Source organism: Paenibacillus sabinae T27 (assembly GCF_000612505.1).
Taxonomy (GTDB): domain Bacteria; phylum Bacillota; class Bacilli; order Paenibacillales; family Paenibacillaceae; genus Paenibacillus_AQ; species Paenibacillus_AQ sabinae.
The window spans coordinates 1,210,687-1,436,698 of the sequence record NZ_CP004078.1 but is presented as its reverse complement, the minus strand read 5'-3'; the positions used below and the strand labels follow the sequence as shown (position 1 = coordinate 1,436,698).

The 226,012-nt window shown below is 51.0% G+C and carries 244 protein-coding genes, 5 tRNA genes and 1 pseudogene (2 of these 250 running past the window's edge); 59 read left to right on the top strand and 191 right to left on the bottom strand.

Translation table 11 applies throughout. From position 1 onward, the window contains the following. The 6 genes from PSAB_RS06590 to PSAB_RS06565 form a co-directional block, all read right to left on the bottom strand. Positions 1-332, bottom strand: the 5' portion of a protein-coding gene (locus PSAB_RS06590) for a GNAT family N-acetyltransferase (protein ID WP_025333786.1). It extends 205 nt beyond the left edge of the window; the window shows 332 of its 537 coding nt (coding positions 1-332); it begins with the start codon at positions 330-332; the stop codon falls past the left edge of the window. Positions 333-338: 6 nt separating this feature from the next. Then, positions 339-842, bottom strand: a complete 504-nt coding sequence (locus PSAB_RS06585) for a metallophosphoesterase family protein (RefSeq protein WP_025333785.1) — start codon at positions 840-842, stop codon at positions 339-341. Between the two features lie 197 nt (positions 843-1,039). Next, positions 1,040-1,846: a class I SAM-dependent methyltransferase gene (locus PSAB_RS06580; protein WP_025333784.1), complete on the bottom strand. Its 807-nt coding sequence runs from the start codon at positions 1,844-1,846 to the stop codon at positions 1,040-1,042. Positions 1,847-2,059: 213 nt separating this feature from the next. Beyond that, positions 2,060-3,250, bottom strand: a complete 1,191-nt coding sequence (locus PSAB_RS06575; RefSeq protein ID WP_025333783.1) for an MFS transporter — start codon at positions 3,248-3,250, stop codon at positions 2,060-2,062. A gap of 60 nt (positions 3,251-3,310) precedes the next feature. After that, the gene (locus PSAB_RS24495; protein ID WP_025333782.1) at positions 3,311-4,489 is read right to left on the bottom strand and encodes a polysaccharide deacetylase family protein; all 1,179 of its coding nucleotides are present in this window, start codon (positions 4,487-4,489) and stop codon (positions 3,311-3,313) included. A gap of 183 nt (positions 4,490-4,672) precedes the next feature. Next, a complete protein-coding gene (locus tag PSAB_RS06565) occupies positions 4,673-4,933 on the bottom strand; it encodes a YqkE family protein (RefSeq protein WP_025333781.1) in 261 nt (86 codons plus the stop codon). A gap of 82 nt (positions 4,934-5,015) precedes the next feature. On the opposite strand from PSAB_RS06565, the gene PSAB_RS06560 reads away from it, so the two are divergent. Continuing rightward, the gene (locus tag PSAB_RS06560) at positions 5,016-5,354 is read left to right on the top strand and encodes a winged helix-turn-helix transcriptional regulator (RefSeq protein ID WP_025333780.1); all 339 of its coding nucleotides are present in this window, start codon (positions 5,016-5,018) and stop codon (positions 5,352-5,354) included. Positions 5,355-5,429: 75 nt separating this feature from the next. Here PSAB_RS06560 and PSAB_RS06555 read toward each other — a convergent pair whose 3' ends face one another. Then, positions 5,430-5,933: a GNAT family N-acetyltransferase gene (locus PSAB_RS06555; protein WP_025333779.1), complete on the bottom strand. Its 504-nt coding sequence runs from the start codon at positions 5,931-5,933 to the stop codon at positions 5,430-5,432. 158 nt (positions 5,934-6,091) lie between these two features. Between PSAB_RS06555 and PSAB_RS06550 the strand changes: the two genes are divergently transcribed. Then, positions 6,092-7,183 (top strand): M24 family metallopeptidase, encoded by a 1,092-nt coding sequence (locus tag PSAB_RS06550; RefSeq protein WP_025333778.1) that lies wholly within the window; start codon positions 6,092-6,094, stop codon positions 7,181-7,183. Positions 7,184-7,585: 402 nt separating this feature from the next. Further along, on the top strand, positions 7,586-9,271 hold the full coding sequence (locus tag PSAB_RS06545) for a methyl-accepting chemotaxis protein (RefSeq protein WP_025333777.1): 1,686 nt from the start codon (positions 7,586-7,588) through the stop codon (positions 9,269-9,271). Positions 9,272-9,425: 154 nt separating this feature from the next. Here the strand turns inward: PSAB_RS06545 and PSAB_RS06540 are convergent, their stop codons facing one another. The 3 genes from PSAB_RS06540 to PSAB_RS06530 all read right to left on the bottom strand — a co-directional run bounded on the left by PSAB_RS06540 (position 9,426) and on the right by PSAB_RS06530 (position 13,148). After that, entirely contained in the window at positions 9,426-10,679 is a 1,254-nt protein-coding gene (locus PSAB_RS06540; RefSeq protein WP_025333776.1) for an aminotransferase class I/II-fold pyridoxal phosphate-dependent enzyme, read from the bottom strand. Next, positions 10,669-11,592 (bottom strand): D-alanine--D-alanine ligase, encoded by a 924-nt coding sequence (locus tag PSAB_RS06535; protein ID WP_025333775.1) that lies wholly within the window; start codon positions 11,590-11,592, stop codon positions 10,669-10,671. The genes PSAB_RS06540 and PSAB_RS06535 overlap by 11 nt, the downstream gene beginning before the upstream one ends. A gap of 86 nt (positions 11,593-11,678) precedes the next feature. After that, positions 11,679-13,148: an aminotransferase-like domain-containing protein gene (locus tag PSAB_RS06530; RefSeq protein WP_025333774.1), complete on the bottom strand. Its 1,470-nt coding sequence runs from the start codon at positions 13,146-13,148 to the stop codon at positions 11,679-11,681. A gap of 175 nt (positions 13,149-13,323) precedes the next feature. Here PSAB_RS06530 and PSAB_RS06525 point away from each other — a divergent pair, with 175 nt between their 5' ends. Beyond that, on the top strand, positions 13,324-14,325 hold the full coding sequence (locus PSAB_RS06525) for a lipoate--protein ligase (protein WP_025333773.1): 1,002 nt from the start codon (positions 13,324-13,326) through the stop codon (positions 14,323-14,325). A gap of 280 nt (positions 14,326-14,605) precedes the next feature. Here PSAB_RS06525 and PSAB_RS06520 read toward each other — a convergent pair whose 3' ends face one another. The 8 genes from PSAB_RS06520 to PSAB_RS06485 form a co-directional block, all read right to left on the bottom strand. After that, complete coding sequence (locus PSAB_RS06520) at positions 14,606-14,995, bottom strand: hypothetical protein (protein WP_025333772.1); 390 nt, start codon at positions 14,993-14,995, stop codon at positions 14,606-14,608. A 322-nt stretch (positions 14,996-15,317) separates the two neighbouring features. Continuing rightward, on the bottom strand, positions 15,318-17,021 hold the full coding sequence (locus PSAB_RS06515; RefSeq protein ID WP_038595617.1) for a glycoside hydrolase family 13 protein: 1,704 nt from the start codon (positions 17,019-17,021) through the stop codon (positions 15,318-15,320). Positions 17,022-17,053: 32 nt separating this feature from the next. Continuing rightward, a complete protein-coding gene (locus tag PSAB_RS06510; protein WP_025333771.1) occupies positions 17,054-17,884 on the bottom strand; it encodes a carbohydrate ABC transporter permease in 831 nt (276 codons plus the stop codon). Further along, on the bottom strand, positions 17,884-18,813 hold the full coding sequence (locus PSAB_RS06505) for a carbohydrate ABC transporter permease (protein ID WP_226991775.1): 930 nt from the start codon (positions 18,811-18,813) through the stop codon (positions 17,884-17,886). Before PSAB_RS06505 ends, PSAB_RS06510 begins: the two co-directional genes overlap by 1 nt. A 101-nt stretch (positions 18,814-18,914) precedes the next feature. Beyond that, the gene (locus PSAB_RS06500; RefSeq protein WP_025333769.1) at positions 18,915-20,183 is read right to left on the bottom strand and encodes an ABC transporter substrate-binding protein; all 1,269 of its coding nucleotides are present in this window, start codon (positions 20,181-20,183) and stop codon (positions 18,915-18,917) included. 102 nt (positions 20,184-20,285) lie between these two features. Further along, positions 20,286-21,830 (bottom strand): response regulator transcription factor, encoded by a 1,545-nt coding sequence (locus PSAB_RS06495; RefSeq protein ID WP_025333768.1) that lies wholly within the window; start codon positions 21,828-21,830, stop codon positions 20,286-20,288. Further along, positions 21,827-23,524 carry a sensor histidine kinase gene (locus PSAB_RS06490; protein WP_158442572.1) on the bottom strand — a complete coding sequence of 566 codons (1,698 nt, stop codon included), beginning with the start codon at positions 23,522-23,524 and terminating at the stop codon, positions 21,827-21,829. The genes PSAB_RS06495 and PSAB_RS06490 overlap by 4 nt, the downstream gene beginning before the upstream one ends. A 206-nt stretch (positions 23,525-23,730) precedes the next feature. Continuing rightward, on the bottom strand, positions 23,731-24,444 hold the full coding sequence (locus PSAB_RS06485; RefSeq protein WP_025333766.1) for a metal-dependent hydrolase: 714 nt from the start codon (positions 24,442-24,444) through the stop codon (positions 23,731-23,733). A 230-nt stretch (positions 24,445-24,674) separates the two neighbouring features. Here PSAB_RS06485 and PSAB_RS06480 point away from each other — a divergent pair, with 230 nt between their 5' ends. Further along, positions 24,675-25,466, top strand: coding sequence for a Cof-type HAD-IIB family hydrolase (locus PSAB_RS06480; protein WP_038595614.1), 792 nt, complete (start codon positions 24,675-24,677; stop codon positions 25,464-25,466). Positions 25,467-25,556: 90 nt separating this feature from the next. Here the strand turns inward: PSAB_RS06480 and PSAB_RS06475 are convergent, their stop codons facing one another. The 8 genes from PSAB_RS06475 to PSAB_RS06445 form a co-directional block, all read right to left on the bottom strand. Continuing rightward, positions 25,557-26,642 carry an undecaprenyldiphospho-muramoylpentapeptide beta-N-acetylglucosaminyltransferase gene (locus tag PSAB_RS06475; protein WP_025333765.1) on the bottom strand — a complete coding sequence of 362 codons (1,086 nt, stop codon included), beginning with the start codon at positions 26,640-26,642 and terminating at the stop codon, positions 25,557-25,559. Between the two features lie 180 nt (positions 26,643-26,822). Beyond that, positions 26,823-27,293, bottom strand: coding sequence for a GNAT family N-acetyltransferase (locus PSAB_RS25010; RefSeq protein WP_226991774.1), 471 nt, complete (start codon positions 27,291-27,293; stop codon positions 26,823-26,825). A 319-nt stretch (positions 27,294-27,612) separates the two neighbouring features. Further along, positions 27,613-28,332: a 5'-methylthioadenosine/adenosylhomocysteine nucleosidase gene (locus PSAB_RS06470; RefSeq protein ID WP_025333764.1), complete on the bottom strand. Its 720-nt coding sequence runs from the start codon at positions 28,330-28,332 to the stop codon at positions 27,613-27,615. Positions 28,333-28,387: 55 nt separating this feature from the next. After that, positions 28,388-29,518, bottom strand: a complete 1,131-nt coding sequence (locus tag PSAB_RS06465; RefSeq protein WP_038595612.1) for an iron-containing alcohol dehydrogenase family protein — start codon at positions 29,516-29,518, stop codon at positions 28,388-28,390. A 59-nt stretch (positions 29,519-29,577) separates the two neighbouring features. Beyond that, a complete protein-coding gene (locus PSAB_RS06460) occupies positions 29,578-30,234 on the bottom strand; it encodes a methionine ABC transporter permease (protein ID WP_025333762.1) in 657 nt (218 codons plus the stop codon). Further along, on the bottom strand, positions 30,231-31,322 hold the full coding sequence (locus tag PSAB_RS06455; protein ID WP_025333761.1) for a methionine ABC transporter ATP-binding protein: 1,092 nt from the start codon (positions 31,320-31,322) through the stop codon (positions 30,231-30,233). Before PSAB_RS06455 ends, PSAB_RS06460 begins: the two co-directional genes overlap by 4 nt. Further along, complete coding sequence (locus tag PSAB_RS06450) at positions 31,319-32,533, bottom strand: aminotransferase class I/II-fold pyridoxal phosphate-dependent enzyme (RefSeq protein ID WP_025333760.1); 1,215 nt, start codon at positions 32,531-32,533, stop codon at positions 31,319-31,321. Before PSAB_RS06450 ends, PSAB_RS06455 begins: the two co-directional genes overlap by 4 nt. 21 nt (positions 32,534-32,554) lie before the next feature. Continuing rightward, a complete protein-coding gene (locus PSAB_RS06445; protein WP_025333759.1) occupies positions 32,555-33,415 on the bottom strand; it encodes a MetQ/NlpA family ABC transporter substrate-binding protein in 861 nt (286 codons plus the stop codon). A 265-nt stretch (positions 33,416-33,680) separates the two neighbouring features. Here PSAB_RS06445 and PSAB_RS06440 point away from each other — a divergent pair, with 265 nt between their 5' ends. Next, positions 33,681-34,136 (top strand): S-ribosylhomocysteine lyase, encoded by a 456-nt coding sequence (locus PSAB_RS06440; protein WP_025333758.1) that lies wholly within the window; start codon positions 33,681-33,683, stop codon positions 34,134-34,136. An 18-nt stretch (positions 34,137-34,154) separates the two neighbouring features. Continuing rightward, positions 34,155-34,922: an SDR family NAD(P)-dependent oxidoreductase gene (locus tag PSAB_RS06435; RefSeq protein WP_025333757.1), complete on the top strand. Its 768-nt coding sequence runs from the start codon at positions 34,155-34,157 to the stop codon at positions 34,920-34,922. Positions 34,923-35,131: 209 nt separating this feature from the next. On the opposite strand, the gene PSAB_RS06430 is transcribed toward PSAB_RS06435, so the two are convergent. Beyond that, positions 35,132-35,716, bottom strand: coding sequence for a GNAT family N-acetyltransferase (locus PSAB_RS06430; RefSeq protein ID WP_025333756.1), 585 nt, complete (start codon positions 35,714-35,716; stop codon positions 35,132-35,134). A 163-nt stretch (positions 35,717-35,879) separates the two neighbouring features. Beyond that, positions 35,880-36,416 carry a carbohydrate ABC transporter permease gene (locus PSAB_RS06425; RefSeq protein WP_264370901.1) on the bottom strand — a complete coding sequence of 179 codons (537 nt, stop codon included), beginning with the start codon at positions 36,414-36,416 and terminating at the stop codon, positions 35,880-35,882. Positions 36,417-36,541: 125 nt separating this feature from the next. Between PSAB_RS06425 and PSAB_RS06420 the strand changes: the two genes are divergently transcribed. Continuing rightward, the gene (locus tag PSAB_RS06420) at positions 36,542-37,894 is read left to right on the top strand and encodes an RNA-guided endonuclease TnpB family protein (RefSeq protein ID WP_038595610.1); all 1,353 of its coding nucleotides are present in this window, start codon (positions 36,542-36,544) and stop codon (positions 37,892-37,894) included. 490 nt (positions 37,895-38,384) lie between these two features. On the opposite strand, the gene PSAB_RS06410 is transcribed toward PSAB_RS06420, so the two are convergent. The 6 genes from PSAB_RS06410 to cysT all read right to left on the bottom strand — a co-directional run bounded on the left by PSAB_RS06410 (position 38,385) and on the right by cysT (position 44,195). Beyond that, positions 38,385-39,278, bottom strand: a complete 894-nt coding sequence (locus tag PSAB_RS06410) for an ABC transporter substrate-binding protein (RefSeq protein ID WP_264370900.1) — start codon at positions 39,276-39,278, stop codon at positions 38,385-38,387. 125 nt (positions 39,279-39,403) lie between these two features. Continuing rightward, positions 39,404-40,189, bottom strand: a complete 786-nt coding sequence (locus PSAB_RS06405; RefSeq protein WP_025333750.1) for an MBL fold metallo-hydrolase — start codon at positions 40,187-40,189, stop codon at positions 39,404-39,406. Positions 40,190-40,350: 161 nt separating this feature from the next. Beyond that, the gene (locus PSAB_RS06400; RefSeq protein WP_025333749.1) at positions 40,351-41,409 is read right to left on the bottom strand and encodes a sulfate ABC transporter substrate-binding protein; all 1,059 of its coding nucleotides are present in this window, start codon (positions 41,407-41,409) and stop codon (positions 40,351-40,353) included. A 110-nt stretch (positions 41,410-41,519) separates the two neighbouring features. Then, positions 41,520-42,584 (bottom strand): sulfate/molybdate ABC transporter ATP-binding protein, encoded by a 1,065-nt coding sequence (locus tag PSAB_RS06395; protein ID WP_025333748.1) that lies wholly within the window; start codon positions 42,582-42,584, stop codon positions 41,520-41,522. A 1-nt stretch (position 42,585) separates the two neighbouring features. Continuing rightward, positions 42,586-43,383 carry a sulfate ABC transporter permease subunit gene (locus tag PSAB_RS06390; RefSeq protein ID WP_025333747.1) on the bottom strand — a complete coding sequence of 266 codons (798 nt, stop codon included), beginning with the start codon at positions 43,381-43,383 and terminating at the stop codon, positions 42,586-42,588. Next, entirely contained in the window at positions 43,380-44,195 is an 816-nt protein-coding gene (cysT, locus tag PSAB_RS06385) for a sulfate ABC transporter permease subunit CysT (protein WP_025333746.1), read from the bottom strand. The genes PSAB_RS06390 and cysT overlap by 4 nt, the downstream gene beginning before the upstream one ends. A gap of 199 nt (positions 44,196-44,394) precedes the next feature. On the opposite strand from cysT, the gene PSAB_RS06380 reads away from it, so the two are divergent. Then, positions 44,395-44,796 carry a secondary thiamine-phosphate synthase enzyme YjbQ gene (locus PSAB_RS06380; protein WP_025333745.1) on the top strand — a complete coding sequence of 134 codons (402 nt, stop codon included), beginning with the start codon at positions 44,395-44,397 and terminating at the stop codon, positions 44,794-44,796. 250 nt (positions 44,797-45,046) lie between these two features. On the opposite strand, the gene PSAB_RS06375 is transcribed toward PSAB_RS06380, so the two are convergent. The 3 genes from PSAB_RS06375 to PSAB_RS06365 all read right to left on the bottom strand — a co-directional run bounded on the left by PSAB_RS06375 (position 45,047) and on the right by PSAB_RS06365 (position 47,747). Further along, the gene (locus tag PSAB_RS06375) at positions 45,047-45,628 is read right to left on the bottom strand and encodes a TetR/AcrR family transcriptional regulator (RefSeq protein ID WP_025333744.1); all 582 of its coding nucleotides are present in this window, start codon (positions 45,626-45,628) and stop codon (positions 45,047-45,049) included. Between the two features lie 5 nt (positions 45,629-45,633). Next, complete coding sequence (locus tag PSAB_RS06370; RefSeq protein WP_025333743.1) at positions 45,634-46,266, bottom strand: YigZ family protein; 633 nt, start codon at positions 46,264-46,266, stop codon at positions 45,634-45,636. 125 nt (positions 46,267-46,391) lie between these two features. After that, positions 46,392-47,747: a glucose-6-phosphate isomerase gene (locus PSAB_RS06365; protein ID WP_025333742.1), complete on the bottom strand. Its 1,356-nt coding sequence runs from the start codon at positions 47,745-47,747 to the stop codon at positions 46,392-46,394. A 321-nt stretch (positions 47,748-48,068) separates the two neighbouring features. Here PSAB_RS06365 and PSAB_RS06360 point away from each other — a divergent pair, with 321 nt between their 5' ends. Further along, positions 48,069-48,956 carry an NAD(P)-dependent oxidoreductase gene (locus tag PSAB_RS06360; protein WP_025333741.1) on the top strand — a complete coding sequence of 296 codons (888 nt, stop codon included), beginning with the start codon at positions 48,069-48,071 and terminating at the stop codon, positions 48,954-48,956. Positions 48,957-49,137: 181 nt separating this feature from the next. On the opposite strand, the gene PSAB_RS06355 is transcribed toward PSAB_RS06360, so the two are convergent. The 37 genes from PSAB_RS06355 to PSAB_RS24995 all read right to left on the bottom strand — a co-directional run bounded on the left by PSAB_RS06355 (position 49,138) and on the right by PSAB_RS24995 (position 90,060). Then, positions 49,138-50,703, bottom strand: a complete 1,566-nt coding sequence (locus tag PSAB_RS06355; RefSeq protein WP_025333740.1) for a M14 family metallopeptidase — start codon at positions 50,701-50,703, stop codon at positions 49,138-49,140. A gap of 192 nt (positions 50,704-50,895) precedes the next feature. After that, positions 50,896-51,216 carry a pyrimidine/purine nucleoside phosphorylase gene (gene ppnP / locus PSAB_RS06350; RefSeq protein WP_025333739.1) on the bottom strand — a complete coding sequence of 107 codons (321 nt, stop codon included), beginning with the start codon at positions 51,214-51,216 and terminating at the stop codon, positions 50,896-50,898. Positions 51,217-51,258: 42 nt separating this feature from the next. After that, positions 51,259-53,310, bottom strand: coding sequence for a transketolase (gene tkt / locus PSAB_RS06345; protein WP_025333738.1), 2,052 nt, complete (start codon positions 53,308-53,310; stop codon positions 51,259-51,261). A gap of 181 nt (positions 53,311-53,491) precedes the next feature. Beyond that, complete coding sequence (locus PSAB_RS06340) at positions 53,492-56,674, bottom strand: glycoside hydrolase family 78 protein (RefSeq protein WP_025333737.1); 3,183 nt, start codon at positions 56,672-56,674, stop codon at positions 53,492-53,494. A 701-nt stretch (positions 56,675-57,375) separates the two neighbouring features. Further along, the gene (locus tag PSAB_RS25395) at positions 57,376-59,679 is read right to left on the bottom strand and encodes a hypothetical protein (protein WP_144240487.1); all 2,304 of its coding nucleotides are present in this window, start codon (positions 59,677-59,679) and stop codon (positions 57,376-57,378) included. Beyond that, the gene (locus tag PSAB_RS06330) at positions 59,676-60,311 is read right to left on the bottom strand and encodes a hypothetical protein (protein WP_144240486.1); all 636 of its coding nucleotides are present in this window, start codon (positions 60,309-60,311) and stop codon (positions 59,676-59,678) included. Before PSAB_RS06330 ends, PSAB_RS25395 begins: the two co-directional genes overlap by 4 nt. A gap of 168 nt (positions 60,312-60,479) precedes the next feature. Further along, positions 60,480-60,977 carry a hypothetical protein gene (locus PSAB_RS06325; protein WP_025333734.1) on the bottom strand — a complete coding sequence of 166 codons (498 nt, stop codon included), beginning with the start codon at positions 60,975-60,977 and terminating at the stop codon, positions 60,480-60,482. Between the two features lie 9 nt (positions 60,978-60,986). Beyond that, positions 60,987-61,367 (bottom strand): hypothetical protein, encoded by a 381-nt coding sequence (locus tag PSAB_RS06320; RefSeq protein ID WP_025333733.1) that lies wholly within the window; start codon positions 61,365-61,367, stop codon positions 60,987-60,989. An 82-nt stretch (positions 61,368-61,449) separates the two neighbouring features. After that, complete coding sequence (locus PSAB_RS25740) at positions 61,450-61,593, bottom strand: hypothetical protein (protein ID WP_158442571.1); 144 nt, start codon at positions 61,591-61,593, stop codon at positions 61,450-61,452. A 6-nt stretch (positions 61,594-61,599) separates the two neighbouring features. Continuing rightward, positions 61,600-61,806, bottom strand: coding sequence for a hypothetical protein (locus tag PSAB_RS06315; protein ID WP_025333732.1), 207 nt, complete (start codon positions 61,804-61,806; stop codon positions 61,600-61,602). 58 nt (positions 61,807-61,864) lie between these two features. After that, positions 61,865-62,734: a hypothetical protein gene (locus PSAB_RS06310; RefSeq protein ID WP_025333731.1), complete on the bottom strand. Its 870-nt coding sequence runs from the start codon at positions 62,732-62,734 to the stop codon at positions 61,865-61,867. A gap of 10 nt (positions 62,735-62,744) precedes the next feature. Next, positions 62,745-63,794: a hypothetical protein gene (locus PSAB_RS06305; protein WP_025333730.1), complete on the bottom strand. Its 1,050-nt coding sequence runs from the start codon at positions 63,792-63,794 to the stop codon at positions 62,745-62,747. A 14-nt stretch (positions 63,795-63,808) separates the two neighbouring features. Further along, a complete protein-coding gene (locus PSAB_RS06300) occupies positions 63,809-65,275 on the bottom strand; it encodes a P-loop NTPase family protein (protein WP_025333729.1) in 1,467 nt (488 codons plus the stop codon). Then, a complete protein-coding gene (locus tag PSAB_RS06295) occupies positions 65,272-66,336 on the bottom strand; it encodes a CpaE/TadZ family protein (protein WP_025333728.1) in 1,065 nt (354 codons plus the stop codon). Before PSAB_RS06295 ends, PSAB_RS06300 begins: the two co-directional genes overlap by 4 nt. 13 nt (positions 66,337-66,349) lie before the next feature. Further along, positions 66,350-67,093, bottom strand: a complete 744-nt coding sequence (locus tag PSAB_RS06290; RefSeq protein ID WP_025333727.1) for a CpaB family protein — start codon at positions 67,091-67,093, stop codon at positions 66,350-66,352. Positions 67,094-67,371: 278 nt separating this feature from the next. Next, positions 67,372-68,046, bottom strand: coding sequence for a S1 family peptidase (locus tag PSAB_RS06285; protein ID WP_025333726.1), 675 nt, complete (start codon positions 68,044-68,046; stop codon positions 67,372-67,374). A 61-nt stretch (positions 68,047-68,107) separates the two neighbouring features. After that, positions 68,108-68,377: a holin gene (locus PSAB_RS06280; RefSeq protein ID WP_025333725.1), complete on the bottom strand. Its 270-nt coding sequence runs from the start codon at positions 68,375-68,377 to the stop codon at positions 68,108-68,110. Beyond that, the gene (locus PSAB_RS25005; RefSeq protein ID WP_158442570.1) at positions 68,370-69,299 is read right to left on the bottom strand and encodes an N-acetylmuramoyl-L-alanine amidase family protein; all 930 of its coding nucleotides are present in this window, start codon (positions 69,297-69,299) and stop codon (positions 68,370-68,372) included. Before PSAB_RS25005 ends, PSAB_RS06280 begins: the two co-directional genes overlap by 8 nt. A 471-nt stretch (positions 69,300-69,770) precedes the next feature. Beyond that, positions 69,771-69,905 carry a hypothetical protein gene (locus PSAB_RS26360; RefSeq protein ID WP_264370896.1) on the bottom strand — a complete coding sequence of 45 codons (135 nt, stop codon included), beginning with the start codon at positions 69,903-69,905 and terminating at the stop codon, positions 69,771-69,773. Continuing rightward, positions 69,889-74,079: a hypothetical protein gene (locus PSAB_RS06270; protein WP_025333723.1), complete on the bottom strand. Its 4,191-nt coding sequence runs from the start codon at positions 74,077-74,079 to the stop codon at positions 69,889-69,891. The genes PSAB_RS26360 and PSAB_RS06270 overlap by 17 nt, the downstream gene beginning before the upstream one ends. Positions 74,080-74,091: 12 nt before the next feature. After that, complete coding sequence (locus PSAB_RS26540; RefSeq protein ID WP_158442569.1) at positions 74,092-74,349, bottom strand: aggregation-promoting factor C-terminal-like domain-containing protein; 258 nt, start codon at positions 74,347-74,349, stop codon at positions 74,092-74,094. A 143-nt stretch (positions 74,350-74,492) separates the two neighbouring features. Further along, the gene (locus PSAB_RS06265; protein WP_025333722.1) at positions 74,493-76,277 is read right to left on the bottom strand and encodes a hypothetical protein; all 1,785 of its coding nucleotides are present in this window, start codon (positions 76,275-76,277) and stop codon (positions 74,493-74,495) included. A gap of 66 nt (positions 76,278-76,343) precedes the next feature. Beyond that, positions 76,344-77,597 (bottom strand): O-antigen ligase family protein, encoded by a 1,254-nt coding sequence (locus tag PSAB_RS06260; RefSeq protein ID WP_025333721.1) that lies wholly within the window; start codon positions 77,595-77,597, stop codon positions 76,344-76,346. An 89-nt stretch (positions 77,598-77,686) separates the two neighbouring features. After that, on the bottom strand, positions 77,687-79,771 hold the full coding sequence (locus tag PSAB_RS06255; protein ID WP_025333720.1) for a right-handed parallel beta-helix repeat-containing protein: 2,085 nt from the start codon (positions 79,769-79,771) through the stop codon (positions 77,687-77,689). 12 nt (positions 79,772-79,783) lie between these two features. Continuing rightward, positions 79,784-81,385 (bottom strand): hypothetical protein, encoded by a 1,602-nt coding sequence (locus tag PSAB_RS06250; protein WP_025333719.1) that lies wholly within the window; start codon positions 81,383-81,385, stop codon positions 79,784-79,786. Positions 81,386-81,397: 12 nt separating this feature from the next. Next, a complete protein-coding gene (locus PSAB_RS06245; protein ID WP_025333718.1) occupies positions 81,398-82,057 on the bottom strand; it encodes a phage adaptor protein in 660 nt (219 codons plus the stop codon). Beyond that, the gene (locus PSAB_RS06240) at positions 82,051-82,638 is read right to left on the bottom strand and encodes a phage adaptor protein (protein WP_025333717.1); all 588 of its coding nucleotides are present in this window, start codon (positions 82,636-82,638) and stop codon (positions 82,051-82,053) included. The genes PSAB_RS06245 and PSAB_RS06240 overlap by 7 nt, the downstream gene beginning before the upstream one ends. Continuing rightward, positions 82,639-83,049: a hypothetical protein gene (locus PSAB_RS06235; RefSeq protein WP_025333716.1), complete on the bottom strand. Its 411-nt coding sequence runs from the start codon at positions 83,047-83,049 to the stop codon at positions 82,639-82,641. Positions 83,050-83,099: 50 nt separating this feature from the next. Continuing rightward, complete coding sequence (locus PSAB_RS06230) at positions 83,100-84,284, bottom strand: phage major capsid protein (RefSeq protein WP_025333715.1); 1,185 nt, start codon at positions 84,282-84,284, stop codon at positions 83,100-83,102. 14 nt (positions 84,285-84,298) lie between these two features. Then, positions 84,299-85,135: a hypothetical protein gene (locus PSAB_RS06225; RefSeq protein ID WP_025333714.1), complete on the bottom strand. Its 837-nt coding sequence runs from the start codon at positions 85,133-85,135 to the stop codon at positions 84,299-84,301. A gap of 81 nt (positions 85,136-85,216) precedes the next feature. Continuing rightward, on the bottom strand, positions 85,217-87,367 hold the full coding sequence (locus tag PSAB_RS06220) for a portal protein (protein ID WP_025333713.1): 2,151 nt from the start codon (positions 87,365-87,367) through the stop codon (positions 85,217-85,219). A gap of 28 nt (positions 87,368-87,395) precedes the next feature. Next, on the bottom strand, positions 87,396-87,617 hold the full coding sequence (locus PSAB_RS06215) for a hypothetical protein (protein WP_025333712.1): 222 nt from the start codon (positions 87,615-87,617) through the stop codon (positions 87,396-87,398). Continuing rightward, entirely contained in the window at positions 87,614-87,877 is a 264-nt protein-coding gene (locus PSAB_RS06210) for a hypothetical protein (protein WP_025333711.1), read from the bottom strand. Before PSAB_RS06210 ends, PSAB_RS06215 begins: the two co-directional genes overlap by 4 nt. Further along, positions 87,874-89,223 (bottom strand): PBSX family phage terminase large subunit, encoded by a 1,350-nt coding sequence (locus PSAB_RS06205; RefSeq protein ID WP_025333710.1) that lies wholly within the window; start codon positions 89,221-89,223, stop codon positions 87,874-87,876. The genes PSAB_RS06210 and PSAB_RS06205 overlap by 4 nt, the downstream gene beginning before the upstream one ends. Further along, positions 89,201-89,623: a terminase small subunit gene (locus tag PSAB_RS06200; RefSeq protein ID WP_025333709.1), complete on the bottom strand. Its 423-nt coding sequence runs from the start codon at positions 89,621-89,623 to the stop codon at positions 89,201-89,203. Before PSAB_RS06200 ends, PSAB_RS06205 begins: the two co-directional genes overlap by 23 nt. A 72-nt stretch (positions 89,624-89,695) precedes the next feature. Beyond that, entirely contained in the window at positions 89,696-89,851 is a 156-nt protein-coding gene (locus tag PSAB_RS25730; RefSeq protein ID WP_158442568.1) for a hypothetical protein, read from the bottom strand. Positions 89,852-89,889: 38 nt separating this feature from the next. After that, positions 89,890-90,060: a DUF3797 domain-containing protein gene (locus PSAB_RS24995; RefSeq protein ID WP_084266445.1), complete on the bottom strand. Its 171-nt coding sequence runs from the start codon at positions 90,058-90,060 to the stop codon at positions 89,890-89,892. Between the two features lie 102 nt (positions 90,061-90,162). Between PSAB_RS24995 and PSAB_RS06195 the strand changes: the two genes are divergently transcribed. Then, positions 90,163-90,366 carry a hypothetical protein gene (locus PSAB_RS06195; protein WP_025333708.1) on the top strand — a complete coding sequence of 68 codons (204 nt, stop codon included), beginning with the start codon at positions 90,163-90,165 and terminating at the stop codon, positions 90,364-90,366. Positions 90,367-90,872: 506 nt separating this feature from the next. Here the strand turns inward: PSAB_RS06195 and PSAB_RS06190 are convergent. From PSAB_RS06190 to PSAB_RS25715, 19 genes are all read right to left on the bottom strand, one after another. After that, positions 90,873-91,301, bottom strand: coding sequence for a sigma-70 RNA polymerase sigma factor region 4 domain-containing protein (locus tag PSAB_RS06190; RefSeq protein WP_025333707.1), 429 nt, complete (start codon positions 91,299-91,301; stop codon positions 90,873-90,875). A 211-nt stretch (positions 91,302-91,512) separates the two neighbouring features. After that, positions 91,513-92,649 carry a hypothetical protein gene (locus tag PSAB_RS06180; RefSeq protein WP_025333705.1) on the bottom strand — a complete coding sequence of 379 codons (1,137 nt, stop codon included), beginning with the start codon at positions 92,647-92,649 and terminating at the stop codon, positions 91,513-91,515. A 271-nt stretch (positions 92,650-92,920) separates the two neighbouring features. Further along, positions 92,921-93,061 (bottom strand): hypothetical protein, encoded by a 141-nt coding sequence (locus PSAB_RS25725; RefSeq protein WP_158442567.1) that lies wholly within the window; start codon positions 93,059-93,061, stop codon positions 92,921-92,923. A gap of 2 nt (positions 93,062-93,063) precedes the next feature. Then, positions 93,064-93,414, bottom strand: a complete 351-nt coding sequence (locus tag PSAB_RS06175; protein ID WP_025333704.1) for a DUF1064 domain-containing protein — start codon at positions 93,412-93,414, stop codon at positions 93,064-93,066. Next, positions 93,411-93,536, bottom strand: a complete 126-nt coding sequence (locus tag PSAB_RS26355) for a hypothetical protein (protein WP_264370895.1) — start codon at positions 93,534-93,536, stop codon at positions 93,411-93,413. The genes PSAB_RS06175 and PSAB_RS26355 overlap by 4 nt, the downstream gene beginning before the upstream one ends. Before the next feature lie 303 nt (positions 93,537-93,839). Continuing rightward, positions 93,840-94,700 (bottom strand): hypothetical protein, encoded by an 861-nt coding sequence (locus PSAB_RS06170; protein ID WP_144240485.1) that lies wholly within the window; start codon positions 94,698-94,700, stop codon positions 93,840-93,842. Positions 94,701-94,785: 85 nt separating this feature from the next. Then, the gene (locus PSAB_RS06165; protein WP_025333702.1) at positions 94,786-95,229 is read right to left on the bottom strand and encodes a BC1872 family protein; all 444 of its coding nucleotides are present in this window, start codon (positions 95,227-95,229) and stop codon (positions 94,786-94,788) included. Then, positions 95,226-95,513 carry a hypothetical protein gene (locus tag PSAB_RS06160; protein ID WP_025333701.1) on the bottom strand — a complete coding sequence of 96 codons (288 nt, stop codon included), beginning with the start codon at positions 95,511-95,513 and terminating at the stop codon, positions 95,226-95,228. The genes PSAB_RS06165 and PSAB_RS06160 overlap by 4 nt, the downstream gene beginning before the upstream one ends. A 3-nt stretch (positions 95,514-95,516) precedes the next feature. Continuing rightward, positions 95,517-95,819: a hypothetical protein gene (locus PSAB_RS06155; protein WP_025333700.1), complete on the bottom strand. Its 303-nt coding sequence runs from the start codon at positions 95,817-95,819 to the stop codon at positions 95,517-95,519. Beyond that, positions 95,816-96,037, bottom strand: coding sequence for a hypothetical protein (locus tag PSAB_RS06150; protein ID WP_025333699.1), 222 nt, complete (start codon positions 96,035-96,037; stop codon positions 95,816-95,818). The genes PSAB_RS06155 and PSAB_RS06150 overlap by 4 nt, the downstream gene beginning before the upstream one ends. 129 nt (positions 96,038-96,166) lie before the next feature. Beyond that, positions 96,167-96,529 (bottom strand): hypothetical protein, encoded by a 363-nt coding sequence (locus tag PSAB_RS06145; protein ID WP_025333698.1) that lies wholly within the window; start codon positions 96,527-96,529, stop codon positions 96,167-96,169. Positions 96,530-96,663: 134 nt separating this feature from the next. Further along, positions 96,664-97,041 (bottom strand): hypothetical protein, encoded by a 378-nt coding sequence (locus PSAB_RS06140; RefSeq protein ID WP_025333697.1) that lies wholly within the window; start codon positions 97,039-97,041, stop codon positions 96,664-96,666. Between the two features lie 90 nt (positions 97,042-97,131). After that, positions 97,132-97,464: a hypothetical protein gene (locus tag PSAB_RS06135; protein ID WP_025333696.1), complete on the bottom strand. Its 333-nt coding sequence runs from the start codon at positions 97,462-97,464 to the stop codon at positions 97,132-97,134. Between the two features lie 125 nt (positions 97,465-97,589). After that, positions 97,590-97,841: a hypothetical protein gene (locus PSAB_RS25860; protein WP_144240484.1), complete on the bottom strand. Its 252-nt coding sequence runs from the start codon at positions 97,839-97,841 to the stop codon at positions 97,590-97,592. Continuing rightward, positions 97,799-97,936, bottom strand: a complete 138-nt coding sequence (locus tag PSAB_RS26535) for an LIM domain-containing protein (RefSeq protein ID WP_158442565.1) — start codon at positions 97,934-97,936, stop codon at positions 97,799-97,801. The genes PSAB_RS25860 and PSAB_RS26535 overlap by 43 nt, the downstream gene beginning before the upstream one ends. Positions 97,937-97,979: 43 nt before the next feature. Beyond that, positions 97,980-98,159 (bottom strand): hypothetical protein, encoded by a 180-nt coding sequence (locus PSAB_RS06130; protein ID WP_025333695.1) that lies wholly within the window; start codon positions 98,157-98,159, stop codon positions 97,980-97,982. A gap of 11 nt (positions 98,160-98,170) precedes the next feature. Further along, the gene (locus PSAB_RS06125; protein WP_025333694.1) at positions 98,171-99,472 is read right to left on the bottom strand and encodes a replicative DNA helicase; all 1,302 of its coding nucleotides are present in this window, start codon (positions 99,470-99,472) and stop codon (positions 98,171-98,173) included. Next, positions 99,438-100,253 carry a DUF4373 domain-containing protein gene (locus PSAB_RS06120; RefSeq protein WP_025333693.1) on the bottom strand — a complete coding sequence of 272 codons (816 nt, stop codon included), beginning with the start codon at positions 100,251-100,253 and terminating at the stop codon, positions 99,438-99,440. The genes PSAB_RS06125 and PSAB_RS06120 overlap by 35 nt, the downstream gene beginning before the upstream one ends. Before the next feature lie 3 nt (positions 100,254-100,256). Beyond that, the gene (locus tag PSAB_RS25715) at positions 100,257-100,406 is read right to left on the bottom strand and encodes a hypothetical protein (RefSeq protein ID WP_158442564.1); all 150 of its coding nucleotides are present in this window, start codon (positions 100,404-100,406) and stop codon (positions 100,257-100,259) included. Positions 100,407-100,543: 137 nt separating this feature from the next. Between PSAB_RS25715 and PSAB_RS06115 the strand changes: the two genes are divergently transcribed. Then, the gene (locus tag PSAB_RS06115) at positions 100,544-100,762 is read left to right on the top strand and encodes a helix-turn-helix domain-containing protein (protein WP_025333692.1); all 219 of its coding nucleotides are present in this window, start codon (positions 100,544-100,546) and stop codon (positions 100,760-100,762) included. Here PSAB_RS06115 and PSAB_RS06110 read toward each other — a convergent pair. The 18 genes from PSAB_RS06110 to PSAB_RS06040 all read right to left on the bottom strand — a co-directional run bounded on the left by PSAB_RS06110 (position 100,759) and on the right by PSAB_RS06040 (position 106,695). Continuing rightward, entirely contained in the window at positions 100,759-100,953 is a 195-nt protein-coding gene (locus PSAB_RS06110) for a hypothetical protein (RefSeq protein ID WP_025333691.1), read from the bottom strand. The genes PSAB_RS06115 and PSAB_RS06110 overlap by 4 nt on opposite strands. Then, complete coding sequence (locus PSAB_RS06105; protein WP_025333690.1) at positions 100,950-101,174, bottom strand: DUF3310 domain-containing protein; 225 nt, start codon at positions 101,172-101,174, stop codon at positions 100,950-100,952. The genes PSAB_RS06110 and PSAB_RS06105 overlap by 4 nt, the downstream gene beginning before the upstream one ends. Further along, a complete protein-coding gene (locus PSAB_RS06100; RefSeq protein ID WP_025333689.1) occupies positions 101,171-101,389 on the bottom strand; it encodes a zinc-finger domain-containing protein in 219 nt (72 codons plus the stop codon). The genes PSAB_RS06105 and PSAB_RS06100 overlap by 4 nt, the downstream gene beginning before the upstream one ends. A 192-nt stretch (positions 101,390-101,581) precedes the next feature. Further along, positions 101,582-101,998 carry a hypothetical protein gene (locus tag PSAB_RS06095; RefSeq protein ID WP_051529729.1) on the bottom strand — a complete coding sequence of 139 codons (417 nt, stop codon included), beginning with the start codon at positions 101,996-101,998 and terminating at the stop codon, positions 101,582-101,584. Between the two features lie 2 nt (positions 101,999-102,000). Then, positions 102,001-102,384 carry a hypothetical protein gene (locus PSAB_RS06090; RefSeq protein WP_025333687.1) on the bottom strand — a complete coding sequence of 128 codons (384 nt, stop codon included), beginning with the start codon at positions 102,382-102,384 and terminating at the stop codon, positions 102,001-102,003. 12 nt (positions 102,385-102,396) lie between these two features. Then, positions 102,397-102,807, bottom strand: coding sequence for a single-stranded DNA-binding protein (gene ssb / locus PSAB_RS06085; RefSeq protein WP_025333686.1), 411 nt, complete (start codon positions 102,805-102,807; stop codon positions 102,397-102,399). After that, entirely contained in the window at positions 102,808-103,431 is a 624-nt protein-coding gene (locus PSAB_RS24485; RefSeq protein WP_025333685.1) for an ERF family protein, read from the bottom strand. It lies immediately after the preceding gene. A gap of 220 nt (positions 103,432-103,651) precedes the next feature. Then, entirely contained in the window at positions 103,652-103,798 is a 147-nt protein-coding gene (locus PSAB_RS25710; protein ID WP_158442563.1) for a hypothetical protein, read from the bottom strand. A 37-nt stretch (positions 103,799-103,835) separates the two neighbouring features. Continuing rightward, positions 103,836-104,006, bottom strand: a complete 171-nt coding sequence (locus PSAB_RS25705) for a hypothetical protein (protein ID WP_158442562.1) — start codon at positions 104,004-104,006, stop codon at positions 103,836-103,838. Beyond that, positions 103,993-104,322, bottom strand: a complete 330-nt coding sequence (locus tag PSAB_RS06070; RefSeq protein WP_025333683.1) for a hypothetical protein — start codon at positions 104,320-104,322, stop codon at positions 103,993-103,995. The genes PSAB_RS25705 and PSAB_RS06070 overlap by 14 nt, the downstream gene beginning before the upstream one ends. After that, on the bottom strand, positions 104,312-104,479 hold the full coding sequence (locus PSAB_RS25700) for a hypothetical protein (RefSeq protein ID WP_158442561.1): 168 nt from the start codon (positions 104,477-104,479) through the stop codon (positions 104,312-104,314). Before PSAB_RS25700 ends, PSAB_RS06070 begins: the two co-directional genes overlap by 11 nt. A gap of 46 nt (positions 104,480-104,525) precedes the next feature. Next, positions 104,526-104,717 (bottom strand): hypothetical protein, encoded by a 192-nt coding sequence (locus PSAB_RS25695; protein WP_158442560.1) that lies wholly within the window; start codon positions 104,715-104,717, stop codon positions 104,526-104,528. Then, entirely contained in the window at positions 104,705-104,863 is a 159-nt protein-coding gene (locus PSAB_RS25690) for a hypothetical protein (RefSeq protein WP_158442559.1), read from the bottom strand. Before PSAB_RS25690 ends, PSAB_RS25695 begins: the two co-directional genes overlap by 13 nt. Positions 104,864-104,909: 46 nt before the next feature. After that, positions 104,910-105,098 (bottom strand): hypothetical protein, encoded by a 189-nt coding sequence (locus PSAB_RS06060; RefSeq protein ID WP_025333681.1) that lies wholly within the window; start codon positions 105,096-105,098, stop codon positions 104,910-104,912. Further along, the gene (locus tag PSAB_RS06055; RefSeq protein ID WP_025333680.1) at positions 105,088-105,321 is read right to left on the bottom strand and encodes a hypothetical protein; all 234 of its coding nucleotides are present in this window, start codon (positions 105,319-105,321) and stop codon (positions 105,088-105,090) included. The genes PSAB_RS06060 and PSAB_RS06055 overlap by 11 nt, the downstream gene beginning before the upstream one ends. Positions 105,322-105,334: 13 nt before the next feature. Beyond that, a complete protein-coding gene (locus PSAB_RS06050) occupies positions 105,335-105,601 on the bottom strand; it encodes a MerR family transcriptional regulator (RefSeq protein ID WP_025333679.1) in 267 nt (88 codons plus the stop codon). Between the two features lie 98 nt (positions 105,602-105,699). Next, positions 105,700-106,419, bottom strand: a complete 720-nt coding sequence (locus PSAB_RS06045; RefSeq protein WP_025333678.1) for a phage antirepressor — start codon at positions 106,417-106,419, stop codon at positions 105,700-105,702. Between the two features lie 12 nt (positions 106,420-106,431). Further along, positions 106,432-106,695, bottom strand: coding sequence for a helix-turn-helix transcriptional regulator (locus PSAB_RS06040; protein ID WP_025333677.1), 264 nt, complete (start codon positions 106,693-106,695; stop codon positions 106,432-106,434). A gap of 121 nt (positions 106,696-106,816) precedes the next feature. Here PSAB_RS06040 and PSAB_RS06035 point away from each other — a divergent pair, with 121 nt between their 5' ends. Both PSAB_RS06035 and PSAB_RS06030 read left to right on the top strand, forming a co-directional pair. Beyond that, entirely contained in the window at positions 106,817-107,203 is a 387-nt protein-coding gene (locus tag PSAB_RS06035) for a helix-turn-helix domain-containing protein (protein ID WP_025333676.1), read from the top strand. Positions 107,204-107,445: 242 nt separating this feature from the next. Beyond that, positions 107,446-107,658, top strand: coding sequence for a helix-turn-helix domain-containing protein (locus PSAB_RS06030; protein ID WP_025333675.1), 213 nt, complete (start codon positions 107,446-107,448; stop codon positions 107,656-107,658). Between the two features lie 252 nt (positions 107,659-107,910). On the opposite strand, the gene PSAB_RS06025 is transcribed toward PSAB_RS06030, so the two are convergent. Further along, positions 107,911-108,246, bottom strand: a complete 336-nt coding sequence (locus PSAB_RS06025) for a hypothetical protein (protein ID WP_025333674.1) — start codon at positions 108,244-108,246, stop codon at positions 107,911-107,913. 165 nt (positions 108,247-108,411) lie between these two features. Between PSAB_RS06025 and PSAB_RS24990 the strand changes: the two genes are divergently transcribed. Continuing rightward, positions 108,412-109,551: a stalk domain-containing protein gene (locus tag PSAB_RS24990; RefSeq protein WP_158442558.1), complete on the top strand. Its 1,140-nt coding sequence runs from the start codon at positions 108,412-108,414 to the stop codon at positions 109,549-109,551. 112 nt (positions 109,552-109,663) lie between these two features. Beyond that, positions 109,664-110,884 (top strand): tyrosine-type recombinase/integrase, encoded by a 1,221-nt coding sequence (locus tag PSAB_RS06020; protein ID WP_025333673.1) that lies wholly within the window; start codon positions 109,664-109,666, stop codon positions 110,882-110,884. A 127-nt stretch (positions 110,885-111,011) separates the two neighbouring features. On the opposite strand, the gene purU is transcribed toward PSAB_RS06020, so the two are convergent. Then, positions 111,012-111,911, bottom strand: coding sequence for a formyltetrahydrofolate deformylase (purU, locus tag PSAB_RS06015; protein WP_025333672.1), 900 nt, complete (start codon positions 111,909-111,911; stop codon positions 111,012-111,014). A 42-nt stretch (positions 111,912-111,953) separates the two neighbouring features. Next, complete coding sequence (locus PSAB_RS06010; RefSeq protein WP_025333671.1) at positions 111,954-113,081, bottom strand: deoxyribonuclease IV; 1,128 nt, start codon at positions 113,079-113,081, stop codon at positions 111,954-111,956. A 170-nt stretch (positions 113,082-113,251) separates the two neighbouring features. Between PSAB_RS06010 and PSAB_RS06005 the strand changes: the two genes are divergently transcribed. Both PSAB_RS06005 and PSAB_RS06000 read left to right on the top strand, forming a co-directional pair. Then, entirely contained in the window at positions 113,252-113,716 is a 465-nt protein-coding gene (locus PSAB_RS06005) for a DUF2621 family protein (protein WP_025333670.1), read from the top strand. 64 nt (positions 113,717-113,780) lie between these two features. Beyond that, the gene (locus tag PSAB_RS06000) at positions 113,781-114,680 is read left to right on the top strand and encodes a TIGR01777 family oxidoreductase (RefSeq protein WP_025333669.1); all 900 of its coding nucleotides are present in this window, start codon (positions 113,781-113,783) and stop codon (positions 114,678-114,680) included. Between the two features lie 31 nt (positions 114,681-114,711). Here PSAB_RS06000 and PSAB_RS05995 read toward each other — a convergent pair whose 3' ends face one another. The 12 genes from PSAB_RS05995 to PSAB_RS05940 all read right to left on the bottom strand — a co-directional run bounded on the left by PSAB_RS05995 (position 114,712) and on the right by PSAB_RS05940 (position 126,561). Continuing rightward, positions 114,712-116,472 carry a DUF6382 domain-containing protein gene (locus tag PSAB_RS05995; RefSeq protein WP_025333668.1) on the bottom strand — a complete coding sequence of 587 codons (1,761 nt, stop codon included), beginning with the start codon at positions 116,470-116,472 and terminating at the stop codon, positions 114,712-114,714. 27 nt (positions 116,473-116,499) lie between these two features. Continuing rightward, positions 116,500-117,015, bottom strand: a complete 516-nt coding sequence (locus PSAB_RS05990) for an A24 family peptidase (protein WP_025333667.1) — start codon at positions 117,013-117,015, stop codon at positions 116,500-116,502. Positions 117,016-117,041: 26 nt separating this feature from the next. Then, positions 117,042-118,052: a TadE/TadG family type IV pilus assembly protein gene (locus PSAB_RS05985; protein WP_038595601.1), complete on the bottom strand. Its 1,011-nt coding sequence runs from the start codon at positions 118,050-118,052 to the stop codon at positions 117,042-117,044. Positions 118,053-118,071: 19 nt separating this feature from the next. Continuing rightward, on the bottom strand, positions 118,072-120,300 hold the full coding sequence (locus tag PSAB_RS05980; RefSeq protein WP_025333665.1) for a hypothetical protein: 2,229 nt from the start codon (positions 120,298-120,300) through the stop codon (positions 118,072-118,074). Between the two features lie 22 nt (positions 120,301-120,322). Next, positions 120,323-121,018, bottom strand: a complete 696-nt coding sequence (locus tag PSAB_RS05975) for a TadE family protein (protein ID WP_226991773.1) — start codon at positions 121,016-121,018, stop codon at positions 120,323-120,325. Beyond that, positions 121,008-121,196: a Flp1 family type IVb pilin gene (locus PSAB_RS05970; protein WP_025333663.1), complete on the bottom strand. Its 189-nt coding sequence runs from the start codon at positions 121,194-121,196 to the stop codon at positions 121,008-121,010. The genes PSAB_RS05975 and PSAB_RS05970 overlap by 11 nt, the downstream gene beginning before the upstream one ends. A gap of 12 nt (positions 121,197-121,208) precedes the next feature. Next, a complete protein-coding gene (locus tag PSAB_RS05965; protein ID WP_226991772.1) occupies positions 121,209-122,087 on the bottom strand; it encodes a type II secretion system F family protein in 879 nt (292 codons plus the stop codon). A gap of 5 nt (positions 122,088-122,092) precedes the next feature. Continuing rightward, on the bottom strand, positions 122,093-123,064 hold the full coding sequence (locus PSAB_RS05960) for a type II secretion system F family protein (RefSeq protein WP_025333661.1): 972 nt from the start codon (positions 123,062-123,064) through the stop codon (positions 122,093-122,095). Beyond that, positions 123,052-124,332 carry a TadA family conjugal transfer-associated ATPase gene (locus tag PSAB_RS05955; RefSeq protein ID WP_025333660.1) on the bottom strand — a complete coding sequence of 427 codons (1,281 nt, stop codon included), beginning with the start codon at positions 124,330-124,332 and terminating at the stop codon, positions 123,052-123,054. Before PSAB_RS05955 ends, PSAB_RS05960 begins: the two co-directional genes overlap by 13 nt. Beyond that, a complete protein-coding gene (locus PSAB_RS05950; RefSeq protein ID WP_025333659.1) occupies positions 124,329-125,492 on the bottom strand; it encodes a P-loop NTPase family protein in 1,164 nt (387 codons plus the stop codon). Before PSAB_RS05950 ends, PSAB_RS05955 begins: the two co-directional genes overlap by 4 nt. Before the next feature lie 219 nt (positions 125,493-125,711). Continuing rightward, complete coding sequence (locus PSAB_RS05945) at positions 125,712-126,188, bottom strand: thiol-disulfide oxidoreductase DCC family protein (RefSeq protein ID WP_025333658.1); 477 nt, start codon at positions 126,186-126,188, stop codon at positions 125,712-125,714. Between the two features lie 94 nt (positions 126,189-126,282). Further along, a complete protein-coding gene (locus tag PSAB_RS05940; RefSeq protein ID WP_025333657.1) occupies positions 126,283-126,561 on the bottom strand; it encodes a hypothetical protein in 279 nt (92 codons plus the stop codon). Positions 126,562-126,894: 333 nt separating this feature from the next. Between PSAB_RS05940 and PSAB_RS05935 the strand changes: the two genes are divergently transcribed. The 3 genes from PSAB_RS05935 to PSAB_RS05925 all read left to right on the top strand — a co-directional run bounded on the left by PSAB_RS05935 (position 126,895) and on the right by PSAB_RS05925 (position 129,954). After that, positions 126,895-127,968, top strand: a complete 1,074-nt coding sequence (locus tag PSAB_RS05935; RefSeq protein WP_025333656.1) for a FecCD family ABC transporter permease — start codon at positions 126,895-126,897, stop codon at positions 127,966-127,968. Further along, positions 127,968-128,750 (top strand): ABC transporter ATP-binding protein, encoded by a 783-nt coding sequence (locus tag PSAB_RS05930; RefSeq protein WP_226991771.1) that lies wholly within the window; start codon positions 127,968-127,970, stop codon positions 128,748-128,750. The genes PSAB_RS05935 and PSAB_RS05930 overlap by 1 nt, the downstream gene beginning before the upstream one ends. Before the next feature lie 61 nt (positions 128,751-128,811). After that, positions 128,812-129,954: an ABC transporter substrate-binding protein gene (locus PSAB_RS05925; RefSeq protein WP_025333654.1), complete on the top strand. Its 1,143-nt coding sequence runs from the start codon at positions 128,812-128,814 to the stop codon at positions 129,952-129,954. A 194-nt stretch (positions 129,955-130,148) separates the two neighbouring features. Here the strand turns inward: PSAB_RS05925 and PSAB_RS05920 are convergent, their stop codons facing one another. Then, complete coding sequence (locus PSAB_RS05920) at positions 130,149-130,583, bottom strand: organic hydroperoxide resistance protein (protein WP_025333653.1); 435 nt, start codon at positions 130,581-130,583, stop codon at positions 130,149-130,151. Positions 130,584-130,753: 170 nt separating this feature from the next. On the opposite strand from PSAB_RS05920, the gene PSAB_RS05915 reads away from it, so the two are divergent. Continuing rightward, positions 130,754-131,233, top strand: coding sequence for a glutathione peroxidase (locus tag PSAB_RS05915; protein ID WP_025333652.1), 480 nt, complete (start codon positions 130,754-130,756; stop codon positions 131,231-131,233). A 146-nt stretch (positions 131,234-131,379) separates the two neighbouring features. Here PSAB_RS05915 and cysK read toward each other — a convergent pair whose 3' ends face one another. The 3 genes from cysK to PSAB_RS05900 form a co-directional block, all read right to left on the bottom strand. Continuing rightward, the gene (cysK, locus tag PSAB_RS05910; RefSeq protein ID WP_025333651.1) at positions 131,380-132,312 is read right to left on the bottom strand and encodes a cysteine synthase A; all 933 of its coding nucleotides are present in this window, start codon (positions 132,310-132,312) and stop codon (positions 131,380-131,382) included. A gap of 152 nt (positions 132,313-132,464) precedes the next feature. Continuing rightward, positions 132,465-132,547 (bottom strand) — tRNA-Leu (locus tag PSAB_RS05905). A gap of 71 nt (positions 132,548-132,618) precedes the next feature. Then, on the bottom strand, positions 132,619-132,987 hold the full coding sequence (locus PSAB_RS05900) for a helix-turn-helix domain-containing protein (protein ID WP_025333650.1): 369 nt from the start codon (positions 132,985-132,987) through the stop codon (positions 132,619-132,621). A 146-nt stretch (positions 132,988-133,133) separates the two neighbouring features. On the opposite strand from PSAB_RS05900, the gene PSAB_RS05895 reads away from it, so the two are divergent. Next, positions 133,134-133,355 carry a helix-turn-helix domain-containing protein gene (locus tag PSAB_RS05895; RefSeq protein WP_025333649.1) on the top strand — a complete coding sequence of 74 codons (222 nt, stop codon included), beginning with the start codon at positions 133,134-133,136 and terminating at the stop codon, positions 133,353-133,355. Positions 133,356-133,416: 61 nt separating this feature from the next. Next, a complete protein-coding gene (locus tag PSAB_RS05890; RefSeq protein ID WP_144240481.1) occupies positions 133,417-134,043 on the top strand; it encodes a PAS domain-containing protein in 627 nt (208 codons plus the stop codon). 64 nt (positions 134,044-134,107) lie between these two features. Here PSAB_RS05890 and PSAB_RS05885 read toward each other — a convergent pair. The 11 genes from PSAB_RS05885 to PSAB_RS05835 form a co-directional block, all read right to left on the bottom strand. Beyond that, positions 134,108-134,190: transfer RNA gene (locus PSAB_RS05885), tRNA-Leu, on the bottom strand. Positions 134,191-134,412: 222 nt separating this feature from the next. Then, a tRNA-Glu gene (locus PSAB_RS05880) sits at positions 134,413-134,484 on the bottom strand. A 150-nt stretch (positions 134,485-134,634) separates the two neighbouring features. After that, positions 134,635-135,768 carry an alanine dehydrogenase gene (ald, locus tag PSAB_RS05875; protein ID WP_025333647.1) on the bottom strand — a complete coding sequence of 378 codons (1,134 nt, stop codon included), beginning with the start codon at positions 135,766-135,768 and terminating at the stop codon, positions 134,635-134,637. Between the two features lie 136 nt (positions 135,769-135,904). After that, on the bottom strand, positions 135,905-137,104 hold the full coding sequence (locus PSAB_RS05870; protein WP_025333646.1) for an ABC transporter substrate-binding protein: 1,200 nt from the start codon (positions 137,102-137,104) through the stop codon (positions 135,905-135,907). Positions 137,105-137,175: 71 nt separating this feature from the next. Next, positions 137,176-137,877, bottom strand: coding sequence for an ABC transporter ATP-binding protein (locus PSAB_RS05865; protein WP_025333645.1), 702 nt, complete (start codon positions 137,875-137,877; stop codon positions 137,176-137,178). A 5-nt stretch (positions 137,878-137,882) separates the two neighbouring features. Then, positions 137,883-138,665: an ABC transporter ATP-binding protein gene (locus PSAB_RS05860; protein ID WP_025333644.1), complete on the bottom strand. Its 783-nt coding sequence runs from the start codon at positions 138,663-138,665 to the stop codon at positions 137,883-137,885. After that, positions 138,634-139,635: a branched-chain amino acid ABC transporter permease gene (locus PSAB_RS05855; protein ID WP_051529728.1), complete on the bottom strand. Its 1,002-nt coding sequence runs from the start codon at positions 139,633-139,635 to the stop codon at positions 138,634-138,636. The genes PSAB_RS05860 and PSAB_RS05855 overlap by 32 nt, the downstream gene beginning before the upstream one ends. Further along, positions 139,616-140,521 carry a branched-chain amino acid ABC transporter permease gene (locus PSAB_RS05850; RefSeq protein ID WP_025333642.1) on the bottom strand — a complete coding sequence of 302 codons (906 nt, stop codon included), beginning with the start codon at positions 140,519-140,521 and terminating at the stop codon, positions 139,616-139,618. The genes PSAB_RS05855 and PSAB_RS05850 overlap by 20 nt, the downstream gene beginning before the upstream one ends. A gap of 536 nt (positions 140,522-141,057) precedes the next feature. Continuing rightward, positions 141,058-141,149: transfer RNA gene (locus PSAB_RS05845), tRNA-Ser, on the bottom strand. A gap of 7 nt (positions 141,150-141,156) precedes the next feature. Then, positions 141,157-141,232, bottom strand: a tRNA-Asn gene (locus tag PSAB_RS05840). Positions 141,233-141,317: 85 nt separating this feature from the next. Next, on the bottom strand, positions 141,318-142,070 hold the full coding sequence (locus PSAB_RS05835) for an MBL fold metallo-hydrolase (RefSeq protein ID WP_025333641.1): 753 nt from the start codon (positions 142,068-142,070) through the stop codon (positions 141,318-141,320). A 131-nt stretch (positions 142,071-142,201) separates the two neighbouring features. On the opposite strand from PSAB_RS05835, the gene PSAB_RS05830 reads away from it, so the two are divergent. Further along, positions 142,202-142,630: an Lrp/AsnC family transcriptional regulator gene (locus PSAB_RS05830; protein ID WP_025333640.1), complete on the top strand. Its 429-nt coding sequence runs from the start codon at positions 142,202-142,204 to the stop codon at positions 142,628-142,630. 48 nt (positions 142,631-142,678) lie between these two features. Here the strand turns inward: PSAB_RS05830 and PSAB_RS05825 are convergent, their stop codons facing one another. After that, positions 142,679-143,167: a SprT family protein gene (locus PSAB_RS05825; RefSeq protein ID WP_025333639.1), complete on the bottom strand. Its 489-nt coding sequence runs from the start codon at positions 143,165-143,167 to the stop codon at positions 142,679-142,681. A 129-nt stretch (positions 143,168-143,296) separates the two neighbouring features. Here PSAB_RS05825 and PSAB_RS05820 point away from each other — a divergent pair, with 129 nt between their 5' ends. Together PSAB_RS05820 and cmpA are read left to right on the top strand one after the other, a co-directional pair. Beyond that, the gene (locus PSAB_RS05820; protein ID WP_025333638.1) at positions 143,297-143,656 is read left to right on the top strand and encodes a hypothetical protein; all 360 of its coding nucleotides are present in this window, start codon (positions 143,297-143,299) and stop codon (positions 143,654-143,656) included. 142 nt (positions 143,657-143,798) lie between these two features. Continuing rightward, a complete protein-coding gene (gene cmpA / locus PSAB_RS25380) occupies positions 143,799-143,915 on the top strand; it encodes a cortex morphogenetic protein CmpA (protein ID WP_090834029.1) in 117 nt (38 codons plus the stop codon). Positions 143,916-144,143: 228 nt separating this feature from the next. On the opposite strand, the gene PSAB_RS05815 is transcribed toward cmpA, so the two are convergent. Further along, positions 144,144-144,638, bottom strand: coding sequence for a DinB family protein (locus tag PSAB_RS05815; RefSeq protein ID WP_025333637.1), 495 nt, complete (start codon positions 144,636-144,638; stop codon positions 144,144-144,146). A gap of 144 nt (positions 144,639-144,782) precedes the next feature. Between PSAB_RS05815 and PSAB_RS05810 the strand changes: the two genes are divergently transcribed. Then, positions 144,783-145,334, top strand: a complete 552-nt coding sequence (locus PSAB_RS05810) for a CGNR zinc finger domain-containing protein (RefSeq protein ID WP_338045074.1) — start codon at positions 144,783-144,785, stop codon at positions 145,332-145,334. A 247-nt stretch (positions 145,335-145,581) separates the two neighbouring features. Here PSAB_RS05810 and PSAB_RS05805 read toward each other — a convergent pair whose 3' ends face one another. From PSAB_RS05805 to PSAB_RS05795, 3 genes are all read right to left on the bottom strand, one after another. Beyond that, on the bottom strand, positions 145,582-147,555 hold the full coding sequence (locus PSAB_RS05805; RefSeq protein ID WP_025333635.1) for a PTS fructose transporter subunit IIABC: 1,974 nt from the start codon (positions 147,553-147,555) through the stop codon (positions 145,582-145,584). 68 nt (positions 147,556-147,623) lie between these two features. Continuing rightward, positions 147,624-148,538, bottom strand: coding sequence for a 1-phosphofructokinase (gene pfkB / locus PSAB_RS05800; protein ID WP_025333634.1), 915 nt, complete (start codon positions 148,536-148,538; stop codon positions 147,624-147,626). Between the two features lie 3 nt (positions 148,539-148,541). Then, positions 148,542-149,288, bottom strand: coding sequence for a DeoR/GlpR family DNA-binding transcription regulator (locus PSAB_RS05795; RefSeq protein WP_025333633.1), 747 nt, complete (start codon positions 149,286-149,288; stop codon positions 148,542-148,544). A gap of 306 nt (positions 149,289-149,594) precedes the next feature. Between PSAB_RS05795 and PSAB_RS05790 the strand changes: the two genes are divergently transcribed. Beyond that, complete coding sequence (locus PSAB_RS05790; RefSeq protein ID WP_025333632.1) at positions 149,595-150,950, top strand: arsenic transporter; 1,356 nt, start codon at positions 149,595-149,597, stop codon at positions 150,948-150,950. 112 nt (positions 150,951-151,062) lie between these two features. Here the strand turns inward: PSAB_RS05790 and PSAB_RS05785 are convergent, their stop codons facing one another. Beyond that, positions 151,063-151,734, bottom strand: coding sequence for a hypothetical protein (locus PSAB_RS05785; RefSeq protein ID WP_025333631.1), 672 nt, complete (start codon positions 151,732-151,734; stop codon positions 151,063-151,065). Positions 151,735-151,899: 165 nt separating this feature from the next. Here PSAB_RS05785 and PSAB_RS05780 point away from each other — a divergent pair, with 165 nt between their 5' ends. Further along, entirely contained in the window at positions 151,900-152,202 is a 303-nt protein-coding gene (locus PSAB_RS05780; protein WP_025333630.1) for a hypothetical protein, read from the top strand. Positions 152,203-152,437: 235 nt separating this feature from the next. Here PSAB_RS05780 and PSAB_RS05775 read toward each other — a convergent pair whose 3' ends face one another. Further along, complete coding sequence (locus tag PSAB_RS05775; protein ID WP_025333629.1) at positions 152,438-152,908, bottom strand: RpiB/LacA/LacB family sugar-phosphate isomerase; 471 nt, start codon at positions 152,906-152,908, stop codon at positions 152,438-152,440. A gap of 186 nt (positions 152,909-153,094) precedes the next feature. On the opposite strand from PSAB_RS05775, the gene PSAB_RS05770 reads away from it, so the two are divergent. The 3 genes from PSAB_RS05770 to PSAB_RS05765 all read left to right on the top strand — a co-directional run bounded on the left by PSAB_RS05770 (position 153,095) and on the right by PSAB_RS05765 (position 154,658). Further along, positions 153,095-153,466, top strand: coding sequence for a hypothetical protein (locus PSAB_RS05770; RefSeq protein ID WP_025333628.1), 372 nt, complete (start codon positions 153,095-153,097; stop codon positions 153,464-153,466). Next, on the top strand, positions 153,456-153,578 hold the full coding sequence (locus PSAB_RS26350) for a hypothetical protein (RefSeq protein ID WP_264370894.1): 123 nt from the start codon (positions 153,456-153,458) through the stop codon (positions 153,576-153,578). The genes PSAB_RS05770 and PSAB_RS26350 overlap by 11 nt, the downstream gene beginning before the upstream one ends. 99 nt (positions 153,579-153,677) lie before the next feature. Beyond that, a complete protein-coding gene (locus PSAB_RS05765) occupies positions 153,678-154,658 on the top strand; it encodes an S-layer homology domain-containing protein (protein WP_025333627.1) in 981 nt (326 codons plus the stop codon). 175 nt (positions 154,659-154,833) lie between these two features. Here PSAB_RS05765 and PSAB_RS05760 read toward each other — a convergent pair whose 3' ends face one another. From PSAB_RS05760 to PSAB_RS05735, 6 genes are all read right to left on the bottom strand, one after another. Continuing rightward, entirely contained in the window at positions 154,834-156,978 is a 2,145-nt protein-coding gene (locus PSAB_RS05760; protein ID WP_084266631.1) for a Tex family protein, read from the bottom strand. Between the two features lie 447 nt (positions 156,979-157,425). After that, on the bottom strand, positions 157,426-157,776 hold the full coding sequence (locus PSAB_RS05755) for a type II toxin-antitoxin system PemK/MazF family toxin (RefSeq protein ID WP_025333625.1): 351 nt from the start codon (positions 157,774-157,776) through the stop codon (positions 157,426-157,428). 3 nt (positions 157,777-157,779) lie between these two features. After that, complete coding sequence (locus tag PSAB_RS05750; RefSeq protein ID WP_025333624.1) at positions 157,780-158,061, bottom strand: CopG family ribbon-helix-helix protein; 282 nt, start codon at positions 158,059-158,061, stop codon at positions 157,780-157,782. Positions 158,062-158,252: 191 nt separating this feature from the next. Beyond that, positions 158,253-159,455, bottom strand: coding sequence for an alanine racemase (gene alr / locus PSAB_RS05745; RefSeq protein ID WP_025333623.1), 1,203 nt, complete (start codon positions 159,453-159,455; stop codon positions 158,253-158,255). A gap of 193 nt (positions 159,456-159,648) precedes the next feature. Continuing rightward, positions 159,649-160,740 (bottom strand): outer membrane lipoprotein-sorting protein, encoded by a 1,092-nt coding sequence (locus PSAB_RS05740; RefSeq protein WP_025333622.1) that lies wholly within the window; start codon positions 160,738-160,740, stop codon positions 159,649-159,651. 189 nt (positions 160,741-160,929) lie between these two features. Beyond that, positions 160,930-162,165 (bottom strand): MFS transporter, encoded by a 1,236-nt coding sequence (locus PSAB_RS05735; RefSeq protein WP_025333621.1) that lies wholly within the window; start codon positions 162,163-162,165, stop codon positions 160,930-160,932. Between the two features lie 153 nt (positions 162,166-162,318). Here PSAB_RS05735 and PSAB_RS05730 point away from each other — a divergent pair, with 153 nt between their 5' ends. Further along, the gene (locus PSAB_RS05730) at positions 162,319-162,897 is read left to right on the top strand and encodes a TetR/AcrR family transcriptional regulator (RefSeq protein WP_025333620.1); all 579 of its coding nucleotides are present in this window, start codon (positions 162,319-162,321) and stop codon (positions 162,895-162,897) included. Positions 162,898-162,989: 92 nt separating this feature from the next. Here the strand turns inward: PSAB_RS05730 and PSAB_RS05725 are convergent, their stop codons facing one another. The 5 genes from PSAB_RS05725 to PSAB_RS05705 form a co-directional block, all read right to left on the bottom strand. Further along, entirely contained in the window at positions 162,990-163,625 is a 636-nt protein-coding gene (locus PSAB_RS05725; RefSeq protein ID WP_158442557.1) for a DUF3600 domain-containing protein, read from the bottom strand. A 109-nt stretch (positions 163,626-163,734) separates the two neighbouring features. Continuing rightward, positions 163,735-164,319, bottom strand: a complete 585-nt coding sequence (locus PSAB_RS05720; RefSeq protein ID WP_025333618.1) for a sigma-70 family RNA polymerase sigma factor — start codon at positions 164,317-164,319, stop codon at positions 163,735-163,737. A 360-nt stretch (positions 164,320-164,679) separates the two neighbouring features. Continuing rightward, positions 164,680-165,957: a B12-binding domain-containing radical SAM protein gene (locus PSAB_RS05715; RefSeq protein WP_038595594.1), complete on the bottom strand. Its 1,278-nt coding sequence runs from the start codon at positions 165,955-165,957 to the stop codon at positions 164,680-164,682. Positions 165,958-166,010: 53 nt separating this feature from the next. After that, on the bottom strand, positions 166,011-166,490 hold the full coding sequence (locus tag PSAB_RS05710) for a DinB family protein (protein WP_025333617.1): 480 nt from the start codon (positions 166,488-166,490) through the stop codon (positions 166,011-166,013). Positions 166,491-166,536: 46 nt separating this feature from the next. Further along, positions 166,537-167,079: a hypothetical protein gene (locus tag PSAB_RS05705; protein ID WP_025333616.1), complete on the bottom strand. Its 543-nt coding sequence runs from the start codon at positions 167,077-167,079 to the stop codon at positions 166,537-166,539. Between the two features lie 98 nt (positions 167,080-167,177). On the opposite strand from PSAB_RS05705, the gene PSAB_RS05700 reads away from it, so the two are divergent. Further along, entirely contained in the window at positions 167,178-168,092 is a 915-nt protein-coding gene (locus PSAB_RS05700; RefSeq protein ID WP_025333615.1) for a phosphatidate cytidylyltransferase, read from the top strand. Here PSAB_RS05700 and PSAB_RS05695 read toward each other — a convergent pair. Beyond that, on the bottom strand, positions 168,085-168,972 hold the full coding sequence (locus PSAB_RS05695; protein WP_025333614.1) for a LysR family transcriptional regulator: 888 nt from the start codon (positions 168,970-168,972) through the stop codon (positions 168,085-168,087). The genes PSAB_RS05700 and PSAB_RS05695 overlap by 8 nt on opposite strands. A gap of 132 nt (positions 168,973-169,104) precedes the next feature. On the opposite strand from PSAB_RS05695, the gene PSAB_RS05690 reads away from it, so the two are divergent. The 6 genes from PSAB_RS05690 to PSAB_RS05665 all read left to right on the top strand — a co-directional run bounded on the left by PSAB_RS05690 (position 169,105) and on the right by PSAB_RS05665 (position 172,488). Further along, positions 169,105-169,845 (top strand): SDR family NAD(P)-dependent oxidoreductase, encoded by a 741-nt coding sequence (locus tag PSAB_RS05690; RefSeq protein WP_025333613.1) that lies wholly within the window; start codon positions 169,105-169,107, stop codon positions 169,843-169,845. Positions 169,846-170,169: 324 nt separating this feature from the next. Next, positions 170,170-170,415 (top strand): hypothetical protein, encoded by a 246-nt coding sequence (locus PSAB_RS05685; protein WP_025333612.1) that lies wholly within the window; start codon positions 170,170-170,172, stop codon positions 170,413-170,415. 13 nt (positions 170,416-170,428) lie between these two features. Beyond that, on the top strand, positions 170,429-170,815 hold the full coding sequence (locus PSAB_RS05680) for a spore coat protein (protein WP_025333611.1): 387 nt from the start codon (positions 170,429-170,431) through the stop codon (positions 170,813-170,815). Continuing rightward, positions 170,812-171,948, top strand: coding sequence for a zinc-dependent alcohol dehydrogenase (locus tag PSAB_RS05675; protein WP_025333610.1), 1,137 nt, complete (start codon positions 170,812-170,814; stop codon positions 171,946-171,948). The genes PSAB_RS05680 and PSAB_RS05675 overlap by 4 nt, the downstream gene beginning before the upstream one ends. Positions 171,949-171,980: 32 nt before the next feature. Then, a complete protein-coding gene (locus tag PSAB_RS05670; RefSeq protein WP_025333609.1) occupies positions 171,981-172,187 on the top strand; it encodes a hypothetical protein in 207 nt (68 codons plus the stop codon). A gap of 4 nt (positions 172,188-172,191) precedes the next feature. Then, entirely contained in the window at positions 172,192-172,488 is a 297-nt protein-coding gene (locus tag PSAB_RS05665; protein ID WP_025333608.1) for a spore coat protein, read from the top strand. Between the two features lie 122 nt (positions 172,489-172,610). Here PSAB_RS05665 and PSAB_RS05660 read toward each other — a convergent pair whose 3' ends face one another. The 3 genes from PSAB_RS05660 to PSAB_RS05650 form a co-directional block, all read right to left on the bottom strand. Further along, positions 172,611-173,828: a glycosyltransferase family 8 protein gene (locus PSAB_RS05660; protein WP_025333607.1), complete on the bottom strand. Its 1,218-nt coding sequence runs from the start codon at positions 173,826-173,828 to the stop codon at positions 172,611-172,613. Positions 173,829-173,946: 118 nt separating this feature from the next. Further along, entirely contained in the window at positions 173,947-174,165 is a 219-nt protein-coding gene (locus PSAB_RS05655; RefSeq protein ID WP_144240480.1) for a hypothetical protein, read from the bottom strand. Between the two features lie 312 nt (positions 174,166-174,477). Then, the gene (locus tag PSAB_RS05650) at positions 174,478-175,188 is read right to left on the bottom strand and encodes an SDR family oxidoreductase (protein WP_025333605.1); all 711 of its coding nucleotides are present in this window, start codon (positions 175,186-175,188) and stop codon (positions 174,478-174,480) included. 208 nt (positions 175,189-175,396) lie between these two features. Between PSAB_RS05650 and PSAB_RS05645 the strand changes: the two genes are divergently transcribed. After that, positions 175,397-175,993, top strand: coding sequence for a TetR/AcrR family transcriptional regulator (locus tag PSAB_RS05645; protein WP_025333604.1), 597 nt, complete (start codon positions 175,397-175,399; stop codon positions 175,991-175,993). Between the two features lie 247 nt (positions 175,994-176,240). Here PSAB_RS05645 and PSAB_RS24480 read toward each other — a convergent pair. Further along, positions 176,241-176,624, bottom strand: a pseudogene (locus PSAB_RS24480) (L,D-transpeptidase); the annotation flags it as partial. 260 nt (positions 176,625-176,884) lie between these two features. On the opposite strand from PSAB_RS24480, the gene PSAB_RS05635 reads away from it, so the two are divergent. Further along, a complete protein-coding gene (locus PSAB_RS05635; protein ID WP_025333602.1) occupies positions 176,885-178,075 on the top strand; it encodes an MFS transporter in 1,191 nt (396 codons plus the stop codon). Between the two features lie 88 nt (positions 178,076-178,163). Here PSAB_RS05635 and PSAB_RS05630 read toward each other — a convergent pair whose 3' ends face one another. Continuing rightward, the gene (locus tag PSAB_RS05630; RefSeq protein WP_025333601.1) at positions 178,164-179,081 is read right to left on the bottom strand and encodes an AraC family transcriptional regulator; all 918 of its coding nucleotides are present in this window, start codon (positions 179,079-179,081) and stop codon (positions 178,164-178,166) included. 201 nt (positions 179,082-179,282) lie between these two features. Here PSAB_RS05630 and PSAB_RS05625 point away from each other — a divergent pair, with 201 nt between their 5' ends. From PSAB_RS05625 to PSAB_RS05615, 3 genes are all read left to right on the top strand, one after another. Further along, complete coding sequence (locus PSAB_RS05625) at positions 179,283-179,540, top strand: Atu4866 domain-containing protein (protein ID WP_025333600.1); 258 nt, start codon at positions 179,283-179,285, stop codon at positions 179,538-179,540. A 76-nt stretch (positions 179,541-179,616) separates the two neighbouring features. Further along, positions 179,617-180,174, top strand: a complete 558-nt coding sequence (locus PSAB_RS05620; protein ID WP_025333599.1) for a flavin reductase family protein — start codon at positions 179,617-179,619, stop codon at positions 180,172-180,174. A 61-nt stretch (positions 180,175-180,235) separates the two neighbouring features. Further along, the gene (locus PSAB_RS05615) at positions 180,236-181,402 is read left to right on the top strand and encodes an iron-containing alcohol dehydrogenase (protein ID WP_025333598.1); all 1,167 of its coding nucleotides are present in this window, start codon (positions 180,236-180,238) and stop codon (positions 181,400-181,402) included. 68 nt (positions 181,403-181,470) lie between these two features. Here the strand turns inward: PSAB_RS05615 and PSAB_RS26345 are convergent, their stop codons facing one another. The 9 genes from PSAB_RS26345 to PSAB_RS05570 all read right to left on the bottom strand — a co-directional run bounded on the left by PSAB_RS26345 (position 181,471) and on the right by PSAB_RS05570 (position 188,531). Further along, positions 181,471-182,004 carry a winged helix-turn-helix domain-containing protein gene (locus PSAB_RS26345; protein WP_025333597.1) on the bottom strand — a complete coding sequence of 178 codons (534 nt, stop codon included), beginning with the start codon at positions 182,002-182,004 and terminating at the stop codon, positions 181,471-181,473. Between the two features lie 224 nt (positions 182,005-182,228). Further along, positions 182,229-182,768: an NADPH-dependent FMN reductase gene (locus PSAB_RS05605; RefSeq protein ID WP_025333596.1), complete on the bottom strand. Its 540-nt coding sequence runs from the start codon at positions 182,766-182,768 to the stop codon at positions 182,229-182,231. Positions 182,769-182,816: 48 nt separating this feature from the next. Then, a complete protein-coding gene (locus PSAB_RS05600; protein WP_025333595.1) occupies positions 182,817-183,977 on the bottom strand; it encodes an SGNH/GDSL hydrolase family protein in 1,161 nt (386 codons plus the stop codon). A gap of 31 nt (positions 183,978-184,008) precedes the next feature. Further along, positions 184,009-184,770, bottom strand: coding sequence for an SDR family NAD(P)-dependent oxidoreductase (locus tag PSAB_RS05595; RefSeq protein ID WP_025333594.1), 762 nt, complete (start codon positions 184,768-184,770; stop codon positions 184,009-184,011). A 23-nt stretch (positions 184,771-184,793) separates the two neighbouring features. Then, complete coding sequence (locus PSAB_RS05590; RefSeq protein WP_051529727.1) at positions 184,794-185,759, bottom strand: NADP-dependent oxidoreductase; 966 nt, start codon at positions 185,757-185,759, stop codon at positions 184,794-184,796. Between the two features lie 57 nt (positions 185,760-185,816). After that, the gene (locus PSAB_RS05585; protein WP_025333592.1) at positions 185,817-186,218 is read right to left on the bottom strand and encodes a DoxX family protein; all 402 of its coding nucleotides are present in this window, start codon (positions 186,216-186,218) and stop codon (positions 185,817-185,819) included. A gap of 71 nt (positions 186,219-186,289) precedes the next feature. Continuing rightward, positions 186,290-187,072 (bottom strand): pirin family protein, encoded by a 783-nt coding sequence (locus PSAB_RS05580; RefSeq protein ID WP_025333591.1) that lies wholly within the window; start codon positions 187,070-187,072, stop codon positions 186,290-186,292. 42 nt (positions 187,073-187,114) lie between these two features. Next, the gene (locus PSAB_RS05575) at positions 187,115-187,567 is read right to left on the bottom strand and encodes a MarR family winged helix-turn-helix transcriptional regulator (protein ID WP_025333590.1); all 453 of its coding nucleotides are present in this window, start codon (positions 187,565-187,567) and stop codon (positions 187,115-187,117) included. A gap of 271 nt (positions 187,568-187,838) precedes the next feature. Further along, positions 187,839-188,531, bottom strand: coding sequence for a YjgB family protein (locus PSAB_RS05570; RefSeq protein WP_025333589.1), 693 nt, complete (start codon positions 188,529-188,531; stop codon positions 187,839-187,841). Between the two features lie 356 nt (positions 188,532-188,887). Between PSAB_RS05570 and PSAB_RS05565 the strand changes: the two genes are divergently transcribed. Then, positions 188,888-189,316: a PH domain-containing protein gene (locus PSAB_RS05565; protein WP_025333588.1), complete on the top strand. Its 429-nt coding sequence runs from the start codon at positions 188,888-188,890 to the stop codon at positions 189,314-189,316. A gap of 27 nt (positions 189,317-189,343) precedes the next feature. On the opposite strand, the gene PSAB_RS05560 is transcribed toward PSAB_RS05565, so the two are convergent. Next, complete coding sequence (locus PSAB_RS05560) at positions 189,344-189,931, bottom strand: histidine phosphatase family protein (protein WP_025333587.1); 588 nt, start codon at positions 189,929-189,931, stop codon at positions 189,344-189,346. 620 nt (positions 189,932-190,551) lie between these two features. Between PSAB_RS05560 and PSAB_RS24475 the strand changes: the two genes are divergently transcribed. From PSAB_RS24475 to PSAB_RS05545, 3 genes are read left to right on the top strand one after another with little or no spacing between them, the layout of a single operon-like run. Next, on the top strand, positions 190,552-191,223 hold the full coding sequence (locus PSAB_RS24475) for a TetR/AcrR family transcriptional regulator (protein ID WP_025333586.1): 672 nt from the start codon (positions 190,552-190,554) through the stop codon (positions 191,221-191,223). After that, positions 191,195-191,770, top strand: coding sequence for a flavodoxin family protein (locus PSAB_RS05550; protein WP_025333585.1), 576 nt, complete (start codon positions 191,195-191,197; stop codon positions 191,768-191,770). The genes PSAB_RS24475 and PSAB_RS05550 overlap by 29 nt, the downstream gene beginning before the upstream one ends. A 36-nt stretch (positions 191,771-191,806) precedes the next feature. After that, positions 191,807-192,202: an FMN-binding protein gene (locus PSAB_RS05545; protein ID WP_025333584.1), complete on the top strand. Its 396-nt coding sequence runs from the start codon at positions 191,807-191,809 to the stop codon at positions 192,200-192,202. Positions 192,203-192,272: 70 nt separating this feature from the next. On the opposite strand, the gene abc-f is transcribed toward PSAB_RS05545, so the two are convergent. Both abc-f and PSAB_RS05535 read right to left on the bottom strand, forming a co-directional pair. Further along, positions 192,273-194,108, bottom strand: coding sequence for a ribosomal protection-like ABC-F family protein (gene abc-f / locus PSAB_RS05540; RefSeq protein WP_025333583.1), 1,836 nt, complete (start codon positions 194,106-194,108; stop codon positions 192,273-192,275). A gap of 429 nt (positions 194,109-194,537) precedes the next feature. Then, positions 194,538-195,599: a Gfo/Idh/MocA family protein gene (locus PSAB_RS05535; RefSeq protein ID WP_226991770.1), complete on the bottom strand. Its 1,062-nt coding sequence runs from the start codon at positions 195,597-195,599 to the stop codon at positions 194,538-194,540. Positions 195,600-195,796: 197 nt separating this feature from the next. On the opposite strand from PSAB_RS05535, the gene PSAB_RS05530 reads away from it, so the two are divergent. Further along, positions 195,797-196,624: an ATP-grasp domain-containing protein gene (locus tag PSAB_RS05530; RefSeq protein ID WP_025333581.1), complete on the top strand. Its 828-nt coding sequence runs from the start codon at positions 195,797-195,799 to the stop codon at positions 196,622-196,624. Positions 196,625-196,627: 3 nt separating this feature from the next. On the opposite strand, the gene PSAB_RS05525 is transcribed toward PSAB_RS05530, so the two are convergent. The 6 genes from PSAB_RS05525 to dpaL form a co-directional block, all read right to left on the bottom strand. Continuing rightward, positions 196,628-197,050: an RDD family protein gene (locus tag PSAB_RS05525; protein WP_025333580.1), complete on the bottom strand. Its 423-nt coding sequence runs from the start codon at positions 197,048-197,050 to the stop codon at positions 196,628-196,630. A gap of 149 nt (positions 197,051-197,199) precedes the next feature. Next, a complete protein-coding gene (locus tag PSAB_RS26425; RefSeq protein ID WP_051529726.1) occupies positions 197,200-198,099 on the bottom strand; it encodes a L,D-transpeptidase family protein in 900 nt (299 codons plus the stop codon). Between the two features lie 152 nt (positions 198,100-198,251). Then, on the bottom strand, positions 198,252-198,950 hold the full coding sequence (locus PSAB_RS05515) for a class I SAM-dependent methyltransferase (protein WP_025333578.1): 699 nt from the start codon (positions 198,948-198,950) through the stop codon (positions 198,252-198,254). 77 nt (positions 198,951-199,027) lie between these two features. Then, complete coding sequence (locus tag PSAB_RS05510) at positions 199,028-200,191, bottom strand: M20 aminoacylase family protein (RefSeq protein WP_025333577.1); 1,164 nt, start codon at positions 200,189-200,191, stop codon at positions 199,028-199,030. Between the two features lie 60 nt (positions 200,192-200,251). Then, positions 200,252-201,499 (bottom strand): Zn-dependent hydrolase, encoded by a 1,248-nt coding sequence (locus PSAB_RS05505; RefSeq protein ID WP_226991769.1) that lies wholly within the window; start codon positions 201,497-201,499, stop codon positions 200,252-200,254. Positions 201,500-201,516: 17 nt separating this feature from the next. Next, the gene (gene dpaL / locus PSAB_RS05500) at positions 201,517-202,725 is read right to left on the bottom strand and encodes a diaminopropionate ammonia-lyase (protein ID WP_038595587.1); all 1,209 of its coding nucleotides are present in this window, start codon (positions 202,723-202,725) and stop codon (positions 201,517-201,519) included. 159 nt (positions 202,726-202,884) lie between these two features. Here dpaL and PSAB_RS05495 point away from each other — a divergent pair, with 159 nt between their 5' ends. The 5 genes from PSAB_RS05495 (at position 202,885) to PSAB_RS05475 (ending at position 205,534) form a co-directional block, all read left to right on the top strand. Further along, complete coding sequence (locus PSAB_RS05495) at positions 202,885-203,586, top strand: GntR family transcriptional regulator (protein WP_051529725.1); 702 nt, start codon at positions 202,885-202,887, stop codon at positions 203,584-203,586. A gap of 64 nt (positions 203,587-203,650) precedes the next feature. Continuing rightward, on the top strand, positions 203,651-204,175 hold the full coding sequence (locus tag PSAB_RS26450) for a hypothetical protein (RefSeq protein ID WP_025333574.1): 525 nt from the start codon (positions 203,651-203,653) through the stop codon (positions 204,173-204,175). 182 nt (positions 204,176-204,357) lie between these two features. Then, positions 204,358-204,870 carry a GNAT family N-acetyltransferase gene (locus tag PSAB_RS05485; protein ID WP_025333573.1) on the top strand — a complete coding sequence of 171 codons (513 nt, stop codon included), beginning with the start codon at positions 204,358-204,360 and terminating at the stop codon, positions 204,868-204,870. Between the two features lie 92 nt (positions 204,871-204,962). Next, positions 204,963-205,289 carry a bacillithiol system redox-active protein YtxJ gene (gene ytxJ, locus PSAB_RS05480; RefSeq protein ID WP_025333572.1) on the top strand — a complete coding sequence of 109 codons (327 nt, stop codon included), beginning with the start codon at positions 204,963-204,965 and terminating at the stop codon, positions 205,287-205,289. Continuing rightward, a complete protein-coding gene (locus PSAB_RS05475; RefSeq protein ID WP_025333571.1) occupies positions 205,286-205,534 on the top strand; it encodes a glutaredoxin family protein in 249 nt (82 codons plus the stop codon). The genes ytxJ and PSAB_RS05475 overlap by 4 nt, the downstream gene beginning before the upstream one ends. 114 nt (positions 205,535-205,648) lie before the next feature. On the opposite strand, the gene PSAB_RS05470 is transcribed toward PSAB_RS05475, so the two are convergent. From PSAB_RS05470 to PSAB_RS05445, 6 genes are all read right to left on the bottom strand, one after another. Further along, positions 205,649-207,127: a glycoside hydrolase family 32 protein gene (locus PSAB_RS05470; protein ID WP_038595585.1), complete on the bottom strand. Its 1,479-nt coding sequence runs from the start codon at positions 207,125-207,127 to the stop codon at positions 205,649-205,651. A gap of 20 nt (positions 207,128-207,147) precedes the next feature. Further along, the gene (locus tag PSAB_RS05465) at positions 207,148-209,397 is read right to left on the bottom strand and encodes a GH32 C-terminal domain-containing protein (RefSeq protein ID WP_025333570.1); all 2,250 of its coding nucleotides are present in this window, start codon (positions 209,395-209,397) and stop codon (positions 207,148-207,150) included. A gap of 100 nt (positions 209,398-209,497) precedes the next feature. After that, positions 209,498-211,156: an extracellular solute-binding protein gene (locus PSAB_RS05460; RefSeq protein ID WP_025333569.1), complete on the bottom strand. Its 1,659-nt coding sequence runs from the start codon at positions 211,154-211,156 to the stop codon at positions 209,498-209,500. Between the two features lie 117 nt (positions 211,157-211,273). Then, entirely contained in the window at positions 211,274-212,164 is an 891-nt protein-coding gene (locus PSAB_RS05455; protein ID WP_025333568.1) for a carbohydrate ABC transporter permease, read from the bottom strand. Between the two features lie 16 nt (positions 212,165-212,180). After that, a complete protein-coding gene (locus tag PSAB_RS05450) occupies positions 212,181-213,200 on the bottom strand; it encodes an ABC transporter permease (RefSeq protein WP_025333567.1) in 1,020 nt (339 codons plus the stop codon). A gap of 53 nt (positions 213,201-213,253) precedes the next feature. Further along, on the bottom strand, positions 213,254-214,222 hold the full coding sequence (locus PSAB_RS05445) for a LacI family DNA-binding transcriptional regulator (RefSeq protein ID WP_025333566.1): 969 nt from the start codon (positions 214,220-214,222) through the stop codon (positions 213,254-213,256). Between the two features lie 540 nt (positions 214,223-214,762). On the opposite strand from PSAB_RS05445, the gene PSAB_RS05440 reads away from it, so the two are divergent. Beyond that, a complete protein-coding gene (locus tag PSAB_RS05440) occupies positions 214,763-215,767 on the top strand; it encodes a LacI family DNA-binding transcriptional regulator (RefSeq protein WP_025333565.1) in 1,005 nt (334 codons plus the stop codon). A gap of 51 nt (positions 215,768-215,818) precedes the next feature. On the opposite strand, the gene PSAB_RS05435 is transcribed toward PSAB_RS05440, so the two are convergent. Beyond that, on the bottom strand, positions 215,819-218,107 hold the full coding sequence (locus PSAB_RS05435; RefSeq protein WP_025333564.1) for a glycoside hydrolase family 66 protein: 2,289 nt from the start codon (positions 218,105-218,107) through the stop codon (positions 215,819-215,821). 197 nt (positions 218,108-218,304) lie between these two features. Continuing rightward, complete coding sequence (locus PSAB_RS24465; protein ID WP_025333563.1) at positions 218,305-224,259, bottom strand: glycoside hydrolase family 66 protein; 5,955 nt, start codon at positions 224,257-224,259, stop codon at positions 218,305-218,307. Between the two features lie 524 nt (positions 224,260-224,783). Here PSAB_RS24465 and PSAB_RS05420 point away from each other — a divergent pair. Further along, positions 224,784-225,788, top strand: coding sequence for a LacI family DNA-binding transcriptional regulator (locus PSAB_RS05420; RefSeq protein ID WP_025333562.1), 1,005 nt, complete (start codon positions 224,784-224,786; stop codon positions 225,786-225,788). Positions 225,789-225,812: 24 nt separating this feature from the next. Continuing rightward, positions 225,813-226,012, top strand: the beginning of a protein-coding gene (locus PSAB_RS05415) for a glycoside hydrolase family 13 protein (protein WP_025333561.1). 1,489 nt of this gene lie beyond the right edge of the window; the window shows 200 of its 1,689 coding nt (coding positions 1-200); it begins with the start codon at positions 225,813-225,815; its stop codon lies off the right edge, out of view.

Below are 226,012 nucleotides of genomic sequence, written 5' to 3'. Positions count from 1 at the left end.
CCATAGCCTTTGCCCCGCGCGGCAGGCCGGATGCAGTAGCCAATATGGCCTCCCGTAACAAGCAGGCTGTCGGTCAGCCAGTGACGGAGCTTGCCGTAGCCCACCGGAACGCCATCCGCATACAGAAAATACAGCGTCTGCGGCACATGTCCCGGAGGGAGACCGATCCCGGCGGAATGATCCCGCAGCACCGGGAGAAGGTTCAGGAATTTGGAGTATCCGGCTGTGTAAAGGCTGTTCACAAACCCGTTCTCTCCTGGACCGATTTCGCGGGCCATCCCGTAAATCTGCCGATCCTCCGTAACCGTCAGTTCCCTCAGTTCAAAAGCCATGTCCTCTCATCCTTTCGAATCGTAAAAAATATGGCGGGCTTCAATCTTTCCGCCCTCGATATTCATCAGTCCGAAAGAGTACAGCTTCTCCCGCCGCTTATCCGTGGGCGAGCCCGGATTGAACAGGAGCACACCGTTCTCGCTCCGAATCAGCGGCTGATGCGAGTGGCCGAACAGGATGCAGTCAAGGCTCTCGCCGGCGAACGCTCTCAGCGCATTGCTGTCCGTGCCTTTGCCGGTATACGGACGATGTCCGTGAACCATGCCGATCCGCGCACCCGCAAGCGTCAGAATTTTGCGTTCGCCAAAGCGCCGCACAATCTCGCTCCCGTCGTTGTTTCCGGCAATTCCATCTACCGGGGCCAGAGCGGACAGCTCGTCGTAGACGGCCAGATCGACCCAGTCGCCCAGATGCAGAATCAGCTCGACCCCGGCCAGACCCTCCGTCAGCGCTTTCGGCAGCTTCGCCACCCGGCCCAAATGCGTATCGGATACGATTCCCACTTTCATATCGCTCAACTCCCCGCTTTATTGGTATAAGATTGTTAATCATTGTACGACGAAGCCAGCGCTTCGTCCACAGGACACCTATTGTTTCCTATTAGGAGAATCCTGCATCATAATTAAACCCTATCTTCGGATTGATAGATAATGAAAAAGGCTCTGTCCGTAAATACAGAGCCTTCTGGCAAGCTATTGATGAGACTTTATTTATTAACCAGCTTTCGATACCTATAGATATCGCCGCCAGATTTACTAGCATGATAGAACGACTCAAATCCTCTTTTTATTAATTCTTCATCGGCTTCTCTCTTCCTATTATCTTCCCCGATACAATCAATAATGTAACCGCCGTTCTTAACAACCCTTGACATTTCAGCAATCTCAAGATCATAATTGTCCCCTACTACATGCCCCGACATCACAATATCAAAGGAATTATCCTCGTAAGGGATTTGCTCGATCATGCCGTCTACGACTACAACATTATCAACATTCTCACGTTTGATTTTATCACGCATGTACTCCCTCAGCCTATCGGTAGGTTCACTTGCATAAACACGCTTTGCCTTTTCTGCTGCGGCAAATGCAAGCCTTCCCGTACCGCTTCCCAGGTCGAGAACGACCTTATCCGTAAAATCTGCAAGCTCAAATAATAATTGTTTATCCCAGGCGTTAATGTAATCGCAATTTTGGTTCATAATGTCGGGATAAACATAAACGACCGAAGTTTCCATTGCGTGAATTACAAATACTTCTGCTTTTCGAATTTCATGAGGGGGAAGATTTTTGGGCGCCTTTGCAATCATTTGTTCAATCGCAGGCTTGCTTTCAGGACTTTTATGAGCAAAGTACCACGCTACTGATGGATTATGTGCCAAAGCTATACCCAAGTTATCGCAAAACTCATCCCATCCGACATACTTGTTGCATATCATTCGAACCATCCATCTGTCCATTAACAAAAAGCTATTAAAAGAGAACTCCTCTGCGTTGATCCAGTTAAATGACATAGTAAACTAATCCTCCATTATTTTAGGAGGGTTAAATTATAGTCACCCTCCAAGAAATGTTGTGAGCGGACAATTGTGTATTTATCATCTGGCATCATCCTTTCATCATTTAATAGAGAGCTGGAAAATAACTAAAAAGATAGAAAATGTTTCTCACTATGATTATAAATGGCACAAAGTTTATTATCAATCATACTTTATTTTCCGAAGACATCAATTCCACTCTCTTCGGCCTTCCCCGGCCAGCCTTCCCCGCCTTCCCATCACATAAGCGGCGCTTCCGCCCAGAAGAACGCACAACGCCGCTGCGGCGAAAATAGCTCTAAGACCTGTAATACCGGCAAGCAGCGATGCGGCGCCAATGGACAGCGTCCGGACCGTGTTCACCACGAAACGGGCCGTAATGAACACACGGCCCAGCACGCCCGGGTCGAGCTCGCTTTGCAGCGTGGAGCGGATGCCATTGGGCGCGGCTGCGGCGCCAAGTCCGATGAGCAGATAGGCTCCGAGCAGAACCGCCAGCGTGCCGGCGGTCGATACGGCGAGCAGCCCGGCGCCGATGAGCGTCATCCCGAGGAGGATAAGCCTCCCGGGACGCGGGGCCTTTTTCCTTGACATAATCCATACGGAACCGGTAATGATTCCCGCCCCCTGAAAGGCCATCACCCATCCGTAATTATCGGCCGGAAGCCCCATCGTGCCGCCGATGAAGACAACGATCAGCGAGCCTGTGCTGCCGACGCCGGCGAGCAGCAGCCCCCAGACGAGCAGCATTTTTTGGACAACCGGCTCGCCCGAAACGATCCGCAGCCCCGCCTTCATCTCCTCAAGAAATCCCGCAGCCTCAGCTTCCTTGCGCGGAGCCCGGTACGGCATCAGCAGCACCAGCAGGGCTGCAAGCGCGAACACGGCGGCATCTGCTCCGATGCTTATACCAATGCCGCCAAGCGACACGCAGAGTCCGGCAACGGCGGGACCGGCGATCAGATTTATCGAGTCCGATGCGGAGAGCAGCGAATTGAAGCGCGGAAGGTCCTGCGGGCCGGCAAGCTCGGGACCGATGGCATTAGCCGTGGCGGCGTAGACTTCGTCGCATATCCCGAGCAGCACAGCGGCCGCATAGATCGTTTCGACGGATAAGTGGATCAGCAGGACGCCTACCGTCAGGGCCCGTACAAGATTCGTCCACAGCAGTATCCGTTTGCGGCTCCAGCGGTCGATGAAAGCTCCGAGGGCCGGAGTCAGCAGCAGCGCGGGCAGAAACTGAATAATGAAATATCCTCCGACGGCGGCGGGAGAACCCGTCCTCCGGTATAGCTCAACGATAATGCCGATGTCAAAAATATAAGAGCCGAGCGAAGCCAGACTGTAAGCGGCGAGCAGCGGACCAAGAGCCTTGAACAAGGTTCGTCGGGAAGAAATGGCCGGTGATTCTCCTGTTTCGTACGTTCCCCGCTTGCGGCGCTATGCATGCCTTGCCTTCGGCATCGTCAGCTTAACCATGCCTTTAAGACCGTCGTAATTCATGGCGATGTGCAGCGACCGGCAGATATCGTCAAGCGGAACGAGAAGTGTTCCCTTCCTTAGCTGCGGCTGGACGGCGGCAAGCGGCACGCCGCGCCCGTTAACCGTCAATTCCCGTTTGGGCACGAATTTTCTGATTCGTCCGATCGTCTGGGCGGCGGTGCGCAGATTGCTTCCCCCGTTAATCCGGTCGGCATTCGTTTCGCCTCTCTCCGCCAGCCCTTCCTTGACGGTGAAAGTCAGAGGAATCCCAAGCGAACCCGCTGCATCCAGCACGCGGTCATTATATGACCCGTACGGAAAGGCAAGCGCAGAGTCGGTATTGCCGAGCTCCTCCTTCAGTCTGCGCTCGGCCAATCCGAGATCTCCGGTAATTCTGCGGTAATATTCCTCGTTGTACTCGCTGCGCGTCTCATCGTCGATATACAGCCGTGAGCTAAGCGCCGGCCCCATTCCTCCCTGATCATCGACAGGGACGTAATAATGCAGGTCATAGGTATGATTGTAGAAGCCCATGCCGAATTTTTTCATTTCACGCATCTGGCTCCAGGTCAGCTTGGGCAGACCTCCTTTGCCGGGGTTGTCGACATCGGAAACAATAACAAAGTCCACCGCTGTATACCCGTATTTCCGCAGGACAGGAAAAGCAAGCTTATAGAAGCTCTCGTAGCCGTCATCGAAAGTAATCAGCACGGCATTGTCCGGAACCTTGCCGTTATCAAGCATAAACCGCCGGTACTGCTCCATGGTGATCACATGATACCCATCCTGTTTCAGCAGCTTCATCTGCTCGGTGAACCGGTCCTCCGACAAAATCGAGGGCAGCAGCGGTTTCCGGGACAGGTGATGGTACATGAGGACCGCAACCTTGTCCCGGTAGTATACTCCTTTCGGCAAAGGCGACGGGGGATTCCAGCGGATATTTACGCCCAGCAGCCTTTCGGCGAACTTTAGCGGGACCAGCAGTTCATGGCCCGAATATGCGATGGGGCCGGATGCTTTGACCTTCCGTCCCCCAATATCAAAATCAACTTCACGGGACTTGTGTCTGAGACCGAAAAAAGCGGCAAGACCGATCAGAATTGCGGCAGCCATTACAGGGACGATTCTTTTTCTCAACGTAAAATTCTCCTTACCATCGGCAGTCTCGCTTCTATTTGTACCCCTATCATATTCCGCCTCATCATTCATTAAGTAACAACTTTTTAATCTTTGCCGGACGTATTATGACAAGAGACTTGGCGCTCGCTGGGCTGAACTTAAAAAAGCCGACCGAAGGTTCCGGCCAGCTTTGTTCTTGCCTTATTTGTATTTGCGCCAGTCCTGGCTGCTGTTCTCCAGCAGATGGCCAAAATCGTTGTCGAGCCGCTTCTGCTCCACCTTCCGCGCTTCCTCCGCCGCCTTCCGTTCGGCTTCTTTGCGGGCGGCCTCCTCATTCTTCAGCTCGTCGGCCTGCGCCTTCAGCTTATTCAGCACCTCGCTGCTCAGTAGGTCCTTCAAGGTAGCTTGAGGCTCCTCCTTGGCCGCCCGAGGTGTATTCGGCATATTCTTCTTTTTTGCCACTGGGTGTTCCCTCCTTTATTTATTCAAATTGGTTTTGGTCCATTGTCTTTTCGTTTATAATAGAAAGCAAGAGGTGAGACTCATGAAGCAGACTTCCCTTTGTCCCCGTCTGCAAAAAAGCATGGACATTATCGGAAAACGTTGGACCGGTCTGATCATCTACCAGCTGCTTCAGGGACCCCAGCGTTTCGGCACCATCGAAGCCTCCCTTCCACTCAGCGGAAGACTTCTGTCCGAGAGGCTGAAGGATCTGGAGCAGGAGGGCATTGTGCGCCGCGAAGTCTTCCCCGAGACGCCGGTGCGCATTCAGTATTCCCTGACCGAAAAAGGACTGGCGCTGGAATCGGTTATCCGCGGTTTGGAGCATTGGTCGCGGGACTGGATTGAAACCGATTCCGAATGCAGCAGCCAGCATACCTGATCGATTGAAGATCGCATAAAAGGGGAACCGGCCGGGCCGGTTTCTTTTTTTCGCCCGAAGCAGACTTCCGGCGCTCTAAACCTTCCGGCCGACGATAACGAGATCGCGCAGCACTCCGTCCATCTCGGCTACCTCCGGCAGCAGCCCCCATCGTTCAAAGCCGAACTTCTCCAATAGGCCGAGACTCGGTCCGTTGTGACCGAATACCAGGCCCACCAGATTAGTGATTTGAAGCCGCCCGCATTCTTCGAGCGCTTTGCTCACAAGCAGGCTCCCGGCTCCTGTTCCCCTGTATTGTTCGCTTACATAAATGCTGAGCTCCGCCGTTCCGTTATAGGCCGGTCTTTCGTGAAACGACTGAAAGCTCAGCCAGGCGGCAATTTCCCCGTCCTTCCTCAGCACCCATAGGGGACGATGCCCGCTTCTGTGCTCATGAAACCAGGCGAGCCTGTCCTCCACGCTCACGGGCTCCAGGTCGGCCGTAACCATCCTGCCCGCTATAGTCGAATTGTAAATCGCCACGATCCCCGGCAGATCTTCCAGCGTTGCGTCTTCAATTAGGCTCTTCTGCCAATCCATCTATTCATTCCCCCATCAAGCGCGTACTAGTTTCAAGGTAATCCATGGCCGCCCGGAAAGTCAATCATTTAAGAGCTCCGGCGGCGGCTGGCCTTTTGCAGGCGAATGGATTAAGATATTCACTGTTTATTGTATATCGAAGGGAGAGCCATACGCCAATGAATGAAGCTCTGAAACGCCTGGAACGGGAAATGACAGCAGAAGGACTGGACGCCCTGCTTGTCACCGATCCCAAACATGTATACTATTTGACCGGCTTCGCCAGCAATCCGCACGAGCGGTTTCTGGGCCTGCTGCTTATCCGCGGCGAAGAGCCGGTGCTTGTCGTGCCCGCGCTCGACGCCGAGTCGGCCCATGCTTCGTCGTCCGTCTCCTCCATTGTGACGCACAGCGATACGGATGACCCGTACACTCTGCTGAAGGAGCGCTTCGGTCCGAGCCTAAGAAAGCTGGGCATCGAGAAGGAACACTTCTCCGTCGCGAGCTTTGAGCTTCTGTCCAGCGCCGTGCAGGCAGAAGGCTTTGCCGATATCGGCCCGCTTCTAAGGCGGATGCGCGCCATTAAATCGCCGGAGGAGATCGCGCGGATGGAGCACGCCGCCAAGCTGGTGGAGGAAGTGCTGAGCCAGGGGCTTGCCCACGTAAGGGAAGGAGTAAGCGAGATTGAGCTTGTCGCGGAGCTGGAATATTTGATGAAAAAGCTCGGCGCTTCCGGTCCGTCTTTCGATACGATGGTGCTGTCCGGTCCGAATACCGCCCTCCCGCACGGCGTTCCCGGTAGCCGCCAAATCACGGCGGGCGATCTGCTGATGTTCGATCTCGGCGTATTCGCGGACGGCTACGCTTCCGACATTACCCGGACCTTCGCCGTGGAGCGGGCGGACAGCGAGCTTGTCCGCATCTATGACACCGTGCTGGCCGCCAACGAAGCCGGCATTGCCGCCGCAAAGGCCGGTGCTTCATACGGCTCGGTCGATCTGGCGGCCCGGACCGTTATCGACAAGGCGGGGTACGGGTCTTATTTTGTTCACCGCGTCGGCCACGGCCTTGGCATGGATACCCATGAATATCCTTCCCTGCACGGCCTGAATACGGACATCATGGAGAGCGGCAACGTCTTTACGGTGGAGCCCGGCATCTATGTACCGGGAATCGGAGGCGTCAGAATCGAAGACGAGGTGCTTGTTGAGGGCGGCGGTGCCCGGACGCTGACCCGGTTCCCGAAAGGACTGACCGTGCTGACACTGTAACTGAAGCCGATTAAACATAAGAGAGAGTCCCGCTTGTCCTCTGGGCGCGGCACTCTCTTTTTTTTGTTGCTGCGGAAGTTGAAATCCAGGGGATTCCGACAATTTTTTTATAAAAGAGTATGCTCTGAACACGGCGCCGGTTGCAGAAAAAAGAAAAACCTTTCGAAAGAAATCGGAAAAGTAATGATATTGCAGAAAATTTTACCTTACATCAGAACATTTCCATCTATTCAACCGAGGGTTAATTATATAAAATAGTATTCATGCACGTTCCCGCCATGTCTTAATACACGGTGAAAGGTAGGATCAAAGACCCAAGCATCTATGAATTTCCCGCTGCCCTGCCAAATCCGCCTTACGGATATGGGAATTTACTACTTGTAATAAAAAGGAGAGAACCGTATGTTTCGGATCAGGCATTCCATCGGCCGGAGATTTATGTTGTTGCTGCTCGCCGCCCTCTTGTTTACTTCGCTTACGCTTAGTATCAGCTTTTACTTCATATCCGTGAACACCATCAAGAGCTATGTCGTCCCGCAGATTGATAAACTGCTCGGCGTAGCTTCGCAGGATGTGTTCAAGGCACTGAATACAACCCACGCCCAGCAATCCCGCAGCAACGACCAGGCTGCCACGAATGTTGAGTATTATTTCCAGGACAAGCGTACCCAGCATAATGTGGAGACGATCTTTCTGGCAGACTACAATAACGGCAAAGCCGTCGTACTGAGCGCGGATCACGGCTCGGCGCTGAAACGGAAGGAAGAGCTGGTCGTGACTCCGGCCCTTCAGCAAGCCTCCAAGGGAAAACCCGCGATCAGCGACATATACAAAGACAGTCATGGCATACATAAGACGGCCTATGTCGGCATCCCCGGCAGCAGCCTTATCGTCGGCGTGAGTTCGGACTTAACCTTTGTTGAAGACAAGATGAACAGCATCCTGTGGACCAGCGCAGGGATTACGCTCCTGGCCCTGGTCATCAGCATGGCCGCCGCTCTGTTCATGAGCCGCCGGATTACGCGTCCGATTACCCGGCTCGCGGCATACAGCGACCGGCTGGCCGAGGGCGATTTCACCCAGGAGCTGGTTGTGGAAGGACATGATGAAATCTCCAGGCTGGCCGAAAGCTTCCAAACGATGACCCAGCGCCTGAAAGAGCTGATTGGTCAGGTGCTGCATACCGCCGACACCGTTATGGCCGACTCCAATGATCTGAAGGAGCGCGTGGACGGTATCCGCAATATGGCCGAACGCTCCAACGAATCTGTCGAACAAATCGGCAAGGGCAGCTCGTTAATCGCAAGCAGCGCCGCGGATAACGCCCGTGCCATGGAAGAAATCAGCTCGGGCATCCAGCATATCGCTTCCGCTGCGGGCGAGGTCACCGAGCAGATTCATGAAGCCTCCGCCGAAGCGGTCAGCGGCAACGACACGGCTCAGAGCGCCGTCGAACAGATGCGCCAGGTCGGACGGGCTTCCAGGGAATCGCTGGAGCAGTTCCGCAAAATGGACGAGCAGTCGCAGAAAATCGGCGATATCGTCCAGGGCATCTCGGAGCTCACCAAGCAAATCCAGATGCTCTCCCTCAACGCTTCCATTGAAGCGGCACGGGCGGGCGAGCATGGCCGAGGCTTCGCCGTTGTCGCCGGAGAAGTGCGCAAGCTGTCGGAGCAGTCCAGAGAAGCAACTGAGAAGATCCGCGGGTTCCTGCTGAGCCTGCAGGAGGAAATGCAGCGTTCGGTAGCCAGCATGAGCGAGGTGAATGAAGAGGTCGCGTCCGGCGTGGGCAAGGTCGAAGAAGCGGGCAATGCCTTTAATCACCTTGCCGTCCTCATTCAAAGCATCAACCAGAGCATCCAGTCCGTGTCCGCAGCCACTCAGGAAATTTCGGCCGGAACCGAGGAAGTGACCGCGTCCGTAGAAGAAACCGCGCAGATCACTTCCAAATCGAAGGCGGGGGCCGAAGCGCTGAACGAGAATTACCATTCCCAGCAGGAACAGCTGGACGGCCATGCGAAGACGGTCGAGCATTTACATGAGCAGACGCTGAAAATGCAGGAAGCGGTCCGGAAGTTCAAAATTTAACGCATTTCAAAAAGGTCCCGTCAGGCATCCACCTTGCCTGACGGGACCTTTTGTGCTGCCCTGACACTGACCGGCGGCTTCGGCTTCGAACATCATCCGGTCCCGGGCCCAGCGGCTCCTCGAATTTGGCCGCCAAAGTCCGGCCGTTTGCGGGCTAAGAGCCGACCGCAGCCGCCCCGGCTTCAATCCCCGCTCCCCCGCAGCCTGTTGATTGGTCCTGCTGAAAGTCGAACGCATGCCCGCCCGGAGAGAGGGACTCCATAAAACGTCCGATCCGGCGCAGCGCCTCGGCCAGCTGCCCGGACGAAGCGGCATAGGAGCAGCGGACGTACCCCTCCCCGCCGGGTCCGAACACGGAACCGGGGACGACTGCGACGCCGGCTTCGCGGACAAGCCGGAGCGCGAACTGCTCCGAGGTCAGCCCGGTTCCGGCTACCGACGGGAAGGCATAGAAAGCGCCGTCCGGCATGTGGCATGGCAGGCCGAGCGCATTCAAGCCCTCCACGAACAGAGCGCGCCTCGCGTCAAAGGCAGCCTTCATCCGGTCTTTCGCCTCAAGCCCGCTCCGCAGCGATTCAAGAGCGGCAATCTGCCCCGGAACCGGAGCGCACATGGCGATATATTGGTGAATTTTGAGCATCGCTGCGGCCAACTCGCCGCTTGCGCAGCAGTAACCGACTCTCCAGCCGGTCATGGCGAACGCCTTGGAGAAACCGCTGATGACGATGGTCCGCTCTTTCATTCCCGGCAGCGACGCTATGCTGACATGCCGGTCACCGTAGGTCAGTTCGGCATAGACCTCATCCGAGATAACAACCAGATCGTGCAAGGCGGCAAGCTCGGCGATCGGCTCCCAATCCCGGCGGGTCATCACCGCGCCGGTCGGATTACTCGGGTAATTTACGAGAAGCGCCTTCGTGCGCGGGGTAATGCTCCGCCGCAGCGCCTCGGCCGTCAGCTTGAAGCCTTCTTCCCGCTTCGTCTCCACGGGAATCACGACTCCGCCGCCCAGCGCAACCATCGGCGCGTAGGCCACATAACCGGGTGACGGGATAATCACTTCGTCCCCCGGCGAAAGGACCGTGCGAAGCGCAATATCCAACGCTTCGCTGCTGCCCATCGTGACGATGATCTCCGTCCCGGGATCATAAGATAGCCCGAAGCCGGCGCTTAAATACCCGGCGATTTCCCTGCGAAGCTCCGGCAGCCCCGCATTGGAGGAATATCCAGTCTCTCCCCGGTTCAACGCGCGGATGCAAGCCTTCCGGACCGATTCCGGCACCCGGAAATCGGGCTCGCCAACTCCAAGCTGAATGAGGTCCTTGTCATTTGCGGCCGTTTCGAAGAAGGCGCGGATGCCCGACGGCGGAAGCTCGCGGACGGTCTGACAAATCCAATTACCGGACATGGACGGGCACGCCCCTTTCCTTCAGCGAAGCGGTGATGATGGCATCGAGCAGACCGCTAAATGTCAGCCCGGCGGCTTTGGCGCTCTTGGGCAGCAGGCTGGCGGACGTCATGCCCGGCAGCGTGTTCACCTCAAGGACGAAGGGAACACCGTCCGATAGAATCATATCGACCCGCGCGTACACGCTGCATTTCAGCGCCCGGTAACAATCCAGGGCGATCTTCCGCACCTCGCGCTCCAGCTCAGGGGGCAGAACGGCGACCTGCTCTACCGCTCCGTTCTCGGTATACTTGGCTTCGTAGTCGAACCACTCCGCGTTCTGTGGAACGATGCCGAGGATCGGCAGCGTCTCTCTGTCCAGTATGGAGCAGGTAATCTCCATTCCCCGGACATAGCGCTCGGCCATAACCGCCCGGTCCCAGCGGAAAGCTTCTGCTACAGCACCCTGCAGCTCACCCGGCCCGTTCACCTTGGTCATGCCGATGCTGGAGCCGCCCGAAGAAGGCTTGACGATCACCGGATAGCCGAGCTGTTCCGCCGCCTCCGGCGCAAACTCGTCGATATGGTTCCAGCACAGCCAATCGGCGGTAGGGATGCCGGCTGCGCGGAGCAGTCTTTTAGACATATCCTTATCCATGCAGATCGCGCTGGACAGCACGCCGCTTCCTGTATACGGAATATCCAGCGATTCCAGCACGGCTTGCACCGTTCCATCCTCGCCAAATGCCCCGTGCAGCGCGAGCAGCGCAAGATCAAGGCCGCGCACCTGCTCCGCCAGCTCCTCCCGCTTATTGATGACGACCGGAACGGCCTCATACTTGGCAGGGTCCAGCTCTTTCAGTATCTCCGCGCCCGTCTTCAGTGAAATCTCTCTTTCCGACGAAATGCCGCCCATAATCACGCCAACCTTCATGTGTATCGCTCCTTTTTGTTAACCGGTTCATCCATTCTCATGCAAGCCTATTCATCCTGTTGTCGCCGGCTGCAGTCATTCCTTCCTTAGCTGTTCAACAGCTCTCTTGCCGCTTTCCCGATAATGGCGATTCCCTTGCGGATGTCCTCATCGGCCACTCTGGAGAAGCCCAGCCGCAGCGTGTTCCCGCCTGTTCCGTCTGTATAAAAGTTGTCTCCCGGCGTGAAGATCACGCCTCTTTTCGAGCAGGCCGCCAGCAGCTTCCGGGTATCAAAGCCCTGCTCAAACGCCATGAACAGATGCAGCCCGCCGTCTCCTGACAGGGAGGAATAAGGAATCATCTCCCGGCAGCATGCAAGCGTCAGCTCGTATTTCCGCTTATATTCGGCCCGCGCTCTGCGTAAATATTTTTCCAAATTGCCGTTATGCAAATATTGATAGAGCAGCGATTGGTCAAGCGTCGAGGTATGAATGTTCCTTGCCCGCTTGATGCTCTCGAGAATGCCGATCAGCCGCCGGTCCCCAAGCACCCAGCCCACTCTAAGTCCCGGAAAGAGCACCTTCGAAAAGCTTCCGATATAAATGACGCCGTTCCCTGCCCCAGCCATGGCTGCCAGCGGCGCCACATGCGAGCCGGAGTACCGCAGCTCCTCGTTAAACCCGTCCTCGACGACGGGAATCCGGAAACGGTTCATGAGGGTCATCAGCTCCAGCCTTTTTTGCAGAGAGGTCACGATGCCAGTCGGGTTATGATAGGACGGAACGAAATAGGCAAGATCATACGCCCCTTCCGCCAGTGCCTGTTCCAGCCCCCCGATGCTGATGCCGTCCTGCTCCATCGGAATGCCTTTGATCTCAAAACCGTGCAGCTTCAAGTTTTTGATCGCGGTATTGTGAGTCGGGTTCTCGCACAGCACCGTGCCGCTTTTCTTTCGGATCGCCGACAGCACGATGTCAAAGCCCTCGGTGAAGCCGCTCGTAATCAGCATATCTTTATCCCGTGTATCCACGCCCTTGCGGGCCATATAATCCATTAAATAGTCGATCAGCGGCTTGTAGCCCTTGGCATAGCCGTAATTCAGCAGCACATTTCCCTCCACGGCCATCCGGTCCGAAAAAGCGCGCCTCACGCTGTCCAGATCGAACAGCTTCTCGTCCGGCGCGATGCTCGTGAACGAGATGATCCCTTTTGCACCCCGGATGCCGCGCTTCATCAGATCCAGCTCCTCCGCGAGCTGAGCGTAATCGCTGAGGCGTTCGCTCCAATCCAGCTTTTCACTGCTGGCAGGCACCTTATCTTCAGTTGCCCGGACAGGCGATACCGCGGCGGCGAAGCTGCCCTTGCCCTGGACGGTATAAGCGAAGCCGTCTTCCTCAAGCTCCGCATAAGCGGAGATGACCGTATTGCGGCTGACGCCTAGCAGCCCCGCCAGCTCTCTGGTCGAGGGAAGCCGCCGGTCCGCCTGAAGCGCACCCTGGACAATCAGCCGTTTCATATAATCCTTGACCTGAAGATAGACCGGACGGCCCTCTGCAAGCTTGAAATCATTGAACATGCGCGTATCTCCTCCACCGTTATCATGGCATATTTGCGAGGACAAAAAAAGAACCGCACACGCGGCGTTTTCGGCCGGTTGCGGTTCTGTGTGCCGACCGGATCTCTTTTGTGAAACAGGCGAAACTGGTTTAAAATAGTAGCTGTATTCATTAGCCTAAACGGAGGAATGGACTATGCTCTTTATCGATAACGCCGGCATTACGGACCCGGCCATCAACTTGGCGATTGAGGAATACGCGCTGAAGTTTCTGCCCATGGACGACAGCTACTTGCTTTTTTATATCAACGCTCCGTCCATTATTATCGGCAAGCATCAAAATACTATAGAAGAAATCAATCAGGAATATGTGGAGGAGCATCAGGTCAAGGTTGTGCGCCGGCTGTCCGGCGGTGGGGCGGTCTACCACGATCTCGGCAACCTGAATTTCAGCTTCATCACCAAGGACGACGGCGAATCGTTTCATAACTTTCTGAAATTCACCCAGCCGGTCATCGACTACTTGCAGAGCATGGGCGTTAACGCGGAGCTCAGCGGACGCAATGATCTTCAGGTCGGGGAGCAAAAGATTTCCGGCAACGCCCAGTTCTCAACCCGGGGGCGCATGTTCAGCCACGGCACGCTGATGTACGACCTGAATCTGGATGACGTGCAGGCGTCGCTGAATGCGAATCCGGAAAAATTCAAATCCAAGAGCACCAAATCGGTCCGCAGCCGGGTCGCCAATATCAAGGAGCTGCTCGGAACGGACATGACGATTGAGGAATTCCGCGCGGGCCTGCTCCGGTCCATCTTCGGCATGGAGCCTTCCGAGGTGCCGCAGTACAAGCTTAAGGAAGAGGACTGGTTCCAGATCAACAAAATCTCGGAGGAGCGGTACCAGAACTGGGATTGGAACTACGGACGGTCGCCGAAGAGCAACGTGAAGCATGCGGTCAAGTTCCCCGGCGGCATCGTGGATATCCGGATGGAGATCAAGGACGCGCGGATCGAGAACATCAAGATTTACGGCGACTTCTTCGGCGTGGGCGACGTTGCCGATGTGGAAGACGCGCTGCGCGGCAAGCGGTATGAGCAGCAGGAGATCCGGCAGGCGCTTTCCCACCTCGACCTGAAGCATTATTTCGGCAGAATTGAGCCGGAGGATGTTATCGGTTTGATTTTTCTGGAGGAATAGGTGTGGGGATATAAAATGAACTTAACTTCTCCTTCGTTACTCCTTACCCTGACGTCATTTTTAAGTTCATCTTATTAATGAATAAATAAAAACCGAGAGCGTCCCGCTATGAACATGCCGGGACGCTCTTTCGTGCTTTTGTCATGATCGCGTGTTCAATTTGTGGAATATCCGGTTCCTTCATGCGAAGGATTACCCTTTTACAGCCGAACCGACCGTCATTGCATTCTCGACCTGTTCGCTGAAGAACAGATAGACGATAACCATCGGCTTCAGGTCATCATGATTCCTCTAATTTCCAGCGCATTCTTGCGATGGCGAACGAGAACATCAGGGCCAGCACAATTATCAGCAGTGTGGAAATGCGGAACTTCTCTTCCACCAGCGCCTCGGGCGCGGCCGAGCGTTCATCATACAGACGGTTGATATCGGTCAGCATAATATTGGCGCTGCTCTCCGTATTTTTCACGATGGAGTCAATTTGAGAGAGAATAAGCCGGGACTCGTCCCTGACGTTGTTCTTGGTCTTCTCGATCACCGAGCGGCTGAACATTTCCCCAGACAGCAGACCAAGCGCCAGCAGCGGAAAGATGATCAGCGGCATAAAGATAAGGATGATCTTGCGGCGGATCGGCAGTCTGCCGAACCATCCTTTTATACCGTTTCCCATGCCCCTCCCCCTCCTTATGACTGCGCTTGCAAAATATCCGCCTTCTCTTCCAAGGCTCTTAATCTCAGCCGCTATATTGCACCGTTCAATTCATCCTGTATCGCTTATTCATCACATTAATCATACCATGTATTCAATCGGCTCAAACTGAATTCCATTATTTGTGCTTCAAGTAAGAAAGTCAAATCTTTCGGCAAAAAAAAGCGCGAAGGCTTATGGTCCGGAAATCCCGGACGGCAAAAAGCTCTTCGCGCATCAAAAAAGAACGTGTCCCGGATGGATCGCTCGCGGCGGTCAATCCGGGACACGTCTTGGTTTACGGTTAAACGGTAACCCGATAAACACGGGCCTCATAAGGCAAAAGCTGCAGACTTCCGCTTTCCTCCGAACGCTCAGTCGCGGAGTTGATCTTATAATTGCCGATAAGCAGCTCCTTGCCGGAGCCTTGAAATTCTTCCGGAAGCTCGACAAGCCGGGTGTCGCGCGAGAAATTGCAGAGCACGAGCAGCCTTTCCGATCCAAGAGATCTCGTAAAGGCATAAATGTGTTCGTCTTCCTCCAGCAGAATATCAAAAGCTCCATAGACGATGATCTTGTGCTCCTTACGAAGCCGGATCAGCTTTTTGTAGTAGTGGAAGATAGAGTCCGTATCATTCACAGCCTGCTCGGCGTTGATTTCCTTATAGTTCGGATTTACGGCGATCCACGGGACTCCGCTTGTGAATCCGGCATTTCCGGCATCGGACCATTGCATGGGTGTTCGTCCGTTATCCCGGCTGCGCTGATGGATGGCGTTCATCATCTGTTCATGCGTCAGCTTTCCTGCTTCCACATAATCCCGGTAAGCGTTCACCGTCTGAATATCCCGGTAATCGGAAACGGCTTCAAATCCCACATTGGTCATCCCTAGCTCTTCTCCCTGGTAGATATAAGGGGTGCCCTGAAGCACATGCAGGCAGGTGGCTAGCATTTTGCCGGAAAGCACACGATATTCGCTGCTGTCGTCGCCGAACCTTGAAACGGCGCGAGGTTGGTCGTGATTGCTCCAGTACAGGCTGTTCCAGCCGTCTTCCTTAAGGCCATACTGCCAGCGGTTAAAGATCGTCTTTAGTTCCGTCAGCTTCCATTCCATGGGTGACCAGCGTCCGAACTGTCCGTTGCCAACTGTAACATGCTCAAAATGAAAGATCATATTTAGCTCGCCGCGGTCCGAGCCTGTATACAGCTTGGCCTGCTCCACGCCCACTTTCGGCATCTCCCCGACCGTGATAAGATCGTACTTTGACAGAACCTCGCGGTTCATTTCCTGCAGGTACTCATGGATTTTCGGACCGTTGCTGTAATAAGGATTACCGTCCCCGAATGCACACCCTTCATAGACTTCTCCGTCCGGAAGACCTTCCGCTTTCGAAATCATATTGATCACATCCATCCGGAAGCCGTCAACCCCCTTATCCAGCCAGAAGGTCATAATGTCGTATAATTCCCTTCGAAGCTTTGGATTCTCCCAGTTGAAATCCGGCTGTTTTTTCGAATAAAGGTGCAGGAAATACTCACCGGTCGTTTCTTCATATTCCCATACGGAGCCGCCAAAATGGGAGCCCCAGTTGTTCGGCAGATTACTGTCCTCCCTGGCCGGACGCCAAATGTAATAATCGCGGTACGGGCTGTCTTTGGAGGACCGGGCCTCTACAAACCACGGATGCTCATCCGAAGAGTGATTGACGACCAGATCCATCATGATTTTGATTTCTCGCTTATGGGCTTCAAGAAGCAGCCGTTCAAACGTTTCCATCGTACCGAATTCGTCCATGATCTCCCGGTAGTCGCTGATATCATAACCGTTGTCGTCATTTGGAGATCGGTAAACTGGGCTCAGCCAGATCACGTCAATGCCCAGCTCTTTTAAATAATCAAGCTTCATGATAATGCCCTGCAGGTCGCCTACCCCATCCCCGTCACTGTCCATAAAGCTTCGCGGGTAAATCTGATAGACGACGGCTTCCTTCCACCAGCTGTGCTTCATACAAGCTACACCCCTCTGAAATATTCAACAGCCTAGCCTTTAACGGCCCCGGCGGTTATGCCTTGAATAATATATTTCTGCATCAGTAAAAAGAAGGCGATGACAGGAATGACCGCCATAGTCAGTGCGGCTAGCGCCAGATGCCATTCGTTCATATACTCCCCGAAATAAACATAGGACGCGAGCGGAATCGTCTGGTTGGATTTCTGGCCCAGCACAATATACGGCAGGAGAAAATCATTCCAAATCCACAACGAGTGCAGGATGGCAATCGTGGTCGTAATCGGCGCAAGCAGAGGAAGCAGAATTCGGAAATATACACCGAAGGTATTGCAGCCGTCAATGGTCGCCGCTTCTTCCAGTTCAATGGGAATCCCCTTGATAAAGCCGTGATAAAGGAACAGGGCCAGCGGGATGCCAAAGCCAAGATACATGATTATGATTCCGTACAAGGAGTTGATCAAATGAAAATCTTTGGCGACCTGAAGCAAAGGGATCATCATCGTTTGAAAAGGAATGACCATGGATGCAAGTATCGTCAGAAAAATAATATTGCTGAGCTTGCCCGGACGGCGGACGATTTGATAGGCGGCAGCCGAGCTGACCAGCAAAATGCCGAGCACGCTGATGACCGTAATCGTCAGGGAGTTCTGGAAAGCGGTTGGAAAATGAATCTGCTGCCACACGGTGACGAAATTGCTCAGCCGGAAAGACTCGGGAAGGGACGCCGTGGAGCTTAACACCTCGTCATATCGCTTAAACGCATTGATGAATACAAGGTACAGAGGAGCAAGAAAGAGTACGGCCAGCGCGGCCATGGCGATTTCAAGCAGAAATTTTCCGGAATTGTAGCGCTCTTTCATTACATCTCAACCTCCTTGCGTTTCATCACGAATACTTGAATAAGCGTAATCGAAGCGAGTACGACGAAGAATACGATCGCTTTGGTCGAAGCCAGCGTGTATTGATTGCTAGAGAAGGCATCCTGATAAATTTGCAGCGCAAGCGATTCCGTCGATCCAAACGGTCCGCCCTTCGTGAGTGCAAAGTTCAGATCGAATACCTTAAATCCGTTGGTGATGGCCAGGAACAGGCAGATCGTGATAGCGGGCCGGACAAGCGGAAGAACCATGAACCAGAGTCTCTGCCAGGAGTTGGCTCCGTCAATCTCCGCCGCTTCCAGCAGATCGGGCGAAACCCCTTGCAGCGCCGCAATGTAAATAACCATTAAATATCCAGCGGTATACCATACGTTAACGATAATCAGCGCCCAGAAAGCGTAATTCGGCAGGGCCAGCCAGCTCTTCTCGAATATTCCCCAGCCTGTCAGATCGGCAAGATTCGGGAACACCTGCGTAAAGATAAACTGCCAGATAAAGCCGATAATCAGCGGCCCGATAACATGAGGCATGAAATAGACCGTTCTCAGCATATTTTTGCTTTTCAAAGCGAAATTCAAGGCAAAGGCGAGGAAAAATCCCGTAATATTCACTAAAATCGTACCGACTGCCACATACTTCAGCGTAAAGAGAAACGATTTCAGGAAGGCTTTATCATGGAAAAGAGTGCGGTAATTATCCCATCCGGCCCATTCGATATGGCTGCTGATCCCGTCCCAATCCTGAAACGAGAAGAGAATCGCTCTGAAGAAAGGAAGCACTATGATGAGTGTGAACAGCAAAAGCGCAGGGGAGACAAAAGCGAAGTAGATCAAATGCTTGCGCAGGCTCGTTCGCCTCATCGCCGGCCGCACCGCGACTCCCGACAGCTTGCCAGTAAGAGCTTGCTTCATGTTTGATTCCTTCTTTCGTGATGAATTTGAAAAGGACAGCCACCACGATCAGGGCAGCTTCATCTGTGCAGTGGCTGTCCTCCCTTATCAAATGACCGTTATTATTCTACAGCCGCGGTCCAGGATTTCTGCAAATCCTCAAGCGCCTCTTCCTGGGTCATTTGACCTGCGATATACTGCTGCAGCGGCTTCACAAACTGCTCCCGGATGCCCCCGTTAGGCCACAGGGCGAACGCCCAAGGCAGTGTCTTGTTTTCAGTGACATACTTGCCCATATCCTCCGCCAGAGGCCCGAGGTCTGCACTAGCTTTCATGCTGGTGAAAGCCGGAGTGAATTGGAACGATTCCACCAGATATTTTTGTCCGTTATCATGCAACCATGCCAGAAACTTCTTGACTTCATCCAGATGCTTGGAGTTTTTGTTCACGACATAGTAGTTCGGTACGCTTACAGGCAGTTTGGTTTCCTCCGGGTTTTCCGTTAGCGGGATGGCGAACATGCCCATCCGGATGTTCGGATTGATCTTCATCACAGGCTGAAGAACCCATACGCCCTGCTGCATCATGGCCGATTTGCCGGATGCAAAGCTCGCCACCTCGGCATCATAGCTGATTCCAAGCGAATCCTGGCCTTTTCCATAGTTGACAGTCATGTCGAGAACATCAAAAAACCCTTTCATATACGGACTGTCTTTGACTTGGGCGGCTCCCTCGTTCAGCTTCTTGGCAAAGCCCTCCGGGTCGGGTTCATAGGAGAAAGGAAGACTGAGCAAGTGCTGCCCGAGCGGCCAATTCTCCCGATAGGCCTCGGCGTATGAAGTAATTCCTGCGGACTTCAGCTTCTCGTTCACTTCCTTAAGCTCGGTCAGTGTGGTCGGTACCTTGTCGATTCCTGCTTTGGCGAACAGCTCTTTGTTATAGACAAATCCATAGCCTTCAATAGCGAGCGGGAAGCCGTACTTCTTGCCGTCAATGGTCATACCGGGCTGGGCGGCCGGCAGGACGTCTTCCACCCACGGCTCGCCCGATAGATCGGCCAGCTTATCCTGCCAGTTCTTCATGTCCGCATAGCCCTTCATTGTAAAGATGTCCGGCTCATCGCCCGAGGCGAACATTGTTTTAAGCCGCGTAGGCACATCGGCCGTAACCTCAGGCTCAATGGTAACGTTCGGATTGATTTTGTTGTAATCGGCCAGCATTTGCTTCAGCTTATCCGCGATTTCCGGTTTGTTCTGAAGCAGCTTCAAGGTGATCTTGCCGCTATTCCCGCCTTCCCCGGAGGAGACGTTCTCCGAGGCATTGCTGCCGCATCCGGCAAGCAGCGTTCCGGTAAAAGCTATAACTGCGAGGCCTGATAACCATTTTTTCATTCTGTATTCCCCCTAAGCAGTAGTGGTTTGTTTGAACAGCTTAATATTAACCGCTTTCAATTCGGGCTTGGAGGGAAAATGCTCGCCTCTGCGGGTAATATTTTAATCGGTCTTCCGGTACAGAAGAGGAGAAAGGCCCACCTGCTTTTTAAAAGCTTTGCTGAAATAATTTTCGTCCGCATAGCCGACCTGACCGGCGATCTCCGAAACGCTTAGCTGGGTATTGCGGAGCAGCGTTTTGGCCTTTTCGATCCGAAGCTCGGTTACATAGGTGATGATGGTGGAATGACAGGTCTCCTTGAACTTTTTGGATATATATTGGGGGCTGAAATGAAACTTTTCCGATAGTACGGTTAACGAAATCTCTTCCTCAAAATGCGCATGCAAATAGTCGCGAATTTCTTCAATTCCTCCATAACCGGGAGCAGGCTGTTTGCTTATGCTTTCCATCAACATCCAAATTTGCTGAACGAGTATCTTTTTCCATTCATTGAGATCGCTGATCCACAACGGCAAATAGAGAATCGGGAGCGTTTCCTTCTGTTTGGTGATCAATCGTCCTAGCATTAAATTCGCCTCCATCGAGCACAGCTGTAGTTCTTTCAATGGCAGCACTCCCGCCTCGCACAAGCTGTCCGCATAGGATTTCACGATCTCGGAGACCAAATGCTTGTTTCCCGTTTCAATGGCATTCTTCAGCAAAAGCAAATAGTTCTTCAATCCGGCCTCTTCTGCTCCTGCATCATCCGAAGCCTCCGGTTTGCCGGAGAACACATTGCTGTTCAGCAGTTCTTTTCTGGCCTCTCCAACGCCCTCGGAGATATTCTCCAGCGCATAAAGCTGTCTGCATTCTCCGACCAGCACCTCAAGTCCGAGTGTGTCTTTCCATGCCCGTCTCACCCGGTTCAGGTATATAGCCAAATCCTTCCCTTGGATCGCTGTAACAAGCAGCCATTGATACTCGTCCAATCTGCACAGATAGTACGGCCTGTCTTTACCCATCGCATCCAAAACAATATTGTTTATGGCAAAGAAAAACAGCTGATCGTCCATCATGAAACGATTGCTTACGATATCCAGCCTGTTTTTGGGCAAAATCATCACGATGTTCAAGGAGGATTCAGGCAGCCCGATTCTTTCGAACATTTTTTTGACTGCGTTTACAGGAGTGCGATCGCCTTTTGCCAACGCCACAATCTTCTCCTCTTCAAGCAAAGCATCCGCTTTCCGGACAATAGCCCCAAGCCGGGCTTCGGCCTGTTTTCCGTTCTCAAATTTATTCCAGGCATCAACAGCCCTTTGCAGCGCTTCCTCCATTTCTTTTCTCCGAATGGGCTTGAGAATGTAATCGATTCCATTCGCCTTGATCGCAGCCCGGGTAAATTCGAAATCGCTGTATCCGCTTACCACAATGACCTGGGTATTCAACTCTTCTTCCCTTATTTTCTCAAGCAGCTCGATTCCGTTCATTACAGGCATTTTCATATCGCAGAAGACAACCGCCGGATGATGAAGCCGGATCAAATCAAGAGCCTCAATCCCATTGTCAGCCATAAGCCTTTCTTTAACGCCGAACTTTTCCCATGAAACCGAAAGCTCGATCCCTTCTCTCACATGTTCCTCGTCGTCAACAATCAATACTTTCATGCCTCATCCTCCTTCAAGTGAATCATAAGCCGGATTTGCGTTTTCTCGTACGGGAGACTTGTCATTTCCCAATGGAAATCGTCGCCGAAATGAAGCCACAGCCGCTGCAATACATTCATCAGACCGATACCGCCCTCTTCCTGCTCCAGAACCTTATGCTTGGCATAACGCGCTTTCATGGCTTCGATCTCCTCCTGCTTCATTCCTTTTCCATTATCACTGATGCTTATCACCAGTCCGGAGTCCCGTGTAATGTCCACCTCAATTTTGCCTTTGCCTGTGCCGTTTTCAATTCCATGAATAATGCTGTTTTCCACAATCGGTTGAAGAATCATTTTCGGCACGATTGCGGAACGAGCGGCGGGGTCGCAGGAAACCTGATAAGTGAGTTTTTTTCTGAACCGGTTCTCCTGAAGGGAGAGGTAATGCCCGATATGGTTAAGTTCCTGCTCAAGCGGAACGGTCTCTTTGCTCATATCCATACTGTATCTCAAAATAAACCCCAGCTCGGTGATCCGGTCGCTGACCTCCTCGGCTTGATGCCGCATCGCCTCAGTTGAAATAGATTGCAGCGCGTTGTACAGAAAATGGGGATTGATCTGCGCCTGAAGCATTTTAATCCTAGCCGTCGAAACTTCCAGCTTCTGATGATATTCATTGATAATTAACCGTTTCAAATTATGTACCATCAGTTCAAACCGGCGCTCCAGAATGCCAAGCTCGTCCTGGCGGCTGACAGTGGGGGCAATATCAAAAATCCCGAGCTCCACATAGGAAATACTCCGCACAAGACGCTTTATCGGCACAATGGTGGAATAGGAAAGAACAAAAGCCAATATCACGATACAGGCCAGGGCAACCAGCTGAATTGCGATCGACCGGCTTAACGTCTGCTTGGCCGACTCATTCATGACCGTCGATGGAATAAATTTGATGATCGTCAGGGGAAGATTCAGATAATGATCGCTTGCATATACATACACTCCTTGTTTTCCTTCCCATTCTCCGAACCAATAGCCCTGCTTGGCTGTATCGTTATCCACGGCAGTGACATTCTCGCCGATCAACGTTTGACTGGGCAGTGAAGCCGATGAGGTGTACAGCAGCTGGTTGTCTGTATTGATATACATAAACATGGTTTCAAGAGAAGGATCAAACAACAGTTGGTTCAAGCTTTGGACTTCATCCAGAGAAACATAAATGGACAGCAATCCCAGTAAAGTCGATTTGGGATAATCAATCAGCTTTTTATGGACAGCCAGAAGACGTTCGCCGCCAAGCTGCCGCACTTCATAGCCGGGCAACCTGTCCCACTGACGCGTATCTGCGGGCGGGAGAACGTCCCCAAGAGCATCATAAGAAATGGAATCATCCGTCTCGTATTGCTGTTCGGCATCTGCCCCGTAGAAATTGACAATTTTGATTTCATGACGCCGGCTGTATAAATCGGCCAGATTCCTCTGGATAAAGGTATATCGCTCGTAGTAATCCGTATTTTTCCTGCTGAAGGCAGACATGTCCTCTTCGGAATACCATGATACCGATAACAGATTTAATTCCTGCAGATACTTTTTCATATTTTCCATACCGATCAGCAGCGTGCCGCGGTTTAACTCAATGACTTGATTCTGAAGAGACCGGTAGCTTGACCTATAGGATATAATATTAGACAAAATAAAGGGAATCGTCGTCACGATCAGCATCCAAACCAACAGCTTTACAAACAGGCTTTTCTTGTAAATGGGCTTCGCCTCCCTTTGCGGACCGAATTAAATTTTCTTTAAATATACATCTCAAAAGGCTGATTGGGCTGCAAAAATTCAAAAAAAGGGATGCTTGTCCTTGAGGACAGCATCCTTTACACCTGAACATATTTCAAGCAGCAAGTCCGTCTAACGCCTCAGCGGCTGATCATAAAAACAAAGACGACAAGCGCCAGCGTCAGCGCCACGCATGTGCCTTCGACGGCCCCGCCCTTCTTCGTGCCGGTGCTCATCAGCTTCAGACGAAGCTTGAAGGGCAGGGGTGGCAGCGGGGTGATGCCTCGCTGGGTGAGGGAATCCGCAAGCAGATGCAGCCCGTAGGATAGGCCTCCGGCAACCCACAGCAGTTCTCCGCCTTCCATTCCCTTCCCGGCCATATACAGCAGCGCCGTCCACCCGGCCAAGCCGTACAGTGTATGGGTCAGGCCCCGGTGGGGAACGACCGCCGCAATGACGAGAATACTGCCCGCTATCGCATTCCACGGATCATAAGCGCTTCCGAACGCAATCAGCCCTACTGCAATCAGCAGCATAACGAGCTTGCGCAGCCTTCGTCCCGGCAGAAACGCCACGCTGCCGACGAGCAGCGCCTGCACGATATTCCAGGGATAAGGCGCGATGTCCGCAAAATACAAAAAGATGGCTGCGGCAATTAACGCTAACTGCAGCGTGCGCAGCAGCATGGCGGGAACCGCCTTGCGCACGAGCAGCGAATTCGGCTCATCGATGTCAGGCAGCAGCGAGCTGAGCACCGCTACGGCGACGGCGGGAACCGTGATATGAATGCCGGCCAGCTGCATGGCCGACAAAGTGACACCGGTGCTGATCACCAGGTGGGATTTGCCCATCATTGCTCTTCTTCGCCCCTTTCTAAGATGTCAGGAGAGATAGGGTGCACCCTTCTTAAAACCGGCGGCCCTTTCTCATAAACGCGAACAAATGTGCGGCTATCGAAGTATAACAAGCCTTTTTCTTTTTGTCCAGTCCAGATTTGTGCAATTGTTCTCGCTTTCTTTTTAGGATACAATCTAGACAAATAGTCCGTTTACCAAGCAGAGGACTTACTAAGGAGAGAAACCGAATGTACAAGCTGATTGCCATCGATATTGACGATACGCTGATCAATGATGACAAGGAAGTAACCCCCGCCACGCAGGAGGCGCTGGAAGCGGCGGTTGCCAAGGGTGTAGTCGTTACGCTCGCCACCGGACGCGCCTACGCATCGGCCCAGGCCATTGCCCGCCAGACCGGTCTTAATGTGCCGATCATTACCTATCAGGGCTCCCTGGTGAAGAACCTGATCGACGAGAAGGTGCTGTACGAGCGGTATGTGCCCCAGGACGCGGTTCATAAAGTCTTCGAATACTGCATCGAGCATAACCTTCACCTGCAAACCTATGTCGACGACAAGCTGTACTCCCGCGAGGAGAACCAGAAGCTGATCGATTATGCAACGCTGAACAAGACCCAATATTATATTGAGCCGGATTGGAAAAAGCTTGCCGAGATCAAGACCCCCAAGCTGCTGATTATCGACGATCCCGATTTCCTCGACGAACTGGCGCCCAAACTACGGGAGCTGCTCGGCGACGCAGTGCACATTACTAAATCGAAGCCGCATTTCCTCGAGATCATGCACCGCGAAGGCACGAAGGGACTTGCGCTTGAGTTCCTCGCCGATTATTTCGGCTGCGACGTGTCCGAGACGATCGCGGTCGGCGATTCCTGGAACGACCATGAAATGCTGGAGACCGCCGGCCTTGGCGTAGCGATGGGCAATGCCATTCCCGCGCTGAAGGAAATCGCGAACTATATAACGGCAAGCAATAACGAGGACGGAGTCAAGCAAGTTATCGATAAATTCATCCTGTAAAAATACATACCCCCACCAATCATTGGTGGGGGTATCCACGGTTATTGCTATCGTGTCCCGTCAGCTTAACTAGTTTTACTATAGCATTGTTTAATCATCATTCAGTTCATTCTTTGCGGTTTCATTAAGCAAATTAAAAATAAGGCTTACAGCATCATTACGCTCGAAAGAACCCATGTTTCGAATGTACCGTTCTTTTTCTTCTGCCAATTCATTTACACTAGCAATTAAGCTATCAGGATTCAGTTGTTCTTCAAGTAGAACCTTACAGTAACCCCTGCTTTCAAAAGAACCCGCATTTAGAAGTTGATCTCCTCTACTCTGTTCTTTAGTAAGAGGAATCAGAATCATAGGTTTTTTTAAAGATAAAAACTCAAAAATTGAATTAGAACCAGCTCGTGAGATCACAAAATCGCACATAGCCAATAGATCTGGTAATTCCTCGTTTATATATTCATATTCGCGGTAATCCGGATTAGAAATAGAAGAATCCAGATGTCCTTTTCCACAAAGATGAATGACTCTAAACCTTTTTGTTAATTGTGTTAAGGATTCTCGAACCACATGATTGATTTTCCGTGATCCCAAACTCCCGCCCATTATTAGTATTACAGGCTTTTTAGTATTGGAAAACCCCACGAATTCCCGTCCACGTTCGGCACTACCCTTTGTTAATTCATCTCTAAGAACAGGTCCTACGTAATGACATTTGTGGTTGTTAAATGCAGAATCTGTTTCCGAAAAGGTGGTGCAAATCAGACTGGCAAACGGACTTGCGAGCTTGTTGGCTAAGCCTGGAGTTAAATCAGATTCATGTATGATAACGGGAATTTTGTTCAACCAGGCTCCCATAACAACGGGTACAGAAACAAAGCCGCCTTTAGAGAACACAATATTTGGTTTCAGCTTCTTTATAAGTTGATATGCTTGAAAAATCCCTTTCACCACTTTAAACGGATCCTTTACGTTCTGCCAATCCAGATACCGTCGCAGCTTCCCTGTAGATATTGAGTGGTATTTTACATTAAAGTTAGATGTGATTAGCTGCCTTTCAATACCATCCACTGAACCAATATACTCGGTTACCCAGCCCGCACGGATGAATTCAGGAATCAATGCAATATTGACGGTTACATGTCCTGCAGATCCACCGCCAGTAAAAATTATTTTTTTTATCTTAACCACCCACCGATGCTGTTTTAATTCATTATACTCGATGCACCCTCTAAATATCTCAAGCGTTGTATTACGCTATTCTGCCCGTTAGAATTCAATATCTTTTCTTATATTTAATAGTTCTTTTAACTTCATGCATTTATGGAAATATTAAATGTCCTTGGTTATGTTTCTTGGCAGTTATGTTTCTTGGCGAAGATATTTCCCAAAGCAAACACACTCTTCTCGGTTTAGATATTTACCATAATTAGATATTCGCGTATATCCTTTATTTTCATAAAATGATACTGCTTTTTGATTCACTAACCGTGTTTCCAGCCATATTTGTGAATATCCAAGGCTCCAGGATTGTTCCTCTAGATAGGACAAAATAGCAGTTCCAACCCCATTAGATTTTGATTTAGCATACATTCTCTTTAATTCAGCTGTATTCGTGTCGATTGGGCGAATCGCTCCGCAACCCACAGGCTCCCCTTGTTGATTTCGTGCAATAACAAATAACGAGCGGGGAACAGTCACATCTGTTACGTCAAAGGAGTTTTTACCACTATCACCAGTTATGGACTGTAAAGTATCTGATAATAAATCCATAAGACTTTTTGCATCCTGGGATTTTGGGTCCTCTAGGCGTACAATAATATAATCCTTCAATTAATCATCACCCCTTCTCTCTATTGTGGACACTATATATTTTTTTCGAATATCCATCAACACAGAAAATTACAAAAAATTAAATATATATTGATGTAAACTGCCCGTTAGCTGAGAAGACTGCCGCTAGACAATTCATCGAAAAGTCCATTTACCTTTGCCCAATCCACTGTTAGCGACCTCCTGAATACAAACTGGCATTAGCAACAATATTTTCAAAATGAGCCTTAAAAAAAGACAAAGGGAGCTCGGACCCAAAGCCGTACGGGTCCTACGCTCCCTTTGTCTGTATGTGCAGTGCTTGCCTTACAAAGCTTACTTAAACTTCGGCGCGTAAAGCCGTGTGGTAAAGCTTCACCCAGTCCAGAGCAAACCCGGCGGAGTTCGCAGCCGCCAGTTCCAGGTTGGAGGCAAACAGCTCTTCCGCAGCGGTTCCGGCGAGATCGGAAATGGCTCGCACCGCCAGAAACGGCACACCGAAACGGTACGCGGTTTGGGCGATCGCCGCTCCTTCCATATCCGTCGCCAGCGATTCCGGGAACCGCCCGCGAATGAAGTCGGCAGCTTCTTTGCTGCCGATAAAAGAATCGGCCGTCGTAATCAGGCCGGTGAATACTCTCCCGTCCGGCTTTCCGGCGGCAAGCTTCCGCGCGAGAGCCAGAAACTCCTCCTGCGCAGGATAACGGGAAGGCATGCGCGGCACCTGCCCGTACTCATACTGGGAAAAAGCCGTCGCGTCAACGTCGCTGTAAGCCAGCTCTGTCCCAACGATGACATCGCCGATCCGCAAGCTGCTTCCAATACCGCCGGCAGCGCCGGTATTAATAATCAGCTCGGGCCGGTAGCGCTCGATCAGCAGCGCGGTCGTCAGGGCCGCGTTGACTTTGCCGATGCCGCTCTGCAGCAGCACAAGATCCCGCCCGTCAAAAGTTCCGCTGTAATAGATGCCTCCCGCCGCTTCCTCTCTCCGGACATTCTCCAACCTGCTTCTTACGGCTTCAACTTCTTCTTCCATCGCGCCAATAATCGCTATGCTCATCGCTTCTCTCCTTCAAACCGGGGCCAAAGTGGCCTTTAGCCCAATGTATCTTCCTTTAGCAGCTCGCCGCAACCGTTTCACGGACGCGAATCGCCGCTACAAGACTCTCCAGCTCTTCCATCGCACCCGCCACGGTGACCGCGTCGAACGTTGTAGTCATGCGGTGGATGGAAGCGTCCGGTTCGGCCGCGCGGGCGGCAACTCTAAGCAGCCCCTTCCGGCTCAAGCCGTCCAGCCCCATATCCTTCAGGGCGGCAGGCAGCCCGATCTTCTCGTAGAACGGAAGAAGACGGACGACTTCCTCCTGCTTTCCTTCGAGAACGAGCTGAACAAGCACTCCGTACGCGACCTTGCATCCATGCAGCAGCCGGTGAGTCTCGGGTAGAATCGTCAGGGCATCGTGAATGGAATGCGCGCCGGCGGTGCGGCCGTAATCCTCGCCGAAGCCGCCCACAAGGCCCGCGGTCATAATATTCGTCTCCACCACCCTGACGAAAGCGTCGTTCAACTCCCCCGCCTCCTGCGCGGCAAGCGCTTCGGCGCTGTGGGCCATCAGATTGTCGCGGCATCTTCGCGCGGCATAATGAGCCAGCGCGATCTCTTCGGACGGGGAGGGCAAATGGGCGATAATCGCGTCGGCTTCATACCATTTGGCCAGCGTATCCCCGATCCCGGCGACCAGCAGCTCCGGAGGCGAATCCAGTATCACCTGCGGCTCCAGCAGTACGAGCGAGTTGCTGTGAGGATAGACCTCGAAGCCGACCATCGTTCCGGCTTTGTCGTACATCACGCTGAGAGAGGACCAGGCCGAGCAGGTTGCCGCCAAAGTAGGCAAAATAACGACGGGTATCCGCAGCAGCGCGGCCGCGGCCTTGGCCGAATCGCTCACCTTGCCTCCGCCGACGGCGATAATGGATTGAAGCCCGAGCCGGGTTACCTCCGAGGCGATTCCATCCCGCTCGGCATAGGTGCATTCCCCGCCGTAACGGTAAAACTGAATCTCCACCCGCTTGAATTCGGGAAAATAGCCTTTGGCCGCTTCCCAGGAACGTCCGCCGCGCACGACGAGAGCGGAGGAGATCCCCCTGCGCTCCAGGTGCTGCTCAAGCCCATCCCAGCTGCCCGGCTCGCAAATATATTCCTGCGGAGCCGCGCGAACGATCAGTGTATCTGCCACCCTTCCCATTCCTCCTTTATTTTCATCCGCTGAAGTTCACCCTTCAGGATTTCGCCAGAGACTTCGGTTTAATCCCGGCGCGCCTTACGGGCAAACCGGTTCCCCGCGGATTGTATGCCCTGAACAAACACGATAAGAATGGCAACCGTTACGAGAATGACAAAGGTGTCAAAACGCTGGTAGCCATAGGAGATGGCGAGATCGCCGATGCCACCCCCGCCGACCGTTCCGGCCATCGCCGTTGCGCCGATAAGTCCGATCGTTGCGGTAGTCATCGTCAGAATGAGGGAACCGAACGCCTCGGGGAGCAGAAAATGCCAGATCACCTGAAACGTCGTCGCTCCCATCGCTTCGGCGGCCTCCATAATGCCGGGACTGACCTCCAGCAGAGAGTTCTCGACCAGCCGGCCGATATACGGCGCCACATAGACAACCAGCGGAACGATGGCGGCGCTGGTCCCAATCGAAGTATGAACGAGCACCCGGGTGAACGGAATGATGGCGACCAGCAAAATAATGAACGGCAGTGACCGGATGATATTGATCAGCGGATTAAGCACCGCGTAGACGAACCGGTTCTGCAGGATTCCACCCGGCCGGGTAATTACAAGCACGATGCCGATTGGGATGCCGAGCAGTGCTCCGAAAAAAAGCGATACGCCGACCATGACCACCGTTTCACGCAGCGCCTGAAACAGCTGATCGGCGGTTATAATCGTATTCATACGGCTGCCTCCTTAAACGTTCTCTGTTTTACCTCGTCCTTGGCGTCCCCTGCTTTCGGAAGGCTCTGAAAATCCCGAAGCTCCTGAATCTCCACACCCCGTGTTCCGAGAAATTCCGCCGCCCGGAAAATATCCTTGTCCTCTCCCTGTATCTGCAAGATCAGGGTTCCCAGCGTGGTGCTCTGGATTTCACTCATGTTCGCAAAGAGTATATTGACGCTGACGTTATATTTTCGGATCAGGCTGTCGACGATCGGCTCCGAGGCATTTCCGCCTACAAATTTCAGCTTGAACAGCCGCCCCGCTCCATTCGGCCGAAGCGTCCGGAGGACGCTGTCCGGGACGGAGGTTTGAATAACGGTCCGCACGAAACTCTCCGTCGTGGGATGCTGCGGGTTGCCGAAGACCTCCAGCACCTCGCCCTGCTCGATGATCTCGCCTTTTTCCATAACGGCCACCTTGTTGCAAATTTGCTGAATGACGGCCATTTCATGCGTGATGATGAGAATGGTGATGTGATACTGTTCGTTGATCTTTTTCAGCAGGTCCAGAATCGATTTGGTCGTCTGCGGATCAAGCGCCGAGGTCGCTTCGTCGCACAGAAGAATTGAAGGATTGCTCGCCAGCGCCCGGGCTATGCCCACCCGCTGCTTCTGGCCGCCCGACAGCTCTTTCGGGTAACTGTCGGCTTTGTCGCTGAGTCCGATAAACTGCAGCAGCTCGGTCACGCGCTCCCGGATACGCTTCTTGTCCTGCTTCAGCAGCACGAGCGGAATGGCGATGTTGTCGTATACCGTCTTCGATTCCAGCAGGTTGAAATGCTGAAAAATCATCCCGATCTTCTTCTTGGCCTTGCGGAGCTGCGCCGGCGAGAATTGATCCAGCGCTTCACCTTCCACCAAGACCCGGCCTTTCGTCGGCTGCTCCAAATAATTCACCATTCGGATCAGTGTGCTTTTGCCGGCTCCGCTGTAGCCAATGACGCCATAAATATCGCCTTTCTCCACCCGCAGGTTCACGCCCTTCAGCGCTTCAATCGTCTGTCCCTTGCGTTTAAACGTTTTGTGAATATCCTGTAATTCGATCATCCTCGATGGCTCCTTTCGCTTGAATGAACGGCAGACCCGCGGAAGATTCCCGAATTGGCAATCCGCTCGGCGGCTTCCAGCAGCAGCTCCTCGCTGTTCACCAGTCCAACCCGTACATAAGAATCGCCCTGCGAGCCGAATCCCTCGCCCGGAGCAACCGCAACGTGTGCCTCTTCCAGCAGCTTCTCGGCAAATTCCCGCGAACGATAGCCTTCCGGCACTTTAAACCAGGCGAAAAAGGTTCCTGCGGGAGCGGAAACGTCCCAGCCGATGCTGCGCAGCTTCGATACCAAAATATCGCGCCTGCGTTCGTAGCGTTCACCCAGCTCTTTCACTTGGCTTTGGGGTCCGAGCAGCGCAGCGGCAGCGGCATCCTGCACCGCCCCGAATATCGTGCTGTACACATGGGTGTGATACAGCTTCAAGGCAGCGATGACCGAAGCGTTGCCGACGGCGAACCCGAACCGCCATCCCGCCATATTGAAGGTCTTGGACAGCGAATAGATTTCCGCGCCGTACTCCTTGCCTCCGGGAATCTGCAGAAGGCTGATCGGCTTATGCCCGTCGAAGCCTAACGCGCCGTACGCGAAATCATTCACCACTGGAAAATGATGCTCGGCGGCCAAAGCGATCGACTGCTCAAAGAAGTCCCTCGTCGCCAGCGCCCCGGTCGGATTATTCGGGTAATTCAGCAGCAGCAGCTTCACGCGCCGGAGGGCCTCTTCAGGAACCGTGCGGTAATCCGGCAGAAATCCGTTCTTCTCGTATACCGGGATCGCATGCACCTCCGCCCCGGCCAGCGCCGCGGCCGCATAATACGGCGGATAGGCGGGATTGGCCGTCAGCAGAACGTCCCCGGCACCGAGAAAGGCCTGCGAGATACCCATAATGCCGATGCCCGATCCGTGAAAAACGGCAACCTCCGTTTCCGGGTCCAGATCGACGTCATACTCCCGTTTGTAGAAGGCGGCGACGGCTTCAAGCGTACTCTTTTTCCCGTAAAAAGGAGGGTATCCATGGTTCTCCGGCTTGCCGGCCGCTTCCTTCAGGCTGCGAACGATGTGTTCCGGAGTCGGTTGATCCGGATTGCCGCTGGATAGATCGATAATATCAATGCCTCTGCTGCGGTAGTCGGCCACTTTTTCCTTAAGTGCCCTGAAATAGTGCTCGGGAAGCCGGCCAATGACAGCGGAAGGTTTAAAATTCGCCATGATAACACCTCCTCCTGATTGTTATTCGTTGAAATAAGCTGGCAATCTGTAGCCTTCATAAGCCGAATTGGATTTGATGTAGTCCTTGAATTCCTGGGAATGATAGCCTTCGATAATGTCCTTAACGAACGGCTTGTCTTTATTTTTGCTGTCCACCGCCACGATGTTGGTGAATGGGTCCGTCATATTTTCAAGCTTCAACGCCGTGGTGAGTTTGATATTATTCGCGATGGCGAAGTTACCCTGAATGGCGGCAAAATCCACATCCTGAAGCGCCTGAGGTCCCTGCGCCGGCTCCGTCGCCACAAATTCAATGTTATGCGGATTGGAAGTTACGTCGTTAAGCGAAGTTTGCAGCGGATCAATATTGTCCTTCAGCGTAATCCAGCCGACTTCTTTCAGAATTGTCAATGCCCGCAGCATGTTGACCGGCTCGTTCGGCAGATTGACCTGCGCGCCGTCGCTGATTTCATCCAAGCTCTTGTGCTTCTTCGAATAGAGGCCCATCGGAGGCGTCGGAACCTGCACTGCGCCAATCAGGTTGATGTTTTCTCTTTTGTTAATCGATTCAAGGTAAAGGGAATGCTGAAACACATTGGCGTCAATCTCCCCGTTCGCTACCGCAACATTCGGTTGAATGCCGTCTGTGAACTCCTTGTATGTAATCTTGTAGCCTTTCTTCTCAAGGTATGGCGCTACGCCGTTCTTGAATTGATCGCTGTAAGGCCCCGGATTAAAGCTGATTCGCAGCGTCTTGGATTCCTCCTTCGAGCCATTTCCCGAAGATGAGGCGCCTGTGCTTTGACCGCAGCCCGAGATGAGAAGCGCAACAGCCATAATGACAAATAACGGTGACATCCATTGAATCTTTCTTTTTTTCATACTAGTTTCCCCCTTAAATATCCACTTTGATAAAATATCCGATTTTCAAACTTTACCCATTAAATTAATCGGATTTTAATTGTTTTATATCATAGTATGCATCTTTATTACTGTCAATACGTTGATAACGAGGATTTTTGCCGATTTTATTAATTCTATCGAATAAGTATGAATTAATAGTTTACTTCGAATTCCGAGTATGATACTTTGAAATAAGAGTGCAACTCATAGAAACATAGATTCAACTCGCGAAAGGAAGAGACCTATGGCAAAAGTCGAAAGTTTTCAACTCGATCATACGAAAGTTAAAGCACCCTATGTGCGCGTAGCCGGGACGGAACGAAACGGAACAGGAGCCGTTCTGCAAAAATACGATTTAAGGCTGCTTCAGCCGAATACCGATGCAGTGCCGACTGCGGCCCTTCACACGCTGGAGCATCTTCTGGCAACCTATCTGCGCGATGAGCTTCCCGGAATTATCGATATTTCGCCTATGGGATGCCGCACCGGCTTCTACCTGATTATCTGGGATGAGCATGAGCCGGCCGCGGTCGCGGCGGCGCTGACCAAAGTGCTGCGCAAGGTTCTGGAGACGGAGACCGTGCCGGCCGTCAGCGCGCTGGAATGCGGCAACTACAAGGACCATTCCCTCTTCGGAGCGAAGGAATACGCCAAGCTTGTGCTTGAGGCGGGCATCAGCGACGATCCCTTCTCGCGTTAAGCAAGGAGCGAGCAAAGTATGCTGATGATCAATTTGACCGGCAGGACGCTGGTTATTACCGGAGGCTTGTCGGGAATCGGCAAAGGAATCGCGGATTTGTTTCTGCAAGCGGGAGCCAATGTCGTTATCGGAGATATCGCCTGTGAGGGCGAGGAGCGGCCCTCGGAACGGCTGGCGGTGATCCGCTGCGACGTGACCCGGGAGGAAGACGCCGACAAGCTGATCGCCTATGCCGTGGCAACCTTCGGAAGAATCGATTTCGTGGTGAATAACAGCGGGATTTCAACGATGGATTTTGCGGTGGATATCAAGGAAAGCGACTGGGACAAGGTGATGGACGTTAACGCCAAAGGCGTCTTTCTCGTCTCAAAGGCGGGGGCGAGGCAGATGCTCCGGCAGGGCGGCGGCGGACGCATCATCAACATCGCCTCGCAGGCCGGGAAGAACGGCTACCGTTGCATGGGGAGCTACGTCGCCTCGAAGCATGCCGTGCTCGGATTTACGAAGGTTATGGCCCTGGAGCTTGCCCGCAAGCAAATCCTGGTGAACGCGGTCTGTCCGGGCATTGTCGAGACCGACATGAAGCGGCGCGAACGCGTCGAAGGGGCGCAGCTGCGCGGCATGACGCCGGAGGACATTCTGGCCGAGGACTGCTCGCAGGTGCCGCTGGGCCGGACGGCGCAGCCGGAGGATGTCGCGAACGTCGTGCTTTTCCTGGCGAGCCATCTTGCGTCCTACATGACCGGACAGGCGATTAATGTGACTGGCGGCATGACCATGAACTAGTTCAGGGTGGCCTCGTACGGGAATACTCTATAGAACGAAAAAAGGAGCGAATCTGCCGCGGATGCGGTTGGTTCGTTCCTTTTTACTAGTCAGGTGCCACAGGTTCGCGGACCCCTTCCGACCGTTCATTTGTCGATCTCCCGCTCCGTTTTCGGAGCTTCACGACCCGGTGGATGGCGATAGTGTTGGTATCCGGCATAACGCCAAGCCTATTCGTATTCGATGCCCCTTACTTTGGAGAACACTTTCGTGTTCTCCAGCTCTCCGTTCTCTCCTCGCCGGTTGTTTCGGTAAATGCCCTCCAGTGTAAAGCCCGCACGCTCCGCGACCGCCGCGCTCTTGAGGTTCTTCGCGTTGCACCGGATCTCGATCCGGTTCGCCTCAAGCTCGCGGATGGCGAAATCGGCAATTCCGTTCACTGCCTCCGTAATATAGCCCTTCCCCGCGCAGGAGGTTCTGATCCAGTAGCCGGTCTCGAAGCTGCGGATATCCCAGTCGATCCGATGCAGGCCGCTGCTCCCGATCAACTCTCCCGTGTGCTTATTGAAAATAAGCATATGCAGCTCCGAATGCTTCAAATACTCCACTCTTGCCAGCCGTATATGCTTCTCCGAGTCCTCCAGGGTGGGGGCGGTTCGGGCAAACGGCATCCACGGCCGCAGCTCCTCCAGACTTTCCAGAATCGCCTCGTTCATCGCGGTGCCGTCTCCCCACAACGGTGCGCGAATCAGCAGCCGCTCCGTCTCTAACCTTTCAGGAATAGATAGCATGATAGGATCAACAGAATGAGTCATGGCAGTCCCTCCGGGATAACAAAGTAATAACATTATATCACTTGTTTCCCCATGAGAAATCCAGGTTTTTTAAACTAATCTTGTCCGGCGCCGTCTCCTTCTCCATACCGGCTAAGTGCGCCGATGATGACGTCCCACAGTTTCTCATGATCGAGACCGAGAGCTATCCTTTAACCGCTCCCGCGGTCATGCCGGCGGTCAGATATTTTTGAACCGAGAGATAGAAGAGAAGCGTGGGTACGAGTACGATCGTCAACCCTGCCATTTGCAGCGTGTAGCTGCGGTTATACTGACCCGCGAAATTGGCCAGACCGAGCGGAAGCGTCTTGAGCGCGCTATCGCTGATCAACACCAGCGCGAAGGAGAATTCATTCCAGTTATTCAGGAAATTGATGATAAAGGCCGTCGCCAGCGCAGGCGTCAGCATCGGAATAATCAGTCGTCCAAAAACACCCATCACACTGCAGCCATCCACAATCCCGGCCTCTTCCACCTCTTTCGGAAAAGCGTTCATGAAACCCGCCAGAATAAAGATCGTTATCGGCAAATTGAAGGCCTTATAGGGAAGCAGCAGAGTCAGCCGGTTATCCAATAGATTAAAAGTGCGCATTTCGATAAACAATGGTACGAGTGTGGCGTGGATCGGAATCAGCATGCCGAAGGTGAAATAGACAAGCAGGAAGCCCTTCGATTTGAACAGATTTAGTGTCGCAGTCCCCCGCCTCTAAGCCAACAGCGAAGGCGGGGGTTAGACACGTCCGCTTTACCAAACATACGTTCCTGTGTTATGCTTGATCCATCAAACATGCGATGGAGGTGTATCTCATGAAGGTGGTCAAAACACTCAAACATCCGATTATATCTCACCACCGCATGCTAGATGCGACTCTCCATGTATATCAAGAAGCGTTATCGTTTTTGATTACGGTTATTCAAGAGCAGTTTATGTCCTTGGCATCGTTATCCACCCAAGCGGTGGTGACGGCGGTAGAACGGCTGTCTCACCGTACCAGACAAAATTCGAATCCGCTATACGCCGAGTTTGATCAACGCTTTTACAAGTTTCCTTCGTACTTCCGCAGAAGTGCCATTGCCGAAGCGTTTGGCATTGTGAAAAGTCATCATTCCCGTTTTGAGCTTTGGCAAGCCGAGCGGCAACGCGCCCAGCAAGAAGGGAAACGCTTTTCGAAGAAACCTCCGATACTCCAAGATCAGCATCAGGCGTTCCCTTGCTTGTACAAAGGAAATATGTTCATTCGAACCTCCGATCGGGCAGCCAAAATCAAGATATTTCATCAAGGGGATTGGGTCTGGCTCCCCATTATCTTTAAAGGGCAGGACCTATTTAAACGTAACGTGTGGAGCATGAAAGAATGTAGCCCCACATTGGTTCGGAAAGGAAAACGATATGCCCTTCATATCGCCTATGAAGGGGATGTGAAGTTGGCTCAGACGGAACCTTCCAAGCAGCGGGTGTGTGCCGTTGATTTGGGGTTAACGAATTCCGCGGTCTGTTCCGTGATGGACGCAAGCGGCACTGTCTTGGCGAGGACCTTTATCAACCAAGCCAAAGAGAAAGATCGGATGCGCCAAATCACAGGCAAACTGAAACAAGCTCAGCGACAATCCGGTATAGGGGCAAAACCGAATTTCTGGCGGCGGATGAACGGATTACAGACGCATATCGTCCACGATACCGCGCATCAAATCCTCGCCTTTGCCCAAAAGCACCGCGCAGATGTCATTGTCATGGAGTATTTAGGCAAAATGCGTCTGCCTAAAGGAACATGGGGAGCGGGGCGGCTTCGTGCCAAACTCCAGTTTTGGGCCAAACGGCGCATCCAAACGAAAGTGACCGAAATGGCGCATTTCCTGGAGATGCGGGTGTCCATGGTCAACCCTGCAAATACCAGTGCGCTTGCTTTTGACGGCAGTGGGTTTGTACAACGCAACACAAAGCGTGATGTTGCTGTATTCGCAACAGGCAAAACGTATCACGCGGACCTTAATGCCTCGTATAACATCGGCGCACGATACGTGCTACGTAATATACAAAAATCCACATCTGAAAAGAGGTGGTTGTCCTTGGAGGCCAAAGACCCTTCATTGGCAAAACGAACGTACTGGACGTTGGCTTCCCTCATTAGGGTGCAACAGGCATTGAGACTTCAAACATGAAGCTCCCAAGCGTGTGCAACCCTGTATCGATGCCAACAGAAGCCCCCACTTCATGCGTAAGCTAAGTGGGGGAGAGTTCACCTCAAACCGGCTTAAAAAGAACGCCGCCAAAGCTCCGACCAGCAGCGTGAGCACGACCGAGGCCAGCGTAACCGTAATACTGTTGACAAGATACGGACCCAGCTTCGCCACTTTCCAGGCTTCAATATAATGCTCCACATCGGCTTGCGGGCTAATCCGAACGGATTCATGGACAGCTCCTGCTCCGTTTTCAGCGAATTGAGAATCATCCACAGCAGAGGATAAATGTTAACCACGAGCAGCAGCACGAGAACAAGGCGGTGGATATGAGCCGACAAGTACCGGAGTAACTTCCTTGACATCGGCAAGCGCGCCGGTCATTTCTTTAAACAGCGGATCGATATCCGCAGGCGCCTCTACATTGGCCGGAACCATATTTCCGGACCGGATAATATTTTGGTAGGATTGTTCACTGTAACTGCAAAAACTTCTCGGCTGCCGCCTTTTTGGTCTCGTCCAGCTTTGCGTTCAAGACAACCCCCTGATTCGTCGCGCCCGGCATCGTGGACATGCTGCCTTTGCCTCCCTCGATCTGCGGGAATACGGCGAAGCCTACTTCAAAATCCGCAGCCTTATCCATGGAAATTTGCTTGACTCCCCAGCTGCCGTCTATATACATAGCTGTATTGCCGGAGAGGAACAGATTGGTCGCCTGCACATTGTCAATACTGTTCAGATCAACGTTAAATGCTCCCATATCGGAAAGTTCCTTGATATCTTTCAGAGCGTTCATAAAATCCGGGTCGGTAAACTTCTGTTCTCCCGACTTGATTTTCGCATAAAGATCCGTCCCCGAGATTCTTTCATTAAGAGGCGACAGAAGAGACGCCAGCAGGACGCTGCCCGTTTTATTGCCATAGGCGATTGGCGTAATATTTTTGGCCTTCAGATCCTTCACCATCGCTTTGAAAGCTTCATACGTCTTCGGAAACTCGGTATAACCCGCATCCTTCATTATTTTTTTTTTGTAAAAAATGACCGTAGCATATGAAACCTCGCCCGGAATCCCGTACTGCTTGCCATCGACATTAAATTCTTTGATTTTCGAGGACGGTAAAAAATCTTCCTTCCAGTTGCCCATCATATCGTCAATCGGCATCAGCGCTCCGGAACGGGCGGCCTGTTCAAACGTGGAACCTCCGCCGATCATCAGAATCAAATCCGTCAATTTGCCCGCAGCCGCGGTCGTGCTTAATTTTACCGGGTAATCGTTATAGGGAATCGTTTCAATGTCCAGCTTGATATCCGGATTGGCTTCCTGGAAAGCCATTGCATTTTTATGATATTTTGCATAATTAACAATGTAAATGATTAAACTAGAATCCTTGGTGATTTGTGGATATTTAATCGAAAAAACGCATAAAAACCGTCACACCAATGTGACGGCTTTCGTTAAATTCATGTTTGATTTGCCCAAGGGCCAAAACGTTATTCTTCGATCCGGTGCCCCAGCGGCACGGTCTTGCCCGCATACCCCAGCTCCACATTGTCCGGCAGGTCATACGCCTTCCGCAAATCCACGTCATGCGACATATGCGTGTAAACGGCCCGCCGCGGCTTCACATCCGCTAGCAGCTCGGCCGCTTCGGTCATGTCATAGACAGAACGGGTCGACAGTTCGGCTTCCTCATGATAAAAGCTTGTACCCAGCACAAGCAGATCGGCCTCCCGCATTAACCGGGTCTCCTCGTCTCCCAGGGAGATCGAATCCGGACAGTACACCCAGGCGTAGCCCTCTTTTTCCAGACGAAAAGCGTAAGAGTAGCCGTTCTTGCCGTGGTTTACCCTCCAGGCGGCGATTTGCCACCCGTCCAGCTCGATCCCCTCATCAAGAGGCTTCAGTTCGATATGGCTTCCCAGCCAGGGATACTGCCGCAAAATAACCGGAATAACCTCCGCAGGTGCATACAGCTCACCCTTGATCCCAACCCAGCGGCAGGCATCCGCCCATTCCGGCAGACCGCCGATATGGTCAAAGTGAGGGTGGGTCACCAGCAGCCTGCGCATAACGCGAATGCCAAGGCTCTCCATCTGACGGCGCCAGTCTGGCCCGCAGTCGATCACGAAGAAATCGTCACTGCTCTCGACCAGCACGGAGGACCGCAGCCGCGCGTTCGTTCCGCTCAATCTCGCTTCTTCGCATACCGGGCAGCCGCAGTACACCCTTGGCGTTCCCATGGCGTCGCCCGTACCCAGAAACTTCAACGTATCCATTTCTCTACTCCCCTTCTATTCGCTTGGAAATTTCAGCCTGTCTTTATTATAAAATAGGAAAGCGCTGTCTGCCTAATGAGGCGAAAAGTTGGTTCTCCGGGATTAATAAAAAAAGCAGACCGCCCTCTCTCATAAAGGGTTGTCTGCTTTTTCTCATTGGCTTAAATTCCCGCAAGCACCTGGTACCATACGCCCCGTTTCGAGTACAGCGTGCTGCGGACCTTATCCCATCCGCCTAAATAGTCGATATCGAATAACCCCGAGGGGACGGGGAACCGGCTCTGATTGGCCTTGTACACCTGCTGATCAACAGGCCGGAATCCATGCTCGGCGAAAATCTCCTGCGCCTGAGGCGACACCAGGAAATCGACGAAAGCTTCGGCCGCCTTCCGTGTGCCGTGCTTATCGGCGTATTTATCGACTACCGCCGCCGGATTCTCAATCAGAATCGTATCCTTGGGAATGACCACCTCATACTTCACTCCCTTGGCAATCCGCGCCAGCAGTTCATTCTCATAGGTTACGATAACATCGCCGACGCCATACTCGAACGCCGCCATCGAGGCCCGTCCGCTCTTGTCCAGCGACTCTACATTGGCGTGGACGTCTGCCAGAAAGGCTTTGGCCGCCTCCGGTTCCTTCTGCCCGTCCTTCTCCTCCGACTGCTTCAGTCCGGCGCCGTAGATCGCGTTGATATCCCACTGGGCGCCGCCCGAGGTCTTCGGATTGGGGTACAGCACCTTTACACCGGGCTTCGTCAAATCGGTAAAATCCTTAATCCCCTTCGGGTTGCCTTCGCGCGTGCCCATCACGACGATCGAACGCGTCACCATGCCGTTCTGGCCCCGTTCCTTCCAGGATGGGTTCACCAGCCCCGCGTCGACCAGCTTGTTGACATCGCCCTCCATCGCCAGAAGCGTCACATCGGCCTCGAATCCGCCAGCGATTGCCCGGGCCTGAGTCCCCGAAGCCTCGTATGACTGCTGAAACGCTATCGTTTGTCCAGTCTCAGCCTTCCATTTCTCCGCAAACAGCGGCAAAATATCCGCCATCGCATCCTTCGCCACGCTGTAAGCGCCAATAACCAAGGTTACATCGCCTTTTGCCCCGGCATCCGTCGCCGTGCTTTTCTCTTCCGCTGCGCAAGCGGTAAGCGTCAGCGCCAGCAGCAATACAGCCAGCCATCCGTGAAGTTGTCTGCTCCTTCTGAAAAGCTTCATTTCCAAGCCTCATTTCTTCCCAAGTTGCCACGCCAAAATTCACCCCGCAAAGTGAAGTCCAGCTCGGCGCCAATTCAGATAACGCCGATTCCTCTGCGGGGAAACGGGTCTTAAATATATACCGGCATCGGATCTTCCTTCAGGCTGTTCTCCTGAATCCAGCTCCGCTCGTCATTGAACAGGTAAGCGCGGTGCACCAGTACGGCAATCTCCTGCCCCACCTGGAGCGTTTCCTTCTCCAGCGAACGGTAGGTCACCAGCTTATGACCGTTCACTTCGACCTCAACCAGCCATTCGCTGCCCCGGAACTGCAGATGCTTGACAATGCCTTTCTCGGTTGCCGAAGCCATTTTAAAGTCCTGAAGTTCGCCTACCTCGATGTACTCGGGGCGGATCAGCGCTTTGGTCGGCTTGCTGCTTTCCGCCGGCTTGAATCCCTTCAATTCGGCCGCATTCTCGATCAGCGTCGACTCGCCGATAAAGGTCGCCACGAACGTCGTCTTCGGCTCCTTGTAAATATCCCAAGGCGTGCCTTTCTGCTCCAGACGGCCCTGATTAATGATCATGATTTCGTCTGCAACTTCAATCGCTTCATCCTGGTCATGCGTTACAAAAATAGATGTGATTCCTACGCGCTCAATCAGTTCCCGCAGCCAGGAGCGGAGCTCTTGGCGGATCTTGGCGTCGATCGCGGCGAACGGCTCGTCGAGCAGCAGCAGCTGCGGCTCTGGCGCAAGCGCCCGGGCGAACGCTACCCGCTGGCGCTGACCACCGGAGAGCTGTTGCGGATACCGCTTCTCGAAACCTTTAAGCCCTGTCAGCTCCACCAATTCCATAACCCGATCGCGGATGAAGCTTTTGTTCGCTTTTTTCACTTTAAGCCCGAAGGCGATATTGTCATATACTGTCATATGCTTGAACAGCGCATAGTTCTGGAACACGAAGCCAATGCCGCGCTCCTGCGGCGGAAGATTATTGACCACCTGTCCATGAAAGACGATTTCGCCGGCATCCGGCGTTTCAAGACCCGCCAGCATCCGCAGGATGGACGTTTTGCCGCCTCCGCTCGGGCCGAGCAGGCCGATCAGATGACCTTTTGTAATTTCGAAGCTGACATCCTTCACCGCATGAAAATTGCCAAAATGCTTGTTAAGTCCGCGCACTTCCACGTGCATGTCAACGCACTTCCTTTCTTTTCTTGCTCCATTCCATGAGCAGCAGAAGTCCTACCGAAAAAGCGGCCAATACCAGCGCGACGCCGCCTGCCGCACTTACATTGAAATTCTCGACATCCTGGTAAACCAGCGTCGTCGCTGTCTGAGTCTTATTCATAATGTTGCCGGATACGACGAGCACGGCCCCGAATTCCCCCAGCGAGCGGGCAACCGTAAGAATGACGCCGTAGGTCACCGCCCATTGAATCGAAGGCCAGGTTACCTTCCAGAAGGTCTTCCACCCATACGCGCCGAGCGTCGAAGCGGCCTCCTCCTGCTGCCCGCCAATTTCCTGCAGAACAGGCATCACTTCCCTGACCATTAGCGGGAATGTGACGAACAGTGTGGCGATGACCATCCCTGGAAAAGCGTAGACGATATTGAAGCCAATCTGTTCAAACACCGCCCCAAGCGGGCTGTCCGGGCCAAGCAGCAGGACAATCATCAATCCGCCGATGACGGGCGATACCGCGTACGGAAGATCGACGATGCTGTTCAGCAGGCTTTTCAGCCGGGGGCTGAGCCAATCGGCCCGAACCAGATACAGAGCCGTCATGATGCCGAACACGGTGTTCAGCACCGTCACCGTTACCACGACCAGCGCCGTCATCATCAGCGCATGCAGCGCTTCCGGCCTTGTCAGGGCATCCCGGAATCCGGAAAGGCCGTTACTGAAGGCATTGGAGATAATTTTTCCAAGAGGAGCGGCTATTAACAGAAAGAAAACGATATAGGTAAGTCCGATCCACAGCCTTCTCATGCTCTTCTCCCCCTCATCTGCGCCATGTTGATCAGCCAGAGAATCAGGAAGGAGAGCGTCAGCAAAATAATAGAAACGGCTGCAGCTCCGGTCGGATTGTCGCTCTCCACTTCGCCGTAGATAAACACCGAAGATACGAGCGTACGTCCCGGGATATTGCCCGCCACCAATACGACGGCCCCGAATTCGGCAAGCGCCCTGGAAAAGGCAAGCATTCCTCCTCCGATCATGCCCGGCGCCATGGATGGCAGAATAACCTGCCGGAACACCCGGAAGCCTGTGGCGCCCATGGTGTAGGCTGCTTCTTCCTCGGAAGGGTCAAGCTCTTCCAGCAGCGGCTGCACCGCCCGGATGACGAACGGAAAGGTCACAAACACCATCGCGATGACAATGGCCGGCTGATGAAAGACGATTTCCAGCCCGAGCGCTTCCGCCGCTCCGCCGATCAGGCTTCCCGGTCCGAGCAGGAGCAGAATCATCAGCCCCCCGACCGCCGTCGGCAGCGCGAAAGGCAGATCCACCATACTGTTCAGCAGCGACCTTCCGGGAAATTTGTAGCGGACCAGCACCCAGGCGATCATCGTGCCCAGAACGACGTTGATAATGGTCGCAAGGAGCGCAAGCCTTAGCGTGAGCAGCACCGATTTCCAGGCTATGGGATCAGATATGCTTTCGGCAAAATTTTTGAAACCGAGTGAAAATGAGTTGTAATAGACGCCAAGAATCGGAAGCACGATCAATACGACGAAGTACAGCAAAATCGTGGTTCGGAATCCCCAGGTCCATCCTTTGTGTCTAAGCAGCGAATTCAACAGATAATCCTCCTACCTCCGGCTGACGGGTCGGTATACTCGCCATTTCAGGCGATCTGTAATTCCTATTAACATACTGGGTTTAATAATTATTACTACTTTACCACCCTCCTCTTGCCATCGTCAATTACTTTCGAAGCTTTTTGGGGTAAAATAGTTGTGAACGGGTTGAAATCGACTAAGAAAGGGGAATCCGTTAGTGTTGCACACGGCAGAAATTGCTACAAGCAAGCGGGATGAGCTGCGAGATATTACCAGAGAGGTTATTTCGTATGTAAGAAAAAGCGGCGTCCAGAACGGTATAGCGGTTGTATACTGCCCCCACACAACAGCCGGCATCGCGATCAACGAAAACGCCGATCCCGATGTGAAGCATGACGTGCTAATGCGCCTGGACGAGGTATATCCATGGGAGCATCCCAAATACCGACACGCGGAAGGCAATACGGCATCGCATCTCAAATCCATAACGGCGGGGCCATCCCAGAGCATCATCATCCACGAAGGCGAGCTGCTGCTGGGACGGTGGCAGGGTATTTATTTTTGCGAATTCGACGGCCCGAGACGGCGGCAATATTATGTAAAAATCATTGAAGGGTAAGGCAGGACACAAGAAGAAACGGCTTCGCCGTCCTCTGGAAGAGGAAGGCATCCGTCTCTCGTAAAAATATCAGGTTAAAGATAAGCGCGAAGCTTATAATTTCTGATATTTCAAGCAAAAGGCCGTTTTCGGAACTAAACGCCGAATCGGCCTTTTAACTTATGCTTCACCTTTTCGCTTTTACGTAGCAGAGGAGCAACCGATTACCAATTCACAGCCATAAAGCGTAAAAGGATGAAAAAATATCCCCCTACAGGCTGCGGCACAACACCCGGACATGCGACATCGCCGCCGATTTTACATCGTCAAACTGGATCTTGTCCTGAATGTAGTACGAAATAAAGCCGTGGGCCGACAGGAACATCGTCAGAGGCACACTCTGCCAGTCCTCAGGCACATAGCCTTCTTCTTTTAAATAACGGCGCACCATACCGGAGAATAAATCGAAACACTTCCCTTGTTCCGCTCTACAGTATGCCAGCAGCTCTTCGTCCCGGATCATGAACATAATCTCGTACTGATACGGATGGTCCAAGCCGAAGCGGATAAACTCCAGCATCAGCTGCTCCACCTTGCTTACTCCCTCTTCCGGAGGTCTGTTCATCGTCTCGTCCAGCAGCTCGGCCAAACGGTTGAAGTCTTCAACTACAATCGCGTAGAACAGCTCTGCTTTTTCCTTAAAGTGGTAATAAAGGGATCCATGACTGTATCCCAAATGTTGACCAATGCTGCGCATGGAGATGGCCCGATAACCTTTCGTGATGAAAAGATGTCTTGCCGCCTCCAGAATCCTTTCCCTCGACAACTCCTGTTCCACTGCTCTTCTAGCCATAGTTATTATTCCCCTTCTTCGTAATAAATCTGTCTTCCCTCCGTTACAACCGCTTGTCCCTGGGTTAAATCCGTTATCCATGCCTTGAAGGCATCGGCTTCACCATTCCGCGGCAGGCATGTCAGCTTGACCTTGTCGGTGAACTCCGTTTCCCCGGTTTTGGTCCCCCGGCCTCTCAGTTCATTCTCAACCTTGCCAAGCCAGGTATAGTCCAGTTCCACAAACACTTCACGATGCAGAACGCGGGTGATCACTGGTCCGGCTTCCAGCGCCTGTACCGCGCCGTCCGTGTAGGCCCGAATGAGGCCGCCCGCTCCAAGCAGGATTCCGCCGAAGTAACGTGTGACGACTATAGCCGCATTTTTGATGCCTTGGCTCCGAATGACTTCCAAAATCGGTTTCCCTGCCGTACCGCTCGGTTCCCCGTCGTCCGACTGCTTCTGAATTTCATCCCGCTCCCCGATCATATACGCGGAACAGTTATGCGTGGCGTCCCAATGCTTCTTCTTGATGTCTTCAATAAACTTAACCGCTTCTTCTTCCGTCTCTACCGGCATGACATGTCCGATAAAACGCGATTTGCGGATAACGATTTCCTTGGAACCGGAAGAACGCACCGTCCGGTATTGTTCCAGCATTGTTCATTCATTCCTTACTCGCTGTAATCTTGGTATATACGAGGAGCAGCCCGCGGTATTGGATTACCTAATGGACTGCTCCCTGATGGATTACTGTAGTGTGTTATGAGATGAGAAACGGCAATCTACTCGGTAAGTCTGGCCTCGAGCTCCGCTTTTTCCTTTTCATAGCCCGGCTTGCCGAGCAGCGCGAACATGTTCTTCTTGTACGCTTCTACGCCCGGTTGGTCGAACGGGTTGACGCCAAGCAGGTATCCGCTGATACCGCAGGCTTTTTCAAAGAAGTATACGAGATAGCCAAAGCTGTATGGCGTTTGATCCGGGATCGTGACAACCAGGTTCGGAACTTGTCCGTCCGTATGCGCAAGCAGCGTGCCTTGGAACGCCTTCTTGTTCACGAAGTCCACGGTCTGTCCGGCCAGGAAGTTCAATCCGTCCAGATCGTCCGGATCGCTCTCGATTGTAATATGCTCCCGAACCTGATCCACTTGGATAACCGTTTCAAAAATGTTGCGGTTGCCCTCCTGGATAAATTGGCCCATCGAGTGCAGATCGGTCGAGAAATCTACGGAAGAAGGATAAATGCCTTTGAAGTCCTTGCCTTCGCTCTCGCCGAACAGCTGCTTCCACCATTCCGATACGTAATGGAGCGATGGCTCGTAGTTGACAAGAATTTCCGTCGTTTTGCCTTTGCGGTAAAGCGCGTTGCGGACGGCGGCGTATTGGTAGCTTTGGTTCGTTGCCACATCCGGATTGTTGAACTCGTCTGCTGCGGCTGCTGCGCCCTTCATCATTTCTTCGATGTCGATGCCGGCAGCGGCAATCGGCAGCAGACCAACCGGCGTCAGAACGGAATAGCGTCCGCCCACATCGTCCGGAATGATGAACGATTCATAGCCCTCTTCGTTGGCAAGTGTCTTAAGAGCGCCTCTTGCCTTGTCGGTTGTGGCGTAGATCCGCTTGCGCGCTTCTTCCTTGCCGTATTTCTTCTCCAACTCTGCGCGGAATACGCGGAAAGCAATCGCAGGCTCGGTAGTCGTGCCGGACTTGGAAATGACGTTGACCGAGAAGTCCTTGCCTTCAAGAAGCTGAATCAAATGCGTAAGATAAGTCGAGCTGATATTGTTGCCCGCAAAATAAATTTCAGGCGTCTTCCGCTTGCCCTTCTCCAGATTGTTGTAGAAGGAATGGGTCAGCGATTCAATCGCTGCGCGGGCTCCCAGGTAAGAACCGCCGATGCCGATAACGATCAGTACATCGGAGTCGTTCTGAATTTTCTTCGCAGCCGCTTGGATGCGGGCGAATTCTTCTTTATCGTAGTTGTGGGGAAGATCAATCCATCCGGTATAGTCGGAACCTGTACCAGTTTTGGTATGCAATTGCTCATGGGCTAATTTGATTGGTGCTGCAAAATAGTCGATTTCGTGTTGATTGATGAAGGACAGGGCTTTGCTGTAATCAAAACTGATTTTTTTGGACATCGGTTATGGAACCCTCCTGTTTAGCTTTCGATTTGACACGAATTGTAACAACTTTATAATAGGATACTTTAATTTCACTGGGCTGGCAAGGTCCTAGGGCACAGGCAAAAGTATCATTTTGATAAAAACGGAGCCTTTGACGGAAGCGTTTCCCATGCAGGAGTGGCTTGTGCGGGTTGGAACCTCTCTCCAGCTCGTGCTAAAATGAAAAAGATTAGGCTGGAAGTCCGGGGAAATATGCTGATTCGGAACTGGTTCAGTCCTACTTCCGCAGTTATTTCCGTTCTTCTGCTACCTCTAATAGCAAAGGTGTGAAAATTTATGAAACAAATCGGATTTATCGGACTCGGTACGATGGGAGCGCCCATGGCCTCCAACCTGCTGCGGGCAGGATTTCAGGTAACAGTGTACAACCGTACGGCCTCAAAAAGTGATCCGCTTGTGACGGAAGGCGCCACAGCCGCCGCTTCTCTGCAGGCCGCCTCTGAAGGCAAGGACGTTATTATTACCATGGTCAGCAATGACGATTCGATCCGCGAGATTTATTACGGGCCGGAAGGGATTCTGGAAGCTCTGAAGCCGGGAGCGGTCGTGATCGATTCGAGCACAATCTCGCCGGGGCTGGTCAAGGAAATCGCGGCCGCTGTCGAAAATAAGGGCGCGCATTTCCTCGACGCTCCGGTAACCGGCAGTAAGCCGGGCGCGGTGGAAGGTACGCTCGTCTTCATGGTCGGCGGCAGCGCCGATGTTATTGAAGCGAGCCGCGATGTGTTCGACGCCATGGGCAAGCTGCTGCTTCACATGGGCGAGAACGGCAGCGGGGCAGCAGCGAAGCTGGCCCATAACGCGATGGTCGGCATCCATAATATCGCGCTTGCTGAAGGCTTCTCGATCGCAGTGAAGTCCGGCGTGCCCGCGGACAAGTTCCTGGAGCTGATACGGAACGGCTCGGCCGGCAGCAAGCAGGTTGAACTGAAGGGCCGCAAGATTATCGAGAACGACTTCAGCAACCAGTTCTCGCTAGGGCTGATGCTGAAGGACCTGAAGCTGGCCTCCGCGCTGAGCGACGCAAGCGGAGTGCCTACCCCGGCCCTGGAACTGGCCAAGAGCCTGTTTCAGGCGGGCTACAACAGCGGGAGCGGCGAGGAAGATCTCTCGGCTGTCGTAAAAACCTACGAAGCCTGGATCGGCCGCAAAATCGGCGAATAAGGGCGGCGGAGCTCGAAATCATATATAAGATAAAAACAGCCTGCCTCTATGCAGTAATTCGATCTGCATGGGGCAGGCTGCTTTTGTGTACTCGGGCGGCTTTAAAGTTTCGAGTTGGGGCGTAATCCGCGCCCTGCTGCCATCGCCGGCGCCTCGCGTAAGGCGGCTTATTAGCGGCCGGTTAAGGGGCCGGCGTCGTCTCCGGTGCCGTGCTATCCGGTCCGGCGCTATTCGCTGCGTTTTCCGGTCCGGCACTTTCAGCTCCGGCGCCTTCAGTTGCAGCAGCCGCTCCCTCTTCCGCATTGTCCGTCTTGGCAGGTTCCACAGGCCACCGGAGAACCACCTCGCGGCCATCAAGCCACCACTCCCCTTGTCCTAAATCGACACGGAGCCATGAGCCGATCCGGCCCGTTACTTTAAGGCTTTGCGAAGACAAATAGGCGACTTTTGGAGCAAAAGCATCGGGATATTTGCGCAACACGGCTTTTTGCTTGATATCGGCTTCCGCACCGATTTCTTCCACAATCCCTAGCTGACCGGGAGCGGGATGAATCCATCCGGCACCGGTTTCTGTCTTGATTTGGTACCAGTCGCCTTTTCGGGCAAGCGTCAATACGTCATGCGGACTGGTAACCGAAGAAGACGCGGCGGTACCTGCCCCCTGATAAACCGGCGTACTTGCAAACAAACTCATGTGTTGATTCAGAATTTGCACATTCTGCCGCTTTAGCCATAGCTTATACGTCTGCGAAGCGGTATATAACGGAACCTGTCTATTCTCGTTCCATACTTTTCCGAAGGCGCTCAGCGGCAGGTTGCTCTCCCCCGCGTAATTTCCGATTTCAATCGTAAAGCCCGGACGTCCGAACTCTTGAATGAACCAGTCCTTATAGCCTCCTCCCGATGGATTTTTTTCCGGTCGGACAAGATTGTAGCCTGTTAACCGTGCCAGCGAGGATGCGATCTCCCAATCGCGCGCCAGGTTTGCGGGAAGCGTCCGATAATTCCAGAAAATAATTTCGCCGGAGCTGTGGTAAGAAATCGTAATGTCCGGATCTATTTTATACGTAAAATCCATCATCATTTTGACTTCAGGCGCCTGGACCGGCTTTGTTCCTCTGTAATTTTGATAGTTCGGGTAGCTGACCGCATTTTTCATCGTGCTCCAATTGGCCGGATACTGGCGGTTCAGATCGAGTCCCTGCATATTGGCCTTCCAACGGGTAAAATCGGCGCTGCCCCTGTTATAGCGGCTCAGCATTGCAGCTGCGTTTTTTGGCAAACCGGCGGTCCCTTGCTGAGACAATGTTACCCCGTCCGGGTTAACCATCGGCACGATCCAGATGCTGACGCGGTTCAGGATCTCCCTGATCTTATAGGGTCCGATTGACTTGTCGAGAGTATAGCTTTGAGCGTATGTATCAATCATTTTCATCAGCAGTGCGGTTGTCATCCATTCCCGGGCGTGATGCGAACCGTTCAGGAACAGCACCGAATCCCCGCGGCCAAGCTTTACAGCCCACAGTTGTCTTCCGTACGCGGTCTGACCTAAAGTCCGGACGGAAACCAGGTCAGGATACTCGTTTGCCAGCTTCTCAATATCTCGCTGCATGACGGAATAGGAATAGACTTGTTTTGGATTTACGATATCGGCGGAGGCCCGGGCCTCACCGGTTGGAAAAATAACGACAGACAGCAGTAAAATGTGGAAAAGAATTAGAGAATAATAGGTTGACTTATACGACATTCGTTTCAGCGTTTCCAGCCCCTTAGATCGATGTATGAATCTATCATCTTATTCATCGTCTGCGGGCTGTTATTTTTGAATATTTGAATATAACGAAAAAGCTTGAGTTAACGTCTATAAAAAGAAGAGAGAGCACCCTTCGCCTTCTTCAGGCGGGAATGCTCTCTCCGTTAGGATAATGTTCCTGACGATTTACAGGCTCTTCGGGTAAGAACAGCAGTAATCCGTCACTGTAAATACTTCAAGTGAAAATTTCGAATTGCCGGGCACATGGAAGGTCTCCGCTCCGTCAATTTCCTGCCATACTTCGGAACCAGGCAGCAGAACCTTGAGCTTGCCGGACAGAATTTCCATCGTTTCCGGTCCGTCTGTACCGAACTCATACACACCCGGAAGCATGATGCCAAGCGTCACCTTGAGGCCGTCTTCCAAAATTACCGTGCGGCTGGTTACTTTGCCGTCATAGTAGACATTGGCTTCTTTTTGGATTGTAGCGTTGTTAAACTGACTCATTTTTTTGTGTTTCCCCCCTTAATTCCCGCTATCCCAATTATTCTACAGCAAAGCCTTCACGCGGTTAACGACATTTTCCACAGTGAAGCCATATTCTTTAATAACCGTGTCGCCGGGAGCGGAAGCGCCAAATGTGGTAATGCCCAGAATGTCGCCTTGATCGCCGACATAGCGTTCCCAGCCGAAGGTTTGAGCCATTTCGATTGCAAGACGCGCTTTGACATCCGGGAGGATGACGGAGTCGCGGTAAGCCTTATCCTGCTTCTCGAACAGATCCCAGCTTGGAAGGCTGATTACGCGGACATCAATGCCTTCTTCGGCCAGAGCGGCTTGAGCTTTAACGGCCAGTTGTACTTCGGAGCCTGTAGCAATGATTTGCGCCTGAGGCTTGCCGTTCTTGGCATCGGAGATCACATAGCCGCCGCGCTTGATGTTCTCGCGCACACCGTCCACCGTACCGGGAAGAATCGGCAGGTTCTGGCGGGTAAGCACGAGCGCCACCGGATTACCCTTGTTCTCTACCGCGTAAGCCCAAGCGGCAGACGTTTCATTCGCATCGGCAGGACGGACAACGGTCAGCCCCGGAATAATGCGCAGGGAAGCAAGCTGTTCGATCGGTTCGTGCGTAGGTCCGTCTTCGCCGACAGCGATACTGTCATGAGTCAGTACGTAAGTAACCGGCAGCTTCATGATCGCAGCCAAACGGACCGCCGGACGCAGATAGTCCGTGAAGACGAAGAACGTGCCGCCGAACACTTTGAGTCCGCTATGCAGCGCAATACCATTCATGGCCGCAGCCATGCCGAATTCGCGGACGCCGAAATAAATGTTGCGGCCGTCGTAGGATTCCGGTGTAAAGGAAGCCAGCCCGTTCAGATGAGTCATCGTGGAGCTTTCCAGGTCCGCGGAGCCGCCGAACAGCTGAGGCACGCCCGCAGTTAATCCGTTTAGTGCATTCCCGGATGCCACACGGGTCGATACCGCTTTGTCTTCCGCTTGGTAGAACGGCAGCTTGGTGTCCCAGCCTTCAGGAAGGTCTCCGTTCAATACCGTTTCGAGCTGCGCAGCCAGTTCAGGATAAGACTTCTTGTATGCTGCGAACTTCTCGTCCCACTCTTTGTTTGCTGTAATGCCTTTTTCTTTCACTTCGGCAAAAAGGGAGCGGACTTCATCCGGCACATAGAAGTCTTCTTCATATACCCATTTGTAGAATTCCTTGGTCAGTTTTGCTTCTTCGGCGCCGAGAGGAGAACCGTGTGTGCCGCCGTGTCCGCCTTTGCCCTGCTTGTTCGGGGAGCCGTAGCCGATTACAGTCTTCACTTCGATAAGCGTAGGCTTGTCCGTGACAGCCTGCGCGTTCGCGATCGCCTTGCCGATGGCCGGAAGATCGTTGCCGTCCTCCACGCGCAGCACATGCCAGCCATAAGCTTCAAAGCGCTTGGCAACATTTTCGGAGAATGCGAGGTTCAGCTCGCCGTCAAGCGAAATGTCGTTCGAATCATAAAGTACGATCAATTTGCCAAGCTTAAGATGACCCGCCAGCGAAGCGGATTCGGAAGAAATGCCTTCCATGAGGTCGCCGTCGCCGCAGATGGCGTAAGTATAGTGATCGATCACATTAAACTGATCTTTATTGTACGTAGCGGAGAGCTGCGCTTCCGCGATTGCCATGCCGACCGCCATGCCAATCCCTTGGCCGAGCGGACCTGTTGTGGCGTCGACACCCGCCGTATGGCCGAATTCCGGATGGCCCGGCGTAAGGCTGCCCCATTGACGGAACTGCTTCAGTTCTTCGATAGGCAGATCGTAACCGCTAAGATGCAGCAGGCTGTACAGCAGCATGGAGCCGTGGCCGGCGGACAGGACGAACCGGTCGCGGTTGATCCAGGTCGGATGATCAGGGTTATGAGTCATCGTCTTCGCGAAGAGCTGATAACCCATAGGAGCGGAACCCATCGGCATGCCGGGATGGCCGGACTTGGCTTTTTCAATCGCGTCGATGGCCAGAGTGCGGATCGTCGTAATCGCCAGATTGTCGACTGCGGAGTTCTCATCCTTTTGGATCGCTTGCTCTTTTGCCTGTTGTTCAGTCATTCAAATAGTCCTCCTCTAAGTCTCAAGAATGTCATTTTGACTATTATTGTATCACTAATGTGGAAGCATTACCAATGTTTTTGCGAACCAGGGGCTTCAACCCTTTAAGTTTCGCAGCTTGGTAATTTTTATACACTGAGTTTTGGGCGGATCGAAGGATAATTCAGCTTTTCTCCCATTCTTATTTCACCCGATGACTGCGGAAATATTCGCTCCAATTCTCCGAAATGATCACGGTTACCTTGTCGATCTTCGTATTATATTCGTTCTTCGCCGTGAAGGTAAAGGTCACAGGTCCGTTCGGCAGCTTCTCAAAAGATGAATCGTAGAGCTCACCCGTCCAAAATGTCTTGTCACTGTCCGCAGGATGCAGCTGCGCCGTAAATCCGCCATCCATCGAAACGTCAATCGTATCCGGCAGCCCGGTAGCGTTCGCCTGAAGCATAAATTTCTCTCCGGCCCAAAATACATTATAAGCCCGCGGGCTATCAGGGTCACCCGACATCTTTAGGTTATAATTCTGGCGGTTATTGTTCCACTCCGCGGTATGCTTTACGCCGCCTTTTACACTCAGCAAGTTAACCATAAAGTATTTTTGCGGCGAAGCAGCACTCCAATCAAAGCCATCGAATGCCTCAACCTCTGCCGCATACTTATGGTTCTCCACAAGCGCCCCGGCCGGTACGATCCACTGCTTCTGGCTCGAGATTTGTTCCCCGGACTGAACAATTAGGCTGCCAGTTGCCGCATCCAATATACGCACCCGGTACCGCTGCTGCTCATCATTGTCATCATCGGAATAGCTCCATTTGATAATCGGCGTCATCGTACTGGCAATCGTTGGCTTGACTGCCGTGTCGCTTGTTGGATAGGTGAGATTCACCGCGGGAGCCCGATTTTTTACGATGAATGAATGAGAGACTTCCCGCCATAACCCCAGCGAGTCGGTCACAACCTGACGGATGGTAAACGCGTCGTTCGTTGTGAATTGTTTCGTAAAGCTATCGGACGCGCTGATTAATCCTTCGGTTCCCCCGCTCGGTTTCAGGTAATACTTGTAGATCAGGCTGTCCCCCTTCGACTGATCATCGTCATGCGCCGTGCTTGTAATTTGCAAGACATCAGTCCGGAAAATCGGCGTGAGGGCTGCATCTTTTCCAGTGTCCGTAATCAAGGTGAAACCGGGAACCGGCGGGTTGTCGATGATGAAGGCTTTTTCATTGGAGATTTCAGACCAGTTGTTTTTGGAAAAAGCCCGGCCCTGTACGGTATAGAACAGAAATCGCTCCAGAGAGTTGTCCGGCATTTTATATTGTCTGGTGTTTCCGGAACCATCTGTATTTTCAACGCTTTTGGCCAACAATCCATCCTTTGTGTAAAATTCCAAGCGGTACTTTTCCTGCTCGTCGTTTTCCGGATCGGCATAGGTCCACTTGATCATCGGGTCGCCCTCTTGCTCGGCATCGATGATCGAAGGGTTGTCCCTTGTACCGGCCGGGGTGGTCAGGGTCATGAAGGGCGGATTATTCTCAGCCACATTCACCTTAAGCGTAGCGATATTGGATTTATCTCCGATCTGATCCACAACCCAATGTTCCAATGTGTAAACTCCCGGCTTATCGTAGGTGAGCTGCACATTTTGCGTCCGGAGCATTTCCTTGCTCCCGTCTGAATCTGTGATACGCCAATAATACTGTAGGCTGCTCACGTCGGAAGGATCTCCGTCTTCATCGGCTGACGTGTACGTATAGGTATTGTATTGAGTCGCCGTGTCAGAACCGCTTATCGCCGCGCTCGGGATGTGATTCAGAACGGTAAAGAGCCGCGTTGCGTTAGAGCCTAAAACCCCGTCAAAGGCCGACAAACGCATTTCCCAGCCGTCCGAAACGGCTTGCTTCTCGGTCAGTCCCATCTGCGTAATTAAGCTGCGGATATTGATATTCTGATTGCGGTTGCCGCCCGCGTAATAATAAGAACCCCCATTTAATCTGCCGTTCCAGCCGTAGATAAGCGCTTCGCCATCGGCGTCCGGATCAGGGGTTGTATTGGTCATGGCTACGACCGAATCCCGGTACAACTCGGTCGGCATGGTAAAGGAGGCAACCGGGGGCGAATTGACCACCTGAACAGACTGCGAATACGGATCGGACCATAATCCGCGGTTGTCATGAACTTTAAGAGTAACCTCGTAGTTGCCTGTGCCAAAACCTGCAATGTTGGGTGGAGTCGTTGGTCCGCCGTAATGATACCAGACTTGCTGCCAGCCGTCTTTGATCACTCGCCACTCATAGGTATCAAGATAATCATTGTCCGGATCAAAGGATTGATCTGCAATCGTTGTGCTGCTTCGGTGGCTGACATAGTTGGGCGTTACGGTAAACAGCGCGACCGGAGGCAAATTGCTTGGGCTGCCGACCGTGACCTGGTACCAGTCGCTCCATACGCCGATCCCATCCGGTCCGTCAATATCCCGCACACGAAGCCGGATATCGTACTGATCGCTGCTCGGAAGCGAAGAGAGCTGTGCGTCCGTCCAGACTTCATCCGAAGTTTTCTTGTACTGCCATTCCCACGCGTAGATTCCCTTCGAGGGAGCCGTGATATGGTCCAGGTCATAGGACTTGTCGGCAAGAGTCACGTTGCCGTTAATCAATTTGGCCGTGAACAACGCAATGGGTTTTCGGTGTACCAGGAAAGTCATGCTGGATAGGTTGTCCCGGCTCCATTTTCTATACTCGTCAAACCGGTCGTCATTCAGTGGGGTATCTCGGTTTTGAAAGCTTGCCACATAAGCGCCGGTATACGGGAAAGATGTATATTTACTGCTTCTCCATAGTCCATTGTCCGAAATCAAACCCATCGGATTGTCAAAAAGATTCGGGTCCTGCTCATATTTGTACCGCTCCGCATACTTTGGATCACTTTCATAGTCGGAATAAGAGCCGGAAATACTGACCGATTCATTGATTAGGAAGAAAGCCTTGTTTTTCAGCCTTTTTGTGACCGTGATGCTGCTTGAGGCCTCAGCCTTCTTGTTCAATGGGTCTACGGCTTTTACGTTTATCGTGTAGGTTCCCGGAGACAACCCGTCCGTAATCGCGTCTATTGGGATACTAAACGTTTTGGGTGATGCGGTGCTGGAAAGTGAAATTTTTTTGTAAAAGACATTTGGAATCTCGGCAATCACATTCAGGGTGTCGTTATCCGGATCTTGAACATAGCCTTCCAGGTTATAATTGCTGAACCCCGTTTCATTCATAATGGTTTGTCCAGAGGCAGAAGTGAGCGTTAGAGATGGGGCTTTGTTGGTCGTCAGTGTAAACACTCTGGAATCGCTTACCGTATATTCATGATAGCCCTTCATACTATATAAATCTTCCCACCAATTGACCACATTATAGGATTCAGTGAAGTCCTGGTAAAAATAAATACCGCTTAACTTTAAACCCGGAGAAATATTAGCTGTAAATGATAGTGGAATGATAGCGTATTCGTCCCAATACTGAGACTCTGTTATCCAGTGCCGTAAATTGTACCTGGGAAGGAATGTGGAACCCGTCTTATCAACGAAAGAAGTGCGATAGTCAGGGTTATCAGGATCAAAAGAAAAACCGCTGCCTACATGGTAAGTTATCGGAATTGAATTTCCATCAATATCCTTTACGTATCCCCCCACTGAATTTCCAACACGATAAAAGTTTCTCCATCTGTCGAATGACGGATTAACAGGCCACTCCGATAATTCCTGGCGATTAATCACCCACTTGGTAGGTAAAAAAAAGTTGCTTAGCGTAACATTGAGTGCCCCGGTGACCTGATTATAGGATACATCCATCGTGTAAGCAGGCAAATCAATATCCATGGTACTCGGAAACCAATTGGGGTCTCCCGGATAGGATGCCGGTCTGGAACCTGTAATGTGTTTAGCAGGTACATAAATGGTGTCATAGGTGATGACTTCCCCGGCAGCTTCTGCTACATCCGACTTACAAGGTCCCTGGAATACGGAAGATAACACCAAAACAATCAATAGAATCTTTAAAATACGCTTCATCATATCTCCCCTTACCATGACCAATCGACGATGGGGGCGCGGTTATAAACCGTTATGATTTTTTCAACTGCGCTCTGTGTATCCGTATTGGCCGACTTCCGGTCTGCTGCGCTTACAAATTCGTCAATCGTCGGCTGGTCAAACTCTTCGGTTACGGTAAGCCTGATTTCATACCTACCTACTTTGTCCGGATTGAAGTTTACCCTGCTTTCATTGGCATCGCTGAGAATGACCCAGGATTCATCGGAAAAATCCCCATCATTATCCGAATCGTATCGGTACTGCCAAAGCCGATGACCGATGTAATCATAGTCGGGTGAAAAAGAAAGATCATCGAGAACAATCGCTGCCCTATTGCCGTTGTCCGGATCGCGGTAAGCTTGGCTCGGAACGGAAATATACGGGACAGGCGGTTCATCCGGCACAATATCAAACGTGATTTCTGCAGTGCTGGAGTATCCGACAATGTTCTCCACATAGATCGTTGCCTTATAGGTGCCCGGCTTTTTAAACACGACATCTTTATCGCTCACTCCATTTAACGATCCGCTGTACTTGATATCGGATGCTGTGCCGCCGCTGATCGCTTGAATGGTGAACCGTGTCTTGGAGGGGTCCATCGGATAATGCTTGGAAAGATCCGTGCTGGCATTATGTATAGTGACCTTCCGGTTTTCTTTTTTGGTTCCTATTACAGTGATGGCCGCTCTCGGTTTAGGGGCCTGAACTTCTACTTTGGCCGTTGTGCTGCCGCTGAGATCGTCATTGTCGGTTACGACTAGACTTATCGTCGTTTTGTACCCTGCTTCGGCCAATGGATACCACGTATAGCCATACTTTCCTGTTACCTTCTCGACTGCTGATCCTGTACCGTAGTTGTAATCGACAATCGTCCCGTCCGGATCATACGAATCCGCGCCGTAGACCAGGAATTCCTCTCCGGCCATAACCGAATCAGGAACGCTCAAAATGGCTACAGGTCGTTTATTTCCCCCGCTTGATGGAGGAGGAACCGGTTTATCGGTAACCCCAACCGTAGCCTGCATCGTTTGGGTCAATGAGGAAATGGTTCCCGATGATGTGGGCACCGGTCTTGAGAATCGTATCGTGACTGTAAGGGTGTACTCTTGATCGAATTCCCCATTTACCATTCCGTTCGTTATCCTGTCTTTCGGGATTTTAAAGGTCGTGAAGGATTGGGTGCTGCTTAACACCTTGTTATAATCCTTCATTATTTTCACATCCGTCGATCCGGTTTCCTTCGCATAAAACAACCATTCCTCGATGTTAGACGAATCCGTATAAGCCAGAAGATTTCCGTTTACCCGTAAAGTAACGGGCACATCAGCGTTCTTGAATTGAGTCGGATTCGGACTTGGATTGACCACAGTTACCTTCCCGTCAAGCGTAGGTTCTGTGATCGGAGTGTACTTGAAGGTAACGGTTCCGCTGTAGCTGTAGGTTGGGACTATGGCATCGGCGGTGTAGTAATATTCAGCCCTAACTTCATATTTTCTACCCTGTGCCCATCCAACCAATGGATGAGAAGCGTCTCCATCTTGATTAGTGTAGTTTTGTTCTGCTATTTTCCCCGCACTAGGACCTGATGTAATGACATACCAAGGAATAGCATAACTGACAATAACTTTCCCATTCTTAAATTTGGTCTCTTTTATATAACTAGAAGAAGTATCTGGTATAAAATGTGGTATAACGGTTGATTGAACAATGTACTGGGCATCTATTACATCAGTCTTTGAACCGTTATACCATTTAACATAGCTTATATCTTGAGCCGGAGCCGCTGTAACAACCGTTCTTGGCGGATGAGCAGAAGGTACGTTATTATCATCAGCTGGAACATCTTTGGTTATTAAAGCATCTCTACTTTCTGAATACTCATTAATCTGCCAACGTACCCCATCAGAATATCGCCAAATGGAATTACTAGGGTTTGTGACAAACGCTGCTTGATAAGAAGCTTGGTAACCTTGTAGGTTTGTTAACCTCTCATTGTTACCAACGCCCTGAAGCTTTAGCTTAATTTTCCCATTAGAAATAGATATCCCGCTACTTACCGTATTACTTCCAGAATACTTTAAGCTGCTTGTATCCACAGAAGCCGCAGTTACTTCATTTGGCAAGTCCAGCATATAGTCCTTATATGCATTGTTATCACCTACCAAACCCATATTAACGGGGATTGCAACAGTAGCAGTTTGACTCGTTGCTGCTTCAGCCATGTTCGAAGTAACGAAGACTTCCAACATTAATGCTATGGTAAGGAACCTTAAAGCTAATTTTCTCATTTTCATTCAGGAACCACATACTTTTCAACTGGCGCACTACCATTGAATAAACGGATAACAAAATAATCCAATGAATCCTTAAAGTAGTATGCCAAATAAGAAGTAATTTTTTGTCCTGGTTTAAGATTATACGTCCACAGGGCATCCGTACTATTTGTTTTTGATGCTAATTTCTTAGGCCATACCGGATCAGGTGATGCCCCATCATGAAAGGTAAAACGAACCATTCTAACAACATCGTTACCTCCGCCGTGAATTGTTTTCTTCGAAGTGTTCTGAATTGTTACCTTAGTCCAAATAAAGTATTTTGGATCTTGGATTACCCCGCCGACATCTTGAAATCCATATGTTTTTTTGAGTTTGACTACTTCTGTAGAATTCACATCATAAATCATAATCTTCTCCAGCGTGTAGCTGAACCCTCCAGCCGTGACGGTAACAGGCAACTCCACATCTTTTTTAAGCCCATACTTAAACAAATTATCCGTCATAACCGGAACCACCGGCTTGGCCGTCACAGTTGTTGCTACACGCGGCGCCGCTGTATCCATAGCCTTTCCTTCTACTCCCCCTACCAACACCATTTGCGAGAGCAGTACCGCAGCCATACTTACTTTCAAAATCGTCTTTTTCATCATCGATCTCTCCTTAAAATAATATTTGTATAATTTATCGGCAAAAGCTCTCTACTTCGGAAAAGTCCCTTGCCGATAAACTGAAAGGCAATGCGCAGCGGCCTGAAAACCGAAGAATTTGAAAATCCAAGCCGCGCATTGTCCTTCAAACCGGTATTCCCGTCAAAACGGCTATTTGTTGAATTTGTACTCCTGAATCGCCGGCACCTGTATGTCTTCCTGCGTTTTGGCCCTTGCGATCAGAACCGGATGCCTTGTTTTAATAACAGCAATCACGGATGGTCCTTGCAAAAATTTTGTGATTCCGTACCGGCTGTCCTCATAGAGAAACGGGAAGGTTACGCCCGATGATTCATCGATCACTGCAAAATCCACGACCTCCACTTTAGAGTGCAGTCGGCTGCCGGTGCGGGGTGTAAGGCTGTCATCCAAGCCAAGATTGGCTTTCAGCGTTTCTCTAAAGCTTGCTTCCGCCGAAGCCCGATCGAAGACCAGCCTTCCTCTCGCGCGTTCCGACTCGTTCATTTTCTGGGCGGCATCGTGGACAGCCATGTTGATTGAATGTTTGAGCAGCTCCCGGTCGATGTCCCATTCCTGATTCTGCGCCTGAAAAAACCAGGCATAAATAAAGATCAGCAGCACGAAAGCCAGCTTGATAATGTAATCCATACATTCACCTTAATCGAGATATTCGCTCATAATGGAGCCATGGCCGTAATAATAGGAAGATTGCGTCTCGCCCGAAAAATTGTACGGAAACATGGATATTCGCGGTGCTTTGACATAGACGTCGAGTCTCGTATTTCGATCCTGAACCGTCTCCGTACTGCTCGTAATTTCAATAGATGCTTCCGAGAAACCCAAGGCTTTCAGATTGTTCACGACTTCGCTCCGCATGCCGGCAGTAACCATTCCCTCGGTTGCGGCTTTTTGTGTGATGTAAGAGGTGTTGGCCTTAACCTGCAAATCCAGCAAATAATCGATATAAGTAAAGATCGGCTGCAAAATAATAAACAAAACCAGCCACATAAACAAAGCCCGGAGGACCGTCGCTTTCATGGTCTACGCTTGCGCTCCTTTCCAAGGGCCGACGGATAAACAGTTACCCCAGATTCGTCTGGCAAAAGAAATCACCCGGAAACTAGTAACTCTCCACCTGCTTCGTATGAGCGATAATGTCATCCTGGCTGCTGCCGATCATTCCCGTGGCAGACGTGATGAAGATCCCGGCAATAATAAATCCGATGGCGAGGAACAGGGCGACAGAGATCGAATCTTTTTTCATCAGCTGCTAGGCTCCCAAGCGTAACGAAACTTCAGACGCCGGATCGGCAGGGGTAAGCGGCTGCGTCATGCTGACCGCCGGCACAGCCGGACGGTTGTCGTCGGCATCATCGATTACATCCCGCACGACCGGAATCAGCACGGCAATCACGATAGCGACACACAGAAACCCGATGGCTATAAACAGCCCCGTAGAAATAGCATCTTTTTTCATTGTTAAAATCTCCCTTTTGATTTTATTTTTTTATACATTGATTGAATATGACAAATCTTTACTGAAACAGGCGAATATCATTAAAATTCCCCTTGATCAGCATAATGTACTGCATGGCCATCGTTACGATCATCAAAAAGGTGGCAATCGACGGAATCACATTAATAATCGATGCAATATCCCCAATCAAAGACCACTTGCGCAGATATTGGTCGCTGGAAATTTTGGCGATCATTCTGCCTTGTTCCCGCAAATAAGCGGCGGCCTCCGCATCATCGTCCATCCCCTCGGTAGCCAGCAAAATCGACCGGATATCGCCTATAAAAGCATGATCCTCCGGAAACCGTTCGCAGAACCACTCGATGGCCCGCTCCGCCCCCTCATCCACCGCCCGTTCCGACAGTTCGTACAAATCATGACGGATATGGACAAAATGTCCTGCAGCCCCGGCGCAGAAAGCGCCGAACTGCACATACCCCCTTCTCCGCAGCCTGTTGTTCTCATACAGTCGGAGGAACGAAATCAATTCGCTGTCCTTTTGAACAGCGGCTCTTTGATTCAGCCAGGAAAGCAGCCAGCCGAACGGAAGATAGCGGGCAGGACTCGTAAGGCCAAGAATGAGCGCAGCAATCAGCAAATCGTATGCATTAAACGGCAGACCACGGATATAATCGCCTACTATTTTTACGAGCAGATAGAGAAAGGCCGCCAAATAGCGAAACAGCGTAACCTTCCGGGCAGATACCGTTAAGCCTGCGGCATAAAGGACCTGCTGGAGCCTGCCGTTCTCCAAGCGCTCTCCGAGTCCGTTCCACCGCTGCTGCAAACGCTGCATATACCGCTCCCGCTTCCCCGTGGCGCCGACGAACACAACGAGAGCGAGATAGACGATGCCAAGGACGGCAATAAGCAAAAATATTCTGTCCATACAGATCTCCTCAGTGGTAATCGAGTTTCGGCTTGGCCAGCACACTGCCGATGACAAAAGACACGAACAATCCCGAGACAATCACCATCAGAAAAGCCAGACCGGCTCGGGTTTCAAATTGCAGCCGAAAGTAGACGCCGGGCTTCAGCATATAAATGAACGTTCCGATGGAAAAGAACAGCACGACCAGATTGCCGTAAAGTCCCAGACTGATCGCATCCCGGCTGTTGGCCTTGACCGCAAGAATCGTCTCCCGCTGCTGCTCCATTGAGCGGTTCAGCATCATCAGGGAATTTTTCAGATAGGAGCCTCCCTCCTTCTCGCAGTACAAAAGATCCGAAACGAACTCGACGGCAAACGTGGTGCCAACCGCCTTGGCAAAACGCTGCGTCTCCGCGGCAAGCTCATGCTCACTGCTGTAATTGGCGAAAGAAGCTGATAGTATTTTTAATGGTGTTACAAGAACATTATCTTCATCCAAATAATCGGCCGTTCGGCCAAGCAGCGAATCGACAGGTAAATGCGTAAACTTTGCGGCAATTTTGACCGCATCGAGCAGATGGTAGCTGCCTTTCACTTTTTTATGCGCATACGCATACCGAAGCCGTAGATAGGGAAGCATTCCGGCAAGAACCGCCAGGAACAGAGGCAGGCGCCACCCATCCTGCAAAGGACGTCCGCTGTCAAATGACACCCCCTCCAAAAATGGATTATGAAAAGCCAAATGCCCCGGAAGCTCGCGCAGCGTAAGGAGACCAGACAAGAACACAGCGGCGGCCAAAAGACCCGATTGCACCATAAACCGCAGCACCGTCGTTCCCGGCTCGTAATTGCGCCTCGCGATGTACAGCAGATTGTCCAAATGGCTGTAAAACGGAACATACCGGGGAATACCGCCCGCTTTAAGCCTGAGCACTTTCTTTCTGCGAATAAAATGGCCATTGACCTGGGCCGCAAAATGCCGGACTCCCTGCTCCATAAGCGGTTTGACCAGCAGGCAAATTCCCCAAACGATCAGCAGGTGCAGCGCAAACCGCATCAGGTAAAACACTCCATTCACTTTTTCTCACCCCCTTATTCGTTCATTACGATTCTCGATTTCAGGCTTTCCCTTAAAGGGGTAGACAGCGGTTTCTCGCCGGCCAATCTTTTTAACGAATCCAGCAGCGTCCCGGCTGCTTCCGCATTTCTCTTTCGCATTTTTTGAAAAAGCCCCTCGGTGATTCCGGCGTTATAGGTCCAGCTTTGTTTCTCCCGGTCCCAGCGCATCAGATCATTCGCGAACACCGAACCCTTGGCCTCGTCGTAAAACACTTCGGAAATACTGGCCAGCCGCTTCCGGCCTTCTCCCGCGCTTTCGAGAATAAACACGAGCTCGCATGCCTTCAGCGCGGAAACGAGGTGTCCCTTCAAACTTCCGCCAATGCGTGTCGAGACGGCAAAAGCCCCCTGATAAGGGATGTCCTCCGAGTCGACGGTGTGGAAGGTTCCCGTGATGCCGTCATAGCCCTTTTCCCCGCTCCACAGGTAAAACTCCCATTCGTTGTACCGCATTTCCGTCATGTACAGCAGGTTAGGGTCATGCCGCAGTGATTCGATTCCCACTTCCATCAGTTCCTCATTGGCGGCCTGGATCGGAATGATCCGGTGTCCTTTGATCTGGTAAGGCAGCGTCGACTCCGGATGCTTCTCAATCATCACTACACCCATGCAGGAGGTAGAACCAAGCAGCTGCTCGCCGACAATCGTATTGGCAAAGGTTGTTTTGCCCGAGCCGACAGAGCCGGCAATAATCGTGTTGCGAAAAGTCATCGCCAGTGCGCGAATCATCGTTACGGCCTCCGCCGGAATGCATTCCGTGCCCGCCTGATCGTCGAGATCGAGAAATTCGACCACCTGCCGCCGCATGGAGATCGTCGTAAAGCCTTCCCATACACGCGGGGAAACCCAAATGGCGAGCCGGATAAACCTGCCGGGCCAAAGGGGATCATCCATTTTGAACTCGACCGACGGATTATCCTTGTTTAGCTTCTTGTTCGGATCGCTCTTCAGCAGTGAACGCTTCAACTGCTCGACCCGGTCCAGCGACGGCATCTCATACGGGTAAGGCACAAACTTACCTTTTACGTTATAGAAAATTTGCCGCCCGATAATCTGCAGCCCCGTCGATTCGCTGTACGCCCGATCCGTGAACCAGCGGTATGCCGGGCCGAACCCCTTCCATTCATGAAACAGCGCTTCGGCCGCCGTGTCGTAAGCTTCGGGAACGCTGCCGGTAAAAGGCGTCTTCCGCAAGTATTTTTCAATTTCATTCATGAAAAAACTGACCGCCTGCGGGTCGCCTGTCAGCGCCTTGGCGTTAAGCTCGAAATACGCGTCATCCTCCCGTTCCAGTCCGGCATTCATCTCCCTTTTCATCTTTTGCAGGAAGGTGGGGAAGTCTTCTTTGCCCGGTGTGCTGCCGCGGAGCACGCTCTGTTTAAGCGAGAATGGAGATGCCGCCGAAGGAACGGATCGTCCGAAGTCCGCCGCGTCACTCATATGAACATCCCTTTCTTTTTGATCTCGGGCGAATAGCCGAAAGCAGCCAGCAGCGCGCGGACTTTTTCATCCGCCTGGGCGAGCTCTTTCTTGCCGAGCGGCAGCCTGCCGGAGGCCATCGGGTAGTACGGAATATCCAGAAAAATCTCGGTGCCGAACCGAAGGGCCAAGCTTTTTGGGGATACCGTTTCCTCCTGTCCGCTGCGGTTCATGACGAGCTTGAAATCATGCGGCGCAAGGTCCATATGCCCGGCCAAATCCATAAGCGCTTCAAGCCGGTGTTCATGCTTCGGATGGGTAACGAGCAGGCGCAGCGCGGATTTTCTCATTCCGGTATACCACGCTGCGCTCTCCGGTACCGAGCCAAGATCGGCGATGACGATATCTGCATTGTCCGAGGCCCGTTCCAGCAAATACTCCATTTCGCTCTCCTGATAATCCTGGGCGCTCAGGTAATCTCGGTTTCCCGGCAAATAGCGGTATCCGTCCTGCACAATCAGTTGGGCAAAATCCTCATCATACAGTCTGCTGCCTGTCAGCTTCGGCCGAATCCGGTCCAGGCTGGTCGTCGTTTTACGGTCATAGCCCGGATCATATACGTTCATTCCGAGCATAATCACCCGTTTGCCCGCCGCCGCTATTCGTCCCGCCAGCAGACCAGCCACACTCGTGCAGCCGATTCCCGGACCGGAGCCAAGCACTCCCAGCACATTACTTCGTTCATCGCCGTCCTCCATCAGGACCAGCCTGATCTTCTCGATAATCGCTGAAGAAGTCGAGCGCGGCGGCAGGAAATGAATTCCCAGCTCCTCGCAGGTCAGATGAATGCCGTAGTACCCGCGTACCCCCCGTTCCATGTAAAAATACAGAATGAGCGTATCCGGAAATTTTTCGCGAAGCTCCCTTAGTTCGGAGATTTCGGCATGTCCGCTGGTTACAATCAGCATATGCCCTGACGCCTGCTGCGGATCGGGAAGCGTACTTTGCATAACAACGGTATAACCGGCCTGGCGGATATCGTTAATCGTCAGCTGGTCCAGGCCAAGACTGAATATTTTCATGAAACTGTTCCTCCTATTCCACCCGTACAATCCACAGCTTGAAGCCGTGCTCCAAATATTGCTTCAGCCGTTCACCGTCACTCTTCTTCAGCTTCAGCTCCGGGACGGCCACCTTGCCGGTCGAGGTAACCCGGTTATTATCGTTGCCAACCTCTGTATCGCGAACGTCGTTGTTATCTTCCGTGCGGACATAATTTACAGTCACTTTGGTTAAAAAAGCCTCTTCGGGCACAACCGCCTGCCCTCCAGCCGGGGCTTCCTGTGAAGGGCCTGCCGCTATGCCGGAGCGTCCCGCCGCTCTCGCTTCCTCCTTTTCCTCGCGCACAAGATAAATGTCAACTTTGTCTCTGCTCCTTAGAGATCCGTTGATCGCATAGACCGCTTCCTTCGGCACCGAAAAAATCCCCTCGTTCGCCCTCGGCTCCAAATCATTCAAATCAACCAGCGCCTCTGTCAAAATACTGCCGTTCGTCAGGTTCACTTTCGTAATTTTGCGTTCCGCCTGGTTCAGCTTAGTGACTGCACCGCTCGGTACATCCTTTGTCTGGACGGAATCGAGATACAGCTCTCCCGCCTGCAGCTCGTGATTCTTGGGAAGCACACCGTCTCCGTCCACCTTAATCTTCACTACCGTTTGGGACAGCACGTAGGGCTTAAAGTAAAGATCATAGCCCAGCAGACCGCCGAAACCGACAATCAAAATCAGAACTGCAAAAATATAATTGCGCTTCAATAAATGACCGCGCTGCGCCGACAAGCCGATTCCCCCTTTGCAAGATGATTTTAGCGAATAAAAAACCCACACTTCGGCCTAAAACGCCAAAGTGTGGGTAAAATGCTTTATTACCGTGACTATTTGTAACATCTTTTGCTCTATATCAATACAGTTTGAAAAATTGCCGATACTGCGGCTTTTTCTCGCGACTAACTTACTTATTTACTGTAACATCTTTTGGTGTAATGCTGCTTGTATCATTGTATTTTGTTACCCAAATGTTACCCGGGTAACATTTTTATCAACAGATGTGGATAACATCAATTGTATGCCACATCCAAGTACAGGTAACTGATCGGCATAATAAACTCTTTAATGTCATCCAGCGTAATTGAAAAGCTATAACTGTTCTCTGGATTCATGTATCTCACAATTCCGACAAGTTCGCCGTTACTGTTGATCAAAGGGCCCCCACTGTTACCGGGTAACACTTGGTTGTCGGCGTACACCATTTTGAAGTAATGGTCATTCAACCGGCAAGGCTGTTCAGGTTCGAGAACTTTACCTTCGCTGAAGCTCCACTCTTCTAAGTCTGCAGGCTGGCCTATGGTCATGATGGAGTCTCCACGGTTTAAATTACTTGATGCGATCCGAAATCCATCATGCGGCACAGCAATGCGTATTAAGGTAAGGTCATGCTGTGCATCTTCTTTGACGATTTCTGCGTTATATCTCTTGCCTTCGTATGTCTCAACGGTGATATCTTCTGCTCCTTCGGTCACATGATTGGCTGTTAAGATCATTCCGTTACTGAGGAACGCACCTGTTCCAGAGCGCACCCAGTTATCTTTAAAGCTTGTGGCTGTAATCGCAACGGTTTTTTGTTTGGCAGATTCAATCTGATTTTTGAATGTATGAGGTTCGTTGTATTTATAGGCGTATACCGGAGTGGCGAACATAACTGTTATCAATAGTAGGAAAATAAGTTTCTTCATCTAATAGTCTCCTTAAATAAAAAAGACCTCGTTATGAGGTCTTCTTATATTTTATGGTCGTTCATTTGGTTTTTCCCGGGTTATTCTTAACAAGCTCGAAAAGTCCAGTTGAGCTAAGGCCGGCAATTGCCCCGGCCCACAAGCGCGGTACAAGATGCAAGTCTGTAAATATGTGCGTGCTCCACCCAAGAGCAATACCAATCGCAAGTCCGATGATCGGTACAAAGTTCTTTGGCAGGCTAACCGTAGCCTTAACCAGTTGCAGGAACGCCAGGACAAATACAGACAGAGCAGACGAAAATGCCATCACTTGGGTTAACATATCATTCATTTATAATTACCTCCTTGGGGTAAATGATTACGCGTTTGGTATTCACAGCATCAGGTTCCAGGAATACTTTGGCGACTTCGATTGTTTGCAGATCAACTGACTTGATGTAACCAATACCGTTGATGATCTTCGTTTCTACGGCCGTACCGTTGATTGAAATTGACTTTTTCTCGAACATCCAAGTTTTAATACCGAGTGCTGTTATAACATCACGGGCCGGAGACCAACTACGTCCGTCGATAATCAGTCCGTCAAATTCATTGCCGCCGACTACAACGTTAACCGGATATGCCCCGTCTGGAAGCGGAGCTGCAGCCGGAGGAACCTCTACGTATGTGCGGCCGAAGAATTGGCACAGTCCGCGGGCGATCTCTTCAGCGCATTCGGAGCGGTATGCATCAGATTCAAGCAACAGTGCTTCCTCTGGATTATCCATAAACGCTCCTTCTACCAACGCGGCCGGCATGTCAGATTCCCGGGTAATATGAAGGTTGGATGTCTTCAGGCCGCGGTTAATGAGCGGCGTGCCTTTGACAAGGTACTCCTGAATATCCTGAGCAAGCTTTTTGCCTGCCTTGTATCCAGAACGGTAGAATATTTCGATTCCCTTTGCCTTGCTATTCCAGGCGATGCCCAGTGCGTTGGCATGGACGGATACCATAGCATCAGCCTTGCGGCCGAATCCGTTGGGAATGGTATTGTTCGCCAGGTCTGTACGTCTCTTTAGTGGAACGTCCGTATCTCCGGCCGACACATGCAGCACATCAAAACAATTGCGCTTCAGATGGACAATAAGCTTATCTACCACGGCACGGTTAAATTCGTTTTCCTTCATATAAGTACCATCTTCAAATAGTGGTGTACGCTTCCCTGCCGTGTACATTCCGTGGCCGTCATCTACTGCTATCAGTATCTTCTCCATGCTGTACCGCCTTCCCGGTGGGATGACCACCTGTAATAAGCTCCTTAATATAGCGTAATTCCTCACTCGCTGACTCCATGATCCAGTTGCTCGATAGTATTTTCGGGAGGGAACGAATGGGGTTCCTCCGAGTTCTACGATTTGTTTGACCGTCCATCTCTTAAAATCCTCCGATTCATCTTTAAAATATGGAAAATGCGACTCAAAGAACTTCTTTACGAGTCGCATTCCGCTTATTCTACCTATGGAATACACGATATAAGCTACCAGCATATCCCACTTTAATTTATCTGCTGATCTGTATATGAAATACGGTAGGTCATAGATTAGAAACTGAATCAGGTTCCACAATATCATCACCGCCATACAAAAAGAGGTCGCGGACTTCAGGCCCATGAAAAAGCAGTATCAGATGTAGTAGTTCATCCGATACTGCTGATTGTTTGTATTCTGATTCGTCGAAATCAATGCTTACCATAGGCCCGGGTTCGTAATGGGCACGTCCTTCACTACGGTGTCCAGGATCATCCACAGCAGCAGAGCGATTACAAATAGTCCCCATATCACATCCCGCTTTCTGAGTTTTTCTTTACCTTTTCTTCGCATAGCCCATTTCCTCCCGGAACTCGTTTCTTACATCAGATCCGATTTTTTCAAGGATATCCTTCAGCTTTTTGGCTTTTTTGTCGATGGCTCGGTTTGGATCGGTCAAATATCCCTGCTTGTCGCGGATTTTTTCCGCTACACGTTGGCCCATCTCTTTTTGAAGGCGCGAGAACTGCTCTTTGGTGAGATCGACTTTTTTCTGCTGCTTGGTTACTGGATCAGTTACCATAATGTACTTTTGAGCAATCCGCGGAAGTACCCCGGAATCATTGGAATCATTCAGGATATCCAGCACCGTCTTTGCTTCCGGTGATACTTCGTACTGTGTCAGCTTGGAAGGGTTTAGGAAGCTATTCAGGTATTGGCCGAGTGTATTGGCCTGACCGTTCTGGATGCGTTCACGCGGCGTTCCCAGTGAGTTATAGGAGATCGGAAGTTTCTTCGACAGTACCGGAACTTTGTTCTGGACAATATTCATCATTTCCTTGAACAGATTAGCGTCATACGTTTCACGCTGCATGTTGTCCGTAGCGGTGCGCGCCTGACCAACCACGGACGGCACAAAGGATGCCGGGATGCCTTTTACAATCCCCTTCAGCTTTTTGGTATCCTGACGGTTGATTACGTCACTGATACCGCCGATTACGTCCGAGAGTCCAGTAACCATCGGGTTTTCAAGGACGGTTCGAAGTCCGCCTAAAATAGAATCCTTCGCAAGTTCCGTATTCGTTTTATCCGGCTGCTGCAAGGCTTGTTTAAAGTTTACGCCCATGCCAAGGGAAATCGCCGCTGGCTGAATCCAAGCATAGTCAATGATCGTATCTCCCGGTTTAAACTGCGCCTGTGACTTATCGAATCCGCTCATTACCCAGCGTTTAATACCGGATAAGTTCATTTTGTACGCGCCTTTTCCTGACTGTTCTTCCAGTGAGCGCTTGTCAATGTCGCTGCTGGCAGCTCCGGTTAACAGTCCGGCATCAGCCATGGTATATCCGAGTGCGCTAAGTCCAAGCGTACCGGTAATGGCCCGGGAAAGGACGCGCGTTGCTTCGAATTGATTAAACTTCGCTCTGTTACTGACCAATGGCATAAGTTCGCCAACCGATCGGATAAACCCGAGCGGAGAATAGTCGATTCCGCGCATGACAAGGTTAGCCGGGGTTTTGGCGTATTTCAGCACCACGTCACCGAGTCCAAACCCTTCTGTGGACAAGGATTTTGGTAGCAGACCTTTCTCAACAGCAGCCTTTGCCAGTTTATCGGTTGATGCGTTCAGTGCCTTCTTGACGCCCTGAGCGGCCTTAGAAAGCAAGGTTTCGTCCTGGTACGTCGCGTATTTACCGGCTTTGTCCGCAAGTTCCCTTACGCGCTCGTCAAGCTGGGTTAAAAGTTCAGGCATGTTCTCCTTAATCTGCGCCTTGCTCATGCCTTTCGATTTCCCGAGCTGCTCGGCGTAGGTCGCCATGACATCGCCATAGGCCGCTTTGTACGCGGCGTAGTCCATGCCTTGAAGAGATGCACCTGTTGCCTTTACCAGATACCTAAGCGGGTTGTTTTCGCCAAATACATTCGGGTGTACGTCATAGCTATCCAGCGTACCCATGGCGTTTACACCGCGCCATCCGGATTTAGTTCCGGAAGCGAAGTTTTTCCAGAACCTTTCTTGATTGTCCGGTAAGAACTGAATGGTGCGTTCACCGGTAAGTTTGGAAAGCGCCCAGTCAATCGGAACGGCAGAAATTTTGTTCACCTTTTCAAGCGCCATTTGACCGGCGTTACCTAAAGCGTTTCGCAGGAAGGTCGGAGCGCTTAGAAGCTGAGCTGATGTTTGAACGGCTGATATCTTTTCCCCAAGCGTCGATTTACCGAACGTCTTCACGATTTCCTGCAGATCCTGCGTCAACTCGCGCTTGATGTTATCGTCCGTGTAGTAACCGATTTCCGCAGCCATCCGGCGCAAAGTGTTGGCCGTTTCCGCGTCAAACTCATGGGAAGCGTGTTTGATTACCCGCTCCAGTTCCGTTGTTGTCGGAATCCCTTGCTCCTTGCGGTAGATATTTGTCGCCTTCACAAACACTTCATCGGCATGTTTACGGTATTCTGGACCGATGCTTTTGACCATATCTTCTGTAAGGTCTGAAAAGTCGCGGATTCCACGGGCAATCTTCGAAGCAGCGATAATGGCGTAATCCACAACAGGATTGTTCAGTTCGGCCACAATGCCAACGTTACGGCTGCGCTTGCGACGTTCTAGCGCTTCAGCGGCCTTCGCATCGAGATATTTTACAACCTGGTCCCGCGTTCGTTCCTGCGGATTGGTCTTGGCGATTTTCTCAATTTCCCGCTTTGCCGCGTTCTTTTCTTGGCGAAGGAACGGCTTAACGGAATTGTTTACGTCCTTCACCTGTTTTTCAAATTCAGTGAGCAGCGCCTTTTCCTCTGCGGTTAATGGCGTTCCGGGTTCTTTCTTCGCAATCATGTCGGTGACTTCGGCGGCAAGGTCGCGAACGTTCTGCGCTTTCTGCATCGCCGTTCCGGTTTCCGTAATTTTGGCCGCTACTGCCGGTTCAAGCGTTACCTTCTCTTCCAGCGGAGAAAGCGTCTCGTTGATCTGTGCGACTTTCCGCTGTACCCGAAGCAGCATACCTTCCGGGGAAAGACGGTTCCACATGCTGGCCGCTTGGATCGTCTGACCGGCGTTTGTGAGGTCTGAAGCTGCCTTCTCTGCGATAAGCGCGGCGGTTTCATGGTCGCCTATCTTCGTGTATTCCTGAATCAAGCGCTGCGCCGTGGCGATGCTTTCCGCGTTCGCTACCTTTTTACCCGGGTCCAGCACATCATTTTTAGCTTTGTTTATGTCCTGCGCGATATTGCGGTTTGCTTTATCCAGTGTTTCTTGGTTCGTGATCGGCTCATATTCGCCTTTCATGCGGTTGACGGTTTCCGGCACCTTCTCGGATTCTTTGAGTGTTTGGTAAAATCCGCGCTCTTTGGTCCGTGGAGATTCAGGGAATTCAACTACGTTATCCGGCTTGGGCTGTACTACATTATCGGGTTCATTGGAAACCTGAAGCATATAATCAATGTCGTCCTGACTCATAGGTTCGTGATTGTCTAGTTTACGCATGATTTCAGCTTCCCGTGGTGTTTGCTGGCGCGCCGGTACGATTGGATTAACCGGTTCACGATCCATAACCGGCGTTCGCGCAGGCTGTTCTTGACGAATCGGTGACGGAATTGTTGTGGTTTCGTTAACATTCGGCGTGGTTCGTTCCATCGGTCTTACTGTTGGTTGAACGGTTTCTTCAACCGCGTTGGATGCCGGGCGAAGTCTGCCCAATACCGTCCGCCCTGCTTCACCAAGCGCCGCACCTCCTGCGCCAAGTACCAAACCGCCAGCCGCGCCAAGTCCGGCATTTGCTAGGATTTCTCTTCCGCTGTCCTGACCGTTTTGCAGTCCAAGCCCTACTCCCTGCGCGGCCCCTGCTATGCCTTCTGTAAGGCCAACACGGGCGATATTCTGCGCTGTGCTTGCGCTAGCTCTTGGTATAAGGTTAGCTGCTGCGTTGACCGCCTTCTGTCCTATCCCTTTGCTGAGTGCCTTTCCTGCTGCATCGTAGCTGCCACCAATAATCCCCTGTCCGATAGGTGCACCGGTTGGAGTGAGAATCGGAGTGACGTTCTGCTTCAGGAATCCTGCTACTCTATCCGCTGTTTTGTTTCCGGTAGAATCCTGCTGCACGGTCGGATCGCTTGGGAGTGCGCGGGAAAGGAAACGGCCTACGGGATTACCTTCTACCAGATTGTTCATTACATTGGCATAGGATTTCACAATGGCCGGAGCTTTGCTGTCTTCGATCTCTCTGTGATTCTGGTCAAACCTCGTATTCCCGGTGATTTGTGAAGCGTGAGAAGGACCGCCGGTCCCTACGGTAAGTAGGGACGCGACAGGAAGTTTGCCTTGAAACTGGTCGATGGCATCATTTCCGAAGGAATGCGCCTGTGCCTGTGTTTTGGGAAGCTGCGGCGTGGACTTCGGACGTGTATCCGGGATCAAGCCGAGATCCATTCTGCGCCGGGTAAAGGCATCATCCATGCTGCTGTCTTGCTTCGGGCCGGAAGAGGATAAGCCAAGCTGTTTCCGGCGTTTTTCGAAAATGTCTTCGGTTGCCACTGTATCACCGTCCTAGTAGTGTCCGTTCTTATCCCAGTATTGAAGCGCCTTAATGGGATTGGAATAACGGTCTTTAATGTATTTCAGACCGGCAACTGCCTGCTGGTAAGGGTCGCTCCAGTCAACTTTATTTCCTCCGTAATTGGCCCGGGTCATATCAAGAAACTGAAATAACCCTGCTGCAGAAGACTTGCTATTCTTCGCATTAGCGTTAAAACTGGACTCCCGTGCTACTAGTTCCAGTGTAGGTTGCAGCCAATCTTCGGACAATCCGAGCGTTTTAATCGCCTTGCTTACCGCGCTGCTAGCCGTAGCATAGGCTTTAAAGTTACCTTTTGCGTCCTGTGCCGCTTTATAGTAGTTGTTGTAAGCTCCAATGCTCGAGCGCGGCCCTGCTTTGGCATTGGAGCTAGTTACTCCCCCGACGGAAGCGGGATGCCGTAACGGGTATACAGCTTTTTCATTTCGGATGAAGGCAGGCCAGATTCAAGGATGGACGCTTCCATTGCATCTTTGTTCATTAGTTCGCCGTCTTCATACTGCGCTGCTTTATCCAGGTAGTTCGTTGCGTATTGTTCCGCTGTGGTGTTCTGCGCCGATTTTGCTGCGCCGGCGGAATACACCGTTCCAGCATTAACACCGTAACCTTCAAGGCCGCTAGGGGCCGTTCCAGTAGCTTTCCAGATATCCATAAGCTTATTGAAGTTATTGTTATTGTTGCTGTTGGCCGCGCTCATGTAGGACGTATTCGCGTTTTGCTGACTGATAGCGACTTGCTGTTGCTGAAGCGCATAATCTAGGCCGTATTGCCGAACGTCCTCATTAAATTTGGTAAGGTCAAAGCTGTTTTGCCACTGCTGCTGCCCTTCAGTGAAGTTCTGCTGACGGTTCTGCATGTTCTGGTTGAAGCTGATGTTTTGCTGCGCTGACGTAAGCGGAGCGTTCGGATTCTGCGCTTGGCGAATGTACCCGCCCCAATCCGCCTGCGGAGTGACTACCCTACCGGTAGCATCCATATAAACTTTCGCCGCGTCCAGGTTGTCGATACGGTTATTACGCGCATTGGCGATTTGGTTCTGCCGCTCGTCTGCTGTGGCTTGTCCGTTGTAGTAACCGGTGAGCTGACCTTCCTGCATACCAAGCTGACGATCCGATGTGCGAGCCGCAAGCGTCTGCTGCCCGTTGTACATACCGGTAATCCCTGCTTCTTGCATGGCAAGCTGTTGGTCCGCGCTTTGCAGTTCATTCGCTTTTGTCGCAATGAAGTTGCCGGACTGATCGCGGAAGGCGTTCGTTTGGGCGTAAGCCGCGGATACCGCGTCGTTTAATCCTTCCCGCGTGTAATGGTCCTCGGTGCTGTCCGTCCGGTCCCTCTGCGCCCCTCTGTAACCTGCTGAACCGTCCCATGCTGTAGGCGCTTCGTTACGTGCTATTGAAGCATCTCTAAGCGTCCGGTTGTCTCTGGTTACGCCTGCTGCATAGTCATACCGGCGGTTGAGTTCTGTTTCCTGCGACTGTGCCCCGGCCAGGAGCGAAGCGAGCTGCTGGTCATACGCGGCCTGTGCGAGTGAACGGTAATCCTTGGGTGCTGGTGCTTGTGGGATATTCATGTCCATGTTTGGCGCTGCCGCGGTTGGAGTTGCTGCCGTTGGTGTGTTCTGCCGTTGTCCGTTGATGTACTGTTCAAGCTGCGCGGCGTTCATGTTCTTTACGGCTGCTGCGGTTCCGTTGTCCAGTTTCCCGTAGTATTGACCGGCATACGCTGCGGAACCTGTCTTGCCGGATTCGTAGGACTTCTTCAGGTACAGGAGTTCATTCAGCGGGTTTCCGGTGCCTCCATAGTTTGTCGTTGCTGCGGTTGCAGGTGCTGCTGAAGGTTTTACCGCTGCGGGCTGTGCGGCTTTGTACGCGGCTACGTTTGCGGCATTGGACTGATTGGTAAGCGGAATCCCTGCTGCGGCCTTGCGCTGTATTTCCGCCTGTATCTGTGGGGATACCGCTGCTGGTGCTGCTGTCGGTGCTTTAACAGCAGGAGTGGAAACCGGAGACGATGCCTTGGGAGCAGAAACAGCCGCCCCGGAAGTGGAAGCGGCTGCTGTTTTAGGCTGTGCTGTTGGTGTATATACCGGCGCTGTCGTCTTGGGTGAAGCTGCGTTTTTAACCGTTCCGGTAGGAATAGGTTTTGCTGCTGTGGCCATGTGCGGCCTCCTTTCTAAAATAAAAACAGCCACCTATAAAGGTGACTGTTGCGTAGTATGGTCCGACTATTCCTTGACATTTAACATTAATCCTTGTATTTTTCGGTCAATCGGATTTCCGTGTTCTTTTTCCTTATTAACTAACTTCTTTCTAAAATCAATGATCGACCCCATGCTAAAGAACATCGCTATCATGCTTACTTTAAATAACATGTTTTCACCAATGGACGAAAACAAAAAACATATAAGCAATAGTAATGGGAGATACTTATACTGGTCATCAATTTCGCTAATTGCGTATTTAAAAGAAGCTATGCTGATAAGTATTAAGAAAGCAATAAAAATCAATAAAGATACCCAACCAGTCTCTCCTAAAATATTGATGAAAGTATTGTGAGCTGTTACGCCTACCTCTTTTGAGAAGTAAGCACTGCCTCTCCCCCATAATCCAGCTTCCTTTAATGTCCTAGCCCACACAAAGCCTCTTTCGTCTAATACATCTCCATGCATCGACTTTCGTTCAAACTTATACAGAATGTTTAAATAGAGATAATTGTAAAAGGGCGTGAATCTAGCTAAGAAGTACAAAACGACAGCTCCTAAAAATGAGAAGAAAGTTGTTTTAATTAATGAAGACCAAAATTTTCTCGCCTTTATTAGGCGTAAAGTTAAAAATAGGGCCCCTGCTATTACAGACAGCCCCGCTGCCAACGTACTTGTTCTACTCCCAGAAAGTATCACCAAAAAGAAAAGCAAAAACATGCTCAGAAGGTGGAAAACCAAATTCCTTTTACCCCTTTTATCCGTCCTTTTTGTTATGATCCTTTCGATTTTAGAAATAACTATCGAAAGTAGAGTCACGAATACAACAGATACAACCGAACCGAAAGAGTTTGGGTTATAAAATATACCTCGATAAGGAATAGTGTTAACCCCACTTATAATAATAGGAAGTATTATAATGGGGAGTTGGCTTATAAGAATAGAATTAAAAATAGTTTTATTTATATCAACTTTTTCATATGACGGAACAACAGACATCGAGGAAAGATACAGCAAGAAAAAAATTCCTGCATTAAGCATTATCTTAATGTCCGCGTTGTATAAGGATGAAATCCCACACGCCGTTAAAAATCCGTAGATTAAAAACAAGCTTGATGAGTGAACTTTTATTTTTTCTTTCTTGGACATAATGACAAACGGGAAGATGATGCAGATTACAATGGATATTGCGATACTTCCAAGAGAATTAAATTTTTCGGTTAAGTACAACGAGCTAAACAAAAAAAGAACAAAAAAATACAGAGTAAATTTTTTCACAAAAGTCCAACTCCATAACTGATATGTTTTATACAGTTTAGAACATTATCAATAATATGGCAATTTAACTTTTGCGTGGTTTATTCTAATCATCGTGCCGTTCCGTCATATTTAACCCATATAGACCCATTGTAGTGACAGTGAACTCCGTTAGAGACTGTGGCCGAATCGATAAACAATAAACCCGTGTGTGATTCTGCCGATCCCGACCATGAGGGTATAGCAGGCGGAGTTGTCCCTTTAAGTATTGAAAAATCTAAAGGTCTCCACACGTTAATGGTTCCGTTATTATATTGATAAACCCAAGACCTAATCGGACTTTTACCTCCAGAACCTCCGATATCCCAATCTGTGTTATAGCAAATATCACCACGCGTGTATGTTCCGGTAGTCGGTGGGGATGTGGCGTAAATTTTCCGCTGTCTACCCGGTCCTGCACAAATCGATGCTTTGTCGGAGTAATAATTATCTCCAATGTTTGCCTTAGTTCCTGTTGTATTGAATATACTTGTGTTGTTTGTTCCGACAATAAAGTCATTGTTATAAACCTGGATGTTATCGTATTTATCGGCGGTCGATTTAAGGTCAAATGAAATATTCAAGTTTCGGAAAATATTATCGTGCACCTTCACATTATGAGAAGTGTCTGATATTTCTTCGGAACGAACGCCATACGTTTGTCCGTCCGTAAAGGATTCCGTACCCTCAATAGTATTATCAGCAAAAATGACATTTCTGCACGAATCAAGGCCGAGACCGTAACCGCCTGTATTATTGAAGTTAATGACATTCCCAGTTATGGTAACATCTTCGGAAATCCCACCGGTCACACCGCCGCCACAAACAAAACCAACAACTGCTCCCAAATTATTGTCAGGATTAACAAGTTCACCTTTATAACCATTAATGGTATTGCCAGTTGCGGTTATGTTTTTACATCCAAGTATTCTTATAGCCAACGCTACTGCCCATGTCTTCATTGATCCGTCAGGATAGATAAGTGCCCCAAGGTCTTTAAACTGATTTCCATAAACTGACCCGTTCTCTGACAGCAGAAGATAAACTGTTCGGCCTAAGCATGAATTGAACTTATTGCTAAATACACTGAAGTTATTTGTAAGTCTACTTGTAGGGCCTATGTTTGTATCTGAACCGATAGCAATTGTTGATAAGCGAGAAGTTTCTCCGTCAAGGGGGTCGTGTAGTTGCGGACCATAATATTCGAATTCATTATCATAGATATTAAAATCTTCATTGATTGAGTCGGCATAGGAATAGATAAATATGGTTTGGTCTTCACGTGTTGATCCTGAAGGAATTGTACTCGCGAAATCAAGTTGCATTTTGAATTTTAATCCATGAATTGAAAAATGCTTACATCCTGTGAAACGCAACAGTCTGTTATTCCCCAGATTAGACGAATTGACTAGTACAGGATCGCAAAATATTTCAGCGCCCTTATCTCCTGTAATTTCAAAGTTGCTCATGTTAGAAAAGGCAAGTGCCCCGTTTGCAGATGGAGTGACTTTATACCGTCCGCGAGGGAAGAAAAGTCTACCTCCACCTAATGTGGAGATGGCACTGATTGCGTTAGTTATCGCTACAGTATCGTCATTGATTCCGCCGCCAACGTCAAGCCCGTAATCTTTAACATTAATTTCAATTGTTCCCTTTTGCACTTTCTCCGCCAACTGCGCATCAATCTGACCGAATCTTGCATTCAGCGCAATATCTCCATACTGCTGATACAGTGCAGGGTCAAGCTTTGTTGCTCCTACTGCACCGGTGGCAATCGCCCGGCTGCTTACCGATCCCGTACCATATTTCGGCTCGGTAATCGTACCGTCAGCAATCTTCGCCGCCGTAATCAGCATATCCGCTAGTTTCGCGGTGGTGATCGTACCGTCTGCGATCTTGATCGTAGTTACGCCAGCATCCGCAAGTTTCTGTGTGGATACGGCCAAATCGCGGATTTTATTGGTTGTTACCGATCCGTCCGGGAATCCTAGTTCAGGCTGGGCTACAAGGCTCTGAAGCCAGGACCAGTTATCGTTGATCGTTTGGATGATATCCTGAATTGCTGCGTCAATCGCCGTAGGGCTGGCGGTTAATCCGGCTGTGGTGTTCCCGTAAAACGCCGATACATTCCCCGTAGGCACGTTTCCTGCTGCCATCGTTTCACCTTCCTATCCTCTATTACTGGTGGTGCCTAAGAACTTCTCACGCAAAATAAGCGTAGGTTCGTCGCGGTTGTTCCGCCATCTACGCTGAAAATACTTTGCTTTTTTATGAATGACTAAGCGTTTGGCGTTGTTCACGTTGTCGGTGTATTCCAGGTTCGCCCATTGCCCTTCTCCCCATGAGGTGACCCCCCAAACAAAAATCTCGTTGTACAAAGCTTTCGGAAGATTAACAACGCCGGTCCCGTACACCATATACACGTCGAGAGAGGACTTTTGGTTATACATCTGCGATTCAGTTAAGTAGTGGTGTAAATACGAGTTGTCTCCGCTAAACTCAAAGCTGATTAGCCCGCTGATCACGTCAAAGTCAACGACAGTTCCGGTCGTCTTCGCCTTATCGTTCCAATCCGTGTACAGATCGTCGGAATAGGCGTGCAAATGGCCTGTTGTCGTTCCGAAGTATAATGTGTCGTTGAACTTCGAAAACGCCTGTACAGCCCACGGAGAACGCCACAGATACCACTCTTGGTTGCGGGTATCGTATACGAAGATGTAATTCGTCGTATCCCGCTTGATACTGAGCATGAATTGGTTCTTATCCGGGTTAAAGGTAGCCACGGCTGCGGATTTCTCTGCATCGGTGAATCCGTAAGATGCGAAGTCGATTTTCTCCTTCATGAGTGCGCGGGTGGAATACTGCCGGGTGCCGCTGGTTTCGACTTCATCCACTCCGGTGTCGTAAATCTCATGCACTCCATCATCAGAAAGAAATACGATCGTCTGCGTCCCGTTCGGATACGTTACTTTGGTAAAACCTTTCGGAGCAATATTTCCCGTAACCGTGTTGAGGTAAAGGTTAGCTTTAAACGGATTGGCCGAACTTCCATCATCGAATGTTTCCCCGATGATTACGCCCCATCCCCTGCGCATCGGGATGAGACACTGGTTGTTATAGGTAATCCCCGGTCCAGTCACATAATCGTTGTCGCGGATAAACCTAAAGTATTGCACGTCACCGGGGAAGTAGTCGTAATGGTATCGCTTGGAGTACCACATGAGGTCGGTTCCATCCGATACAAAAACATGACCGGTATGAACCCAAATGTACTTCAGTCCTCGTGCGTTGATTGTAGTTAGTTTGTTTACAGGTGGTGAAGGATCGTCCGCCGCTGGCGTGACATTCTTCACCTGTGTTCCGTCATACTGCTTCAGATACCCGCCGCTCGTAAGCAGAAGGTTAGACACATCAGCATAATCCGTGTACCCTACGCCGAACACATTAGAACTGTCTAAAGCGTTGGTCATGGTCTGCGCGGTGAGTGTATCGGTTCCGTTGAACTTGTATAGCGTCGTTCCGCTTACCGCGAACAGGTCAGGAGCTACACTAGATGCTGCGGCCTTGTACGGTATGAGTAATGTTATCCCACTCCCAAGCGCTGAATTCGTCACAGGAGCGCTTCCCGGCCTCTTTCCGATGGTATTTATGGCTTTCATTTCGGCATCATAGGCGATCCGGTTTGCACCTTGCGGAAGCTGTGCCGGATTTAAAGCCGTGTTCATGCCAAGTGAGGGTAAAACCTCTAATGCAAATTTAGGCTGTGCCAAGGGTTCACCCCCTTATTTCTGATTTCGATACAGTTGCGCGTTAACCAAGCTTGGAACATAACCGCCGCTTGACGTTCCCCGGCCTTCAATGTTGGCCTGTGTTGCCACTTCAAGGTGACTATCAGCCAGTGAGTAGTAATGTGCAGCCAAGTCTTTCGCGTTGTCCAGCGACTCCACAATGAGCGCAGAGCAGTAATAGCAAAGCCCCATCGTTCCGGCATCTGGGAATTCAACTAAGCTGCTTTCCGACGATACCGCAGCAGGATACGCAATGTACTGAAGCGTGTAGTTTCCGCTCGGAAGTGGATTCGCGGTGAGTGCAATCCCTTTAATGTGGATCTGCGTGTTGTATGACTCTCTCCACCATCCGCGGGTATCCGCGAAGGATACACGTTTTTGAACATCACGCCAGTTCGGGTCCAAAATGCGTAGTGGCGCGTACATATTTGTAATGTCCTGCCCGGACTTTTTGAACGTCACATATCCGTCACCGCTTATCGCCAGCAGATCAGAATCTTTTTGGTTATACGCCACGGATGCAAGTTTACGCAGTGCGTGGTTGATGTACTGGAACAGGTAGAAGTTTTGGTCCGTGTCGTTGCTGCCGATTTCCTCTACAAAGGAGGCGGTCAGCTTCTTGATGGTGGGAAGCAAATCCCCAGTGGTTACCATGTGTTCACCGTCCTTGCACGAGACGATTTGTTTTTGCGCTGCATGTCGCTGATAAAGGATGCTTTCCCTTCATTCCAGCGGTTCATATAGCGGTCAGATAGTGTTTTGTCCGCAATGGATAGCTGCGGAAGCAGAAGAATCATACCGGCCGCATAAAACGCAAGCAAGTCATGGTACTGCGGATCAATTTCCGGTACATCGGTTTCACTCACCAGCGGCGTAGCGTATTTGTAGTAATAATGCGTCAGGGTGCGCGATTCCTGCGGCGTGGGTTTGATGATCAAATCCCCGCCTTCAATCGCGTATCCCGTGCGGTTTTCCGTGATATCTACCAGTTCATACGGCACAAGACTGTCTGCGCTTGTAGCATCAAGCAGAGCTCCGGGAGATTTGAAGTTTGCCGGAAGCGAATAGGTATTCACGCCAGCAGTTACGGCTATACTGCTACTGTCACGTAGTCTGGCCCCCTCTACTAACTGGTGAATCGCATCATTGATGAGGTCCGTCATGTGATACGTATCCGTGTACATGCCGCTTGTAGCCCTAAATACGCGGATACGAATTTCTTCAAGCGTGGGCATTTATACACCCCCGTTCACATATTTGGTGATGCCGCTTGTCCGTCCGTAGTCGTAGGCGTTGATAAAGGCTTCTTTCGATTCCTTGGCGAAGTCGTAGGCTAAGTCTTCCATCAGCCGATCCTGTTCGCGCTGGTGTTTTTCTTCCGCTTCTTTAATCACCTGCTGGGCGCTGAATCCATGAACGTGAATTTCCCGTATCCGCCGGTACACTCTGGCATCCAAGGTGCTGAAGCCCACTTGTGGAATCTTCATAATGGCGATTTCGAGCAATCCGTCCATGATAAGCCATGTGTTGTCCGATGGTCGCCACATAACATACAGGTCTGGGTCATATTCCTGCAGCTGTTTTTCGATATCGTTGATATCATTGGTAAAAACGCGCTGATATCCTTCAAAGTAGTGTCGGTTCATGGTTCCTCCTAAAAGAAAAAGGGAGAGCCATTTAAGCCCTCCCCTGTGTCTTAGTAACCTGCTGGTACGTTGATGTCCTTCAGTGCAGCGAATGCGTTACGAGCGTGGCACACAAATGTGTAATACCAGAACGCAGTGGCTTCGTACTGCGGAGAGTTCGCAACGCGGCTGAACATGCTTCCGTCTTCTTCCATGAAGTCGAGTTCGGACGTTTGGTAGATGCTAAGGTCATCCCAGTTGCCGGCGAAAATCGTCTTGTCCAGCATGTATTTGTCCACGATCAGCGGCATTCCGTCAAATTCAAGAGCCTTATATCCGCCCTCAAGCTCCATCGGGTTTACATAGCGTCTGTTTGCGGTCAGCAGTGCTTCATAGGAAGCGCGCACGCCGTGTCCAGCAGCAAGCCATTCAACCTTTTTACCGGATGCAAGGTCAACATAGTCAACCAGTTGGCGAAGCAGAGCGTCGGAAATGGCGCGACCCGTTCCGCCGTTCGCCAGGATCGTGGATTTCCACCATGTATAAGTAGCCGGTGCCAGACCTTGCAGCGTGATGGAATCGGAAATGATACCAGCAAGGCCCATCGGGTCCACGTTGTACGTTCCGGTTACAACGGCGAAGTCGGTTGCGGCGGTCGTTACCGCAGCGCCGGAAATGGTAATCGTTTTAAGAGCCGGATCAATCGCAGTTACGGTTCGTCCCGTTACGGTTACAGTTCCGCCGGAGTTCACGATGTCAATGATCTGGTTAATAAAGAACGCCTTCACATTGTCCACGGTCAGCGTGGTTACAGAAGTATTTACGGCAAATGTCGCGAGTTTACCCGTTCCGTCACCCATCGAAGTGCGCTGTACGTAGTTCCTCACGTCCGTAACCAGACCTTTGACCTCGGCTTCCATTTCCTTCAGATAGGTAACGGAATCTTTCTTCGTGGCCTGAATCGCCGCGTTCGATACTTGCAGCCGACCGTGTACGTATCCGACGTTACCGGTCGATGTTTTGTAGGATTGGTTTCCCGCTGTCGGAAGCGTACCGGTTTCTGTACCCGCACCTACGCCGGAGTTACGGCCATAGTGGTGCGTGATGGAGAAGTTTTTACCCCCGCCGCCAATGGTTTGTGCTCTCTGCATCAGTTTCATTACAAAATAGTTCGAACCGTTATTCACTTGCTCCCGAATTTTCGGAAGGTAATCGACTTTCATTGCATCGGCAATGGTTGTTAAAGATGCGGCCATGTTTCATTTCCCCTTTAGGTAGATTGATTTGCAGCAGCTAACCTGGCTGCGGCTCGTTTCGTGATTTCATCCCAGCTCATTTTACTGGTGTCTTCGTGTACTACTCCCGGCGTTCCGCTGCCCTCTACACGCGGCGCGGATTTGCTTTGAAGGTACTCTTTTACTGCGGTTTCTTTCGCTGTCACAAGCTGTTGTTGCAGTTCATCGGCTTTCATGGCTTTGTAGGCCATATTGAATTTCTTTTCTGCCGCTTCCGGGTTCGTCATATCAACGAAAATTTCATTGTCGATCATGTACTGGTTAAGGTCTTCCTTGCTGATACCTTTGCCATCGACAAACTTTTCGGCTGCGGACCAAAACATACGGTTAATCTGTTCTTGCTGATGTTGCTGTTCAAGTTCATCTGCTTTTGCGGCCTTGGCTTCAAGTTCATCCAGTCTCTTCAGCATTTCGGGAGTGGTATTCTCCTTTTCTGCGCGTTCCTGTAGCCGTTCCATTTCGATGCGTTCCTTCAAGGTGATCGCATCGGTATTGTTGATTTGCTGGAAGTATTGGCTAAGTTCCTTATGCGTGTCGTAATCCCCATACTTCTCAGCGGTTTCCTTCTGCCATTTCTCCCGCTCGGCGGCAAGACGTTTGGCAAAGGCTTTCTCGAAGTTATTCTGTTTCTGCGGCTCGGCGGCAGCCGTTTCTTCTACGCCCGTTTCATTTACAGAGTCTTCGGTTTGTGTTTCTACTGGTGTTTCTGTTTGTTCCCCGGCGGCGGAAACGTCTTCTGCGCCCGTTTCAACTGCTCCGTCTTCTTCGGAAAACAGTTGCAAATCCAGTGTGTAGCGGTATTTCGTGTTCATGGTGGTTCTCCTTTCTATGCGGCGACCATAGATCATTAACGCCCGAACGAATTAAACTGCATGAGAAAGGGGCAGAGAGACTTACACTCCTGCCCCGGCTTTTACCTGCGCTTGCTGCATGGCCATTTGGCCCTTCATGGCCTCCTGCTGCATCTTCATGGTGTGGTCTTGCTGCTTGCTTTCACGTTGGAACTGCCGATCCGCTTCCGCTTGTTGTCCTTGCTCTGCTTGCTGCTGCGCCGCGGCTTCGGCTTCCGCTTGCTGCTGGGCGATAATTGGTGCCTGAATCGCGTCCATATGCTCCTGAACGTGCTGATCGACAATGAACTGAATCTGAGGCGGAAGCTGCTCGTATTCGCTCGATTTGCGGAACAGGTTGTGATTGTACACGTGAACGTCGTGGTCGTAGAAGTCCCGCACAATCGGAGCGCCGGGTATTTGAAGCGGCGGAGGTGCAGGAATGGCGGCAGGGTCAATTCCGTTTGCTGCGGCTTGCTGCAATATCCCTTCGTAATGCGCTTGGTCCTGCTGGTACTGATCAACCAGCGCAAACACTTCCGGGCTTTCGGCCATCTGTACGAACAGCTTGTTTTCCATCTTCGCTTTGTCTTCATCAAGCTTCTGCTGCTCGAAGAGTTCCGTGGAATCGCCGATACCCATCATCTTCAAGAACGTGGTGGCATCCGGTGTACCGTCCTTGTTCAGGATTGCACCGGCTTGCCACAGCGTCATGATGCGGTCCTGCTGGGCGCTTTTGAGTTCAGGTAAGCTAGACCCTTGGACAACGTTGATGTCCTCTTCACCGCTCAAATCAGATCCTGTGAAGCTGATGAGTTCAATATCGTTATCCGGTCCCAAGATACGCCCGAGCCGTTCTTCCGTATAATGCTTCTTCATCAGCCGCAGCACACGCTTTAAAAGCTTCTTCATACCGCGTTCATAGTTCTGTGAGGTGACGGCCATCTTCTCGTTCTCTTGCTCAACCATGAGTTGCAGGCCGGATGCTGTATCAAGTCCAGCCGGTAATCGTCCTTGGCTGACCTCTCTGGCCCCGCTCATATCGTCAATGAGCCGGTTGTAATACTCAATGATGCGGTCAAAGCCGTTCGGGATGTCTGCTCCCGGGATACGTTCGACCTTGCCGCCTGTTGACGCGTTGTAATGGATAATTCCGCTGATTTCGTCGTTGAGTTCTTCTTCATCTACGTTGGAACCAAGCGGAACCGCCCATTTGGTTGCACCCATCTTCTTCATGTTGGTAGCAAACATCGTCAAACTGATGTTCAGGCCGCGCTGAATTGGCAGCATGGACTCCATGAACGACTTGTATTTGACACTTCCCGGGATCGGAATGTCACCAAATATGATGTACGGCAAATCCCCGGCGTTTTCGTCCTTGTCAAGGAAGTCCTGTCGTGTGGTGGTGATCTTCAGCCCGTTCGGATACTTCTTGCATGGCTTCATCCATAGTTCCCGCACCATTACCATGTTCTTGTTCTTCTGCTTGCCCTCTACAATTCCCGTACCGCTGCCCGTAATGTCAAAGGATGGAGCAAAGTCTACGTTATCGTCCGGCGTGACTTCTTTTCCGTACTTATCCTTAACGTAATCAATGTCCCGCGGCTTTTCTTCCACGATCCAGCGGATTTCGTCGTCTGTGGTGGCGGATGGGTCTATGTAAAGCGTGAGTGGGTCGCAGATGCGGCATTTGATTTCCCCGGTGCTGATGGGTTTCTTTCCGGCTGCTTCCCATTCCTTGTATCCCGGGTCGTTCTCTGTAGGGGTAATGTCCTTACCCGCTTCAGGATCGAAGAATGTTTTCGCGGCGCACCACTGTTTCACATCTCCGTTAAGGAAGATATCACGGGTTTTTAGGTCCATTTCCTCGGTATCCCACCAGTAATGCAGAAACTTCGTTGCAGCCTTTGCTACTTCAATGCGCGTTTGGTCTCCTGTGTCCGGCGTTACATCGTACTTGATACGGTTCTTCGTCTGCTTGGCGAGTTTCGTCTGTACCCGCTGCTGCAATACGTTGTGTGTGATGCGCTCCTGTCCGTCATACGGTAGGGCTTGTACGCTCTTGGTTCCTTGATTCCAGCCGATCCACTGGTTTCCAAGGTAGTAGTTCAGGTTAATGAGAATCTGTTTGCGCGTGGCCCAATCTTCACCCTGCTTCTTGAGTTCCTCAACCTTTCCTACCCAATCGGATTCGGTCATCTTCTTTTCGTCCACTCCGTCACCTCCTTTCTAAGCTGCGGTGTTATGCATCCTTGCGCGGTCTTCCGCCTTTGTTACGCGGCTTTTCTTCGGCATCCAGCGGCGTAACGGTGATTTCGTATCCTTCCAGCGTCAATTCCTCTATCTGCACCGGCAGAAATGCGAATTGCGCGTCCACATCGGCTTTACGCTGCTCCATGTCCTCCTGGGATTCAGCCGCGGCATAGGTGATGGTGTTTCCAATTTCGAGTTTGAATAGCTTCATACGGGTTCTAACCTCGTTTCGTCTTTTTTGTCTTCCTTCTGCGCCTTGATGATCTTCACTTCATGGTGCTTCAGGTGGTCATAGGATGGAGCCTGTATGCGGTCAAGCAATTGTTGACGTTCTTCGTTCCACTTTTCACGTTCTGCAATCCATCTTTCACACAATTCATCAGCATATTTTCTGCGCCGTTCGTCCAAACGGTCAGCATATACAATTTGTATGACGATGATTGACGCCAACACGATCACAACGTAGATCATACCGCGTGTACTCCTTTCTTCGGCTTGCCCTGCTTGGCGATGTTGCGCCGAACTCTTGCTTCCGGGCTGTTATCGTAATCTGCTGCTTGCTTCTTCTTGTCGCGGAAGTCAATCGCTTCGTCGTTCATGGCATAGCGCACAGAGTCAATGCTGTGGTTGTTCTTGTCCGGGTAGCCGGCCTTAAAGTTTCCGTTTGCGTCCTTGTCCAGTTCGTAGGTGAGGAACTCCCGCGCCGTTTCCGGGCACCGGGTATCGTCGATCACGATGGAATTGAGCGATTGCAGGAAGCGTATGCCGTATTCGATGCTGTCAGGCCCCTTCTTCACCGCTCCAATGCGTAATCCGTATTGCAGCAGCTCACTAATGGACTTCGGTTCAGCGGAATCCGCGTAAATGTACCCGTTATCCTTGTTCTCATGCTGGATATGCTCGTATGCTTCCCGGTTCGACAGCCTAACCTTGTACAGTTCATGATAAATGTACAAAATGCGGTGCTTCGCATCGTAGTGGGAAACGGTGTAAGCCAGCGGGTCAATGGCATAACCGAAGTCAAGGCCACGCTTGATGTTGTAAAACTCTTCAATCTCTTCGTCGCTGATGCGTCTTGTCTGCACATTGTCGAAGACTTCCCCGCCTGTACCTACCACATTGCCCAGGTATTCATGCTCATACGCCAGCGGCTTTGTCACCTTCAGGTGTTCGGCCTCAATGATAAACTGCTGCCCGAGCCAATCCTGCGGTACCGTGAGATAGTTCGTGTGACAGGTCAGCCGGTCATCCCGGGTGAAGTTCTTTTCCGTGTTCACCCAGTTGTTCGCGGACTTTGGCGGGTTATACGAATAAAAAACGGTGAACTTAGGTCCACCGCGCATCAAGGATTGGTTGATCATCCGCACTTCTTCCATGCTGGTGAACTCGTCCAATTCCTCGTACCATATGATTTTGCAATATCCTTTGGCGAACTTCATGGACTTGATCTTCTTCGGCTTGTCAGCGCCCCTGAAGCGGATCTCCTGCCCTGTGGGGATGTAGGTAAGAACCAGCTTGGTTTCGGGCATATCCCAATATTGTGAAACTCCCAGCGCTTCTATCGCCCATATAAGCTGCTCCTTAACGGAATCGTTCAGCGTGTCCTTAACTTTCCGCAGCACAACCGCATTTGCTTCAGGATCACTCATAATGTCCATGATGATTGCAACGCTGACAAACGAAGACTTGGTGCTGCCACGTCCACCGGATAACCAGTAGTGCGTATGCTTGCCGTCAATGATGTCCCAGTGAATGTCGTAGAACGAAGGAGCAATCACATCCGTGAGTCTTACGCTATTGCTTGCGAGGGATGTCATTGATAATGCTCACCCCCATGTTTCCGCTGTGTTCCACCTTTTCTTTAAACATTCCAAGGTGCTTACCAATGTTTTCGAGCGCCTTATTCGCCCCGGAAGAATCAAACTTCCACTCCCCTGTAGGATTGCCTTCACGGTCCGTTACAGGTTCACCCTGCATACACCTATCCGTTAACTCTACAAGCCTGTCTAGCACCCACTGAGCGTCTATACCGACCTTTTTGCCGCGTTCCTGCTGTAATTCAGCGATTTTATCAGCAATTTCAGGTTTTTTAAGGTTTTCATGTCCCACACTTCCTGCTGTGCGCTCACTGTACCCTGCTCGTATAGCCGCTTGAGTGGCATTGAGGTCAACAATGTATTCCTTGCAAAACAATTCTTGTTTGGCCGTCAATGCCATATTCTCACCACCTTTGCACTTAAATATATGAATGTAGGATATAAAAACGTATATTCGAGCATTTAACTTGTACTATTTCGCATTCGTTGGTGATTGAGTCGCATATCTTGGCATGTTATCGACGGATGAAGAAACAACATTAGGAGCATTTTGCGTACTAATGATCCGTTTGTAAGCTACAATCTCTTCCGGCGTACCTTCTACTCTTCCATCTGGATGAAGAATCATGTTCACATAACCACCTTCGTAAGTGTAATCATAAACGTTTACGTTTCTTTTTCATCATTTATGGTAACTGACCATCCGCATTTGCAGGAACGATAAAACGAATCTTTATCAATCCGGATCGTTCCCTCTCCATTGTTTACGTAAATGTTTCCGCATTCCGGGCACGCGGCGTATTGCTTGGATAGTTCCACCGCTCGAATGATATCCAATGCACCACCTCCGAAATAAAATCATAACAATGTGTTGACATATACAAATAACAATGTTATGATTACAACATCAAGAAGTTAAACAAAAGGAGACGATGAGTAATGGAAATGATGTTGAATGGTATCAAATACAAGTATGTTAGTACCAAGGCTTTCGGCCACAAAGTTATGTCTTACGTTAATACAGGCGTTATAGGCGGTCCTGATCAATGGACTAATGATACCGAAACAAATCTTAGTTCTCCAATTGAAAACATTGAACAATTTTACGATATCTGCGATCAATTAGACAGGGTGTATAACTAATGAACCTAATCACTCAAGCCGATATAGCCCGCGCTACGGGTCGTGAACGCTCCAACGTTCGCGACTCGTATAATCGCGGTCTCCTTCCTCCACCAGACTTCACAATTAACGAATCTACACCGCTTTGGCTGCCGGAAACCATACAGCCATACATTGAGCAGAACTCTAAATGAGTTTTGCTTTTTTAATGCAAAAAGAGCAACGGCGTTAACCGTTACTCTCTCTGCTCGATGTGCTAATTTGGCTGAGCGACCTATCACCACATCATGTATGCAATCCATCATCTCATACGTCCCGTTCCCGGTGCTTCGATGGCGGTTGTTGCTAAAAGGAGCGCCGACCGTAGCAATCAGCGCTGAGTTCAGGAGTAGATATTCAAGGGATGAAGCAGCCAAGAAACCGAGTGGGCGGCGACTGCGCATTTAGCTACCGGCGCCCATGCCCGAGTTTCTTATGCTATTATCTTATCATTTCCCGTGATGCATTTGTGTGCAATAATGCGGCATTTACGCGGGTTCTTTGAATGTCCAATTGCGGTCAAACATGTGATCGAAGTTGTTTATTTCCCGTTCTTCCTCCGCCATCGGATGCAACGCTTTGGCTAGACTATTAATCGCCTCTGTATGCCATCTTCCTACCGTTGTACGGTCTTTATGCAGCAGTACGGCGATTTCCTTCAGTGTTAACGTGTTACGGTCCAGATACTTGCGCATAATCACCGTTCGTTGGTCATCGTTTAACACGTAGTCTACTGCACCTCGTATGAGTTTGACTATCCGGTTGTAACGCTGCTGGTCCCATGTTGTTAGGTTTCGCATTCGCTCCATGTATATCATCGGTTGTCTTTCCACTTCTGGAGGTTCTCCGCACATCATCGCCGCATACTCATACGACCGGAAGTTCTTCAGCAGCTCAGTCACTTGGTTGTTGTCCATGTTCTCCCTCCTCGATAACTTCCCACTTACTCGCAGGCTCCCACAATCTCCCATACTTGTCGTTTTCAATCACTTGTATCATGAGAATTATAGCAGCAGGTCTTAAACTTACCCTTACTTCAGTTTCGACAACAATTCCGGTCCGATATTTATTTGCTTTATTCCGTACTTTGTCTCCTTTTTTCATATCAACCTTAGTAGAAAAGGCAGCTTACGCCGCCTCCTCCTTTGTTCCGAACACCGCTAATTCAAGCGCTTGGAGTCTTTCCTCAACTGTTTTATCTGCCACTGGTGTACCAGCGTCTGTTTGATCCACTCCACCGGTTGTGCTGTCATCGCCTTGAAAGGCCGGTACCGTTACAGGTTGTTCCTCCATCGCCACAGACCCGTTGCTATCCGCACCCACATGTTCTGCTTCTGCGGCTGCTTGCTGCTTGGCAAGGTATTCGGCGCGAAATGTGCCCGCCTGTTCTGGCGTTACCACCCGGTACTTACCGCGTTCGAGATATCCAAACTCAACCGTTTCATCAGTTTCCGCAAGTTTCGCGCTGAATCTCGACTTCTTCATGTCCAAAGCTTGAATGTCGTAAATAACAGGTTTAGTCTCTTCTTCTTTGCGCCGTTCTTCCATGTACTTCTGACGAGCGTCTACAACATCAACCACTTTCGCCGCAGCAGATGCGCCAACAGCGATTTGCTTTTGCAGGTCATCGTTCCAGCTTTTCGCCTGTTCCAGTTGTTTGTTTACTTCTTCCAAAGCCGCTGCTGCTGCATCACGTTTGCTTTCCGCATCGGTAATTTGCAGTTTGGCTGCGCTCAGTTCAAGCGACAAACGACCGTTTTCCTGTGTGGATACATCGTATTTTTCCTGAATCTTTGCATTTTCCGATTCGAGAGAAGCGTTCTTTTCTTCCAGCTCCTTAATCTTCAGGAGAGATACTTTTTCCCGTTCAACCACCGCAGCTTCAAGCATCGAACGAACATATTCATAAGACGCTTGGGCTTTTTCCTCCGTGAAGTTAAGGAACAATTCTTTCGTCGGCACTCCAAAATCCAGATTGTCAAAGATATAGGCGATTTCTTTGGTCGATTCCGCGACTCTTACCTCGTGCTGGGCCTCAATCTCTGCCGTTTTCTCCTGCTGCTTTTGCGTGTACTCAATTTCGCTGATCTTGTTTCCGATCGCATTGTTTTCATCGTCAAGCGCCTGGATTTCCGCCTTCAAGCTTTCCCGGTCCCATGCGCCTTGCCCTTGATCAACCAGCACCAAACGGTTTTCCACGAGCCTTTTTTGCTCCTGAATTTCCGCTTGCTGCTGCTTTAAAACGTCGATTTCCGCTACCGCCATTTTGTCAACTCTCCTTTAGATTCGTATGACTTCGTTATACTCTATTTTACCATTTTTTCATGAACTTTTATATAGTTTTTCGCATGATTGCGCATTATTTTTACGAATTACGGCGGGTGCCGTTTGGCGTTGTTCTCATGTCTAACATTCGCTTGCTGCATTTGATTCCCGACTGGTTTTACAACTCCGATAAGCCCGTATGCATTGTTCGTAAGGATGGATATGCCGTCGATTTCATGCCATCTGCATTTATCTATGAGTTCGGCGTATTTCATTTCATGGATACCATCGCAATAATGGCAATTCCCATGTAAAAGCACATGTTATGCGTTTCTTTCCTGCGCCAGTAAAGCCCGCTTGCAAACATAGCGGCGATGAATATTAAACTAGCAAATGGTTGCTGTATGGTCATATTCATACCTCCTTTATGGTCAATTCCGGATACTTATTCATGAACAGTTTGCGTTTGAGCTTGTAAACCTCCGTCTTCATCCCTTTGGCATCCTCGATTTCTTGGCGTCCGTCTGCGTAGGTAACAAGGAAATCACCCTTATACGTTACGGCCCGTATTTTCTCTCCTGTGGCCTTGTGCGTGAACTTCGGTACTAATTCATATACCGGCTGCAACTGCACGTCTGTGACGATCCCAGCGCGTTTCATGAGCATTAACTCTTTATATCTCCGCGCTTCTTTCTTGCTGTCGAAAACAATATCGCCTACAACCGTCTTCACCGCTCCGTATTTATGCTTTAGGCTGCTTCTCATTTCTTCACCTCCTGCATCACATACGTTTCTCCGCCAATCTGAAGCACCGTCGCTACGCCACCATGGGATTCCAGCACCCTAACCGCAATCCTTATGCGATCCCCGGCTTTACAGTCCTTCATTCTCTCTCCTTCTTTCCGCTCATGTAATGGTTTTTATGGGAATGCAGCGGCATTAATGGAGGTCCGTACTTGGCGATCACCTCTGCATGTTCTTCCGGTGTCATCATGCGACTTGTGCATTCGCTATATGTGGTTTCAAGGTTAGGTGGACTGAATGAAGATACAACCGGAATAGGATGTATACGTTTATGTTTACGTTTTTGACTACTCATAAGTGTTTATTCCTCTCTTTATGGGGAGCCCGTATACGGCCCCCGCTGCGCTAGGTGATTCAGTCGAATTGATCGCCTTCGGCCAAGTGCATCAGATATAGCATCCGCACCCTCCGATGTCGCCTAAATCAATTCGCGTTTGCAACCCCAGCCCGGTATCCCACTCTTCCCGTAACTTCCGAAGGGATAAGCTTTCTTCCTGACCTTTGACCGTTCTGGTTAGAATGGTTACGTCCGGCCGGCCGAGGTATTCTTGCATCTCCAACTCTTGCGCTTCGTGGTATAGGTACAATTCCCGGTTCTCCTGGAGCAGATTGATAAAGTGTCCTTGTCCACCCCGTACGCAGAATCCACCGCAGTTGTTATGTGCAAACCCCATGTTGTATAGACGTGGTGCTTTGATACCGTACCGCTTTAGGCCATGCAGCATATCGGACTTGTAGAGGTACGGCTGCTCGGTCATCGGGAATCGGCACTCATACGGCGACCAGCCCTTTTCTATTCCTTCGATCCGGTGCATTTCCGTCCAGTCGATGCCGAAGTATATAACGGCGTCTCCTGGTTTGTAGCGATCCTTCACCCAATTTCGAGAAAGCTTCTGCTTAAGTTCTTCGGAGCACTGAGCAACTCGGCTGTTTCCGATCCATCGCCTGTCACGAAATACTTCCCATGGCTCCCGTCCGTCACTTATCCAGCGCAGTTGAGGAATATAAGCCGTTGTGGCTGCTGCAAGTTCGGCCAGATATACTTTCCGCACGTCTATGTCCTTGTCTACATCCGGGATGCTTGAGCAACGTGATATCAGATGCAGTGGCTTGGGAAGTTTAAAGAGATATGCTGCTGATTCAATCATGAAACGATAAAGGTCCTTGTCCTCAATCAATGTGTCCGTAAACAGCAGCACCATGTCGTCTGTTCCATTGGCATCAGCGTCTCTCTTGGCTGCCGTCATGCTTCCGACGCCTCCGCTATAGCTGTGTATGCGGATCATATCCTCTTATCCCCCTTATACCTAAATGTTTGGGGTCTCAGCCCCCTTATAAGTTCAGTACAGCCAGTAATGCAGCCTTGCATATGGATTCTGGCAGACTCTGCTTCTTCACGATCCACCGATCAACGAGTTTGTTGTTTTCATCTTGATGCGGCAATACTTGGTAATCGACCGGCCATACTCTTACGTCCAAATAGATTTTGTTATTACGCATCTTGTCTACTACTTCCCATGCTGCGGATATGTCCTTTGACCAACCACGATTTACAAAATAGGTGAAAGGTATAGCTCCCTTTGGCGGCATGTACCTAAATGCTTCTTCTTGGCTTGTTATAGTTGGTGGAACAAGTACATCATTTGAATCACAAGGTCCGTCATAGTCAAAGCTCGGACCTTTTATTCTCCGCCACCGAAAGATGTGTTCAGCAATGAGTGCGTCCAGTTCCGGCCCCGGCGTCCGGTTTAGTATCTCTTCCCTTGTGAGTGTCATTGGTTATCTCCTTCCTCAACCTGCTGCAGCAGTCCGGGCTTCGGGCAGTAGTAATCTATAATCTGCGACTTTCCGCCGCGGGGAACGGCGATAATATAACGTTCAAACCCCGCGACCCGAAGATCAAATTTAATATGGCTTGGTTTTGCTTCTTTTGGGATAAAATGTTTGGGATTGTGCATTACAAGAACCTTTTGATGAACAGTTCCTCGTTTTGTTGTTGTAACTCCTTGGCTCTGGCTGGTCCATTGAACAACATCGCCTCTTTTAAATTTGGTTGTCATGATCTATTCGCCCTCCTTGGGTGCTGGGGTATCTGGGTAAAGGGTGGATAAAATGGCGTTAATCTCCTTGTGTAGCGGTCCAAAATACCAGTCGTTCGGATCGCAATCGTCACGTATCTTCTCCAGCGCCTCTTTCAGCCGTTGTTCCCGGTCCTCTGCTGCATCAGCACGGGCTGCTGTTTCGATAAGAGAGATTATTGCTGATGGATCAACACAAATGGTCTCGCCGTAAGATTTCATCATCTCACAACGCTTAATTAGGTTTTCGTACTTCTCTTGCTGCCAGTCTCGCTTGTCTTGGGTCATTGGGGGTTTACCTCCTCAATCTCATACTCATCTTCGTATGCTTCAACGTGGCTGACAGTATCGTCTTCCGAGCATCCGGCATATTCTCCGTCGATGTAGTAGTTGTAGGCTGTGTAAGGCTTGGACTCTACGCAATCGGTGCAGTATCCTTCTCCATCAATAATGTAATGTTCAGTTTCTGGTGGAATCTCGCATTCGCAGTTGTAGCATCTTCTCATCTTCTTGTATCCCTCCCTTGGAGAGGGGTGGTTAAGCCCCTCTAACCCTGTATTCGGCCCCCACTTCGTTAGGCTTATTCGGTCGGTGCCGATGGCCTGTCGGCCAGATGTGCTATTTAGTCGGACTGTTCAGCAATAGTCATCGTCAATATGGAATTTCTTCATCGCTTTATGTTGGGAATACTCCTCGCCAGTCAGTTGCATATACAGTTGCTTGTTGGTCAAATACACTTCTGGCAACAAACCTTCTCGCTTATCCTTCGATGTATCCCAAGCAACCAAATTCCTAGCTATAACCCTTGCAATGTTATCGTGCGCATTTGTATCGGGCTTCAGATCATCAGAGGTATCAAAATCGACAAATTCATAATCTTGAAATGCCGATTTCTTCAAAGTATCAAATGCCTTGCGCATTTTCTTTTCGTCAGCCCCACTTGAAACAATCGGCTTCGTCCCATCATGTTTCAAAAGCAAAATCTTATACGATTTCACGCTTCTCACTCCTTCGCTATATGCGTCTATTACGGCTTACATCGTCTCGACCGAATCCGCTTAGGCGAAGCCGGAGGCCGTATGATCCTTTAACACTTGGTATGCCGCCATATCCCGGGTATCCTGTACTTGTGTCATGACTCAACACCTTCCCCAAGGGCGGCCCCGATTATGGCGTTGATTTGCTGTGCGCGCTCCGTCGTATCGTCGGTCAGTTCTTCTTCGATCTTCTCCAGCGCCTCCCGTTGCCGGGCTATGGTCTGCTGTGCCACCCGTAATTCGTCCTGTACTTCGTTGTGTATCCGGTATTCGGTGCGGGCGTTCTTTTCCCACTCGGCTGCTTGTTGCTGTGCCTCTTCCAGAGCAGCCAGAAGGTAACGCATATCAGAAAAAACTTCGTCTGTAAATCCATCTAAACCTAGTTGGATAAAAATTTTATTCTGTTCAATGAATTTTTCTGCTTCTGGAATGGCTTTTTTGATCTCTTCTATCCGTTCTGGTGTCATACTCATGGTTATTATCCTCCTTTGGTGGTAAGAAACCCCGTATACGGCCCCCACATTCGTTAAGCGGATTCGGTCGATTCGGAGCCCTTCGGCCTTTTATTCTTCAGTCTGCGGGTAAACGCCAGCCTGCACGCCGTAGTCATATTCAAGTTTCATGATTAGTGCGATATCATCGACACTCACGGCGATCCCGCGTTTAATCAAATCATTGAAAATGAACTCCACACATGCGTCTTCGTCGAACACAGCGCTGCTTTCTTCTGTAACTTCAAATGCCGATTTCATTTCAAGTAGGTCACCTTGTAGCTTTTGGATTGTTTTTCTCCCCTTGTCAACTTCATTTGCCAGTAACATCACGTAATCTTTGTCAACTTCACCTTTGTTCCAGCGTTCCAAAGCGCGTTTTGAAACCTTCTCTTGTTCTTCCATTGTCAATCCATCCTCTCTATACCTTCTATACACCCCGTATATGCGTTTAAATGTACTTCCCGCATAAATGCTTACCTTTGTGTCTAAAACGTCTGTGTGTGGCTTGTATTAGCTGTGGAGATGTTTTAAAACAAAATGTATGTTCGCGGATAGTTGTGATCTTCATTCAATTCTTCGATATCTACAACTTCGTCATCTGGTGAAGCATTTGAGACGTAGCAGATATCCCAATCGTCTTCACAGTGTTCTAATAGTTTCTTGAGCTCGTGTACCTTCATCCCTGTTTCCTCCCTTGTTAAGCTGCCTCTTCTTTCTTCTCTTCCCAACCGTTCATTTATTCTTCGCAGTCTGAGCAGTATAAATTTCCGTTCATCCATACCCATCCATCTTCTTTTGTTATTTCTTGATTGCACTCGTTACACTGAAATGTAAATCCAGCATCTAAGGCATTTTCGTATTCCTGATATTCCATACCCTTCACCCTCTCTGTTCCGTCTCTTCTTCCCATTGGTCTGCTATGCGCCCTTCTTTAGCCATTTTGCAGCCTTATATTCCTCGATTCCTTCCGAAACTTCTTCAGGTTCGATACCCGGGAAAGCATCCATAATCATCCGTGTATTGATCTCATTATCGCGCCATCTCTGTTGTTTGATGAATTCATATACTTCCCATCGGTTGAAAAAGTGATATTTCATGTGATCATCCCCTATCGGTAGTCTTCATATCTTTGAACCCATCCTTTGAACAAGTACTTAAAAGCTGCCGTTCCTGTATGCCGGCCCTTCGCTATCGTTGATTGGACGACAACTCCATCACGGCTCGTCTCTTCCGGGTCTTGCCATAGGAACTCAACCGTGTCGGCCTCTTGCTCGATCTCCCCGGAATCCCGTAAGTGATGAAGCTGCGGCGCTCCCTCTGCTCCTTCCCGGCTTAGCTGGGCCAGCAGGATAACCGGGCAATCCAACTCCTGGGCCAGCCACTTAAAACGCTTCGCAACCTCGCCAACCGACCGGCTCCATGTTTCTCCTTTTTGCTGCTTGATGTTCATCCGGGTGAGATAGTCCACGAATATGGCTCCCAACCGTCCTTTCTTGCGGTGAATCTGCCTTGCCGTTGCCCTAACGTGATCGAAAGTTACGCCCGGGCTGTCGTCGATCATCAAAGCGTAGTTGTTAAGCGTATCATGAGCCTTCTGTATTCGCTTCAACTCAAACTCTCCGACCTGTTTTTGTCTGATCTGCCCATAGTTCACGCCGGACATGTTTGATATCATCCGGTCCTTTAACTGGTTTGTCGTCATTTCGAGCGACCATATCAGAACGTCTCCGGCGTCTTGCCTAGCCATACATACTGCCATTTGCAACGCTTTTGCCGTTTTACCAATGCTCGGACGGCCTGCCATTATGTACAGCCATCCTCTTCCGATTCCACCTGACCAGTCGTCAAATTTCTGGAATCCCGTTTTGATATTTGTCGTTTTGGTTTGAATGAATTCCATGTAATCGTCCTGAGTGTCAGAAAATCCCTTCATCGCTCCTTTGGTTTCAGGACGCATCTGCGATACAAGGCTGTCAATGATCTGCAAATATTCTTCTGGCGTTTCAAAGTCGTCCTCGAACGTGACTGCTTGTATATCTCCGGACAGTGCCAATCCTTTAACACGTATGGACTGACGCTTAATGATCTTTGCGTAATACATCGTGTTGAAAGCTGTAATTTCGGAACTAGCGATGCGAGAAAGGTTTGTCACACCGCCGATTTCTTCAAGTACCTTTTGCTGCTGAAGCTTTGCGCTAATGGTCACGATGTCAACCGGCTCGTTCTTGTTATAAAGGGATAACGCCGCTTGGTAGACATGCCGGAATGCGATTTCCTGAAAATCTTCGGGCAAAATGTATCCGGCTAGCTCGTCCAATACGTTTTTCCCTTGCAGCACAACCGCTATAACGCTTCGTTCGGCCTGAATGTGCTGTTCAGAGATTAACTGCGTCTCCATCGGCATATTCATTTCGGTTCCTCATTTCTTGCTGGAGTTTCATGACATGATCTTGGTATGAAGTGGCCTTTTGCTCCTTCTCGAGTTTCACTACTCTGGATGGTTGCACTGACTCTTTTGTTGTTTTTCCTTCTGAAATCAAATCCTGAATGATTTGGATCGCATAAGGCACATTCTTCTTTTCAGCCTTCTTTATTGCCAACTCGATAACTTCAATGTCCACTATTCCGACGAAAGATGTTATTTCTTCAAGCTGGTTCACACCTTTGCATTTCAGACTGTATTTATTGATCCATCCAAGTATCAATTGATTGGGAGATATGTCGTCTTCTTGATAGTTTAGTTTTGTTTTGTTTTGTTTAGTTTTGTTTGCATCACTTTGCATTGCATTTGCATCTTCATTTGATGCATTTGCATTTGATTGTTGGTTTTCCCACCGTTTATTAGCTGCTGCGGCCCTTTTTTCGGATACAGAGTCACGATATTGCATCCTTTTTCGTAGAGAATTGGACCAAAAATAGCTGTCGTCCGATGCAAAAAGTTCAAACTCATCTATGCAATCTGATACAAATTTACTAACTTGCTCAGGTTTGCATTGCAATTGCATTGCATATGCATTGAATACGTATTTGCTTTTATAGTCCAATTGGTATCCATCTGCCTCAGCCATCATTTCAATCAGCATCCAGAACCAACCGTAGCCTTCAGCACCATAAACACCGCGCATTGCTGACATCTTCGGGTCGTATCTGGCGTTCATATCATGAGAAAAGAATGGTGCCTTTTTAGCCACGGTTTACACCGCCTTGCCATTTTCACTCAATTGCTTGATGATGGCGTTCATGATCCACTCATGTTTGGTCTTCCCGATAGCTGCCGCGTCTGCCTTAATCTTGCGGTTAACATCATCCGGTATTTTTACTTGGAACGTCGTCACCGTGTTCATGCTGTTCAACTCCTCCATATCATTTGTTATATTTAATATAACACGTTACCGTTTTAATTTCAACGTTACCGTTATATTTACGCTTATACCGTTTACTTATAAGTTGTTATGAGTATTATAGTTTTAGGTGATAAGTGATGATAAAAAGTAATCTACCAATGCTAATGGCTGAAAAAAAGATTCGTAGTATCAATAAATTGTCAAAGGAAACAGGCGTGAGCGCTCCAGCGTTAGGCCGTCTTTATGATGGGACGAATATCCGTATCGACTATTCCACCATTGAAGCGCTCTGCGACTATTTCGGCATTGGAATTGGTGAGTTACTGGAGTTCGTTCCTCCTAAGAAGGAGTATTAAGCACTCATAATCTGCCTAAGCTCCGATTCCAGCTCCTCCACCTTCTTCCGGCTAAACTGGATCATATGCTCACAGTGCTGGATGCCGCCGTAATCGCCGTACCTCTTGTCCTCCTCCAAGGTTTGCGCGTAGACGATTGCGGCGTTTTCCCATACGTCGATTAATGCTTTGATGCGTTCTTGGAGCGTCATTTCGTGTCCTCCTGTTCTTGAATCAGCCGATTGATGTACCACTGAGCCTTTTTCAAGTCCTCCAGCCCATTCTTTCGTTTCCAGCGCCAGAGATATTTCAACGCTGCGCCTGTGCAATACGCCTCACTGCCGGTTAGGCCGGTTGTTGCTGCGTCTATTGCGTCAATACACTCCACTTTACCGGCTGTATAATGCGGTGGATTATTTACCATGTCACTCATGCGCTCTTCCCCTTCCTCATATTGCGCGGTAACGTATCGTTGAGCTTGACGCTCATACCTTGCAGCTTCTGTCCTACCTCGCACTCATTGATACAGTGGTGACTCAGGCGATTGCTGGAGGATGAACGGTATCCCGGCAGCTTCTTCATTTCGCAGTGGTCACATTCGGTGCGTAGTATCTTGTCGATATCTTTGATTACTTGTTTGCGATCCATCGGATGCCTCCTTTACTAGATTTGTAATCAACCATGCTTGATCGTCGTCGAAGGAGAACAGCACACGGTACTCTGCGCCTCGTAGAGAGCGTTTCAGCGTTTGTTCGATAGATTCCACCGAACGGATGAAGCGTTCGTCCTGAGGGCGTATAGACTGTCTGGAACGTCGTGTGAATTTGGCGAACAGTTTCATTATGCTTCCTCCTTGTATGACCAGTAGTTCTTGCCGTTGCCTTCAGCGTAGTAAAGTTTGAGCATGGCGCCGTATTGCTTCTTGAACTGCCTTCCTTCAAAGGTGTTATCTGCCCAATCATGGCAAGTGCCTTTGAAGCCGTGAGTACCGCATAAGTTCATGATGTTTGCCGGATCATATCCTGGGCCAAGATGTGATGCTTCCAGGATGTGCGCCTTGCTTAGATTCTTCGATGTACCGCACCGCTCACAGACCGGAATATCAGCGCCAATAAGCTCCATAGAGCGGCGATTTACTTCCGATCGTACATTTGGCGTGACTTTGGTGATCGCGCCTCTGAGACGCTTATCGCGCTTGTGGTGATCAAGGATACCGACGCGCCAAGGCATTACAGGCTTCTTCTGCTTCTTTCGCATCATCATGCCCCCTGTTGGAAGTCGATTTTTAACTTCAATTTCAGCGCATGCAGTTCTTCCGTTGTGCTGCTGAGAGCGTTTCTCCACCGGCTCATGTTCTGGTATAGATCGGCTTCTTCTTGGCGAAGGTCTTTTACTGCGATTTCTGCGGATGCCGCTTTGTCTTTAGCTGCTTCCCTGTGAGCCTTAGCCTGTTCATATTTACGTTCGGCATATTTTCGCTTGTAGTCTCCGTCAATTTGGCTAGACACGCGGCCAATGTACATTAGGCATGTGGTCAGAAGATTAATTTTCCGAAGGAGAGCGCCGGGGTTGTCCTCCGGCAGCTCGTCTGCTTCAGCGCGTAGTTTGACGATATTTTGAATGTATTCGTCGATATGTGCCATGTGCATGACCTCCTAGAACGGTAGGTCATCGTCTGAGATGTCGATAGGTTTACCGTCTCCGGCGAATGGGTCTCGTCCAGACTGGCCGGAACCTTGTTGTTGACGGTCATTCGATTCTGCACGGTCCAGAAATTTAACGTTATCAGCTACGACCTCTGTCGCGTACCGTCTGCCGTTGTCCGAATCCCAGGAGCGCACCTGAATGCGCCCCTCAATTGCTACCATCCGGCCCTTTCCGCTGTACTGTGCCGTGTTCTCTGCCGTTTTTCCCCACATGACTACCGGAAGGAATGTCGTATTATCGTTGTCTCCGTATCGCTCGTTAATGGCGATTGAAGAAGAGGCCACCGCTTTCCCTGAGCTCGTATATTTCAAGTCGACATCCTTTGACCAACGACCAATGCAGATGAATTTGTTTAACATTTAGGCACTCTCCTTGTTCTTCTCAAGTAATTTCTTTGCCAGTACTTCGTGCATCTGATGGATCGTATGTTTTTTCTTCTTCATGCCGTCTACCCATTGTTCAAACCCGTCAAGACTGCCAGCGAGTATTTCCCATTTAATCTCCATTTGTTTCATAATCTTCTGTTCTTCAGCAGCCTTCTTTTCACTCTCTACGCGCTGTTTCTCGTCCAACTCTGCGCTGCTAACCTTGTCCGGGTCCTCTCCAGTAGGGATGGCAAATGTACGTAGCAGAAGGTATTTGTAGCTGTATGTCATCGCCTTACCTACACCCTTATCCTGGGTATCTGCCCCCGTACCGGAGCTTGCCAGCATTTCAAACTGTCCGGTGTCAATATCCACGATCTTGTATTTCACATCTACCGTTGTCAGCGTGTCTTCTCGTTTGTGAGACTGCTCTACCGGTAGAATTACAAGACCGTGACGGATTAGGCTTTCACGAACAGTAGAAGTAACCTTTTCCTCTGAAATGGCTTTGTATTTTGTTGATTTGAACTCAATGGCGTCATCCTTGGAAAGATACTCGACGTCTTTCATGACCGCGCTAATTTTTTGGTACAGATTCATCTTCACTTCTTCACTCATTGCGATACCTCCGTTTCCAGTTCATATGTGACTTTTATAGGAACAGCGTAGTAATTATCCGGGTCAGGCGGTGCGTAGTACCCATGAAGGAAGGCTTGTACATCATCTTCTGTGACCCATCGATCCACTTTCATGAAGTCGTGTGTAGGCTCGCAGCGAATGTTGATGAAGTGGCCGTCACGGTGCCTGATGACATACCGGATACGCTCGTCCCGGGTCTTCATCGGTACGCCTGTTCATTCTGCAGATGCTCGTACAAGTCGTTTGCCATAGCGAGTTCACGCTGAAGTTTCGTATTCTCGCGGCGAAGTTCCGCGTTTTCATCCTGTAATTGTTGGAATTGTGCGTAAATGTCTTCCCAGCTCATGTGTACTCCCTCCTAAATGTGTGGTAAGATAGGCGCATCAATAATTTTCAAACAGTCTTTCCCTGGCGGCCATTGCAGTGGTCGCCTGTTCTTTTCTCACCTCCCGTACATAGTTCAGCAGATATACACGTTTAAGAGTTTGGGTTAACGTTCCCCGGGCATTGGCGATCTTGGCGAGTTCAAGGAATTTAAGTCTATTCGGCATCATCTTTACTCCCCATAATCTCCCTAGGATAAAGTTTGTCTTTGATCTCTTCATAAGCGTCTGTACGGTCGTATAAGGCGTAGTAACGATGATCTGTGTCGTTTGTACCAGCACCGGCATTTGCGGAGTACAAGAATGCTGAAGGATTCTCATGTCCATTGCTGAGTATCGGAACGCCTAACTCTTTGCATCTCGTCTTACTAAGCAGTACAGCGAACGGATAAGTGTTTCCATTCCATTTACCAGAACGCGGGATAAAGTAAGGCAGTCCACTTTCAATCACTTCCTGTCGGTTGTAACGACCTTGTTCATTTGGCATTGTTAAATTCCTCCGTCATATTTTCTAATCCAGCAGCAAACTCAACTTCTTCGTCATTACCACAACAAGGGCAGAATGCTGGGTTTTCTACAATAGGCTCGAACCATGTATAGAATGGTTTGCTATCGCAACTTTTGCAGATATATTTATAAATCATTTATTCACAACCTCCGTTCCGCATTTCCTGCAGCATCCTTGTGCGTCTATTTGAGTGGTGTGGTCTTCGCATGTTGGGCAGTATCCTTCCGGTGCAATGTATCGTGGATCTCTCGGATCGTACTTCGGCTTTCGCGCTTGCTCTCTTTCGTATCTCTCCCGAGCAGATTCTTCGCGCCATTCGTCAAGGTGATTCTCGTATTTGTCCATTTCACTCTCTCCTTTCTTATTGGATCCAAACGGTTTCTCCGAAACTGTTCTTGTGAGAAGTGACTTTAGGATTGGAAGTATATTCCCATTGATCACGGTTTCTAACGGTGATAACTGAGATTTTAGCTTCAGGATTTTTCTTGCTTAATTCCTCGATTAATTCTTTTACTGTCATTGGTTTTGTCTCTCCTTTATAGTGTTGAATAATGTCCTGTACCGTCTTAAGCAGATTCTTTCAGCTCTCTTTCCTTCTCTATTGCTCGTTCCCGCGCTTCATATTCGCTAAGTGGCATGATGAAGGTCGGCATGTATCCGCGATCCTGTATGCTAAGTATCAAGTTTTCGTAGCTGGTTGCGCTCCAGCAGAAGTGACGGCCACATGTGGTGTCTACGATGTAGTCAACTGGCATCGTCATATCCTCCGATCCGTCTAACAATGGTGAACGCGTTGCTGTCTACCGCATCGAGCATGCATCGGCGGCAGTGGGCTTCCCTGTGCTCGTACACCTCATACTCCGCAACAGCGCCGCAGCCGCATGTAGGTACAAAGCGCGGTGTGAATGGCTTGTCCGGCTTTTTGTATGGTACAACCGGTGTTAAGAGACGTTTCATTTCCTCGCGTGATTTAGCCATTGCTCCCACCCCTTTAAGATATTGATCTCACACCTTCGATATGGTTCATCCGTCTTTTTGCTACCTCGTATTGTTGATCTCTCTGTGAGTTAATCCAGTCGATTAAGTCCGATTTCATGGCCCTACGTGATTTTCCGACCGGGAAGTTTCGAATCCCTCCACGTTCTGGCGGTAAATCAAACAGTCCATACACAGTTAGTCGAGCAATTAACAGGTAGTCAGCGATATGCTGCGCAGTAAGCACTGGCGGAAGTTCTTCGATAGTGTAATGTTTCTTCATAGTGCTGCACCTCCTTGTAATAATTTCCTTTTCAGTGTATTAGTGTCGTTGTACAATATATTGAATTGATTTATTGCGTACATACTATGGATTGTGGTTTAAGCTGCATTTAAAAATTTATTGATGAAGTAAATTTGACCTTTTCCTGTAACCTTTGTTGTGTAGGTGAGTTTAATTGTTCCGTCTGAACTTCCGCGATGGCCTGTCTTGATTTCAAAAAGACCCATTTCCATTGAACGTTGTGTAGGCTTGTTATACTCTGATCCGGATTTAATAAGATATCCTTCTTCGCGAAGCCACTTGTAAAGTCTGTGCTCGCCCATCTCTATACCTTTTTGTCTCAATAACTTTGCGAGATCAGCAACAAGTATGGAATCTTTCGAAATTTCAACCGATTCAGCAAAATGAACTTTTGGCTTGTCTTGTTCGATCTTCTGTTCCAATAGGACACGTTTTTCTTCAATCTCGGCGGCCAATCGCAGCGCATCAGGAAGGTTTGTTGGTATACCGTAAGTTCCGGTACGGCGGATAGATGGGATGACTTCGTGCGTGATCCAGCGTTTGAATTGTTTAGCTTCCTGTTTTCGGCTTCCGAGGATTAAGGAGTAAAGGCCGGGTTCGTTGACGATGTTTGTTTCTCCTTGACGCCCTAAGTTGAACTTAGCCCGTTCATCTTCATCAAGCGTTTGAATCGCCATTGTTGGATTGGTCAATCCAAGAACATCACAAACATCTTTAGCGATAAACCAAGGTTGACCATCAATTAATGTGCTGCGGACTTCTTTGTGACCGTACATGAATTGTTGAAGTTGGTTCATACATAATCACTCCTATGCTGATTTGTTCACTTTTTGAACATTTCGGTTAAAAAAAAGATACTCGATCGGCTTGTCTAAAGCTTTAGCTATACGATACGCTACAGGCAGAGAAGGAAGCGAGTAACCTCTTTCGATGTTCGATAGTACAGAACGTGTGATTTTAGCCTTCTTTGCAAGTTGTTCCTGCGTCATCCCTTTTTCCAAGCGAGCTTGCGTCAATTTAGGAAGTGGCTTAAGTTCTTTATCAGTCAATATGTTCACCTCACTTTCGTTCATTTTTTGAACTTCTTGATCATAGTATAAGTTCAATATCTGAACATGTCAATACTTTAAGTTCACTTTTTGAACGTTTATTTTATGAACATTTTACTTTACAATTACAGGAGGAAAAGCGAGGATGGTGTTTTTAATGAGTCACGAGTTCAAAGATCGGCTAAAAGAACTCAGAATATCAAAAGGTTTTTCCCAGGATAAATTATCTGAAGAATTAAAAATACCGGCTTCTTCAATAAGGAGGTATGAGACAACAGGAGAGCTTCCTAAAAGAGAACGACTAGAAATTATTGCAGACTATTTCGATGTTTCGATCGATTATCTTGTAGGTAGAACGAACACTAAAAATAAAAAATACTCAGAAAATGTTAGAGAAACAATTGAGGCATATAACATTAGTAATGATGAGGTAATTGCGAAAATAAAAATAGCAGATGAAATAATCAATTTGCCAGATGACAAGAGAAAGATTATCGAAGATTTATTGAAGACGTTTAAAAAAGACATCTAATCTAAGCAATTAATCGATTGATGAGTGGAATTATTAATTTATTCATTTCATCAATTTCGCAATCAGCGGCAGTATTCATTAATGTCATAAGCTGTTCCCTGCTTGTCCGAAGTAAGATTTCATAAATCTCATCAGTAGACATAGCGATTCTCCATTCTCGTTCTAAGCGATTAGTAAGTTTATTTTATACGAACGACTGTTCTTGTTCAACCCAAAATAATGTAAATACGCGAGGCGCGATCATGGGCTACAAACCTGGTCGATGCCTACTGAAACAAAAACTTAGAGAAATCAAGAGAAACCAGCAATGGTTAAGCGAGGCTACAGGGATTAGCGAGTCTGCAATTTCCGATTATGCGAACAACCGGAAAGTAATGATGCTTGCTACGGCAGCAACGATCGCAAAGGCCATTGGTTGCTATATCGACGATCTCTATGATTTTGTTAAGCAGTAGGTAATGAGCGGCATTTGCTGCTCCGACCCGGCGAGAACTTCACTACCTAGTGAAGTGGTAGCGCTATTTATGACTCGTCTGATAAATCTAACACACCCTGCACAAATATGTATTTACAATCTACTATTCCTAAAAAAGTAATTGAGGTTATTTCTGTAAAACTAGAATAACAGATATTTACTGTCATAAAATGTCGAATCTAGGGGGATGAATCACCCCATCACCCCCATTCAAGTATCTTGACAATACATACTAAATAAGCTTGCGTCGTACAAATGTTACCGTATGGTCAATGAATGTGATTTTAGATCCATTTTCTGCAGGTTCTGTTTCCATAATTCGGCTTAAATTAACAAGCGTAGAACTATCAAGGGGCTTATATCCATATTTTGAGAAGGAAATGGAAGCTTCACGAAGTGTTGTGAGTGCTAGATATGTGCCGTTCGAGGTGAAAAATGCGAGGCATTCAATAGAGTTTTTAGTTTTCTGCCACTTGTAAACGAAGTTCACATCTTTGACAAGGTCAATTTCGACAAAATCTTTATCTACATCTCCTGTTGTCTTCATCCTTACCACTGGTATTTTCATGTTTACTCCTGGTTGTAATATTTATTACCATATTAACCCCGTAGTGGTTAGATTATCATTGCGTAAAATATACCAAGTAAATTAAAGTAATTCGTGGGAAATGACGAGAAATAATATATATAGCAAATTCCGCAGCCGATGCGGATGATAAAGGGGAACTGTCCAGTGAAAAAAATAATTATTAGTGTCATCTTAGTATTATTACTCATTCCTGCTTCCGCTTCTGCAAAGTCCACTTCTCTATCGCTAGTTATAAATGGTAACTATATAGCTAGTGCAACTTCTCCTATAATCATAAATAACACAACATATATACCAATGAGAGCGCTATTCGAGAACATAGATTTCACTGTTGTCTATTACCCGGAATACAAATCAGCTCTAGCATCTTATAATAAAGGCCCTTTTGAGATAGCTTTCACAATTAATTCAAATAATGTCGATGTTAGTTCAACGTTCTTAGAGTCAACAACAAAAAAAATAAAAATTTCAGGAAAGCCAATTTTTTTAAAAGGAACTGTCTATGTTCCGATGAGAGCATTCAGTGAACTTCTTGGCGCAAATGTTAGTTATGATAAATATAGATATGCAGTTTATTTTAATTCAAGCGTTGAAAAAATTCGGAGCAAAGTATATCCATTAGTAGGTTTGCCTTTAGAAGAAGGTGCTGCAACAAATAATATTGATATTGTAAATAATGATACAAAAAAAGTTTTATCGGCAAAAGAGATTGCACAACTAATGGATCGTGTAGGATATGTTATATCATATGATAATCAAGGTAATCCTATATCATCTGGTTCTGGATTTACTCTTGCAGGAGGTATTTTTATAACAAACCATCACGTTGTAGAAAATAGTTCTGGAATATTAGTTAAATTAGATGGTACAGTATATGATTCTAATGGATGGTATAAATTTGATAATCCAACAACTGATATATTTGGAGTATTTCTTTCTACTTCATACAATGAAAATGGTGGTATTACCGGAATTTCACCTTCTAAATATCTAAATTATGATGTTAATTTACCTGAAGTTGGTGATAAGGTTTATGCAATAGGTAGCCCTCAAGGATTGGAAAACTCACTATCTGAAGGTATTATATCTGGAATTAGGACAATTGATGGGATTACAACTATACAGCATACTGCTGATATAGATCACGGTTCTTCTGGTGGGGCGTTACTTGATGAATATGGAAATGTTATAGGAGTTACTAATGCTGGTATTAGCGGAGGTAATTTGGAATTTGCGATTCCTATAAAGTATGTAATAGATGAACTAAATAAATTATCAAATTAATTTTTATTGATAAAACAACTCTCCTATACCAGACCGTACCTAAATGGGTATGGTCTTTTTGCTGTACCTCACCTACAATACAGGCATAGAGAGATTTCAAGGAGTGATATGGATGCAGGGTCATTTTTACAAGCCTCATTGCAAGTGTCCAGGTAAGAAGAAAAAGAAATGTAGTTGTGGTGCAAAGTGGGCTTTCATCATTGATGTTGGCATCAATCCTATGACCGGCAAGCGCAAGCAAAAGAAAAAAGGTGGATTCGATACAAAGGGTGACGCTGAAGCAGCTGCTGCAATAATGCTGGCCGAGTTGCAGCAGGGAACATTCGTAGAGGAGCCTAACACCTTATTCAAGGATTTCGCTGATAGCTGGTACAAATACTACGAATCCACCGGAACAGTTAAGCCCGGAACGGTTAGGATGCGTAAATTTACAATAAAGAACTTGCTGCCTTACCTGCAATATTTGAAGATGAAAGACATAAACTTGGCCACTTATCAAAATGCACTAAACGAACTTCATGCAAAAGGCCTGTCCCATAGCACATTGGTAGGGATACAGAATACCGGAAAAATGATCTTTAAATGGGCAATGGAGAAATCTGTGATTAAGTCTGATCCTACATTATATTCATATATCCCGAGGACAAGAGAAACGGTTGAGCAACTGGAGCAAAAGAATGAAGAGATAAACTACCTAGAAAAAGAGGAATTGGCCCTGTTCTTAGAAGCATCTAAGACCAAAGGTCTGGAGAGAGATTATGTTATTTTCATGATGCTGGCTTACACCGGAATGAGAGTCGGGGAGCTTTGTGCATTAAAGTGGAAGGACATTGATTTCGAACAACATCGGATAAGCATTACAAAGACGATCTACAGTCATAATAAAAGTGTCAAGGAATATGAATTGCTCACGCCTAAAACAAAAAGTTCAACCCGTATCATAGAGATTGATGAGGATCTTATCAAAGTGCTGGAAGATCATCGTGCGCGGCAGAACGAAGTTCGAATGAGGCATCGTAATGTTTATCACGATAAAGACTTTGTCATTGCTAAAATGAAATCTAATTACGGTTACCCTGAATATATAGGTACAATTGAATACAGAACGAAACGGTTAATAAAATTAACAAACTTAAATCCGAACATAACGCCCCACAAATTCAGACACACTCATGTTTCCTTACTTGCTGAACTTGATATTGGGCTACAAGAGATCATGGATAGACTCGGACATGAGGACGATACAATTACAAAAAATGTATATTGGCACGTGACAAAACCAAAGAAAAAAGAGGCCTCTACAAAGTTTGCAGATATGCTCAGAAGCCTCTAAAAAATACTTTTGTTACCCAAATGTTACCCTAAACTCATTTGCTTTAGAAAAAAACCTTATATATCAATGGTTTAGCCAAGTTTCTAGATTATATGCTTTTTTACCAGTAAAGCAAGCAGCTATTCGATTAGTTGAACACAACCGTCTTATTCTGATGCACAAGGATACGGTCCTCGATATGCCATTTGACCGCCCTGGCAAGAACGACGCGCTCAATTGTGCGGCCGATCCGCTTCAGTTCGCCGACGTCATCCCCGTGGCTGACCCGCTGCACATCCTGCTCGATGATCGGACCGCCGTCCAGCTCTTCGGTTACATAGTGAGCCGTAGCACCGATAATCTTCACCCCGCGCCGGTACGCCTGGGCATAAGGATTGCCGCCGATGAAGGCCGGAAGGAAGGAATGATGGATGTTGATAATCCGGTTTCTGTAATGCTCTATAAACGACGGCGAGATAATCTGCATATACCGCGCCAAAATAATGACGTCGATATCCTCTCCGACTACCTCCAGCTGGCGCCGCTCAGCCTCGGCCTTCGTATCCGCCGTTACCGGAATGTGATGATACGGAATGCCGAAAGACTCGACATACTCCTTCATATCGGCGTGGTTGCTCACAACCAGCGCAATATCGGCATCCAGATCCCCGGCCTGCCACTGCCAGAGCAGCTCGACAAGGCAATGATCCTCCTTGGAGACGAAGATCGCCAGCTTCTTCTTATGACTGACATTGAATATTTGCCAGTTCATTTGAAACTGTCCGGCGATTTTGCCGAACTCCGCCTGAAGCTGCTCCATGCGCCGTTCCAGCTCCGGAAGATCAAATTCAATTCTCATAAAGAACATTCCGCCGGACGGGTCCATCGTATACTGATCCGATTGCACGATATTGGCGCCGTGATCGAATAAAAAACGGGACACCGCAGCGACAATTCCCGGGCCGTCCGGACAGGAGATGAGCATTCGCGCCCGGTTCGGGTGCTGCTCGTCCGAAGAAAAATGTTCTCTTTTTACATGCAGTTCCATGGTGTTCGTTCCATCCTCTCGTCATTCACGCAAAGCATAAGTTTAAGCGTTAACCAGCAGCTCTTTGCCCGCCAACCAAGCGATCAGCCGGTGATTAACCGCTTCTTCGCTCAAGTCTGAGAACAGACCCGCGGCGATTACTTGATCATACAGGCGTTCCAGCGGCTCGCGCGGATCGGCCTTTTTGGCCTTGGCATCGTTCTTGAGCACATTCCACACGTCCAGCACATACTTCCTTGGGTCAAGCTCCTGCTTGGCAAAGAAAGCGTGCAATTCCTCGACCTGCGCCAAAAACTCTCCGCCGAACCGTTCCTGCACATTGCCGCGCAGCAGCGCAATTTCCGCTTCGTACATCGGCCGCTGGGTCTTGGCGTCTTTGCCGATCCACGGCGTTTCAAGTATGAACGGGCGTCCTGCAAGCAGCTCATGATGAACGACCCGGTTAATCGTGTCAAAACCGATCCAGCCCGAACCGATCGGCGCATGGCGGTCTTTGCGCGCACCGCTCGGATTTTTGCTGTCGTTGATATGCACGACCCCGATCCGATCCAGCCCGACAATTTTGTCAAACTGCTCAAGCACGCCGTCCAGATCGCCTACAATATCGTAACCGGCATCGTGGATGTGGCATGTATCCAGGCAGATCGACAGCCGCTCGTTGTGCACGACCTTATCGATCATGGCAGCGATTTCCTCAAAGCTCCGGCCCATCTCCGTTCCTTTGCCGGCCATGGTTTCAAGGGCAATATGGACCTCCGTCTCATGCGTGCCCCCCAGCACCTCATTCAGACCGTCGGCAATCCGCTGGATGCCGTATTCCGCATCCTTGTCCGTATATGCGCCCGGATGAAGCACAATATGCTTAACCCCGAGCGCGTGGGTGCGGTGGATCTCCTGCTGGAGAAAATCGACGGCAAGCTGGTAGGTGTTATCTTTGTATGATCCCAGGTTAATGATGTAAGGAGCGTGAACGACAATCTCTTCTACGCCGTTTTCCCGCATCGCGGCTTTGCCTTCTTCGGGATACATGTCTTCAATCGGCTTTCTGCGGGTATTTTGCGGTGCGCCTGTATATATCATAAAAGAGCTTGAACCGTATTCATTCGCCTCATTTGCCGCGCTGAGCAGTCCCTTGGACCCGCACGACACATGGGAGCCAATTTTTAGCATGCCGTTTTCCCTCTTTCTCTCACGAATTAAAACTTATTTTATCGTGATTGGGACAAGAAATCTAGGCATTGCCGATATCTGGCTTCCTCCTTCGCAAAACGCGTAGCATACGCTATAATTTAAGTTGAAGAGAAAGCTGTGATCATCATCATTGATGAGGTGATTCCAATATGTTTATTAGATCAGGGCTTGGCTGGTTATCCGCGTCACCGAGCAGCTTATTTATGAACACGATCGCTTTCTGGACATTTCTGCTGCTCGGCTGCATGTGCATCGGCGGCTATTTTATGTTCCGCAAGTTCCTCAAAGTGCTGCCCAAGGCGGACGGAAAATCCAAGCTGGACTGGCAAAACTACTGGGTGGAACGCAGCCGTCCGCTCTGGAGCGACGAATCCAAAGCCTTTCTCGACCAGCTGGTGCAGCCCGTACCGGGGCCGTTCCGCGATATCGCCAAGCACTCCATTGCCGCCGAAATCGGCAGGATCGCCATCGAAAGCAGCGCAACCGAGGTTACGCGCGATCACTGCATCAGAGGCTACATTTCCGCCACTCCAAGGCGCGACAGCCGCTTCCTGATTCAATTCCTGGAAAAGAATCATATCGACTACTCCCCATACCGCCATTTAATGAAGTAACTTTTTAATAGTTTTGGAGCACTCCGGGCGCCGCAGCCCCTTAAAGGCAAGGAGGCCATAATTAATGAAAGCGATTATTTGCGGGGGCACCGGTTTTATCGGTACCGCCCTGACTCACTACTGGCTGCAGGCAGGGCACGAAGTTATTGTTGTGGCCCGTAAAGTGCCGAACCAAGCGTTAGTTCACCCCATGCTGCTGTACAGAACCTGGGAGGAGCTTACTATTGATCCCGTGCCTGCGGAGGGAGCCCATGTCCTCGTTAATCTTGCCGGCGCCACCCTGAATCAGCGCTGGAATGAACACGGCAAATCGCTCATCCGGCAGTCCCGTATCGAAACCGTTGCCGCGGCGTCCAAACTGCTCGGCGCTCTGAAATCCAAACCGCAGGTGGTCATTCAGGCATCCGCCGTTGCAATTTACGGCACATCGCTTAAAGACTCTTTCGATGAATCCTCTCCGCCGAGAGTAATGGATTTCCCTTCAGAGGTCGTGAAGACCTGGGAAGATTCCGCTGATCTTGCCTACCATGGTTTTCGGCTAGTCAAGCTGCGGACCGGCGTTGTGCTCGGCAATGAAGGCGGCGCCTTCCCGAAAATGAAGCTTCCCTACATGCTCGGCTTCGGGGGGAAAATCGGCAGCGGCCAGCAGTGGCTGTCCTGGATTCATCTTGCCGACATGGTCGCTTTGATTGATTACTGCGCCGCCAGCCCTGATATTTCGGGTCCCGTTAACGCCACCGCTCCTAAGCCTGTGACCAACGACCAATTCGGTTCCGCCATCGGAGAAGCGTACCATCGTCCCCACTGGTTCCCGCTGCCTGCCTTGCTGCTGAAAGCCGCTCTCGGTGAGCTGTCGGAGATTTTGCTGGAGGGCCAGCGCGTTCTTCCCGCCAAGCTGCTGGAGCATGGCTTTGTGTTCGCTTATCCCGAACTTCCGAAAGCGCTGCGGCAGCTGAGAGCATGAGCTTGAGCACTATGGCACTATGCATGAACCGTTAACGCTGATAAAAGGTATAATTTCCTTTTATAATCGTGAAGACGTCTCCGTCGGTCAAGGGATATTCCTTGTACGGAACCATCGCCTCCCCTTGAAACCGCGTGCCGTTGCGCGAATCCAGATCTTTTAGCACATAGCCGCCGCCGCTTCGGAATATTTCGGCATGCACTCTTGAAGCACCCTCCGACGTTTCCGTGTACTGCGCCACCTCCGGCGAACGGCCGATAATAAAGCTCGTACGATTCAGTTCGATTTTCTCCGGTTTTTCGCTTCCTTCTTCCCTTCTTTCAAGATAGGGCACCGATCCTTCGCGGAGCTTCATTTGTTCCGAGGCGGGAGTTTGCTCTCTAGACAGCAGCATAGTCGCCGGGTCAGAAACCGCGGCATTCGGGTAGTCTTCAGCTGCTTCAACCTCCGCTCCATCCCATTCGAATTCGTGAATTTCGGCCATAACCCGCTTATTCGGGTCAATCGGCGCAGGATTAAACCGCTGAAATCCCTCAAGCTTCTCTCTCTTCCGTCCAATGGACGGTTGCAACGTTCCGAACCCACGGGACATTCCAAATTCCGGCCCCCGTTCATCCTGTTCTTCTTCCGCCTCTTGTTCTTCCACAGGGTCAGCGCCTAATTTCCCCGCCCATATTAGCCCGTTTAATGCAATCAGCAGCAGCGTGGCGATTCCGCAAAGAATCAGCGCCAACCTACCGGGATGATCGAGATACAGGTATTTCCACAGCAAGGCGTCCAGCAGAACGCAGCTCAGTAAAATATAGGTCTTTTTTGGGGAGTGCCCATCCTTGCGCGATTGAAGGGTGCCAGAAACCGCCTCGGGCTCCATATGGTCCTCTTCCTGACAGCCTCTCTCCCTATCTCCTTCCCGCTTGTCTTCTTCCCGCCTCCCCTGAAAAAAAGAACTCCCGCTCATCCATTCGGCCAGCGGCGAAGCCTTATCCCGTGAAGCTTCGGGGGAGTCCGCCGGGGAACCCGATCTGCCGAAAAAGCCATTGTTCACATTCGGGCCAACACGCTGCGTGGGCGTTTTTTGACCATTGTCAGCAAATTTATGAACCGCTTTATCCGGGAATGTTTCATGCAAGGATCGCTCCATCGGGTAACCCCCGGTTCCCATCAATGGTTTAGCGACCGCCGTCGTCTCCTCATGCGCTGCCGTTTGCCGATCCCCGCCGTCTGTTAACAGCTCCGAAATGAGCTGCTTCCACCCTCTGACCGTAAACTCATCTTCGCCGCAGTAGTGCAGCAGCCGCTGGACGCCGTCTCCTTTCAGCTCCCCTACACTTGGCATCAGCGCCATAATCAGTCTCTTGAGGCTCTCTCCCAATGACTGCGCCGGTTCGACGCTCTCAAGAGGAACGTACGTCAAGTACACCTTCCCCCTTTGCAGCGGGCCTTCAATAAAAATATAATCCTCATGAAGCGCATACTGCCCGGGGTGCAGCATATGCAGCCGGCCGTCCTCCATCCCTTGGGCGATCTGCAGCAGCAGCCCGTAAAATTCGTCCAAGGTCATCCTGACTCCCTTGAGCAGATGCGAGAGCAGCTTTTTTCCCGATACCGCATACTCCAGTGTAACGCTCAAATCCACCTCTTTAAGAAACAGCCGAAGATGGTGCGGAATAGTCAAGGAGGACAGCATGCGGCACTGAACCGGATTGAGCCTGGATACCGGCATTCCCTCCCGCCCTCCAAGCACCATACGGATACCGTCCTGCTGCACAAAATCCCTGGTTAATCCAAACAATAGACATCACCTCCCATGTTCAAACCTTCAAATCCAGCCACCCAAAAAGGCGGCTGCCGCTCCGGGAACCACAGCAAGCATAAAAGGAAATCGCAGCATATCGCCGTCTCGGCTTTTGAACAGCGTCCATTTCGGCATATAAAAGATTCCCGTCAGCAGTCTTGCGACACTCCGCAGCCGCCGAAAGCCTTCCCGCCTCTTAAGCACGATGATCCAGCCGATTGCGGCCGCAAACAGCAGCGAGTACACAATAACCTGTATTGTGAAAAAATATCCCGTCCAAGCCCCGATACCCGCAAAAAGCTTGACATCCCCCGCCCCGACAGCTCCTAATACATGCATGAGCAGTAGCGGTAAAAATCCTGCGGCAGCGCCGGCTCCCGCAAACAGCACGCCCTTCCAGCCGCCGGAAAGCCCCTGAGCCAGAAAGCCCATAAGCACCGCCGGCGCCGTGATCCAGTTCGGTATCTTCATCGTCAGCGTATCCGTTAGGAACGCTACCGCCAAAAAGGGCAGACATCCCCAAAACGCCCATTCATTCATAGACTTGCTCCTTTTTTTCCCGTGAATCAATTCGGTTTATCCGCCACATAAAATTTGCCTTCCACCGATTGGCCGTCCTCTGTTTCTATAACGAAAGTCGGCCATGAGCCCGGCGTCGTCTTGCCGCCGATTCTCCATTCCCACTCGATGTAGCCGTTCTCGTCCGCTTTCTTCCAGCCCAAATACTTGGCGGTGCTTTTCCCGGATTTGTAGAAAACCGTGAGATTCGCCGTAGCATTCGGCTCTATTTTGATCCGGATGACGCCTTGTTTGTTCGGCCTTGCAGGATTCGGCTTCTCCAAAACGGCAATGGCGCTGCCTTCTTCCGCTCCGCTTTCCTGCCCCCCGCTTCCGCCTTCGCCTGTATCTCCGATCCATAACCGCTCGACGGCAGAGGCCTCCAGCACAATGCTGCGATTGAGAAACGGCACCTTCATCGGTAGCTTATAGCTGACCTCAAGGCCGAAATAAGGCTTTGATCCGGCTCCCAGCTTAGGAACTGTCACATTCGATACGTGGATTCGCCTGTAATCCAGCATATCCGAAGCGATGTACGGCTTAAGCAGCGGCTTGACGGCCGCATCCAGAACGGCTTCCGAGCCTTTGGCCTGAAGCTCCTGAAGAGGACCTTCTCCCTTCCGGGCAGCGCCCCTGATCCAATCGTCAAGCGGCGGAGGCAGCTCGGAGGCATATTGTTCGGCCCAATCGGAAACCGACAGACGCGGAATCGTCCAAACGGACGGCTTGTCCGCAGGCGCTTGACCATTTATCTCATTTACCGCGTTCCCCGCTTCACTAGAAGCTGTCGAGGTCTGCTCTGCCTTCTGCACCGCCAAGGCGGCAGGGTACATATGCGTGGCGACTTCTTTTACCGTATCGGACACGGTGCTTTGCAAAGCGGTTGAATACAGAGTCATCTGCACAATAAAAATGAGGAACAGCACAAACAGCAAAAACATCGGCAGCACCATAGCCGCTTCCACGACCATGCTGCCTTCATTATTAAACCTCCCTCCCTTTTTTAGCCGGTCCTTCATTGTCCCTCTCTGCCTCCCGTCAGTACGCAAAGTCCGCCCTCACCGATCTGAAATAAGTATGACCCCCAACCTCTCCCGGAACCGCGCCCGTATGTTGAAGCAGCTTCATGATGCCGGGCAGGAACCATAGCCTCATTCCTAAACGCACTTCAGCAGAAGCGTATGTGCTTCTTTCTGCCGGATTAACGCCCGTATTCAGCCGAATCAGAGCCAGCATCCGGGAAAGCTCTGCCTCCCCCGAGCCATGCAGCACCAAAAACAGGCGCAAATAATCCCGGTAGGTCAGCTTAGCAGGCACGAATTCGGATAAAGGAACCGCTCCATCGCGGCAGAGCATAATCATATCCTTGACCGCTTCCGTCAACCCGTACACCAGTGCCGCCGCCGCAACAAGCAGCGGATTGCCCAGCTCTGCCCTTTTTACAAAGCCCTCCATCGTGCGGATAGCGAGCCGGGCCGCGAAAATTTCACTATATGCCGCCCCTACGTTCAGCCCCGGCTTATTAAAGCCGTACAGGATATATTCCAGCTCCTGGCTGTGCGGATCAAGGTGCTCTTTTAGCCGCTCACCTATCTCTTCAACCGAGCCTTCGGCTATTCCCGACAGCTGCGACAAATCGAAATGCGGAAAATATTGCGCGGCATATTCGCTTTGAAACAGCCTGTCCCTTGAAGCAAGCAGCACGCTGCCAATCGCTTCGTAAAGCTTGTCCATTTGGTCCATAGCCGTGCTCTCAGCGGCGTAAGGATCGCTATCCGCAGGCGCATCCGCCGAGCTTTCCGCCAGGCCTTTGTTATAATCGATACTTTCTTCATAGTATTGATTTAATAATTCGTAGCGCTCCAGCGCTTCTTTTGCACCGCCGCCCAGATTGCGAAGAGCATCGATAATCTTTAGTGCCTCCTGAAGCTTGGTCTTCGCCTCTTGTTCCAGCTGTTTTCGCTGATTGTCCGAGCCGCGGTGCTTCCCGATTTCGTCCGCTTCCCGGCCGATCACGCCTCCACCGTTCCCGTAATCGCGCAAATAGGCGTCAAGGGCGCCCGCAGCTCCGGTCACCGCATCCTTCATCGCGTAGCTGTTTCGCCCCCAATACGGGTCTATTTCCTCCGGAAGGGAGGAAGCCCGGGAGTGAGCAGCCCGATAAGCCGCTTCCTGTTCCGCCAGACTATTTTCCATGCGGCTAAGGTCCGCCGAATCCAGCAATAGCTGCTCCGCTTGCTCACGCAAGCTGGGGCGAGCAGAGGTGCTTGGCTGTGAATCGGGGATATCCCAGGAATCGGCAGAAGCATAGCCGCTCCCTGCGCTGCCGTTTTTGTCCTGATTGATGGCTTCGCGCATTTGCTCGTTTATTGTTCTCGCTTCATGAAGCGCATCGCTCGCCTGCCGGATAAGAACGGCGTGATCATTCTGCCAGGCGGAAAGCTCGCCTCCAAGTCTGGACAGAACCGCTGCCGATTGCTCAAGATAAGAAGCGGTAACGTCGGTATACATGGGCGGTTTCTTCGGTCCTCTATTCATGTCCAGAGTGGTCTTCCACACATAATCGTTGTACTGGGCGGCGATATCCGCAGCGCTCGTAACGGCACCGATGGAACTATCGGCAATGCCCCCGGCTGCCGGATTTTTAATAAGCGTGAGCGGCCTCCGGGCGCTTTCCGCCGCCTGCCGTCTGCGTTCCAGCATCCGGTCGAGCGCCGCCTCCCGCTTGTCATACAGCGGCTGCAGCCTGGCGAATAAGTCCGCTGTGCGGGAGGCTTCCTCCATCGCCCCGGACAGCGGCTTGAACTTTCCCGCAAGCTCCAGAGCAAAATCAACCGGAGCCTTGTATTTCATGTCTTCATTTATTTGACGGCGGAACGCGTCATAGCTGCCCAGCGGTCGGCTCCACTCGATCGTTGAAGAATCCAGGCCCAAGGTGATCAGATTAAAACCGTCGCCGCGGCCGCTTTTATGAAAGGATTCGGCAATCGCGCGGGCCATCATTTCGTCTCCGTCACCTCCGCCGAAGGCAAACAGTCCATACTGTCCCATCAGTTCGACGTCATACGCCGACATCGCCGAGTGCAGGCCCGCCCGGGTCAGCCGCTCGCCCTGCACACTGGCGGCAGCCATCCGCGCATAATCGATAAGCACCGCGGAGAACAGAAATACAAAGGCCAGCACCATAATCAAAAACACCGAAACCGACCCATCCGTCTGTTTCCATCTGCTTGTTAACCGCTTTGCACGGCGGATTCGGTTCGCCATTTGTTTATTCATCCTTCCCAAGTTACCGTTTGCCGAGTTTGGACATCATAGAGGAAGCATCCTGCCTCTTCATGGCCTGCTCCGGTTCCGGATTTCCCGTGTTCCCGTGAAATTTGGCTCCATAGTAACGCATCAACTCCACGGTGCGGATAAACTCAACCGGCTCGGCAACAAGAGACTGCGCGGCCACCTCGGGCCTGGCTCTATCCGAAAGAATCTCGTCCAGAACAGGCAGGTTCAGCATCCGCTGAAGCCTGGTTTTTACTTTTCTTCCCGTAAGGGCATAGCTGTAGCTCATTTCTCCCCTGATGTTGTCCGGCATTCTCATCGCGGACTTTTCCAGCTTGACCGCCGGAAGATTGCCCTCTTCCGCTCCGCCGTCCGGCAGCTCTATGGCTGCGGCTGAGCCGTTCTCTCCGCTCCCGAACAGGCTGCCCAGCAGACGGTCGTCTCCAATTCTCCAATAGAGGGAATCATATTCCCCCTGCGGAAACGATCCGTCTCCGGCTTTGTGGCTGTTGTCCCAGTTATAGGCCGCACGTTCGGATGCGGAAGAGGCCATTTGGAGCAGCATCGACTTCTGGTAGCTGTACAAACAGAAGAACAGCAGCAGCATGGTTACGCACATGATGATCGGCAGCACCATAGCCGCCTCGACGGTGAAGCTTCCTTCGTCGTTACGGATTTTGTTCAGCATCGCAATCGGATTATTCTTCAAATACTTCCTGGCTCTTTTCGCCGGCGGTATCGATCAGATCCGAGATCACCTCTTTGATCTTTTGGCGGAACAATACGACAACTGCGACCAGTACGGCAATAATCAGAATCATTTCGAGTGTGCCCAGACCTTCCTCATCCCGCCAAAAACTTTTGCTCTTCTCCACAATCGCTAACATGCTCTCTACCTCCTACATATTCATCATCATAAAAGCCGGAGTGCCTACCAATACAATTACAACTACAAAAATGACAACCATCGGAAAAACGAGCTTTGAGGAAGCCTGCTCCCCTCTCGTCCGGCTGACCGCCTTGCGCTTCTCCCACAGCAGCCGCGATAAATCGCGAAGCGCGAGCGCGAAATCGCTCCCCCCTCTTCGGACGTTCAGCAGGACCGTCGTCGTAAAAAGCGAGACTTCCTGCACGGCGCAGCGCTTGCTGAAATTCTCGAAAGCCTGCTGGAACGAGTAGCCCTTCTCCCACTCGCCGGTCATGACAAGCAGTTCCCGGTACAGCGGATGATCGTCATTCTTCCGGCTTTCCAGACAGCGCGTAATCGCCCGCTGCACCGTTTCGCCCGCACTGACCAGCAGCACGATTCCGCTTAACAGATCCGGCAGCTCCATCATAATGAGCTGTTCGCGAAGCTTGACCTTTTTGTGCAGATCGGCAGCAAGCGCGGCCGGTAGCAGGACAGCCAACAACATACCAAGAACGAACGCGGCCGATTCACCGCTAAGCATCGTAAGGCTGCTGCCTCCCAAAGCGAACAGCCAGCCGTAGGCCAGCATTTCTCCCATGAACAGCAGCGTTATTTCCGCGCTGTGGCGCTGCCCGTAGATCTGCTGCACCGACCGCTGCAGCCGAAAGACGAATACCGGAAATCTCCGGGCGATACCCCCCTTCTCCAGCAGGACAAGCAGCGGCTCCGAAACTTGGCGCAGACGAAGGCCTTCCACAGGCAAAGTTCGTAAGGCAACGTATCTTCTCCCGCTCATGGTACGGAGCGCGATCCAGCTTAGGGCAAGCGCAATAGCGGCCAAACCGCAAATCCATCTCAGATTTCCCACTCTCCTTACAGCGGAATGTCCATGATTTTGCTTGTCCAGAAATAACAGAGAATCAGTGAAGCCAGCGCAAAGGTCGAAATGACGATGCCTATCCCACTGTACATCGGATTCATATAATCCCCGGCGCTAAGGCTCATAAACAGCAGCATAACCAGCGGAGAAACAAGCAGAGCCTTGGACTCGAACCGTTTCTGCGAAACGCTGACGGCAATTTCCTGCTGAATATCCAGCTTCTCGCCGATAATGCTTGAGGTGCGTCGCACCACCTCCACCAAGTCACCTCCCGTCCTTTTGCAGACGGAGAAGACGTCGGCGAACCGCCGGATATCCTCCATTCCCGCCCTCCTGCTGAAATCCTGCAGCGCCTCTTCGACGGGCTGTCCGTATTCAAGCCGCGCACAGATGATATTCAGCTCAGCAATCATATCGCTGCCGCCCTCCGGGTCCAGCATCTTCAAATCCTGCACCGCTTCGCGAAAGGCATTCTCCACCGACCTTCCGGCGGACAGCGAGGAGGACAGCGAGAACAGCATCTGCTTAAACTGGAGATTGAGCGCGGCGCGCCGGCGCTTCTTCAGGTAATCCCGCCATATACGCGGGGCAAAATATCCTCCCGCCGACAGCACCAAGGCAATCAGCGGGTTGTGATAGAACAAATAGCCGATTCCAAACAAGATCAACCCGCCTGCCGCTGCCGAAACGATGCTCTGCCGCTTATTCAGCGTATACACCGTGTAATCGGGCAACTGCTGCGCAGAGGCACCTCCCCTTCCCGCCTGTCCAGTGCTGCTTTGGAGGGTTGGAGCCTTGGCATAATCGGCTGTTCCCCGGCCAACCCGCGTGATATCGCGCTTAACCAGCCTTCCGCCGGAATGAAGATGGGCATCTATGGCATGTGCCGGTTCGCGACTGCCCGGTCCAAATCCGGCTGGCAGCAAATTCCCCGGTGCCCGGCCCTTTCCAGTCATTTTGAACATCCGTCTGTCTCTCCTCCTCTCTTAATTTCACCGCCAAACCGATCCAGCGGAGTAAAAGCTATTCCTGCCATAACCAGCTTTGCCGTATTCCGCAAAGGGTTGCCGCAAGCTTCCAGCTCACCCTTCAGGCGGCCGTCACCTTCGCCGGTTTCGCGGAACGCATACAGCGGATTCAGCTTCACTTCTCCGCCCTCCAGCCCCATGACCTCACTGATCTCCGTGACCCGCCGCGAACGGTCGCGCAGCCTCGCCAGATGGACAAAAATATCGATCGCCGAGCCGATCTGCTGCCTCACGACCGCAACCGGCAGATCGGCGCCGCTCAGCACCATCGTCTCGAGCCTGCTGATCATGTCGCGCGCGCTGTTCGCGTGGCCGGTGGACAAGCTCCCATCATGGCCAGTGTTAAGCGCCTGCAGCATATCCAAGGCCTCGGCGCCGCGCACCTCGCCGATGACGATCCGGTTCGGCCGCATCCGTAGCGACGAACGGATCAGATCGCGGATGGAGATTTCCCCTTTGCCCTCCGTGTTGGCGTTCCTCGTCTCCAGCGACACCAGATTCGGCACGGTAATGATTTGCAGCTCCGCCGAATCCTCAATTGTAATGACTCTCTCTTGCGACGGAATGAATTGGGATAGAGCGTTCAAGAAAGTCGTCTTGCCCGAACCCGTTCCGCCGCTGATAAAGATGTTGTATTTAGCGGCGACTAGCGTCTTAAGCAGGCCCGCCGCTTCCCGGCTGATGGCCTCTCTGCGGACAAGGTCATCCATTGTCATCGGCGACTCGGGAAACTTGCGGATCGTCATCGCCGGCCCCTTCAGCGCTACGGGAGGGAGCACAATATTGACCCGCGACCCGTCTTTCAGCCGGGCATCGACAATCGGCGACGATTCATTGACGACGCGGTTGACATCGGAAACGACGATCTGGATAATATCCTCCAGTCTCGAAGCCGATTCGAACGCCAGCGGCAGCCGGCGGATTTCCCCTTCCTCCTCGACAAAAATATCCTCATGGCTGTTCACCATAATCTCGCTGATGGCCGGATTGTCCACGAGCGGCTGAAGCACGTCCAGACCGCGAAAAGAATCAAACAGCCTCCGGACAAGCCTGTGCTTCTCCTGCGCCGTTAAGCGCCGCAGCTCTTCCCGCTCAAAAATCGTCCTTTCAATATGCGAGATCAGTTCACTGTTTCCGACGGAGGAGGTCACATCCAGCCCTGAGCGTATTTCGCCGCGAAGCTTACGGAACAGCTCGTCATTCATACACTCTCTCCGCCTGAAACCAGCCCCGGCAGCGCAAGTCCCGTAATCATCCCGCACAGCTTCAGAATACCGCGCTGAAACTGCGGTGAATTGAGACTCAGTTCTCCTCTGTTCGGCAAGCTCCACGAAGAGATGAAGGGCAGAACGACATCCGGCAGCAAGCCTTCCGGTAATGGCGCCTGCGGGTTATTCTCCCTTGCGAAGTTCACCGCGAACATGCTCTTGCCGAGCAAATCCCCATTCTTCCCGGCATCGGGAGAGATCAAATGATGCAGCCATTTCCCTGTCTTGAACATGCTCACCTCGTCGTCCCGCAGCACCCAGACAAGGTGCCCGCAGCGCTGCAGCACCGCTTCGGTCCGCTCATCCCCGATATTGCCCGTATCGACAATAACAGCGTCGTAACCGCCATTCGCAGTCAGAAGCTCCAGCAGTTCCTGCGCATCTCTTGCGCTCATCTGCTGCATTTCCTTTATATTGCCTATGGGCCTGAACGTGTCGCAGCGCAGCGCTTCCTGCCTGACCGCATAATGTCCTATGTTGATCGCCAAAGGATTACCGCTCTCTCTCGTCGCCTGGATCTCGTAGAGAAGCCGCTCAAGCCCCGAACCATTCCCCCCTGGAGGCCGCAGGAACAGCCCGCTACTGTCAACCGTTTCAAGATTCAGATAAAAGACGGACAATCCCTGACTCCCGAGCTGCTTGGCTATGTTCATCGCGACCGTCGTTTTACCGCTGCTGCCGCTTCCCGATACCACTCCCAGCAGCATTGTGCCTTCGTTCAGGGCCGGAGCCATACGGCTTCGCTGAATGTCGCACAGCTGCAGCATGGAAGTGAGCAGCGCGGGCAGCGCCTGATATTTGGCAATTTTCTTGCCGCCGATAACGCTCTTGTTCTTCCCGGACGCCATGCCACCCGCTTCTTCCAGAATGGCCCACGGCACCGCCGCCCGGCCTCCAAGCAGCCACGCTTCGATGAATGCCGGATCGCCGACAACCGCCTCCGGTGTCTCCCCGTCCTTCATGTACTCTGCAAAAGCTTCCATTCGGCTGAACGCCTTAATATTCAGCATTTCGCCATACTCGCTATGCTGGACGTAATGCAGCAGCGGTTCAATGTACTGGGTTTCACGCACGGCGAGCACGAGGCTGGCGGTCATTTTATCCTCCCCTTTCCTCAGTCCCCGCAGCTGCGGGAACCGGACAAGTATCCTTTAAATGGTATAGAAACAACAAAAAAAGCACCGCTCATAACCGCGACAAGCGGTTAAATGAACGGTGCTTCCGTTGCTATTCCTATAATTTACAGTTATACTAGCACACTTATCGGGAAGCGGCAATATTTAAAAATCGGAATAATCGGGCTCCAATTCCCGGGCTTATAAGAAACGCCGCCGGATATCCGGCGTAGGCAAAAGGCACTGCTCATCGCGTCCGAACCAGCGATAACGATTCCTCGCGACGTACCGGTACAGCCTGTTGCGCAGCGGAGCCGGCACGGCGATCAGCAAATACGCGGCTGGCCAGGGAAAGCGGAGCCCGCGCAGAATGCGGAGGGCCGCAGCCGACTCCGTGTAATACTCCCCTTTTTCCACAAGCACTACCGTATCCAGCCGATCCGCATCAAGTCCGCCTTTTTCCAGAAGCTCACGGCCAATGTCGCTCTGCAGCGGCGCGAAGCGAAAACGCCCTGCGGGATCGCGGGGAATAATAAAAGTCACAAGCCAACCGCACAAATGGCACATACCGTCGATCAACACGATGGACGTCTCCAGGGTATCCACAGGTTTTATGGTATGTTGCTGGTCTCCCGGCACCTCCAAGACAACCTTTTCCTTCCTTTTCTTATGGCTCATCCGGGTCCGCTCCTTTCTGTATACTCTATCCTTCCCCATTTTTCGGCAAAACAAAAACGCGGGATAATTCCCGCGTCTCCACATTTCTTCGTCTTTACTCGGCTGTCGTCTTCTCAATCCAGTTATCGCCGATCATTTGGTCTTCCAGTTCACCGGTGAAGGCTTCCATACATTTACAGATGAAATCCTTGCGGCAAATTGGGCAGGGAGTCTTGAGCAGACGGCTGATGTTCGTCATTCTCCACTCCGGAAACCGATGGTAGAACGCGCGGCACTCCGTTCCGTCGGCTAGCTTGATAATGAATTCGTACAGCCCTTCCTTGTCGTTGCTGCTGGCCTTCGTCACGTTCGTAATTACCGGTTTATAAGACATGTTCATCACCTGTTATCTTTAATTTTGGCTCGTCCAATATGTTCTCGTTCGAAAGTACAGATACTTAGACATCTTAAAGAATTTTAGGAGTGATGTCAACCGAAGCCGAGAGGAGACGCCAGCTGAAAAAAACAAAAAAAATCGGTAAATGTTCAAATTTGGATAAAAGCAGTTGTGAAGCAAGGCAATAAGCCGTTTTTCAACATTCAAAATATATCTAAATATATATAAACATAATTCATTTATGCAAAATGTCATAACGAAACTTTTCTATTTATATCAAAATGTAAAAAGCTTCGGTTTCAGAATATTTTCAGAAAAGGAGGATGCAGAATGAACCCGAAGAGGAACCAAACTTACGCTATACCCGGTCAACCGGCAGAATTTCGCGGCATGCTCAAACGGGCAGTTCGCATCGTTCTGATATTCGGGCTGCCGTTTGCAGTACTGCTCCTGTCCTTTACCATGGGGCGTTACAGCGTTTCGCTGCCGCAGATGGCGGACATCATTCGGGCCCATCTGCTCGGATTGCCCGATCCGGGACCGGCTTCCACAAGCATCGTCCTGCTCCATGTGCGCCTTCCGCGAATCGCAGCCGCTCTGCTGGTCGGCGGAGCGCTGGCCGCCGCCGGCGCATCATATCAGGGCTTGTTCCGCAATCCGATGGTATCGCCGGATATTTTGGGTGCCTCGGCCGGAGCGGGATTCGGCGCGGCGCTGGCGATGCTCATGTCGTACGGCCCTGCCGGCATTCAGCTCATGTCGTTCCTGATGGGCATGGGGGCGGTGGCGCTAACCACCTTCATCGGATCGATTGTCAGCCGCAGGGGCGGAGCGGTACTTTCCCTCGTACTGACCGGGATCGTCATTTCCACCGTGTTCACTGCGCTTACATCAATCACCAAGCTGGCTGCCGATCCTGACAACAAGCTTCCCGCCATTACGTTCTGGCTGATGGGCGGCTTGTCTCTCACCGGACCCAATGATCTCATCATCCTTGCTCCGCTCGTGCTGATCGGCTTGACGCCGCTGCTCCTGCTGCGTTGGAAGCTGAATGTGCTGTCTTTCGGCGAGGAAGAAGCCCAGGCGCTGGGCGTCAATACAACGCGCATTCGGTTCATCACCATCATCAGCTCCACACTGCTGACCGCCGCTGCCGTTTCCGTCAGCGGAATCATTGGCTGGGTAGGTCTAATCGTGCCGCATCTCTCCCGCATGGTTGTCGGACCTAACTACAAAGTGCTGCTGCCTGTCTCCGCGCTTTACGGCGCAGCGTATTTACTGCTTGTCGATGATATCGCCCGCAGCGCGCTTACCCTGGAAATCCCACTTGGAATTTTGACCGCCCTAATTGGCGCTCCCTTTTTCATATTGCTGCTCATTACCGGAAAAAGGAGCTGGGAATAATGCTGGAAATCCAGGACCTTTCCTGTGGATATGACGGAAAGCCGGTGGTCAGAGATGTCTCTTTTTCGGTAAGGGCCGGAGAGATTATGTGCCTGCTGGGTCCCAACGGCGCAGGGAAAACAACCTTGTTCAAAACCCTGCTTTCTTTCCTGAAGCCCTTGGAAGGAACCATTAGTATCAATGGGCACAGCACCGCAGGATGGTCGAGACAAATGCTGGCCCGGGCCATAGGTTATGTTCCCCAGGCGCACAGTGCCCCATTCCCTTATCGTGTCATCGATGTGGTGACAATGGGCCGCACCGCCCATCTCGGCTGGTTCGCGGCACCGAATGCCAAAGATAAGCGCATTGCAGACGAAGCCCTGCACAGTCTTCAGATTCATCCCCTCCGGGACCGGATCTATACGGAACTGAGCGGCGGAGAGCGGCAGTTGGTCCTGATCGCCCGGGCGCTGGCGCAGCGGTCTGACATCCTGATTATGGACGAGCCGACGTCCAATCTCGATTTCGGCAATCAGATCCGGATGCTGGAACAGATCCGGCTGCTCAGCAACCGGGGAATGACGGTCGTCATGACGTCGCATTTTCCGGACCACGCTTTTTTATGCTCCGACAAGGCGGCGCTATTGCGCCGGGGACAGCCTTTTTTGGCAGGCACCGTTAAAGAAGTCGTAACATCCGGAAATCTGAAATCCGCTTACGGCATTGATGTTGAAGTAGCGGAGTTTACCGCCGCAAATGGACAGAAAGTGAAGACCTGCATACCGCTTATGCAAGCGTAGAGCCAAATTGCCCAGGAACGTCTGAATGACGTTTCCATATATCCAAACAGGAGGTATTGTCATGTGTAGCAAACTGTATTGTAATCTATATCGTAAACTGAAGGAAAAACACCTGCCCGCACTCATGCTGTCCGCTGCATTAATTCTGGTTCTGGCCGGATGCGGGGCAAATAATGCAAACGAAAGCGCTGCTTCGCCCGCTGCCTCCCCGCAAGCATCACAGGCACAAGTGGCAGGGGACGACGGGACTGCCAAGACCATCAAGGATACCGACGGACGCCAGGTTACGGTTCCCGCGCAAATCAACAAGATCGCCGATACTTGGCCAGCTCATAATGAGGTCGTCACGATTCTTGGTGCAGGCGGCAAAATCGTGTCCACCATCTCCACCCCCAAGTCGGTTCCCTGGCTGTACAAAGTAAATCCGCAAATGAACAACGCCGTGACCGCCTTCACCAAATCCGAAGCGCAAATGGAAGAGGTGCTGAAGAACAAGCCCGATATCGCCTTTGCATCAACCGGTTCTCCGTTGATCCAGCCTCTGGAAAATGCGGGAATTCCCACAGTGGCGCTGAACTTTACGAACTTTGACGAGATGAAAGAATGCTTCCGCCTTACGGGTCAAATCCTTGGAGACGATGCGAGCCGGCGGGCCGACTCCTTTATCGGCTATCTGGACGGGAAGCTGAAAGAAATAACAGCCGTGACTTCCAAAATCCCAGACTCCGACAAGCCCAAAGTACTGCATATTCAGTCCCTGTCACCGCTTCAGGTAGACGGCAAGGACACCATGATCCAGAACTGGATTGAAGTGGCGGGGGGCATCAACGCGGCACAAGAGCTAAGCGGCAACATGAAGCCGGTAAGCCTTGAGCAGATCATCTCTTGGAATCCGGATTACATTATGATCGGCAGCGGGCTAGCGGATACCGACCACATCATGGACGATCCTGCCTGGAAGACACTGAACGCCGTCAAGAACGGCCATGTGTATAACAACCCAAGCGGCGCTTTCCTCTGGGACCGTTACGGCGCCGAAGCGGCGCTGCAAATCCAATGGGCGGCCAAAACGCTGCATCCCGATCTGTTCCAAGGTGTTGACATGGTGCAGGAAACCGTGAGCTTTTATAAGCAGTTTTTGAATTACGACCTTACAAAAGAAGAAGCTCAGCTGATCATCGACAGTAGGCCCCCAGTAAAGTAACATCGGCTTACTCTATAAGAAAAACTCCTATCGAAGCCTCTCGAAGATGTTGCCGAATCCCTCTTTAGCGGTTGTTTTTCTTGCAATATCAGGAAGTCTGGTCTTTGAAGTTTATACTTTCTGATATTATCAAAAAAACAGACCCGTCTTCCGCATCGCTGCGGGAAACGGGTCTATTTATTAAGGTTAACGTATTACTGCCGGCTGAGCTCCAGCACATTCAGCTCGACGTCAATATTGCCTCTCGTCGCTTTGGAATACGGACAGAATGCATGGGCTTTTTTCGCCAAATCCTCCGCTTTATCATGGTCTACACCCGATATCTTCACATCCAGCCGCACGGACAGCTTGAAACCGCCGTCGTTCTCGTCTTTGCCGATCGATACATTGGACGTAACCTCCACATCCTGGAGCTTGACGCCCTCCTTGCGGGCAACATTGGCCAATGCGCTTTCATAGCAGGCGCCGTATCCTGCAGCGAACAGCTGCTCGGGATTCGTACCGGAACCTCCCGGACCGCCCAACTCTTTGGGCATGCTGAGATTATGCTTCAAGGCGCCGTCGGAGGATTCAAATGAGCCTTCACGTCCGCCTCGAACCGTTGCGGTAGCCGTATACAATGCTTTCATGAATAACATCTCCTTATTTAACCAATTTGTACGCAGTACAACCTTTAATTAAACTTGGGGCAGGATTTGAAACGATAATTTCCGTCATTTTCCGAAAAGACATTGACCTGAGATTTAAATAGTTTAAAATTGAATTGTAAAAAATATATCCATCCGAAGGAGGTCCATCCGTGAGCGTGTATGATTACCAGGCCAATACCCTGAGCGGTCAAGAAGAATCCTTGTCCAAATACGAAGGCAAAGTGCTGCTTATTGTGAATACGGCCAGCAAATGCGGCTTCACCCCCCAATATGAAGGTCTTCAGAAATTGTATGATACATTTAAAGATCGGGGCTTCGCCGTGCTCGGCTTTCCGAGCAATCAGTTTGCATCCCAGGAGCCCGGCAGCAGCGAAGAAATCCAGGAATTTTGCCGGCTCAACTATGGCGTCTCCTTTCCGATGTATGAAAAAATCGATGTCAACGGCGACAATGCCCATCCTCTTTACAAGTATTTAACGAAGGAGGCTCCGGGCGCACTCGGCTCCAAAAGCGTAAAATGGAACTTCACCAAATTCCTGGTCGACCGCGAGGGACGCGTGTTGAAGCGCTTTGCCCCGACAACGACGCCTGAAAGCATTGAACAGGAGATTAAGACAGTGCTGGATTGAACAACGGTACAGACGGCATCCCCGGAAAAAGAAAAAAAGGATTGCGCCGCATCTTCAATGCTGCACAATCCTTTTGTTGTATCCAAGCGAACAGCGCCCGGGTAATGATCCTGCCCTGCCCGCTTGTTCTGCGGCCTTGCCGCTTTTTATTCCTCTGGAAACAAATCGGTCGAAATGTACCGTTCGCCGGTGTCCGGCAAAATGACGACGATATTCTTGCCTTGATTCTCCGGTCTCTTGGCCAGCTGATAAGCGGCGAATGCCGCGGCACCGGAAGAAATCCCGACAAGCAGCCCTTCCTTCCTGGCCAGCTTCTGGGCCGTCTGTATCGCCTCTTCATTCTTCACCGTAACAATCTCATCCACCACGGCCCGGTTAAAGTTCGCCGGCACGAATCCTGCTCCAATGCCCTGAATTGCATGTGGTCCCCGTTGCCCGCCTGACAGAACAGGCGATCCGGCCGGTTCCACGGCCACAATACGCACTTGCGGATTGCGCTCCTTGAGAACCTCGCCGACTCCCGTGACCGTTCCTCCTGTACCTACGCCGCCGACGAAAATATCTACTTTTCCCTCGGTATCGTTCCAGATTTCTTCGGCCGTCGTCTTCCGGTGAATTTCGGGATTGGCCGGATTTTCAAACTGCTGCGGGATGTAGGAATTGGGGATATCGGCGGCCAGCTCCTCCGCTTTGCGAATTGCGCCCGCCATGCCCTCCGAAGCCTGGGTCAGCACAAGTTCCGCCCCGAGCTGCTTCAAAAGCTTTCGACGCTCTATACTGAAGGATTCAGGCAAAATAATAATCAACCGATAGCCCAGAGCCGCCGCCGCAAAAGCAAGGCCGATGCCGGTATTGCCGCTGGTCGGCTCAATAATGGTTGTCTCCTTGTTAATGAGCCCCTTGTCTTCGGCATCCTTGATCATAGCGTACCCGATCCGGTCCTTCACACTGCCCGCCGGATTGAAATACTCCAGCTTGGCCAGAATGTTCGCTTCCGCGCCGTCCTCTTTGAAACTGGACAATTCGAGAAGCGGCGTATGTCCAATCAGCTCGGTCAAATTCTTAACGATTTTCCCCATAAATACACCCTCCAAAATTAAATTTTCAAGAATCGCGCTCATTTATTCCAATACAAAAACTCGGCATTATGATCATACTGGAATTTCTATCCTTTGTAAAATCCATAAATGAAAATAAAAAAAAGCCCTGCTGCGCAAGGCTTCTTACTGTATGCGGTAGAGAGGACTCGAACCTCCACGGGCGTACGCCCACTACCCCCTCAAGATAGCGTGTCTGCCATTCCACCACTACCGCGCGGCGAATGATCTTTTTGAGACCAACACAAGTTATTATACTCGCTTATTTTTCAAAAGTAAAGCTTAAATTTATTCGGGAGGCTGTTCATCCTGTTTCCGTCTGCGGTATTCAGAAAAAGCGAGATATTCCTTGATAAATTCCTTCTCACGAGGCTCCAGCTTATCGAAATGGCAATCGGATTGCCGTATTTGCTCAAAAAAATAATCCTCGCTTCCTTCACGCAGTATGGACGGAGAGTTCTTGCCCAAGATGAGCCAGTCCAGACTGACGCCGAAAAAAGCGCCGATTTCGATTAATTTATGCGTTCCGGGCGTGGACTTGCCCCGTTTCCAATCTCCCAAATTGCCTGTACTGATGCCGAGCTGCTCGCAGAATGCTTTTTTGGTGATGCCTTTTTTGCTAATCAAAAGCTCAATTCGATCATAAATGGACTGCATTTCCTAACCGCCTTCCGAAATTATGACAAATTACTTATATAAGTCATTATTTATTGTAAAATGACGTAAAAAAGTATATAATTGACTAATCTTATGCCTTAACCCATTATATCATACGGCTGGAATGTCGATAAGAGGTGAGCAAGATGAGCAGCAAAAAGCCCATAACCCCTTACGGATGGGCCATCAAGCAGCGTCTGGCGGAGATGCGGCTGAGTCAGAAGGACTTTTGCCAACTGTACGGTATACCGCCCTACCGACTGTCCAATCTCATCTACGGAACGCGCCGGGCCATGCGCTACCGCCGGCAAGTCGACCGTTTGCTAAACATACCTCCTGCCATTCCGGGTGAACCGGATGATGAATGAGCTATATTTTTCCCGACTAATCTTAGTATTTCATCCTGAATCACGTCAAGGAGCGATTCTTTTGCCTGAAAGCGCTTTGTCCCTTGTTATTCATCTGACCCGCTCTCTCCCCGGCAGTGTGCTGGCTATCGACAGACGAGGTCTTATCACTACAGTGAATGATTCATGGAGAGAATGCGGCATGGCCGCCGGCCTCTCGGCACGCTTTGAGTGGACGGGTACGGATTATTTTGAACTGATGCGGGAGCTTGTTCTGCCGCCGGATGATATGAGCGAGCTTCTTCAGGCGATCCAGTCCATCTTTCTGGGCGAACGCCTTGTTTACAGCGGTCGGTTTCCCATGCCACCTTTTCTGAGAAGAGGAAAATGGTTTCAAATCGAGGCTTTCCCCATACTGGATGAGTCGAACGGGGCGACCTCTTTTGTGCTGCTGTCCCACCGTTATACCGCTTCTGTAACCGATTCGTCTCCTGCCAAGGCGCCGGTTATGAACCATTATCGGAAGCCTCTGCCTTTCTTGCCGATCTGTGCTTCCTGCAAATCCGTCCACAAGGGCGGGCAGTGGGTTCCCATCGAACGCTTTCTCCAACAGGAGCTTCATGTCGAATTAACCCATGACATTTGCCCGTCCTGCATCGCCGAGCTGTATCCGCAATATGCACGCGTTTTGAACGGGTTGGCGGAGTAAGTAAAGGCCTGCAATGGATATAAAAAAAGAACCCCGATCTCTCAGGATTCTTTCTTGGTGGTTATGCGGTAGAGAGGACTCGAACCTCCACGGGCGTACGCCCACTACCCCCTCAAGATAGCGTGTCTGCCATTCCACCACTACCGCTTATATGACCCGTAGGGGATACGCCTCGCAAGCGAGCCGACTGCCAAGTATTCCTTACGATGCCGATGCTCCGACGAACCTTTCGGGGTTCTCATCCCTGATTCGAAGAAGATATGACCCGTAGGGGATACGCCTCGCAAGCGAGCCGACTGCGAAGTATTCCTTACGATGCCGATGCTTCGACGAACCATTCGGGGTTCTCACCCTGATTCGAAGAAGATATGACCCGTAGGGGATTCGAACCCCTGTTACCTCCGTGAAAGGGAGGTGTCTTAACCCCTTGACCAACGGGCCTTGCTTTAGTGTCACAACAAAAATGATTATAGCAAATCCTTGTTCATCTGACAAGCACTTTTCAAAAAATAAAATACGGCGGCCTGCCGCTCGGAGGCAAGCCGCCGCTTCTCTCTCCGCCCTTCCCGCGGAGAAAGTTAAAGTCTTGACTTAAAAGAGTCCCGTCTCCTTCAAAGCTTCCAATCCGTCTGTATGCGAATAGCCCAAGCTTGAGGCCACCGCCTGATTGGTGACATGCCCGGCTGCCACATTGATGCCGCGAGCGAGCGCGGTATTCCCCTCCGCCGCTTCGAGTATGCCTAAATTCGCTATCTGCAGCGCATAAGGAATCGTCACATTGGTCAGAGCAAGCGTCGAGGTCCGGGCAACCGCTCCCGGCATATTTGCCACCGCATAATGAACAACACCATGCTTGATATAAGTTGGATTCTCATGAGTCGTAATACGGTCGATCGTCTCGATCGAGCCTCCCTGGTCGATAGCGACATCAACGATTACAGAGCCTTCCGTCATCTGCCGGACCATATATTCCTTGATCAGCTTCGGCGCACGGGCCCCAGGAATCAACACGGCGCCAATCAGCAAATCGGCTTTGCGAACCGCCTCTTCAAGATGATAGGAATCCGACATAATCGTGATCAGCCGGCCGCCGAAAATATCGTCCAGCTCCCGCAGCCGATTCGCGTTCAAATCAAGGATGGTCACTCTAGCCCCCATACCGATCGCGACCTTTGCAGCATTGGTACCGACCACACCTCCCCCGACGATTACGACTTCTGCCGGCTTCACTCCCGGAACGCCGCCCATTAAGATGCCTTTGCCGCCGTGCGGCTTCTCCAGCAGCCCTGCCCCGATCTGAACGGCCATCCGCCCCGCAACTTCGCTCATGGGCGTCAGCAGCGGCAGAGAGCCGTCCTCGAGCTGGATCGTTTCGTAACCAACGGCAACAACGCCGCTTTCCACGAGCGCCTTCGTAAGTCCCGCCTCAGGAGCCAAATGGAGATACGTGAACAGGATCAGATTTCGGCGGAAGAAGCCATACTCTTCCGGCAGAGGCTCCTTCACCTTGATCACCATCTCCGCTCTGGACCAGACCTCTGAAGCAGAGGACAGAATCTCCGCTCCTTTGTCCCGGTATTCCGAATCATCGAATCCGCTGCCTGCTCCCGCCGAAGTTTCAATCAGCACGGTATGGCCTGCTTTTTTTAACGCTTCGACTCCCGCCGGCGTGATCCCGACCCGGTTTTCGTTATTCTTGATTTCTTTCGGTATGCCGACAATCATGCTTGTTCCTCCTTCTCGTATATGGCAAGATAGCAGGACAGCCGCCCCATTACGTATGGAGCGGCTTCCCGAGCAGCCTAGCGATATTTTGGAAAATGCATTGTCTATTACGAAAGAGAAATCAAATCAAACTTGCTTACGGATTAACCTTGGTTTCGAACGTTTGCTTGCCGCCCACGAATTTCAGTACGACAGCCGCTTTAACCGGGTCATGCGTTTCGTTCAACGAAACTTTGCCGGTAGCCAGCTGCAGATCCTTGGTCGCTGCCAGGGCATCTTTAATCTTGGCCGGTTCAGCAGCTCCTGCACGGGTAATGGCATCGGCTACCAGTTTTACAGCATCATAGCCAAGGGCTGCCATGCCGTCCGGTACTGCTCCGCCATTGGCTGCCTTGTAGGCGTCAACGAAAGAAGTAACTTCAGGAGCGGTATCCTCCGGCGAATAGTGGTTGGACATGAAGGTGTTGTCCAAAGCCGCTGCGCCTGCGATTTCAGCCAGCTGCGGAGAATCCCATCCGTCGCCGCCCATGAACGGAACCGTAATGCCCATTTCGCGTGCTTGTTTCAGAATTTTGCCGACTTCTTCATAGTAGCCCGGCAGGTAGATAACGTCCGGATTTGCTGCTTTGATGCGAGTCAATACAGCTTTGAAGTCGGAGTCTTTTTGTTGGTAAGACTCCTGGCTCAAGATTTTTCCGCCATTCTTCGTAAAGGTTTCTTCGAAGAACTTCTGCAGACCTTTCGAGTAGTCACTGGAAGTATCCGTGTAGATGACAGCTGTTTTAGCTTTCAGCGAGTTGGTGGCAAAGTTAGCCATAACCTGACCTTGGAAAGGATCGATAAAGGCCGTGCGGAACACCCACTCGTTCACTTTGCTTGTACGCTCATCAACAGTAACTTTAGGGTTGGTAGCGCCAACAGCTACGAGCGGAATTTGCTTTTCCGTAGCAACCGGAACGATACCCAATGTGTTGGTGGAAGTCGATGCACCGATAATGGTAACAACCTTATCGTCGGTGATCAGTTTTTGTGCAGCTTGCGTTGCTTCCTCGGATTTCGAAGCGTTATCGGCTACAACCAGCTCCAGCTTCTTGCCAAGCACGCCGCCAGCGTCGTTAATCTGCTGAACAGCCAGCTTAGCGCCTTTGGATGCGGAGTCGCCGAAGGAGGCTTGACCGCCTGTGAGCTCGAGGTCAGCACCGATTTTAATTGTGTCTCCGGCAGAGCTGCCGCCGTTTGCGGAATTTCCGCTGCTCTCTGTGTTGTTGCTGCCGCAGCCTGCTGCCAATACGGCAGTCAGCACTGTCGACAAAATAATGGCCCCGATTTTCTTCATTGTTCTCCCAGCCTCCCAGATAATTTAATTTATATGTTGGTTCTGTGATGCCATGATTAGTGCCAGCTGCATTAGTGCCCAAGATAAGCCATCTTGATTTCTTCCGAATCGGCCAATTCCTTGGCGTCTCCTTCCAGCACGACTCGGCCGGTTTCCAGAACATAGGCGCGGTGGGCAATTTTGAGTGCCTGATGCGCATTTTGTTCAACCAGCAGCACGGTCGTTCCAGCCGCGTTCACTTCCTGAATAATCTTGAAAATGTCCTGCACGAGAAGCGGGGCAAGGCCCATGGAAGGTTCATCCAGCAGCAGCAGCTTCGGATGTCCCATAATGGCGCGGCCCATAGCGAGCATTTGCTGCTCGCCACCGGACAACGTTCCGGCCTGCTGCTTCTTGCGTTCCCGCAGCCTTGGGAATGTATTGTAGACTTTCTCGAAATCGGCGGCCAAATTGCTGGAATCCTGCAAATAAGCGCCGAGCTCGAGATTTTCTTCTACCGACATATTAGCAAACACGCGCCGTCCTTCAGGACAATGAATGAGCCCCTGCTTAACGATCGCCTGAACGCTCTGGTTCGTAATGGATTTGCCCAGGAATTCAATGCTTCCCGTCTTGGGTTTAAGCAATCCCGAAAGCGTCTTGAGAAGCGTTGACTTTCCGGCGCCGTTGGCACCGATCAGCGTAACGATCTCCCCCTGGTTGACGTTGATGCTGAGATCCTTCAGAGCGTGAATGGCTCCATAGTAAACGTTGATTCCCTGTACTGTAAGCATAGCCCTTACGCCTCCTGTCCCAAATACGCTTCGATAACCTTTGGATTGCTCCGGATCTCTGACGGCGTACCGTTGGCAATGAGTATTCCGCGGTCGAGTACATAAATCCGGTCGCAGACTCCCATAACAAGCGACATGTCATGCTCGATGAGAAGAATCGTAAGGTCAAACTCCTTGCGGATCCAGGCGATGAGGTTCATCAAATCGCGTGTCTCGTTCGGGTTCATGCCGGCCGCCGGCTCGTCGAGCAGCAGCAGCCTCGGTCCGGCCGCAAGCGCCCGTGCAATTTCAAGGCGGCGCTGGTTGCCATAGCTGAGATTTCCGGCAAGCTCTTCGCTTTGGTCGTCGAGATTGAATATCTTGAGAATATCCATCGCCTTCTGCGTAATCTCATTCTCTCCCTTGAAATGCTTCGGCAGGCGAAGCATGGAAGTGAACAAAGAGTGCTTGGCATGCTGATGGAAGGCAATTTTAACGTTCTCCAGCACGGTCATTGCCGTAAACAGCCGGATGTTTTGGAAGGTGCGCGCGGCTCCTTTATGGTTGATCTTGAACGGTTTCATGCCGCCAACTGACTCATTGTTAAGTATAATGCTGCCTGTGGAAGGCGGGTAGACACCGGTCAGCAGATTGAACAGCGTCGTTTTGCCGGCGCCGTTCGGTCCGATGAGACCGATCAGTTCGCCTTTTTTAATATGAAGAGAAACCTCGCTGAGCGCTTTTAGTCCCCCGAAGGAACGGCTGGCTTCCTTAACATCAAGAAGCACTGCTGTCGCTGATGCCGCCATTTGCCTTCGCCTCCTTTTTACCGAGCTTCTTGAGAGAGAATTTCGTGCTTCCAAGCAGACCGCCCGGACGGAAAATCATCATCAGAATCAAAACGATCGAGTAAATAATCATCCGCCATTCCGGGAAATCCCGGAGGTAAGTATAGAGCAGGGTGACGAAAACAGCGCCGACGATCGAACCGGCTGTGCTTCCGAGTCCGCCGAGAACGACCATAACGAGAATTTCGAACGACTTCAGGAAGTTGAAGCTGCCCGGGGTGATTACGTAGAACGTATGGGCAGACAGCCCCCCGGCAATCCCTGCGAACAGTGCGCCGATCGTAAAAGCAATGACCTTGTACAGCGTTGTGTTAATCCCCATCGCTTCGGCTGCGATTTCGTTCTCGCGGATGGCAAGGCAAGCCCGGCCGTGTGTGGAGCGGATAAAGTTATTAATCAGCACAATCGTAATTAACATGAAGAAGAACATGATCGTCCATGTCGATTTGGCCGGAATGCCGCTAAGACCAGAAGCCCCGCCGACGTATTCCGTGTTGAGCAGGACAATCCGGATAATTTCGCCGAAGCCGAGCGTCGCGATCGCCAAATAGTCGCCCTTCAGGCGAAGCGTAGGCATCCCGATCAGCACACCGCAAATTGCAGCCAATATCCCTCCAGCAAGGATAGCGAAAATAAATGGAACATCATAGTCAAGGGTCAGAATGGCCGACGTGTAGGCGCCGACAGACATAAACCCGGCATGGCCGATGGAGAATTGTCCGGTAATGCCGTTAATCAGGTTAAGCGATACGGCCAGAATAACATTGACACAGATCAGAAGGAGCATGGATTCTTGAACATCGTCCAATCCTCCGGTTGTTAGCAGAACTTGCACAACTCCATACAAAGCCACAGCTGCGATAATGCCAAGCCAGAATTTTTTATTTAATTTCTTCACACCGTTTCCCCTCCTACACTTTCTCCCGGACATTTTTACCGAACAGCCCGGATGGTTTAAAGATAAGGATCAGGATCAGCACGGCAAAAGCTACACCGTCACGCCAGGACGAATATCCCAGCGAAGAGATTTCCGTCTCTACCGTACCCAGCAGCAAACCGCCCACAAGTGCGCCCGGAATGCTTCCGATACCGCCAAGTACCGCTGCGACAAAAGCTTTCAGCCCCGGCATAACCCCCATAAGCGGGTCAACGGAGTTGTATGTCATGCCAAAAATAACACCGGCCGCAGCCGCCAGCGCGGAACCGATAGCAAAGGTTGCTGAGATGGTACGGTCGACGTTGATCCCCATCAGACGCGCCGCTTCCATATCGAACGATACCGCCCGCATCGCTTTACCGGTCTTGGTATAACGTACAATATATTGCAAAATAATCATCAGAATAATCGTTGTAATCAGAATCATAATCTGATTGGATTCCACCTGTATGGAAGTGCCGAACAATTGATACTGCTTCTTCGTCAGAATATCCGGGAAACCTTGAGCTTGCGGCCCGAGTACGAGAACACCGGTATATTCCAGTAAAAAGGATACGCCGATAGCCGTAATGAGCGCTGCAATCCGTGTGGATTTGCGCAGCGGCTTGTAAGCCAGACGCTCAATGGTGATGCCGAGCAGCGCACTGACGACCATGGAGAAAACCAGAGACAGAATCAGAACAAGCACCGGAGGAAGACCCGCCGAGGCCAGATATCTGGCGCTGAACAACCCGATAAACGAGCCAACCATAAACACATCCCCATGTGCAAAGTTGATCAGCTTGATAATTCCGTAAACCATGGTATAGCCCAGGGCGATCAGCGCATAAATGCTGCCTACGGAAATCCCGTTAATTAATTGCTGAATAAAATACTCCATCGCCATCCCCTTTTCCCTTTTTCATTGTCTTTCCCTCTTCTCTCTTTCATTTCTTTCTTTTTAATGATGTTACCTATATTAACATATGTCCTTTTTTTCGTCACTAAGATTTTCATGGATTCCAAGAAATTTCGAAATTCGATGTCATATTTTCTAACAGAGATTGTAAGTATTGGGTTATGTAGTGTGACGAGTTGTTAAAAAGCCAGAGAATAAGCGAGAAAAATGGAGAATGATTAAGATCTGTTTAAGTGAGGGTTTCTCGTCTAAACGAATATTAAGCTTTATTTTGTAGCAATTAATATAACATTTCTCTCTTTAAAGCACTATTCCTTCAAAATATTAAAGAGTTAATTGGTTGCATAATTACATGTTTCTTCCACGGCCATGGATCAGCTGTGCTTTTTCGGTCCGCTTCCCTAAGACGAACAGCCGCTTAAATATAAAAAAAAGCCCCCTCTCGGGAGCTCTTTCTTCTATTATATATGTATCGTGTACAACATATTAAAAACCAGCCGCACATTTCGGAAGAAATGTGGCGGAGAGAGAGGGATTCGAACCCTCGCACCGCTTACGCAGTCTAACCCCTTAGCAGAGGGTCCCCTTATAGCCACTTGGGTATCTCTCCAAGAAAATGGCTCCCCGAACAGGACTCGAACCTGTGACAACTCGATTAACAGTCGAGTGCTCTACCAACTGAGCTATCAGGGAACGTTTTAATGTGAACAAAACTTAATTTATCATGATTTCACCTTACAGTCAAGAGCAGGCCAAAACCTGGGAAATCGCTTACGAATTAAAAATAAAGCTGTTCCCCGTCCGCCGGAATGAGTACGCTGCCGGACCCGCCTTTCTTCTCAAGCCCTTCACGCAGCTTATCCCTGGTCAGCAGGCAGTGGTTGATCGCATCCATGTGAACGGCTACCACTTGCATTCCGGGAGCATGGCCGCGCAGGGTCGCGATATCACGTCCACCCATGGTGATGGGGCATCCGGCCGCGAACCTCGCTTCGCCCGCATTGACGACCGCAACCTCCGGCCGGAGCCAGTCAAGCGCCTCCCGCACCTCATCGCACCAGATCGTATCTCCTGCGATGTAGAGCACAGGCTCGCCAGGCGCCCGGAACACAAAGCCGGATACCGGCCCCATCTTCCGTCCGATAATTCCGGTGCCGTGCCTTCCCCCGGTCCGCATGATGCGAACTCCTTGAAACTCCACCTCCTGTTCAACGGGAACGGCTGCGGTAAAGCCCTGTGATTCGAGCGTCTCCCTATCCTGTTTCTGGCAGAACAGCGGAACATCTTTGGGCAGCAGAGACGCCGCCGCGGGGTCCCAGTGGTCATTGTGAAGATGGGTTACGACGACGGCGTCTGGACGCAGCCATTCTTCCACTGGACCGGGGAGGCCGACTAGCGGGTTTCTCCGTTCATTGCCGCTGTTTATGATCGGCGGATAGGCTCCCTGTTCACCGAGCATCGGATCGATCAGGAAGGTCAATCCGCCATATTCCAGCCAAAGTGAAGCATGTCTGATCAATTGCAGCTTCATAAGGGATGCACTCCTTCTTTTTCATGAGTTCTGCTACAATTAAGTATAATTTTTCGCTGGCAATGGAGTACATCATGCCGTGAAAGGATTACTGCGTATTTATTTTCATTTGGAAAGGAAATCATCTAAAGATGAGCCAAGCGCTTATAGACGAGACCGATCTGCTTATTCTGCGTCAGCTGATTCAGGACTCCACACTTAGCCATAAGGAGATCGGAAGGACGGTTCATATGACGGGGCAGGCTGTAGGGGCGCGTATCCGCAGGATGAGGGAGCTGGGCGTCATTACGGGTTATTCGGTAGGCTGGAATCCGGAAAAGCTGGGGCTTCACGTGCACGCCCTGATCACCGTATTCCTGAATTCAGGCGGCGCCCACCGGACGTTCCTGCAGTTCGTTGAAGCCGAGGAAGAGATTGAAGAGGCTTACCGTGTCAGCGGCGAGGGCTGTTATTGGATGCGGGCGCGTACGCAAAGTCCGCAGCGGCTGAACGAGCTGCTCGATCGGCTGCTGAAGTATGGAAATTATAAGGTGAGCTTGGACATCGGCCGGATCAAGTAGAGTGATGTAACCGGCTCATAATTTAGGCTGACGGCCCCAGTTCCCTTGCTATGCCTTTCTTTTGGCCCCGGCTTCATCAATAACTGCCAGCTTCAGCGGGCCGGCACATTTCCCGCAGCGGTAGCGCTGCGGATTCACCTTGCGCTTGCGGAGATACTCCGTGCTGCACTGCTGGCATATCAGCTTGTAGCGGTAAGGCAGCGGCTTCCTCGCCTTGGCTCCGGGAAGGTGCTGGCAGTACCGGCTTCCTCCCACCTTGGCGAGCAGCGCCTTGAAGTCGGCGTCCCGGTGGCGGTATCCTCTTTTGGCCAGATGGAGGTGGTAGTGGCAAAGCTCATGCTTGATGATCTTCTCCGTCTCTTCGGGTCCGTACGCCTCAAGCTGGCGGGGATTGATCTCGATGTTATGGCTCTTCATAAAGTACCGTCCTCCTGTAGAGGACAGCCGGCTGTTAAACGACGCTTTGTGGCGAAAAGGCAATCCGAAGCTTTCCCGCGACACCCGCTCAATCCATCGCTGCAGTTCTTCGTTCGTCATGCTCATGATTTTTGGCGGCTCCGTTTCTTTAACACGCTCTTCAGGCGCTTGCTGTAATCTGTACTTGAATTGTAACTTGCGCATACGCTACACTTCAAGAAGGAAGACAAGGACGGAGGGAGAATGACAATGCCGAAAATGCGGTATGTAATTTTGCAGCAAAATCAAGAGCTTCAATTCGTGGAAATGCCAGAGGATTACGCGTATCAGCTCAGCGCGCTCAATCTTAGACTGAATAAAGAGATCGACAAGCTGACGGCTGAGAACGTGCCGGATCTACCGCTTGCGGTAGCCGAATGCGATTCCCTGGACCTGCTTCGCGAAGAGTATTCCCTCGAATCCGGGCTCGATTATATCAACCGGCTGGAGCACGCTTTCGCCGCTATCCAGGAGCAGAACTATCCGCTTATCTCCCTGCTGACGGAAATCCGCGCGCTGCAGGCGCAGCTTGAGCAGTGGTATGAAGAAGAGGAGGAGCGGGCTCAGTAGCCAGCGTCACTCATTATTTTTTATTGGGAAAAAGACTTCCCGGCAGCCGCAATGCGGCAGCATTCATCTTCATCTAATGGCGCACCATTACCCACCTCCGCACATATGTTAACATACCTAAGCATGCAGAGGAGGGGTTCTCTTGCCGCAGTGGCTCAGCCATCAGCTAATGAAAGCTTATTACAAAAAAGACCGGCGGCAGATCAAGCTGCTGAACGAATGCTGGTTCTTCTACCGGGATTCCGCTGTCAAGCGCTAGGCTTAAGTCCGTCCGGTTGGCCTCTTGCGACCAAGAAACGCGGCCCGTAAGCCATTCCGGCAAGCCTTATGAATATCCTCATTCAAATCCATCTCTTCTTTAGAAGGGGTGGATTTTGTTTTGAAGAAAATTGCTCAAATTTGAAACAAACCGCCGCTCCCCCCATAATCCCGTTGAGATCCGGAAGACGAGAGCTGGCTGGTTTGAAAAGCATCCGTACAAGGCAGACTACCCGAAGCTTCGTTTGGACGGCCAGGAGCCCTGCAGCTTGCGGACAAGCACAATTTGGCCTGTATGATAGGAATCATGGAGGATGAGGCTCATGACCTCTTCTCCGGGAGCATGCCCGGAGCCTCCCCAGTCGTACGCCCCTTCTCCGAGCGCCTCAATAATTTCACGCAGATCAGCGTGGACTTTCTTAAGGCGGGAAACCGCCTGTTCCCAGGCTTCTTCGCCGCTCTCCGTTACCGTGAACGTGTCGTCGTTGCTTTCTGCATTCGGCAGCTTAGGCAGACCCTTCAGCTTGCGCAGCAGCCGTTCCTTATAATAAGTCAGATGGTTGACCGTCTCCCAAATCGAGTTGGCGGCTTCTCCCTCCGGCTTCCAAAGCGCTTGTTCGCTGCTTACACCATCCAGCGCATCCTTCAGCGGCGGCGCCCAATCCTCCTGATCCATCGCATAATCCCAGTTTTGAAGCAGAACCTCGCTAATTTTATTTTGCATGATAAGCCTCCTTCAAGTATGGTAACCAGCTATAACAACAACAATAGTTACATCAAGAATGTAGCATATACCGGACCCTAGTTCAAGTAACTAGCAAAACTAAGTTTTAACTGTTACAATATTTCTGTAGGAAAGGAAGGATCAATGATGCTGTGGGATGATTTTATTAACAGCTACTGGCGGGATTGGAGAACCGGGGACAAATCCAAGGAACTGGACCGGCTGGAAGATCCGGAGTGGCTTAAGTCCTGGCTAACCGCTCATGGACTGCCTGCCATCCCGGCGGATTCCGCGCAATTGCAGGAGCTCAAGAAGCTTCGCGGCTGTCTTTTTGACACGGTCCGGGAAATTGTGGACGGCGGTACGCCTGACGGTCTGCCGGAGCGCTTGAACCCCTACATGGCGGCCGGTCCCGTAATGCGGCAAGCGGCACTGGACGAAGAGGGACGAATGACGATGACGCTCCTGCCGATGCGGGCTGACTGGGAGCAAGTGATGGCGGAAATCGCCGCCTCTTTTGCCTCGGCGCTGGCGGAAAAGGAAGAGTCGAGATTCCGCATTTGCGACAATCCCGACTGTCTCTGGGTTTACTATGACGATACGCGCAACCGTTCCAAGCGCTACTGCGATGATAAAGCCTGCGGTAATCTGATGAAGGTCCGAAGATTCCGGGCCAGGAAGAAAGCAGAGCAATAGTGAAATGGGTATGCTCCAAATCCCGCGAATGACTCTGTCGGAAGCGTTAATTTAGGCAGCCCGAATATATACGTAAGAAGAAACGGCTACGCCGTCCTCTGGAAGAGGAAGGCATCCGTTTCTCGTAAAAATATCAGGTTAAGGATAAGCGCGAAGCTTATACTCTCTGATATTTCCAAAAAACAACGGCCTGGATCTCCCAGGCCGTTGCTTAAGTTTGAGGGACTGCCCTCATATTGATGTTCAATTATACGATAGAGCGCTCTGCTCTTACTTCCACTTGCTTCGCTTCGATCGGCTTCTTCCACAATCCGAACACGAGAGCAGAGACAACCGCGCCGATGGCAACTGACAACAGGAACAGCAGCGCGTGGTTCGCGAGCGCAGCTACAAAGATACCGCCGTGCGGAGCCGGGATGTTGATGTGCCAGAACTGAGTCAATCCTCCGGCAATAGCCGAACCCAGAATACAGGAAGTCAGAACGCGCATTGGATCAGCGGCCGCGAACGGGATCGCGCCTTCGGTGATAAAGGACAGGCCAAGTACATAGTTCGTTAAGCCGGATTTACGCTCGTCTTCCGTGAATTTATTCTTAAACAGCGTGGTTGCCAGTGCGATGGCAAGCGGAGGAACCATACCGCCGGCCATAACAGCCGCCATCATCAAACCGTTCGTGTTGCCGCTGGAAGTGAAGACGCCAATGGCAAATGTATAAGCCGCTTTATTGAAAGGACCGCCCATATCAATCGCCATCATTCCGCCGAGGATCAATCCAAGCAGAACGGCGTTGCCGGTTCCAAGGTTGTTCAGACCGCTGATGAGACCTTCATTGATCCAGCTAAACACCGGATCGAACAGATAGAACATAATCGCGCCGGTTACAAGAAGACCGAATACCGGGTACAGCAGAATCGGCTTGAGGCCGTCAAGCGTCTTGGGCAGGCCAGAGAACACTTTGCGCAGGCCAATCACGATATAACCGGCCAGGAAACCGGCGGCAAGACCGCCAAGGAAACCGGCATTGGAGCTAGCAGCCATAAAGCCGCCGACCATACCTGGCATCAGAGCCGGACGGTCGCCGATGCTCATTGCGATGAAGCCGGCCAGGATCGGAATAAGGAAGTGGAACGCTCCGTCGCCGCCGCCGATGGTTTGCAGAAGCTTGACGATCGGATTATCCACGCTTGCCACTTGCTCGAACAAGAAGGAGATGGCGAGCAGAATACCGCCGCCGACAACAAACGGCAGCATGTGGGAGATACCGTTCATCAAATCTTTATAAATTTTGCTGCCGACGCTGGTCTTGCCAGCGGACGGCGCATCCGAAGCGGCCTTGCCTTGATTATGGTAGATCGGGGCGTCGCCTGCAGCCGCTTTGCGGATCAGCTCTTCCGGCTTGCGGATGCCGTCGCTTACCGGTCTTTGCAGCAGCGGCTTGCCGTCAAAGCGCGCCATTTCAACCTGTTTGTCGGCGGCGACGATAACGCCGTTTGCCCGCCGGATTTCGTCGGAAGTGAGCACATTCTTCGCGCCTTCGGAACCGTTGGTTTCTACCCGGATATTGATGCCCAGTTCTTTTGCCTTCTTCTTAAGAGCGTCTTCGGCCATGAAGGTATGCGCAATACCAGTGGGACACGCGGTAACTGCGACTACAAACGCTTCCAAGTTGCTCGGATTGCCAACGATCATTCCAGCTGGCTCCGCGGCTTTTGCTTCTTCTTCCCGTTTGGCTTTTTCCTCTTCCGCCTTTTTGGCCGCTTCTTGTTCCTCCTGTTTGGCGTCGAAGAGCGCCGTTACTTCATCAGGTGTCTTGGTATTCTTCAATTTGTCGATGAATTCAGCATCGATCAGCAGCCGGGAAAGGGCGGCAAGTGTACGCAGGTGCGTATTGGCAGCGCCTTCCGGAGCGGCGATCATGAAGAACAGGTACGCCGGTTCTTCGTCCAAAGATTCAAACTCCACGCCGCCGGCGCTTTTTGCAAATACAACCGTCGCTTCATTGACGGCTTTGGTCTTGGCGTGAGGCATGGCAATCCCGCCGCCGATGCCCGTGCTGGATTCTTCTTCACGCTTCAGAATCATTTGTTTAAACAGGACCGGATCGTTAATCCGGCCGTTTGCGGAAAGGCTGGCAATCAATTCATCGATTGCAGCTTCCTTGGTTGTAGCTTTCAGGTCCATGATCATAGTTTGCTTAATCATCAGATCCGTAATTCTCATATCAGTTCAACTCCCTGTAAATTCTTTAAAATGTGCTTGTCACACGCCCTGTCCTATGACGATCCGGCTTATGAAAGGGGGACGATCTCAACTTGCGGACGCAGCCGCTCGATCTCCTCCTTTGTTGCCAGGTCATCGGAAAATGCAGTGGCGCTTCCCGAAGCGACTCCCGCGCGGAAAGCCTCAATCGGGTCTCCGGTAAGAAACAGCGTGCCGACAAATCCGGCTATCATCGAATCCCCCGCGCCTACGGAATTCTTCACCGTCCCGGACGGTACAGTAGCGCGGTATACGTCATTTTGAGTAATAAGCAAAGCTCCCTCGCCCGCCATGGAAATCAGCACATGCTTGGCGCCCTCTTCCAGAAGCTTGCGGCCGTAAGTGACAATCTCTTCGATAGAGTTAATTGTAACCCCGTACAGCTCTGCCAGCTCGTGATGATTCGGCTTTACCACCAGCGGTTTATGAACCAGAGCGTTCATCAAAGCCTTCCCGGTAGTATCAATGACGAACTCCGCACCGGACTGTCCGCAGGCCTCGATAAGCTTTTGATAGAAATCTCCTCCGAGCGATGGAGGCGCGCTACCCGACAAAATAACAATATCGTTCTCCTGCAGATGGGACAGTTTATCCAGAAGCTGCTGTGCCTCCTCGTCACGAATGACCGGCCCAAGTCCGTTAATCTCCGTTTCGTCCCCATGTTTGAGCTTGATGTTGATCCGGGTGTCATCCGCCACGAATACGAAATCGCTTTGGATAGAGTCTTCACGCAATTTGTCGGCGATATACCGGCCGGTAAATCCCCCAAGGAAGCCCAGAGCCGTATTCTCCACCCCAAGCTGGTCCAGAACGCGGGATACGTTGATCCCTTTGCCGCCGGGAAGCTTCAAATCCCGCTTCATCCGGTTCAAGTCGCCAAGCTTCAGGTCTTCAACCTCCACGATGTAATCGATGGAAGGGTTAAGCGTCACAGTGTAAATCATTGATCATCCCTCAATTATTTTGGTTTTACTTGCAATGGATTGGCGAAGCCTCTCCGGTACAGCCTCCGTTATCACGGTAGCTTCATGCAGATCGAACAGTTTGGCAAAAGCAACCTCGCCGAATTTACTGGAGTCTGCTAGCACGTAGGTTGCGGCGGATAACTGATGGGCCCGTCTCTTGATCAGCGCTTCCTCGGGATCAGGTGTCGTAAACCCCCACTCCGCATCTACGCCATTTGTACCCAAAAAGCATTTATCGAAACGAAAATTGTCCATGTTTTGAAATGCGATGCTTCCGATAACGGCTTTGGTGTGGCTCTTCATCATGCCGCCGAGAAGATAACTCGTAATACGCTTGTTTACAAGCGCTTCGACATGGGACAAGCCGTTGGTAACGACGGTTATGCCCTTCGCGTTAATGAGGGGAATCATGGCTAACGTAGTTGTTCCCGCATCCAGATAAATACATTCACCATCAAGCACTTGGCTCGCGGCCAAACGGGCAATAACGTTTTTGGGCTGAATGTTTTTGAAGGTTTTTTCCTCCATGCCGGGTTCCTGGCTTCGGTTGGCTACCAAAGATGCTCCGCCATGCACCCTCCTCAGCAAATTGCGGCTCTCCAGATCGATTAAATCCCGCCGCACCGTCGATTCCGAGGCTTCGAGCATTTCCGTAAGCTCTTGGATTTTAACGACGCCCTTTTCTTGTAAGCGCTGTATTATTAACCTGCAGCGTTCCTCTGTAAGCATTTTCATTCCTCCACCTGACCATATAGTATCATATCCCCAGCAAAAAACAATCATTATTATTCATATTCCCTCAAAAACCTCCAATATTTTTAGGTAAATATTGCAATATTGTGAACGCTTACTTTTATTAAAGGTAAATCTAACAAACTTCGGAAATGCGGATTCTCTCGAAATCGCAATTTGAAAGTATATATTTTAAAGTTTGGTTCAACAACCAGTTCCTACCAAAATGGATTGAATATAAATATATTAATTAGAAGAAATGCAGCGTTGCCTTATTTTTACAAGGCATGAAGGAGGGCAGTTATGACATTCGACATCGGATTTACGGGTTTTGTTTTCATTATGACTATGTTCGCTATTTTCTGGAGGCCTGGAGGTATAAATGAAGCATGGCCGGCATCCATTGGGGCTGGACTAATATTACTTACAGGAATTGTATCTGGCAGTGATGTTGCAGACATTATCCATAAAATCGGCGGGGCATCCATTACCATTATGGCAACGATTATCATGGCGGTCATATTGGAAAGCTTCGGATTTTTCAACTGGGCCGCGGTAAGACTAGCCACTATGAGTCAAGGCTCCGGTTATCGCTTATATTGGTACATTCAGATATTATGCTTTTTAATGACCCTTTTATTTAACAATGACGGAAGCATCCTGATAACGACTCCTATATTAATATTATTGTTAAAAAATCTGCGGCTAAAACCGCATCAAATGATTCCTTATCTATTAAGCGGAGCTTTGATCGCAACAGCCTCCAGTGCTCCTATCGGGGTAAGTAATATTGTTAATTTAATTGCATTGAAAATTGTTAATATGAGTCTGTTTATGTATACAGCCATGATGTTTATACCCGCCATTATCGGATTATTGTTCATGTCGCTGCTAATGTTTCTTGTATTAAACAAGAGATTGCCAAAGACATTGCCAACCGCAGCTTATGATTTGGAGGAGCAATTCTTCACTACAAACTTCCATCCGCTAAAGGGAAAAACCTCAGTAGAAACTAAGAGAAAACGAAGCCTGTTCATGTTGAAAATATTACTGTTTGTCTTTACACTTCGCTGCCTCCTCTTTGTTGCCTCCTTCTTCTCCATACCCATTGAATGGGTGGCGGTATCGGGTTCGATCTGCTTACTAGTATGGAGATGGTACCAACTGGGTACGAATCCCGTCGATATACTGAAGAAAATTCCGTGGCATATTCTGGTCTTCGCCTTCTCTATGTACGTTATTATTTACGGGCTTATGAATGCCGGACTGATAACCCTCCTGATAAAAGTATGTACTCCCATTGTTTCTCAAGGATTACTGCACGCAAGCTTGATTATGGGCGGATTGGTTTCCGTTCTATCAAACGTCTTTAATAATCATCCTGCCTTGATGATCGGAACTATTACTCTAACAAAAATGAATCTTGATCCGGTAACGCTAAAAACGATCTATCTTGCAAATATTATAGGCAGCGATGTCGGTTCCTTGCTGTTTCCTATTGGAACACTCGCCTCTCTTATCTGGATGCATATCCTTAGACAAAAGAAGATTAAAATTAAATGGAAAGATTATTTACACGTCACGCTGATTGTTATTCCGCTTACAACCATAGTCACCTTGTTTCTGCTGTACTATTGGGTTCAACTGATTTTTAGCTGAATGCCAATATGAAGAAGATGTGGGGCTTCAACCGTTAATCCAGTAATATCAACGGTTGAAGCTTGTTTCTTGGCACAGGTTGGCCGTAACTCAAATGAGTCACGAAAACTCTTTATTTTCTTGGAAAGTTTACGGTCTGAATATGGTCTATCAGTCCAAATATACTTTCACCGTTCGGAGTGACAAGCTCAAACATGGGGGCCTGAACTTTTTTTAGTAATCCGACCTTCTGAGGATCGTTAACCATATCCATCGCGATGAAATTCCCCACCATATTTTCAAGCTGCCGGTTGAAGTCAGGTTCTACGGATACAGCAGAAAGATTGGACAAGAGCTCATCTTCCTTCAGAGCATACGGGACAACTTTGGCAGGATAAGGGATCATATATTTAAGATGCTTCATACGAACGAGTATGGTATCAAAAACCGGGGAATAGAAGAGAAGATAATCGTCCAGTATATTCTGAATGTACCCGTGAAGCACATGAACTCCGGTAATATATATTTCTGTGAAAATACCCTTGCTATTCTCCACAAGCGGCCGAAGGGAGATCGTATCTTGACTTGAAGGCAGGGATTGGTCAACATGATCCGGACTGGCGGCAGCTTCTGTATTTTGCATTAAAAATCTAATGTGGGCAGCCGGAATGTACAGGTATTTGACTCCATTGTTAATGATCACAACATCCGGTCCATAATCTATCAAGGTCCCTTCCAAAGGCTGGAGCAATCCTGAAACCATTGCAATAACTTGTTTGCCTAACAGATCCTTCAGCAAGTTCATGCAGCATCTCTCCTTAATTATAGATGAGTTAATGTAAATATATGTACTTAATAGGTAAAAGTTTTGGTTGTTTTAACCATTTATTTAAATAATAGTCATGTAAACTAGTCGCAACTTCATAGGAAGGAATACTATACAGTATCACATTGGAAGGGAGTCAAAAGAATGAAACATGTAGATTTGCATTTCGATCAGGGCGCTGGCGTTGGGCAGGGTTATTTTATAGAAGAAATCCCCCCAGGAATTGATGCATTGGTGGAGTTGAAGAACGAAAGCAAAGATGCGGCCGTTCAGCTTGTTATTACTCGATATAATGCGTCTACCCTCACATTTGATGTTGGTCCGCATACGGAATTTGCAGTGGAAGTAGGTAATATTCAAACGGTAGGGATCTTCGTTCCGGGGACTCAGCCGGCAAGAGGCCGGTTAATTATCATTCCGAATTTTTCGAATATCAATCTTGTATAATGTATAGTCAGAGAGAGATTCCGCGAAAATACTAAATTGTATAAAAAATATCGTACTCACCTGAATAATTTAGGAGAAATACGATATTTTTTGTATAAGGAATAATCTATAAGCAGAAACAATCAGGGGATTATAGAGGGGAAAAAACAGGAGCTGGCTCAGGTGAAGAATGCCGGCCGCTTTCGGGAAGCAATGGGCTATAAAGGTCTCCGAAAGCGGCCGAAGTCCGAGCTACTTAGATTTCGGTCAATTTCTTCAAATGCTTCTCCGAGATTTCAACGACCTTGTCCACGCGCCGCTTGTATTTCTCAACATCTCCCAAATGATCGGTCGTCATCCACACGCGGACGGTTTCCAGAGCGATCGCCGAGCCGATAATTTTGGCGCCGATACACAGCACATTGGTGTCGGAGTGAGAACGCGCCAGCTCCGCGCAGAACGGGTCCTGGCACACCGCCGCGTATAGCCCGTGAATTTTATTGGCGATCATCGCGCTTCCATAGCCTACACCGTCGACAAATATGCCGCGGTCCGCCTTTCCTTCCGCTACGGCCAAAGCCGCAGGATATACATAATCGGGCAGGTCGCAAGCTTCCTCATTGTCCGTTCCGAAATCCAGAACCTCGTGCCCTTGACTGATCAGATAAGCCTTTACTTCCTCTTTCAAGGAATACCCCGCATGATCATTGGCTACCGCAATCTTCATTTGTGAAACGCCCCCATTTCATTTATTCTCAACGATACTACTTGTGAACTTCTCTATCTTATCGCTTCGTTGCAGAGATTTCCAGCAGCGGGCTTCAAGATTATTCAGTTAAATTATTGTGATCATTTCAATCGAAAAATCGTCTATACTACATGGGGAAGATAAAAAAGGAGGGCTGCTACAGGGATGGAAGAAAAGCCAGCCACCAATAAAAACAGGGCATTAATGTGTCTAAGCCTTCTCCTATTAACGGATATCGCATTGTTTCTGTTACACCTAAATAACTATTATCTAAGGCCGCTGTTAAAGCCACCGGAGTTCTTCTTGCTGCTATACAATGTTGTTTTCTTAGTTATCATTTTGATTTTGCTTAAAAAAGTATATACCTTACTCATTTCAGGATTCTTTCTAGCTATTTTCCTGTTGTTCGCCCTTATTTTTTATTCACTTTCCGAATATAAATACGAATATTTTCAATCTCCTAAAGAAACACAAACCCTTATTGTCAAGTACAGTATGGTTTCTATGGGAGAATCTTCATATACTTATGAATTTTGAAGATTACCAAACGGCCGAGCAAGTTTTGGGAATGGATGATCCTGAATGGCTTAGTGAGAAGGAGATCATTTTCCACACACTGGTAGGAGATAAGAAAATAAAAATTAAATAGAAAATGGGACGGCCGGGGCTGGTTTTTTGGACAAACCTGAATCTGCCTGCAACTTTTTGGCGTAATGGGGCATCTAGAAGGATAAGAGGTGATAATATCATGAATATACAGACATTCAGGCACAGCGCCAAAAAAATGACCATAGCATGCGGGATTTTGGCCGCCTCGGTATCTTTCGGAGCGTCAGCATTCGCTTTCTCCGACCTTAAAGGTGATCCGGCGGAGGCCAAAATCAATGCACTGCATGAAGCCGGGGTGATTAACGGAGTGACCAGCCAGCTTTTTGCTCCCAAGTCCAAGATGACATACGGCCAAGCTGTCCAGCTGATCGTTAGCGGGCTTGCCCTTAAACCCAATCCGGTGCCGGGCAGTCCGTCCAAGGCCAGCGATTATTTTGCCAAGGTCGACGACAAATCCTGGTATGCCCCTTCTCTCCTGATCGCCGTCCAGAACGGCCTGCCGCTTGACAAGACGCTCCATCCGAATGCGGCGGTTTCCCGCGCCCATTTTGCGCAGCTGCTGGATGCGGCCTTGAGAGCCAAAGGCGATTTTCCGGTGACGAAGATGTATTTCAATATCGCCGATGGCGGCAAACTGAGCGCGGAGACGGATGCCAGCCTCCAGACGCTGCTCAATATGCGCATTATTTCGCTGGAGCCGGGAGGCAAATTCCGTCCGGATGACGCCGTTACCCGCTCGGAGGCAGCCGCCTGGGTGCATGATGCAAGAGCCTTCGTGGAGCGCATGACGGGGTCGATTGGCGGCGGAGAGGATTCCTCCGGGGCAAACTCGGCCGCAGACCTAAAAGTGGAAAAGATAGCGGACGGCGTGAATAAAGTCTCGGTGACGGTCGGCAATCTGCCCAATCCGGGCTACGGCCTGACGATTGCGAGAATCGAGTTTGGCGACGGACAAAAGGCCGTTATTTACTATGAAATCACCAATCCGGGATCGGGCATATATCCGCAGGTCATCTCCAAGGCGACAGCCGTTGCTTACCTGCCGGAAGGCTACACGGCAAGCGCGAAGCCGCTCCCCGGTTCGTATACGCCGCCGGAGCCCGATAACCCGCAACTCTAAGACGCCGCGCAAAGCTTGCGTTGCGGGATGCAGCGGCGGCACCTTCTTTTATCGGGCCGGATACCTCAAATAAAAACCTCCAGACCAACTCCGGCCGAACCTGTCTAACAGGTTGGACCGGGGTGGCTTGGAGGTTTCGTATTACTGGTCAACCAGAGTCCTCTGGTTGGCCTTTTTATTCAGCGCGCGGCGGGCGCATCGTCAGGCTGACCCGGCCTTTCTTCAGGTCGACGCCGAGCACCCATACGGTTACATTGTCGCCAACGGACACAACGTCCATCGGGTGCTTGACGAAGCTTGAGCTGAGCTGGGAAATATGCACCAGCCCGTCGTTCTTGATGCCGATATCGACGAAGGCGCCGAAGTCGATGACGTTGCGCACCGTGCCCTGCAGCTCCATGCCGGGCGCCAAATCCTCGATCTTCAGCACATCGGTGCGGAAGATCGGCGGTGGCAGCTCCTCACGCGGGTCGCGGCCAGGGCGCTGAAGGCTCTCCAGAATGTCACGCAGCGTCGGCACGCCGACGTCAAGCTTCGCGGCCAGCTCCTCGGGGTTCTGCACAGCAAGCACAGGCGCCAGCTCTTTGCTACCGATCCGCGAGAGCTCAAGCCCGAGCACCTTGAACAACCGGCTGACCACGTCATACGATTCGGGATGAATCGGCGTGCGGTCGAGCGTATTCTCGCCCTCCGGAATACGCAGGAACCCGATGCACTGCTCGAACGATTTGGCGCCGAGGCGCGGCACCTTCTGCAGCTGCTTGCGGTTCCTGAAGCTGCCGTTCTCTTCGCGGTACTTCACGATATTCTTGGCGATGGTCGAATTGATGCCGGCTACGTAGGAGAGCAGCGACGGCGATGCCGTGTTCACGTCCACGCCGACATGGTTAACCGCCGATTCCACCACCGCCTTCAGGCTCTCGTCCAGATACTTCTGCGATACATCATGCTGGTACTGCCCGACGCCGATCGCCTTCGGCTCGATCTTGACCAGCTCCGCCAGCGGGTCCTGCACGCGGCGGGCGATGGATGCGGCGCTGCGCTCGGCCACATCCAGATCCGGGAACTCCTCCTGCGCGAGCTTGGAGGCGGAGTACACGCTGGCCCCGGCCTCATTGACGATGAGGTAGGCCAGCTCCGGGTTGCCGATGTCGGAAATGACCTCGGCGGTGAACTGCTCCGTCTCCCGCGAGCCGGTGCCGTTGCCGATCACGATGAGCTGAATGCCGTACTTCGCGATCAGCTCCTTGAACTTCTCCGCCGCCTCGCGCTTCTTGTTGTTCGGCGGCGTCGGATAGGTTACCGCCACCTCCAGCAGCTTGCCGGTCTCGTCGACGACCGCCAGCTTGCAGCCGGTGCGGTACGCGGGGTCGACGCCGAGGACACGGCGTCCCTTGACCGGCGGCTGCAGCAGCAGGCTTCGCAGGTTGCCGGAGAAGATCGAGATGGCCTGCTTCTCGCCCTTCTCGGTCATTTCTCCGCGCACCTCGCGCTCCACCGAAGGAGCAACCAGCCGCTTGTAGGCATCCTCGGTCACGGCCTCCAGAAGGTCCTTGACCGGAGACGGCCCCTTAACCAGCTTGCGGGTGATATACGCATGAACTCGGGCCGTATCGACCTCGATGCCCACCTTCAGTACGTTCTCCCGCTCCCCGCGGTTGATGGCAAGGATGCGGTGCGGCGGCATTTTGTGAACCGGCTCGCGGTAGTTGTAATAGTTCTCGTATACGGATTCCTGCTCTTTATCCTTCGCTTCGGAGACGAGAATTCCCTGCGACGCCGTGAACTGGCGCACCCAAGCCCGGACCGCCGCGTCATCGGCGATTGCTTCAGCGATAATATCCTGCGCGCCCTGCAGGGCCTGCTCGGCCGACTCCACGCCTTTGTCTAAGTCAATATATTTTGCGGCCTCCGCTGCCGGGTCCGCACCCCGCCGCTGCTCCAAGATCCAGTCGGCCAGCGGTTCCAGCCCCTTCTCCTTGGCGACGCTCGCCCGGGTCTTCCGCTTCTGACGGTACGGCCGGTACAGGTCTTCCACTTCCTGGAGCTTGACTGCTTTCGTTATTTGCTCCCGCAGCTCCTCCGTCAGCTTGCCCTGCTCCTCGATGATCCGGATGACTTCACGTTTACGTTCACCGAGCGAACGCAAATAGCCGAGCCGCTCCTCGATATCCCGCAGCGCGTTCTCGTCCAGCTCTCCGGTCATCTCCTTGCGGTACCGGGCGATGAACGGGATCGTATTGCCCTCGTCCAGCAGCCCCGCGGTCGTCCCTACCTGCTTCTCCGACAGGCCAAGCTCCCTGGCGATCTGGCTGATCATCGTCTGCCGCTCCCGGCGCGCCGCTTCCTCCGAAACGGTATTCTTATCCTGTTCGATCAATGAGCTTCCTCCTCCAACCTCTTAAATCCGCTATGTCAAATAGTATCATACTTGGCCAAAGACGTTCCAGCCGCCCTGGACAATCTCCGGGGTAAAAAAGCTCGCGGGAAGGCCCAGACACGCGCTTCTTCGAAACTTCAGCGGATAAAATAACAGCAATGCTCTTCCATACAAAACCATTCGTTGTTCCCGCGAGTACTACGAGGGAATTGCGGCCTATGGCTCTCTGCCGTCACCCTGTATCTTTAGCCTCATGGCTTTCACAATCAGCAAGATTGGAGCTTCAATACCTTTAACCGCTACTGACGGCCGTGCCGACGACAAAAAGGCTCACCGCGCAACCGCGGCGAGCCCTTCCTAACCTTCTCTATGAGATAGCGATTCAGCTTAAAAATCAATCAGCCCCAAGCTGATTTGCAGCGAGTCATCCACCTTTTTCATCGTTTCGTCATCCAGGTGGGTGATCTTATCCGTCAAGCGCTGCTTGTCGATCGTCCGGACCTGCTCCAGCAGAATGACGGAATCCCGGTCAAACCCGTGGGACGCCGCTTCAATCTCTACATGGGTGGGCAGCTTGGCCTTCTGAATTTGTGCGGTAATTGCCGCAACAATTACCGTAGGACTGAAGCGATTGCCAATATCGTTCTGAATAACCAGCACGGGCCTTACCCCGCCTTGCTCCGAGCCCACTACTGGCGAAAGGTCGGCAAAAAAAACGTCGCCGCGTTTTACGATCAATATCTACACCCCGCTTACTAAGCGGCCAAGAGTGCTGTCTGCATCTTCCTCGGCTAGGAACGCTTCACATGCCATGGTCAAGTTAATCTTGGCCATTTCCATGTATCCACGCTGCATGGACTCCCTGATGGAACGCTTCCTCCGTTCGCTGAGATACAGCTTCATGGCCTGCCGGATCAATTCACTGCGGTTGGAATTTTCCATCTGGACAATTCCGTCCACCTCCTGCAAGAGATGATCGGGCAAGCTGATCATGATTCTTTTGGTGTTTTGCAAATTGGCCAACTTCTCTTCCACCCCCACAAACCTACTGCCCTTGTATTCCAGTGTAGCATTATGCAAGGAATTTTATACAAGGAATATATGCCGTCAGTATATCAAGTATGCTGCATTCAATTATAAACTAGAAACGGCGGTTCGTATAGACCATAAGTCACATCATTGTCCACGAATTCATATTCCTTGATGATTCCCGCTTATCCTACAGGATTGGGGCTTCCGGATTGCAGTAAGGCATTTACCAGGCGGGGAGCCGAGCCTTCGCGGATATAAACGCGCGGCACCCGGTGGGCCAGCATGCAGGTCACCTCATAGTGTATCGTTCCAAGATGGAGAGCCAGCTCGTCTGCCGTAATGGAGCCGCCAGCCTGACTGCCGATGAGTACAACCTCTTCGCCGGCTTTGATTTGTTCCGCCTCTTTGGCGAAAGATTTGAGCGATACCATACACTGGTCCATGCAGATGGTTCCGACGACAGGAACGCGGCGGCCGCGTATTAACACCTCTGCCTTGCCGCTCAGCATGCGGGAATATCCGTCTGCGTACCCTATGGGCAGCGTGGCGATATATTCGCCGCTATCTGCGCGGTAGCGGGTGCCGTAGCTGATGCCCCAGCTCTCCGGCAGGCTTTTGACATATACAGCCTTAGTCTTCAGCGTCATGACCGGGTGCAGCTTCACCTGCTGCCGGTTCACCTCGGTCGACGGATAGAATCCGTATATGCTGACGCCCACGCGAACCATGTTCGGAGATAAATGCGGGGTATCAATGGCCGTAGCGCTATTGCCCGTATGTATGATCGGGATGTGGATCTGTCTTTCCCGAAGCGCTTCCGTCACGCTCATGAACCGTCGGTACTGCTCCAGTGTATAGCTTTTGTCTGCTTCATCCGCTTTGGCAAAATGGGTGAACATCCCCTCCAATTCCAACTGCCGAACGCGCTGCGCCTCTTCAATGAACGGCCGCGCATCGGCCGGAAGAAGTCCGAGTCGGCCCATGCCGCTGTCGATCTTGATGTGCACCTTCAGCTTCCGGCTGTCATTCACAGGAAGCTTCGATGCCGCCTCCAGCACTTCAGGAGTAAAAAGCGTCACGGTTACGTCGTTCTCCCAGGCGGCCTCAATGGCTTCCGGGGGCGTATAGCCAAGCACCAGAATCGGCAGGCCGATTCCCGCCTGACGCAGCTCGATCGCCTCGTCCAGAAAAGCCACACTGACATAATCCGCACTCAGGCGTTCAAGTTCCCGCGTCACTTCCACTGCCCCATGACCGTAGGCATTTCCTTTGACGCAAACCATAAACTTCATACCCGCCGACAAATGCTGGCGGAAGCTTTCGTAATTTGCGCGCAAAGCATCCAAATCAATCTCGGCTACGGTCGGTCGATAGCTTTCTTGCACTTCCAGTCACCTTCTCGTGTGAAATAAGCATCTGCCATGGATTGCATTGATCTCTTTCTTATTCGTAATGGTAATGCTAACGGAAGGGACTGTCAATGTAAGCAGGGATTTGACGTTACCGGAGGAAAGCAAAGCGGATACTACATTGTAGAAGGAAATCATCCCACAATAAGCAGTATCCGCCTACAACCTATTATTTACCCGCTTGATCCTGCATAGACACGGCGATTTCCATCATTTCACTAAGCGGAAGGTTCGCGCTTGTGATCCGGTACTGGAGCCCGTCGCCCATCCAGGTCAAGGTCTGCTGCTCATCCTCGGCCCCGGTCAGAAGACCAAGGGTGAAGCCAAGGTCAACGCCTTCTCCCGGCGCAAGCGACACGGCCTGATCGAGCGGACGCGATTCCATAATCGTGTACTGGTAAATTCCTTCATACCGCAGAAGCACGGCATGGTCGTCGCTATTCTCGACTTTATTGGAATCCTTGAACTTCACGCCATCCGGGGTGTACCCCGGCTCGATGATGCCGAAGTCGCCAAGCTGCGCGCTTGCCTGTGCCTGCGTTCCATCCTGAGTATCCGCGGCAGGCAGAGGGTTGCCGTTCTCATCAACCTCGGCTACCGTATTTTCCGAAGCGCCTTGCGAAGCCATATTCTTCTGCATGTCAAACGAATCGGCCGTAAACTCGGGGGTAAAGGTGAATTTATCGAACTTCACATCGACCACGACCTTGGCTTCCGCATCCGATACCTGCACCTCTTTGGGCCCGTAAGTCTTTTTGTCCAGCCAAATCTTCTGCCGCACCAGGGCGCTGCTCTGGTAATTGGCCGCAACGTCGAATATGTAGCTGTCCTTGTCGGCCACGAACTGGCGGTTGTTGTCGGTGACGATGCCTTTCACCAGCGTCTGGTACAGGTAGACCTGCCCCTGATTGTCCGGCCAGTCGCTCTGGAACCGGAAGCTCTTGCCGAGACTCGGAGTCAGCACGAACACGCCTTCATCGTTGCGCAGCACGATCTGCGTCAGGTTCTTCTGCACGTTGGCCAGGCTGATCCGGTAATACGACGGATTTTTGTACCATACCTCAACCTTGTACTCCTGCGGCTGCTCTCCGGTATACAGGGTCATCGTGCCCGCCCCCTGATAAGCTCCCGTCTTGCTCTCCAGCTTGTCGGCCACGTCGTTCAAATCCTTGACCACGGACGAGGCATCCTTCTTTCCGCACCCCGTCATCAGAAGGGCCACGCTCATAATGACCGCGAGTACCCATACTATCCGGCGCATGACATCATCCCCTTAACCTGTTTTGAATGCATTGATTAGTACATGTCTATGAGGGACAACACCGCAATATGCAGACAGGCGTGACAAGCGTGGGACCTCGGATACACCCGGGCAAAAATAAACGGCAAGAACCTGCACAAGTCTCAGGTTCTTGCCGTTACAACCGGCGCTGCGGCCGGGAAAAGATGTTTATTTCTCGGCGACGGTTCCGCCGCCATGGTTAACCAGCGCAGCCGCCGACTGCTTGTGTTCTGTAAAAAAGTACAGCAGGGCCAAAACCGGCATCAGCAAGCCTAACAAGGCTGCCGAGGACCAGCCGCCGTAAGCATATGACCAGCCCCCCAGGAAAGAGCCTAATGCCCCGCCGACAAAGAATATAGCCATAAACAGGCCGTTCAGACGCCCTCTGGACTCACTCCCCAAGGAATAGATAGCACGCTGCCCCAGCACAAGATTACCGGAAACTCCCATGTCCAGTACGATTGCGGCAAGAAGCAGCAAGGCCAGAGATACGGCAGAATTGCCACGGACCAGATACGAGAGTAAAAAAGATGCAGCGGCAATCGTTATAGCCAGACCTGTCAGCATTCGGGTCCAGCCCCGGTCAGCCAGTCTCCCGGCGATAGGCGCAGCTACAGCTCCAGCCACACCGGCCAGGGCAAATAAGGCGATTCCTTGCTGTGACAAATGAAAATATCCGGATAACCGCATCGGGACAACGGTCCAAAAAAGACTGAAGGAGCCAAATAGAAAAGCTTGATAAAAGGCTCTGCGGCGCAAAACAGGCGTTCCTCTCCATAGAGCTCCCAACGATCCTATCAATTGGGCATATTTCAGGGTTGGCGCGGGCTTGCGCTCAGGAAGTGCGCGAGACAGAAGAAGGGTCAGCAAGGCAATGATTCCAGCCGACAGCCAAAATATAACTTTCCATCCAAAGAGGTCGGCCAGAAAGCTTGCCGCCGGACGGGCAAACATAATCCCCAGCAGCAGTCCGCTCATTACATTGCCTACGACGCGGCCGCGCTGCTCTTCCGATGCCAGATAAGCGGCATAAGGAACAAGAATTTGCGCTGTTACAGATCCAAGTCCGATAAATAAAGACGCCGCCAGAAAAATCGTTGCATTCGTCGCCAGCGCCGCTGCAATCAGAGCACACACGACGACGATCAACGCGGAAACTGCCAGACGCCGATTTTCGATAAGATCACTAAGCGGAACGATGAACAACAATCCGAGTACATAACCGATTTGCGTCAACGTTACAATTAATCCCGCCGCGCCGGGCGACAAACCCGTAGCCTCGCTGATGGGTCCCACCAAAGGTTGAGCATAATAAAGATTGGCAACGATAAGGCCGCACGATATGGCCAGCAGCAGCATGATCCAGTTCGGCACACGTTTAACTTCAGACTGCGAGTGATTCATTCTAATTCCTCCTTAGTTTTAATCCACATCTATATAATATACTGAACGTTCAGTTTTGTAAATAGTTTTTCCAACCCATAAATATTTTGTATAATATACGTACAGTATATGTCAGGCAAAGCTTGATGGAACTTTTAAGGAGGAGAATTCCCCATGGATACCAAAAGAGGACGTCCACGCAATGTCGAAGCCGAAAAGGCTATTCTGAGCGCCTCCTATGACCTGCTGCTCGAAACCGGATTTGGTGCCGTAACGGTTGAAAAAATTGCGGAACGGGCCAAGGTCAGCAAAGCGACCATTTATAAATGGTGGCCCAATAAAGCTGCCGTCGTCATGGCCGGCTACCTGTGCGCGGCTTCCGAAAGACTGCCGATACCCGATACCGGGTCGGTGTATGACGATATCATCATTCATGCCTCGAATTTGGCCAGATTTCTGTCAACCCGGGAAGGGAAAGTCATTACCGAGCTGATCGGTGAGGGACAATTTGATCCGGGGTTGGCTGAAGCCTACCGGGCGGAATTTTTCCATCCTCGGCGGCTTGAGGCGCGGCAGCTTCTTGAGCGGGGAGCCCAGCGTGGTGAACTGAGAGAAGGCTTGGATATCTCATTATGTATTGATCTCTTGTACGGACCCATTTTTTATAGACTGTTAATTACCGGCGAAAATCTGGAGGAAACGGTTATAAAAAATTTAATAACCTATGGATTCGAGGGGATCAAATCACGCTAAACGGAATAGTAAAAAGCCCATGTGCCTGCTGATTGCAGACCGCATGGGCTTTTGTTCATGGTCAACACCATATTTACCGGTGGAGTCAGGAGTCAGGAAGCCGGCTTCAGCATAATCCCCAATTGATCTTGGTAGGGTTCCAGCTGCCGGATCAGTTCTTTAAGATGCTCGGCCTCTTCAGCCGTAAACGCCCGGGCGCTGCCGTCCGGCTTTACCTCTATCTTTTGAATTTCGCCGATGATCCCTTTCACTTTGGCAAGTTCCTGACTGCTGAGGTTCTTCTCCCCACAGGCCAGCGCCTCTTTCCAGAACGCAGCGCTGTCCGCCTGCTGCCCGGTTTCCTTCACGCCCCCATTCCCGGCTCCCTCCGCGTTCAATTTCTCAAAATAAGGTTCAAGCTCCGCGTTAAGCTTCTTATAGGCTTCCTGCTCTTCAGGGCTCAGCCGCTCGGGATGCAGCGCTCCCTTGTCATCGGCTATCTTGAGGTTATAATCGCCCAACTTTTTAAGCAGGACCGTCAGCTTCGCGAACTCCTGCGGTTCAAAGCTCTGTTTCGCCGCTTGCAGCTTCTCCTCCAAATGGTCATACTGCTCCAGGGTGCCACCCTTTTGCTCAATCTGCTTCTGCGAGCCGTATATCGAGTCCGCGATATAATGGTACCCGGCATATGCTCCTGTAGGAACGAGCAGCACGGCGGCCAGGATGCCTGCCGCAATCCATTTTTTCATTCTTCTTCCCTCCGGTTTCACTGATTTGTGATTTAATATTCTGACCTTTAGTTCCGCAGGAGCCGTCCAGGCCCTGCTTTCTTCCCGTAATGCCTCTCGCAGCTCTTGCTCAAGCTTCATGCAAATCCTCCACCTTTCCCATAAGCAAAATCTCGCTGCTCCGCTTGCTGCGCAGCTTCTTCAAGGCGGAGTGGATACGGGACTTTACCGTTCCAAGAGGGATGCCCAGCGCATCCGCAATTTCCTCCTGGGAGTACTCATTTAAATAGTGCAGAATCACGACCTGCTTCAGCTTGTACGGAAGGCGTTCCACGCTTGCGATTAGGGGACGGTACGATACTTTGTCTACCACTTCCCCCGAAAAATCGTAATCCGCGATGATCCCGCTCTGCTGCGCTTTTTTAATCAGACGGATTTGATTCCACCTCTTTCTCCGGTAAGCCCGGATTTGCCGCATAGCCACCCCCATCAGCCACGGACGAAAAGGCCGCGCTGCATCATACTGCCCAAGAGACCGGTACATCTGGATATAAATCTCCTGGACGACATCATCCGTATCGGATGACCCGCCAATGAGGAAACGGACGGTTCGGTACACCTCGGTTATCGTTCTTTCATACAGCTGGCTGTACGCTTCACGGCTGCCGGCAAGCACAAGCGCTGCGAGCTGCGAATCTTGGTTTGGATGATTCATCCGCCATTCCCCCTTCGGTCTTACACTCTATATTGGAGAGTACCGGATATTTCGTTCGCTTTTTTTAGAAATTAGACTGGAAAAGCTCCCGCTTATCCTCCCCCTGGGGACGTATTTAGTGAAATAAACGGGAAAAGCTCCAGCTTATTTCTGAGAAAAGGGCCTATTCCGGGGAAATCCCCCCATTAAGAGGGAGGAAATCCCTTTTATTCGAGTGGGTACTCGGATTCGGGTCCAATAAGCTCCAATTTTTCCCGCTCAGCTCTCCAGTTAGCCCATAATTCAAGCACCGCTCCTTACAGAAGTAACAATGCATTAAAATCAACGCAAAAAAAAGCCCTCAGCTTGCGGACTTCCCGCTTAACGCTTGAGGGCCAATCGGTATCCCAGATTGATAATGAAATTGTAAAAGAGATGCGTCCTTGAAACCTTCATCCTCCTGATAAATGAGGGCAGCGAATAGAACCTGCGGCGAAAATCGAGGTAGCCCTCAAGCAGCTCCTCCGAGGTCATATTCCGGGGACGGAACACGACATCCGTCTTCCCGTTGTACAGGCTCCAGTCTTCATTCAGCAGCCTCCGCTCCTCTTTCATCCCGGCATAGACGGGCGTTCGGGGAAGCGGTGTGAGCAGGCTGACGGTCACTCCGTCGATTCCCAGCTCCTCGCAGGCCTCCAGCGTATGCCGGAAGGTAGCCGGCGTATCCTCGTCAAAGCCGAATACAATGCCGGCCTGGATCATGATCTTGTGCTTGTGCAGCTTCCCTATGATATCACGGTACGAATGGACCCGGTTGATCCCTTTGTTGACGCCCCGCAATGCGGATGGCGAGAAGGACTCCAGCCCAACGAACAGATACAAACAGCCCGCTTCCCTTGCCCGCTCCAGCAGCTCGTCGTCATTGCAATCGGCGAGGGTCACCTGTGCCGCCCATTTTTTGCCCAAGGGCTTCAGGCTCTCCATCAGTTCGATGGCGTGGGCTTTATCCGCAAAAAAATTATCGTCCCAGAACACGAAAAACTTCGATTTCATCAGTGAGATTTCGCGGATAACCTCAGGAATCGGCCGGACGCGGAAGCGGTCGTGGTAAATTTGCTTCAGATTGCAGTACGCGCAGCGGTAAGGGCAGCCCCGTGTCGCAAACACCGCGCCCTTCATCAGCGGGTTTCTCTTTAGGAGATCCCATCTCGGCAAAGGAAGATTCTTCAGAACGGGTATGCCCTCTGACCGGTAGACGGCCCGTTCTTGTCCTGTATAAAAATCCTCCAGAAACGCCGGCCAGGTCGCTTCCGCTTCACCGATCAGGATACTGTCGCAGTGCTGCGAAGCCTCCTCCGGCAGCAGCGTAACATGCGGTCCGCCCATGACCACCTTGGCCCCATGTGCCCGGAACTTCTCCGCGACCTCGTAGCAGTGGTAGGCGTTCGGCGTATTCACGGTGATGGCGACCAGATCAAACGTGCGGCGGAAAGGGATTCGCTGCCGGTACTCATCCACCAGTATGATCTCATATTTGCTCTCATCGATGAACCCCGCCAAATACGGCATCGTGATCTGGACGAAGTTATTGAACTGCTTCCTTCTGAACCGGTTGATCTTCTCGTTCTCGGGCTGAATCAGCAGAATCTTTTTCTTCATGGTTCACCTTCCCTATAAATCCAATCAGTGTTTGGTATCACTGGCTCGCCATCTTATTCCCTCATATTCCCCATCCAAAGCTTGCGGATATAAACCATTTGGCCGATATGATAGGCATTGTGGGTTGCCGCGTTGCTGATGATCTCCCACCATTTAGCCGGCTCCGGAAATCCTGCCACCTCGGCTTCCAGGCTTTCTTCGGACAGCAGCTCTTGCCACCCTAAAAGCACCTTTAGAAGCTCTGCACTTAACTCACGAAATGTGGTGTTCTCCGGTATGACAAAGCTGTTGTTGTTATCTCCTACAGGGGGCACAGCATCCATCCGGCGCTGGCGGTATCTGGTCTGCCACGTATCATTCCAATACAGCAAATGCTGTGTAAGCTCAGCGATACTGCTGCTGTCTTGACAAGGCTTCCAAAAGGCTTCTTCCTCCGTGATGTCTCGGACCGCCTGCATGAACGGGATATGCCAGCTTGGATCATTCGCATTGGATAATAATTGATTGCTAAGGACATTCTTTGCATGAACCATTTTCTCTCCCCTTTCAACATGTTGAGAATCTCTCTGCACCCGCTATTCAGCGCTCCGGCTCGTACTCACTTAATTTCCCTTCGTAGATCAAATGCAGCCGGTCATTTTGCCGAAAATCATCCGGTGTAACGAGCGCAGGCAGCTTATTCCACAGCTTTACACCGGACCGCTCCAGAATTTCCGCGACGAATTGCGAGCAAAAGTAGGAGTTGCTGAATTCAACCGGTTCTTTTAGCGCGACGCCGATCACGCCCAGAATGTTATAGAGATACTTTTGGCGGCTGCGGATAAAGATTTGCAGAACCCTTCTCATTTTCTCAACTTCCCGTCTTGTTACCTGAAGCTCATAGATGACGCACGTCGTATTCGGATACTTGCTGAATGTGCCTGTCTTGAGATCCTCCTTCACGAATCCGCCATTCAGAGGATTGCTCGGATGCTTTCTCCCGAAGCTGTACAGCTCCGAAAGTTCCCGGTTGAAGGAAATCGAAGCGTGATTGTAAGGCGCTTTCGTATAGCCTTGAATGATTTTCGTAAAAAGTGTTCCAGTATTCGTAAGCAGGATATAAACCGATTGATCTGCTTCCATTTACAAATTTTCCCCTTATCAAGTGTGAACGTTTCCTTCATAATATCATAAGATTCCTTTATTGGATTCCTACTCTGCAGGCAAGTTGGTGATTGTCAGTGAACCGTTCGCTATTAACGCTCGTTCTTATTTTTGCAGTCCTATCCGTCATTCATCTGCTGTATTATGTGATGGGCAGAATTCAGCCGGACAAAGACTATACAGGCCTTGGATTTCGCATTAAGACGTGGTGGGGGATGCTGCTCATTTTTTGCTTGGCCACCCTATTCAACCCGGTCGTTTCGCTCCTTTCCCTCATGGTGCTCGCCTTCTTCGCGCTGAAGGAATATTTCTCCATGATTAAGTCAAAAAAAGCCGACCGCAGACTGTTTCTGTGGGCGTATTTGTCGATTCCCGTGCAGTTCTATTGGATTTATATCGGGTGGTACGGGATGTTTATCGTCTTTATTCCCATCTATGTATTCTTGTTCCTGCCGCTCCCGAGATTGATTAACAAAGGAACGGTCGGATTTCTGCGCAGCGTCAGCCGGGCTCAGTGGGGACTCATGCTAATGGTGTTCGGACTTAGCCACCTGGCCTATTTCCAGATTGCCACGCCGCAGTACGGAGCGGGTCTTGTGCTTTTTCTGGTGGTATTGACGCAGCTTGGCGATGCTGTAAACTATCTCGCATCCATCTATTTCGGCAAGCGGAAAGTCGTCCCGACCGCCAATCCGAATTTGACGTGGGAAGGCTTCGCATGCGCTTTTCTCGTAACGACGGGGGCCTCGTATCTGATCTACCCTTACCTGACGCCGCTTGACCCGACTTTCGGTATCTTCTCCGGTATGCTGATCAGTCTGAGCGGTTTCTTCGGCAGCTTGACGGTTTCCGTACTGAAGCGGGATTTGTTAATCGGCGATGACGATAAGTTCGATGCGTTGAAAAAAAGCTACTTAAGCCGGGTCGACAGCCTGACCTACACTTCGCCGGTCTTTTTCCATGTGATCCGTTATTTTTTCGATTTTATGTAGCTAGATGCTGCTTCAGATACTGATAAAGCTTGTGCCCGGCCAACTGCGGCGGATATGCCGAAGCTTTGGACAGGAGCCCGAAAGTCATATGGATCAGGCTTCCTTCGATGATGCGGGTGGTGGTTCCCGCTGAAACGGGCTCCGCTATAATTTTGGGGACAAGGGCGATGCCGAGGCCGCTCTGGGCGAAAAATTTCAACGCCGTCATGCTTCCGATCTCCATCGTATCAAGCGTCAGGTTCCCCGTTTCCTGCATCACCATCTCCAGCTTCCTGCGGTACGGACAGGTGGCCGAGGTGATCAGCAGGCGATAATCCCGAATATCTTCCGGCGAGAGAACCTCTTTCAACGCCAGCGGATGATCTTCAGGCATTAACGCCACGAACTCTTCCTTGAACAAGGGCTCAAAATAAAGGTCGGTTCCAAGATCCGGCGCCGAGCAGAGCGAAAAATCAAGCTCTCCTTTGAGGGTTCGCTCGCTCAGCAGGGGAGTGTTCCCGAACTCCACGGAAATGCGGATATTCGGATACGTGGACATAAACCCCTTCAGAATGCCGGGCAAACGGTAACTCGCTGTCGGCTCCGTCACTCCTATCCGAAGATGCCCCGATTCTCCGAGCTGCAAATTGGCCAGATCCGTTTGGATTTGCTCCATGTTTTTTACGATTTGCAGGCTTTGGCCGTGAAATAATCTTCCGGCTTCGGTCAGCCGAAGTTCTTTTCCGTTTCCCCGTTCGATCAGTTGAACGCCCAGCTCGGCTTCAAGCTTCTGGATTTGCATCGTCACGGTCGATTGCACATAGTTCATTTCCTCAGCCGCACGGACGAAGCTCCCGTATTTCACGATCAATTGAAAAGTTTTAAGGGTTTTAAGATCCACTCTGCTCCCTCCTCTCTGCTAGTTCAAAATTTTTGAATTTAAGCTTCAATTAGTTCAATTATACAAATCGAATGGGGCGATTTACAATATTTACTTGATAAGGATTAAACATAGCGCAGGGAGTGAACGGATATGGATTTGAAGCAGAAAATAGCCCTTGTTACGGGCGGCGGCACGGGGATTGGCAGAGCGGCAAGCCTTATGCTGGCCGAGCGGGGAGCAGCTGTTGTCGTCAATTATTCACGCTCCAGACCGGAGGCGGAGGAAACCATCCGCCGGATTAACGATCAGGGCGGATGGGCGATAGCTGTACAAGCCGACGTATCCCGGGACAACGAAGTCCGGGCCATGATCGAAACCATCGTTCAGCAATTCGGCACCGTGGATGTACTCGTCAACAACGCCAGCATTACCAAGCATATTCCCATCGACGATCTGGAAGCAGTAACCGGGGGAACTTGGGATGAATTGTTCGATGTGAATGTGAAGGGCATGTTCTACTGCGCGCGGGCTGTTGCCCCCCATATGAAGAAAAATAAACAGGGAGCGATCGTCAATCTCGGCAGCATCGCCGGACAAACCGGACTCGGCTCCTCGCTTCCCTATGCCGTATCGAAAGCGGCCGTTCACGGTCTTACGAAATCGTTGGCCCGGGCGCTCGCTCCCGATATTCGGGTCAACTGTGTCGTGCCGGGCGCCGTCGCGACAAGATGGTGGGCCGGCAGGGAAGAACAAATGCGCAGGCTCGCTCCCCATCTTTTATTGCAGCGGATTTCAACCCCCGAGGATATCGCCTCCATGATCTGCACAGTCCTGGAACAGGAAGCGATGACCGGGCAGATTCTCACGGTGGACAGCGGACAGACGTTGTAATTTGGAATCTGAAAAACCAAAAGAGAACGGCTGACGCCATTGTTCAATGGAATCAACCGTTCTTATTTGTATTGCTTTGCTTATAACAGGCTTTTAGCCGCTTCAATCAATTGTTCCTTGGTCATACTCGGGGAATCGCTCTGTACATGATAGACGACTGTTTAGCTCCTATATTGATCTCCTCGTTCACACAAGGAGTGGAAGATTCGAAGCTACGGGGCTACGACCGAAGCCCCCCACGCCGGTTTCTTATTTTTCAGCATAATTCCGTAGGGCCGGGAAATGCTATCCTAGAAAACCAATAAGGAGGGGATTATTTCACATATGACTACACAAATTCTGGCGCCGCATGAATCGATGGAGCTTCACGAAGCGCTTAATTTTAAAACGCTCTGCTTGGCCAAATCCAAGCTTATGCAGGGAATCGTGTTTGATCAGGAGCTCAAAGACTTGATGCAAAAAGATGTCGAGCAGTCCATCCAGGCAATTGCGGAGCTGCAGGCCGTCTATGCCAGAGCTCCTTTCCAGGCGCCCGTCCCCACCAATCGTCCCACGCCCATTCTAAACTAGAGGAGGAAACCCAATGAACCCGGATTATTTAGACCCGATAAACGCGTTAAATATGCCGGAAATGGCGGACACTACCTTTGCCACGGACTTCCTTATTCGTGCCAAAGAAGGAGTAAGAAATACGGCGATTGCCCTCACTGAAACGGCTTCTCCGGATGCCAGAGCGCTGCTGCGCAATCAGCTGAGACAAGGAATCGCAATGCACCAGGAGATTTCCGACCTCATGATGCGCAAGAAATGGTTCCATCCTTATGAACTTAATGAGCAATACCAGCTGGACCAGCTTTCGGCAAACAACACGGTCATGATCGGGCAAATGAATTTGTTCCCGGAGGATACGCGGCGCAAAGGCTTGTTCGACAGGACGCCGGATGAACACCTTAGGGGAACTCAGGCATGAAGGCCGTAACGTATCAAGGCATTAAAAATATTGCCGTAAAAGAGGTCCCGGACCCCAAAATCGAAAAGCCTGACGACATGATTGTCAGATTGACCAGCACGGCCATCTGCGGCTCCGACCTCCACCTGATCCACGGGATGATTCCCAATCTTCAGGAGGATTATGTCATCGGGCATGAGCCGATGGGGATTGTGGAAGAGGTTGGCTCAGGTGTTACCAGGCTGAAGAAAGGCGACCGGGTGATTATCCCGTTCAACATCGCCTGCGGAGAGTGCTTTTACTGCAAAAACCATCTGGAAAGCCAATGCGACCATTCCAACGAAAACGGGGAAATCGGCGCGTATTTCGGCTACTCCGGAACAACTGGCGGGTATCCTGGCGGACAAGCCGAGTATTTGCGCGTTCCTTTCGCGAACTTTACCCACTTCAAAATCCCCGAAAGCTGCGAAGAATCGGATGAAAAGCTCTGCCTGATAGCCGATGCGATGACGACCGCGTTCTGGAGCATCGACAACGCCGGTGTGAAGGATGGAGATACCGTGATCGTACTGGGCTGCGGCCCGGTGGGACTTCTTGCCCAGAAGTTTGCCTGGCTGAAAGGCGCAAAAAGGGTCATAGCCGTCGACTACGTCGATTACCGCCTGCGGCATGCAAAGCTTACGAATAAAGTGGAAATTGTCAATTTCGAGGAGCAGCAAAATATCGGCAACCACCTCAAGGAGCTTACCAAAGGCGGAGCCGATGTCGTGATTGACGCCGTCGGAATGGACGGAAAAATGAGCGATCTGGAATTCCTCGCAAGCGGCCTCAAGCTGCAAGGCGGAACATTGAGTCCTCTGGTCATCGCGTCTCAAGCGGTACGCAAAGGCGGAACGATCCAAATAACAGGAGTATATGGCGGGCGCTATAACGGGTTTCCGCTTGGCGATATCATGCAGCGCAACATCAACATCCGCTCCGGACAGGCTCCTGTTATTCATTATATGCCCTATATGTACGAGCTGGTAACCTCTGGTAAAGTGGACCCGGGAGACATTATTACGCACGTCATTCCGCTTAGCGATGCGAAGCGCGGCTATGAGGTCTTCGACACGAAGACTGACGATTGCATTAAAGTGATTCTAAAACCGTAATGACTGATCCGACAAGGGGTGAGTAATCAAAAATGAATCCATCATACGCTTTACACGAAACGCTCGAGGTCCATGAAATAGCGGCGTTCAAGACCGTCTGCCTGACGAAATCCAAAACGATGCAGGTTCTGGTGTCCGACCCGGAACTGCAGCAAATCCTGAAACATGACGTTCAAGTATCCACGCAGCACCTTCAGGATCTAAGCACACTTTTATCCAAATCGCAGCAGGGGAGATGATACGATGAACCCGATCCTGGAACGCATGACAGGGATGAATACCCTGACCGATGAAGTTATTGCCATGGATTTTCTGATCACTGCCAAAAGCGGAGTCCGAAACTACGCCATGGCCGTCACCGAATGCGCCACGCCTGAATTCAAATCCGTTCTGATCAAGCAGCTTGAAGAAGCCATAGACCTGTATGAATTGATTGCCGATTATACGGTGCGGCGAGGCTTGTATCACCCATACAATCTTAAAGATCAAGTTCAACTGGATCTGCGAAACATTCAGACCGCTCTGAATATTCAGTCCTGAATGCACCGACTGCTCCTCTAAGCTAAAGGGAGCAGTCGGGCCTTATCGGCGGAAACCTTCCGCTTACATATTTCTTCATCCTGGCGTCAGGCCGAGAGCTGGGCGAATGTACAATAAACCGATTATGAGGTGCGTTTCAATGGACGCTTCGAACGGGATGTGTGAATGGTTCTGACCCGCTGCAGCTTCTTTTTGGCCGGTTTCAGGACTTTGTTCTTCGCTGCGCGCTGGCGCTTGAGCAGTTTTACCCGCTTACGGGAACGATATTTCGCGCGGATTAATCTGAGCTTTCTCAGTCTTAATCTCCGCCGCAGCCGCAGCTTCCTTCTCAGTCTCAATCTTCTCCGCAACCGAATCAATCTGCGGCGTTTCCGTCCGTGCGGCTTTACGGGAGCCACCTCCGGTACTTCCACTTGCGGGGCGGGGATTTCAAGAACCGGCGGATCGGGAATCGGAATTTCCGGAGCGGGTGGCTCAGGCGGCGCAACCGCCTGTTCTTCCTGCGGCGGGGGCGGCGGGTCTAACGGGATGATTGATTCCGGGACAGAAGCAGGTGCTGGTATAAATCCCGGTGCCCAAGGGGTCATAGCAAGAAATTTTTGGTACAACGGCGCAGCGGGCGAATCTTCATTCCACCATTTTCCGTCCCCGGCGAAATGTACTATTTTATTCTCCAAATCGAGCTCGGGGTGAGCGAACGTATTAAACCGCAGATCTAGTTGCACATAGTTTAAGCTGTACAGGGCATTCAGAATATCCTGGTCAGGCATCGTTATCGACGGAAAAGTGCGCATGAAGCCGAGCATTTCTTGATACCAGGTCTCTCTGCTGCGGATATTGTTCAAATGAAACAGAATGACTCCCGAGTTAAAATACAGCTCCGCGTTAAGCCCAAGCGAAACAAAGTACTCCATCAAATTTACGCCTTGATCCCGAACTGCGCCTAAGTACTGCCCTCCCAGATCAACACTCCACAATTCGTTAATATCCATATTGACCAGAATATCGCAGTCCAGATAAATAACCCTGTCGGCCTGAATAATCTGCGGGAGCAGCAGACGGTACATACTGGCTATTGTCCAATAGTCGATTTTATTCACGCCGGCCGCAACTTCAAGAAAATCTCCGGGAATTGTGACATGATAAAAAAAGATGTTGTGATGAAACGCATCGACGAGCTGAGTGAGCCTTAGCTTGTTCTCATCGCTTAGTGAATCATCATGAACAATGTGGACATTGATCGTCTGCTGGGTATTGGAAAAAATGGATGCAAGAACAACACCCGCATGCTCTGCGTATCTTCCGTCCCTATCGTTGATAGTCAAAACCAGCTCAATCATTTTCCGGATTCACCTGCCCTTAAAGTATGCTTTTGCATAGTCACATGATGCATTTGACCCTTTAAGTGTATGTTAAACCCAGGAACTGGTTTGGACTATTCCCCAATAGCTGCCCGATTTATTTATAATCATTCTGTGAACCGGCACTGAAGCTTGCGGCCGCTCGGCGTTCTTCCTCTTTCTCCCCGGGCCAGAGCAGACGTCCAAGGAGCATCCCCAATCCGCCGACAAGCGTAATGACGAGCCCGAGACTAGCGAATATCTGCCGGGGACCGGCCCAATCGATCATGGCGCCGCCGAGCACCGGAGCCCCGATCATGACGGCGCTCTGGACCATGCTCAGTATAGAACCGCTGACTAAAAGGAGAGCTGATCATGAATCGAATAAGATAGCTGTCGATTTTCGTGTTACCGTTCCTGTTTCTTATCGTGATACCTAGGTAAATAACATCTTTAGTCTCACTGTATTTAAAGTTATACCGTTAACAAAAATCTACCTTTGCATTAATCTGCTTATGAAGAGATTATCCAATATTAATTCTTGCCTAGCCCTGTTTACCATCACTTGTGGTACGGTTCTCCGCGCTGTCTATAACGGCAAGTTTTATTTATAATTATTTTTCCATTGACTCCCCTACTCGTCAGGGGATTATAAGGATTGTAATGTCGGTCTAAGCAAAATCTCATTAACTCCTGTATCCTCAGGTTCATTAATTGCATAGGCAATCGCTCTAGCCACAGCAGCTGGTGAAAGGCTTGGATACTCTGCATAATCAGCAAGAACACCCGTCGCTGTCATTCCTGGAGAGATAATGGTTGATCGGATATTTGATTCCGGTGATTCCTCCTGCCGCAACCCTTCCGAAATCGCGCGAACTGCCGACTTAGTGGCACTGTATACTGTGGTGGTTGGAATCACCTTATGGCCCATAACCGAAGAAATGTTTATAATATGTCCCGATTTCTGTTCACGCATTGTCGGCAGGACTGCGGCAATGGCATACAAAACACCTTTGATATTTACATCAATCGCCTTATTCCACTCTTCAATCTTGAGCTCATTTAATAAGGATAGCTGCTGGTATCCGGCATTATTCACAAGAACATCAATCCGGCCATACTGCTCGATAGCAAACTGTGCCAGCCTTTTCATGTCTTCCGGCGAGCTTACCTCTGCCTCAATAAAGGCCGCTTCACCGCCCTCTTGCTTAATATCGTTTACGATCTCCTGCATAAGATTCGTTCTTCTTGCCGCCAATACTACCTTAGCCCCCTTTTGGGCTAATAGTCTTACCGTTGACTCTCCAATTCCGCTGGATGCGCCTGTAACAATGATCACCTTAGACTTTAAGTTTTCCACTTTTCTTCGCCCCTTAACAAGGAATTTAGTATACCCAACAGACAGATCAACATTAGTTAATTATTTAACTAGAGTTGATTAAATCACTGCCGTTGACTATAATTATAGAGCGATGAAAATCTAGTTCAATCGATAATACAGGTGTCTTTGTATGATATTCAACATATGATATGGAACTGTTCATTAACGGAATGGAGGTAAGTGAAGAATGGAGACTGCAGTCAAGACCGATAGACGAATCCTTCGGACCAAAGAAGCGATTAAAACAGCTTTTCTGAACCTGTTCCTTGAGAAAGAATTCGAACGAATCACGATTAATGATATATCGGAACGAGCCAACATCAACCGGGGAACAGTGTATCTTCATTTTCTCGATAAATACGACCTGCTCGATAAATGCATAGATGATCAGTTGAACCAGATGAGCAGTTCATGCATACTGGCCCCGGTAAAGCGGGAAAAAGCAGAACTAGTAGGCGCACTCAGGGCCATATTTGCTTATATGGAAGAGCATATTATTTTCTTCTCTGCCATGCTTGTTAATCAGAGAACTGTGATGTTCCGGGAGCGCATGCTGCAGGTGATTACTGAACTGATCCAAGAAAAGGTCGATATGCAGGGCATTAACCAGGATATGGATAAAGAAATGATTACTCATTTCACTGCCTCTGCCTTCGTAGGGTTAGTGGAATGGTGGATAGCCAACCGCATGCCGCATCCGCCACAAATTATGGCAGAACAGGTCTGGAAGCTGTTCGAACGTAATGATATTCAGCCTATATCTCAATTTCAGAGGGGGAGTTGAACTGCCCCTTCAGCCAAACAGCGTAATAAACTTTTTTGCAGTTCGTCATAAATCCACATCATGTATGCGAAAAAACTCGCAGGAGCCTAGTTACACCTTCCGTGAAGCATGCCCACCCCAATCCATGGTCGACATGAAGGAAGTATAGACTGCTGCGAGTTTCTCTCCATAAAACTTGCCGTTACTTATGGTATGGTTCTCCTTAACCACCTAAACTGCGAATTCATTATCCCCCTTTACCCTATGGCTAGATAACCCTCACTCCATATATAATTACTGGCTCATACTGAATCAAATTATCATATACGATTTTCATGATATTGGGCGGTATATTTACACACCCACCTGATCCTTCTTTAATATAGGCATTACTTGACCAGTTCCCCCGCCAGCTTGCATCGTGGAACCCGCACCCGCTTACCGTAAAAGGTGCCCAATATTTAACATCCACTGAGTAATTTAAATTACCGGTTTCACTCCCCTTAAGAGTGGCTGGAGCTTGTTTATACTCAATATACCAGACACCTGTAGGCGTATCTTCGTTGTAGATTTTTGTGCCTGTCACGACAGGGGTTGTCACCTTTAATTCTCCATCTTTATATACCCCAATACGCTGATCCTCAATTGAAAGACCATCCTCAGCGCAGGATGGTCTTTAAAAACCAAATAGATCGGATCCTTTCTCCGCTCCAAAAGCTCTTAAGTTCTTTTTAGACTGTTTGGAGGATTGAGCAATAACTCTATACGAATCAGATACCGTATCAGCCCCTATTTGCTCCATACTTGGTTCATGACGAGGCCTTCGCAATCAACGAAAAAGGAGAAAAGTAAAATGGTGAAAAGAAACAAGTTAGCGGGAAGAACGAATGAATGGAAAGGAATTGAAGAGACATGTCGAGTGCATTAAGAGTCTACACGTTAGCGGTTCTTAGTTTTCTAGTCGGAACATCGGAGTATATCATAGCAGGCATACTTGATAAAATTGCAGAGTCAACAGGGGTCACATTGGTGACGGCAGGTCAGCTAATTACTATTTTTTCACTCTCTTACGCTTTTGGCACTCCGGTTATTATGGCTTTGACAGCACGTATGGAACGACGGAAGCTGCTGCTTTACGCTCTAAGCTTATTTGTAATCAGCAATCTACTTGCCTATGTGTTACCAGGATATGAACCTCTTGTCGCAACTCGGATCTTCATGGGGATAAGCGCAGGGGTCACGATTGTCGCCTCTCTTACAATAGCGACCAAGGTCACTTTACCAGGCAAGCAGGGAAGCGCCATTGCAGCCGTCCTTATGGGCTTCACGGCCTCCTTAATTCTCGGTGTACCTATTGGGAGATTGATTTCCTCGGCTTACGAATGGAAGGCCATCTTCGGGGGAATTAGTTTAATTGGGCTATTGGCAATATTCATTATTGCGCTAACAATTCCTCGAATGGATGGGGAGGAGCCTGTTCCCTTACGGAATCAGCTTGCATTGCTGAAGCAGCCCAAAATGGTCATTGCCTTGTCTGTATCCTTCTTCTGGATTGCCGGATACTCCATTTTCTATTCCTACATTTCACCGTTCCTGCTTACAGTAACCGGAATGAGCGATCAAACCCTGAGTATCACGTTATTCGCGGTTGGCATCGCAAGCTTGGTAGGGTCTAGGGTTGGAGGCTTCAGTACAGACAAATGGGGGATTCACCGTACCTTGATCGGAGGGCTATCGCTTAATGTCACGGCACTCATTCTGATCATGCTCTTTGCCCCATCTCCGTCAATTATTATTCCACTGTTAATCCTGTGGTCATTCGCAACCTGGAGTCCAGGTCCTCCACAACAATTGCACTTAATAACACTTGCACCTGAATCTTCGGGAATCATGCTTAGCTTGAACAATTCTACCATTCAGCTTGCCATGGCGGTTGGCGCTGGAATTGGGGGCACCGCCGTAGAGCAAATATCGCTGTCTTCCATTACTTGGGCCGCAGCTGTGGGAATCATTTTGGCGGTGGGAGCAGTGATCTCATCTCTTAGATATGTCAGTTCCCCTTCCGGCCAAACGACGGGTAGAGAATCTATTATGGAAGCGTAAGAACCGGAGATAATCATTAGAATCCTTTGCGTTCGAACAGTATTGTGATAACCCCTTCCGGCCATGGACCGGAAGGGGTTATTCTGCTTCAGTTCGAACCGACGCGTAACGTATCGCGAAATTGTTTGATATCACTAATTGGAGGGAGCCCGAACATTCTGGAATATTCCCGGCTAAACTGAGAGGGACTTTCATATCCGACCAGAAATCCCGCATTTGCGGCCTCCGTCCCGCCGGAGAACAGTATCCTGCGAGCCTCTTGCAAACGAAGCTTTTTCTGATATTGTAATGGACTCATTGCCGTTACCTCTTTGAAATGATAATGCAACGAGGAGGTGCTCATGTTCACAGCCGCCGCCAGCGTTTCCACTCGGAGCGGTTTGGCAAAATCCCGTTTAATCATTTCAATGGCTTGTGCAATGCAATCCGCATGACTTCCCGTTACGGCGAATTGTTTAATCGAATGACCTTGTTCTCCCAGGAGAACCCGGTAAAGAATTTCCCGGATGATCAATGGGGCAATTACGGGAATGTCTTGTGGCGTGTCTAACAGTTTAACGAGTCTGACGGCTGCTTCGAGAAGGGATGTGTTTGTTTTGCTGACATAAAGAGCCCGTTTACTTGATGGAACGCTCCGCGATATATCCACTTCCTGAATCAACTCGATAATTTGACTCCCCTGAAAATCCAGTTGCATACACAGGTAAGGGTTCTCTGGCGTAGCTTGAATCACCTGTCCGGAAACGGGTAACTGCACCGAAGCGACCAGATAACAGGATGGATCGTACACATAGCTTTCCTTACCTAGCAAAACGAGCTTTGTTCCTTGAGCGACGATGCATAACGCGGGTTCATAGAGGGAATGGATCGGATCGGTTTCTTGGGATGCCTTAATAAAATGCAGCGAAGGAATACTCGTGGCCCATATACCGTCTGTCCCAGTATATTGTTCAATTTGCGCCGCTAATTCCTGCTGCAGCATTTCTTCCTTCTTATCCAAGCTCATATCTCCAACCTCCACAAATCTTGTGTTTCTATAATTTTATTGAAACATGGAGAATTAGGCAAGAATGCGCCTGATTCCGGCTACCGGCTATTCTTTCATCTACTTCATAATGAAGAAGACCCCAATCGCAAGAGCGTCAAGGAGGACAGGATGCACTGCAAGAAAAGATCCACAACTAATAACACGAAGGGAGAACGTAAAATGACACAAATCAAGAACACGAACGATCACCCATATCTTGGCATGTGGGTAACCAAAGACGGGTACATTCGTCATGAGTTATTGCCCAATGGTCGTTACGACGAAGCCCGCGGCAATCGCAAGAGCGCATATCAAGGACGGTACACCATTGCAGGAGACCACATCGAGTATGTGGATGATACCGGATTTGCAGCTGACGGCGATTTTCGGGACGGGATTCTCTACCATGCCGGGATGATTCTTTATCGGGAAGAATGATACGTCCTTGGGATAGAAAAAGGATGCCGTTCTCGGCCGTCTGAGTATAAATTCGAAAAAAGAGAGCTGATTGTAAATGAAAGAACTCCCATTATCTAAAGCATACCAATTTATAGAACCGGGCCCGGTTGTATTGGTAGTAACCTCCCTTCACGGTCAGCCCAACCTGATGGCAATGAGCTATCACATGATGATAGCAGATGGCGACAGGCCACTTATCGGCTGCATGCTCGGTTCATGGGATCAAAGCTTCGAAACTCTGCGCATTACAGGGGAATGTGTGCTTGCCGTTCCAACGGTTGATCTTGCCCCTAAGGTTGTTGGAATCGGAAACTGTTCCGGTATAGACACAGACAAGTTTAAAATCTTCGGTTTGACATCGGTAACTGCTGAGAAAGTAAAAGCTCCTCTTGTCGCTGAGTGCCTGGTGAACCTGGAATGCCGGATCGCTGACGATGGTTTGATTGACAAATACAATCTCATCATTCTGGAAGTGGTGAAAGCCTGGATTGATCCGGATAGAGAGGAATGCCGGCTAATCCATCACAAGGGGAACGGAACATTTACGGTGGACGGCGAGACTTTGGATCTCAGGGATAGAATGGTGAAATGGTCATCCTATGTCCAGCGTTGATAAGGGGCTATGAAGATAATTGGGGTTATGGAAAGCATAAATCTGATAAGGAGAGGTTACCATGTTTAATTTTGATTTTTACAATCCAACACGTATTTTATTTGGTGAGGACAGACTTGGCAGCATTGATCAGCTTGTTCCAGCCGATGCAAAAGTTCTAATCACCTATGGAGGGGGAAGTGCCAAAAAATACGGTACTGTCGATAAGGTGAGAAACGCACTGGGTGACAGAATAGTTCATGAATTTGGCGGAATAGAGCCGAATCCTCATTATGAGACCTTGGTAAGAGCTGCAGAAATTGTTCGCCGTGAACAAATTGATTTTTTACTTGCCATCGGCGGCGGTTCTGTAATTGACGGAACTAAATTCATTACGCTTGCTGCCTCCTATGATGGGGATGCGCTCGATCTTCTGAAATACGGTTTTTCGCCCATTGGCTTGGACGTTATAGGACACACGGTTCCTTTCGGTGCCGTGCTGACTTTACCTGCTACCGGTTCAGAAATGAACAGCGGCGGTGTAATCAGCTATGGACAAGGGAAATACCCCGTGTTCAGTGAATTAGCATTTCCGAAATTTTCGATATTAGACCCGACCCTGACTTATACGCTGCCTAAAATTCAAGTAGCCAACGGAGTGGTTGACGCTTTCGTACACACAACCGAGCAATATCTGACGTATCCCGTAGAAGGAAGAATTCAGGATCGCATATCAGAGGGCATTCTGCAAACGTTGATTGAAATAGGAGAAACGACAATCGCTGAACCGGAAAATTACGATGCGCGCGCAAATCTGGTCTGGAGTGCTACATTGGCGCTAAACGGATTAATCTGTGCCGGAGTCCCTCAGGACTGGGCGGCGCATATGATCGGACATGAGCTTACCGCCTTATACGGTATTGACCATGGGCAAACCTTGGCTGTTATACTACCTTCGTTACTGGAGGTTCGCCGCGAGCAAAAGCGCGCGAAACTTTTGCAGTATGCCGATCGAGTCTGGCGCATAACTGAAGGAAGCGAAGATGATCGGATTAATTCAGCCATACAAAAAACGAGGGGATTCTTTGAAAGTCTGGGGGTAAAGACACGACTGTCCGACTACAACATTGGTGCGGATAAAATACCGGAAATCATTGAACAGTTAAAGACTCATGGGATGACAGCACTTTCGGAAACTCATGATCTTACATTGGACATCAGCCAAGAGATTCTGGAAAGAGCATTATAAATTCCACGAATTTTAAAGGGCACCCTTGCTGAATGCAGGTCTTGAAGATGTGCGGTGCTTTTCAAGTATCACGAAGCGGCTACTATAAATGAACCCGACGGAAGTCGAGCCAGCGTGAGCAGCCACTCCAAATCGCCCTGCACAAAACGCACGTAAGCAGAGTAGAACGGGTCCAACTCGTAGCCCAAAATATCCTGCTGCCGGGCAAGCGCCAGCATCGATTTCCCCTGTCCGTATTGGTGGTATTTGACGAATACCTCCCGCATCTTCTCCCGCAGTTCCCCGTCCTGCGCGGACGGGCTGGCGTCAATGCCCGGCGCCTGCTCCCTCACGGTCAGGCAGTATCCGAATCCCCGGACCGTGCGGATCGTCAGACCTTCGAACGGGCCGAGCTTTTTGCGCAGCCGGTAGATATGATCGTCCACCGTGCGTTCTACCGGATATTCGAGCGGCCATACGCTGTTCAGAAGCTGCTCCCGGCTGAACGCCCGCCCCCGGTTGCGGTACAGGAACCGCAATAGGGCGAACTCTTTGGCGAACAATTCAACCGTTATTTCCTCGGCGGATACTGTATGCCCATTTTCATTAAATTCCAGAACCATGCCGATCCTCCCACTCCCTGCCGGAACTCTTCCCGCTATTATAACAGGCCCTTACCAGGGGACTCCAGCTAAGAAGAAACACCTGACGGCATTCCCTAAAGAGGGGCAAGTAAAAAGATGACTCCCGATGAAGTTCAGGAGCCATCTTTTTACTGCATGACGTTATTTATTTCGGCTGTCCACATTGAAGCACAGTTCAAATCTGGCAGTGAGAGGGATTCATATTAGCGCAGCGTCTTCAACGCGCCGCTCCAGGCGAGCACTTGATCCAGCATGCCATTTACGTTCGTGAGGTGAAGATCGGCCGGCTTGAATGTCTGCCCGTTCTCGAAATCAGTGAAGAGGGATAAAGCCGGATGAATACGAACGTCCGCTACGGACAGTTCACCCAGAATGCCGCGCAGATGCTCAGCTGCACGGGCGCCGCCTACAGCGCCATAGCTTACTATTCCCGCCGCTTTATTGTTCCATGCTTCGCGTGCATAATCGAGGGCATTTTTGAGCGCACCCGTAATGCTGTGATTGTACTCCTGAACGATAAAGACGAAGCCGTCCAAGGAATCCAGCTTTTCATTCCAGGCAGCCGCCTGCGCTGCAGCATCGGCTTCTCCAAGCAATGGAAGCTTGTAATCGGCGATATCCACAATTTCATAATTGGCGTCGCCGCGCTGGTCCGCGATACGCTTTACCCATTCGCCTACTTGCGGACTCAAACGGCCTTGACGCGTACTTCCCAGAATAATTCCAATGTTTAATTTAGACATATGAATTCCTCCTCAAGAAATGAATGTATTTTTTAAAACATAATCAATTTATTTTCTGTCAGCCAAGAGCATATCGAGGTCCATCGCTTCAGCGATCCTCTTATTCCCGGCGTCACCCGGATGAAGGTGATCACCTGAATCAAACACCGGCAAAAAACGTGAAGGGTGATCCGGATCTCTCGATAAGGCATCGAGATCGAATACGGCATCGAACTCTCCGCTCCGAATCCATTCGTTTACCTGCTGGCGCAGCTTTTCCTTGACCTCCGTATAATACATTTGGAACGGCGGCAGCGTTCCGCCAATGATTCGGACATTGCGGGCATGAGCGCGTGCAATGAGTTGACGGTAGCCCGCAATAAGCGCATCAGCCGCAGGTAAAGATTCAGTCGGGGCGAAGGCCATGCCTGGCATGCCGATATCGTTGCTCCCTATAATCACAATCACGGTCTTCACATTCGGCTGATTCAGTACATCGCGGTCGAAACGGGCCAACACATTGATTCCCTTTACGTTGCTGAGCAAGCGCCCCCCCGATATTCCCGCATTGAGGACAGATACGTTTTGTGGTACAAGGCGATTGGCCAAGAAGTTCGGCCAACGCGTATTGGCATCGACGGTGGCTGAAGCCCCATCGGTAAGAGAGTCCCCTATCGCCACAACGGTGCCCGCATTCATCGGCGCATCAACGAATATTCTTTTTAAGTACATACTTGCGACAGTAGTGGTATCTGCATCAATGTCTATGTCTGATATATGGTTCCCATTTGCTATATAAGTCGTCTGGCGGGCATCCCAATGGAAGGTTGTTGGCTCTGTTTCTTCGGACAAAAATACACTGATACTCACACTGCTGAGCGGATCGATGTCCAGCTCGACCGGATCGCTTAAAATCGTTGCTCCAATAGGTATCGCAATGGATCTTTTTCTGCTAAATGCGAGTTTTCGGTTCGATCCTTGGACAATTTTCGAACCCGTTCCTGTCAGAGCGATAGCAGCCTCGCCGATGACCAGCGGCCGCTTGCCATATTCGTTGGACAGTTCAACCCTTACCCGCTGGCCACCAAGACTGATTCGCGCAACCTGACGAATCGTCTGGTTGTTCAGCTTTTCAGGAAGATTCGTTAAGAATGGAAATTCGTCGCCCCATGTGGGCTCCGGACTTGCATACCAGCTTGCAATCCAATCCTCGCCTGCGTGTTTGCTCATATGTTTCACCTCCTCTGCAGTAACATATCAATCAGCGGGCGGTTTGACCGCCATCCACCGGGAAGGTTTGCCCCGCCGCAAAGCTTGCTCCGGAAGAGGATAAGAAAACGACCATTTCCGCAATCTCTTCAGGTTGGGCCATTCGCGCAGCAGGAACATTTGCCAATACAACTTTTCGGGTTTCCGGATCATCCAGCCACTCCTTAATCATAGGGGTTTCAGTGAGTCCTGGCGCTACCCCATTTACCCGAATCCCTTGCGAAGCATACTCGATGCCCGCCGCTTTGGTCAGGCCTACCACGCCATGTTTCGCCGCCACGTAAGGAGCCATGAACGGATCTGCGATGAGTCCCGCGATAGACGCCGTATTTACAATCGTACCGCCGCCGGACTTCAGCATCATTTCGATCTCATATTTCATCATCAGGAATACACCCTTAAGATCGACTGCAATCGTTCTGTCAAAATCATTTTCATCCATCTCAATAAACGGTTTGGAAGGCGGCAGGACTCCGGCGTTATTAAATGCGTGATCCAGGCGGCCGAACCGATTGACCGTTTGTTCAACCAAAGCTGCGGCTTGCTCCTTATTCGACACATCTGTTTTGTAAAAAACAGCCTCTCCTCCCGCTTCTTCAATCAGCCTGACCGTTTCATTGCTTCTTTTATCTACATCACCGATGGCTATCGCTGCCCCGCGTTTCGCAAATGCAAGCGCCGCGGCGCGTCCGATTCCGGTTGCGGCTCCTGTAATGAGCACCACTTTGTTCTCAAAATCCCGTAAAGTTGTCATCCCTGAATCCTCCTTGAAAAAAATTATTTTACTCCGTCAACGATGATCAATACTCTTCCGCTAACTTTTCCGTCATCAAATTTCTGATGGACTTCCGCTAGTTCGCTAAGACCTGTTCTTTCCGTAATAATCGGCTTCAGTAGCCCTGCATCGAGTAATTCAGCGATTTGGGTTAATTTCTCCGCATCAGGGTGAGAGTTTAATCGAACGGCTTTTACTCCCAGTTCTTTCGCCATGTTCTCATCAGCTGGAGAAACGGCGGATATGAACGTTCCACCTTCATTTAGCAGCTGCAAAAGGCTGTTTAATTCCTCTTTACCGGCAGGCGAGAGATTGAAGATCACGTCTACCTTGCTTTTCAATGCTTCAGCAACGGATTGTTTTTTGTAATCAATGATTTCATCGATGCCCAGCTGTTCAAGCATGGAAAAGCTTTTTCCAGACGCCGTACCAATTACGTAAGCCCCCTTCCATTTCGCCAATTGCACGGCTAACGTTCCGACACCACCTGCAGCGGCCGTAATAAGCACACGCTGACCGGACTGCAGATTACCGTAGTCGAATAAGGCTTGCCAGGCAGTTAACGCTACGCTTGGTACTGCGGCCGATTCGTGCAAGTCAAATGTCTTGGGTGCATGAGCGATATGAACAGCTTTGCTGACGACGTACTCTGCGGCGGCACCATTCCTTGTCACATCAAGATAAGCGAAAACATTGTCTCCTTCCCGAAACGTTGTAACGGAGTCGCCTACTTTCACAACAGTGCCTGAGACATTTACAGAGGGCGTAAAAGGTAGCTCGATCGGTAGAAACGCCTGAAATGCCCCCGAACGCAATTTTGCATCGAACGGATTAAATGAGGTGGCGGCAACTTTAATCAGCACTTCATCCTCGGTTACTTCCGGAACGGGTGCATCCTCATACCGGATAACATCCGCTCCTCCATATTGGTGAAATCTCGCTGCTTTCATGAATGGATTTGTCGTCATAATAACAACCTCTTTCTTATAGTGGATTTGTACTCACCGATTCGAGATCATTCTCAATTAAATATTCAATACCGCATCCAGCGAATATGCCCCTGCACCGATCAAAGCAATTCCGATGGCTACCGCGATCAAGACAGCGTTATATTCATAGCCATTGGCGGTTACCCACAATCCGTTCTTGCCATGCACCTTAACGATGGCGCCGAGCATGGTCAGCGTAATAAACAAGGCGGCAAGCGGAGTGAATAGTCCGAGAGCAAAAAGAACACCTCCGAGCAGCTCGAGCAGTCCCGCCAGCACTGCCATGAATACGCCCGGTTTAATCCCGATTGAATCCATCCAGCCCCCCGTTCCTTTCGGGCCATAACCACCGAACCAGCCAAACAGCTTTTGAGCGCCATGCCCGATGAACAACAGTCCCACTACCAAACGAACCAACAGTAATCCCAATGCTACCATTTAAATCATCTCCTAATTGTTTTGGTTTAAAAAATCTTTATTTAAAGATATTTGACAAAAATCGATAGAAATCACTTTCTTTTAGGGTAAAGAGGATAACTCACCTTGGAAGGAACCTTGATGAAAATCAGACGTAGCGCGTCTTGATCAGACGAGTTCATTATTTCTACCTCCGTATCGGCTTCCACGGCTTTAATGATGAAATCTTTATGCCGAAAAGGCACAGGCTCCTTCGATGCTCCTGACTCTCCCCATGTTCCTTGCCCGCGAATGGCTAAAGCCGTTAAAGTATAGCCAGCAGGTACTTTTTGTACATACCGGGCACCACCGCCTATTTCAACATCCCACATTTCGCTGTCTGTGACCAATTGAACGGGAGCGCCGGGACCAATAACCGTCTTTACGGTAAATCCAGCTTCGCTCGTTTCCTGCGGAAAATCTTCATGCGCATACTGCCGGTAAGTTGGCGTTCTCCGAAACGCTTCCGTCAAATCCGGCTCGAACCATATTTGAAAAAGCTCCGAATCTGCACTAAGCCTTTCTTGATGACTTACGCCCGAGCCTGTTTGCATGACCTGGGCCCCGCCTGCGCCCACTGTGCTGTCCGTACCTAAGGTATCCCCGTGAAAGGCATTGCCCTCCACTACATATGTCAAAATCTCAAAACCTTGATGGGGGTGCAGACCGATCTTGGCTTCGGTGCTTGAAGTGGCCCATGCCCAATAAAATAAGGGGCCCACCCGATTGATCACCGATCCTTCGCCCGAAAAGCCAATCGGCTTTTGTTCTTTGATTTTCCCGCCGTCAAATTCGCCCTTTCCCTGCAAAGCAGGGGTATACACCATCGTTTGCATAATGCACAGCCTCCTAATTGGATTTTTAAACTATAGAAGCGGTTAGCCTAAACCTTTCGCCTGTTTCCCCAATTTCTTAAGCAGTACAATCGCTTCCTGCTGTTCATCCTGGGAAATCCCCTCCATTAGTGAATGGATTTTATCGGCATGTTCGGGAAAGATCCGATTAAACAAATCATTTCCGGCGTCCGTGATTTCAGCATAGATCACTCTCCGGTCTTCATGGGATGGCACGCGTCTTAACAGATTTTTCTTCTCCAGCTTGTCGATATTGTAGGTAATACTTCCGCTTGTGATTAAAATCTTTTCTCCAATCTGCTGCATGGGAATTTTCCCCTTGGCATACAGCACTTCGAGAATCGCAAATTCGGAAGGTGACAATCCGTACTGCCTGACATCCTTTATAGCTTGATCCGAAATCGCTCTGTAAGCCTTGGATAGAACAACAAACAGCTTAAGGGAAGTCGCTTGAGCGTCGTCCAATTGATTGGGCATTGAATCACCTCCTGCATATATCTTTGACCCAAACATCTTTGTTTATAATTTCTTTAATCCAAATGTCTTTGATTTAAGATAAATATACAGCGTAAATTCGTTATTGTCAACAACAAAAAAATCATAACGCGTGTCTGCGCTTCAACCCGGCTAACTTAGCTTCGAAACTTACTCCAAATACTTGTCCATGCACTCGCAAAAAAAACAGCCAGGCGGGAAGTCCCTCCTGACTGTTCTTAAGCGCCCGAACCTGCGTACGCCGTCCTGCTTGCTACCCGGCCATGTTGTTGATGGAATCCTGCTCGGAGAAGACTGAAATGTGATCGACTTGACCGGTAGATTTCAGAATCACGAATTTCAACTGATACTGCGCGCCCGCATTGTAAATGTAGATGCTGTCGTTCCCGCTGGTCTTTACGTCATTCGGTTTACCGAGCGCTTCCTCAATCTGCTTCAGCGTCAGCTGCTGCAAATCGGCGGCGCTGGACCGGACATCAAAGATCAGACTGCCCTTGTTGAAACCGATCACCACATGCTTGGCATTGTAAGTGGCGTAGATGCCCTTGCCCGCGCTTTCTTCCTTTTCCGGCTCGCCCCAGGCTTTCTTCACATCGTCGATGAGATCCGTATGCGCGGCGAACGGAATGCCGGGCGCCTTGCCCTGCTTGGCAAGCTCCAGCAGCTCCTGGAGCAGCGCGGCTGTATTCTGCCCCATGCCGCCGCCGGGGGCGGGCGATGCAGCGGCCGACGGCGCGGCTGAAGCGGCCGGGCTGCCCGTAGGGGCGGCGTCACTGGCTGCCGGAGAGGCTGCAGCCGTTGCCGGAGCGGTCGCCGCTGCGGGTGACGGCACGGCGGCGGATGGCGGCGGAGAAGCTTCTCCGCCACCTTCGGAGCTGCATGCGGCAAGGCTCAGCATTCCCGTAAGCATGATGCTAGCCGCCGATATTTTTATATACTTGTTCATATGTGTCATCTCCCTGTTGATTAGGAACCTTGATCATGATGCCTGTTCTTAACAGACGGCTCACATAGGAAAAGGTTGCAGTACGATTAGCCTTGTCCCATTCTCTCTCTGCTTAAACGACTGTCGAAACTGCTCTCGGTTATAAGGTAGTTCGCAACCACAACCCCAACGTGACGCAAAAATCGGACAACGCAAGCGAGCGCGCTCCTGCGTCGATTCAAGCGGCTCAGCCGCTCCGTATTTTGAACGATCTGTCAACCGGTATTTGGGTGCAGCCAGAAGGAACCGGCACCTTGAACGCCGAATAACTAATCAGGCATATCCAATTATTTTCTACACTTCAGGAGGAATTTGAAATGGCCAATCTGTTTAGCGGGCTGCTGGGCAATTATTCCGAGGTTTCCGTTTCGGAGCTGACCGGACAATACGGCGCTTATCTGATGCCGGACGAGAAGATCCAGATGGGGTTTCGGCTAGTACGGGATACATTTATCATTACGGACGAACGGCTGATTTTTATCGACCACCAAGGCGTGACCGGCAAAAAGACACGGGTCGCCTCCATCTCCCTTGAATCGATTTATGAAGTAACGATGGAGACCGGCGGCACCGGGTTTGACGACAGCGAGATCACGATCCACTACATTCAATCGCCTTATTTCAAGACCAACAATCCGCAAATCGGTTCATACAAATTCGAGTTCGGCAAAAAATTCAACGTCCAGCCGATCTACGTCGCTTTAATCACGCTGGCGCATCAGAACCATAAACGTTTGAACAGTTAGTTTTAGCCGTCCCGCCGGGGCGGCTTTTTAATCGATACCGGGCTGCTCCCCCCATAACCGCTCCAACTTAACAAGCCTCTCCCCCGCAAACTCCAGCTTATAAATATCCGGCTTGGTCGTCGACATCAGGAAATCGAATGCGTATGACTTATCGTAATAGTTCATAATGATCGCCATAATATTGCCGTGGGTACCGATTGCTATTTTGCCCCCCTCATGTTCCCGCAGCAGACGCTCCATAATCGGTACGGCTCGTTCTTCGGCTTCCTTGGTGCTTTCTCCCTCTTCAAGTTTATAATCTCTGTCTTCAAAAGAACGCCGGATCACAGCAAGCAGCTCATCATCCCCATACTCCCTGCTTATCGTTCCAAACTCTCTTTCTCTCAGTTCTTCGTATAAAACAATCTCCTTCCCCGCCTCTTCCGCCACAGGCTGCAGGGTTGCGACCGATCTCTCATAGGGACTGGATACAAAATGTGCAATATTCTCGTTCTTCAAAATCTCCTTCACTCTTAACGCATCTAATGTCCCTTGCAGCGAAAGGCCGCGTTGTCGCTCCTGCCCGGGCTGATACGGTGAAACGGCATGTCTGATCATATAGATCCATGTAGGCATTCCTGACAACTCCTTTTGTAATCCGGATATTTCTTCCAAGGTAATTCCGTTTACTACATTCGGCGGTTCGATCGGATTTCCTGCGGATTGCCTGCTTCTTCCTTCCTTCGCTTTCGGATTGTTCCTTTTACTGTTCAGGCACGCACACTCACGCCATGAACCGGAAAATCTCCCGCTCATCCTCCCGTTCCAGCACCTTCCAGCCCGGTAAAACGGAATTTCTCCAGCTTATTTTGCCGTTTTGGCCCACAGAAGTGAAAGTTGAGCAAATAAGACGGAGAAATTCCAGCAAATCTCTCAAAACAGCTGTAAACCAAGAAATAAGGCGGAACAATTCCCGTTCATCGTCAAGTTAACCCGATCTAGGGTGCCCGATCTTGGCAGTCCGATCTTAAGTGCCGGTCTTGATAACTCGATCTTGAGAGCTCGATCTTGAGAGCCCCATCGAAAGGGTATTGCCCCTTCCCCGCTCCTGCCAAAACGGATGTGAAATGTAAAATGAAACGGATGAGAAATGTAAAGCAGAGATTAAATGTGAAAAAGTGGATTTACACCTCGCAAAAAAGATGCTACTCTTCAGGTAAACTAACAGTTTACTTTTGCAACCGGAGGTATTCAATATGGATCGGGCCACACGTAAAGAGACGATCTCGGCACTTCATCAGGAGAATATTCTAAGTGCGGCGGAGCAATTGTTCACGGAAAAAGGCATTGACGCGACAACGATGGACGACATTGCCCGAAGCGCCCAGTACAGCAAGCGCACAGTGTACCTTCAGTTTCCGAGCAAGGAGGAGATTCACGATCGGATCGTGCTGAAAGGATTCTTGGAGCTCAAGGAGCACATTGTGCAGAGCCTTAGGGGTAATGAGGGCTTTTTCCAGAAATATCGCGCCCTTTGCTCCAGTCTGATGGCGTTCTATGAGGCATCTCCCTTTCTGTTCGGCCGGATTGTCGATTTTCAGACCCAACCGCTGGACAGACCGGATTTGCCGCAGGTGAAGCGGGATATTTTCAATGTCGGAGAGGAGATTAACGCCGCGCTGGGGGAGATGGTCTGGCTGGGAATCGCGGAAGGCACGGTGTTGCCGTGTACGCGAATCAAGGAAGCAATTCTGATCTATTGGAGCAGCTTGTCCTCGCTGATTATTCTGGCTAACCGCAAGAGCAGCTACATCTCCGAGACGATGGGCAGAACGCCCGCCGAGCTGCTGGAGTACGGCTGCAATCTGCTGCTGAGAATGCTCGTGAAGGAGGGGGAGCATGGCGACGAAACGCCTGCTGGCCATTAAGGGCGGCCCCAGACCGGATGGAATCACGGCGAAGATGCTGCAAATAGCCGTTCAGGCGGCGAAATCTGCGGGCTGGGAGACCGACTTTTGCGACTTGTACGAGGTGGACATTACCGCCTGCAAGGGCTGCCCGGAGTGTAGGACAACCGGAGTATGCCCTCCCGGCAGTGAGTTAGCCGAGCTGTGGGAACGGCTGGCCTCCAGCGACCTCGTTATTCTGTCCGCCCCAACCTATTACGCCAATGTGCCGGGACAGGTCAAGCTAATGTTCGACAGGCTGGCGGGCAAGGCGATGGACCGCAGCGGCGCCGGGCTTGCTCCGAAGCCAACGCTGTCCAGCCGTCAGCAGTACCTGCTGATGACGGCATGCAACACGCCGTTCCCGCTGAACCGGATGCTGCGCCAAAGCTCGGCCTGTCTTGCGGCCATGAACGAGTTTTTCCGCATCTCGGGGATGACGCGCAAAGGCCAGGTCGTCTGCGCCGGTGCGAAGAAGCTGACGGAGATTCCGGCCCGGCTGGCTTCGAGAATCGAAAGCTTTTTCTAGTACGATACAGCCCATTCGCTTTAGGAGGTTAAAGTTGTGAAAAAGAAACTGCTGATATTGGCCGCCCTTATAGTGCTCGCGGGAGCAGGCTGGGGCCTCACTTATCTGTATCAAGTTAAGAGCTACCAGAACAAGGTTGCGAATCTCACTGTCTCCGACATTCCTTTTTCCCGTTTGGCAGACGGCACTTATGTGGGAGAATGCGATGTCCGGTTTATCGACGCCAAAGTTCAGGTTAGCGTGAAGAACGGCAAAGTGACCCGAATTGACCTGCTGAAGCACAAGAACGGGCATGGCGCTCCGGCCGAAGTCATTCTAAAGGAAATCGTCACCAAGCAGTCGCTGGAGGTGGATGCCGTAAGCGGCGCGAGCAATTCCAGCAAGGTCTTGAAAAAGGCGGTCGAGAACGCGCTGGTTCTAGGCATGAAATAGAAACGACAAGAGGCTGCCTTCCGGCATGGATTCATGCCGGGGCAGCCTCTGTCGTTAACAGCAGAACCGTCTATCCCTCTTTCCTCAGCTCCCCGATCCGCTGGCGCAGCCGCTTAATCTCCAGAAGCAGCGCCGTATTCTCCTCGTCGCTCTCGGGTACTTCGGCCTGTATGAGTTGAGCAAGCCTAAGCTGCAGCACGCCAAGCTCATCCTCCTCGGCCCGTTCCCGTTCCGTCACCAAACGCTCCCGGTCTTTGGACAGGTACTCTTCATAGGTTCCGGGAAACTGTTTCGGAAAGTGCCCGCGTTCGAGTGCCACCAGCCGATTGGCGACATTTGAGAGCAAATACCGGTCATGCGTGACGAGCAGCAGCGCACCGGGGTATGCCTGCAAAACCTCCTCAATGACCTCTCTCGTCTCAATATCGAGGTAGTTGGTCGGTTCGTCCAGCACCAGGAGATTTGCCCGCCCGAAGTAGAGCCGCAGGAAGGCCACGCGGCATTTCTCCCCCAGACTTAAGCTGCCTATATGTTTGAAGGCGTCTTCCCGTGAGAACAGGAAGCAGCCGAGAATCGTCCTTGCCTCCGTCACCGTCATTTCAGGAAGCTGAAGCAGACTGTCCAGAAGGGTAGAGGAGGGGTCAAGCTGCTCCAGCTCCTGGGCAAAATAACCGATCCTTGTCTGCGGATGCAGACCGACCGTCCCGCCGGTCGGCGCATAGATACCCGCCAGCAGCTTCAACAGAGTTGATTTGCCGGCCCCGTTCGGCCCGATCACGCCGATCCTGTCGCCCCGGCGGACCGTGAAGCTGAAGTCCTTCAGCAGCGGACTCCCGCCGGGATATGCGAATTCCGCGTGCTCCGCCCTGAGCAGCGTGCCGGCGGCGAACTCCCCGCCCGTGAGCCGCAGGTTCAGCTTGGCGCTGTCCCGCGGCTCCGCCGTGCGGTCCCGGTTCAGCCGCTCCAGCGCCGCTTCCTTCGCATGCAGCCGGGACACGTTCTTCTTCGACTTCGCCCGCAGGAAATCGTTCTGCCCGGCGGAGTTGTGCGCCTGCTGAAACCACTGCGCATACCGCCGGATGGCTTCCTCGAGCTTTTTCTTTTCCAGCTCCTGTTTCTTGTACCGGGCTTCCTGTTCTCTGGCCTCCACGGCCTTCTGCTCGCGGTACTGCGTATACCCTCCCGCATAACGCCTGCCGCCACCTTGCCTCAGCTCCAGCAAGGATGTTGCCGTGCGGTCGATAAAGCGGCGGTCATGCGAGACGTACAGCACGGTTCCCGAATAGCCGGATACCCACTCTTCCAGCCATTCCATCGTTTCCGCGTCAAGATGGTTCGTCGGCTCATCCAGAAGCAGCAGCCGCGGCTGGCGGGCCAGCAGCGAGGCGAGCTGCACCCGCGTCTTCTGCCCGCCGCTCAAAGACCGGTAGGGCAGGTCCCAGACCTCCTGCGGCAGACTCAGCTGCCGCAGCGCTTTTTCCGCCTTTGCTTCCCAGCCATAGCCGTCCACCCGCAAATAATCCTCATAGGCTTCGCCGTATTCGGCCAGCTCGGCCTCTTCCGTTCCTCCGCCGCTATGGAGCCTGCCCACCAGCAGCTCCAGCCGGGCTCTCAGGCGCGCCGCTTCGGCGTTCCCTTCCAGAACGACCCGTCGGGCGGTCATTCCTTCCCGGGGCTCCAGCTGCTGATCCAGCAGCCCCCATTCCTGAACGGGCAGGCCGCGGTACACCGTGCCCGAATCGAACGGTACCCCGCCCATCAGTCCCTTCAGCAACGTGGTCTTGCCCGCGCCGTTGCGTCCGAAGAGCGCCATGCGCTCTCCTTCCGCCAGTTCAAACGATAGATTCTGAAACAGGACGTTTCCGTTCCATTCTTTGCTTACCTCTTTCACACTGAGTACCGGCATCAAATCATCCCTCCGAATTCCAAATAAAAAACCGCAGCTGCCGCTGCGGTCAGAAATATCGTATGAAAGGATGAGACGGATAGCTCGTTTCGTTGCAGGGACGGCAAGCCTCCATGCTGCTAACGTAAGCAGCCGGGAACAGGGGCATTACCCCTCAGATAAGCCCCACCGGTTCCTTGGCCTCTATGAACGAAACGATTAGCGATCCTTAAATCTCCCCGAAGACATACGTATCCCTGACCATCCGCCCTTATTGGGCGCACCGCGGCTTGTGCATAGAGCTATTCACAAGTTGGCTGGTCTGCTTGGGAAACGTATTAGTTCTTCATCTCAGGGGAGATCCTCCGTCAATTGTCCGAATTTGAATGATTCCTATTATAAACCGGCTCGCTCCCGGCTGGCAAGGGCGACGAGCTTAGACACTCTAACTTACAGCTCCAGCCCTTTAAGAATGACCTGCTTCTCCGCCGCTTCAAAAATCGTCTCGATCAACCGCAGCACTCGGTGGACCTCGTCGTTCTTGACCAGCGGCTCGCTCTTGCCTTCGATCACCGAGACAAAGTTATCGTAGAAGCTCTGCTTCGTGCTCTCGGGCTTCCCGATCGGCAGGCGCAAAGTCGATTCCTCCGAAGGCGGCGCCATTGTCTTCGTGAGCCCTTGACCGGCCTGAATCGGCTTCGGCTCGACCTTGACAACGTCCGGATTATTGACCACAATCTCCCCGCTGAGATCCCAGTCGCGGATAATGGCGGTTCCTTCCGTGCCCTTGACATACCAGCGCGGCAGCTTGATGAAGTTGGTCGTTCCAACCTCGATCACAGCGGTCAGGCCGTCTTTGAAGCGGATATTGCTTGTGAATCCGTCATCCACCTCGGTGCCGAGAATGGTGCTTAATTCCGCGCTCACGCTGTCGATTTTGCTGCCGGTGAGCAGCAGGAGCTGGTCCAGCAGATGGACGCCCCAATCCAGCAGCATGCCGCCGCCGTAAGCCTGGAGCTGGCGCCAGTCGCCGGGAATGCCGTTGGCCCCCTGAACGCGGGATTCGAGATGGAACGTCTCGCCGATTTTTTTCTTCTGAATGATATCTTGAATAATGAGAAAATCTTCATCCCAACGGCGGTTCTGGTGCACCATGAAGATACGATTCTCTTCCTCGGCCACAGCGAGTATATCAAGCAGATCGGCGCTGGTTATAGTCACCGGTTTTTCACAGATTACATGCTTTCCTGATTTCAGCGCCTGAATGGCGATAGACTTATGAACATCGTTAGGGGTCGCAATCAGCACGACATTAACGGTTTCATCAGATAAGACCGCTTCCAGACTGTCATAAGCCTTAAAGCCCTTGGCCGCAGCCAGCTCCATCCGGTAATCGACCAAATCATAAACGCCGGTTACCGAAAGATGCTCGCACGGCTCAATTAACTGCACATGATAGCTGCCCATTCCCCCGAACCCGACGATGACAAGACTATACGTTTTCTGCTCCATCTGTATCCTTTCCTTTCCGCGTGTGGTACTGGAACTTTCGATTGTGGATTGTTTGCTCCATTTCATTTTACACCGTTCCCATCCGTACCGGAATTGTACCATCCCACAAAAAATAGCTGCCTCTGCTTGGAACAACCATTATACTTGGGTGAAAATGGCGGAAGACCCGACTATCCCTTGGAAGGATTGAACTAGAGATGAACACCCTGTTATTTGTCACGGATTTGTATTACGAAGCCAAAGGGCGCACGTACTATGCGGAGGATTTGTTTCTCACATCCCGGCTCCGGGAATCGTTTGCGCTAACGATTTGCCATCCGAAGGACATTCAAGCTTTTGAGAAAAAATATGATCTCATCGTTCTCCGAAACGCGGGACCTGTCGCCAATTTTAAGGATGAGTATTGGTCGTTTCGCCAAAGAGCGGCCAAGAATGGCTACCGGACGTATAATTCGTTTAACGGCAAGGCGGATATGAACGGAAAGGAATATCTGCTCGAGCTAACCAAAGCGGGCTACCCCGTCATACCGACCGTAGATCACATGGAGCGGATAGACGCATTGCCAAAGGTCCCAAGCTATATGTGCAAGCCGAAGGATGGAGCCGATTCAATCGGTCTGGAGAGGGTCTCCTCGAACGATCTGCCCTCCAGGCTAAATGTCTGGGAAGAGCGGAGCATGCTGGTTCAACCGTTCATCGATTTCGAATATGAGGTTTCGTTTTATTTTATCGATCATGAGTTTCAGTACGCGCTGTATGCGCCGGACAAAACCAAACGATGGATCTTGTCGGAGTATGTTCCGAACCTGGAGGATTTGCAGTTTGCCAATCGGTTCATCGAGTGGAATCGTCTGGACTTTGGAATTCAGCGGGTGGACGCATGCCGGACGAAACAAGGAGAGCTTCTGCTGGTCGAACTGGAAGACTTGAATCCCTATCTCTCCCTGCTGGAGCTTACGCCGGACATCCGGGAGCGGTTCGTGGAACGCTTGAAGCATTCGCTGCAAAAGACGATTCAGGCCTGATCATCAGGCCCAAGTATCGTCGTGGACGACTTCCGTTCCGGAAGCGAAATCGTGAATCGCCCTCCGGTCCTTCCTCACAATCACCATCACAATGCTGATTAAAACAGCTATTCCGTAAGTAAAGCTGTACAGCAGCCAGCACAGCCCGTTACGCAGCAGCATCGATCCGATGCCGGGGGAACTCCCATCCAGCTTTCGGATACGGATTCCGCATATTCTTTTGCCGATGGTATGGCCGTTCCAGAATACCGGTACCAGCACCATATAGAGAGTGGTCAGAATATCTCTTGCGAGTCTTCCTTCTGTGTCCCCTGTGCTTCCGCCCGTGAGAAAATAGTAAATAATCGCCGCCGGGAGCCCGAAACAGAGACCGTCCAGCAATTGGGCGCCCAGTCTAATCCAAAAACCCGCTTTCTTTTCGTCCATAAAACGCTCCTTTAGCCAACAGGATTTACAATATACGGAAATAGCGTAACACAGGACAAGCTTCGATAGCTGCTGCCAATGTTACGTCTTCCTAAAATTTCAGATCAAAAAAAGCTAACCCCCATTAAGGGATTAGCTTCTTCGCGTACCTATAAAATCGTAACGGTGCCGCTCGATCCGGTCCACTGGATCTGAACGCCGAACAGCAGCGGTACGCTGCTCAGCGGGATCATCAGCGTCCCGTTCTCATTGCGCGACGCAAGCATGGCTGCCTTCGTCCCGCCTACGATCGCATAGTCGGTCAGCGGCTTATGCGACGCCGTACGGGTGCCTTTCGTGATCGTCAGCGCTCCTTCGGCGTCCAGCCCCAGCTTGGCGCCGAGCACGGTTGCGGTCTCCCGGAGCGGCACGTACACGCGGGAATTCTCCAGGATGAAGGGCTGGCTCAGCTTCGTCGCTACACCGTTCACAGCTATTGTCCCGGCAAATGTATTCGTCCCTAGAATATAGCCGTATTTCCGGGCAATGCTTTCCATACCGAGCGTTGTGGACGTAATGACCACCGTCGTGTTTCTCTGGACCAGCGGAAACAGCCAGTGGATATCGGCATTATGCATCCGAATGCATCCGGCGCTTACATACTTGCCAATGGAAGACTCTCTGTTGTTTCCGTGAATCGCGTAGGTCGTTCCTCTCGTACCGTTCACATCCAGCCCAAGCCAGCGGTCGCCGAGCGGATTGGCGGGGTCACCGCCGGGAATATGCTCTTTGTAATAAGGCCGGTTTTTGATTTTGCTGACAAGCTTGAAGCTGCCTTCGGGCGTCAGGCTCTTCTCTCTGCCGGTCGCGACCGGGAATTCCCTAACCAGCTTACCGCCGTCAAAAAAAGCCAGCTTGTTGATTTTTTTGTTCACGACAATCAATTGGGTACCCGCCGCCCCCGCCTCTCCCGCGAACAGTCCGGTCAGCAGCAGAACAAACACCAGCATTAGGCCGAATGCTCTGCGCACGACGGTTCCTCTAGAAATCTCTCCCCTTTTAAAATACATCAATGCTCCCCTCCAGCGTTAACTGCAAATTTCTGTAACTCCTTTATGATTTAAACGTCTCTTGCAGGAAAATAGTTGCAGAAAATCATCTGCTTTCTGCAAAAAAATCCGGCCTCCTCACCGGAGACCGGATTGCCTGTTGTCTATGCGCTTCAGCCCTTTACAATTCTCAGCATGCGGCCTGTACCCTTTTGAAATTCGTAGGGGACCTGTACTTCCTCGGCCGTGCAGCCGTCACCGGCGATCTCTGCCAGCAATTCATCTATTTGTCCGTACCGTTTGCCCGAGAGATCCACCAGCGGATAAATGCGTAGCTCCTTCCGGGTCACACGCAGCAGCTCACGCAGCGACTTCAGGTGAAAATCGTAATCAAGCCGGTCGCCGTACATGAACAGGAAATGCGCGGACAGCGTCAGATCGAACCTCTCATTCTCAAATGGCAGCACCGGCAATACCGCCTCAACATAGCGGTCAGAGTGATGCTTCATGTCGGCGATGCATTCCTGCAGCGCGCGTTCCCGGTGCTCCCGGAGCTCCTTCACGGAGGAGAAATAATCCCATTTGAAGCCTGCCCGCGCCTTCTCCATTTGGTCCATCGCGTGCCCGATGTCCTCCCGCCCTTTCTCTTCAAGGCTTCCGGCCGGATATCCATAGGCAATGTCAGCCGACACCGCTTGTGCTCCGAGCGCATTCGCCCGGGCCGTAAACGCGCATGCGCCGCCCGGACAATCCAGAATGGTCCGCCCTTGAAGCTCTCCTTCGGTCAGGCCGAACATTGCCATATACTCCTCATAGGTTCTTCCGATAAAAATAATGCGGCTTAAATCCAATCGGTTCTCTTCTAAGCTCATCTCGTCTCTTCCTTTCTCATCTCACTCGTCTCGTCTACAGCGGCCGTGACCGCTTCTTCCACTTTACCATATTAAGGTTACAAGGGCAGCCGGATTCTTATTAATTCTGCGAAATATTCAGCGCCAACCTTCAAAATATTGTCATTAAAATCATAAGCCGGGTTATGAAGCGGGATATGGCCCTTACCGTCCGAAGCATCACCATTTCCAATGAAAACGAAGCAGCCCGGGATATCTTGCAAAAATGCGGAAAAATCCTCTGAAACCATCACCTGCTGCACATTGGCATTGACCTTGGTTTCCCCCGCCACATTCAAAGCTGCCTTTACGGCGATATCCACGCACTCTTCCCAGTTCACCGTCGGCGCAAATTCATGGGTGTATTCAAATTGGCATTCCGCGCCATGCATGCCGCATATCCCCTCAGCTATGGCCCGCATTCTTTCCTCCAGCATTTTTTGCACCTCGGGCGCGTAGCTGCGGGTGTCCCCCTTGATCTCCACATGGGTCGGAATCGCATTCCGAATGCCGTCGGTATGAATCTCCGTACAGGAGATTACCGCCGGAATACTCGGGTCCAAATTACGGGACACAATCGTCTGCAGCCCAAGTATTATCTCGGCGGCGATCACCAAGGGATCAATGCTCATATGCGGCCGGGCGGCATGGGCACCTTGCCCTTTGATCCGGATGACAAAGTTATCCTCACAGGCCATAATACCGCCTGCGCGGGTCGCAATCGTCCCTTCAGGCATGCCGGGCATATTATGCATCCCGTAAATTTCATCCATCGGAAACCGCTCCAGCAGCCCGTCACCGATCATCGCAAGCGCGCCTTTGCCCGGCTCCTCCGCCGGTTGAAAGACAAACCGGACGGTTCCGTTGAAATTTTTGCTGTCAGTCAACAATTTCGCCGCGCCCAGCAGGGCGGCCATATGTCCGTCATGACCGCAGGCATGCATTTTCCCTTTATTTCGGGATGCATAGGGACGGTCCCCCACCTCTGTAAAGTTAAGCGCGTCCATATCCGCCCGGATTCCGATAATCCCCGCGCCGGTTCCGCACTTGAGACTGGCAACGACCCCCGTACCGCCAATGCCGGTATGTACCTCAAGTCCCATCTCAGTTAACGCCCGAACGATATATTCGGAAGTCTCTTTTTCTTCAAAAGCCGTTTCGGGAATCCTGTGGAGATCATGTCTCCACTTCCTCAGCTGTTGTTCGAAGCTTGAATGATCCAAACGCTTCCCCTTCTTTCGCAAAATGTAGAAATGAACAGTCCCTGTCCGGAATTTCGTGCCTTACCGGGCAAGATCGGCTATAACATCAAGCAGCACGTTGGCTCCTGCAACCAGATCAGGTTCCGGGGTATGCTCGTTCGGGTTATGACTGATACCGTCGATGCTTGGAACAAAGATTATCGCTGCCGGACATATGCGGGCCATCATCTGGGCGTCATGACCTGCACCGGACGTCATCCGCTTGGAGGTCAGACCGCGCTGCCTGGCGGCGGCTTCCACCAGCCCAACAATAGCAGCGTCGAAAATGACAGGCTCAAAGCGGGCCATACGCTCTGTGGTAATGGTCACCCCTTCGGCATTGGCAAGTTCAGTGAGGTATTCGTCAAGCGCCGCCTCTTCCGCCTGTAAACTCTGCTCGTCCGGATTGCGCAGGTCAACAGTAAAAGTGGCCCTTGAAGGGATGACATTGATCGCATCAGGCTCAAAGCGGATGCAGCCGACTGTCGCTACGGCAGGCGTCTGCGAATGGATCGCACGGTCGCGTAAAAATGTAATGACACGGGCTGCCGCATGTCCCGCATCTTTGCGCATCGGCATCGGAGTCGTACCCGCATGGTTGGCGACACCCTCAATGGTGACCCGCTGCCACGAAATCCCCTGGAGATTCTCGACCGCACCGATTGGAATGTCCATACTTTCCAGCACAGGTCCTTGTTCAATGTGAAGCTCCACATAAGCATGGGGCTTCATGAAGCCCGGTTCCTCGGTACCTGCATAGCCGATACGAGCCAGTTCCTCACCAAGTACGCTTCCGTCCGTTCCCACGGAGGCCAATGCCTCCGTGGCCTGCAGCCCGCCCGCATATACAAGCGAACCCATCATATCGGGGGCATAGCGCACGCCTTCCTCGTTCGTGAATGCCGCGACTGCTATAGGACGGGATGGGGTGAATCCGGCCTCCCGCAGCGTCCGAATGACCTCAAGGCCGGCAAGCACGCCATAACAGCCATCGTACACGCCTGCATTGATGACGGTATCAATATGCGAGCCAATCAGGACCGGTGCTTGATGCTCTTGGCTTGGAGCACGCCAGATGCCGAAAATGTTGCCTATCCGGTCAACCGCCGCCTCCAAGCCGGCCTCCTTAATCCATGCGATCAGCGCGTCACGGCCGCACTTGTCGTTGTCCGAAGCCGCCAGCCTCGTCAACTGACCGCCCGGATCACGACCGATTTTCCCAAGCTGCTGAATATGTCTAAGCAACCTGCTTCCATGAATAGATAAGTTCAAACTGCTGAATGTCATCATTCATTTCCTCCTTTCACTTAGCCGCCCCATACGATATCCCTGTACCCCTCCGGGTCCGTATCGCCTTCTGTGCTGATGATGAGCACTCTCGATTCCTCGTTTAATTGCAGCCGCTGGGCCACTTCCCGTAAAGAAGGCTCCTCCCGAATCAGGCTCAGAACGCCCAATCCCACGGCGCCGGATTCGCCAGATACGACCCGGGGGTCGCCGGGCAAAGGATTGCCGAGCATTCGCATAGCTTTGGCCGACACCGCATCCGGACAGGAAATATACATATCCGCGTAATCCCGCAAAATCTCCCAGGCAACTGTGCTGGGCTCCCCGCAGGCGAGTCCCGCCATAATCGTCCGAAGGTCTCCGGTCACGGCATGGGGATTCCCGTCATTTTTCACCGCGGATTTATAGATGCACGCCGCTTCATTCGGCTCCACGATGATCGTTACCGGACGTTCCTCCCCGAATTCCGCCACGAGATAGCCCAGAACGCTTGCCGCGAAGGAGCCGACGCCCGCCTGAAGAAATACGTGAGTCGGACAGCCCTGGCCTTCTCCTCTCAACTGCTCTATTGCCTCATGAATGAGCGTGCAGTAGCCCTGCATAATCCAGATTGGAATCTCCTCATAGCCCTCCCACGCGCTGTCCTGGACCAGAACTCCGTGATGATCGGCGGCGAACCGTGCGGCCATTTTTACCGTGTCATCATAATTCAGCTCGGTAATGGAGGCTTCCGCCCCTTCCTTTCTGATGTTGTGCAGTCTTGCCTCCGAAGAGCCCTTGGGCATGAACACGACCGATTTCTGCCTAAGCCGGTTAGCTGCCCAGGCGATCCCTCTGCCGTGGTTTCCGTCGGTTGCCGTAACAAACGTAAGCTCTCCCAATCGCTCTTTGATCTCCCCGGATTGCAGCTTGCCGAAATCAAGCTCCGAAATATCCAGCTTCAGCCGCTCCGCCAAATACTTGCCGACAGCATAGGAGCCGCCCAGCACTTTAAAAGCATTCAGTCCGAACCGGTACGATTCGTCCTTGATCCAGATGCCGCCCAAATTTAGCTTGCGCGATAAAGCGTTCAGGCTGTGCAGGGGCGTCGGCTCGTATTCGGCAAAACTTCGGTGAAAATTTCTCACTTTGGCTGCCAGCTCACGGTCAATGAACCGCACCGGCGTTTTACCGGCATTTTCCTCACGGGCCCGATCGTTGGCTGTATACCGAAAATCAGCTGTGTTCATCCTGAAGGCTCCTTTCTTCCATAACCCAAGTAATATATCACATATACATTTCGTTTATTTTGCTGTCAATTGGATTTCTCCTGCTAAAGGAAGCTTGATTTGATCGTTATAAATTGCACATGATATATTACATACACAAGTATGAAGGAGGCTCCATTTTTGCTGCCAAAATCTACAACCAAAGTCAAACGCACATCGATACGTGAACAGGTGTATCTTCAGATACAGGAATGGATTATCAGTGGAGAATTAAAGCCGGGCGACAAGCTGAAGGATCAGCAATTGGCGGAGGCGATGGGAACAAGTCGCACCCCTATCCGCGAAGCTTTGCTGCGATTGGAAGAAGAAGGAATGGTGCAGACCAAGGCCAACAGCTGGACACAGGTGGCTCCCGTTGATGTTCATCAGGCGCATCGTCTGTATCCGGTGATTTGGACACTTGAGAAGCTTGCCGTTTCTTTTGCTGAGGCCCATATTAAGCCGGAGCATATCCGGCAGCTCGAGACAATCAATGAAGAACTGGAGCGGGCTCTTGAGCAGGAAAATGCGCTGGACGCCCAGCAATGCGACGCCCGGTTTCATCAGGTCATCATCGATTTGTCGGCCAACGAAGAGCTTATCGGCGTGCTTTACGGGCTGAAGAACAAGCTCCGGCGTTATGAGGTTGCATATTTCAATGGCTTTTCGGGAGCGGAGCAATCGGTGGAGGAACATAAAGCAATCATCACCGCACTAAAAGAAGAGAATTGGGCCGCTGCCGCCGAAAATATAGAAGCCAATTGGAAAAACAGCTTCCGGCGCCGCTTCGCCGCATCCGAAACGGATGGAATTCGAAAATCAAATCCGCCTGAGCATGAATAATTCAATTAAAGCTTAAGCATAATAAACTTCGATTTTCAATTCATTCCACTAGGAGGAAACAACTTTGAACACCAACATTTCAGGCCAAATCAACCAAGGTGAGCGGCTTATTCAGCAACTGATCAACGAAACACAACAATCCAGCCAAGTGTATCAGCAGCTTCTGCAGCAAGAAGAACAAAACGCAAGACAGCTCGAAGAACTGGCAAACCGTGAGCGTAGAGCGGTTCAAACGATTCAGACGGTTCTGCAAGGCCATCAAACAGCTGTTCAACAGCTGCAGCAAGTCTCGCAAATCTTCCGTCAGGTTGAGCAGCAATCGTTCCAACCGAGCGCATTCGGCTCTTCCTACAGCCAGCCAATGTTCCAAAACCCGGCCATTCCATCCGGCCAATCCTTTGGTTCGCAGCTGGGAACTTCCCCTATCGGATCTTCGATCGGTTCCTCGATTGGATCTTCGATCGGTTCCTCTTCCATCGGATCTCAGCCGATCGGATCTTCGTTTAGCGGATCTGCTTCGATTGGCACCGGCTCCCTGCACACTCCGGCTCAGTTCTCGTCGATGCCCGGCCGCAGCTTCCAACAATAAAACCGTGCCGGCCTGAATAAGGTCCGGTTAACGTAAAGCAGGGACTGTCCTTTTGGCTGCAAGGGCCAAGGCAGTCCCTATTTTGGGTTTGGATGAGGTAAGCCGTCCCTCTCTCCGGTATAATGGATAGCGAATGCTGATATTTTTAATAGCATGGACCGACGGAGAGGAGACAAGCACGTATGACAACTGGAGTTCACATTGAACAACTCAACGGAATTGACAAGGAGCTGGAAGGACAGCTGGGCGATCTGCTCGTTCGGGTCGTGGATGACGGAGCATCCGTCGGTTTTTTGCCGCCGCTCTCCGTAGAGGAAGCGACGGACTATTGGGGCGGGGTTCCCGGCGAGGGCGTTCTGCTGTGGGTCGCCAAGGCCCATGGGGAGATTGCCGGAAGCGTTCAGCTCCATCTGGCCATGAAGCCAAACGGGCTTCACCGCGCGGAAATCGCCAAGCTCATGGTTGATCCGAAGCACCGCCGCCAGGGCATCGCCCGCAAGCTAATGGAAACGGCTGAAGCCAGTGCGGCGTCAGACGGGAGAACCCTGCTGGTGCTGGATACCCGGGGAGGCGACCCTTCCAACCTGCTGTACCAATCGCTCGGCTTCACGGAAGCCGGCCGAATTCCGGATTATGCGCGTTCGGCGAACGGGGAGCTGCATGAGACGGTATTTTATTATAAGACGCTCCGCTAGGCTGTTATACGGATTGCTTTAATTTTGAATCATTGTTACAATCAAAGTTACAATTACAGTTCATTAGCAACTATATTAAGGAAGGTGATCTCATGTCCATTCAGCATCTGCACTCTGCCGGGGATTTGGAGCAGTATATTGCCAAGCCCGGAAAGAAGCTGTTGTTCAAGCACAGCACCACCTGCCCGATCAGCGCAAAAGCATTCGAGGAGTTCCAGTCCTATGTAAAAGATAATGATACCGACGCCGCTGTCGTGCTCGTGATCGAGGACCGTCCGGTTTCCAACAAAATCGCCGAAGATTTCGGCATCAAGCATGAGTCTCCGCAAATCTTCCTGCTTGAGGACGGCGAAGTGCGCTGGAACACGTCCCACTGGAAAATCACGCAGTCGAGCATCAAAGAAGCTGTAAGCCAATGAGTGCTCAGGTCATCGTCTATTCCACCGAGGGCTGCGGCGACTGCAGCCGGGTGAAACAAATGCTTCAGAGTGAGGGCGTCCTGTTCGAGGTCAGAGATATCATGACCAGCGAGACTTACCAGCAGGAAGTGGAGAGCCTCGGCTTCATGGGCATCCCGGTTACCGTAGCGGGCGGCCGGGCGGTCAAGGGATTTAATCGCGGCGAGCTGAAAGATCTGCTTGCTGCGGCGGGGCTGGACAAATAAGTGTGATTGCCCTTAGTGAATTGGAAAGGAGCCTTATTCCATTGTTTACAGTGGAAAAGGCTCCTTTTGATTTACCGTCTTTAACGGATGGCTCAGGCCCTTTAGGCCGAGGAATTACCAAATCGACTTCAAGCCGTATATGCGTAAAGCGATGATTTCAATGCTTCCTTCCTGAACGAACAGCTCCAGCTCCTGATGGGCCGGGTCCGGAAATACCTGATCCGTCAGGACGGCAAGCCCGTCATTTGCGAACACTTCGACAGAGGAACGGTCGGCAAAAATATGGAGCTTGACGATGCCGCCGGAGGGCTTCAGATCCGCCCCGTGTTCGCAGGAGAATTCGGGATGGAAGTCCGTGATGCCGGCATTTCTGCGGTCGATGAACAGATAGCTGCGGCCGGCGTCATAGCCGATTACCGTTCCCTGGCCCTGGGAACCATGAATCCTAAACCCGAACGACGAGGAGTCCGCCAGCTTGATTTCTGCCTCAATTTCCAGCGTATTACCTTGAATACTCTGCAAAAGATTGCCGTCCCCGGCTTGAATCGCCAAATCCTCGAGCTGAAACTTCAGGGTCCGGAGCGTCTCCAGCTCACTGACCGGCTGCTGGCGCAGCCGGATGCCGTCTTCGCAGACCACGAGTTCCAGCTCCCTCGGCAGTGTCATCGCACCTCTCCATCCTTCCGTCGGCAGCAGATTGGCGTATTTCCAGTTGTTCATCCAGCCGATGAACAGCCTCCGCCCATCCTCAGCGGGAACGTCCGACCAGCTCACCCCGGCATAGTTGTCTCTCCCGTGATCGAGCCACAGCACCGTATCCGGCGGATTGTCGCTGATGAAGTTCACACCGTCGAACTCTCCGACAAAATACTGAGTCCGCGAGCCTTCCGCCAGCGCGTCATTCGGGCCGATGCTCACGATAAGCACCCATTTGGACTCGCCGCCGCGCCCCATGACCGGAAGCTTGAACAGATCGGGGCATTCCCACACGCCGTCGTGCGAGCCTTCCGAAGTGCCAAATTCGCTGCCGAAAGACCAATGAATGAGGTCGGGAGAGTGATAGAACAACACGCGTTGTCCGGCGGCAAGCACCATCACCCATTGCTGCCGTTCATTGTCCCAGAACACCTTGGGATCGCGGTAATCGATGTGCCGCTCGTCCTCGAGCACCGGGTTGCCCTCATACATCATCCAGGTTCGTCCCTTGTCGGTACTGTATGCAAGGCTCTGTCTCTGGCGCGGGCCCCCACTTACCGGGTTCGTATCGTGATGGGTGAATATGGCTACGAGACCGGAACCCCCGCCAAAAAAGTCCGTCGTATCGTGCCGGTCCACTACCGCGCTGCCCGAGAAGATCGCGCCGTTGTGGTCTGGCTTCAGCGCGATGGGAAGCTCTTCCCAGAAGACTAGATCCTTACTTACCGCATGCCCCCAGTGCATTGGACCCCACACCGAGCTGTGAGGATGGTATTGATAGAACAGGTGATATTCTCCCTCGTACCAAACCATGCCGTTGGGATCGTTCAGCCAGTTCGCCGCCGGCGAATAATGAAATTGCGGGCGAAACGTTTCACAGTATGATTTTGTAAGCACATCTTCATCTCCTTTTCTCTTTACCAGGAATACGCCGGAGTCATCTCCCAGACTTCCATATCGACGTGCTCCACCGGTCCGTCTGCCCATAGCAGCAGGCCAAGCGCATCCAGCCTCGACGGATAAGCCCGGGTGGTCAGACTCTTCAGCCCGCCTGCATAGCATTCGATCAGCGACCGGTCCACAAAAATATGCAGATGCAGGTCTTCCTCTCCAATCGGAAGCAGTCCTCCCTGTATTCCCCGTGTCCGTTCTCTTTCATCGAGCGTCGTCTTGGTCCGGTCAACCTCAAGCCGCTGCTCCGGGCGATTGAACCGGATCACTGTCTCCTCCGCACCGTCCGGCGATCGGCGAAGGGAAATACCGAACTGCTCCGCCCGGCAGGAATGAAAGCTCAGTATGATTTCCAGCAGGTCTCCGCTGACATCGGCCAATTGCCGGTTAATCTCTTCCAGACTGCTTCCGGCCGCGGATAACAGCCGTCTGCCCCGAAGCCGCTCGGTTTCTTCCACCGGCTCTACGCCAAGCCGCCCGTCGGCCCGCAGAAACAGCGATACCGGCATGCCCGCACCGTGCGCCCAGCCGCAATCATAGTCGATTTCCGGCGTCCGTTCGCCTTGGGCAATCGTAAAGACGAGCGAGCGTCCGGTCCGGGGATCAACCATCCCGCTTGGTCCCGTGAAATGAAAATCGCCGACGTCAATCAATCCCGGTTCTTCATCATCCGGTGTAAATCGGCATGTTTCGCGGTCCCACACTCCGACCCAGTAGTTGACCTCTACCTTGGCGCCTTCTCCCCAAGGACTGATGAGCAGGACATGCTTGCCCGAACTTGCCGCTTCTTTCCCTTCCAGCGGAAGCGGAAGCAGAACGGGAAGCTCCCAGGCCTTGCCGAGATACGGGTATTTGGCGTAATCGCTGATATATAAAGGCCCGCGGCACTCCCAGTTGAGCATGTCGGAGGAGACGTAGACGAGAGCCGTCCCTCCCTCTTCTTCTCCGCCCGCGCCCGTTCCGACAAGCATATAATAGATTCCTTCTTCACTCCAGACAAAGGGATCGCGGAATTCCCCGAACAATCCGGCTCCCCGCTCCTGTCTGACAATCGGGGAAGGATGCTTGAGCCAGGTTTTCAAATCGTTATCCCCATCGGCAGGATAGGCGCTTTGCGCAATACCGATGGACTGATTCGGGGTCTCTCCATTGTTCCCGATGGTGTAGAACAGCACCGGCATGCCATCCGGGTCGTAGGCGGCGCTGCCCGACCAGATGCCGTCCGGGTCAAGTCCGGCTTCCGGACTGAGCGCGGTCGGTAAATCCCGCCAGTGAACAAGGTCAGGGCTGACCGCGTGCCCCCAGTGAATATGGTGATAGAACGGGCCATTGGGGTTCTGCTGGTAGAACAGATGATATTGGCCGCCGAAATAAAGCGGCGCGTGGGGCTCATTCATCCAATGTCCCGGCGGGTTCATATGAAACTGCGGCCGGTGCCGATCAGCGGCAAAATACGAACGCGGGATTTCCATAGCCTCCCGTTGGATGGACGGGATCACGCCTTCATACGGCTGAAGATCCTGCTCATACTGCCGGCGGATCTCATCTTCCGTCAGCGCCGAATCATAAATGGCCAGCTCGTCCATCCAGCCATCGTAGTGGTTCATAATGAAGGACTCCGCCAGAATGACGCCGTTATTATTGCGCCCGATGAGCAGGTCGGCGCTGCTGGGCGTGATTTTCAAAGGTTGATCGAGAAGGGTCTCCGCTGTTTTGCGTCCGTTGAGATAAATCGATATCCGCCCTTCGCTCCCTGCGAAGACGGCGCTCACAAAAGACCACCTGTGCAGAGGGACCGGCTCGGAAGACCAGGTCTCCAGCCACTCGCCGTCCACTCCCGCCTGGAGCGACAAGGCTCCGTACCTGAACAGGCCCAGAATATAGCCTTCCTTCTTCTCCCGGTTATGCTGGTTCACAATGGCCGAAAGCCGGTTCTCCGCTCCGTAATCATACGTCCTTGGGGCAAGCCAAGCTGTTATCGTGAGATTCTCCACCGGCTGCGCGGTCTGCCCGGCCAAGCGGCGGATGAACGTGGAATAGCCGTCAAAAGACAATGCTTTTCCCTTAATTCCTTCAGCCCAGACCGGGTCCCTCGGAGCCTGGAAACGCCCTTTGCCGAGTGCGAATTGTACAGTATCGGCTTGGCCGGATACCGATTCCGCGGCTTGATTTCCCTGGCCTTCGTCAAAAGTCCAGTATGCGATCGGCTTCTTCACCTTGTTCTCTCCATTCTTTCCGCGTTTTTAAGAAGGGACAAGCCAGAGCGTTCTGACGTTCCGGCTTGCCCCATAAGAATGCGGATTTCTCAAGCAGCTGTTATTTCTGAGCTTGCAAGTAACGGTCGTAGCCGTCCTGATACACCTTCATCAGATCCTCGATACCCATTTTCTTCAGATCGGAGACGTATTTATCCCAGCCTTCATCGACGCCGCCGTCCATCAGAAATTGGGCGCGCATTTTGTTCGTGTAGGTCTGGATTTCCGGTTTCAGGCGGTCAATGGTCTGCAGCTCCTGATCCGTGAAGAAAATAAGCGGGAAGTGCTCTTTTTCCATCTGTGGAACGAAAATATTCTTGATGTCGTCCATCCGCTGCTTCGCGCGCGGTTCCGGAGCGACTACCTTCTCAAAATCTTCACCTGTAATGACGCCTGCTCCACCCAAAGCGACTGTCCGCCGGAATTCGCCCGGGTTCTCGATATCTTTCTTCTGAACGAGCAGTCCGTTCGCGTCTTTCTCAAACCATGTGCCGATCGGTCCCCAGTGAACTTCCGCGGCTGTGACCGGATCGTACAGTCTGTCGAGCCACTCGGCGGTAATTTCCGGATTCTTGTTCGCTTCCGTAATTACCGTGCCGCCTCTGCCAATCGCTGAACCGTTATTCCATTTCACCACCATGTCTTTAAACGGAGGCACGATCGGGTAATGGTCATCCCGCTCCCCGCCCACTACGTCGGTATGGTCCCACCACAGGAACGAGCCGAGCGATTCATCTTCCGTCTTGCCTTTGGCCAGGTACTGGGCATCGTTATGCGTGAAGGATTCGATATCGACCAGACCTTCTTCAAACCAGGTGTGGAAATATTTTACCGCCTCTTTGTATCCCGGCTGCATAGCGGCATAGTATACTTTGCCGTCCTTAACGTTCAGATGCTCGGAGAAGGTGTTGTTGCCCGGCTGATATGTTTTGTCGGGTTCTCCGAACGCGCCGAACAGATAGCCGATATCCCCGGTCCAATAAGCGTTGATGAAGGAGAGCGGAATTTCGTCTTTCTTGCCGTTCTTGTTCGGGTCTTTATCTTTAAACGCTTTCAAAACGTTGTGGTATTCTTCCAAAGTCTTTGGCATCTCAAGTCCGAGATTTTTCAGCCAATCCGAGTTGATGTAGAGGAAGTCCGGATTCGCGCCGATGTCCTCCTGCCCGCTTCCCAGCTCCTCGCCTACAGGCAGGGAATAAATGTTGCCGTCCGGGGCCGTAACGAGCGCTTTAATGTCCGGGCGTTTGTCAAACAGGGCCTTCAGATTGGGCATATGCTTGTCGATCAGATCGTTAAGTGGAATGATGGTTCCGTCCTGGCCGTAATGCAGCAGCTCGGTGTCCGTAAAGCCGGCTCCGAAGAACATATCCGGCAAATCTCCGCTTGCCAGCAGCAGGTTTTTCTTCTGGTCGTAGTCCGTATCGACGATCGTCGTCCAGTCCACATGGACATTGGTATCTGACTCCAGTCTCTTGGCCAGTTCAAAATCGTTGAAATCGCTTGGCGCGAGCGCCGGACGCTTCGCCACCGCCTTAATCGTCAATTTGTCCTTAAGCGGGAAGCCTGCGGCGTCGCCGCTTGCATCACCCGCCGGACTCGAAGCCGACGGAGCCTTCGATGCCGCCGGAGCATTGTTTGAAGCGTTATTGCCGCTGCAGGCCGTCATTACGACGGAAGCGCACAGGAGCGTACTGAGAACTATGGACATTTTTCTATTCATTAACAATCAAACCTCCCTTTTATGATGACTGGCCCTATAATGACGCTTGCCACCGGAATATTCTCCGGGCCTCACCTCCCTTATAGCTCGTGGTGGAACAGCTTCGAAGCCATAAGCTCATCCCTTGACCGAACCGATCATGACCCCCTTGACGAAATAGCGTTGGAGCAAAGGATAGAGCATAAGCAAAGGGAGAGCCGCCACAATAATCACGCCGAATTTTATCAGCTCGGTCACCTTTTGCTGGGCTACCAGTGTCGTAATATCCGCCAGCATATCCCCGGATGGCTGGTTCTGGATCAGGATGTTTCTCAGGATCAGCTGCAGCGGATACAGATGGGAATCGTTCACATAGATCAGAGCGTCGAAGAATCCGTTCCACTGCCGGACCACGGCGAGCAGCACTAGCACGGCGATGATCGGTTTTGACAGCGGCACGACAACGCTCCAGATATACCGCAGATTGGTGCAGCCGTCGATGGATGCCGCCTCCCGGAGCTCATCGGGCAAGCTCTGGAAGAACGTCCTTGCGATAATGATAGCGAACGCGTCCACCGCTCCGGGGAGCACAATCGCCCAAATCGTGTTGATCATGTGAAGATCTTTAACCAGCAGATAAGTCGGGATAATTCCTCCGTTAAAAAAGAGCGTGACCGCAAAAATCATCATGAAGGCGCTCCGGCCGTAGAGGTCTTTACGTGACAGCGGATAGGCCGCCATAACAGTAAGCACGGAACTAATGACTGCCGTGAGAGCGGCGTAAAACAAGGAGTTTCGGTAACCGGTCCAAATCGTACTGTCGCTGAAAATCCGCTGATAGCCGTCGAAGGTAATCGCCTTGGGCCACAGCCATACATTGCCCGCGTAGATTTGGTTCGGATCACTGATAGAAGCGATTACGATAAAGTAAAGCGGATACAAAATCATCAGCGTAAATCCGCCAAGCACGATAAAGTTGAACACATCGAAGGCAATGTCGCTTTTGAGCTTGCTTTTCGTTCGAAACATGTTCCATTCCCCCTTTCTAGAATAATCCGTTTCCGCTTATTTTTTTGGCCGTCCGATTGACGATGAGCAGAAGCACCAGGTTGATGGCCGCGTTAAACAGACCGATTGCTGCAGAGAAGCTGTACTGTGCGCGCTGGATGCCGATTTTGTACACATAGGTCGAAATAATCTCCGACGCGTCGATATTGAGGTCGGTTTGCAGCAAGAAAGCCTTTTCAAAACCAACGTTCATCAGGTTGCCGACCGCCAGAATAAACAGTACGGTAATGGTGGGAAGAATGCCGGTCAAATCGATATGACGGATTCTTTGCCATTTGTTCGCTCCGTCCACGACGGCGGCTTCATGCAGATGCGGGTCGATGCCGGCCAGCGCGGCCAGATAGATAATGGTGGCGAACCCCGTCTCCTGCCAAACCGTACTCATGATATAAATCGGGCGAAACCATCCGGCTTCGGACATGAACAGCACCGGCTCTCCGCCGAATGCTCCGATGATATGATTGATCAGACCGCTGTTGGGCGAAAGGAACACGAGAATCATACCGGCAAGCACCACGGTAGAGATGAAATAAGGCGCGTAAATGACGGTTTGGACGAATTTCTTCAGCTTCTCCCTTGCCAACTGATTCAGCAGAATCGCGATGATTACGGGAATGGGGAAGGAGATCAGCAGGTTCAGGAGGCTAAGCAGAACCGTATTCTTGATAATCGTCCAGAAGTTATAGGATTCAAAAAATTCCTTGAAATACTGAAACCCTACCCAGGGGCTGCCCCAGATTCCGGCGCGCGGCGTAAAATCCTTGAAAGCGATCTGTACGCCGTACATCGGGATGTACCTGAAGATAATAAAGTACGCGACAGGCAGAACAAGCAGCAAGTACAGCTCCCAATTTTTCCGGGCAGATTTCAGCTTTCTCATGTGCGACTCCCATCTTTTGGCGGCACGCCGTCCCGGCAGATTCGGAAGCGCCCGCATCGGCGCGGACATCGGACTTCCGTTTGAGGCCTCCATTGATATTTTCGATTTAGGTTCCATTGATCCGTTCCCCCCTTATTCTTTTGAAACGTTTCCAATTAGTTCTAAAAAAATCAGGTTGTCTCTCCCGCCCGATACGTTACAGGGATCTGGTAGACTTCACGGTCCAGCGTTTCTCCTTCCGCTTTCTTCAGCAGCAGCCTTACGGCCGTTCTGGCCATTTCCTCCACCGGCTGGCGAATCGTGGAGAGCAGCGGATGGAAATAAGGATGATCCTGTATGCCGTCATAACCGATGACCTTCACATCTTCCGGAACGCGAATACCGGCTTGCTTGGCTTTCTCGATATATTTGGCTGCAGCCATATCCGTGATGGCGAATACACCGTCGATGTCCTGATAACGGTTCAGAAACGTGCTGTAGTACTTATCCTCATCCCGGAGCGGATCGGGTTCCTCGTACACTTCATAGGGCACGCCCAGGATTTTGGCTTCGTGTACGAATCCTTCCTTCCGAAGCATGGTCTCACTGTATACAAAAGGCACATTGCCGAGGAACGCGGGTTTCTTCACGCCGGCCTTCACCAGTTCTCTGAGCGCGATCCGACCTCCCTCGAAATTGTCCGAGGTCACGCAGGTGATCTTCTTGTTGAAATGCCGATCGATGCTGATCATCGGAATGTCGGTGCTTACGCTGTTCTCAATATCGTTATAGGTGATTCCGACAACCCCCGCAACCTTGTTCTGCTTCAGCATATCAAAGTAATACAATTCCTTCTCGGGCTTGCCGCCGCTGTTGCAGAGCATCAGCTTGTAGCCCTCCCGGTCGAGCTCATCTTCAATATAATAGGCAAGCTCGGAAAAGAACGGATGCCAGATGCTCGGCAAGAGAAGTGCAATCATCTTCGATTTCTGCATTTTGAAGTTGCGGGCCACCTCATCCGGCACGTAGTTCAATTGTTCGATCGCCGCCTTGACCTTGGCACGCGTTGCCGGTTTAACCGCTCCGGCATTATTGATGACTCTGGAAACCGTGCCCACTGCGACTCCTGCTAAATTGGCTACATCTTTGATACTGGCCATATGACTTCCTCCGCCTTAACTTCTTTGATAGCGCTATCATAACATGAGTTTGGAAACGTTTCAATAGAAATTTTGAATCGTTTCCACTTTTTATTTTTTCCGGGTGAACGAAAAGGATGAACTAATGGGAGTGATAGCGGGCACAATACTCCTAAAATTAAGAAACGGGGGTATTTCCATGTGGAAATGGACGGTTATCATGATGCTTATTATCCAAAAGGTGGCCCAACCCGCATAAATGTACAGTTAAAATCGAATGAAAAATTGACATTAGTGGTTAACGGAGATTTTATTCTTTTTGGTGGGACACAAGTATATTTGCCCGAAATTCACGAACTCACGAAAAGCTGGAGACGTTCATCCTGAATTTTCACTCCATCCGTTGACAGGGCCCAACACCGGCCTTATAGTTTCAGTAAAGCGTTTACGTTGATTTTCGTTATGAATATCGCAGCCTAATAGGGCTGACCCAGACCGTAACAGCATAGTGAGAAAATCGCTTAACAGGCTAATTTCAGCCGCATTTTTGGAGGAACCTGAATGAATCCCACGATTAAAGATGTCGCAAAAATGGCTAATGTCTCCATCGCCACAGTCTCCCGGGTGCTGAACAATTTGGGAGGATACACCGACAAGACCAGACAACGGGTTAACGAGGTCATCAAAGAAATCGGTTATCAGCCGAATGCGATCGCACGCGGTCTAATCAATAAGCGGACGCAGACGATCGGCGTTCTATTCCCGAATGTTTCCAGCTCCTTCTCCTCCGAAATTTTGCAGGGGGCTGAAGATTTCGCGCATGGCCGCAACTACAGTATCGTGGTATGCAACACGGATGGTGACGGGAAGCGGACGATGAAGTATTTGCAGCTGCTCAGGGAGAAGCAGGTGGACGGCATTATTTTTTCCAGCAGCGAGTTAAGGGACGAATACCGCGCAGTTATCGGTAATATGAAAATACCGGTTGTGCTTATCTCTTCGCAGAGCAATGATCCCGCCATTCCCTACGTCCGAATCGATGATTCTCAGGCCGCATTCGACGCAGTGGATTACCTCGTAGCCAAGGGACATCGCAAAATCGCCATGATCAGCGGCGGCAAGGAGGATGTCTTGACTGGCACCCCGCGCGTGCAAGGATACTTGAGAGCGCTTCAGAAGCATGGGATTCCTTTCGACGAACGGTATCTCGTGTACGGCGACTTCCGGTTTGAGAGCGGGTGCAGGGAATTTGAGAATTTGCTTCGCACCGTTCCCGATCTTACCGCCGTCTTTGCGGCCAGCGATGAAATGGCGATCGGAGTGCTGTCTGCCGCTTACAAGCATGGAATCAAGGTTCCGGACGATATTTCCGTCATCGGATTTGACGGGCTGCAGCTGTCCAGCATGGTGGTTCCCCCTTTGACAACGGTCCGGCAGCCGCTGGTTGAAATGGGCCAAATGGCTTCGGAAATTCTGATTCAAATGATTGAAACCGGCCAAACGGCCACAGGACAAATAGTCGCCCACTCCATTGTAGAAAGACAGACGGTAAGGACGCTTGCGTAAAGAAAACCCTCCCGTTACCAAAAATAAAGGGAGGGTTTTGCGCTGCTTCGATTAGTTTTTAACCAGTTTCACGTCATCGATTTGTATGGACGTCGATCCCGGAGAGTTCACATAGAAGCCCACATCGACCTGCCCTCCGCTCACCGTCACGTCAGCTGTATACTGGCGCCAGATTCCGTCCACCGTAAAGTTGGTGTAGGCGCCGTTAACTTCGAGCCGGGCGGAGGAAGGCTGTGAGCCGTACGCTGTCGCTTTTACCCAGGCCGTAACCGTATAGCTTCCATTGCTTAGTCCGGTTTTAATCTGATGGACGCTCTGTTGGTAAGCGTTTACATTCCAGAAAAAGAGCTTCTTGCCGCCTTCATGAACATCACTGCCGTCAATTCCGTACGCTGCCGCTTGACCGCTTGGATGCCACTCGGTCCACCCGGTCAGATCTCCGCTCTCAAAGCCTCCATTAAGCAGCAGATTCGGCTTTGGGGTAATATAAATCATGTCCCAATATTGCAGGGTCGGCACAGTAAACTGAACATAATTGCCGTATCCGTCGGAACCGGCGGTGAATGGAAGCTGATGGGTTTTCCCGTTGTCATAGTCCGGCGAAGCATAATTCACCTGTCCTACCGGACCGTTCGTATAATAATATTTAACCGTAATGTCGGTTTGGGGAGACGGTGCGGGTTTGGTCGCATCTTTGTCCCGGACAGCGGTATCGGTAATTCCAAGCTGATTGATCATCTGGATGACTTCGTATCCCTTGCCCGCCTTGGTGAAGGTCCATACCTTGTTGGCATCGGAGCGGGTACTGGAAGCAATGCCGGGCAGCTCCACCCGGTTATTGGTATTCGCCAGACCATCACGCAGCAGATTCTCGTAAGCGACGGCAAAATCGTATTGCGCCAGCAGTTTTTTCTTCAATTCATCGTACATGATCAGGTGCTTGTTCGGGAAATATTCGTGATCGAGCATATTAAGGTTGTCGCCAAGCTCAAGATGCTGCGCGCCCATGGCGAATATTCCGGCATCGGCCAGCAGCACGGCGGGCGTATTGAAATGACCGGGATTCAAATCCTGAAATTGTTCCTGGTAATTATAGTTCATATATAACGGAAATACGGAGGCTTTTCCGCTGAGCGAGGTCTGCGTATCCAGAACATCCTTGATATTGGACAGATCTCTGTCGTCCCACAGTTCCGTATACATCAGATCCACATTCGCATTCGCCGTATCGGCGTAGCCGTAGGTATTCACGTTGTTGAAGATAATCGTCTTGTTCGGCATCTGCGACTTGGCGTTGTTAAGCAGAGAGGCAAAACCGGAGGACTGATTAATCGGATTCCCATTATAATCGTACTTGCTTGTATCCGGAAATTCCCCGACCTGATCCACATGCCAGCCGTCGAAGGCGAAGGCATTAAAGACATCCTTTTGTCTGCTGATGATGTAATTTTGCCAGCTCGTATTGGCGGGGTTCATGAAATGGATTTTAGAAGTGGCCCAACCGCCCGGCAGCGGGAAGCCCCATTGCGTGGTATGATTCGTATCGGTGTAGATCCCCCATGATGGCTGCACCCCCGATCCGTCCGTATCATAACCGTCAAAAGCGCCGTACAGCAGATTGTAAGCCATAGCCGACATATTGCTGCTGTGTGCGAAGCTAATGTAATCGGTCAGCGTTTGCTTGTAGATCGTCCGGTTAGCCACATCGTTCCAGGTCGTGCTCGGATTTGAAACCGTCCCCGAGAGCGGAACATGATGCTCCCAGTGCCAATCGTAATATTGCAGCGCGTTAATATGATATTTGGCCAGCTTTTGGATCGTATCCGAAGAAGCGGCGGAGCTTTGGGAATTAAAGACGGACAGATAACCGTAACGGGGGAACTTGGTCCAGGAGGAAGACACATCAGCCGCCGTATTCAGGTTGTCGAGTATATTGCCGGACGAGTCCCTGACCCACGCTTCGATCAGATAACCCTGATAATCCGTGCTAGGCGGCTGCCAGGAAAAGGTCAGAGTACCCGTTGCGCCGCTGCCAAGCGAGAAGGTCTGGGCTTCCATGCCGACTTCCTGCTCCAGATGCTTGTAATACAACGTAACCGTCGCATTGCTCAGCGATCCTCCCGTATCATTGGTTAGCTTAGCCGTTATCGTCACCGTCTGGCCGGGATTGTACCGGGGCAAATCCGTACTCAATTCCGTAATCACACTGCCCGCCAAGAAAGCGAATACCTTAACCTGACTGATAGCAGCAGAGGCAGCAGACAGTATCAGCGCCATCATCACCGTGACTGCCATCATTCGCTTTCCTAAGAACTTCATCGCAGACACCTTATTTTTCATAAAACACCTCATTTTTAGTTTAATTGATCCTTGGCACTCATAAGAAAGCGTTATCAATCATAGGCATCACCCCTTCCCCAAAAAAAGAAGCTCCGGGCTGCAGAATCTTCCTTCTTATCCATATGCGTATGACCGCAAAAGAAACCGATTCCCGCTAAGGGAATCGGTTCTGTTGGAATTTGGCTGTCTGTATCGATTCAGTTATCCGTCTGCTTCAATAAATTCACGATCGTCTGGGCCGCCTCCGCCCGTGTAGCCGCCGCTTTCGGCGCGAAGCGTCCATCCGCCTGTCCGTCCATAAGCCCGGCGCTGTCTGCGGCCTGAACCGAGGAGAGCGCCCAGGCCGCAATCTGTCCGCGATCCCGGAACGTCAGGCTCTGCCCGTTCGCGCTCAGACTTTCGCCCGCACGCTTGAATGCTTTAGCCAGCATTACCGCCATTTCCTGCCGGGTAATTTCTGCGCTGGGCGTAAACTCGTCTGCGCTGCGGCCGGCAATGATTCCGGCCTCGTAAGCGGCGGCGATGTCAGGTGCGTACCAGGCTCCCGCCGCCACGTCACGGAATGGAGCTGGATCGCCGCTCCGCAGATGGAGCGCTTTAGCCAGCATCGCGGCGTACTGAGCACGCGTGACCTTGGCCGACGGCGCAAAAGTGCTGTCCGTCAATCCGTTAATGACATGCTTGGCCGTCAGGGACCGGATCGCGCCGTAAGCCCAGTGGCTTTCCTTCACGTCCGTATAGGACTTGTCGTAAGCAAATACGGTATACCGGCTTAAATGGCTTAAGTCCGCACTTACCATACGGCCCGCGCCGTCCGCCTTGCCGCCGATGTATTCCCACTGCTTCAGGACTTCATTATAGTAGTAGATTCCGAGAAGCTCGGCAGGGTACCCCTGCCCGTCAACGTTCAGGGAGAGCTGCATTGGACTCTTAAACGACGAAAGCTTCGCAACCTCTCCGTTTGCCTTCGCAAAACCCAGCTGCAAATCGTATACGGAGCCTGCCGCCGCCCAAGGCTTCGTGCCCGGCAGAGCCGCATCCTTGGCCTCGATTTTATGGAAAGAGAGGACAATCTGCGCGCCCGTGGTCAAGTCGCCTTTATTCTCCTCCAGAAGCTGCGCAAGGGTAGCATACTCCACCTCCAAGGCAAAGCCCTTGCCCTGTACAACCAGACTCTTATCCTTCAACCCATCCGCGATTGCAGCAGGAATGGCGACCCGGCTGTACTTGGCTTCATCCAGCGCGATCATAACCTTGCCGTTTGCCGCCTGTTCCAAATCCTCCTTCTTCAGCTCCATTGCAGCCGGAGAAGCGCTTGGCGACGGCGACGGCGAAGAAGCGGGTGCGCCGACCGGTGCAGGCGTTGCCGAAGGGGACGGACTCGGCGACGGTGACTGGCTTGGCGCCACGCTTGGGCTAGGCGCCTGACTCGGCTTCTCGCCCGGCTCCGTGCCGAAGAGCGGCTGAACGGCCACGGACTTCGGCGCTTTGTCGACATAAATCATCGTCCAATACTTCAGCGAAGGAAGCTCGATGATCAGCTTATCTCCATCCCGGGTGTACTTCAGCTCCTGCGATACGCCGTGACCGGCGTCCGGGGTGGCAGCGTACACTTTCAGGTTCGGAGCCTCTTCCTGTGACATTCCAATGTCGTAGGTCACTTTCAGATTGCTCAGCTGCGACGGCTCATTGGCAGCGTTTCTCCAGTTATCGTCATTGTTCAGCAGATTGATCAGGTGGAGCACATCATACCGTTCAAAGCCCTCGTTCGAGGCGTTCTTCCGAACGGTCGTCCAGATGGCATCCCGGGCTCCGCTGCCGCTTGTTGGCAGGCTGCTTCCGCCTGCTTCCACGGTTAACGATGCTGCCGGATCGACCTTGCTGTCGAACAGCAGATTTTCATAGGCTGCATTGAATTTGTAATACTCCTTCATGGCTTCCTTGGTGGAGTCCAGCATCTTCTTGCTCTTGTTCGGGTAGTACTCGTGGGCAAGCATGCTTGGACCGTCCGCAAAATTCTCGGCCGCGCCGATTTCAATATGCGTTGCTCCCAAAGCGGCCAGACCGGCGTCCATCAGGCGCAGCGAAGGCTCGTTGAAATAGCCTAACGTCAAGCCCTTAATGTTGACAGAACCTGTTCCGCTTTTCTCATCCACTTTGAGCGTCACCGTATGCTTGCCTGCATCCAGATGCGGAACGATGAAATAGCCGTCCTGACTGTAGGTATTGATGTCACTGGTCGGGTCAAAATAGATTCGTCCGGGATTCCCCCCGAGATCACTTGCCCGCACACCGTCAATGTACACGGCGCGGCTCGTTCCCGTTCCTGCGTTGGAGTATGTGTAGATCAACGAGGTTTCGCCAGACTGCGGAACGTTGATATCGAACGATACGGCGTCACTTGGGTGGCCGAAGTTCAAGACGGTATCCTTATACAACACCATTGGTGCCAGGAAGTCCGCATTTTCCGCTTCCAAAGTGCGGGTGAAATCACTGTTGTCCGAAGCAACCTTCAGGCTGTCGAGCACAATCCCCCGGTCGTCGAGCTGGCTTACGGCAATCTTGATGGAATTGAGTCCCTGATTCAAATGGACCCCGTTCTGGCGGGCAGCCGTCCAAGTTTCGCCCTCTGTTTTCGGGAACGGTACTTCCTCGGCCTCGGCTCCGTTTACGCTGACTGCTCTCTCCACAGCCGAGTCGGTATTTTTATAGTTCCAATCCAGAGTGTAGCTTCCCTCAGCAGGAGCTTTCACATTAAAGGCTACAAAATCTCCGTCTTCGGCAAAGCCGCTCACATAACCGGCGGATGCTTTCACTCCCCCAGCCGTTACGGCATTCGCAACTGCATAGTTTACTTCATCGACCAGCAGGCTGCTCAGGTTCGTATATTGGCCGCTCGACTGCATTTCCACCTTGATCTCGTGAGAGCCTGCGGTCAGCGGGGCTTTCACCGTTTTGGCTTTCAATGGGCCGCCCCAATCGGCTTGCGTAACAGGCAGGGCACAGCTGCCGTCGACGACATTTCCGTCAACACTCACCGAAACCACGCTGTCATTGCCGCTGCGATAGAGAATGGAGAAGTCGGAAACGGCCTGATCGGGGTTAACTGTAAAGGTTACAGATTGACCCTTTTGCCCAAAGTCGTCCGTCTTGCCAAACGAAGTATCCACGCTTCCCGTACGGGAAACGACCGGAGCCCAGCCGGTTTCCGCGTCTTCGGCTTCAAGCGTTGTTCCGTTTACACGGATATTGTCCATCTCGATTCCGGTTTCTTCAAGAGCTGCGCTGTCCTTCTTGACTTCAGCCTCATTGCCTGAGCCAGAGCTCAGGAACACATCCTCCGTTGCCGTTCCCCAATTCTCTCCGGTCGGAGCGAACTGGAACAGTCCAGCCTTCTTCCCGTCCACATACAAAATGCGTTCGACGGTATCTGCCCCGCCGTTCTTGTACGTAATGGACACCGGAGAGCTTCCGGATGCAGGAACAGACGGAAGTTTAAACGCGACATAATCGCCCTGCTGCTTGAAGCTTCGGATATAACCTGCCCCAGCACTCTCGCTTGCTTCGCTTAACCGAATGCCGTGGAGATTCAGATAATCCAAGGGATCTGTCAGTTCCAGCTTGATAAAATTAACGCCAGCGTCCAGCTGAATCTCCTGATCCACAAAGCCCCATTGATTGCTGTTGTTTTCGTCATACCAGCCGTTCTCCGGCAATGTGGTGCTGTAAGTTCCCAAAACGTCATAGACCGCGTTCGATACGGTAGTCTTCAGCTCGACATTGTTTCCGGAGTGATAGTAGACTCTCAAGGCTGCCTTCTTTTTCTTGTCACTATCCGCTTTAAACGTAACGGTGGACCCGGCGTTGTGAGAGTCCGTTCTTGCTTTTTCATTATCCGAGGGACTGGAGACTTTCACTTCACCGGTAAAAGCCACTCTCGCGCTGTCATTGACCAATATTTCGACAGGCTCCGTGAGTTCGCTTGCAACCTTCTCGATTTCGGTCTCCCTCGTCGGCTGCCAGCCGATATCGGCGTTCTCGGCCATTACCCGCTGTCCGTCCAGATTCAGATACTGCAGCTTCATCCCCGGATCGTTCGAAGCCGATTTCAGGGTGATCGTATTGTCGCCCGCCTTCAGATGAACGGTGCCGGCGGGAATTTCCTTGAAGCTGTCCCAGCCGCCCGTAGGCGAAAAGCTCACATCAGGCGACTTGGCTCCGTTAACGTACAGCTCCCGGTTTACAGCCGCGCTGTCCACACTGTAGCTGATTCCCAGCGGATAATCTCCATCGGCAGGGACATTCACATGGAAAGTCACATAGTCGCCGTCCGTTTCAAAATAATACACATTGCCGTACTGATCGACCTTGCAGCTGATTAATTCCGAAAATATGGCGTCGTACTGTTTCGAGTAGCCGCTGCCGTTCTCGACAAGCAGGCTGCCCACATTCAGCCACAGATTGTCGGAGGAGAGCTGAAGCTTGACCTCGTTCCGGCCTTTATGCAGCTTGATGCCGGTCACCTTGGCCTCGGCCGTCGGATGACCCCAGCCCGTCTTCTGATCGAATACGATAGAATCGGCCGCAGGCTCGCCGTTGACGGTCAGATAACCTTCCGGACTGCCGCCGTCGTTGCCGTGCCCGTAACGGAGAGTCAAATTATAGTCGCTGTCTTCGGGAGCATCGACTGTAAATACGATCTGATCCTCGTCCTTTCGGCCGAAGTCCCCGACCCAGCTCGCCGCCTTGCCGATCCGGGATTGGAACACGACCGTACTCGGAACATCCTTCGCCTCGGAGCCGTCATAATGAATGCCCGTCGCCTGCTTGTAGTTCATATAGCCGGCGATGACCATCGCTTTGCCGCCGTCCGCTTCACGGGTCTGATCCACGACCTCCTGAAGATCCTTGTACTTGTCCTTATCCTGCCAAATTTCGCTGTAGTCAAAGTCAGTCTTCGTATCCGGATTCGGCACGGCGCTGTACCCCTGATTGCCGCCGACCATATTGAAGGCCACATGACTTTTATTCTTATCGTTTGCAAGGAGAGCGTCCTTGGTGGAATTGATGATTTTGTCAAAATCGAGCGCGAAGTAGCGCGGAGTGCCGTCGTAGCCCAGCAAATAATCCTTGTCATTGGTTCCCCACTGGTCCAGATGGATGCCGTCGAAGCCGAAATCGTTGACCGCCCGCACATACTGCTTGGTGATGTAGGAGCGCCACTCCGGATTGCCGGGGTCCTGCAAATACAGCGCCGTCGGATTCGGCTTCACGCCGTCAAAATAGAAACCGACCTGATCCTTCTCCGGCGTTCTGGGAGCGACGGATGTCTTGTTATACAGCCCCCACTCCGGCTTGACGCCGAAATCCTCATAATGCTCGCGCGCCGCATAGTTCATCTCGTAGGCCATCGCCGCCGATCCGTATTTCTGGGCCGCCGAGACGGACTGCTTGACGGTCAGCGGAAACAGCAGCCGTCCGAGCAGATCGGTATAGCTCGAATCCGCGTTAACCGGCTCCGTAATGAAATTGCCGTCCTTGTCCTTCAGCGGCTTTCCGCTTGCGTCCATCTTCGAGTAGACGGATACGTCATGGCGCCACATCCAGTCATAGAACTGGTAGCCATTCAGATAATACTCCCGGGAGAGCTGCTTCAGCTTGGCGTCGCTCTCCGCCGCCGTTTCCTTCGGAAAATCGGCTACATAGCCGTATCTCGGAAAATGCGTCCAGTCGCTGGAAACGTCAATGGCCGCAGTCACATAATCGCCAGAAACCGCACCCTCGGTCCAGGCCTTGGCGAGATAACCTGTGAAATCATCCGCGGGCGGCGTCCAATCCACCTTCAGTTCGGCGCTTCCGTCTTTCAGTACGGTCAGGTCTTTGACGCCTTCCGCAATAAGCGTGTTGAGCTTGTAAATTTGCACATGAAGCTTCCCGCCCCAGTCTGCGGATTGATTCAGCGTAAGAATGAGTTCGGCGGGTTCCCCCGGAGCAAAACGGGCCTTGGATGGGACCATCTGCAGGATTCGATGTTCAGCCGGCTGGTCCTCCCCCGCGGCGGCTGCAACTGAATTGCGGGCATAACCGAGTGTGCAGGTCTGAACCAGCAGAAGCAGCAGACAGAAATACACAATCGCCTTTTGGCGTTTCATGAGCTTTCCTCCTTGTCGGTGATAATAATCCATTCAATCAACGTAAACGTTTACCTTAATGCGTTTATTTTTCGTTTGGTTCTCTCCTTCCTAACCTCCTTCATTTTCAGAGCCGTAATGTAAACGTTTACGTAAATTTACGCAAGCGTCTCTGTTCCCCGGTTGTTCATGCAGCATGCACCTGGCGTAAACGCTTACCACGAATATATCTCCAGATATTTCTTTTGTCAACGCATGGTTTCCATTCGATTTTGACCCCTGTTTATTTCGCGTTGACAAATACAGCCTTTCCCCTTATCATCTGAGTAAGCGTTTTCGTTAGGCGGAAAATTTTTTTTGAAAATATAAGAAAGTATAAGCTTCGCGCTTATCATTTGTCTTATATTTCTACGAGAAACGATACCTGAAAGCGATACTCGTATCGCCACTTCGGAAGCTTGCGCTCCTAACAGGACGGCGCAGCCGTTTCTTCTTGCTTATCAACGTAAACGTTTAATCTAAATCGGTCGGGACTTGATCTCACTATGAATCCAACGATTAAAGATGTGGCCCGGAAGGCGAATGTCTCCATCGCCACTGTTTCGAGAGTGCTGAACAATCTGCCGGGATACTCGGACAAAACAAAGCAAAAGGTGTTTCAGGCCATCGAAGAGATCGGCTATCAGCCCAATGCCATCGCCCGGGGGCTCATCAACAAGCGGACCCACACGATCGGCGTGATGTTTCCCAGCGTATCCAGCGCGTTTTCTTCGGATGTTCTTCAGGGAATTGAAGCGTCCGCCCATGATCATAATTACAGCGTCGTCGTATGCAATACCGATTCGGACGGCAAACGGACGATGAAGTATTTGCAGGTGCTGCGGGAGAAGCAGATTGACGGGCTTATTTTTTCCAGTGAGGTGTTGAAAAAGGAATACTACGCCGTGCTGGAGCGAATGAACATTCCGGTTGTGCTTATTTCCTCCGAGTCGCGCTTTGTCAAGGTTCCGTATGTAAAGGTCGATGATTATCAGGCCGCATTCGACGCGGTCGAATACCTGATACGCAAAGGCCACCGGAAGATTGCCATGATCGGCGGAACCAAAAATGATACCATCGCCGGAATTCCCAGAGTAGAAGGATATAAAAAGGCGCTTGAGGAGCACGGCCTTCCGTTTAAGCCAGGCTATCTGGCCTACGGCGATTTCGGATTTCTCAGCGGCTGCCATGCGATGGAGACACTGTTAAAGACGGCACCGGATTGTACGGCCTTGTTCGCAGCCAGCGACGAAATGGCAATTGGCGCTATGACGGCCGCTGCTAAGCACGGTCTCAAGATTCCGGACGACCTGTCCGTTATGGGATACGATGATCTCAGGCTTGCCCAAATGGTCGTGCCTCCCTTGACTACGATCAGCCAGCCTCTCTGTGAAATTGGCAAAATCGCCTGCGAAAAGCTCATTTACATGATCGACACGCAAGAAAACGTCAACAGCCGAATCGTCACCCATTCGATTATCGAAAGACAGACGGTGCGGATACTTCCCTAATTAATCCGGTAAAGGAGAATGGCAATGGAGAGAAAATGGTGGAAGGAAAGCGTAGTTTATCAAATCTATCCCCGAAGCTTCAAGGACAGCAACGGCGACGGAATCGGCGATCTGCAGGGGATTATCTCCAAGCTGGATTATCTGAAGACGCTCGGCGTGAACGTCGTCTGGCTGTGTCCCGTGTACAAGTCGCCCAATGACGACAACGGATACGATATCAGCAA

Excerpts from the sequence above, each read along its gene's own strand:
- PSAB_RS06580 (WP_025333784.1), bottom strand. The coding sequence starts at position 1,846 with ATGTCATTTAACTGGATCAACGCAGAGGAGTTCTCTTTTAATAGCTTT.
- ssb (WP_025333686.1), bottom strand. The coding sequence starts at position 102,807 with ATGTTAAACAAATTCATCTGCATTGGTCGTTGGTCAAAGGATGTCGAC.
- PSAB_RS05860 (WP_025333644.1), bottom strand. The coding sequence starts at position 138,665 with ATGGCGGCATCAGCGACAGCAGTGCTTCTTGATGTTAAGGAAGCCAGC.
- PSAB_RS06435 (WP_025333757.1), top strand. The coding sequence starts at position 34,155 with ATGCTGATGATCAATTTGACCGGCAGGACGCTGGTTATTACCGGAGGC.
- PSAB_RS06455 (WP_025333761.1), bottom strand. The coding sequence starts at position 31,322 with ATGATCGAATTACAGGATATTCACAAAACGTTTAAACGCAAGGGACAG.
- PSAB_RS06140 (WP_025333697.1), bottom strand. The coding sequence starts at position 97,041 with ATGAGTATGACACCAGAACGGATAGAAGAGATCAAAAAAGCCATTCCA.
- PSAB_RS05735 (WP_025333621.1), bottom strand. The coding sequence starts at position 162,165 with ATGAATCACTCGCAGTCTGAAGTTAAACGTGTGCCGAACTGGATCATG.
- PSAB_RS05940 (WP_025333657.1), bottom strand. The coding sequence starts at position 126,561 with ATGTCTTATAAACCGGTAATTACGAACGTGACGAAGGCCAGCAGCAAC.
- PSAB_RS06165 (WP_025333702.1), bottom strand. The coding sequence starts at position 95,229 with ATGACACTCACAAGGGAAGAGATACTAAACCGGACGCCGGGGCCGGAA.
- PSAB_RS06300 (WP_025333729.1), bottom strand. The coding sequence starts at position 65,275 with ATGAGTGACGCGGCGGACTTCGGACGATCCGTTCCTTCGGCGGCATCT.
- PSAB_RS06070 (WP_025333683.1), bottom strand. The coding sequence starts at position 104,322 with ATGCCAAATGAACAAGGTCGTTACAACCGACAGGAAGTGATTGAAAGT.
- PSAB_RS06280 (WP_025333725.1), bottom strand. The coding sequence starts at position 68,377 with ATGAATGATATGTTAACCCAAGTGATGGCATTTTCGTCTGCTCTGTCT.
- PSAB_RS06200 (WP_025333709.1), bottom strand. The coding sequence starts at position 89,623 with ATGGCATTGACGGCCAAACAAGAATTGTTTTGCAAGGAATACATTGTT.
- PSAB_RS06055 (WP_025333680.1), bottom strand. The coding sequence starts at position 105,321 with ATGGCTAAATCACGCGAGGAAATGAAACGTCTCTTAACACCGGTTGTA.
- PSAB_RS06525 (WP_025333773.1), top strand. The coding sequence starts at position 13,324 with ATGCTCTTTATCGATAACGCCGGCATTACGGACCCGGCCATCAACTTG.
- PSAB_RS05955 (WP_025333660.1), bottom strand. The coding sequence starts at position 124,332 with ATGAATGACGAGCTGTTCCGTAAGCTTCGCGGCGAAATACGCTCAGGG.
- PSAB_RS05945 (WP_025333658.1), bottom strand. The coding sequence starts at position 126,188 with ATGAGCCATAAGAAAAGGAAGGAAAAGGTTGTCTTGGAGGTGCCGGGA.
- PSAB_RS05605 (WP_025333596.1), bottom strand. The coding sequence starts at position 182,768 with ATGTCTAAATTAAACATTGGAATTATTCTGGGAAGTACGCGTCAAGGC.
- PSAB_RS06215 (WP_025333712.1), bottom strand. The coding sequence starts at position 87,617 with ATGAAGCTATTCAAACTCGAAATTGGAAACACCATCACCTATGCCGCG.
- PSAB_RS06470 (WP_025333764.1), bottom strand. The coding sequence starts at position 28,332 with ATGAGCATAGCGATTATTGGCGCGATGGAAGAAGAAGTTGAAGCCGTA.
- PSAB_RS06555 (WP_025333779.1), bottom strand. The coding sequence starts at position 5,933 with ATGGATTGGCAGAAGAGCCTAATTGAAGACGCAACGCTGGAAGATCTG.
- PSAB_RS06150 (WP_025333699.1), bottom strand. The coding sequence starts at position 96,037 with ATGAGAAGATGCTACAACTGCGAATGCGAGATTCCACCAGAAACTGAA.
- PSAB_RS24475 (WP_025333586.1), top strand. The coding sequence starts at position 190,552 with ATGGATCGGGCCACACGTAAAGAGACGATCTCGGCACTTCATCAGGAG.
- PSAB_RS06245 (WP_025333718.1), bottom strand. The coding sequence starts at position 82,057 with ATGGTAACCACTGGGGATTTGCTTCCCACCATCAAGAAGCTGACCGCC.
- PSAB_RS05550 (WP_025333585.1), top strand. The coding sequence starts at position 191,195 with ATGGCGACGAAACGCCTGCTGGCCATTAAGGGCGGCCCCAGACCGGAT.
- PSAB_RS06360 (WP_025333741.1), top strand. The coding sequence starts at position 48,069 with ATGAAACAAATCGGATTTATCGGACTCGGTACGATGGGAGCGCCCATG.
- PSAB_RS05420 (WP_025333562.1), top strand. The coding sequence starts at position 224,784 with ATGAATCCAACGATTAAAGATGTGGCCCGGAAGGCGAATGTCTCCATC.
- PSAB_RS05680 (WP_025333611.1), top strand. The coding sequence starts at position 170,429 with ATGAACCCGGATTATTTAGACCCGATAAACGCGTTAAATATGCCGGAA.
- PSAB_RS06510 (WP_025333771.1), bottom strand. The coding sequence starts at position 17,884 with ATGAAAGAGCGCTACAATTCCGGAAAATTTCTGCTTGAAATCGCCATG.
- PSAB_RS06530 (WP_025333774.1), bottom strand. The coding sequence starts at position 13,148 with ATGTTCAATGATTTCAAGCTTGCAGAGGGCCGTCCGGTCTATCTTCAG.
- PSAB_RS06285 (WP_025333726.1), bottom strand. The coding sequence starts at position 68,046 with ATGAAGAAACTTATTTTCCTACTATTGATAACAGTTATGTTCGCCACT.
- PSAB_RS06390 (WP_025333747.1), bottom strand. The coding sequence starts at position 43,383 with ATGAGAAGGCTGTGGATCGGACTTACCTATATCGTTTTCTTTCTGTTA.
- PSAB_RS06520 (WP_025333772.1), bottom strand. The coding sequence starts at position 14,995 with ATGGGAAACGGTATAAAAGGATGGTTCGGCAGACTGCCGATCCGCCGC.
- PSAB_RS06135 (WP_025333696.1), bottom strand. The coding sequence starts at position 97,464 with ATGGAAGAACAAGAGAAGGTTTCAAAACGCGCTTTGGAACGCTGGAAC.
- PSAB_RS06375 (WP_025333744.1), bottom strand. The coding sequence starts at position 45,628 with ATGGCTAGAAGAGCAGTGGAACAGGAGTTGTCGAGGGAAAGGATTCTG.
- PSAB_RS05770 (WP_025333628.1), top strand. The coding sequence starts at position 153,095 with ATGGAAGAAAAGCCAGCCACCAATAAAAACAGGGCATTAATGTGTCTA.
- PSAB_RS06210 (WP_025333711.1), bottom strand. The coding sequence starts at position 87,877 with ATGATCTACGTTGTGATCGTGTTGGCGTCAATCATCGTCATACAAATT.
- PSAB_RS05595 (WP_025333594.1), bottom strand. The coding sequence starts at position 184,770 with ATGACAACTTTACGGGATTTTGAGAACAAAGTGGTGCTCATTACAGGA.
- PSAB_RS06365 (WP_025333742.1), bottom strand. The coding sequence starts at position 47,747 with ATGTCCAAAAAAATCAGTTTTGATTACAGCAAAGCCCTGTCCTTCATC.
- PSAB_RS05985 (WP_038595601.1), bottom strand. The coding sequence starts at position 118,052 with ATGAAGGACCGGCTAAAAAAGGGAGGGAGGTTTAATAATGAAGGCAGC.
- PSAB_RS06310 (WP_025333731.1), bottom strand. The coding sequence starts at position 62,734 with ATGGACAGAATATTTTTGCTTATTGCCGTCCTTGGCATCGTCTATCTC.
- PSAB_RS06130 (WP_025333695.1), bottom strand. The coding sequence starts at position 98,159 with ATGAAATATCACTTTTTCAACCGATGGGAAGTATATGAATTCATCAAA.
- PSAB_RS05980 (WP_025333665.1), bottom strand. The coding sequence starts at position 120,300 with ATGGCGAACCGAATCCGCCGTGCAAAGCGGTTAACAAGCAGATGGAAA.
- PSAB_RS06395 (WP_025333748.1), bottom strand. The coding sequence starts at position 42,584 with ATGCACGTGGAAGTGCGCGGACTTAACAAGCATTTTGGCAATTTTCAT.
- PSAB_RS06505 (WP_226991775.1), bottom strand. The coding sequence starts at position 18,813 with ATGAAGCAAGCTCTTACTGGCAAGCTGTCGGGAGTCGCGGTGCGGCCG.
- PSAB_RS06515 (WP_038595617.1), bottom strand. The coding sequence starts at position 17,021 with ATGAAGCACAGCTGGTGGAAGGAAGCCGTCGTCTATCAGATTTACCCG.
- PSAB_RS26350 (WP_264370894.1), top strand. The coding sequence starts at position 153,456 with ATGAATTTTGAAGATTACCAAACGGCCGAGCAAGTTTTGGGAATGGAT.
- PSAB_RS06485 (WP_025333766.1), bottom strand. The coding sequence starts at position 24,444 with ATGATGGGCAAATCCCACCTGGTGATCAGCACCGGTGTCACTTTGTCG.
- PSAB_RS06370 (WP_025333743.1), bottom strand. The coding sequence starts at position 46,266 with ATGCTGGAACAATACCGGACGGTGCGTTCTTCCGGTTCCAAGGAAATC.
- PSAB_RS05930 (WP_226991771.1), top strand. The coding sequence starts at position 127,968 with ATGCTGGAAATCCAGGACCTTTCCTGTGGATATGACGGAAAGCCGGTG.
- PSAB_RS05950 (WP_025333659.1), bottom strand. The coding sequence starts at position 125,492 with ATGACCGCCAGCCTCGTGCTCGCCGTGCGTGAAACCCAGTACATTGAA.
- tkt (WP_025333738.1), bottom strand. The coding sequence starts at position 53,310 with ATGACTGAACAACAGGCAAAAGAGCAAGCGATCCAAAAGGATGAGAAC.
- PSAB_RS06355 (WP_025333740.1), bottom strand. The coding sequence starts at position 50,703 with ATGTCGTATAAGTCAACCTATTATTCTCTAATTCTTTTCCACATTTTA.
- PSAB_RS25725 (WP_158442567.1), bottom strand. The coding sequence starts at position 93,061 with ATGACCATACAGCAACCATTTGCTAGTTTAATATTCATCGCCGCTATG.
- PSAB_RS06020 (WP_025333673.1), top strand. The coding sequence starts at position 109,664 with ATGCAGGGTCATTTTTACAAGCCTCATTGCAAGTGTCCAGGTAAGAAG.
- PSAB_RS05435 (WP_025333564.1), bottom strand. The coding sequence starts at position 218,107 with ATGAAAAATAAGGTGTCTGCGATGAAGTTCTTAGGAAAGCGAATGATG.
- PSAB_RS05515 (WP_025333578.1), bottom strand. The coding sequence starts at position 198,950 with ATGAGCTTAGAAGAGAACCGATTGGATTTAAGCCGCATTATTTTTATC.
- PSAB_RS06195 (WP_025333708.1), top strand. The coding sequence starts at position 90,163 with ATGGAAATGATGTTGAATGGTATCAAATACAAGTATGTTAGTACCAAG.
- ppnP (WP_025333739.1), bottom strand. The coding sequence starts at position 51,216 with ATGAGTCAGTTTAACAACGCTACAATCCAAAAAGAAGCCAATGTCTAC.
- PSAB_RS05830 (WP_025333640.1), top strand. The coding sequence starts at position 142,202 with ATGAGCCAAGCGCTTATAGACGAGACCGATCTGCTTATTCTGCGTCAG.
- PSAB_RS06105 (WP_025333690.1), bottom strand. The coding sequence starts at position 101,174 with ATGAGTGACATGGTAAATAATCCACCGCATTATACAGCCGGTAAAGTG.
- PSAB_RS05925 (WP_025333654.1), top strand. The coding sequence starts at position 128,812 with ATGTGTAGCAAACTGTATTGTAATCTATATCGTAAACTGAAGGAAAAA.
- PSAB_RS05630 (WP_025333601.1), bottom strand. The coding sequence starts at position 179,081 with ATGAGCTTGGATAAGAAGGAAGAAATGCTGCAGCAGGAATTAGCGGCG.
- PSAB_RS06450 (WP_025333760.1), bottom strand. The coding sequence starts at position 32,533 with ATGGCGAATTTTAAACCTTCCGCTGTCATTGGCCGGCTTCCCGAGCAC.
- PSAB_RS06320 (WP_025333733.1), bottom strand. The coding sequence starts at position 61,367 with ATGAAAGCGACGGTCCTCCGGGCTTTGTTTATGTGGCTGGTTTTGTTT.
- pfkB (WP_025333634.1), bottom strand. The coding sequence starts at position 148,538 with ATGATTTACACTGTGACGCTTAACCCTTCCATCGATTACATCGTGGAG.
- PSAB_RS06095 (WP_051529729.1), bottom strand. The coding sequence starts at position 101,998 with ATGCGAAAGAAGCAGAAGAAGCCTGTAATGCCTTGGCGCGTCGGTATC.
- PSAB_RS06005 (WP_025333670.1), top strand. The coding sequence starts at position 113,252 with ATGTTTATTAGATCAGGGCTTGGCTGGTTATCCGCGTCACCGAGCAGC.
- PSAB_RS05805 (WP_025333635.1), bottom strand. The coding sequence starts at position 147,555 with ATGAGAATTACGGATCTGATGATTAAGCAAACTATGATCATGGACCTG.
- PSAB_RS06240 (WP_025333717.1), bottom strand. The coding sequence starts at position 82,638 with ATGCCCACGCTTGAAGAAATTCGTATCCGCGTATTTAGGGCTACAAGC.
- PSAB_RS05730 (WP_025333620.1), top strand. The coding sequence starts at position 162,319 with ATGGATACCAAAAGAGGACGTCCACGCAATGTCGAAGCCGAAAAGGCT.
- PSAB_RS05445 (WP_025333566.1), bottom strand. The coding sequence starts at position 214,222 with ATGGCCAGTATCAAAGATGTAGCCAATTTAGCAGGAGTCGCAGTGGGC.
- PSAB_RS26360 (WP_264370896.1), bottom strand. The coding sequence starts at position 69,905 with ATGCGAAGAAAAGGTAAAGAAAAACTCAGAAAGCGGGATGTGATATGG.
- PSAB_RS05575 (WP_025333590.1), bottom strand. The coding sequence starts at position 187,567 with ATGCCCAATCAATTGGACGACGCTCAAGCGACTTCCCTTAAGCTGTTT.
- PSAB_RS05525 (WP_025333580.1), bottom strand. The coding sequence starts at position 197,050 with ATGGACGAAAAGAAAGCGGGTTTTTGGATTAGACTGGGCGCCCAATTG.
- PSAB_RS05580 (WP_025333591.1), bottom strand. The coding sequence starts at position 187,072 with ATGCAAACGATGGTGTATACCCCTGCTTTGCAGGGAAAGGGCGAATTT.
- PSAB_RS06560 (WP_025333780.1), top strand. The coding sequence starts at position 5,016 with ATGAAGCAGACTTCCCTTTGTCCCCGTCTGCAAAAAAGCATGGACATT.
- PSAB_RS06050 (WP_025333679.1), bottom strand. The coding sequence starts at position 105,601 with ATGAAGAAACATTACACTATCGAAGAACTTCCGCCAGTGCTTACTGCG.
- PSAB_RS05715 (WP_038595594.1), bottom strand. The coding sequence starts at position 165,957 with ATGAAGAAAAAGATTCTGCTGATTCAGCCCGAGAACGAGAAGATCAAC.
- PSAB_RS05895 (WP_025333649.1), top strand. The coding sequence starts at position 133,134 with ATGAGCAGCAAAAAGCCCATAACCCCTTACGGATGGGCCATCAAGCAG.
- PSAB_RS05780 (WP_025333630.1), top strand. The coding sequence starts at position 151,900 with ATGAAACATGTAGATTTGCATTTCGATCAGGGCGCTGGCGTTGGGCAG.
- PSAB_RS05775 (WP_025333629.1), bottom strand. The coding sequence starts at position 152,908 with ATGAAGATTGCGGTAGCCAATGATCATGCGGGGTATTCCTTGAAAGAG.
- PSAB_RS05855 (WP_051529728.1), bottom strand. The coding sequence starts at position 139,635 with ATGTCCGGGAGAAAGTGTAGGAGGGGAAACGGTGTGAAGAAATTAAAT.
- PSAB_RS06190 (WP_025333707.1), bottom strand. The coding sequence starts at position 91,301 with ATGGACAACAACCAAGTGACTGAGCTGCTGAAGAACTTCCGGTCGTAT.
- PSAB_RS25700 (WP_158442561.1), bottom strand. The coding sequence starts at position 104,479 with ATGATTTATAAATATATCTGCAAAAGTTGCGATAGCAAACCATTCTAT.
- PSAB_RS05675 (WP_025333610.1), top strand. The coding sequence starts at position 170,812 with ATGAAGGCCGTAACGTATCAAGGCATTAAAAATATTGCCGTAAAAGAG.
- PSAB_RS05665 (WP_025333608.1), top strand. The coding sequence starts at position 172,192 with ATGAACCCGATCCTGGAACGCATGACAGGGATGAATACCCTGACCGAT.
- PSAB_RS05615 (WP_025333598.1), top strand. The coding sequence starts at position 180,236 with ATGTTTAATTTTGATTTTTACAATCCAACACGTATTTTATTTGGTGAG.
- PSAB_RS06535 (WP_025333775.1), bottom strand. The coding sequence starts at position 11,592 with ATGAAGGTTGGCGTGATTATGGGCGGCATTTCGTCGGAAAGAGAGATT.
- PSAB_RS05660 (WP_025333607.1), bottom strand. The coding sequence starts at position 173,828 with ATGATTGAGCTGGTTTTGACTATCAACGATAGGGACGGAAGATACGCA.
- PSAB_RS05820 (WP_025333638.1), top strand. The coding sequence starts at position 143,297 with ATGCCGAAAATGCGGTATGTAATTTTGCAGCAAAATCAAGAGCTTCAA.
- PSAB_RS05570 (WP_025333589.1), bottom strand. The coding sequence starts at position 188,531 with ATGAACAAGTATATAAAAATATCGGCGGCTAGCATCATGCTTACGGGA.
- PSAB_RS06440 (WP_025333758.1), top strand. The coding sequence starts at position 33,681 with ATGGCAAAAGTCGAAAGTTTTCAACTCGATCATACGAAAGTTAAAGCA.
- PSAB_RS06445 (WP_025333759.1), bottom strand. The coding sequence starts at position 33,415 with ATGAAAAAAAGAAAGATTCAATGGATGTCACCGTTATTTGTCATTATG.
- PSAB_RS05720 (WP_025333618.1), bottom strand. The coding sequence starts at position 164,319 with ATGAATCATCCAAACCAAGATTCGCAGCTCGCAGCGCTTGTGCTTGCC.
- PSAB_RS05455 (WP_025333568.1), bottom strand. The coding sequence starts at position 212,164 with ATGTTTCGAACGAAAAGCAAGCTCAAAAGCGACATTGCCTTCGATGTG.
- PSAB_RS05960 (WP_025333661.1), bottom strand. The coding sequence starts at position 123,064 with ATGTTCAAAATGACTGGAAAGGGCCGGGCACCGGGGAATTTGCTGCCA.
- PSAB_RS06545 (WP_025333777.1), top strand. The coding sequence starts at position 7,586 with ATGTTTCGGATCAGGCATTCCATCGGCCGGAGATTTATGTTGTTGCTG.
- PSAB_RS06000 (WP_025333669.1), top strand. The coding sequence starts at position 113,781 with ATGAAAGCGATTATTTGCGGGGGCACCGGTTTTATCGGTACCGCCCTG.
- PSAB_RS06230 (WP_025333715.1), bottom strand. The coding sequence starts at position 84,284 with ATGGCCGCATCTTTAACAACCATTGCCGATGCAATGAAAGTCGATTAC.
- PSAB_RS06585 (WP_025333785.1), bottom strand. The coding sequence starts at position 842 with ATGAAAGTGGGAATCGTATCCGATACGCATTTGGGCCGGGTGGCGAAG.
- ald (WP_025333647.1), bottom strand. The coding sequence starts at position 135,768 with ATGATTGTCGGCATACCGAAAGAAATCAAGAATAACGAAAACCGGGTC.
- PSAB_RS05710 (WP_025333617.1), bottom strand. The coding sequence starts at position 166,490 with ATGGTTCATGCAAAGAATGTCCTTAGCAATCAATTATTATCCAATGCG.
- PSAB_RS05620 (WP_025333599.1), top strand. The coding sequence starts at position 179,617 with ATGAAAGAACTCCCATTATCTAAAGCATACCAATTTATAGAACCGGGC.
- PSAB_RS25730 (WP_158442568.1), bottom strand. The coding sequence starts at position 89,851 with ATGATTCTTCATCCAGATGGAAGAGTAGAAGGTACGCCGGAAGAGATT.
- PSAB_RS05685 (WP_025333612.1), top strand. The coding sequence starts at position 170,170 with ATGACTACACAAATTCTGGCGCCGCATGAATCGATGGAGCTTCACGAA.
- PSAB_RS06540 (WP_025333776.1), bottom strand. The coding sequence starts at position 10,679 with ATGTCCGGTAATTGGATTTGTCAGACCGTCCGCGAGCTTCCGCCGTCG.
- PSAB_RS05505 (WP_226991769.1), bottom strand. The coding sequence starts at position 201,499 with ATGATGACATTCAGCAGTTTGAACTTATCTATTCATGGAAGCAGGTTG.
- PSAB_RS05600 (WP_025333595.1), bottom strand. The coding sequence starts at position 183,977 with ATGAGCAAACACGCAGGCGAGGATTGGATTGCAAGCTGGTATGCAAGT.
- PSAB_RS25705 (WP_158442562.1), bottom strand. The coding sequence starts at position 104,006 with ATGATGCCGAATAGACTTAAATTCCTTGAACTCGCCAAGATCGCCAAT.
- PSAB_RS06180 (WP_025333705.1), bottom strand. The coding sequence starts at position 92,649 with ATGGCGGTAGCGGAAATCGACGTTTTAAAGCAGCAGCAAGCGGAAATT.
- PSAB_RS06295 (WP_025333728.1), bottom strand. The coding sequence starts at position 66,336 with ATGAAAATATTCAGTCTTGGCCTGGACCAGCTGACGATTAACGATATC.
- PSAB_RS06265 (WP_025333722.1), bottom strand. The coding sequence starts at position 76,277 with ATGGCCACAGCAGCAAAACCTATTCCTACCGGAACGGTTAAAAACGCA.
- PSAB_RS24485 (WP_025333685.1), bottom strand. The coding sequence starts at position 103,431 with ATGAGTGAAGAAGTGAAGATGAATCTGTACCAAAAAATTAGCGCGGTC.
- PSAB_RS06550 (WP_025333778.1), top strand. The coding sequence starts at position 6,092 with ATGAATGAAGCTCTGAAACGCCTGGAACGGGAAATGACAGCAGAAGGA.
- PSAB_RS05475 (WP_025333571.1), top strand. The coding sequence starts at position 205,286 with ATGAGTGCTCAGGTCATCGTCTATTCCACCGAGGGCTGCGGCGACTGC.
- PSAB_RS06175 (WP_025333704.1), bottom strand. The coding sequence starts at position 93,414 with ATGAGAAGCAGCCTAAAGCATAAATACGGAGCGGTGAAGACGGTTGTA.
- PSAB_RS05690 (WP_025333613.1), top strand. The coding sequence starts at position 169,105 with ATGGATTTGAAGCAGAAAATAGCCCTTGTTACGGGCGGCGGCACGGGG.
- PSAB_RS25005 (WP_158442570.1), bottom strand. The coding sequence starts at position 69,299 with ATGGAGAAGATACTGATAGCAGTAGATGACGGCCACGGAATGTACACG.
- PSAB_RS26345 (WP_025333597.1), bottom strand. The coding sequence starts at position 182,004 with ATGGTTCTGGAATTTAATGAAAATGGGCATACAGTATCCGCCGAGGAA.
- PSAB_RS06030 (WP_025333675.1), top strand. The coding sequence starts at position 107,446 with ATGGGCTACAAACCTGGTCGATGCCTACTGAAACAAAAACTTAGAGAA.
- dpaL (WP_038595587.1), bottom strand. The coding sequence starts at position 202,725 with ATGAACACAGCTGATTTTCGGTATACAGCCAACGATCGGGCCCGTGAG.
- PSAB_RS25715 (WP_158442564.1), bottom strand. The coding sequence starts at position 100,406 with ATGAACACGGTGACGACGTTCCAAGTAAAAATACCGGATGATGTTAAC.
- PSAB_RS05450 (WP_025333567.1), bottom strand. The coding sequence starts at position 213,200 with ATGGAACCTAAATCGAAAATATCAATGGAGGCCTCAAACGGAAGTCCG.
- PSAB_RS06325 (WP_025333734.1), bottom strand. The coding sequence starts at position 60,977 with ATGGATTACATTATCAAGCTGGCTTTCGTGCTGCTGATCTTTATTTAT.
- PSAB_RS25860 (WP_144240484.1), bottom strand. The coding sequence starts at position 97,841 with ATGGATGAACGGAAATTTATACTGCTCAGACTGCGAAGAATAAATGAA.
- PSAB_RS06480 (WP_038595614.1), top strand. The coding sequence starts at position 24,675 with ATGTACAAGCTGATTGCCATCGATATTGACGATACGCTGATCAATGAT.
- PSAB_RS06040 (WP_025333677.1), bottom strand. The coding sequence starts at position 106,695 with ATGAACGAAAGTGAGGTGAACATATTGACTGATAAAGAACTTAAGCCA.
- PSAB_RS26535 (WP_158442565.1), bottom strand. The coding sequence starts at position 97,936 with ATGGAATATCAGGAATACGAAAATGCCTTAGATGCTGGATTTACATTT.
- PSAB_RS05835 (WP_025333641.1), bottom strand. The coding sequence starts at position 142,070 with ATGAAGCTGCAATTGATCAGACATGCTTCACTTTGGCTGGAATATGGC.
- PSAB_RS06125 (WP_025333694.1), bottom strand. The coding sequence starts at position 99,472 with ATGAATATGCCGATGGAGACGCAGTTAATCTCTGAACAGCACATTCAG.
- PSAB_RS06405 (WP_025333750.1), bottom strand. The coding sequence starts at position 40,189 with ATGGATACGTTGAAGTTTCTGGGTACGGGCGACGCCATGGGAACGCCA.
- PSAB_RS05870 (WP_025333646.1), bottom strand. The coding sequence starts at position 137,104 with ATGAAGAAAATCGGGGCCATTATTTTGTCGACAGTGCTGACTGCCGTA.
- PSAB_RS05825 (WP_025333639.1), bottom strand. The coding sequence starts at position 143,167 with ATGACGAACGAAGAACTGCAGCGATGGATTGAGCGGGTGTCGCGGGAA.
- PSAB_RS05850 (WP_025333642.1), bottom strand. The coding sequence starts at position 140,521 with ATGGAGTATTTTATTCAGCAATTAATTAACGGGATTTCCGTAGGCAGC.
- PSAB_RS05865 (WP_025333645.1), bottom strand. The coding sequence starts at position 137,877 with ATGCTTACAGTACAGGGAATCAACGTTTACTATGGAGCCATTCACGCT.
- PSAB_RS05625 (WP_025333600.1), top strand. The coding sequence starts at position 179,283 with ATGACACAAATCAAGAACACGAACGATCACCCATATCTTGGCATGTGG.
- PSAB_RS06500 (WP_025333769.1), bottom strand. The coding sequence starts at position 20,183 with ATGAAAAAATGGTTATCAGGCCTCGCAGTTATAGCTTTTACCGGAACG.
- PSAB_RS05635 (WP_025333602.1), top strand. The coding sequence starts at position 176,885 with ATGTCGAGTGCATTAAGAGTCTACACGTTAGCGGTTCTTAGTTTTCTA.
- PSAB_RS05530 (WP_025333581.1), top strand. The coding sequence starts at position 195,797 with ATGAACACCCTGTTATTTGTCACGGATTTGTATTACGAAGCCAAAGGG.
- PSAB_RS05785 (WP_025333631.1), bottom strand. The coding sequence starts at position 151,734 with ATGAACTTGCTGAAGGATCTGTTAGGCAAACAAGTTATTGCAATGGTT.
- PSAB_RS06025 (WP_025333674.1), bottom strand. The coding sequence starts at position 108,246 with ATGAAAATACCAGTGGTAAGGATGAAGACAACAGGAGATGTAGATAAA.
- PSAB_RS06420 (WP_038595610.1), top strand. The coding sequence starts at position 36,542 with ATGAAGGTGGTCAAAACACTCAAACATCCGATTATATCTCACCACCGC.
- PSAB_RS25740 (WP_158442571.1), bottom strand. The coding sequence starts at position 61,593 with ATGAAAAAAGATTCGATCTCTGTCGCCCTGTTCCTCGCCATCGGATTT.
- PSAB_RS05935 (WP_025333656.1), top strand. The coding sequence starts at position 126,895 with ATGAACCCGAAGAGGAACCAAACTTACGCTATACCCGGTCAACCGGCA.
- PSAB_RS05645 (WP_025333604.1), top strand. The coding sequence starts at position 175,397 with ATGGAGACTGCAGTCAAGACCGATAGACGAATCCTTCGGACCAAAGAA.
- PSAB_RS06035 (WP_025333676.1), top strand. The coding sequence starts at position 106,817 with ATGGTGTTTTTAATGAGTCACGAGTTCAAAGATCGGCTAAAAGAACTC.
- PSAB_RS26355 (WP_264370895.1), bottom strand. The coding sequence starts at position 93,536 with ATGAAGGACTGTAAAGCCGGGGATCGCATAAGGATTGCGGTTAGGGTG.
- PSAB_RS25690 (WP_158442559.1), bottom strand. The coding sequence starts at position 104,863 with ATGACAGTAAAAGAATTAATCGAGGAATTAAGCAAGAAAAATCCTGAA.
- PSAB_RS06115 (WP_025333692.1), top strand. The coding sequence starts at position 100,544 with ATGATAAAAAGTAATCTACCAATGCTAATGGCTGAAAAAAAGATTCGT.
- PSAB_RS06315 (WP_025333732.1), bottom strand. The coding sequence starts at position 61,806 with ATGAAAAAAGATGCTATTTCTACGGGGCTGTTTATAGCCATCGGGTTT.
- PSAB_RS06155 (WP_025333700.1), bottom strand. The coding sequence starts at position 95,819 with ATGACCCAAGACAAGCGAGACTGGCAGCAAGAGAAGTACGAAAACCTA.
- PSAB_RS05485 (WP_025333573.1), top strand. The coding sequence starts at position 204,358 with ATGACAACTGGAGTTCACATTGAACAACTCAACGGAATTGACAAGGAG.
- PSAB_RS05535 (WP_226991770.1), bottom strand. The coding sequence starts at position 195,599 with ATGGAGCAGAAAACGTATAGTCTTGTCATCGTCGGGTTCGGGGGAATG.
- PSAB_RS05590 (WP_051529727.1), bottom strand. The coding sequence starts at position 185,759 with ATGACGACAAATCCATTCATGAAAGCAGCGAGATTTCACCAATATGGA.
- PSAB_RS05970 (WP_025333663.1), bottom strand. The coding sequence starts at position 121,196 with ATGTTAGCGATTGTGGAGAAGAGCAAAAGTTTTTGGCGGGATGAGGAA.
- PSAB_RS05670 (WP_025333609.1), top strand. The coding sequence starts at position 171,981 with ATGAATCCATCATACGCTTTACACGAAACGCTCGAGGTCCATGAAATA.
- PSAB_RS05920 (WP_025333653.1), bottom strand. The coding sequence starts at position 130,583 with ATGAAAGCATTGTATACGGCTACCGCAACGGTTCGAGGCGGACGTGAA.
- PSAB_RS06110 (WP_025333691.1), bottom strand. The coding sequence starts at position 100,953 with ATGACGCTCCAAGAACGCATCAAAGCATTAATCGACGTATGGGAAAAC.
- PSAB_RS06255 (WP_025333720.1), bottom strand. The coding sequence starts at position 79,771 with ATGGCAGCAGGAAACGTGCCTACGGGGAATGTATCGGCGTTTTACGGG.
- abc-f (WP_025333583.1), bottom strand. The coding sequence starts at position 194,108 with ATGCCGGTACTCAGTGTGAAAGAGGTAAGCAAAGAATGGAACGGAAAC.
- PSAB_RS06225 (WP_025333714.1), bottom strand. The coding sequence starts at position 85,135 with ATGAACACGAAATACCGCTACACACTGGATTTGCAACTGTTTTCCGAA.
- PSAB_RS24465 (WP_025333563.1), bottom strand. The coding sequence starts at position 224,259 with ATGAAACGCCAAAAGGCGATTGTGTATTTCTGTCTGCTGCTTCTGCTG.
- PSAB_RS06235 (WP_025333716.1), bottom strand. The coding sequence starts at position 83,049 with ATGAACCGACACTACTTTGAAGGATATCAGCGCGTTTTTACCAATGAT.
- PSAB_RS06330 (WP_144240486.1), bottom strand. The coding sequence starts at position 60,311 with ATGATGAAAAAGACGATTTTGAAAGTAAGTATGGCTGCGGTACTGCTC.
- PSAB_RS05760 (WP_084266631.1), bottom strand. The coding sequence starts at position 156,978 with ATGATCAGCCAGATCGCCAGGGAGCTTGGCCTGTCGGAGAAGCAGGTA.
- PSAB_RS05740 (WP_025333622.1), bottom strand. The coding sequence starts at position 160,740 with ATGCGCCGGATAGTATGGGTACTCGCGGTCATTATGAGCGTGGCCCTT.
- PSAB_RS06400 (WP_025333749.1), bottom strand. The coding sequence starts at position 41,409 with ATGAAGCTTTTCAGAAGGAGCAGACAACTTCACGGATGGCTGGCTGTA.
- PSAB_RS06160 (WP_025333701.1), bottom strand. The coding sequence starts at position 95,513 with ATGACAACCAAATTTAAAAGAGGCGATGTTGTTCAATGGACCAGCCAG.
- PSAB_RS05655 (WP_144240480.1), bottom strand. The coding sequence starts at position 174,165 with ATGGTCCAGAGCGCCGTCATGATCGGGGCTCCGGTGCTCGGCGGCGCC.
- PSAB_RS06465 (WP_038595612.1), bottom strand. The coding sequence starts at position 29,518 with ATGGGAAGGGTGGCAGATACACTGATCGTTCGCGCGGCTCCGCAGGAA.
- PSAB_RS06090 (WP_025333687.1), bottom strand. The coding sequence starts at position 102,384 with ATGGCACATATCGACGAATACATTCAAAATATCGTCAAACTACGCGCT.
- PSAB_RS06045 (WP_025333678.1), bottom strand. The coding sequence starts at position 106,419 with ATGAACCAACTTCAACAATTCATGTACGGTCACAAAGAAGTCCGCAGC.
- PSAB_RS05900 (WP_025333650.1), bottom strand. The coding sequence starts at position 132,987 with ATGCAGTCCATTTATGATCGAATTGAGCTTTTGATTAGCAAAAAAGGC.
- cysK (WP_025333651.1), bottom strand. The coding sequence starts at position 132,312 with ATGGGGAAAATCGTTAAGAATTTGACCGAGCTGATTGGACATACGCCG.
- PSAB_RS26425 (WP_051529726.1), bottom strand. The coding sequence starts at position 198,099 with ATGTATTTTAAAAGGGGAGAGATTTCTAGAGGAACCGTCGTGCGCAGA.
- PSAB_RS05725 (WP_158442557.1), bottom strand. The coding sequence starts at position 163,625 with ATGAAAAAATGGATTGCGGCAGGCATCCTGGCCGCCGTGCTGCTCGTT.
- PSAB_RS06170 (WP_144240485.1), bottom strand. The coding sequence starts at position 94,700 with ATGACGGCAGCCAAGAGAGACGCTGATGCCAATGGAACAGACGACATG.
- PSAB_RS05560 (WP_025333587.1), bottom strand. The coding sequence starts at position 189,931 with ATGCCTACATGGATCTATATGATCAGACATGCCGTTTCACCGTATCAG.
- PSAB_RS06460 (WP_025333762.1), bottom strand. The coding sequence starts at position 30,234 with ATGAATACGATTATAACCGCCGATCAGCTGTTTCAGGCGCTGCGTGAA.
- PSAB_RS06495 (WP_025333768.1), bottom strand. The coding sequence starts at position 21,830 with ATGAAAGTATTGATTGTTGACGACGAGGAACATGTGAGAGAAGGGATC.
- purU (WP_025333672.1), bottom strand. The coding sequence starts at position 111,911 with ATGGAACTGCATGTAAAAAGAGAACATTTTTCTTCGGACGAGCAGCAC.
- PSAB_RS05765 (WP_025333627.1), top strand. The coding sequence starts at position 153,678 with ATGAATATACAGACATTCAGGCACAGCGCCAAAAAAATGACCATAGCA.
- PSAB_RS25395 (WP_144240487.1), bottom strand. The coding sequence starts at position 59,679 with ATGAAAATGAGAAAATTAGCTTTAAGGTTCCTTACCATAGCATTAATG.
- ytxJ (WP_025333572.1), top strand. The coding sequence starts at position 204,963 with ATGTCCATTCAGCATCTGCACTCTGCCGGGGATTTGGAGCAGTATATT.
- PSAB_RS05585 (WP_025333592.1), bottom strand. The coding sequence starts at position 186,218 with ATGGTAGCATTGGGATTACTGTTGGTTCGTTTGGTAGTGGGACTGTTG.
- PSAB_RS05790 (WP_025333632.1), top strand. The coding sequence starts at position 149,595 with ATGACATTCGACATCGGATTTACGGGTTTTGTTTTCATTATGACTATG.
- PSAB_RS06060 (WP_025333681.1), bottom strand. The coding sequence starts at position 105,098 with ATGCCAGTTGACTACATCGTAGACACCACATGTGGCCGTCACTTCTGC.
- PSAB_RS05460 (WP_025333569.1), bottom strand. The coding sequence starts at position 211,156 with ATGAATAGAAAAATGTCCATAGTTCTCAGTACGCTCCTGTGCGCTTCC.
- PSAB_RS05815 (WP_025333637.1), bottom strand. The coding sequence starts at position 144,638 with ATGCAAAATAAAATTAGCGAGGTTCTGCTTCAAAACTGGGATTATGCG.
- PSAB_RS05565 (WP_025333588.1), top strand. The coding sequence starts at position 188,888 with ATGGCCAATCTGTTTAGCGGGCTGCTGGGCAATTATTCCGAGGTTTCC.
- PSAB_RS06100 (WP_025333689.1), bottom strand. The coding sequence starts at position 101,389 with ATGGATCGCAAACAAGTAATCAAAGATATCGACAAGATACTACGCACC.
- PSAB_RS05705 (WP_025333616.1), bottom strand. The coding sequence starts at position 167,079 with ATGGAAGCAGATCAATCGGTTTATATCCTGCTTACGAATACTGGAACA.
- PSAB_RS05795 (WP_025333633.1), bottom strand. The coding sequence starts at position 149,288 with ATGCTTACAGAGGAACGCTGCAGGTTAATAATACAGCGCTTACAAGAA.
- PSAB_RS05440 (WP_025333565.1), top strand. The coding sequence starts at position 214,763 with ATGAATCCCACGATTAAAGATGTCGCAAAAATGGCTAATGTCTCCATC.
- PSAB_RS06430 (WP_025333756.1), bottom strand. The coding sequence starts at position 35,716 with ATGACTCATTCTGTTGATCCTATCATGCTATCTATTCCTGAAAGGTTA.
- PSAB_RS06205 (WP_025333710.1), bottom strand. The coding sequence starts at position 89,223 with ATGACATCCCTCGCAAGCAATAGCGTAAGACTCACGGATGTGATTGCT.
- PSAB_RS06010 (WP_025333671.1), bottom strand. The coding sequence starts at position 113,081 with ATGCTAAAAATTGGCTCCCATGTGTCGTGCGGGTCCAAGGGACTGCTC.
- PSAB_RS05990 (WP_025333667.1), bottom strand. The coding sequence starts at position 117,015 with ATGAATGAATGGGCGTTTTGGGGATGTCTGCCCTTTTTGGCGGTAGCG.
- PSAB_RS05810 (WP_338045074.1), top strand. The coding sequence starts at position 144,783 with ATGATGCTGTGGGATGATTTTATTAACAGCTACTGGCGGGATTGGAGA.
- PSAB_RS06340 (WP_025333737.1), bottom strand. The coding sequence starts at position 56,674 with ATGAAGGGCTATCATGAATATACGGTAAGCGATTCCAGAGTGTTTACA.
- PSAB_RS25710 (WP_158442563.1), bottom strand. The coding sequence starts at position 103,798 with ATGAGCTGGGAAGACATTTACGCACAATTCCAACAATTACAGGATGAA.